Source organism: Flavobacterium johnsoniae UW101 (genome assembly GCF_000016645.1).
Lineage (GTDB): Bacteria > Bacteroidota > Bacteroidia > Flavobacteriales > Flavobacteriaceae > Flavobacterium > Flavobacterium johnsoniae.
In genome coordinates this window covers 4,093,215-4,323,900 of the sequence record NC_009441.1, presented here as the reverse complement: position 1 = coordinate 4,323,900, position 230,686 = coordinate 4,093,215, and the positions used below count along the sequence as shown (strand labels likewise).

General features: G+C 34.8%; 208 protein-coding genes and 2 pseudogenes (2 of these 210 only partly in view). 124 read left to right on the top strand and 86 right to left on the bottom strand.

Annotated elements, in window-relative coordinates:
• The 6 genes from FJOH_RS18775 to FJOH_RS18750 form a co-directional block, all read left to right on the top strand.
• A protein-coding gene (locus FJOH_RS18775) for a hypothetical protein (protein WP_012025608.1) crosses the window boundary here: on the top strand, positions 1-1,407 show its 3' portion. The gene continues 231 nt to the left of window position 1, outside the view; 1,407 of the gene's 1,638 nt are visible here — the last part of the coding sequence; its start codon lies off the left edge, out of view; it ends in the stop codon at positions 1,405-1,407.
• Positions 1,408-1,418: 11 nt separating this feature from the next.
• Positions 1,419-2,255 carry a hypothetical protein gene (locus FJOH_RS18770; protein WP_012025607.1) on the top strand — a complete coding sequence of 279 codons (837 nt, stop codon included), beginning with the start codon at positions 1,419-1,421 and terminating at the stop codon, positions 2,253-2,255.
• Positions 2,242-2,604, top strand: a complete 363-nt coding sequence (locus FJOH_RS18765; RefSeq protein WP_012025606.1) for a hypothetical protein — start codon at positions 2,242-2,244, stop codon at positions 2,602-2,604. The genes FJOH_RS18770 and FJOH_RS18765 overlap by 14 nt, the downstream gene beginning before the upstream one ends.
• An 11-nt stretch (positions 2,605-2,615) precedes the next feature.
• Positions 2,616-3,176: a hypothetical protein gene (locus FJOH_RS18760; protein WP_012025605.1), complete on the top strand. Its 561-nt coding sequence runs from the start codon at positions 2,616-2,618 to the stop codon at positions 3,174-3,176.
• Between the two features lie 55 nt (positions 3,177-3,231).
• Positions 3,232-3,573, top strand: a complete 342-nt coding sequence (locus FJOH_RS18755; RefSeq protein WP_012025604.1) for a hypothetical protein — start codon at positions 3,232-3,234, stop codon at positions 3,571-3,573.
• Between the two features lie 594 nt (positions 3,574-4,167).
• Positions 4,168-4,398 (top strand): hypothetical protein, encoded by a 231-nt coding sequence (locus FJOH_RS18750; RefSeq protein ID WP_044047888.1) that lies wholly within the window; start codon positions 4,168-4,170, stop codon positions 4,396-4,398.
• 272 nt (positions 4,399-4,670) lie between these two features.
• Here FJOH_RS18750 and FJOH_RS18745 read toward each other — a convergent pair whose 3' ends face one another.
• On the bottom strand, positions 4,671-4,988 hold the full coding sequence (locus FJOH_RS18745) for a DUF6922 domain-containing protein (RefSeq protein WP_012025603.1): 318 nt from the start codon (positions 4,986-4,988) through the stop codon (positions 4,671-4,673).
• Positions 4,989-5,026: 38 nt separating this feature from the next.
• Positions 5,027-5,707, bottom strand: a complete 681-nt coding sequence (locus tag FJOH_RS18740; protein ID WP_012025602.1) for a nucleotidyl transferase AbiEii/AbiGii toxin family protein — start codon at positions 5,705-5,707, stop codon at positions 5,027-5,029.
• 219 nt (positions 5,708-5,926) lie between these two features.
• Here FJOH_RS18740 and mobA point away from each other — a divergent pair, with 219 nt between their 5' ends.
• The 13 genes and pseudogenes from mobA to FJOH_RS18675 form a co-directional block, all read left to right on the top strand.
• Positions 5,927-6,364 carry a conjugal transfer protein MobA gene (mobA, locus tag FJOH_RS18735; RefSeq protein ID WP_012025601.1) on the top strand — a complete coding sequence of 146 codons (438 nt, stop codon included), beginning with the start codon at positions 5,927-5,929 and terminating at the stop codon, positions 6,362-6,364.
• Positions 6,365-6,847: 483 nt separating this feature from the next.
• Positions 6,848-7,411, top strand: a complete 564-nt coding sequence (locus FJOH_RS18730) for a hypothetical protein (protein ID WP_044048375.1) — start codon at positions 6,848-6,850, stop codon at positions 7,409-7,411.
• A 4-nt stretch (positions 7,412-7,415) separates the two neighbouring features.
• Positions 7,416-9,086, top strand: a complete 1,671-nt coding sequence (locus FJOH_RS18725) for a hypothetical protein (protein WP_012025599.1) — start codon at positions 7,416-7,418, stop codon at positions 9,084-9,086.
• Between the two features lie 168 nt (positions 9,087-9,254).
• Entirely contained in the window at positions 9,255-10,172 is a 918-nt protein-coding gene (locus tag FJOH_RS18720) for a tyrosine-type recombinase/integrase (RefSeq protein WP_012025598.1), read from the top strand.
• 10 nt (positions 10,173-10,182) lie between these two features.
• Positions 10,183-11,055, top strand: coding sequence for a tyrosine-type recombinase/integrase (locus tag FJOH_RS18715; RefSeq protein WP_012025597.1), 873 nt, complete (start codon positions 10,183-10,185; stop codon positions 11,053-11,055).
• Between the two features lie 97 nt (positions 11,056-11,152).
• Positions 11,153-11,665 (top strand): Panacea domain-containing protein, encoded by a 513-nt coding sequence (locus FJOH_RS18710; RefSeq protein ID WP_012025596.1) that lies wholly within the window; start codon positions 11,153-11,155, stop codon positions 11,663-11,665.
• Positions 11,662-12,114: a hypothetical protein gene (locus tag FJOH_RS18705; protein WP_012025595.1), complete on the top strand. Its 453-nt coding sequence runs from the start codon at positions 11,662-11,664 to the stop codon at positions 12,112-12,114. The genes FJOH_RS18710 and FJOH_RS18705 overlap by 4 nt, the downstream gene beginning before the upstream one ends.
• Before the next feature lie 174 nt (positions 12,115-12,288).
• A pseudogene (locus FJOH_RS27425) lies at positions 12,289-12,483 on the top strand (RHS repeat domain-containing protein); the annotation flags it as partial.
• Positions 12,484-13,075: 592 nt separating this feature from the next.
• The gene (locus FJOH_RS18695; protein WP_044047879.1) at positions 13,076-13,624 is read left to right on the top strand and encodes a hypothetical protein; all 549 of its coding nucleotides are present in this window, start codon (positions 13,076-13,078) and stop codon (positions 13,622-13,624) included.
• A 206-nt stretch (positions 13,625-13,830) separates the two neighbouring features.
• Positions 13,831-14,490, top strand: a complete 660-nt coding sequence (locus tag FJOH_RS18690) for an IS1 family transposase (RefSeq protein ID WP_012025592.1) — start codon at positions 13,831-13,833, stop codon at positions 14,488-14,490.
• Positions 14,491-14,626: 136 nt separating this feature from the next.
• Positions 14,627-15,319, top strand: a complete 693-nt coding sequence (locus tag FJOH_RS18685) for a DUF4329 domain-containing protein (RefSeq protein ID WP_012025591.1) — start codon at positions 14,627-14,629, stop codon at positions 15,317-15,319.
• A gap of 16 nt (positions 15,320-15,335) precedes the next feature.
• Positions 15,336-15,683 carry a YbbC/YhhH family protein gene (locus tag FJOH_RS26315; protein ID WP_052295199.1) on the top strand — a complete coding sequence of 116 codons (348 nt, stop codon included), beginning with the start codon at positions 15,336-15,338 and terminating at the stop codon, positions 15,681-15,683.
• A 244-nt stretch (positions 15,684-15,927) separates the two neighbouring features.
• Positions 15,928-16,260, top strand: a pseudogene (locus tag FJOH_RS18675) (IS1-like element transposase); the annotation flags it as partial.
• Positions 16,261-16,902: 642 nt separating this feature from the next.
• Here the strand turns inward: FJOH_RS18675 and FJOH_RS18670 are convergent.
• The 16 genes from FJOH_RS18670 to FJOH_RS18595 form a co-directional block, all read right to left on the bottom strand.
• Complete coding sequence (locus FJOH_RS18670; RefSeq protein WP_012025589.1) at positions 16,903-17,187, bottom strand: hypothetical protein; 285 nt, start codon at positions 17,185-17,187, stop codon at positions 16,903-16,905.
• Between the two features lie 657 nt (positions 17,188-17,844).
• Positions 17,845-19,590 (bottom strand): transcriptional regulator, encoded by a 1,746-nt coding sequence (locus FJOH_RS18660; protein WP_123875706.1) that lies wholly within the window; start codon positions 19,588-19,590, stop codon positions 17,845-17,847.
• Positions 19,591-19,858: 268 nt separating this feature from the next.
• Positions 19,859-21,031 (bottom strand): HEPN/Toprim-associated domain-containing protein, encoded by a 1,173-nt coding sequence (locus tag FJOH_RS18655; protein WP_012025587.1) that lies wholly within the window; start codon positions 21,029-21,031, stop codon positions 19,859-19,861.
• A 114-nt stretch (positions 21,032-21,145) separates the two neighbouring features.
• Positions 21,146-21,307, bottom strand: a complete 162-nt coding sequence (locus FJOH_RS27030) for a hypothetical protein (RefSeq protein ID WP_159436635.1) — start codon at positions 21,305-21,307, stop codon at positions 21,146-21,148.
• A gap of 103 nt (positions 21,308-21,410) precedes the next feature.
• Positions 21,411-22,553 (bottom strand): hypothetical protein, encoded by a 1,143-nt coding sequence (locus FJOH_RS18650; protein WP_012025586.1) that lies wholly within the window; start codon positions 22,551-22,553, stop codon positions 21,411-21,413.
• A 205-nt stretch (positions 22,554-22,758) separates the two neighbouring features.
• Complete coding sequence (locus FJOH_RS18645; protein WP_012025585.1) at positions 22,759-23,265, bottom strand: hypothetical protein; 507 nt, start codon at positions 23,263-23,265, stop codon at positions 22,759-22,761.
• Positions 23,258-23,782 (bottom strand): hypothetical protein, encoded by a 525-nt coding sequence (locus FJOH_RS18640; protein ID WP_123875705.1) that lies wholly within the window; start codon positions 23,780-23,782, stop codon positions 23,258-23,260. Before FJOH_RS18640 ends, FJOH_RS18645 begins: the two co-directional genes overlap by 8 nt.
• Before the next feature lie 537 nt (positions 23,783-24,319).
• Positions 24,320-25,093 (bottom strand): phospholipase D-like domain-containing protein, encoded by a 774-nt coding sequence (locus tag FJOH_RS18635; RefSeq protein ID WP_012025583.1) that lies wholly within the window; start codon positions 25,091-25,093, stop codon positions 24,320-24,322.
• 242 nt (positions 25,094-25,335) lie between these two features.
• Positions 25,336-25,869 (bottom strand): hypothetical protein, encoded by a 534-nt coding sequence (locus tag FJOH_RS18630; protein WP_012025582.1) that lies wholly within the window; start codon positions 25,867-25,869, stop codon positions 25,336-25,338.
• A 58-nt stretch (positions 25,870-25,927) separates the two neighbouring features.
• Positions 25,928-26,872 carry a hypothetical protein gene (locus FJOH_RS18625; protein WP_012025581.1) on the bottom strand — a complete coding sequence of 315 codons (945 nt, stop codon included), beginning with the start codon at positions 26,870-26,872 and terminating at the stop codon, positions 25,928-25,930.
• A 284-nt stretch (positions 26,873-27,156) separates the two neighbouring features.
• Positions 27,157-27,948 (bottom strand): hypothetical protein, encoded by a 792-nt coding sequence (locus FJOH_RS18620; RefSeq protein WP_012025580.1) that lies wholly within the window; start codon positions 27,946-27,948, stop codon positions 27,157-27,159.
• 263 nt (positions 27,949-28,211) lie between these two features.
• Positions 28,212-29,186 (bottom strand): hypothetical protein, encoded by a 975-nt coding sequence (locus FJOH_RS18615; RefSeq protein ID WP_012025579.1) that lies wholly within the window; start codon positions 29,184-29,186, stop codon positions 28,212-28,214.
• A 355-nt stretch (positions 29,187-29,541) separates the two neighbouring features.
• The gene (locus FJOH_RS18610) at positions 29,542-30,537 is read right to left on the bottom strand and encodes a competence protein CoiA family protein (RefSeq protein WP_012025578.1); all 996 of its coding nucleotides are present in this window, start codon (positions 30,535-30,537) and stop codon (positions 29,542-29,544) included.
• Positions 30,538-30,697: 160 nt separating this feature from the next.
• Complete coding sequence (locus FJOH_RS18605) at positions 30,698-31,852, bottom strand: hypothetical protein (RefSeq protein ID WP_012025577.1); 1,155 nt, start codon at positions 31,850-31,852, stop codon at positions 30,698-30,700.
• Positions 31,853-31,900: 48 nt separating this feature from the next.
• Complete coding sequence (locus FJOH_RS18600) at positions 31,901-33,109, bottom strand: hypothetical protein (protein WP_012025576.1); 1,209 nt, start codon at positions 33,107-33,109, stop codon at positions 31,901-31,903.
• Positions 33,110-34,305: 1,196 nt separating this feature from the next.
• On the bottom strand, positions 34,306-35,262 hold the full coding sequence (locus FJOH_RS18595) for a hypothetical protein (RefSeq protein ID WP_012025575.1): 957 nt from the start codon (positions 35,260-35,262) through the stop codon (positions 34,306-34,308).
• Between the two features lie 235 nt (positions 35,263-35,497).
• Between FJOH_RS18595 and FJOH_RS18590 the strand changes: the two genes are divergently transcribed.
• The 10 genes from FJOH_RS18590 to FJOH_RS18545 all read left to right on the top strand — a co-directional run bounded on the left by FJOH_RS18590 (position 35,498) and on the right by FJOH_RS18545 (position 43,155).
• Entirely contained in the window at positions 35,498-36,052 is a 555-nt protein-coding gene (locus tag FJOH_RS18590) for a helix-turn-helix domain-containing protein (RefSeq protein ID WP_012025574.1), read from the top strand.
• Entirely contained in the window at positions 36,049-37,308 is a 1,260-nt protein-coding gene (locus tag FJOH_RS18585) for a site-specific integrase (RefSeq protein ID WP_012025573.1), read from the top strand. Before FJOH_RS18590 ends, FJOH_RS18585 begins: the two co-directional genes overlap by 4 nt.
• Positions 37,305-38,042: a hypothetical protein gene (locus FJOH_RS18580; RefSeq protein ID WP_012025572.1), complete on the top strand. Its 738-nt coding sequence runs from the start codon at positions 37,305-37,307 to the stop codon at positions 38,040-38,042. The genes FJOH_RS18585 and FJOH_RS18580 overlap by 4 nt, the downstream gene beginning before the upstream one ends.
• A gap of 109 nt (positions 38,043-38,151) precedes the next feature.
• Positions 38,152-38,490 (top strand): helix-turn-helix domain-containing protein, encoded by a 339-nt coding sequence (locus tag FJOH_RS18575; RefSeq protein ID WP_012025571.1) that lies wholly within the window; start codon positions 38,152-38,154, stop codon positions 38,488-38,490.
• Between the two features lie 532 nt (positions 38,491-39,022).
• Entirely contained in the window at positions 39,023-39,577 is a 555-nt protein-coding gene (locus FJOH_RS18570; RefSeq protein WP_012025570.1) for a hypothetical protein, read from the top strand.
• Positions 39,578-39,722: 145 nt separating this feature from the next.
• On the top strand, positions 39,723-40,352 hold the full coding sequence (locus FJOH_RS18565; RefSeq protein WP_012025569.1) for a hypothetical protein: 630 nt from the start codon (positions 39,723-39,725) through the stop codon (positions 40,350-40,352).
• A 181-nt stretch (positions 40,353-40,533) separates the two neighbouring features.
• A complete protein-coding gene (locus tag FJOH_RS18560) occupies positions 40,534-40,758 on the top strand; it encodes a hypothetical protein (protein WP_044047871.1) in 225 nt (74 codons plus the stop codon).
• Positions 40,755-41,711, top strand: a complete 957-nt coding sequence (locus FJOH_RS18555; RefSeq protein WP_012025568.1) for a hypothetical protein — start codon at positions 40,755-40,757, stop codon at positions 41,709-41,711. The genes FJOH_RS18560 and FJOH_RS18555 overlap by 4 nt, the downstream gene beginning before the upstream one ends.
• A gap of 134 nt (positions 41,712-41,845) precedes the next feature.
• Positions 41,846-42,712, top strand: a complete 867-nt coding sequence (locus FJOH_RS18550) for a hypothetical protein (protein ID WP_012025567.1) — start codon at positions 41,846-41,848, stop codon at positions 42,710-42,712.
• 146 nt (positions 42,713-42,858) lie between these two features.
• Entirely contained in the window at positions 42,859-43,155 is a 297-nt protein-coding gene (locus FJOH_RS18545) for a hypothetical protein (protein WP_012025566.1), read from the top strand.
• A gap of 588 nt (positions 43,156-43,743) precedes the next feature.
• On the opposite strand, the gene FJOH_RS18535 is transcribed toward FJOH_RS18545, so the two are convergent.
• From FJOH_RS18535 to FJOH_RS18480, 11 genes are all read right to left on the bottom strand, one after another.
• The gene (locus FJOH_RS18535; protein ID WP_012025565.1) at positions 43,744-45,777 is read right to left on the bottom strand and encodes a hypothetical protein; all 2,034 of its coding nucleotides are present in this window, start codon (positions 45,775-45,777) and stop codon (positions 43,744-43,746) included.
• A 152-nt stretch (positions 45,778-45,929) separates the two neighbouring features.
• The gene (locus tag FJOH_RS18530) at positions 45,930-46,727 is read right to left on the bottom strand and encodes a hypothetical protein (RefSeq protein ID WP_012025564.1); all 798 of its coding nucleotides are present in this window, start codon (positions 46,725-46,727) and stop codon (positions 45,930-45,932) included.
• Between the two features lie 3 nt (positions 46,728-46,730).
• Positions 46,731-46,898 carry a hypothetical protein gene (locus tag FJOH_RS27025; protein WP_158598121.1) on the bottom strand — a complete coding sequence of 56 codons (168 nt, stop codon included), beginning with the start codon at positions 46,896-46,898 and terminating at the stop codon, positions 46,731-46,733.
• 227 nt (positions 46,899-47,125) lie between these two features.
• Positions 47,126-47,596 carry a JAB domain-containing protein gene (locus FJOH_RS18520; protein WP_012025563.1) on the bottom strand — a complete coding sequence of 157 codons (471 nt, stop codon included), beginning with the start codon at positions 47,594-47,596 and terminating at the stop codon, positions 47,126-47,128.
• A 244-nt stretch (positions 47,597-47,840) separates the two neighbouring features.
• Positions 47,841-49,157 carry a PcfJ domain-containing protein gene (locus FJOH_RS18515; RefSeq protein WP_012025562.1) on the bottom strand — a complete coding sequence of 439 codons (1,317 nt, stop codon included), beginning with the start codon at positions 49,155-49,157 and terminating at the stop codon, positions 47,841-47,843.
• The gene (locus FJOH_RS18510) at positions 49,154-49,564 is read right to left on the bottom strand and encodes a Cas9 inhibitor AcrIIA9 family protein (RefSeq protein WP_012025561.1); all 411 of its coding nucleotides are present in this window, start codon (positions 49,562-49,564) and stop codon (positions 49,154-49,156) included. Before FJOH_RS18510 ends, FJOH_RS18515 begins: the two co-directional genes overlap by 4 nt.
• A gap of 23 nt (positions 49,565-49,587) precedes the next feature.
• Positions 49,588-49,950 (bottom strand): DUF7222 domain-containing protein, encoded by a 363-nt coding sequence (locus FJOH_RS18505; protein WP_012025560.1) that lies wholly within the window; start codon positions 49,948-49,950, stop codon positions 49,588-49,590.
• A gap of 39 nt (positions 49,951-49,989) precedes the next feature.
• Positions 49,990-50,379, bottom strand: coding sequence for a single-stranded DNA-binding protein (locus FJOH_RS18500; protein ID WP_012025559.1), 390 nt, complete (start codon positions 50,377-50,379; stop codon positions 49,990-49,992).
• Positions 50,380-51,347: 968 nt separating this feature from the next.
• On the bottom strand, positions 51,348-52,019 hold the full coding sequence (locus FJOH_RS26310; RefSeq protein WP_012025558.1) for a hypothetical protein: 672 nt from the start codon (positions 52,017-52,019) through the stop codon (positions 51,348-51,350).
• 162 nt (positions 52,020-52,181) lie between these two features.
• Positions 52,182-55,328: a DEAD/DEAH box helicase gene (locus FJOH_RS18485; protein ID WP_012025557.1), complete on the bottom strand. Its 3,147-nt coding sequence runs from the start codon at positions 55,326-55,328 to the stop codon at positions 52,182-52,184.
• A gap of 1 nt (position 55,329) precedes the next feature.
• Complete coding sequence (locus FJOH_RS18480; RefSeq protein ID WP_012025556.1) at positions 55,330-56,121, bottom strand: hypothetical protein; 792 nt, start codon at positions 56,119-56,121, stop codon at positions 55,330-55,332.
• 473 nt (positions 56,122-56,594) lie between these two features.
• Between FJOH_RS18480 and FJOH_RS18475 the strand changes: the two genes are divergently transcribed.
• The 3 genes from FJOH_RS18475 to FJOH_RS18465 all read left to right on the top strand — a co-directional run bounded on the left by FJOH_RS18475 (position 56,595) and on the right by FJOH_RS18465 (position 59,165).
• Complete coding sequence (locus FJOH_RS18475) at positions 56,595-58,001, top strand: hypothetical protein (RefSeq protein ID WP_012025555.1); 1,407 nt, start codon at positions 56,595-56,597, stop codon at positions 57,999-58,001.
• Positions 58,002-58,071: 70 nt separating this feature from the next.
• Entirely contained in the window at positions 58,072-58,779 is a 708-nt protein-coding gene (locus tag FJOH_RS18470; protein ID WP_012025554.1) for a hypothetical protein, read from the top strand.
• 113 nt (positions 58,780-58,892) lie between these two features.
• Positions 58,893-59,165: a hypothetical protein gene (locus FJOH_RS18465; protein ID WP_123875703.1), complete on the top strand. Its 273-nt coding sequence runs from the start codon at positions 58,893-58,895 to the stop codon at positions 59,163-59,165.
• Positions 59,166-59,224: 59 nt separating this feature from the next.
• Here the strand turns inward: FJOH_RS18465 and FJOH_RS18460 are convergent, their stop codons facing one another.
• The 4 genes from FJOH_RS18460 to dinB form a co-directional block, all read right to left on the bottom strand.
• Positions 59,225-59,671, bottom strand: coding sequence for a hypothetical protein (locus FJOH_RS18460; protein WP_012025552.1), 447 nt, complete (start codon positions 59,669-59,671; stop codon positions 59,225-59,227).
• Positions 59,672-59,682: 11 nt separating this feature from the next.
• On the bottom strand, positions 59,683-60,309 hold the full coding sequence (locus tag FJOH_RS18455; protein WP_012025551.1) for an SOS response-associated peptidase: 627 nt from the start codon (positions 60,307-60,309) through the stop codon (positions 59,683-59,685).
• 289 nt (positions 60,310-60,598) lie between these two features.
• A complete protein-coding gene (locus tag FJOH_RS18450; protein WP_012025550.1) occupies positions 60,599-63,652 on the bottom strand; it encodes a DNA polymerase III subunit alpha in 3,054 nt (1,017 codons plus the stop codon).
• Between the two features lie 3 nt (positions 63,653-63,655).
• Positions 63,656-64,837 (bottom strand): DNA polymerase IV, encoded by a 1,182-nt coding sequence (gene dinB / locus FJOH_RS18445; protein ID WP_012025549.1) that lies wholly within the window; start codon positions 64,835-64,837, stop codon positions 63,656-63,658.
• A 432-nt stretch (positions 64,838-65,269) separates the two neighbouring features.
• Between dinB and FJOH_RS18440 the strand changes: the two genes are divergently transcribed.
• Positions 65,270-65,716 carry a response regulator gene (locus tag FJOH_RS18440; RefSeq protein ID WP_012025548.1) on the top strand — a complete coding sequence of 149 codons (447 nt, stop codon included), beginning with the start codon at positions 65,270-65,272 and terminating at the stop codon, positions 65,714-65,716.
• Positions 65,717-65,790: 74 nt separating this feature from the next.
• On the opposite strand, the gene FJOH_RS18435 is transcribed toward FJOH_RS18440, so the two are convergent.
• Positions 65,791-66,081, bottom strand: a complete 291-nt coding sequence (locus FJOH_RS18435; RefSeq protein ID WP_012025547.1) for a DUF6965 family protein — start codon at positions 66,079-66,081, stop codon at positions 65,791-65,793.
• 163 nt (positions 66,082-66,244) lie between these two features.
• Here FJOH_RS18435 and FJOH_RS18430 point away from each other — a divergent pair, with 163 nt between their 5' ends.
• Positions 66,245-66,664 carry a DUF1810 domain-containing protein gene (locus tag FJOH_RS18430; RefSeq protein WP_012025546.1) on the top strand — a complete coding sequence of 140 codons (420 nt, stop codon included), beginning with the start codon at positions 66,245-66,247 and terminating at the stop codon, positions 66,662-66,664.
• Between the two features lie 65 nt (positions 66,665-66,729).
• On the opposite strand, the gene mobC is transcribed toward FJOH_RS18430, so the two are convergent.
• Genes mobC through FJOH_RS18415 form a run of 3 tightly spaced genes read right to left on the bottom strand, consistent with a single transcriptional unit; the run spans position 66,730 to position 70,380 of the window.
• Complete coding sequence (gene mobC, locus FJOH_RS18425) at positions 66,730-68,718, bottom strand: conjugal transfer protein MobC (protein ID WP_012025545.1); 1,989 nt, start codon at positions 68,716-68,718, stop codon at positions 66,730-66,732.
• Positions 68,719-68,737: 19 nt separating this feature from the next.
• Complete coding sequence (locus tag FJOH_RS18420) at positions 68,738-70,003, bottom strand: relaxase/mobilization nuclease domain-containing protein (RefSeq protein WP_012025544.1); 1,266 nt, start codon at positions 70,001-70,003, stop codon at positions 68,738-68,740.
• A complete protein-coding gene (locus FJOH_RS18415; RefSeq protein ID WP_012025543.1) occupies positions 69,991-70,380 on the bottom strand; it encodes a plasmid mobilization protein in 390 nt (129 codons plus the stop codon). The genes FJOH_RS18420 and FJOH_RS18415 overlap by 13 nt, the downstream gene beginning before the upstream one ends.
• Positions 70,381-70,672: 292 nt before the next feature.
• On the opposite strand from FJOH_RS18415, the gene FJOH_RS18410 reads away from it, so the two are divergent.
• From FJOH_RS18410 to FJOH_RS18400, 3 genes are all read left to right on the top strand, one after another.
• Entirely contained in the window at positions 70,673-70,963 is a 291-nt protein-coding gene (locus tag FJOH_RS18410; protein WP_012025542.1) for a hypothetical protein, read from the top strand.
• A 205-nt stretch (positions 70,964-71,168) separates the two neighbouring features.
• On the top strand, positions 71,169-72,692 hold the full coding sequence (locus FJOH_RS18405; RefSeq protein WP_012025541.1) for a MauE/DoxX family redox-associated membrane protein: 1,524 nt from the start codon (positions 71,169-71,171) through the stop codon (positions 72,690-72,692).
• Positions 72,693-72,770: 78 nt separating this feature from the next.
• On the top strand, positions 72,771-73,040 hold the full coding sequence (locus FJOH_RS18400) for a DUF6520 family protein (protein WP_012025540.1): 270 nt from the start codon (positions 72,771-72,773) through the stop codon (positions 73,038-73,040).
• 81 nt (positions 73,041-73,121) lie between these two features.
• Here FJOH_RS18400 and FJOH_RS18395 read toward each other — a convergent pair whose 3' ends face one another.
• The 3 genes from FJOH_RS18395 to FJOH_RS18385 all read right to left on the bottom strand — a co-directional run bounded on the left by FJOH_RS18395 (position 73,122) and on the right by FJOH_RS18385 (position 80,164).
• A complete protein-coding gene (locus FJOH_RS18395) occupies positions 73,122-75,626 on the bottom strand; it encodes a S9 family peptidase (protein ID WP_159436634.1) in 2,505 nt (834 codons plus the stop codon).
• Between the two features lie 94 nt (positions 75,627-75,720).
• Entirely contained in the window at positions 75,721-77,112 is a 1,392-nt protein-coding gene (locus FJOH_RS18390; RefSeq protein WP_123875702.1) for a RagB/SusD family nutrient uptake outer membrane protein, read from the bottom strand.
• Positions 77,113-77,128: 16 nt separating this feature from the next.
• Positions 77,129-80,164 (bottom strand): SusC/RagA family TonB-linked outer membrane protein, encoded by a 3,036-nt coding sequence (locus FJOH_RS18385; protein ID WP_012025537.1) that lies wholly within the window; start codon positions 80,162-80,164, stop codon positions 77,129-77,131.
• A 509-nt stretch (positions 80,165-80,673) separates the two neighbouring features.
• Between FJOH_RS18385 and FJOH_RS18380 the strand changes: the two genes are divergently transcribed.
• Positions 80,674-81,003, top strand: coding sequence for a hypothetical protein (locus FJOH_RS18380; protein ID WP_012025536.1), 330 nt, complete (start codon positions 80,674-80,676; stop codon positions 81,001-81,003).
• Between the two features lie 20 nt (positions 81,004-81,023).
• Here the strand turns inward: FJOH_RS18380 and FJOH_RS18375 are convergent, their stop codons facing one another.
• The gene (locus FJOH_RS18375; protein ID WP_012025535.1) at positions 81,024-81,200 is read right to left on the bottom strand and encodes a histone H1; all 177 of its coding nucleotides are present in this window, start codon (positions 81,198-81,200) and stop codon (positions 81,024-81,026) included.
• Positions 81,201-81,264: 64 nt separating this feature from the next.
• Positions 81,265-82,941, bottom strand: coding sequence for a helix-turn-helix domain-containing protein (locus FJOH_RS18370; protein WP_012025534.1), 1,677 nt, complete (start codon positions 82,939-82,941; stop codon positions 81,265-81,267).
• A 331-nt stretch (positions 82,942-83,272) separates the two neighbouring features.
• Here FJOH_RS18370 and FJOH_RS18365 point away from each other — a divergent pair, with 331 nt between their 5' ends.
• From FJOH_RS18365 to FJOH_RS18195, 36 genes are all read left to right on the top strand, one after another.
• Positions 83,273-83,971 carry a hypothetical protein gene (locus FJOH_RS18365; protein WP_012025533.1) on the top strand — a complete coding sequence of 233 codons (699 nt, stop codon included), beginning with the start codon at positions 83,273-83,275 and terminating at the stop codon, positions 83,969-83,971.
• A 292-nt stretch (positions 83,972-84,263) separates the two neighbouring features.
• On the top strand, positions 84,264-85,151 hold the full coding sequence (locus FJOH_RS18360) for a helix-turn-helix domain-containing protein (RefSeq protein ID WP_044047858.1): 888 nt from the start codon (positions 84,264-84,266) through the stop codon (positions 85,149-85,151).
• Between the two features lie 34 nt (positions 85,152-85,185).
• Entirely contained in the window at positions 85,186-86,385 is a 1,200-nt protein-coding gene (locus tag FJOH_RS18355) for a hypothetical protein (protein WP_044047856.1), read from the top strand.
• A gap of 203 nt (positions 86,386-86,588) precedes the next feature.
• Positions 86,589-87,047, top strand: coding sequence for a hypothetical protein (locus tag FJOH_RS18350; protein WP_123875701.1), 459 nt, complete (start codon positions 86,589-86,591; stop codon positions 87,045-87,047).
• A 160-nt stretch (positions 87,048-87,207) separates the two neighbouring features.
• The gene (locus FJOH_RS18345; protein WP_235023030.1) at positions 87,208-87,510 is read left to right on the top strand and encodes a DUF4134 domain-containing protein; all 303 of its coding nucleotides are present in this window, start codon (positions 87,208-87,210) and stop codon (positions 87,508-87,510) included.
• Positions 87,510-87,821 carry a DUF4133 domain-containing protein gene (locus tag FJOH_RS18340; RefSeq protein WP_012025528.1) on the top strand — a complete coding sequence of 104 codons (312 nt, stop codon included), beginning with the start codon at positions 87,510-87,512 and terminating at the stop codon, positions 87,819-87,821. The genes FJOH_RS18345 and FJOH_RS18340 overlap by 1 nt, the downstream gene beginning before the upstream one ends.
• A gap of 32 nt (positions 87,822-87,853) precedes the next feature.
• The gene (locus FJOH_RS18335; RefSeq protein WP_012025527.1) at positions 87,854-88,504 is read left to right on the top strand and encodes a DNA cytosine methyltransferase; all 651 of its coding nucleotides are present in this window, start codon (positions 87,854-87,856) and stop codon (positions 88,502-88,504) included.
• Entirely contained in the window at positions 88,485-90,953 is a 2,469-nt protein-coding gene (locus tag FJOH_RS18330; RefSeq protein WP_044047854.1) for a TraG family conjugative transposon ATPase, read from the top strand. The genes FJOH_RS18335 and FJOH_RS18330 overlap by 20 nt, the downstream gene beginning before the upstream one ends.
• A gap of 9 nt (positions 90,954-90,962) precedes the next feature.
• Positions 90,963-91,646 carry a hypothetical protein gene (locus FJOH_RS18325; protein WP_012025525.1) on the top strand — a complete coding sequence of 228 codons (684 nt, stop codon included), beginning with the start codon at positions 90,963-90,965 and terminating at the stop codon, positions 91,644-91,646.
• A 14-nt stretch (positions 91,647-91,660) separates the two neighbouring features.
• Positions 91,661-92,272: a hypothetical protein gene (locus FJOH_RS18320; RefSeq protein ID WP_012025524.1), complete on the top strand. Its 612-nt coding sequence runs from the start codon at positions 91,661-91,663 to the stop codon at positions 92,270-92,272.
• Positions 92,273-92,286: 14 nt separating this feature from the next.
• Complete coding sequence (locus tag FJOH_RS18315) at positions 92,287-92,922, top strand: hypothetical protein (RefSeq protein WP_012025523.1); 636 nt, start codon at positions 92,287-92,289, stop codon at positions 92,920-92,922.
• Positions 92,923-92,935: 13 nt separating this feature from the next.
• The gene (gene traJ, locus FJOH_RS18310; RefSeq protein ID WP_012025522.1) at positions 92,936-94,135 is read left to right on the top strand and encodes a conjugative transposon protein TraJ; all 1,200 of its coding nucleotides are present in this window, start codon (positions 92,936-92,938) and stop codon (positions 94,133-94,135) included.
• Positions 94,136-94,147: 12 nt separating this feature from the next.
• Positions 94,148-94,768: a conjugative transposon protein TraK gene (gene traK, locus FJOH_RS18305; RefSeq protein WP_044047853.1), complete on the top strand. Its 621-nt coding sequence runs from the start codon at positions 94,148-94,150 to the stop codon at positions 94,766-94,768.
• A 274-nt stretch (positions 94,769-95,042) separates the two neighbouring features.
• Positions 95,043-96,332: a conjugative transposon protein TraM gene (traM, locus tag FJOH_RS18300; RefSeq protein ID WP_012025520.1), complete on the top strand. Its 1,290-nt coding sequence runs from the start codon at positions 95,043-95,045 to the stop codon at positions 96,330-96,332.
• A 16-nt stretch (positions 96,333-96,348) separates the two neighbouring features.
• On the top strand, positions 96,349-97,188 hold the full coding sequence (gene traN, locus FJOH_RS18295; RefSeq protein ID WP_012025519.1) for a conjugative transposon protein TraN: 840 nt from the start codon (positions 96,349-96,351) through the stop codon (positions 97,186-97,188).
• A 32-nt stretch (positions 97,189-97,220) separates the two neighbouring features.
• Positions 97,221-98,360: a hypothetical protein gene (locus FJOH_RS18290; protein ID WP_012025518.1), complete on the top strand. Its 1,140-nt coding sequence runs from the start codon at positions 97,221-97,223 to the stop codon at positions 98,358-98,360.
• 5 nt (positions 98,361-98,365) lie between these two features.
• Entirely contained in the window at positions 98,366-98,659 is a 294-nt protein-coding gene (locus FJOH_RS18285) for a hypothetical protein (RefSeq protein WP_012025517.1), read from the top strand.
• A 342-nt stretch (positions 98,660-99,001) separates the two neighbouring features.
• On the top strand, positions 99,002-99,112 hold the full coding sequence (locus tag FJOH_RS27420) for a JAB domain-containing protein (RefSeq protein WP_123875711.1): 111 nt from the start codon (positions 99,002-99,004) through the stop codon (positions 99,110-99,112).
• A gap of 79 nt (positions 99,113-99,191) precedes the next feature.
• Positions 99,192-105,467, top strand: coding sequence for a P-loop NTPase family protein (locus tag FJOH_RS18280; protein WP_044047851.1), 6,276 nt, complete (start codon positions 99,192-99,194; stop codon positions 105,465-105,467).
• The gene (locus tag FJOH_RS18275) at positions 105,424-106,143 is read left to right on the top strand and encodes a hypothetical protein (protein WP_012025515.1); all 720 of its coding nucleotides are present in this window, start codon (positions 105,424-105,426) and stop codon (positions 106,141-106,143) included. Before FJOH_RS18280 ends, FJOH_RS18275 begins: the two co-directional genes overlap by 44 nt.
• Before the next feature lie 300 nt (positions 106,144-106,443).
• Positions 106,444-107,850 (top strand): hypothetical protein, encoded by a 1,407-nt coding sequence (locus tag FJOH_RS18270; RefSeq protein ID WP_012025514.1) that lies wholly within the window; start codon positions 106,444-106,446, stop codon positions 107,848-107,850.
• Positions 107,851-108,039: 189 nt separating this feature from the next.
• The gene (locus tag FJOH_RS18265; RefSeq protein WP_012025513.1) at positions 108,040-110,421 is read left to right on the top strand and encodes an nSTAND3 domain-containing NTPase; all 2,382 of its coding nucleotides are present in this window, start codon (positions 108,040-108,042) and stop codon (positions 110,419-110,421) included.
• Positions 110,422-110,704: 283 nt separating this feature from the next.
• The gene (locus FJOH_RS18260) at positions 110,705-111,397 is read left to right on the top strand and encodes a hypothetical protein (RefSeq protein WP_012025512.1); all 693 of its coding nucleotides are present in this window, start codon (positions 110,705-110,707) and stop codon (positions 111,395-111,397) included.
• Between the two features lie 480 nt (positions 111,398-111,877).
• Positions 111,878-112,951 carry a magnesium/cobalt transporter CorA gene (gene corA, locus FJOH_RS18255; protein WP_012025511.1) on the top strand — a complete coding sequence of 358 codons (1,074 nt, stop codon included), beginning with the start codon at positions 111,878-111,880 and terminating at the stop codon, positions 112,949-112,951.
• 67 nt (positions 112,952-113,018) lie between these two features.
• Positions 113,019-115,112 (top strand): phosphate acetyltransferase, encoded by a 2,094-nt coding sequence (pta, locus tag FJOH_RS18250; protein WP_012025510.1) that lies wholly within the window; start codon positions 113,019-113,021, stop codon positions 115,110-115,112.
• 153 nt (positions 115,113-115,265) lie between these two features.
• Positions 115,266-116,450, top strand: a complete 1,185-nt coding sequence (locus FJOH_RS18245; protein ID WP_012025509.1) for an acetate/propionate family kinase — start codon at positions 115,266-115,268, stop codon at positions 116,448-116,450.
• Between the two features lie 23 nt (positions 116,451-116,473).
• Positions 116,474-116,899, top strand: coding sequence for a DUF3995 domain-containing protein (locus tag FJOH_RS18240; protein ID WP_012025508.1), 426 nt, complete (start codon positions 116,474-116,476; stop codon positions 116,897-116,899).
• Between the two features lie 68 nt (positions 116,900-116,967).
• Entirely contained in the window at positions 116,968-119,712 is a 2,745-nt protein-coding gene (locus FJOH_RS18235) for a helix-turn-helix and ligand-binding sensor domain-containing protein (protein ID WP_044048365.1), read from the top strand.
• A 244-nt stretch (positions 119,713-119,956) separates the two neighbouring features.
• Positions 119,957-122,959 carry a SusC/RagA family TonB-linked outer membrane protein gene (locus FJOH_RS18230; RefSeq protein WP_012025506.1) on the top strand — a complete coding sequence of 1,001 codons (3,003 nt, stop codon included), beginning with the start codon at positions 119,957-119,959 and terminating at the stop codon, positions 122,957-122,959.
• A 4-nt stretch (positions 122,960-122,963) separates the two neighbouring features.
• Positions 122,964-124,427: a RagB/SusD family nutrient uptake outer membrane protein gene (locus FJOH_RS18225; RefSeq protein WP_012025505.1), complete on the top strand. Its 1,464-nt coding sequence runs from the start codon at positions 122,964-122,966 to the stop codon at positions 124,425-124,427.
• A 75-nt stretch (positions 124,428-124,502) separates the two neighbouring features.
• The gene (locus tag FJOH_RS18220) at positions 124,503-125,876 is read left to right on the top strand and encodes a glucoamylase family protein (protein ID WP_012025504.1); all 1,374 of its coding nucleotides are present in this window, start codon (positions 124,503-124,505) and stop codon (positions 125,874-125,876) included.
• Between the two features lie 6 nt (positions 125,877-125,882).
• Complete coding sequence (locus FJOH_RS18215; protein ID WP_012025503.1) at positions 125,883-126,596, top strand: carboxylesterase family protein; 714 nt, start codon at positions 125,883-125,885, stop codon at positions 126,594-126,596.
• Between the two features lie 10 nt (positions 126,597-126,606).
• A complete protein-coding gene (gene bglX, locus FJOH_RS18210; RefSeq protein ID WP_012025502.1) occupies positions 126,607-128,907 on the top strand; it encodes a beta-glucosidase BglX in 2,301 nt (766 codons plus the stop codon).
• 89 nt (positions 128,908-128,996) lie between these two features.
• Entirely contained in the window at positions 128,997-129,770 is a 774-nt protein-coding gene (locus FJOH_RS18205; protein WP_012025501.1) for a glycerophosphodiester phosphodiesterase family protein, read from the top strand.
• 27 nt (positions 129,771-129,797) lie between these two features.
• Positions 129,798-131,720, top strand: coding sequence for a discoidin domain-containing protein (locus FJOH_RS18200; protein ID WP_012025500.1), 1,923 nt, complete (start codon positions 129,798-129,800; stop codon positions 131,718-131,720).
• A 166-nt stretch (positions 131,721-131,886) separates the two neighbouring features.
• Positions 131,887-133,278, top strand: coding sequence for a M20/M25/M40 family metallo-hydrolase (locus tag FJOH_RS18195; protein WP_012025499.1), 1,392 nt, complete (start codon positions 131,887-131,889; stop codon positions 133,276-133,278).
• A 67-nt stretch (positions 133,279-133,345) separates the two neighbouring features.
• Here the strand turns inward: FJOH_RS18195 and FJOH_RS18190 are convergent, their stop codons facing one another.
• The 11 genes from FJOH_RS18190 to prmA all read right to left on the bottom strand — a co-directional run bounded on the left by FJOH_RS18190 (position 133,346) and on the right by prmA (position 141,053).
• Positions 133,346-133,654 (bottom strand): hypothetical protein, encoded by a 309-nt coding sequence (locus FJOH_RS18190; RefSeq protein WP_012025498.1) that lies wholly within the window; start codon positions 133,652-133,654, stop codon positions 133,346-133,348.
• Between the two features lie 4 nt (positions 133,655-133,658).
• Positions 133,659-134,111: a Coq4 family protein gene (locus tag FJOH_RS18185; protein WP_012025497.1), complete on the bottom strand. Its 453-nt coding sequence runs from the start codon at positions 134,109-134,111 to the stop codon at positions 133,659-133,661.
• A gap of 90 nt (positions 134,112-134,201) precedes the next feature.
• Entirely contained in the window at positions 134,202-134,879 is a 678-nt protein-coding gene (locus FJOH_RS18180; RefSeq protein WP_012025496.1) for a YiiX family permuted papain-like enzyme, read from the bottom strand.
• Positions 134,880-134,981: 102 nt separating this feature from the next.
• Positions 134,982-135,887 carry a hypothetical protein gene (locus tag FJOH_RS18175; protein ID WP_012025495.1) on the bottom strand — a complete coding sequence of 302 codons (906 nt, stop codon included), beginning with the start codon at positions 135,885-135,887 and terminating at the stop codon, positions 134,982-134,984.
• 19 nt (positions 135,888-135,906) lie between these two features.
• Positions 135,907-136,725 (bottom strand): 3-deoxy-8-phosphooctulonate synthase, encoded by an 819-nt coding sequence (gene kdsA / locus FJOH_RS18170; RefSeq protein WP_044047846.1) that lies wholly within the window; start codon positions 136,723-136,725, stop codon positions 135,907-135,909.
• Between the two features lie 239 nt (positions 136,726-136,964).
• Positions 136,965-137,291, bottom strand: a complete 327-nt coding sequence (locus FJOH_RS18165) for a hypothetical protein (protein WP_012025493.1) — start codon at positions 137,289-137,291, stop codon at positions 136,965-136,967.
• A gap of 38 nt (positions 137,292-137,329) precedes the next feature.
• Positions 137,330-137,782 carry a hypothetical protein gene (locus FJOH_RS18160; RefSeq protein ID WP_012025492.1) on the bottom strand — a complete coding sequence of 151 codons (453 nt, stop codon included), beginning with the start codon at positions 137,780-137,782 and terminating at the stop codon, positions 137,330-137,332.
• A gap of 106 nt (positions 137,783-137,888) precedes the next feature.
• Positions 137,889-138,566 (bottom strand): lysoplasmalogenase, encoded by a 678-nt coding sequence (locus tag FJOH_RS18155; RefSeq protein WP_012025491.1) that lies wholly within the window; start codon positions 138,564-138,566, stop codon positions 137,889-137,891.
• Positions 138,566-139,846 carry a sterol desaturase family protein gene (locus FJOH_RS18150; RefSeq protein ID WP_012025490.1) on the bottom strand — a complete coding sequence of 427 codons (1,281 nt, stop codon included), beginning with the start codon at positions 139,844-139,846 and terminating at the stop codon, positions 138,566-138,568. Before FJOH_RS18150 ends, FJOH_RS18155 begins: the two co-directional genes overlap by 1 nt.
• Positions 139,847-139,911: 65 nt before the next feature.
• The gene (locus tag FJOH_RS18145) at positions 139,912-140,187 is read right to left on the bottom strand and encodes an ATP-dependent Clp protease adaptor ClpS (RefSeq protein ID WP_012025489.1); all 276 of its coding nucleotides are present in this window, start codon (positions 140,185-140,187) and stop codon (positions 139,912-139,914) included.
• Between the two features lie 32 nt (positions 140,188-140,219).
• On the bottom strand, positions 140,220-141,053 hold the full coding sequence (gene prmA / locus FJOH_RS18140) for a 50S ribosomal protein L11 methyltransferase (RefSeq protein ID WP_044047845.1): 834 nt from the start codon (positions 141,051-141,053) through the stop codon (positions 140,220-140,222).
• A 115-nt stretch (positions 141,054-141,168) separates the two neighbouring features.
• Here prmA and FJOH_RS18135 point away from each other — a divergent pair, with 115 nt between their 5' ends.
• Together FJOH_RS18135 and FJOH_RS18130 are read left to right on the top strand one after the other, a co-directional pair.
• The gene (locus FJOH_RS18135; RefSeq protein WP_012025487.1) at positions 141,169-142,305 is read left to right on the top strand and encodes a hypothetical protein; all 1,137 of its coding nucleotides are present in this window, start codon (positions 141,169-141,171) and stop codon (positions 142,303-142,305) included.
• Positions 142,265-144,616, top strand: coding sequence for a hypothetical protein (locus FJOH_RS18130; RefSeq protein ID WP_044047843.1), 2,352 nt, complete (start codon positions 142,265-142,267; stop codon positions 144,614-144,616). The genes FJOH_RS18135 and FJOH_RS18130 overlap by 41 nt, the downstream gene beginning before the upstream one ends.
• Before the next feature lie 99 nt (positions 144,617-144,715).
• Here FJOH_RS18130 and tpiA read toward each other — a convergent pair whose 3' ends face one another.
• The 8 genes from tpiA to FJOH_RS18095 all read right to left on the bottom strand — a co-directional run bounded on the left by tpiA (position 144,716) and on the right by FJOH_RS18095 (position 150,108).
• Positions 144,716-145,468, bottom strand: a complete 753-nt coding sequence (tpiA, locus tag FJOH_RS18125; protein WP_012025485.1) for a triose-phosphate isomerase — start codon at positions 145,466-145,468, stop codon at positions 144,716-144,718.
• 89 nt (positions 145,469-145,557) lie between these two features.
• The gene (locus tag FJOH_RS18120) at positions 145,558-146,052 is read right to left on the bottom strand and encodes a TlpA family protein disulfide reductase (RefSeq protein ID WP_012025484.1); all 495 of its coding nucleotides are present in this window, start codon (positions 146,050-146,052) and stop codon (positions 145,558-145,560) included.
• A 320-nt stretch (positions 146,053-146,372) separates the two neighbouring features.
• Complete coding sequence (locus FJOH_RS18115; RefSeq protein ID WP_012025483.1) at positions 146,373-146,831, bottom strand: hypothetical protein; 459 nt, start codon at positions 146,829-146,831, stop codon at positions 146,373-146,375.
• Between the two features lie 84 nt (positions 146,832-146,915).
• Positions 146,916-147,584 carry a hypothetical protein gene (locus tag FJOH_RS18110; RefSeq protein WP_012025482.1) on the bottom strand — a complete coding sequence of 223 codons (669 nt, stop codon included), beginning with the start codon at positions 147,582-147,584 and terminating at the stop codon, positions 146,916-146,918.
• 72 nt (positions 147,585-147,656) lie between these two features.
• Entirely contained in the window at positions 147,657-147,809 is a 153-nt protein-coding gene (locus tag FJOH_RS27020) for a hypothetical protein (protein WP_159436633.1), read from the bottom strand.
• The gene (locus tag FJOH_RS18105; protein WP_012025481.1) at positions 147,806-148,279 is read right to left on the bottom strand and encodes a DUF6934 family protein; all 474 of its coding nucleotides are present in this window, start codon (positions 148,277-148,279) and stop codon (positions 147,806-147,808) included. The genes FJOH_RS27020 and FJOH_RS18105 overlap by 4 nt, the downstream gene beginning before the upstream one ends.
• A gap of 92 nt (positions 148,280-148,371) precedes the next feature.
• Positions 148,372-149,493 carry a BT_3928 family protein gene (locus FJOH_RS18100; RefSeq protein ID WP_012025480.1) on the bottom strand — a complete coding sequence of 374 codons (1,122 nt, stop codon included), beginning with the start codon at positions 149,491-149,493 and terminating at the stop codon, positions 148,372-148,374.
• 72 nt (positions 149,494-149,565) lie between these two features.
• Positions 149,566-150,108, bottom strand: a complete 543-nt coding sequence (locus FJOH_RS18095) for a DUF1599 domain-containing protein (RefSeq protein ID WP_012025479.1) — start codon at positions 150,106-150,108, stop codon at positions 149,566-149,568.
• A 204-nt stretch (positions 150,109-150,312) separates the two neighbouring features.
• Between FJOH_RS18095 and folP the strand changes: the two genes are divergently transcribed.
• Together folP and FJOH_RS18085 are read left to right on the top strand one after the other, a co-directional pair.
• Entirely contained in the window at positions 150,313-151,134 is an 822-nt protein-coding gene (gene folP / locus FJOH_RS18090; protein ID WP_012025478.1) for a dihydropteroate synthase, read from the top strand.
• 5 nt (positions 151,135-151,139) lie between these two features.
• Complete coding sequence (locus FJOH_RS18085; RefSeq protein ID WP_012025477.1) at positions 151,140-151,772, top strand: hypothetical protein; 633 nt, start codon at positions 151,140-151,142, stop codon at positions 151,770-151,772.
• 31 nt (positions 151,773-151,803) lie between these two features.
• Here the strand turns inward: FJOH_RS18085 and rlmH are convergent, their stop codons facing one another.
• The 7 genes from rlmH to FJOH_RS18050 all read right to left on the bottom strand — a co-directional run bounded on the left by rlmH (position 151,804) and on the right by FJOH_RS18050 (position 157,450).
• A complete protein-coding gene (rlmH, locus tag FJOH_RS18080; RefSeq protein ID WP_012025476.1) occupies positions 151,804-152,277 on the bottom strand; it encodes a 23S rRNA (pseudouridine(1915)-N(3))-methyltransferase RlmH in 474 nt (157 codons plus the stop codon).
• Positions 152,278-152,376: 99 nt separating this feature from the next.
• Positions 152,377-152,679, bottom strand: a complete 303-nt coding sequence (locus FJOH_RS18075; RefSeq protein WP_012025475.1) for an antibiotic biosynthesis monooxygenase family protein — start codon at positions 152,677-152,679, stop codon at positions 152,377-152,379.
• A gap of 109 nt (positions 152,680-152,788) precedes the next feature.
• The gene (locus tag FJOH_RS18070) at positions 152,789-154,204 is read right to left on the bottom strand and encodes an amidohydrolase family protein (protein WP_012025474.1); all 1,416 of its coding nucleotides are present in this window, start codon (positions 154,202-154,204) and stop codon (positions 152,789-152,791) included.
• Positions 154,205-154,461: 257 nt separating this feature from the next.
• On the bottom strand, positions 154,462-154,746 hold the full coding sequence (locus FJOH_RS18065; RefSeq protein ID WP_012025473.1) for a GNAT family N-acetyltransferase: 285 nt from the start codon (positions 154,744-154,746) through the stop codon (positions 154,462-154,464).
• Between the two features lie 5 nt (positions 154,747-154,751).
• Positions 154,752-155,147: an OsmC family protein gene (locus FJOH_RS18060; protein WP_012025472.1), complete on the bottom strand. Its 396-nt coding sequence runs from the start codon at positions 155,145-155,147 to the stop codon at positions 154,752-154,754.
• Between the two features lie 2 nt (positions 155,148-155,149).
• Positions 155,150-156,031, bottom strand: coding sequence for a pirin family protein (locus tag FJOH_RS18055; RefSeq protein ID WP_012025471.1), 882 nt, complete (start codon positions 156,029-156,031; stop codon positions 155,150-155,152).
• A 318-nt stretch (positions 156,032-156,349) separates the two neighbouring features.
• Positions 156,350-157,450: a DNA alkylation repair protein gene (locus FJOH_RS18050; protein ID WP_012025470.1), complete on the bottom strand. Its 1,101-nt coding sequence runs from the start codon at positions 157,448-157,450 to the stop codon at positions 156,350-156,352.
• Positions 157,451-157,655: 205 nt separating this feature from the next.
• Between FJOH_RS18050 and nadC the strand changes: the two genes are divergently transcribed.
• From nadC to priA, 5 genes are all read left to right on the top strand, one after another.
• Complete coding sequence (nadC, locus tag FJOH_RS18045; protein ID WP_012025469.1) at positions 157,656-158,513, top strand: carboxylating nicotinate-nucleotide diphosphorylase; 858 nt, start codon at positions 157,656-157,658, stop codon at positions 158,511-158,513.
• A 62-nt stretch (positions 158,514-158,575) separates the two neighbouring features.
• On the top strand, positions 158,576-159,499 hold the full coding sequence (locus tag FJOH_RS18040; protein ID WP_012025468.1) for a YihY/virulence factor BrkB family protein: 924 nt from the start codon (positions 158,576-158,578) through the stop codon (positions 159,497-159,499).
• 1 nt (position 159,500) lies between these two features.
• Complete coding sequence (locus tag FJOH_RS18035) at positions 159,501-159,929, top strand: DUF2147 domain-containing protein (RefSeq protein ID WP_012025467.1); 429 nt, start codon at positions 159,501-159,503, stop codon at positions 159,927-159,929.
• A gap of 13 nt (positions 159,930-159,942) precedes the next feature.
• Entirely contained in the window at positions 159,943-160,689 is a 747-nt protein-coding gene (locus FJOH_RS18030) for a subclass B1 metallo-beta-lactamase JOHN-1 (RefSeq protein ID WP_012025466.1), read from the top strand.
• A 24-nt stretch (positions 160,690-160,713) separates the two neighbouring features.
• Positions 160,714-163,161, top strand: a complete 2,448-nt coding sequence (gene priA / locus FJOH_RS18025; RefSeq protein WP_012025465.1) for a replication restart helicase PriA — start codon at positions 160,714-160,716, stop codon at positions 163,159-163,161.
• Positions 163,162-163,163: 2 nt separating this feature from the next.
• Here priA and FJOH_RS18020 read toward each other — a convergent pair whose 3' ends face one another.
• Positions 163,164-163,859 carry a LytR/AlgR family response regulator transcription factor gene (locus tag FJOH_RS18020; RefSeq protein ID WP_012025464.1) on the bottom strand — a complete coding sequence of 232 codons (696 nt, stop codon included), beginning with the start codon at positions 163,857-163,859 and terminating at the stop codon, positions 163,164-163,166.
• Between the two features lie 177 nt (positions 163,860-164,036).
• Here FJOH_RS18020 and rpsF point away from each other — a divergent pair, with 177 nt between their 5' ends.
• The 9 genes from rpsF (at position 164,037) to FJOH_RS17970 (ending at position 184,015) form a co-directional block, all read left to right on the top strand.
• On the top strand, positions 164,037-164,378 hold the full coding sequence (rpsF, locus tag FJOH_RS18015; RefSeq protein WP_007810575.1) for a 30S ribosomal protein S6: 342 nt from the start codon (positions 164,037-164,039) through the stop codon (positions 164,376-164,378).
• 5 nt (positions 164,379-164,383) lie between these two features.
• On the top strand, positions 164,384-164,680 hold the full coding sequence (gene rpsR, locus FJOH_RS18010; RefSeq protein WP_002987043.1) for a 30S ribosomal protein S18: 297 nt from the start codon (positions 164,384-164,386) through the stop codon (positions 164,678-164,680).
• A 68-nt stretch (positions 164,681-164,748) separates the two neighbouring features.
• Complete coding sequence (gene rplI / locus FJOH_RS18005; protein ID WP_012025463.1) at positions 164,749-165,189, top strand: 50S ribosomal protein L9; 441 nt, start codon at positions 164,749-164,751, stop codon at positions 165,187-165,189.
• Positions 165,190-165,328: 139 nt separating this feature from the next.
• Positions 165,329-165,802 (top strand): DUF6495 family protein, encoded by a 474-nt coding sequence (locus FJOH_RS18000; RefSeq protein ID WP_012025462.1) that lies wholly within the window; start codon positions 165,329-165,331, stop codon positions 165,800-165,802.
• A 1,223-nt stretch (positions 165,803-167,025) separates the two neighbouring features.
• A complete protein-coding gene (locus FJOH_RS17990) occupies positions 167,026-178,152 on the top strand; it encodes an Ig-like domain-containing protein (RefSeq protein WP_148207217.1) in 11,127 nt (3,708 codons plus the stop codon).
• Between the two features lie 46 nt (positions 178,153-178,198).
• Complete coding sequence (locus tag FJOH_RS17985) at positions 178,199-179,131, top strand: PorP/SprF family type IX secretion system membrane protein (protein ID WP_012025460.1); 933 nt, start codon at positions 178,199-178,201, stop codon at positions 179,129-179,131.
• A gap of 11 nt (positions 179,132-179,142) precedes the next feature.
• Entirely contained in the window at positions 179,143-181,080 is a 1,938-nt protein-coding gene (locus FJOH_RS17980) for an OmpA family protein (protein WP_012025459.1), read from the top strand.
• 246 nt (positions 181,081-181,326) lie between these two features.
• Positions 181,327-183,333: an NAD-dependent DNA ligase LigA gene (ligA, locus tag FJOH_RS17975; protein ID WP_012025458.1), complete on the top strand. Its 2,007-nt coding sequence runs from the start codon at positions 181,327-181,329 to the stop codon at positions 183,331-183,333.
• A 70-nt stretch (positions 183,334-183,403) separates the two neighbouring features.
• Positions 183,404-184,015 carry a lysoplasmalogenase family protein gene (locus FJOH_RS17970; protein WP_012025457.1) on the top strand — a complete coding sequence of 204 codons (612 nt, stop codon included), beginning with the start codon at positions 183,404-183,406 and terminating at the stop codon, positions 184,013-184,015.
• Here the strand turns inward: FJOH_RS17970 and FJOH_RS17965 are convergent.
• Both FJOH_RS17965 and FJOH_RS17960 read right to left on the bottom strand, forming a co-directional pair.
• Entirely contained in the window at positions 184,001-184,912 is a 912-nt protein-coding gene (locus FJOH_RS17965) for a bifunctional metallophosphatase/5'-nucleotidase (protein WP_012025456.1), read from the bottom strand. The genes FJOH_RS17970 and FJOH_RS17965 overlap by 15 nt on opposite strands.
• A 50-nt stretch (positions 184,913-184,962) precedes the next feature.
• Entirely contained in the window at positions 184,963-185,742 is a 780-nt protein-coding gene (locus tag FJOH_RS17960) for a 5'-nucleotidase C-terminal domain-containing protein (protein WP_012025455.1), read from the bottom strand.
• Between the two features lie 100 nt (positions 185,743-185,842).
• Here FJOH_RS17960 and FJOH_RS17955 point away from each other — a divergent pair, with 100 nt between their 5' ends.
• The 17 genes from FJOH_RS17955 to FJOH_RS17875 all read left to right on the top strand — a co-directional run bounded on the left by FJOH_RS17955 (position 185,843) and on the right by FJOH_RS17875 (position 202,337).
• A complete protein-coding gene (locus FJOH_RS17955) occupies positions 185,843-186,301 on the top strand; it encodes a DUF6913 domain-containing protein (protein ID WP_235023026.1) in 459 nt (152 codons plus the stop codon).
• Positions 186,302-186,317: 16 nt separating this feature from the next.
• Entirely contained in the window at positions 186,318-187,199 is an 882-nt protein-coding gene (dapA, locus tag FJOH_RS17950; protein ID WP_012025453.1) for a 4-hydroxy-tetrahydrodipicolinate synthase, read from the top strand.
• Positions 187,200-187,336: 137 nt separating this feature from the next.
• Positions 187,337-188,131: an outer membrane protein assembly factor BamD gene (locus FJOH_RS17945; protein WP_012025452.1), complete on the top strand. Its 795-nt coding sequence runs from the start codon at positions 187,337-187,339 to the stop codon at positions 188,129-188,131.
• Between the two features lie 8 nt (positions 188,132-188,139).
• Positions 188,140-188,457: a DNA-directed RNA polymerase subunit omega gene (locus FJOH_RS17940; RefSeq protein ID WP_012025451.1), complete on the top strand. Its 318-nt coding sequence runs from the start codon at positions 188,140-188,142 to the stop codon at positions 188,455-188,457.
• A 12-nt stretch (positions 188,458-188,469) separates the two neighbouring features.
• Complete coding sequence (gene coaBC, locus FJOH_RS17935) at positions 188,470-189,684, top strand: bifunctional phosphopantothenoylcysteine decarboxylase/phosphopantothenate--cysteine ligase CoaBC (protein WP_012025450.1); 1,215 nt, start codon at positions 188,470-188,472, stop codon at positions 189,682-189,684.
• Between the two features lie 71 nt (positions 189,685-189,755).
• On the top strand, positions 189,756-190,640 hold the full coding sequence (porD, locus tag FJOH_RS17930; protein ID WP_012025449.1) for a type IX secretion system protein PorD: 885 nt from the start codon (positions 189,756-189,758) through the stop codon (positions 190,638-190,640).
• A gap of 55 nt (positions 190,641-190,695) precedes the next feature.
• Positions 190,696-192,348 (top strand): DNA repair protein RecN, encoded by a 1,653-nt coding sequence (gene recN, locus FJOH_RS17925; RefSeq protein ID WP_012025448.1) that lies wholly within the window; start codon positions 190,696-190,698, stop codon positions 192,346-192,348.
• 99 nt (positions 192,349-192,447) lie between these two features.
• On the top strand, positions 192,448-193,638 hold the full coding sequence (gene fabV, locus FJOH_RS17920; RefSeq protein ID WP_012025447.1) for an enoyl-ACP reductase FabV: 1,191 nt from the start codon (positions 192,448-192,450) through the stop codon (positions 193,636-193,638).
• A gap of 123 nt (positions 193,639-193,761) precedes the next feature.
• Positions 193,762-194,760, top strand: a complete 999-nt coding sequence (locus tag FJOH_RS17915; RefSeq protein WP_012025446.1) for a glycosyltransferase — start codon at positions 193,762-193,764, stop codon at positions 194,758-194,760.
• A gap of 1 nt (position 194,761) precedes the next feature.
• Entirely contained in the window at positions 194,762-195,358 is a 597-nt protein-coding gene (coaE, locus tag FJOH_RS17910; protein ID WP_012025445.1) for a dephospho-CoA kinase, read from the top strand.
• 59 nt (positions 195,359-195,417) lie between these two features.
• Positions 195,418-197,004: a sensor histidine kinase gene (locus tag FJOH_RS17905; protein WP_012025444.1), complete on the top strand. Its 1,587-nt coding sequence runs from the start codon at positions 195,418-195,420 to the stop codon at positions 197,002-197,004.
• 3 nt (positions 197,005-197,007) lie between these two features.
• Positions 197,008-197,724 carry a response regulator transcription factor gene (locus tag FJOH_RS17900; RefSeq protein ID WP_012025443.1) on the top strand — a complete coding sequence of 239 codons (717 nt, stop codon included), beginning with the start codon at positions 197,008-197,010 and terminating at the stop codon, positions 197,722-197,724.
• 638 nt (positions 197,725-198,362) lie between these two features.
• Positions 198,363-199,109, top strand: a complete 747-nt coding sequence (locus FJOH_RS17895; protein WP_012025442.1) for a hypothetical protein — start codon at positions 198,363-198,365, stop codon at positions 199,107-199,109.
• Between the two features lie 3 nt (positions 199,110-199,112).
• Entirely contained in the window at positions 199,113-200,504 is a 1,392-nt protein-coding gene (locus FJOH_RS17890; protein WP_012025441.1) for an RtcB family protein, read from the top strand.
• Positions 200,505-200,516: 12 nt separating this feature from the next.
• The gene (locus FJOH_RS17885) at positions 200,517-201,140 is read left to right on the top strand and encodes a hypothetical protein (protein ID WP_012025440.1); all 624 of its coding nucleotides are present in this window, start codon (positions 200,517-200,519) and stop codon (positions 201,138-201,140) included.
• Entirely contained in the window at positions 201,128-201,817 is a 690-nt protein-coding gene (gene prfH / locus FJOH_RS17880) for a peptide chain release factor H (RefSeq protein ID WP_012025439.1), read from the top strand. The genes FJOH_RS17885 and prfH overlap by 13 nt, the downstream gene beginning before the upstream one ends.
• Positions 201,804-202,337 carry a hypothetical protein gene (locus FJOH_RS17875; RefSeq protein WP_012025438.1) on the top strand — a complete coding sequence of 178 codons (534 nt, stop codon included), beginning with the start codon at positions 201,804-201,806 and terminating at the stop codon, positions 202,335-202,337. The genes prfH and FJOH_RS17875 overlap by 14 nt, the downstream gene beginning before the upstream one ends.
• Before the next feature lie 214 nt (positions 202,338-202,551).
• Here the strand turns inward: FJOH_RS17875 and FJOH_RS17870 are convergent, their stop codons facing one another.
• The 8 genes from FJOH_RS17870 to FJOH_RS17835 all read right to left on the bottom strand — a co-directional run bounded on the left by FJOH_RS17870 (position 202,552) and on the right by FJOH_RS17835 (position 209,753).
• Complete coding sequence (locus FJOH_RS17870; RefSeq protein WP_012025437.1) at positions 202,552-203,298, bottom strand: acyl-[acyl-carrier-protein] thioesterase; 747 nt, start codon at positions 203,296-203,298, stop codon at positions 202,552-202,554.
• Positions 203,299-203,313: 15 nt separating this feature from the next.
• A complete protein-coding gene (miaA, locus tag FJOH_RS17865) occupies positions 203,314-204,243 on the bottom strand; it encodes a tRNA (adenosine(37)-N6)-dimethylallyltransferase MiaA (RefSeq protein WP_012025436.1) in 930 nt (309 codons plus the stop codon).
• A gap of 152 nt (positions 204,244-204,395) precedes the next feature.
• Positions 204,396-205,235 carry an ion transporter gene (locus FJOH_RS17860; protein ID WP_012025435.1) on the bottom strand — a complete coding sequence of 280 codons (840 nt, stop codon included), beginning with the start codon at positions 205,233-205,235 and terminating at the stop codon, positions 204,396-204,398.
• Between the two features lie 30 nt (positions 205,236-205,265).
• Entirely contained in the window at positions 205,266-206,627 is a 1,362-nt protein-coding gene (locus FJOH_RS17855; protein ID WP_012025434.1) for an exonuclease domain-containing protein, read from the bottom strand.
• Positions 206,628-206,729: 102 nt separating this feature from the next.
• Entirely contained in the window at positions 206,730-207,077 is a 348-nt protein-coding gene (locus FJOH_RS17850; RefSeq protein WP_012025433.1) for a four helix bundle protein, read from the bottom strand.
• 62 nt (positions 207,078-207,139) lie between these two features.
• Positions 207,140-207,799, bottom strand: coding sequence for a YggS family pyridoxal phosphate-dependent enzyme (locus FJOH_RS17845; RefSeq protein WP_012025432.1), 660 nt, complete (start codon positions 207,797-207,799; stop codon positions 207,140-207,142).
• A gap of 12 nt (positions 207,800-207,811) precedes the next feature.
• Positions 207,812-208,699, bottom strand: a complete 888-nt coding sequence (locus FJOH_RS17840) for a 3-hydroxyacyl-CoA dehydrogenase family protein (protein WP_012025431.1) — start codon at positions 208,697-208,699, stop codon at positions 207,812-207,814.
• Between the two features lie 88 nt (positions 208,700-208,787).
• Positions 208,788-209,753: a Gfo/Idh/MocA family protein gene (locus tag FJOH_RS17835; RefSeq protein WP_012025430.1), complete on the bottom strand. Its 966-nt coding sequence runs from the start codon at positions 209,751-209,753 to the stop codon at positions 208,788-208,790.
• A gap of 211 nt (positions 209,754-209,964) precedes the next feature.
• Between FJOH_RS17835 and FJOH_RS17830 the strand changes: the two genes are divergently transcribed.
• Positions 209,965-210,606, top strand: a complete 642-nt coding sequence (locus FJOH_RS17830; protein ID WP_012025429.1) for a protein-L-isoaspartate(D-aspartate) O-methyltransferase — start codon at positions 209,965-209,967, stop codon at positions 210,604-210,606.
• A 29-nt stretch (positions 210,607-210,635) separates the two neighbouring features.
• On the opposite strand, the gene FJOH_RS17825 is transcribed toward FJOH_RS17830, so the two are convergent.
• From FJOH_RS17825 to smpB, 3 genes are all read right to left on the bottom strand, one after another.
• Positions 210,636-211,643 (bottom strand): helix-turn-helix domain-containing protein, encoded by a 1,008-nt coding sequence (locus FJOH_RS17825; RefSeq protein WP_012025428.1) that lies wholly within the window; start codon positions 211,641-211,643, stop codon positions 210,636-210,638.
• A gap of 84 nt (positions 211,644-211,727) precedes the next feature.
• The gene (locus FJOH_RS17820; RefSeq protein ID WP_012025427.1) at positions 211,728-212,369 is read right to left on the bottom strand and encodes a DUF4136 domain-containing protein; all 642 of its coding nucleotides are present in this window, start codon (positions 212,367-212,369) and stop codon (positions 211,728-211,730) included.
• Between the two features lie 77 nt (positions 212,370-212,446).
• Entirely contained in the window at positions 212,447-212,902 is a 456-nt protein-coding gene (gene smpB / locus FJOH_RS17815; RefSeq protein ID WP_012025426.1) for an SsrA-binding protein SmpB, read from the bottom strand.
• Between the two features lie 138 nt (positions 212,903-213,040).
• On the opposite strand from smpB, the gene FJOH_RS17810 reads away from it, so the two are divergent.
• Both FJOH_RS17810 and FJOH_RS17805 read left to right on the top strand, forming a co-directional pair.
• Positions 213,041-213,679, top strand: coding sequence for a porin family protein (locus tag FJOH_RS17810; RefSeq protein WP_012025425.1), 639 nt, complete (start codon positions 213,041-213,043; stop codon positions 213,677-213,679).
• 96 nt (positions 213,680-213,775) lie between these two features.
• Positions 213,776-214,000 carry a VF530 family protein gene (locus FJOH_RS17805; RefSeq protein ID WP_012025424.1) on the top strand — a complete coding sequence of 75 codons (225 nt, stop codon included), beginning with the start codon at positions 213,776-213,778 and terminating at the stop codon, positions 213,998-214,000.
• A 1-nt stretch (position 214,001) separates the two neighbouring features.
• Here the strand turns inward: FJOH_RS17805 and FJOH_RS17800 are convergent, their stop codons facing one another.
• The 3 genes from FJOH_RS17800 to FJOH_RS17790 all read right to left on the bottom strand — a co-directional run bounded on the left by FJOH_RS17800 (position 214,002) and on the right by FJOH_RS17790 (position 216,079).
• On the bottom strand, positions 214,002-214,556 hold the full coding sequence (locus FJOH_RS17800; RefSeq protein WP_012025423.1) for a DUF3575 domain-containing protein: 555 nt from the start codon (positions 214,554-214,556) through the stop codon (positions 214,002-214,004).
• Between the two features lie 120 nt (positions 214,557-214,676).
• Complete coding sequence (locus FJOH_RS17795; RefSeq protein WP_012025422.1) at positions 214,677-215,225, bottom strand: GNAT family N-acetyltransferase; 549 nt, start codon at positions 215,223-215,225, stop codon at positions 214,677-214,679.
• Positions 215,225-216,079 carry an aldose 1-epimerase family protein gene (locus FJOH_RS17790; protein ID WP_012025421.1) on the bottom strand — a complete coding sequence of 285 codons (855 nt, stop codon included), beginning with the start codon at positions 216,077-216,079 and terminating at the stop codon, positions 215,225-215,227. The genes FJOH_RS17795 and FJOH_RS17790 overlap by 1 nt, the downstream gene beginning before the upstream one ends.
• 189 nt (positions 216,080-216,268) lie before the next feature.
• Between FJOH_RS17790 and FJOH_RS17785 the strand changes: the two genes are divergently transcribed.
• On the top strand, positions 216,269-218,539 hold the full coding sequence (locus tag FJOH_RS17785; protein WP_012025420.1) for a M1 family metallopeptidase: 2,271 nt from the start codon (positions 216,269-216,271) through the stop codon (positions 218,537-218,539).
• 184 nt (positions 218,540-218,723) lie between these two features.
• Here FJOH_RS17785 and FJOH_RS27015 read toward each other — a convergent pair whose 3' ends face one another.
• Positions 218,724-218,891, bottom strand: a complete 168-nt coding sequence (locus tag FJOH_RS27015; protein WP_159436632.1) for a hypothetical protein — start codon at positions 218,889-218,891, stop codon at positions 218,724-218,726.
• A gap of 201 nt (positions 218,892-219,092) precedes the next feature.
• Between FJOH_RS27015 and FJOH_RS17780 the strand changes: the two genes are divergently transcribed.
• The 11 genes from FJOH_RS17780 to FJOH_RS17730 all read left to right on the top strand — a co-directional run.
• Positions 219,093-219,740, top strand: coding sequence for a GNAT family N-acetyltransferase (locus FJOH_RS17780; protein WP_012025419.1), 648 nt, complete (start codon positions 219,093-219,095; stop codon positions 219,738-219,740).
• A 55-nt stretch (positions 219,741-219,795) separates the two neighbouring features.
• Positions 219,796-220,989: an argininosuccinate synthase gene (locus FJOH_RS17775; RefSeq protein WP_012025418.1), complete on the top strand. Its 1,194-nt coding sequence runs from the start codon at positions 219,796-219,798 to the stop codon at positions 220,987-220,989.
• On the top strand, positions 220,982-221,959 hold the full coding sequence (gene argC, locus FJOH_RS17770; protein ID WP_012025417.1) for an N-acetyl-gamma-glutamyl-phosphate reductase: 978 nt from the start codon (positions 220,982-220,984) through the stop codon (positions 221,957-221,959). The genes FJOH_RS17775 and argC overlap by 8 nt, the downstream gene beginning before the upstream one ends.
• A 94-nt stretch (positions 221,960-222,053) precedes the next feature.
• The gene (locus FJOH_RS17765; RefSeq protein WP_012025416.1) at positions 222,054-223,193 is read left to right on the top strand and encodes an aspartate aminotransferase family protein; all 1,140 of its coding nucleotides are present in this window, start codon (positions 222,054-222,056) and stop codon (positions 223,191-223,193) included.
• 101 nt (positions 223,194-223,294) lie between these two features.
• Positions 223,295-224,488, top strand: a complete 1,194-nt coding sequence (locus FJOH_RS17760) for a glutamate-5-semialdehyde dehydrogenase (protein WP_012025415.1) — start codon at positions 223,295-223,297, stop codon at positions 224,486-224,488.
• Between the two features lie 185 nt (positions 224,489-224,673).
• Positions 224,674-225,435 (top strand): glutamate 5-kinase, encoded by a 762-nt coding sequence (proB, locus tag FJOH_RS17755; RefSeq protein ID WP_012025414.1) that lies wholly within the window; start codon positions 224,674-224,676, stop codon positions 225,433-225,435.
• A 140-nt stretch (positions 225,436-225,575) separates the two neighbouring features.
• A complete protein-coding gene (locus tag FJOH_RS17750; protein ID WP_012025413.1) occupies positions 225,576-226,523 on the top strand; it encodes an N-acetylornithine carbamoyltransferase in 948 nt (315 codons plus the stop codon).
• 109 nt (positions 226,524-226,632) lie between these two features.
• Positions 226,633-227,406, top strand: a complete 774-nt coding sequence (gene argB / locus FJOH_RS17745) for an acetylglutamate kinase (RefSeq protein WP_012025412.1) — start codon at positions 226,633-226,635, stop codon at positions 227,404-227,406.
• A gap of 246 nt (positions 227,407-227,652) precedes the next feature.
• Positions 227,653-228,723, top strand: coding sequence for a M20 family metallo-hydrolase (locus FJOH_RS17740; RefSeq protein WP_012025411.1), 1,071 nt, complete (start codon positions 227,653-227,655; stop codon positions 228,721-228,723).
• A gap of 51 nt (positions 228,724-228,774) precedes the next feature.
• Positions 228,775-230,055, top strand: a complete 1,281-nt coding sequence (argH, locus tag FJOH_RS17735) for an argininosuccinate lyase (protein WP_012025410.1) — start codon at positions 228,775-228,777, stop codon at positions 230,053-230,055.
• 138 nt (positions 230,056-230,193) lie between these two features.
• Positions 230,194-230,686, top strand: partial view of a DUF2157 domain-containing protein gene (locus FJOH_RS17730; RefSeq protein WP_012025409.1) — the start only. It continues 509 nt past the right edge of the window; the window shows 493 of its 1,002 coding nt (coding positions 1-493); its start codon is at positions 230,194-230,196; the stop codon falls past the right edge of the window.

Genomic DNA, 230,686 nt, shown 5'->3' with positions numbered 1-230,686 from the left:
ATAAATCTATGGGATGTACTGCATCGCTTAAAGCATGGGAGCTTGTATTATTTAAAGTGGTATTTATCAAACATAAGTCTGTTTAAAAACGAGGAGTTTGGTTTTAAGATTACAAAAGATATTCCCTCTGTATCCGTTCTGCTAAAAAAAGCAGTAAAGAAAAACAGCGGGCTTTTAGCCAAAGCAGAATCATTAAGAAGAGGTTCCCAGCATTATGAGGGAACAAATAACCATCATATGGCAATCTATACAATCCATCAGGCGGTCAACCTTCTTTTTGGTATAATCGGAGAACTTGTCATGGGAAAATCTCATTCGAATCATTATACACTAGAGCACTTAAATACGATAAAGGATTATGCACCTATTTTGAAACAGGTGTTCAATACTGATCATGATAAGGATAGAGAAATTGCCGATTTACTTGATAGAGCAAGGATTGAATTCCCTTATGGAGGCAAAACAAAAATTAAGAAAGACAGGGTTAAAGATGCACAGAAGAAACTTTACCGCATCTTAAAAGAAACTAAGAAAATCTTCCAAGACCAGCTTTCTTACTGCGAGGAAAAATCCGTTTTTTTTATTGAACCAAAACAGAATCCAGAAATTTTAAACGATGGTGTCATCGACTATGAGAAAATTGTCAGTGATACCGTTACGTCTTATCTTAAGACCGAGGCAGTTTATTGTTTTGGAACAGCGGAAAAAAGGGTTAAACATTTTTATCTATTAGTACTTTTCAAAGAAAGTAAAGTAAATGCAGTGCATGATCTGGCTGATATGATTAAAAGCAGAACCAAAGAGCAGTGCACAGCAACACTTTTGATTCATCATATTTCAGAGCTTAAGAGCGCAACAGGCGATCAGAAATATTTCTTTTTGAATGTTATAAAAAATGGAAAGGCTTTATTTAAAAAAGAATCTGTTGCTTTAGAATTTGGAGATCTTCCAGTTCGCAGTATAACATCAGCAAAAGAATACCTCTGCTATAGAAATATTGTGGTAAACTACATGGAAAGCTGGCAGGGAGATTATGAATGGGCGTGTTATGCTCCTCTTAAAGGTCTGATGCTCCATACTATGGCAGAACAGATCTGTCTTGGGATGATCCGTTTGTTTATGGGGTATTCTCCAAATCATTTTTCCCTTTCTTATCTATTAGAAATCTGTGATTATTTTAACCCTGAAATAAGCACTTACTTCCCGCGGGTTACAGAGCAGGACAGAAACTTGTTTACGATATTAAGCAGATCATATGCTTCACTGAGATACAGCGGTGCAGATACTTTTTCTGAACTCGATATGAATCTTTTGCAGGATCGATACAATGATTTTGCTGGTTTTTGCACAGCTGTTGTAAAAGATGAATTAGGACGCACTGAGAATCTGATTTCGGCTGAACTTTAAACAGACAGATCATGTATTATAATATTTTAACACAGAAAGACCATCCCAAATATAGGGCAGTCAAGAAAACAGTGAAACTCTTGGTAGAGTTTGTAGAAGCTGAGTGTGTTTACTTTTCGGATTCTGCTATAGAATCAAAAATAGGGATTCTGACAATTGTTGTGAGCAAAAAAAGCCCCCATTACTATGATGATGTTGTCTTCCATTTATGGAAAGTAATTGAAAACTACAATAATTTTTCATTCTGTTTTTTTGACAGGGAGTGTATAAAGAGAGAAGTGGGAAAAGGAAATTTATTTTTTATTTTCAATTGTAAAGAAACGGATCTTGTGTATAGAAACACTGAAGGGAAAACTGTTCTGGATATAAAAAAATTAAATATGAAACGGCTTTTGAAAAAGACTGTTGCAAATTATCAAATGTGGATATCAGAGGCCAATACTATTGGCAGAGACTTAAAATACCACCGTGGAAACGAGAATCATTTAATGGCATTGTATGTTATACATGAGCAGTTTCGATATCTCTTTATTAACGCTTCATGGGTTCTAACGGGTGAATGGGTGATAGATGGAAACATTTCAGACCAGCAGGAGCGCATTGCGAAGTTTAATAGTGTCTTAGGCAACACTTTTGATTTAGAAAACAAAGAAGAGAAAGAAGTTTTAAGAAAGCTTGATCTTGCCCGAAAAGCTGTTCAGTGGGGAGAAGAAATTGAACCATTAACTGCAGAAATTGTTGAATCAGCATATGAAAAAATGCAGTGGCTGATGAGTGAAGTAAAAACAATGTATCAGCAGTATGCTGAGCAAACCAAACAAATATTTAAAGAATATGGAAACCAATGATAATAAAAAGGCGGATGATTTTATCAAAGAACTGAAAAGCAGTTTTTATTTTAGAACACTGACCCCGCAGAGAGAGAAAGAAGGTATTTATCATGCAGATATAAAATTTACGAGCTACATAAAACTCATTTATACAGTACAGGATCTACTCAAAATAGCACTTCACACACTGGAGAATTCAGATCTTGAGAATTCCAGCCAGATCGAAGATCCCGCTTTTCATCTTACGAGTATTTTGGAAATTGCAATACAGCTACTTCCGTGCAGTGAAGCGGAAGGGCTTGATAAACTGCATAAGCTTTATTTAGAGACTAATAGTGAAAATAAAAATGAACAAATGGATAACTAATTTTTTAAATCATGAAAAAGAAGAAAAAAAACTTTGAAACCAAGTTCTGGGCTGGATTTGAGGCGGGAAATCCATTTGAAGCATCTGATGCCCTTTTTGATTTTGCACATCTTGACTACTATAAGCGAAATTTAACGCAGGCAGTACTGTACAGCTTTAAAGAAGAAATATGCAGTAATGATAGACCAAGCGAGATTTTTATATTCTATAAAGCAATATGCTCATTTTTGAAAACATACTACTGCCTGCATAAAAAAAGCAGTAAATGGAGAGTGAAAGAGTCAGTGCGCACTGAAAATGTATTTCATCTCACTTCATTGACAAAGCAGGAATATGACAATCCTTTCACAGTATTTCGAAAGGCATTTGCAGAGAAAAGCCTTAAGGAGTTTGAATTTTTCCTTTCTGAAATAGTGAGCGTTTCATTGTCTCCATACAAAGGAGACGGTGATATTGATCTTACGACTCCGTATATCCATTTAATAAAAATGCTTGATGCAGGAGAGCTTATGCGTGAAAGAGGGCTTGAAAAAATAAAAAAAGTTAATGAATCTAAAGAGAATGCCGAATGATGAAGTTAGTGCATCATTACATAGATACTAGATTTAACTAATAAAATATATAGATATGAAAAAAAATAAAATCAAATTAAATAATCTGGTTGAAAATCCTGAACGTTATTTTATAATGCTCAAACCTGCATCAAAAATGCGGAACGATATACACAATCTCGAAATAAATGTGCAGGGATATTCAGACCTGTTCTGCCTGATTATGGATCTGCTAAAAGCTGGAATGCTTGCTTTAGAAGGAGTTGAAGGAAGCGGGGAAAATGTTAAAGATCCTGAAAGATATGTTGGAAGTCTGCTCAGGGTAATAGAAATGCTGATCCCGCTGGAAGAAGGAGATTTACTGGATTTGCTTTATATAAAACATCTAAATGAGAAAAATAAAAGTGGCTCCCAGTAACTTTTCTCCAATTGTAACTATAATAAAAACGGCGACTTCGGAGGCGTTTTCCAGCCCCGCAGGGCAAGTTGTTTTGAGATGCTGAATTCATTTCAAGCATCTCAAAACACAACTTGCAGTGTTCTGGTGAACACATTATTAGAATATATTTTAATTGAAAGGGCTTGATGCCCTTTTTTTTTGTAATGATTATAGGTTATTTATTTTAGAAATCTGCAAAGTGTGCAGGCTTATGACACAGCCTGATCATATAGCAGTTTTTTCGGTGAAGCCAGCAGATTGTGGGAAGATATATTAACGCAATAATTAACTTATATATTTTACTTATAAGCAAGGGCTCAAGTATTCAGGACTGCAAGTAAGCAAGTATGCAGGTGTTTAAGTATTCAAGTATTCAAGTATGCAGGAATGTAAGCAGGTAAGTATGTAAGTATGTTGGCATGCAAGAACGCTGGCATGCAGGTTTGCAAGCCTGCAAGCATTTACTTATATTTATAAGTGTTTTTAAAAGCATAAAAATGTAAAAATGCTTTTATAGTTTTTTAGGAAACTTTATGGTTTTATTTCCAGCAAACATTAAAAGAAAATTTAAAATTGCAGAATACCACTAAAAATATTTTTCCAAAGAAAACAGAAAAACGGAAAAAAGAAAAAGAAAGCAATTTCACAGGACGGGGTGCAGACAGGCCAAAAGGAATCGGAATAAGTCCCGAAGGGTGTCTTGTGAGGCACGAGCAAGGCATTATGCCGAAGTCTTTTTGCCAGACTGCGACAGCCCGTCCTACCTTGGGTTTCTTTTTATTATTTCTTTTGATAAAAATCTAAACAGCAATCAGCAGATAAATGACTGCATATAAAAACAGAAGACTTTTCGGGAATTTTGTAATTGCAAACTTGGAAGATAGCCAGATATTGCAGAATGCTTCTTAAAACAATTTTGAGCTCTGTAATATATTATTCAGATAATCGTTTAAAAGCATACGCCATTGTGCGGATAGTAAACATACATTTGGAAGATTATGTTTATGGACATGCCCTCCACTGCATTGAAGTGATTAATCACTGCGGATGGAGGGTTTAATTTATCAAATACAATGCTAAATCCAGTGATAGGGTTTGTCCTTACGGTTGAGGTAGCAGTACATTTCTTCCTTTTTGAGTTCGGGAAAGAATTTTATAGCACGGTCAATAGCATAATTGGGAAGGAAATGGATTTCGTCACGGATAGCTGTGACAACTTTATCATGTCCATAAAAGCGCACGATTTCATCTATTTCATCCTGTCCTCCACGTTCTATGATACGCGCAATAATAGTTTTGTATGCTTTGTCAAAGTCCATGGCATCTATGTCGAAATCCCAAAAGAAGACCCGATCCAGATTAGGAACTCTGCTGTTTTTTTTAACTTCTGCCATATAGTAAAAATACGATTTTTAAGCTTCTTATTCAAATTTTATCTCCTAAATCCGCGTCTTTTACCTGGTGGAGGAATTTGATTTTTTGGCTCGGAAAAATCAAAAGAAGGATTGAAAACTGCTTTTTTCAGACGCTGGGTCATTTTTGTCCAGCTGGTTTCTTTTCCTTTCAGGAGTTTAACTTTTTCTTCCATGTCTATATTTTCATGATGCAGTAATGAATGGGAAGCCAGTGCGGGATTTCCATTGTATTTGTTATGGTAAGCATCTAAATAGGTCTTAAGGGGATGATGTTCCAAAAGAAAATACATATCCACAAAATCTTTTATCCTTGTGCCGTTTTGAAATATCGCATGGAGTTTCATAGCGCCTATGTCTTGTAGAGATACCAGTCTGATTCCCTGCTCGGTCTTGATCGGCTCCTGCCATGGATATTTATGGGCTAGAACATCTACTTTAACCTTACCGATATTTAAAAGCATTGTATTGTCAAACAGCTCCCTGATTGTAACAGTATGCTCACTTCTTAAATGAGCAAGCATATCCTGTACATTAAAATCCTGTGTGGAGAACAGATCTAAATCGACGCTTAACCTATGGCCGATCATCAGGCTCAAGGCAGTACCGCCGACAAGATTGAATTCTTTCAGTTTTTCATCTTTCATAAGCCTTTGGAGAAGTTCCCACATCTGGGGAGTAACAGTTTCTTTATACAGCATAATTTCATGTTTTCAGAAAATTAATTCTGAAAAAGTTCTGCTCTTATGAAGTGTCTTCTGATGGCTTTATTTGGCGAGGGAAGGCCAATGAGAAAGATATAAGACAGTATGGGGCAGTTATGCCAAATACTGCTAAGCACTTCCAATTAATTCCAAATTGAGTTTTAACTGCCAGTTATCGGATATATTGGACTTAAGCAATACCATTAAATTGAAGCCATGGAAAATGAAGAGAAAAAGAATCCGCACAAAGGAGGAAGGCCTTCCAAAACAGATCCTGCAGTGCACCGCTATTCCATCAGCCTTACTGCAGAAGAAAATGCCCGTTTCCTGACTCACTTTGAAGTATCAGGAATGCATGTAATGGCGCATTTTATTACAGCCTGCGTATTTCAGAAGGGGGTTAAAACAGTCAGGATCGATAAAGCCACAATGGATTATTATATGCGCCTGACCTCTTTTTACAGCCAGTTTAGGGCTGTCGGGGTAAACTACAATCAGGTTGTAAAGCTTTTATATCAGAAATTTTCCGAAAAGAAAGCTTCTGCATATCTGTACAAGCTGGAAAAACAGACAATAGAATTAGCCGTCCTGTCCAAAAAAATCATACAGCTAACCGAGGAATTTGAACAAAAACACCTGAGAAAAGATTCCTGATATTACAGCGAAAACTGCAAGTGAGACTGATCTAAGCAAATGTTTATTTGTGCCCAATGTATGAAACACGATTTTCAATGTACCGTATATAAAAAATTGATAGCATACATTGCTGTGATTTTTTTAATTGCCTGCAATTGCAAAAATGCAGTTCCGAAGTCATGTTTCATATCACCTTTTTTATCAATCACATAAGATCACCTCCCCGTAGTTTACGGAATCATAAAAGTCCGCTGTTGCGGACTCAATCTATTTCGTCCATACCTTCTGCAGGTTTGCAGAATAATATCATATCTGAAAACAAATTGTCTTGTACATTGTGACTTTACAAGACAAACAGTGCCGGCAGTGCCAATTTTTCTACAGCTTCAAAAACACATATTTATATTTACAGGAAGACTTTAATACTTCTTTGATATAATGCAGTACTGCCAAACGGCTTCGGTCGCCTTATCTCCGACAAAATGGAAAGCATCAATATTTATGGAAACTTTAGAAACACTATTCCGGTCTTTCGAGACAGGAATCCGAAGTGCCAAGGCTTTAAAGCCCAAGCAGTACCTTAAGAGTATCGGACTGGAATATTCAGATCTTCGGATCGGCTTCAATTCAGGCCAGTTCCATCACCGTAAAACCCTCGAGTCCAAGGATGCGTTTGAAAAACTCGGCGTAATTACAAAAAGCGATGCGGGAGTTCGGGATGATTCCTTTACGGCCTATACCGTCTTTGGACGTTACGGGCTTATTTTTCCTCTTCTTGACAGAAACAGCAGGATTGTGAATTTTTTCGCACTGCGTTTTGATCTGGATGAAAAAAAGCAGGATTACCTGAACATTGAAGGAATCTACCCCGCCTATCCGCATCCCCTTACCAAGAAATTATACTTAGCTCCGACAGTCATTGACTGCGCAAGTTTAATACAGAGTAAAGTACTGGATCAGAGGGAAGCCGTTATAGCGCTTCATGACGGGGAACTGCTCGAACAGCATTTAGAAGTTATTAAATCGTTATATGAACTGGAAGTGATAATAATCTTTAAGCGGTGATAAAATGGAAAAGATCAGATTACAGATGCAGGAGTTAAGACCCGATGTTCCACTATCTATAGTGGAACTGCCTGAGGGGCACAGCCTCAATGATATGTGGGTCAATTATGGGACAGAAGGAATATCGAATCTTTTGAAAAGCGCCAAAACGGAAAAAGCTGGCGAAGGACTGCAGATTGTCAATGGCTACAAGATAAGCTATAAAGGGCTCTGTGGAACTTTCTTTGTTCTGGGAAACCTGCCGATGGATTTAGGAAATCTGAGAATTTCCCTTCAGATTGTGGAATACAATACAAACAGAAAGCACAGGCTTAAAATCGATTTGTTTGATTTTTCGAGCGTGCAGAGCCAGTGCACAGATTTTTCGGAAAAACAGGGCTTTGATTATGATAATCTTGAAAAGGATTTAGTAACGCTTACCGATCTGCTGGAACAGCACAGGGAAGCCTTATTTGAAGCGGAGATCAACCCAATGGCGGAGCGTTATGCGGAAAAGGAGCTTACGCCTTTGGCGCAGGAAAAGGCTGTTACCTTTCTTACTAAACCCAAACTGCTGGAAAACATAAACAGACTTTTGGAGCAGAACGGCATTGTCGGGGAAGAAGAAAACAGAATCCTGATTTTTATTCTGGCATCGAGTTATAAAATGCCTTACCTGATGCACGGACTTGTCCAAGGATCAAGCGGAGAAGGGAAAAGCCATCTGATCAACGGAATTGCAGGATGCATGCCTCAGGAAGATGTGATGAACATGACCCGCATTACAAGCAAATCGCTCTATCACTACAGAGACAAGGAACTAATCAACAAGCTGATTATCATTCAGGATTTTGACGGTCTTGATGAAGAGGCGCAGTATGCTTTCAGGGAAATGCAGTCCGCCAAATTCCTGACCAGCTCGACCGTGGTCAAAGATATATTCGGCAACAACAGGGGAAAAATCAAACAGGTGCATGCTCATTTTGCCAGCCTTACCACAACCACAAAAGCCGAGGTGTACTACGACAACATGAGCCGTTCGGTAATCGTAGGCGTTGATGAAAGCCAACAGCAGACACTCAGGATTATTAAAAAACAGAACCTGAAAACAGCGGGACAGTCCGACAGCGAAAAGGAAGAACACGCAAAACAGCTTTTAAGAAATGTAATGCGAGTTCTGAAATCTTATGAGGTTGTAAATCCTTATGCTGATAAGCTCAGCCTTCCGATGGAAGCCAGAATGCTTAGAAGGCTGAACTCTCAGTTCCAGAATTTTGTCTCACAAATCACAATCCTTCACCAATACCAGAGGAAGACAGATACTAAAGGCAGGCTTATCACTGACAAAGCAGATATAAAGTCAGCGGTTGATTTATTCTTCAGCTCCATCATCATCAAAGTGGATGAGCTTGATAAAAGCACCAGACAGTTCTTTGAGAACCTTAAGGACCTTATAAAAAAGCAGAAAGAAGGAACATCAAAAAAATTCACGGCAAGGGAGATCAGACAGGGGCTCAATATCAGCAAAACAGCAACATTCCGCTACATGCACCTACTGCAGGAACTTGAATACATTCAGGCAGTGGAAGGCTCATACAACAGGGGGCTGAAATTCTCCATTGCCTACTGGGATGATATGGACAGGCTAAAATCCCGAATCAGAACGGAACTGCACCGACAGCTTGAAGCACTCTGAAAGAAACAGCAAAAACTAAATAAAAGGAACGCCAAGGAACACCAGCGGAACGCTGGAAGCCTTCAAAATACTGGCTATACGATACTGGCGTTCCGCGTTCCAGAAGGTGCGCAAGCACAGGCTTTCAAATAGCAGAGAATAAAACACAATAATTAAAAGAAAAATACAATGAAAAAAAATATACAGTCTAAGGACTTTCAAAGGCTCGCAGGGGCATTTGACAAATTTGTGAAAGTCCGGAATTACAAACAGGGAAGATCAAATCTGTACAGAAACATCATAACCGAATTTCTGATCTGGCTTGAACAGGCAGGAGTCAGCAGGATGCAGAATGTGACTTCAAAAGAATCCGTGAAGTATCTGGAATACCTCACAGCAAGACCAAAGAAAAGAGGGAACGGCGTACTGGCGGAAAAGACAATCAAACTGCATCTGTTTGTACAGGGGCTTTTTCAGGTTTACCTTCTTGAAAACAAAGAAATCCAGAATATCTATTATATCCCTTCCGTTTCGGGAGAAACCCAGAAGCCCAGAAATATCCTCACTATAGAAGAAATAAAACTGGTCTACCAGTATGCAGAGAATGAAATGGAAAAAGCCCTGCTGTCTATTGCCTATGGATGCGGACTGAGAAGATCAGAAATTGCAAACCTTGACTTAAAAGATGTAAGCCTTATCAAAGGAATGATTGTAGTGAGGCAGGGAAAAGGAAACAAAAGACGCGAAGTGCCTATGAGCGATACGGTTTTGGAATACTTAAAAAAATACATCAGGAATGAGAGACCTGAAAGGTTGTCAGGAAGAAACCAGAATGAGGAAGCATTCTTCATTAACAGCAGAGGCAGAAGATCAACAGGCGAAAACCTTAATGAGATCCTCAGCAAAATGATCGAGCAGACTGGAAAATTCGAGCTTGTCCAGAAAGAAATAACGCTCCACTGCCTTCGACACAGCATTGCGTTCCATCTGGCAGAGAATAATGCAGGGATTGACTTTATACGCAGTTTTTTGGGGCATACCCAGATCAATACCACATACATCTATGCGGTGCAGAACAAAAAACGCAAGCCAGTCGTAAACTTCTAAAAACGAACCAATGGAAAATAAAAAACCTGATCTTGAAAAGTACCTAAAAGGAATACTCTCCAAATCGACAGCAGAAAGCTACATGTACACCATCAATCATTTTTTAAATACCAATCCGAAGGCTAAAAGATACCAGTACAAAGATATAGTAAGGCATATGGATAAAGTGAGCCGGAAGCAGTCCAATGTCCAGTATCGGGTAAGGATACTGTCAGCCATTAAAAAATATTATGACTATCTGGTAATGTGCGGGTATCGAAATGACCATCCCTGCAGAAAGCTTAATATCAAAATAAAAGGCAACCAGACCATTCAGGTGCAGGATCTGTTTAACTCAGACGAACTTCAGCTTTTAATGGAAAGAGAGAACCGCTACAAGCATCTTGATGTAAGAAACAGCGTTTTGATTTCCCTTTTGATTTATCAGGGGCTTGCAAGTGATGAAATTGCAAGGCTGGCTCTTAAGGATATTGATCTGGACAACGGTACAGTTTATATCAAGGGTTCTGCCAATCTCAATAAAAGAACTCTGGAACTCGTGCCTAAACAAATGATTCTGTTTCATAATTATATTAATGAAACACGTCCTTCATTATTACGTGGCAGTACAGATAAATTCATATTGACCAAGCTTGGCAGACCTATTGTCGTGAACAGCATCCTTGCCATGATTGAGCCGTTAAGAGGATTATTCCCTGACAGAAAACTAAATCCGCAGACTGTCAGAATGAGCGTGATCTGCAACTGGCTAAATGAAAAAAATATTCCTTTAGAGAGGGTTCAGGAACTTGCTGGACATAAATGGCCAGGCACGACTGAGAAATATATTAAAGTGAACAGTTCACATCAGAGGGAAATAATTAATCGATATTTCCCTTTCTAAGATTGTATATTTGTGGCATGGAATTAGCTGTTTACTTATTCTAAATTATATTTTATACCTTTGTACTCTCAACCTTACATGTAGTAATTTATCAAATATGAGAAATTTTAATTTACATAAAGAAAAAGCCGTTAATAGTCTTTTGTTTGTGACTCACCAGCTTGAAAAAGCTGATACTCATAAAACTTACAAGATTTTATACTTTGCAGATCAAAAGCATTTGCTAAAATATGGAAGACCAATTTTTGGTGATACATATGTAAAAATGCAATATGGTCCCGTTCCTTCATTTGTAAAAAATGTAGTTGATGAAGAAATAGAAGGATTGGAAGAGGTAGTAGCAAAATACCATAGATTTAATTTACAACCTTTAACAGAAGCGAACTTAGATTATTTGTCTCAGAGCGATTTAGAATGCCTTAGAGAATCAATTGAAGAAAATAAGAATTTATCATTTATTGAGTTAACAAACAAATCTCATGACGATGCTTATAATAGATCTTACTGGGTTATTAATTATCTAGATATGGCTAAAGCTATAGGTGCTGATGAAAAAACTTTAAAATATATTAATCAGCAAATGATTAATGAAAGCATTCAATTGGCATGAGTTTAGGTGATTTATTTCCAGACAATCTGAAAGAAGACTTTGCTGAACGAAATATTGATGTTGGTAATGCTTTATTAATTAAACTAGAAAACTTACAGGTCAATTATGACAAATATGTTATTTTAGTTGGTGTAAATGAAGTAGAATTGGCAGTAGCTTACGTGATTATAAATACCGATATTAATCAGAATGTTTATCCTACAGCATATTTGCAAAGCCTTCATTTGACAATTGATGTGGCAAGGCATCCTTTTTTAGAGTATGATAGTCATATAAATTGTACTGAATTAAGAGAATTTAATAAACAGGAACTTGTTGATTTTATAATTTCAAACCCTGAAAGGGTCGTTGGAAGTATTGATCCAGTTCTTTTATCAGATGTAAAAGATGCAATAAAAGGGGCAACAACGATTACGCCCATTCTCAAACGGAAATATGGCTTCGTTTAAAAATTTAAAACCCTCGATTTTGAGGGTTTTTTTATGGGTATAATCGAAAAATTATTAGGAAAATAATTAAAGTAAATCTACTTTCGTATTATGGAAAAATGCCAGAGGATGTTCTTTACATAGAGATTTTTTGCAAGGAGATATTTTTTCTTTGAAAAAAGGTTTGCAGACCCTTATAAGTATAAATACAATGGAAAGGAGCTCCAAGATGAGCTGGGGCTTAATATGTATGACTATGGGGCGCGTAATTATGACCCTGCAATTGGTCGATGGATGAACATTGATCCGTTAGCAGAGAAAATGAGAAGGCACAGCCCTTATAATTATGCATTTAATAATCCAATCTTTTTTATTGACCCCGATGGAATGGCTCCAACGGACATAATTTTTTTAGTATTTAATAAGAATGGTTCAGTAAAAGAAGAATTAAAATACAAAAATGGAAACTTTTATCATCAAGGCGGCAAAGGCGAAAGGTATAATCCAAAAGAGGGGAATGCTACTTTGAATCAAGTTTTATCTGCTTTCAGAAAAATAGAGAAATCAAATGATAATGTTATGAAAGAAAAACTTTCTACATTAGAAAATTCTAAACATAAACATTATATAAAACAGGGAGAGCCAGGCGCTAATGATAATAGTGTTTCAAGTAAATTTTATCCTGAAAATAGTCTAAAGAATTATTATTCACAACAAGATGTAAAAAATGGAAAAGGTGTAGATACTATGACAAATTTTGACTTTTCAAAAGAAAATCAAAAAGAATTTGAAAAGCAAGAAGGAGTTCCTGATTCTCCTTTTACTACAGTTGCGCATGAGATGAGTCATGCATATGATTATGACCAAGGAAAAAATGCTGATTCAGTAGGGAAAAAAAATGAAAAATCACCAACAGAAAAACGTGCTGTAGACGTCGAAAATAGAGCTAGAAAACTAATTAATTTACCACAAAGAACAACATATGGAGGCTTACCGTTTAATCTTAATTAGACTTTTATTTGTATTAATAGTGTTAACTTCTTGTTCAAAAGAAAGAGATATTAATTATTATAAAACGTATTCAATCGAAGGGAAAAAAAGTGAACCTAAGAAGCGAAACTACTATACACTGTTTTGTAAAAATAGTAGTGGACAAATATGTTTAGTTGAATCGTTTGAAATTTTTTATGTATTTAAGAAAAATAATCTAGCTGGAAAATATGATGTCTTTTATAACGATATTTTAAATGAAAAGAAATCAATGACAATAAATTCAACTGACCATGTTTGTTTTGAAATAGATAAAAAGATTGAGAATGATTATAGAGAATTAAATAGAAATGATTTTTTATTAAAATACGCATATAAGAGTACCGATAACAAAAGATATCTGATAAATAATAAATTAGTAGGTAATAATAATTTATGTGTTGCTTATTTTCTTTTTAAAAGTGGTTTCGGAATAACATTTAATGATTATTTAGGTTCTTATTATGTTGATAATTTAACAGTACATTACTTAAATGATTAACCCCACTCATCGAAGGTAATCACCTTTATTGGTAGTGTTTCAGATTAGGTGTTTTGATAATATATCCATGTAACTAACTGAAAAAGAATATTACAATTAAATTATTGAATAGAAAAAGAGACGACCATCAGGTCGTCTCTTTCATTTTTTGTCTTTTAATAAACCTTAAAATGCTTTTACCTTACCTTAGTGTTTCAAATTAGGTCATGAAAATAAAATGTAATTTTTGCAATGGTAAATGCATAAAAAATGGATTACAATCTAACGGAAATCAGCGTTATAAATGTTGTGCTTGCAAAAAAAGACAGCAGATTGAATATAGCTACAACGCTTACAAAAAGGATATCAATCAGGAAATAGTGCTGTTCACCAGAGAAGGATTAGGAATAAGAAGCACGGCAAGAATATTGAAAATATCAGCTACAACATTACTAAAAAGAATTGTTTCAATTGCTAGAAACATTACCAAGCCAATTATCAGCAAAGGTAAAACTTATGAAGTCGATGAACTTTGCACTTATATCAGACACAAGAAAAATTATATCTGGCTGGTTTATGCATTGGAAAAGAATTCTAGAACTGTTGTAAGTTTTAGCGTTGGAAAACGAACCAATAAAACGCTGAATCGTGTTTTGGAAACTTTAAAATTATCAGAAGCTAAAAAGATATTTACAGACAGATTGAAAAATTATCGATATCTGCTTGATCAGGAAATGCATTCTGTCAAGCGATTTGGGACAAATCATATTGAAAGAAAGAATCTGACGCTGAGAACTCATCTGAAAAGACTCAACCGCAGGACAATCTGCTTCAGTAAAAGTTTGGTTATTTTTACTGCTGTTATGAAGATTTATTTTTGGTTTTGAGCAATAAAACAGTAAGTTTATCCTTTAAAATCATGTTCTTAAAAGGTTTGCATTTAACAGGTAAAAACTTGTAAAAATAGTAATAAACCCTTATAAGTATAAGTTCCAAGAGCAGGAGCGTCAGGATGAGCTGGGATTGAACTGGGACAGCTTCAAGTGGAGAAATTATGATTATGCAATTGGAAGATTTATGTGTATTGACCCGTTAGCGGAGAAGTATAGTTTCCAGTCGCCATATAATTTCTCTGAAAACAGAGTTATTGATTCGAGAGAATTAGAAGGATTAGAAGCATACAGATTATTTAGAACGGAAAAGGAGGCGGCTAATAATTGGGGACAGCAATATAGTGGTAAATCGATTCGTGAAAATAAAGAATTTGGTTCAACGATTGGAAAGAGCATTGATGCTAAGGGCAATGTTGGATATTCCTATGCCCCGCCAGCTCCTGGCGATAATGATGGTGTTACAATTAGTGATGCACCAGAAGGGACAACGCCAACTGCTGATATACACGCTCACGGAGCATATGATTCAGAATATTTTAATAATGATTTTTCTCGTGGAGACAAAAAAGGCAATGACAATACAGGACTGAATGGCTACTTAACAACTCCAAGTGGAACTCTTCAAAAATATAACCCTAAAACTAAGGCAATAACAATTGTAAATGAGACACAAGCAAGTGACCCAAAAGACCCTGATAGAAAAAATAACATTTCCCCAAATGAAAAGAAGACTGAAAAGCCAACTTCGGATAGTAAACAAAAAACAAATACTAATGTTTGGCCAGAAATTAAGCCTTTAATTCCAACAATTCCAGCAAAATAAATTTAAAATCTAAAATATGAAAAAGCATAATGTAGTATTAGTGGTTTTTTTATTAATATTCTTTAATTCATTCTCCCAAGAGAAAACCAAGTCACAAAAGGTAATAAAATGTGAAGCAGAAAAACCTAATTTGGTATTTAAGGATTTAGTTCCTGATAAAGAAACTGCAATAAAAATAGCTGAAGCTATTTTAGTGCCTATATATGGTAAAAAGATTTATAAACAGAGACCGTTTGTAGCAACGTTGAAGTCACCAAATGTGTGGGCTATAGAAGGAACATTACATACAACAAAAGGTGGTGTTGCTTACATAGAGATACAGAAGAAAGATTGTAAAATATTGAAAGTTTATCATGAAAAATGATAAAGTAAAATAGTTATAACATAGCTTGATAATTTGTTCAAAGCCATTCCATAACGGAGTGGCTTTTTGGTAGTGTTTCAGATTAGGTGTTTTGATAATATATCCATGTAACTAACTGAAAAAGAATATTACAATTAAATTATTGAATAGAAATAGAGACGACCATCAGGTCGTCTCTTTCATTTTTTGTCTTTTAATAATCCTTAAAATGCTTTTACCTTACCTTAGTGTTTCAAATTAGGTCATGAAAATAAAATGTAATTTTTGCAATGGTAAATGCATAAAAAATGGATTACAATCTAACGGAAATCAGCGTTATAAATGTTGTGTTTGCAAAAAAAGACAGCAGATTGAATATAGCTACAACGCTTACAAAAAGGATATCAATCAGGAAATAGTGCTGTTCACCAGAGAAGGATTAGGAATAAGAAGCACGGCAAGAATATTGAAAATATCAGCTACAACATTACTAAAAGGAATTGTTTCAATTGCCAGAAACATTACCAAGCCAATTATCAGCAAAGGTAAAACTTATAAAGTCGATGAACTTTGCACTTATATCAGACACAAGAAAAATGGGTAAAGATGGATTTTAAAGAGCCGTACAATAGTGGCAATTTTAAACTGAATACCCATGATAAAAATTTTTTAATACAGTTTCGAACTTGATCTTCTTAGGGCTTGATTTTACTATGCTTATCGTTTCCTAAAACTGCAGGTGCCACGATTTTGCGACAAAATTTAAATTACTAAACATTTATAAAAAACGGTTCTAGTTTTTGCACCCAAAAAATAGCAGCTCCGTTTTTAAACAAGAAAATAAATGATGCTTTTCTGGTTTCTGTTTTTTTTAGGGATGTAGTTTATACAGCCGTATTCATTTAAATCCTTTATGCACCTGTGATACGTGGCAGAGGAGTTTTTTTTACATCATAAGTGGCTGGATTTATAGAACAGCGGTCAGGTGATCAGGGGGCAGGTTATATTATTTTAGGTTTAAATGTTGTTTTTCAGGAGCTTTTCCCGCTATCCGCTCTAATCTTCTGCGCCGAACCCCGGCGCAAAAGGATTTCTGCTGCACACGAGCGAAGCGAACTGGCGAAGCAATCGGGGCTAAAAAGTTAAATAGACAATTTGGAATAAGCCAATTTCTGACCTCAATGGAACAACAGACAATAGTAAAAGTTATTTTTCCAGCCAAAAAATAGCAGCTCCACTTTTAAACAAGAAAATAAATGACGCTTTTCTGGTTTCTATTTTTTTTTGGGATGTAGTTTATATAGCCGTATTCATTTAAATCCTTTATGCACCTGTGATAGGTGACAGGGCCGGTTATTTTGGCTATTTTCATAATTTCATGCCTGTATGCTTTGATAGGATTGATATTGCCTTGATTTGCTCTGAATTGAAGCAGTGCCTCAAAAATTCCAATATGGGTAATGCTGATGCGCTGGTCTTTTTCTATTGATCTAAAGAATTCAGTTAAAGGGTTTAATTGTTCCATCACTGCTGTATTTTAGATTTTATTCCACTGTCATAAAAATGAATTTTAATGATTGTTATTTACTTGCGTTTTTTTTCTGAAACGGTACCAGTGCGGCTTATTTTGGCCGGCTTTGTGCAGGCAGTAAGCTTGCTAGGGAATATAACAATACTATAGTAAATCTTTTATTTGTGCGCCAATAGGCTTTGAATCAGCTGTTTTACTTTTACTGATGCTGTTTTATTATAGCTTAGAATCAGCTGATTTAGTTTTAGGCTGGATGAATCCCGTATCGGTAACTGCCCGGGGAAACTGCTTTGGAATGATTATCGTCGTTGATTGTGTATACTATTATTTTTTAGGAGCTTTTTCCCGCTGTTCGCTTCAATCTTTTGTGCCGAACACCGGCACAAAAGGATTTCCACTGCCATCGGGGCTAGTGTTGTATCGCACAACGTTCTGGTATTACGCCATATAATGTCTGCTTTTTTTATTTTTATAATTTCTGCTAACATATTGTTAGTAAAGCGCGTTTGAGACTAAAACAAGCCCATTATTCTGATTTGCCACCCGAGCGTAGAGAACCGGCGAAGCAAATCTTCCAAATAAAAAATACTAATTTCAATTTAAACCTAATGCCTAAATTGCTTGTAGCGCGTTTTAGCTGTAGTATTTATTTTAGATTAGCTTATTTATATATTCATTAACAAATGATGGAACTTTTTTGAAATTGGTTTTATTGAATTCTTTAGCTATAAAATCGGAAAAAGAAATAGAAGTTTCTAAATATTTCTGTTCCAACTCTTTCTGGTTTTTACATATTCTAGGTTTTTTAAATTCGAAATATTTATTAATCATAATTTCCAATCCATATATTCCTCTTTTTTTAAAATGCTCTTGATACAAAATTAAAGTATCAATATTAATAATTACTAGCTCATTAATTTTAAATTGTTCACTTTTATTGAAAGCCTTTTCTAATTCTTTTTTAAACCATATATTGATTAATCGGTTAAGTTCGGGTGTGTCAAATTGTCTGTCGTGAACCACTAGTATTGGATAGAAATTTAAAAATTCTGTTTTGTAATTAGTATCAATTTTGTCATAATATTTGTCCAAAACTCGTCTAATATTTTCAATTATTTGTAAGATTGCTTTTTTACTGATATTGTTGTTTTTTTCAATTTTTAAAAATTTCTCTTTTAAACATTTAGAGAGTATAGAATAATCTCTGGAATGTTTTTCGTTTCCTTTTAAGATTACATCTTTGCTTTCAAAAATTAGCACTTTATTTTTGAATCTTACATAATAATCAGGCTCGGATGAATATTTCATTTTTTTGAAATCTTCACCTTTAATTTTACTCCATTTAGGATTATTAGGAAAACAATTGTATAAAGCGTTATAGAGTAGTGTTTGTTCAGAAAAATTGTCACAATAGGTCGCTCTAAAATCTTTTAGTTGATATTCTTCTTTAACTTCTTTATTAATTTTTAAACTGAATTCAAAGACTAGACTTTTAAAAATTCTTTCGACTAAAAATAATTTGTTAATTATGATGAAGGTTTCATCATTGATTTTTAAAATTGGATTACTCCTTAAGTGTATAAAATCCGGAAGTTCTTCGTATTCAAGAGGAATTGTAAATAAACTTAAAAAAGTTGTACTTGTATCAAAGTTTTCATCTCTATCAAGCCTAAACTCCGAATACGTTTCATCATTATGATCGAGAATAGGTAAAATTAGATTTAATAAATTCATTATCCATTCAGTCCAAGTTTTGCAATTATATTTAGAAAGAAATAAAGAAAGATGATTTTTAAGTTTATTGTCTTTTTCAATAAATTGAAAAAAATCAATCGATTTTATGAGCTGAACTAAAAAAACTTCCTGAAGAATATAATTTTGTAAATCATAATCATGATATAAAAGTGTAATTAAAGAAGCACTTAATTTCTCTTCTGAACCATCGATAGGTAAGTTTTTTTGTCCTGCTACTTCAATTTTATCCTGTTCAGAATTTAATAAAAGATATGATTTAAATAATCTTAATTCAAAGTCATTAGGGCTAATTATTTCTTCAGTATTTGTATCTGCTTTTTCTGTAATGTATGTTAATAAATTTAAACTGCTAATAATGTTTAGAATAGAAGTGTTGCTTTTTGTTTTTGGGATTAATTGTGCTTGTATGTTTTTATCATTAAACCAATTACTAATTGTATCAACTGCATTTTTTTCTGATTTAGTCCTGTTTATTAAATAACTTACAGCTCTTAATAAATCCATTTTTCCTAATGGAGCAAGTAAGTCTTCTATGGTATCATTTTGATTAAAATATGTTGAATAATTTAATCGAAGTGTCATTTTTGTCATTTTTTTAAGATTACACTTAGCTGATTTATTCAAGCCATAAAATGGCACCAATACGATTTTTTTAGTAGGTTTTTTGTAATTGATAAGCTTTTTAGCGAATATAAGAATAATATACTAAATCTCTTAGGTGATTGTGTAGACTATTATTTTTTAGGTTTAACATTATTTTTAGGAGCTCTTTCCGTTATACGTTGCAATCTTTTGCGCCGAACCCCGGTGCAAAAGGATTTCCACTGCTATCGGGGCTAGAAAATTCAATCGATTTTTACTAGTACTTTCTTTGTCTTATCTGTAGATTAGGTTGAAACTTGGTTCTTATTTATTGTTGAAACGCTTGAAATATATTCGTTAAAATTAAATCAATACCTGAAAAATCAGAAACTGTATTTGATTTCAATTTGTTCCTAAACGTATCTTGGACATAACTTTTTTCAGAAATTTCACCCTGATATTTTTTTTCTTTTTCGTTATAAGCTTTCCAATGGATAGGAATTAACTTTCCTTCTTTGGTAAGAGTATCTATCCCAAAATACATTTCTATACCACAAGCCAAACTGTTGACATTCATTGTTTTTAAACCTGTAGGGCCTATAGATGGATATTTCTTTGCATATGGTAAGTCTGGAAATTTTAAAATTTTAAAATTGCTGTTCATTGAAATAGATTTTAGTCTTTTCATTTCCATAATACCTGTAGTGTCATTGTCAAATAGTGCGATAATTGGATGCTTGACATTTGATGCAGCAAGTGCAATTACTAATTTTACCAATGCTGATGCATTGCTTTCTACTTTATATTCATCAAAATCAATAAAATGATAATAAGGATATAAGTGAGGGTATAATTTTTGAAGTGAACCGCTAATAAACTCTACGTCTGTTTTACCTTCTGTCAAAACCAATATTTTCTCAAGATTAATATCTTCCGACACATTGTCTTTAATCCAGCCGCCATCCATGATATCGGTTAAATCATATTCAACAACCGAATCCTGGGGAACACAGCTCAATATAGAGTATAAATGGCTTGCCGTTGTTTGTCCATAAATGCCTAACTCACCCGTAATGAGGCTCTCTCGAAAGTTGGTATAAAGCTGGTCATAATGAACTTCCCCTTTTTTAATTATATCTGAAATTTCATCTAGATAATTTTTGAAAGAAAATTTTGACAGCGGGAAGCTATAAAAAAAATCATCAGCCGCAATTTTTTTTGCTATTGGGAATTCTCTTTTTGCTTTTTGAATAGTCATACCCAGTATTTCAAGTCTTTGTTTGCATATTGCGACGGTCTGCTGATAGCCTTTAAATTGATAGCTTCCTTTATCTCTTTTATATGCCTCGCCCCATACCAATTTATTTCTTGAAGAATTTTTTCTCACTTCTTTAATGAAATCTTCAGGAAGGAAAATCAAGTTTGCTATTTCTTGATAGTAACCATTTTTATAGCTGAATAGCGGATAGTCGGCAATTGTTAATTGTGAAATTGATCCCATTGTATTTAATTATTGACTGAATAAATCTATTTTATCTTTTCTTTCTCAATGATATTTTTTTAAAGTGTTTTGCTTTGTGAAAACTGACGTTCTGGTATTACAGCAGGTTTGAGGTCAATTAAGTCCTGTTTTCGGATTTGATACAGAAACTCCTGTCCACACCGCCGTCTCTTCCGGATTTGAAAATCTCCACCTTTTTTTCACTTCTTTCTCCATGACAGAAGCTGCATAAGATTTAGATTCCCAGTCATTTAATTTTGAAGAATCATATTTCATGTTGTGTGTTTGTTTTACTCAAATTAAAGGATAAATAATTTTTCGATTCTATTACGGCTTTTCCTAAGATAAGATTTTGCGGCAGAAAATCGGATACTGTTTATTATTTAGTCCACTTCCTTTCTTCCAGTTTGCTTAACTTTAGTAAATAAGTTAAATGAGAATTATTTTGGATTTCCTTTATCTTGAAATGTTCTTCAATAATTTCCTGAGTTATTTTTGGCGATTTAAGATGGCCGCCAACAAAACCTAAAACAGCGGCAGGTAAATTAACAAGACTTAAGGTTCCTGCTGCGATTGTTGAAAAAACACCATTATTCAAGATTGTTAAAAGCTTTTTGAATCTTAAATTTCGAGCTTTAAGTAATTCATTTCTTAATTTATTGATTTCTGGATTGATTTTAGTATCCATAAGATATAGTAAATCAATTTCTTCGCCTGATCTGATTAATTCAGCTTCCAGTTTGTTTATTTCAATGATGTAATTTTGGTAAATCTGTTCTGTTTCCTTTCTAAATGAAAGTATTTCCTTAAAGTGAATTTGTTCCAAAGCCTGGTCGGACAAAAACATTTCCATAATATTTAAGCCTAATTTTTTAGCATTACTTTTTTTTCCTGAATAGCCGCTATCCGAGATTCTTATTTTTATGGCTTGGTCATAATAAGGAGAAATTGAAATTGGACTTGCGGACTCAATATTGCATCCATGAAGGATAGCTGTCGTTTTCAGTGAGAATTCCCAAAGCATGGTTCTAAAGGCTCTTAATGCATCTTCAAGAGTTTCTAAAGCAAAGAAATTTTCAACATCCGCTTCTTGTAATTCGCTTAAATCTGTTTCAAGTATTAATTGCTGATTTTTAGAAATCCATTCAATTAAATTTTTATGGCCTTGAACATTGTTATTTTTTCCAGTACTGTCTAACAGCCAGTAGTCAAACCAGCCTGTTAAAATTGCTCCGATAACCACTTTTTTAAATTCGGCGTTGTTCTGGTCGATTTGAAAATACTGTCTGTAAAAATTTGAATGAAATACTGACGTCGGCGGTTCAATGGTTTTGATTGTAACGACTTCATTTGTAAGCTGGTCTTCAAATCCTCTTATATTTGAATGCACTCCCACAGTACCTACATTTTTGGCCAATGAAATTGAAGGGCGATCGATAAATGAAATATTATTGCCAACAAGCATTAGTTTTTTTAATGTTATTCCATCTATACTCGAACTATCTGAAAAGATTAAATTCATATTAAAGCTATTATGGATTGTATTATTTTTTTATATACTTATGTCTCTGCTTTTAGTTCCTTTGAACATCACCATCGAAGATAATTGGCGCCATTTGTCCCGTTTTAAGCCCTTATTGGATAAAATGCCACAAAATTTTGGGAAGATTAAAACAGATTGTGTCTTTCAAGTAGCAGATGTGCTATGGTTATCTTAAAATCTGGGTTTAGTAATACAGTGGTTTTGGATCAAACTTCAATGTGTTTATTTCTTCTATAATCTGATCAATTAAAATTCCGTTTCTATCCAATAAAACTTTGTTTTCTCTTAGATCTGAAAATTGATTGTCTTTTGGTATGCTATTTTTTCTATCTGTAGGGAAAGATACTAGATGAAATGATTTATTATAAGGATCACTTATATTAGTCTTGTCAAATGAGAAAAATCCTTGTTTTGCAAATTTATCAAATGTCCTGGTATATTCATCACTTTCAAATGATTCGTTTAAAAGACGTTCAGGAGCATAAACTATCTCTTCAAGCTTTTTGTTTCTTTCGATCTCGAAATTATAAAGATGTTCTTGTTCAAAGTGGCTGTATATCAAAAAGTTATTTATCGTTAAGTTCAACATATATACAGGTAGTTTAGCCCCGCCTGTGGCAATATGAATCCTAAATTCAGGTAGAAAGATAAATAGATCATGATCATATCCTAATGATGTGTTTCTAAACATTTCCAAAAATATATACACAGTTATTACATCTCTTTATGGTCTGCATCGTTCTAGGCCTGTATGCCTTTGTAAATTCAATGTCCGAAATATTAGTTATGCGATTTTTTTTATTAATAGCATATGATGCTTTCACTTCTGCACATTTACCGACAAAATTACGCTTTCCCTTTATTATATTTTTGTTGCTTCTTCGTCCGATTTGTCCTATTTTTTTTAATTTGTTAAACAGTGGCATAAACACTCCGTAGTTCAACAGATAGCCGTGCGATGTTCCATAGGCGCCTATATTAAAATATTTTGCGCCTATAGCGCAGGCTGTAAAAGTGTTATAATCTATAAAAACCATCTTTCGTTTTTTTGATTTCGAATTTAAATATTCGTTTATACGTAATTGTTCAATTGCTTTTACGTATTGTTTTAGCTGTGTTTTAAGGTTGTTTTCAATTACGCTGATATTATCAGTTGTTGTGTAGAAATCGAGTTTCTTGTTTAAATTTTGATTAATTAAATCGATCAATTGATCTATATCTGTCTGCAAATTACTTTATTTTAATATTTATTATTCAAAAATGTTTAATGGCCGTGAAATTCCTGTTGTCTTCTGCAGCACTTATAAGTGATCCGCAAGATCATTGATTTGTAAAGCCACTCATAAAAATTCAGTTTGCTTATTATTTGATGAATTTTTTATTTTCCAAAAGCATCTGACGGAATATCTGCTTATGGCATAAGCGGCCAATATTTGATTTAGTACAAAAATCTATTTTCTTTTGTATAAATCAGCAAGTAATAATACTTGATTTTTAGTATAATAAATTTGCAATGTAGTATAGATTGTTTGGTTAAATATAATTTCTGTATTCAGATTAAAAGAATCCTTCTTTTCATCTTTGTTTTTCATTTCAAAATAGTAATATTTCAAAGAAAAAAGGAATGAAAAAAACAGGGATCCAGCTTATTCCCGTGCCAGAGAAATCATTCCAGATTTAAAACCATTCTTCCATTAGGCAAATTGCCCTGATCCACTGTAACAGCTCTTAAATGCTTGGCAGGATTATAGATGATATTGCTTCATTAGGTTCAGACAGAAATCTACCTGCCTAGGTTCAAATAGGCTTTGAAACCGCTCTTGTGAAACTAAGTATTCCAGAGATAGGTCTACGCGATGCGGAATGGGTTCCTGAAGTTTTCTAAATCCAGATTTCATATCGCCGGTCTGAATTTCATCATTGATTAATCGTTTTACGAATTCAACGCCGCCGCCATCTTTCTGCATTCTTTGCAGCAGTCCGGTATAGTCAAATTGTATATTTGCTTTTAGCGAATTGTTAATTGAATTCTTAACAGCTTCTTCAAATTCTTCGCGAAGCAGTATTTCGCTTTCGTCCAGTTCTGAAATAACAGCAATTGGATTTGCAATTCGTTGTCTGAAATTATTAAGTTCTTCAAAGTCTGCAATCGAAACAGCTCTTACGCGATGTGACAAATATTGAAATTGAAGCTGAAACTTTTTCAGCAGCGCTGTATCTTCTTCAACAGATTTATCGAGTGTGATGATAAAAATATTTTCCTCACTGCTCCGCGCTCCATATGACCAATTGTATGAGCCATTGATTATAAAGCGATCATCAATGATTGCAAACTTATTATGCATGAATGGCTTTGTAATTCCGATTGATAAAACCCCAGCGTATTTTAAATACTCTTTTAATTTAGCTATCCGGACATAATTTTCTTTTGCATCACTGATAATAATCTGAACATTTACACCAGAAATTTTCTTTAGTGTGATTTCTCGGATAATATCCTCATCAGTCAGCCATGCCACCGCTATTTTAATTTCTGTTTCAGCTTTTAAGATCGTTTTGATTATTTCAGCTTTTATGTTTTTAAAATAAACCTGTAATTCCAGCTGGAGTTTTTTTTATTGGATTGCTTATAACATCTTGGCCCTTAGCGATGTTGGGGAGTAAAGATTCGAATTTTTTGATTATGCATAATTTTACCAATTGATGACCATAGTAAACTCAGCATAAAAGCTCAATCCCGTCACACAAATATTGACCAGCATTATTGTAACCTCTTCACTGAAGCAATAAACAAATCTTTAAATCTTTTGAGCAATAACTCATTTTGTTCTACAGCATTTATTAAGCCAGCGGCTTCATTTATAGATTGAACACGTTCAAAGAAATTAATTTCCCGCTCTATAAAAGTGATCTCATTAAGTATTTGCATATAATCTAAATCAATAATCGGATTTAGCAGGTAGGTGTAATTCAATGATTCAATGATTTGGTCAGGAGGGAAAACCCAGCCTTTATATTTTTTGGTTAACTCTTGATAAACTTTGTTGGGAATTCTAACTCCATGATATCCATCATGCGCTTTCCCACTTTTGTTAATTGCAAATATCTGGTCTTGTCCGTCATATACGTGTAAATGGTATTCTCCTGGTTGGCTGTGCGGTTGATGTTTGATAACAGAATAAGTTCCGATTAAAGGAGTTCCTTTGCTTTTTGCTTCAAATAGCAATTCGGATTTGCTGTCATGATAACTAACCGTGATTAAGAAGCCATCCACTTGAAATGATTCATGCCTCATAAGTTTTATTTTATAGATTAATTGTAATATTGTTTATAACGGCTTTTAGCTTTGTACTTTATTCTTCAAGTTCTGTTACTAACTTTCTAACAAAACTTTTAACATTATTCATTAACTGATTAATATCATCCTTTTTAATTTCAAATTTATTGCCTCCTTTTGTAAATCCGTTTCTATGAACTAAATCATGACGAGTAAGGACAGACTTATAAATTTCTGAAAAGTCAGGAAAATTTATCTTAAATGTATCTCTATACATATTTCGGACTATCGGTAAATTATGATAGATGGTATCCAGCATAACTTTTTGTGCAATATTTTCTATTTCGTCATATTTGTCAAATATCTCTCTTATTTCAAATTTTTGGTTTTTAAATTCTGGATGAGAGCATATAAATCTCTTAAGGTTTTCATTAGAATCGAAAGTTCGGTTTATGAAAGAACTGGCAAGATAGGTCTCAAGAGTGCCAATAATGGATATGAATATTTGGCGATAAAGAATATCTTGCAATTTTAAGTTTGGAACTTCTAATGTCAGTAATGATTCTAAGTTTTCAATTTCATCATAGAAATTTTTAGAATAATCATTATTTTCTGTTATTGCTTCGAATTCAACGTCATAATCGTACCTGTCATCAAATTCCCAAGGTTCCAAATAAACAGTTAAGTCCTTATCCAGGCCTTTTACTTTCTGCAGTATTGAATGAGGATTGCTGTGATTGAAAACTATTCTATAGTTGTATAATAAGCCTTCATCACTTTCATTTGTTTCTATAGTGTAATCAAGCTGGCATAGCTCCGTATAGTTAATACCTAATTTCGGTGCAAGATGCGCTTCATCTTCACGTTCTCCCATTGCGATGTGCACATCACTCCAATATCCTATATTTATTTTTTTATATTTTTTTTTAAGTCTGCATTTAATGTCAGCGGGTTTGGGAATGGATTTAGCCGAATCTCTAGATCTTCTCCCCAAGTTATACCGAACACGCGAAGAAATCATCCCCAATACAAAACCGTTTTTTCTATTAGCCGGTTACCAAAATTCTTTGCAAAAGCTGTTGAGGCAGCCTATTGTGAGAAGTAGCCTCCTTCTCCGATAGGCGACCAAATACTAAAACTCACAAATTTGTTTTGTCTTTTTTCAGCCGGAATTTTTTTAACGTAGTTTGGAATTGCGGTATTTCTAAGGTTTTTCGATGCTAGATAGACTAGTGTCATTTCTACTACATAAATTAAATTATCAATCACAAGACTTAAGAATTCACTTAGCGAAGTTCTATCTAATTATACCTTTTTATGGTTTAACTCAATGGTTGGGGCAATAATATCCCCATTCACCTGCAATTGGTAATCAATAGCTTTTGTATGGTCTAATCGATGATCAAATCCGTTCCTTAATTCTCGTAAAATCTGCATGAAGCCAGACGCAGTTTCTAGCAGTTTTACAAAGCCGTCATTCTCCCCGTAAAGCTTTTTTATTTCTAGATAAAGATTAGGAAAGTGAGACTGTTTAGTTAACTTTAACTCAGGATAAACTCGAGTAATAATGTCAATGAGAAGCTGCTCTACATGATCGGCTTTTTGAAATATTGTTTTGCATCTTGATTCCAGATTCACAATCGATGGCAGTTTGTATGGCGCTTTTTCTTGTTTTCGTATTTCGTACTCTGCTGACGCATCGTTTTCGCTTTGCTGATATTCTGAAATTTCTTTTTCAAGAATGTAAATTTCCGAGAGCATGTCAATCATTAGGCTGATGATAATATTACAGTCAACAGCTGCCATAATGTATTCAGGTTTAAAAAGACCGATTGCTGTTAAAAGCGTGCGTGAAACGATTTCCGACTCTGTACCCCGGTCAATTATGATCTTTTGAATCATAGGGGGTAAATTAGCATTTTTCCTTTCCGGATCAATGCTGTCTGCAGTAACAATTTCATATATTGCTCTTTCTTTTATGACTAATAATCGTCCTGCGATATTCTTCATTTCCATGATAGCGCCGTCGTGCTCGGAGCCGACAGTAGTGTGTCCACCTGAATTTCTTATTCTGTCAATATCGCTTTTTTCTTTCATTATTAAGATTTCAGTTTAATTTCGACTTAGCCTTATTTTGTAAAAAAACTTAGTGTGATTGGAACCAAATGCAGAAAAGCATTGCTCTAAATAAGTTTTTCGTGTTTCAGTAATACGCTTTTGTGAAAGCCGGATTTATAATCAATAGCTTGATTATAAAATCTGTAAATCCCGCATGTTAAGACAATACAGCCCTAAATCCAAATTTGACATTCTTATTGATGTTTGGGTTAGCACGCAATACATGAAACGAACTTACTTTCCTATTTTGACATTACATAGCTTGCACCATAAGGATCTCTTAAAATAGTAATATCTGAAAAATTTGTAGATATTCTGCCTGTATACTTGCCCCATGATGTATTGAATGTTATATTATTCCCTGATATTGAGATACCGGATACATTAGACTCTCTCTTGCTGGCGCCGTTTGACTTAACCATTGTAAATTTGCCGGTGTAAGAGCTGCCGCTTCTTTTTAAATTCAGCATATGTTTCCAAGAAAAGTTGGCTCCAGCTGGTCTGTCCTCGCCGTTGTAAACACCATCAAGGGAGCAGAAACTGCCTCTGAGGGTGTTTATGTTATTCTGCAGATTTGAGCTGTGGAGCCTAGCGGCATCAACCTCTTTTCGCAGTTTTTTCTCGTACTTATTCAGTGAAGCGCTGTACTCCCCCAGCGCAGGTCTAACGGTATTGAGAAGTGAGAACAGATCTGAAGTGAATAAGCTTCCATATATCGGCTCTGTTGAGAATAGCGCATAACCGTCGATGAGATAATTTAGCGCGGCAAAGGAACTCTTAATTTTTTCCTTCTCGGTCTCTATTGTCTTTAATTCCTGCTCGCCGACAGCAGATGCATTTGAAAGTTCAGTTTGATAACGGGTAAGGATATCCAAATTTGAGCTCTTGCTAAAGCAGTTATTGAACTGTTCTGAAGAAATTTTATAACGATCGGCAGGAAAGTCAGTAGGAAGTTTTGCCGCTTTTATGTCTTCATCAGCATTTTTATATTTCTGAGCCAGAGCGTGCCAGTTGTCATCTGGTTCAGTTTCGGGTTTTTCACCTGTTTCTTCCATTTTTTTAATTATTGAAGATAGCTTGTTCAGCTGCTCATATCCGTCATTATGTTCTTTTATTGCTTTAAGAAGCTCGCCTGTTAATTTGTAATCGACTTGTGATGTAGCTGGACTTGATAATATTAAAAACACAAGTGACATTAGAGAAGTAAAGTTTTTCATATTTAAATGTTTGTGGTTAATAGATAACAGTTAAATTCAGTTGTTTTACAAAGGTTTTTCAAAGTGATGAGGAAGATTGAAACATATAATACTCTTTTTATATCTTCAGTTATTGTCAATAGCTTTCCAATCATCCGAACATAATTTAAATCCAGTATCAGGTCTGTCTCTCAGAATTTACTTTTAGTTTGAATTATCCAAATTTAGTATTCTGTTTTATTTCATTTATGCGTATAAACACTTGATTTAAAGAATTTGCGTAAATATAATTCTTCGGATTTGCTAAATATCCACAAATACCAAATTCACTTTGTATTAAGCCAATTGTGTAAAATCGTCGTAGTATTTGTCATCGTTAGTATTGCCATTTTAGAATTTGTGTCCAATCGTCATCGTCTGATATTTTTTTTTCGCAGCAATAGCTGCAGTTATATGTGATTTGAAAATCCTGCATCGGCAGTGCCCCTTCATTGGCATACGACAAATAATTTTTTAGTTTAGAAAATCGTCTTATAAATGTGCCGCACTTTGGGCAGAAGTTCGCCTGATATTGCTCGCCTGTAATTTTGCTCTGGTACTCACTGATTGCTGCACCTTTTTCTCTGGCGTATGTAATTTCGGAGGAACTAAATTTTTCCGGTCCGAATAAAAATTTATCTGCCCCATCCTTCATAACGGCAGCTTTCATTGGGCTGTAGCAGTTCCAGCATTTCCCGTCAATTATCGACATAACAATTTTTTTCTGGAAATTACCGCAGACATTGCATTTTGGGTTCAGACAGAATTTAACCAGATCAGGTTCAGTGAGCTTCTCCTTCACAAGATAAATATCGTCATCCGATTTAAGGTTTATCTGGATTAATATTATCTTGTTTTCAAGATAGTAGTTCAAAACACGCTCACTTGGCTTATTGGTCACTACTATTTCAATTGCCGCAAATACCGCATCATTTTCATCTAACAGTGCAATATCTGGTTTGCAGTGTTTTAAATCATATTCTAATCTCACCGATTTTAGTTTCTTAGTATAATTGCCGGTATGTTTTTCCCCGCAGTAGTCGCAGCGCCAGTTAAAACTAAAAGGAGTGCCGGCTTCTAAATATAAGTTTAATCTTTCTGCCGCTAAAGTTTTAAAACCAAAATGCAGAGCTGTTTCAGGCTGGCAGTTTGGCATTAGCGATTTATGAGCAAAATGTGGACGTTTTCTGCGCGGGCCAGTTTTTCCGCTTTTTTTGAGGACCAAAATATTATTGCAGTTCACACAATAATATTGTGTTCCTTTTTGAGCGGACAGTGCGGTAAAAAGGTTTCCTTCCGGGTCTTTTGCAATTGTATATAAAATCTCATTCATTTTGGCTGTCTTCAAAGTATTACTTCTGGCAATCTTCGGCGTGATGAATTAGTGAATCCGTTGGACTGATTTTTTTTATAGAGAGAATTTTTCGTAAGGAAAAATGTCCGTGTAAGATAGCAAACCTGCTTCTGCGCCAAAAAGTCGTTGTGGAGAGTATTTATTCAAGCCAGTTTTCTGGAATCTGAAAGATTTCATTCAAACTTTTTCCTTTCCTGGTTTGAATCTTTCCGTCTTTCGTAAATTGTGCTGATAATTCAATTTTTGATAAATCAAATTTATTCTCGGTAAACGGATGTTCGAAAAAACTATGCTCGGCGTTTGGGATATTGGATGGGAAAACCCTGCTTACAAATACTCCCGAAAGATTTTTCAATCTGGGACCTTTGCTCGTTAGAAATACGCCATCTAATGCATAACCTGATTTAATATTTCTGTTTTCAGGATTTGATGACCAGGAAATTGACTGGGAACCCCATACTGCTGTTTTAGCATCCCAATCCATTGAGCCTTTTGATGCCAGCATGTTCATACAGACAATAAATGGTTTGTCTAAGTTTCCATAGCGTTTAGCTTTGTTATTTATTGAAGATTTTAAAGCGTCGGAGCTGCCGCCCCAGAATGTTTCAATTGGAAACATTCCGATTGCCCTTTTATTTTCAATTTCTCGAGCAGATTCAATAACAGGCACAGGTTTTACAATAATATGAATATCATCGTTTTCATACTCTATTTCAGGTATTGCTTCAAAACCGTATTTTGTAATTTCTTCAGTTATTTTATCAGGATGGAATTTTGAAATTTCTGTTTGTATATGATCAATTATTTTTTTTGCACTTGGCTGTTTGGCAGTTTTTACATTCAGTGTATCTATTTGAAGAAGAAATCCAGGACATATTATTTTGTCTAAATGATCGTACAGCTCATTTATCTTCCTCTCGAAAGCCTGCTGATTGGCTGATTTATCATTTACAACTTTTGCTTCGATATACACCTCCAGTTCATCTTTTTTAATCAGAAAGTCGGGTTTTTTATCTGTGCTGGGAAGATCAGGATGAATTACAACCTCAAAGTTTAATTTTTTAAATAAAGAATATAGGAACAGCTCATAAAAAGCTGGATCAAAATCTTTTTGAAATCTTTTCTTAAGCTCAAACTTTTCATTTTCTGGATATGATGAAAACCATTTTTCCAGTAAGTCACGTATAATTGTAATATCTTTTCTTGCACTTCGATTATAATAATCATAACTGTTTTCATTGTGATTAGATGATCCATGGAAATCACGTTCAATATGGTCGAATAGTGTATGCATAACTGTTTTAAGTATTGCCGATTAATAATTTATACCGTTTTTTATTCGTTAAATTTTCGGAAAATGAAAAAGCATTAATTCAACCTGAATTTTTTTGTCGCTATCGTCGGGTAGAGTAAATTCATAGTTAATAGAATGTTCGTATGTGTTCTTGATATGTCTGCTGTAATTTTTGTGGCAGCTGATTTCACTTTTTATTGTGCTCACAACACTTGTTATTTCTTTTTGGTCGACAAAAAATATCAATGCTGTTTTAGTGTCTCTATGTGTCAAGTAGCCTAATAATTGGTCAATGCCTTCAGTTAATTTTTTTTGTCCTTTCCAATACTTGCATTCCGCAACAAAGAGATTAGTTCCATCTTTTGCATACTTTAGAAGGATGTCTGTCTTTCCTTTTTTATTGAACGCTTCCCCAACTCCTGTAGCAGCTTCATATCTTGTTTCAAGAAACAGCAGGAAAATATCTCGCAAATCTTCTTCATACTTATCCTTGTATAATGAAGGTTTTCGTTCAATTGCTTTTCCGACATTATACAAAACTTCTCTAATATCTATGTAAACTTCTTCTTGAAGTATTGGAACTTTTTCTTTTGCTACTGTTTTACTTGTTTCTGTTACTGGAGTTGGAATTGCTTTTTTGGTAATAGTTGGCGGCACTAAATATTCGGTAGAATTTGGATTTACTTTCAATCCAATTTTTTCCATAAAATCAAACTTCTTTGACACAATTCCTTTTCTGCTTTCTAAGGCCTGCTGAATTAAATTTTCAAGTCTGTCATTCCAAGGTTTAATTTCATCGTGTATTGCGGGTAAGTTTGTGCTTACAGTGCTGATAATTTCGTTTACTTCTGAAAAGTAAGCCTTCTCGTCAAACTGAGTCAGCGTGATTGTTGCCTTGATATTAGTATTGCCAATAACAACATTATCCTCAAGATAAACTATCGTGGATCGCGAAGGCATGCAGTAAAATAACTTATGGTTTCCCTCAAATGGAATCGTAACCGTAATCTCCAGAACATTCTGGTTATACAATTGTCCCCAAGGATTGTACATTTTTTTTGTTGTTTCTATTGGCTGTGAGGGTTTTGGCTCACCTATAATAATTGGAAAAATGGTGAATTCAGATTTTAGCCTTTCAGCAAGTTCGGAAATATTAGTGCTATCAGTTATTTCCAATTTGTCTATTCGCTCGAAAAGATTATTTCTGTATTCCCCTATAAAATGGCCTAGATGATATTTTCTGAATAATTCGCTCATTGTTTTTTATTTCTTTTTTGTCTTTCTACACTGACCCTTATAGCCGGTCAGCAGATAATCTCTTTCAATGCACTTGTCCATTCTAAGTCCGAAGGTGAATCGAAAACTTCTTTAAAGTTCAATGCATTGTTAGTGGGATTAATGTGTATGAGAGTTATGTTTTTATAAATCATTTGATGATCAACAATATTATATCGCCTCATAATTATAAAATGTTTTTATCAATGTGAAAAATTATAACTGTAACATAAATCCTAGAACAAAGGTGTCGAAATGATTTGTATTTATTTTACGGAAAACCATATCCTTATCTGCATAATTTTTCAAAAATATCAATTATGTTGTATAAAGGAACAAGTATATTTACTTGATTTCCGGTGAGAAAATTAAGTGTTTTTAATTTTTTGCAATTAGTTAAGTTGATAATTCTTTTTGTAATTCATCCTTAAGCTGTCTGCTTTTACTTCCTGATTCTTTTTATCCACAGTATCGCGATTGCTTCCCTTTTCTAGTAATCAAATACCCCGTATGCTTTGTTTTTATTTCAGGAGCAAAGGTAGTCCGTGTCCTTTACCAAAAGCAAGGCCGGGCCTTTCAGGTCTTTGCAAAAAATCTCCATCCATGCGGTGTGCCTGCCGGTATTTTTCCCTTCTCTGTACTTTGCGGGTTGTCCTTTATCAAATGTAAAGAGGATAGCTACGATATTTTTACAGAATAAGGATCTGCAATTATAAAACAGCGATCAGGTAATCAGGGCGGTAGGAGTGAGTCATTTTATTTTTGCTGATCTAAAGCGCCAAATAGCATTTCGATCATTGAGCGAATCTTTCTTTTGCTGTCAGGAATATTATAGGTTTTTCTCTTTGATGTAGTAGTGGGCAGAATTCTGCATGTACTCCGTTAACCCGGTATTGGGAATGCTTACCAGAATTCTAGGACTTATATTATTTTTAGTTTTAATATTATTTTTTTTTGGAGCTTTTTCCCGCTATCCGTTTCAATCTTTTGTGCCGAACCTCGGCAAAAAAGGATTTCCACTGCTATCGGGGCTACGGTGGGGACGCTACCTATTTCCATCTTTGAACTGCGCCACTGCCATCAAGCCCCATTCCTCGGATTTGCCAAATTATCCAAATACAAAACCATTTTTCCGGTAAGTCTCTTGCCCAAATCCGTCGTAAAATTGTTTGTGGTAGTTATTTTTTAGTCAATTCAGATTCGGTTATTTCAATTTCTTGAGTTGTGCCAGATTTACTAGCAGAGTTCGTAAATCCACAGTTTATTACAATAAAATAATAAGTTTTATTATTGAATTGAAATGATGGTGGAAAAACTTTAGTTGGTTCAGAGAACTTAAAATTAATTTCAACGTCCTCCATATTATATATTATCAAAAAACCAACATCTTTATTATAGTCGTTAGTGTATTTTATAATTTGAGAGAAACCATCTTTAATTCGGTCCTTACCATATTTTTTGGTTCTATCAAATATTTTAATTTCAATAATTAAAGGATCGTCTGTTTCAATTTCACCAATTACATCGGCGCGACCCGAAGCAGATGTCGGAGTAGAAAAGGGATAATCAATACCTTGATCAAATAGAAATAATCTTAAATCATCTTCAAGTATTTGTTCATAATTTTTTGTTGCGGTTTTGTAAGCTGATAAAATGCTATTTTGCGTAAACCATTCTGTTCTTTTTTTATATTTTTCTAGAAGGTAGATAGTTGAATTTAACTTTTCAAGTTTATCGTGTAAATAGTAAAGAATAGGAGAAATATATTCTTCTATTATTTTAGTTTTTGTCTCTTCAAAATCACGACCTCTAAAAAATGTATTATTATGTAAATTGTAATTTCCACTTTTTTCAATAAAGTATTTTAAAAACTGATAACAGTATGCAGACTGATGAGTTTCATTTTCGAAAATTAGTTCAGGAGATCGATATGAACTAGTTCTGCTATTAAATTCTTCCTGTGAAAAAACATACTCTTTTATTGAGTCATTTATCAATGCGTGAATTTGAAGATTAGTGTCAAAATTGCTTATAATATATTTTAATTGAAATCCAAATTGCTCATAAGTGGATCTGTATAATCGATTTTTCCATTCTTGTAAGTTAGTTCGAAGATTGTGGTTTGCATAATTCATTTACCAAAGTTTTTAAATAAGTCAAATAATAACTGATTAACATCAGTTAACAATAAGTGCTAAAGCGCTGTAAACTTAATGTTTACAGCGCTTTTTCTTTTTTGTTCTTTATTGTTTCTGTTCTTTTTTAATCGTTTTTTATCATATATTTGTACCATATTTGTACCTGTCTCTTAGAAGGAGACAAAGTGGGACTTATGTACCCTTATGATACCTTAATGAGGCGACAAAGACGATGAAAAGAACGAACAAACAATGTCTTAACTGCGGAGAGGAATTTAATCCTAAAACCGTCACTTCTGTTTACTGCTCGCATGTATGCAGTAAAAAAGCATACAAACTGAAGATGAAACGGCTTAAAATTGATGAGGAGCTTAAAGCGCTAACGGATAAAATACCCGAGAATAGGGCATTTATCTCTGTTCCAGAAGCTGGCATGCTTTTTGGCATTAACAATAAGTCCCTTTATCGGCTTATAGACCAGGGAAAAATTCCTTCAATTAATCTGGGATCCCGCCTTATAAGAATAGACCGCAGAGTTATGGAAGAGATGTTCGGCCATGCACGTACTCTGCCGCAGGCTGAAAGCAGACTGAAGAAAAAATTATACAGCCTTGAAAAAGAGGACTGCTATTCTATCGGCGAAATAGCTCATAGATTTCAGATATCTGAAGGTTCTGTCTACAGCCATATCAGAAAATATTCAATCCCGACCAGACAAATTGGAAAGCATGTATATGCTCCAAAAAGCGAAATTGATAATTTGTATAACGGAAATGATTTTATATGAAACAATTAGCAAAAACCAAAGTGACCGTGCGTCTTCGAAAAGCAGATGACCGAAAAGAATGGTATGTTTACATAGAAAGCTATCCTGTTGAGGTTTCTGGAAGGAAAACTCCCCAGAGAATCCGTGAATATTTGAACAGAACCGTAACAACAGTGGAGTGGGATAAGAAAAGGACTGCCCGGACAGATGCAGCGGGATCAAAGTCCTACAAACCCAAACGCAGCGATAACGGAATTATAATCTGCAGAAGCGAAAGCGACTGTGCAATAATGTTGTATGCTGACGGAGTACGTAAAATAAGGCAGAAAGAATACGATAATATTGATCTATATACTGATGCTGATAAACTGTTGGCTGAACAGAAAGAAAAAGGAAAAGAGGATTTTATTAAATATGTTGCTGCTGTTGCTGCTAAAAGGCACAACCGAAGTTCAAAATCCATTCGCATCAATTGGGAGCGGTTGGCAGAATTTTTAAAAAGCTTTTCAAATGGCAGCTTGAATTTTTCTCAGATTGACAGCAGAATGGCTGAAGATTTTAAACTGTTTCTGCTGGGCGCGCCACAGGGAGGAGGCAAAAAGGGAACCATTTCCCGTAACACTGCGGGAACTTATTTTGCGATATTTAAAGCGGCTGTAAAGCAGGCATTTATCGACGGATATCTAACAGTTGATTTATCTTCAAAAATAAAAGGCATTCCAGAGGAGGAGTCAAGACGTGAATATCTGACTATTGAAGAATTAAATGCACTGGCATCAACTGATTGTGAAAAAGACGTTCTCAAAAGAGCCGCGCTTTTCTCGGCCCTCACAGGTCTGAGGCATTCTGACATTCAGAAGCTGCGCTGGAAAGAAATAGCTGTAGAAGATGGGATGGCTAAACTGCATTTTACGCAGAAAAAGACAAAGGGTGTGGAATATATGCCTATTTCCCAGCAGGCTCTCCAGCTATGTGGAGAGCCGAGGCTTCCCGGGCAGCTTGTTTTTGAAGATCTTCCAGACCCGTCGTGGATTTCTCGCCCTCTGAAAAAATGGGTTCTATCGGCAGGCATTAAAAAAAATATTACCTTCCACTGCTTCCGACATACATTTGCAACACTGCAGTTATCCAGCGGTACAGACATTTATACGGTAAGTAAAATGCTGGGACATACCAACGTAAAAACTACTCAAATCTATGCAAAAGTGGTAGATGAGAAGAAAAATAAAGCATCAGAAGCAATACAACTGGTATCTTTAAAGAAAAAAGAGTTATGAAAACAAAGTACTTCGAATATATTGCAGTTTACCTGTCTGTATTTTTGGTGTGTGTCTTTGTCGGCATAATAGGGCGAATGGTGCTTCTGGAAAAAGGGGCTGATGAATATACGGCTGGCGTTTTCTTTTGGATCAGTACTGGATTTGGAGTTTTAATGTTTGCAATTCTAAGTTTATTTCTAAACGAATTGGCTGAGAGATTGCTGAATCGTTTTTTGAAGGCAGAAAAAAAAGAATCGCCTGAAAGCCACATCCCAAATGAAGAACAAGAGAAGTGGAAGGATGTTGTATTTAAAACAGGATTGTCTGAAAATAAAGATTCAGCTTTAGATATTGAACAGGTTAGGGAGGAGAGGCAGAATGCAGTCAAAAATCAGAAACAAGCCAGAATTGATACTGCCATCCATTATGCACAGCAGGAGTTCGCGCTGTATGTCTCGGATGATGATTTGAAACAATTGAGTGAAAATTTAATTATATATGCTGAAGACTTAAATTTTCAAAAGATCAAACCCGTAAAAATAAAAGTTCTGTCCAATCTGGATTTGTACCACTTTGGCTGGAATATTTGGAATTATTTTAAAGTAAGCAGACAGGACAAAACCGCAAAATTTTTAAAACTGACCTTTGCTGACGCTTTAAAAGATGTTGAAGAGATCAGCATTAAAACGCATCTCAAAGATGATGAACAGAAAGGACTTATAAAGATTATAGAAAATTTTACTCATCCTTAAATTGAAATAGTTTTAAAAAATACTGTGTTTTTCAAGTGTTTTTGTTGTGAAATGGGACACAGCAAAAACACTTTTTTCATTTGTGCCATAACAATTAAAAGCGATAGGTATGGACATAAATAATATCTCCTTTGAACACCTGCCTAAGGCGGTATCATTCTTAGCGAAAGAAATTGCAGAAATTAAGTCTTTGATTCAAAATGTGCAGATATATGAATCTAAAGAAAAAAGTATTCCCATTGATATTATAGAAGCAAGCCGGTTAATAGGAAAAGCAAAGTCTACAATATATGCTCTTGTTAGGCAGAGAAAAATTCCTTGCTATAAATATGGTAAAAAGTTGTATTTTTTTGAAGATGAACTTTTAGAATGGATCTCTAAATGGAAAAAGAAAACAATACAAGAAATCGAATCAGAAGCATTGAAATATAATCATAAGAATAGATAGATAATAGCCGGCAAGGGGAGAGAAGGATTTCTATCAAGTGAGGTTGCTGCAGCTATATTGCCTTGAAATTGTACTTTTTTATTTTTTAAAATTCCTAATTTTTATAAGTTCGAGAAAAATTTTAGTTACGGGTAATAACTGAATAAATAATGCGATTCTTTTAACGGCAATTGCAGATTTTGCAGAAGGCATATCCAAAAAATTATTATTAGCAACAAAATGAAAAGCATCATTTTTGTCACGCTGTCTATTCGTACTACATATTTTTCAAAAAGTTGAACGCAATTAAGGGACATTCAAGAATTGCTAGAACGTAACAGTAGAATGATTACCGAAATTTAAACCAAGTGATACAAAAAGCTTTAAACTCATAAAAAGCCCTTTTGATGATTTGTAAGAAAAAAAGAATATATTTGATAATATAAACGAAACTAAACCTTCACGAATCTACCGATATTTGGACGTATAAGGTTTTTTTCGTCTATGTGCAGCTATGCATAATTTTACCAAAAATACCAAAAAATAGACCTTTATGAATAGCATAAATCCAACAACATTAATTGCAATATATGGAGCCTTGATTTCAACAGTATTGTTAGCTTATCGCTACATGGAACGTAAAGAACTGAAAAGAAATCTTTATGTTGACATCAGTAGCAGAGTAAAACGAAACGCTAATAATCAATTAATAAATGAAAGACGTGGTGGTTGGTTTTTAGTTGTAACAATAACTAATAGTGCGAAAACTTCAACATATATTGATCGATATTTCTTTAAATCTTATAATCATCGTTTGATTCCTTCTCAATTTTGTGGTTTCGACTTTAAGCATGGAATAATTAACAGTGATAAAGACTTTCCAATAAAGTTAGAGCATGGTGAAAAATTCACAATTGAATATCCTTTGTCAAATAATCAAGGAATTGATGGAAATGAAAATATGGAAAATATTCGAAAAATGTCGAAAACGTGTAAATATATGGAGGCATATTGTTCAGACACTCTAGAGAAATGGCATCATGGAAGACCATTCAATATTGAAATGTTTTGTAAACATTTTGATTTAGTGGAAGAAAATCTTAGATAAAAAAACGAACGCACAACACTCGCTACAAGAGATTTGGGATTAGGTTGAATTTAAATATGTTTTTATACTTATAAAATTTGTGTAAAATGTAAAAATCAGCAAATCTCTCTTAGAACTAAGACGTTAGCAGTAATACTAAAAAATTATGGAGACAACAAGAGCTAAAGTTATTGAAAGAGCTGTTGGATTTGAAGAATTAATATCCCAGTTACTTTCTATGTTATTAGAAGTTGATAAAAATGAATCAAGATCTTTTGGGCATAAAAATATAGCTCTAAGTTTCAACGCTAAAATTAACTTACTAATTGATTTAAAATTTATTCCAAAAGAAATATCTAAAGATTTTCAACTTTTTGCCGAAATTAGAAACAAGTTTGCACATGTTTTATATGTTGACTCTTTAGTGAAGTGCTTTGAAATAATAGAAAGAAGAGATTATTTTCTAAAAAAAGCTTCTGATGATATTTCACAAGTAGACAAAAACGATGAAGCAATTTATTTAACAGCTTTTGAGCTTTTATGTTTTGAACTTGGAATTTGGTTAAGAGTTACTCTTAAAATGATATCAACTAAAAAATCACAAGATTTAAACAAGACTGGAGGAATAGAAATGATTAGGAGTTTTCTTCAATATGATCCCACAAGAAGAGAAAAAGAACTAGATAATTTTATAAAAACAATACAACCTGTAATTGATAAAATAACTCCTGATGAAGAGTTTTTACAAGAGTATGAAAGATTATTGAAAAAAGCCAAAGAACTAAAAGAGGAATGAGTACTATTGCTAACAGCCGTTTGTAATGATTGAGGTTTAGGTTAAATTAAAAGATAGTTTTGTATTTGAAAATTTTTTGTGCTCAATGGAAAAATTTATGCCCCATTAATCCCTAACCGCGTCAAGCACCAGAACTTTGGGGTAATTATGCCTAAAAAAAGGATTTATAAATAAAAAAGAAATGATAAATTTCAATAAAATTTGGGTTGAATTTGAATGTCCCAACTGTGGTTATTCAGATGAAGTACAATTAATTGATGTAAAAACTGAAAAAACAGTTTTTTGTCACAACTGTAAAATTTCTATTTTATTAAAAGATTCGGACGCTTCAGTTCATATTGGAATCGATAAAATGAACAACTCACTTAAAAAATTAAATGACTTATTTAAAAACTTTGGTAAATGAATTATGCAAACCACAATCTTCGAACTAACTTGCAAGAATGGAAAAACCGTTTATATAGATCCACTTATGAGCAATTTGGATTTCAATTAAAATATATTTTAAGTAATTTTGATAATAATCTTCAAATTCACGCCTTGATAAATGATTCAATAAAAGAGTATTTTTTATCACAGGAAGATTTTAATAGCAGAACAAATTCATATCGATCTCACGAGCTAATTTTTGAAAATGAAACTCATCAGTCTGCACACTGTTATCAGTTTTTAAAGTACTTTATTGAAAAAAGTGGAAATTACAATATACATAATAACATGTTTTTTAAAGGTCGTGATTTTGATGACACAAAAACTAAAATAATAGAAGAATATATCTCTCCTATTATTTACTATTTACACGATAAATTTGAAAAGTTAAATTCAACTATCTACCTTTTAGAAAAATATAAAAAAAGAACAGAATGGTTTACGCAGAATAGTATTTTATCAGCTTACAAAACCGCAACAAAAAATTATGAGCAAATACTTGAAGATGATTTAAGATTATTTTTATTTGATCAAGGTATTGATTATCCTTTCTCTACTCCATTATCTGCTTCGGGTCGTGCGGACGTAATTGGTGAAATTGAAACAAACGACCCTTTAATAATTGAAATTAAAATATTTGATAGAACAAAAAAATATGGTAAGGACCGAATTAAAGATGGTTTCTCTCAAATTATAAAATACACTAACGATTATAATAAAGATGTTGGTTTTTTGGTCATTTTTAATATGGAGGAGGTTGAAATTAATTTTAAGTTTTCTGAACCAACTAAAGTTTTTCCTCCATCATTTCAATTCAATAATAAGACTTATTATTTTATAGTAATAAATTGCGGATCTACGAATTCAGCGAGCAAATCTGGTACAACTCAAGAAATTGAAATAACCGACTCTGAATTGACTAAAAAATAACTATCACCAAAAGCGACAACGAATTTGGGTAATAAGATGTTTTTTTGTATTTGAACAGATTTGGCAAATCCGAAGAATAGGATTATTTAGTTGTAAACCCACTGTAGGAAAGACGTTAGCAAACATTTTAAAAAATGACATTAGTAATCGGAAAAATAGTTCAAGGCTCATTAAGAATTGACAGTGATTCAAAAATCACTGACCCAAATATTCCCTCTAATAGAAATAATATTTTTTCAGGCTTATTAAAAACAATCATTTTACATCCAAGACTTTGCTTTTCATATGCTGGCGGAGTTGATACCGCTCAAGAAGCAATTGAACAAGTTTATAAACTAGAAGAACTAACGATAGACAAAATAAAAAAGTTGCTCCTCGACATAAATAAAAGCTCAAATTATGAAACTGACTTTTTAATTGGCGCATTAGAAAATCAACCTTTGCTTTATAAAATTTCAAATGGTGAGATTGTGCCTTCAAATCAAAATCATTGGATTGGCGATATTTCGGGGTTAAATTTATATCAACAAAACTTTTTACCAAATTTGAAAAGTACTGATTTTAAACATATTATTGATATCCATTCTAAAGCATTCGAAGAAGTTATTTCAAGCAGAAGTATAGAAAGTATTGGAGGATTTCATATAACTGTACATACAACCCAAAGAGGATTAGAATATTTAATGAAAATGTCAATTTCCATTGGACAACCAACTTCAGTAACAATTCAAGGAAATCAAACTATCCCGATACCATTTGGGGATGCTAAAACAGGAGCTTATTCATATAGTTATTTAATATCCAATAATCCTTATCAGCCAGCTATTGGAATACATTTTCCGATGGGTAATTTTGGGACATTATATTATCCTCGTTTAACAAGACAAATTTTAATATTAAAAGAGGTTGATCCTTTTCAGTTTGCAAAAAGAGTTAAAGATGATTTCAAAATAGACTTAACTGGAATGGTAAAAAATGGGGACCACATGACAATGATTTAGAAAAAACTTCTGCTAATATTTGCTACAAGAGATTTGGACAGTTGATTTAATTTGAAAATGGTCTTGTATTTTGGATGTTTTGGCAAATCCGAAATTTTAATTATTTGAAAAGTACATTTGATTTTTTTGAATGAAACAATATTCAGGTGTATCTTAAGGCGGTTGTTTCTACAGAAAAACTTTCTACAGGAAAACATAGCATAAAAAGTGTTTTTAAATATGACGGCGGAGGTTTAGGAAAAGGAGGAACAATAACGCATAACATTGACGATAAAAAAACGGGAGAGGAAAGAATTGAAAGTACGCCTCCGTACGTATATAGCCTAGATGGAATGGACTGCGGGATGGATGAATTTTCTACAGTGAGCGACGCTTACCAAAAAGGGGAAGCCAATCACTTCAACGGGGTTATAGATAAAGTGGAAATCAATCACCTGGATTAAACATATAAACTGCTGAGTCTGGCTAAAAGTAATAGATAACCCTGACGGGTTCCTGCTTCCTACAATGATTATCAGAATCAGGACCTTGTCAGGTTTTTACAGAGAAGCTCGTAGGAGAAAAAAATCAGGAATACGCCTTAGCTTTTTGTGGCAGAATTGGCATCAAGTCCAGAACAAAAGTCATCTTTTAAGCTCAAAATTATTTTAGGATGTTTTACTTTTAATTAGTGGATAACTAAAAAGTCTGCTTCAGCTTTTTTGTGAAAAACCATCAATTTGATAACTCTAAAATTATTTTAAGGACAAGAAGTATAATTTTTATCTGATCAAGAGAAATTGAATATTTAAGATTAAATTTTTGGAATAATTTATCAAAAATATTAAGAGCCTTATTAGATATAGAATTTTGGCTTTTCTTGATTCCTAGCGAATGTTTATTGCGACGATTGCATTTTTTGTTTTTTAACTTTTTTATTCTCATGATCTGTAATATTTACTTTGTTAGACATTGCAAATATTTAGAAGATGATACAACGTTATAAGGCTGACCTTATAAAACCTTATAGATGAGAATATCTGGAATTGGAATTATCGTGTGTAATTTTCAGAAATGTATTTTTCTGCCTCTTCTTTATACTGTTCGGATATGTTTGATATGTCTAGTTTTGAATTTATTTGCAGACCTATTTCATCGGCGATAATTTTACATAAAACTTCAAGGCTTCTATCAGGTAAAATTTTGCTTTCTTTTAATGCCTCAACGATTCCTCTAACTGCTCCTTTTTTCCTTTCACTTATATTTGCTCTGCCGTCTATGGTCAGGCCTAAATCTTCGAGAAGCTGCTTGATGAATTTTTGATTTTTTTTATTTGAAACGGTGTCAAATTCAGGCTTGATCTCTAACGTTTTTGGCTGTTTCAGCTCAAAGGCTATTGGCTGTGTATTGAGGGTTTCTTTCAAAAAGTCAGCTTCGATGGTTAAAAATTCTTTGAATAAAACGGAATATTTATCCACTGCATATTTAAAATCGCTTTCATCCTGGTACTGCTTGAATAAAAGTTCCCTCTGCTTTATTTCTTTAATCCTGCTTTGGAGATACATTACTTTTTTACTAGGCTCGGCGTTATCCAATATTTTTTGAAGTTTATTCAATGCAATGGTAAATACTTTTTGCAGTTCTTCGTGCACATTTTGAAAGTGATAATCGATCGGCATACCGTATTTGTCGTAATTTGAAAAAAAGTCCATTTGTGCTTTTTTTCCGGCCTTATAAAGTTTTTTATTTAGGACCATCTTATTTATCAGCATGTTAATGTCACTGAAGTCATTGTCCAATGTGATGAAAATATTTTTGTTGTCAAAAAAGTTATTATGTGCGACCAGTATTTCCCAAGCAAGTTCGCGTACAATAATCAATTCCCTAAGATTTTCTCCAGTTTCTCCTATGTTGTTTCTAAAGAAGGCATTGGTTGTAAAATAGTTTATCAGCACATGCTTTCTGTCATCGGCAAGCATGTGAAGAATATCTTTTTCTTTTATTTTATTATACCTGATTCGATTGGCATCATATAATTTTAAGAGATAATTTTTAACTTCTTTTTCGCTGTTCTCCTCATCGTTGATATAATTATACATTGCGTCGGCTAAGTTCTCTATTTCTTGAGCTGCTTCACGCTGGACCTTTTCCAGTTCTTTTTCATAATCAGGAAGAATATAGGTTTTCTGTATCTGCGATTCATTTACGAGCGAGTCAAGCCAAAAACCAATTTTTTCTACAGTATGGAAAACTAAAAATTCATTGGTGAAAACTTTTTCCGGCCCGCCCTGCATAACATCCGATAGCTTTTTAATGGAATTGTAGTCGGCTTTATTCCAGTGGAACTCATTATTTGCAAAAGACCTGTAGTTTTCCAGTAAAGCATCATTTTTAAATTCATCGAGGTTAAAGTCTTCAAAAATATACAATTGGGAAAGTAAAATTTTAAGATCATTGGCGTCATTCCCTGTGTAATTTATAAGATTGTCTATAACTGTTTTCTGCAGCATTATAAAATAAAAAGGGTCATCAATGCCAAGGCACTTCTGCTGGATTTTCTTTATAAGCATAGAGCTCTCATAGCTTATGATGGCAATTACGTTTTCCGACTGCCATTTGATAATCTTGTAAAAGTCTTCCTCGCTTAAATTGCGATATTGCGGGTAGTGATGAAAGAAGCTGTTAATTTCCCCATTAACGAATTTTTCGTAAGTATAGACCGGACTGTCTGCCAAGAGTTCATTTCTCTGGATGCGCAGTTTATTTCTATAGATGCCAAGGAACAGCGCTTTTTTTAAATCCTTAGTTTCATCAATATTCAAAAGGTACGCACGGCTTGCGAATTGTGAAACCAGCCATTCGGCAGAAGTACAGTTTTCAATATAGAAGGGATATTTTGATTTCTTGACTTTTCGCTTGACCAGCTTAAATTCCTGATCGATAATTTTCAGACTTTCAAAAATATCAAGTCCGTTTATTTTTTTGGTGATATTTCCTTTATAATGATTTTCAGCTTTTTTTTTGGCGGCTTTCAGACTGGTAACCACTACGGATCTGATACTGCTGTCTATTGGTCTATTGAACATTCTTAAAGTCTTTTAAATTTTATGTCTTTACATTTGCAGTGAAGCTGATTTATTTTAGTGCAATTTTTGCAATGCGGCCTTATGAAAAGATATTTATTATTGGAAAAAGAAGTTAGATCTGATATTGCTTTGGTTTAAAAAGCTCTGCGCTTTTATAGGTTTTCCCCTGGAGCAAGTTCAATCAGGTTTTGTCTTTCCGATGCGGTGATTTCGGTTTCGTCAATTTCCTGCATGGAAAGATAGCGGAAATTGATATTAATGATATCCGAGTTTGGAATTACCAGATACCTGCTTGAGATCACGTAATACTGCTGCTCCGGATCGTTATCGTTTTCGAGATATCTGCGTATGGGATTTCGCAGGTGCACCGCTTCAAGGTCTCCCTTGCTGTCTATGTAGTAATTAAAATATTCTCCTGTATACAGGACACTTCTGCCGTTCACTTTACACAAAACATTTATTATCTTATCGGTTATCTCTTCATACTGGTCCGGCACGTCGGGAAAATCAAGACATTCTCCGGTAAAGATGTAATGCCATTTATTGGAGAATCTGAAGTATCGGACTTTTCTATCGATGTGGCGCTTCCTTACAAATTCCCTAAGTCCGAGACCCGCAAAAAAAGACAGGACAAATAGAATGAAGTTGTAGGAAAAGATGGCGTACTTGAAATTTCCGAGCTGTCTGAAGCTGTCCTCCGATTTAGCCGGCACTGCCAGAATAAGATTGCCCAGCTGTTCAAAGTCGACGCAGTAGCTAGTGGCATTGTGCAGTACAGCAATAAAAATGGTATGGAAGGCCAGTGAGGGAATGATCGACCATGTCAAATCATTTACAAGATTCCTATTGTAATCCTTAACGCTTAATTTTGAAGAATTATAGGCATTTCGGGCAATAAAGCCGGGGGCAAGTATAACAAACAGCAGGATTGTCGTAAATGCGATATTCATATTTTAGCCCAGTTCGCGAACTCTAAAATATTTTTCGCCTATTTTTATAACCTGAGGTTCAGAGCTTACCGAACTGATTTTGTGCGCAATCCTAACCAGACCGCTTCCTATTTCCGGGGTGCGGTGCGCTTTGATTACGGCTTTTTCTCTAGCTGGTTCTATTTTGCTCATTTTAAAAGTTTTAAACATGTCAAATATACAACAATTTTTGTTCCAAATTATTTTTTCGCGCCTAAATCAGCGCAGGTCTGTTTAAACGGCAGGACTGGGCTCCAGATCCGGGAGGCTGCAGACGCTTTGTCATATTAGAAGTGCGGACATGTTCATGGTTAAGAAAAAGAAAAAAAGAGGATCCGCCGCGGTGGGAACGGCGGAATCTCTTTTTATATAAAACGGCGCTAGAGGGCGCCGTCGTCTGCAAATGAGTAGTAAGACTCGGATGAAATGATCAGATGATCCAGGATTTTCACATCAAGAAACTGTCCGGCCTTAACTGCTTTTGAGGTTATCTGTCTGTCGGCATCAGAAGGAGCCGTGTTTCCGGAGGGATGATTGTGGATAAGGATCACATTAACCGCAGCCGCCTTGAGCGCGGCAGTGAATAATAGGCGGATATCCACAACAGTCCCCGCGATGCCTCCTGATGACATTTCATATATTCCAAGCACTTTGTGGGACTGGCTGAGCAGCATGATTTTGCACTGCTCGATAAATTCAATCTTATTTTCGTCCCAGTTCTGGAGCGCCAGTTCGTAGGCTCTTCGGGACGATGTTATTTGAGGACGCTGTGATGCGCTGACTTTTGATCTGTATATCAGTTCAATTTCTGAAATGATGTCCAATTTCTGGGTTTCTGCCGCTGTTTTCATGGTGCAATGATTTAAGATTAATAACAGCACTTCTGGCGGGCAGAGCAGAGCGAGCGCAAAAAGCAACGCAATAAAGCGAAGCCCCGATTCGCATTTATGGGGGAATTTTTTGCAGGCGAACCGCGTGCTGTGCCCGAAATTTGTGATGGTATTTAATCTAGACCTATACCGCTTTAAAACTTAGATAGGCTGCCAGGCTTTAAGGTGTCTGCTCCGCAAGAAAAAAGCCGGAATAGTTCCGGCTTTAAATTTCTTTGGCTGTCGTTGTCTTTTTCTTCATGCGCGCCTTTATCTGGTAAAGATTTCGGTTCATAAGCCGTAATATCTGTCTATGGTGTTTTGATGCATTGTTTTTCAATCCCCTGCACTGGATGATTTCCATATTTTTAAGGGAAAGCTCAATGGTTTCCACAGAGCAGTCATCCACTTTAGCGGAAAGTATAAGGGAATTTTTTTTCTTGTAGTACTCGTTGGTAAACACGCAGTGGCTGAGGTTGTCGCCCTCTTCCATAAATTCCCGTACATTTTCGATTACCGAAACCGTCAGTTTTTTTTCGGAAAAACAGAGCCCGAAAAATTCCTTTTTCTCCTCGGCATAAACACTCTGCGCCTGAAGTATTTCCGAGCGCATCTGTAAGAGATATTTTTTTCGCTGAATGGCTCGTTTTCTGCTTACAAGCCTATCGTGGGATTCAAGCAGGTTTTCAGGACAGACATATGACGCACAGCTGAGGTCTTTTTTGAACCATCTTAAAAGGCTTATATAATCCTCCCAAATCCCGTAGTCGGAAATAACATATCCATGCTTAAGGCAGGTTTTTACCGCCTGCCAGTTCTGTTTGAGGTGCTGTTCATGCGAAGTCAGATAATACCTCAGCATAGAAATCTGAGACAATTTCAAGAGCGTTTCAGCAAGTGGATCTTTCAGCAGGGCAGAGAAAAGAATCTGCGGTGGGATATTATGGAATGCCGTTTTAAATCCGTTTCTTTTAAGAGAACTGACCACTTTCTGCTTTGGATAAACCCTGTAGGGTGCAATGCAAAATTTGGTAGAGTTCTGAAAATCCTTTGGGCGAATTTCAAGGGGAGAGTAATATTTCCATTGGTCGTACGCCTGAGAAAATACATTACAGCTAAGCGACATGGTGCGCACTTCTCCTTTAGGATTAATCCAATGCTGCATGACCTCTTTATGAAAATAGGTCGGCGCAAAACCTTTCTTCATCTGCTTGTGGGAACAGATAATGCGAACCACCTGAAAATCTGCTGTGGTGTCCAATAAAGCGGAGTATTCAATTTCCTTGAAATGCGTTTTGTTATAGGGCTGCATCTTAAGTTTTCCCTGACAGGCGGTGCATTTGATATAGTCCTGGCATTCAGGTGTACGGCTGTCAGGCTTCCAAGCGTGAGAGCAGTCCAAACAATGAAATTTACCACGAGAAAGAACGCCCCATTTAAGGAAAATCGTCTTTTCCGCCCAAGCGGTCACATCAGCAGATATAGGTGCAAGTGATGCGCTGAGCGCTGTAATCTGTTTTTCGATGATGGTTTTTGGTGTCATAGGTCAAAAAGCGTTAGGGTTGTCTGTGCCTGTTTGGCGGTCTTTTGCAAGGGAATGTCTGTTGCAGGAACAGGTGCATCGGGAATAACCTGTTTGGCATTTTCTGCAATAGGGGCGGGAGCGGAGAACAAATCAGCCTCTTTAGGCTGATTTGTGGTCACTCTGCATCTTATGTCGGGGAGGTTTCCGATAGTGTCATCGGTGTAGTATGTTACCGCCATGTCGAAAATCTCGCTGTCGTCAAATGCGCACTCTCCCGTTTTCTTTACTTCTGAGATGATGTATTTAAGGCAGTTTTCCACATTCTTTGAAGCCTTTTCTAGCATCGGTGCAAAAGCCGCATCCGAGAGCGATTTCCCTTTCAGGAAACCCTCTATCCTTGTTTTGAATTTTTCTGAACCTTTCATAAGGGATGTTTTAGGATTATAGGCTATTTCTCAAAAGAGCTTCTGTAGATGTCAAAACAGTATTCCTCGAAGCATAACCAGCACATAAAAGTGTAGTGGGGCAGACGGTGGCGGTTTTTCACCGCTTCGCCAAGGGAATCCTCGATTTCTTCCCTGATATTTTCCAAATCATCAAGATGTTTGATATAGAAATTTTTACAGTCGGCGTGATAGATAAAATCTCCTATCATTCCGCTGATGCATCCCATTCTCTGCAAATCCTCCAAAAAGGATTTGAGCTGCTGCTTTTTAGTCCCGTCATAAGATTCCAAATCCGAGAGAATGATTTTATTGAATGCCCTGCTTACAGGATATTCGGCGTATACTGATTTTGAAAAGGCGTACATAACTATTATTTTTTAGGCTTATACATTTAAAATCCGACCTTAGAAAGGCAGGTCGTCGGGGTCTTTTTGATCCTGTTTTAAAACTGCCTTACTCTGCTTAGGAACTGAAGCATTATCGCTGACAAAGGCAATAATCTTGATGTTAGAGGTGTGAAAAGTCAGGCTTCCGTACGCCTGTGAATCATTTCCGATATAGACATTCAGTCCGATTCGTCCGAACAGTTCAACGGCAGTTCCTTTTTTAAGAAACTGCGCCACGCCTGTCGAGAGCCAGTAAGAGCAGTCGATGTAGGTTACAATTTTTTTAACCTCGGTACTGTTTTTAGGCTTGTAGCTGTCGTTTACGGCAATTGAGAAATTAACCACCTGTCTTTCTGCGTTTACTTTTGCTACTACGGCATCTTTTGTAAGTCGTCCAATGATTTCCATGATTCTAAAATTTAAGTGAGTAAAATTTTCAAGTCTCTTTCTCTCTCTCCCAAAAAGTATTTTCAAAAGAAAAAACGGGAAAAAAGAAAGCAAGAATCAAGTGGACCGCTTAAGGATGCGGAGTGCTATAAGTCCCGGAGGGCGGGGGAGGGACACGAAGCCGTTATGCGCATGCAGCGTCCGGGGGACACTATCTTGGCTGCCCTTTTCACCCGTTTCGAATGAAAAAACTAGAAGCAAATAAATTGCGTTTCAATAAAGAAATGAAAAATGAAGCAGTAAAGTATGTGGAATATTGGTAGACTGATCTTCGTATTATTTTAATAAAAATAAAAGTGGCAAAACGTCACAGATGGCCGCATCAAAGCAAATGATACTGTACGCAAAAAAACTGGTACTATTTAGTCGGGTTTAAAGCTAATGCTCTTTTTCTTTATCTATTGAGATTTTGGGATGTGAATTACAGCAAAATTTCAAGTATATGTCTAAGCAGTTTTGCCCTACATTATGCAAACCTTCTAATTGGAATGGAAAGTAAAGAATACCGTGCTTGCAAGAAAATGGCCAGCTAATTAAAGTATAAGTATAGTATTGTAATAAAGTATATTCTTGTAATTGTTTTGAAGTGAGTTTTATAAAGTGCATGAACCTGCAGAGTGTAATTTTCCCCGCTGAAGTCCTAGAATCTGAATGAATACTAAATAAATAAATTTATTTAATAGACCCTTGACTTCTGTAAACTTTGTCGAAATACTAGAGACAAGGTTTAAAATTATCTGTCAAAATTGGAAAAATAACTTGTATCGATGCGAATCGATAAACATTTGGCTTTGGTATGAAGAGATTATACATTTTTCTAAAAGCAGTGTAACTCCATTTTTGGCAAACAAATTTTGCTACAAAAAGTTGAACGGGATTCGTATTGTTTTAGCTTTAAATTTGTAATTATCTTAATTAAGGGATGTTTTTTAGTTTAATTCTTTCTTTAAATTATCTATTAAAATATTATAATAATGAATCATGACGGCTAATTCGTCCCCACTTTCAATAATAATGTGAGTATCCAGTTTTCTAGCCACAACCGCGTCGCAAAAGTTATTTAATTTATTTGTATTGTATAATAAATTCTGAAAATCATCGGAAGTCATGTTATATTCAAATAAATGTCCAAATCTACTGTCGAATGTAAGTATAAAGTGATAAAATTCCCTAAAGACTAAAGTTAACTTTCGAAATGATTTTAAGTGTTCTAATCTTACATCATCTTTTAGATCTTTATTCATAATAACATCTGTTGACGTAATTAAGTCAGTACCTATAGCAGTTATTTCTGGCAGAAAGGATGTTAGTTTGTCATAACAATCAAGCTTACGTATTAATAAATTTATTTTTTTGCTTTCTTCATTTGATTGTTTACTAACAATATGCGTAAGAAGACCAAGTATAATTAAACTGCTGAGAGAAATAACCGTATTGAGTGTTCCGCCGATAAAATCGCCAAAAGTTCCCCAAAGAGCAAGGTCATCAGAAAATCGTTTTCCGCCAAAATGATATAAAAAGACCATTATTGGCAATAACAGAAGTAACAATGATATTAATGAAATTATAAACAAAATGTTTTCTTTAAAGTATTTTTTCATATTTGTAATTTTTTTAAATAATTTCTAGTTTTCTTAATCAGAATCATAATATACTTTTAAAAATGAAATGATTAGCAAAGCACATTAATGCTATATCATGCCAAAGTATTATTAGATGTTTAATTATTTATAAATTGTATTTTATTATCTGATAAATAGCTGTTAAATTTCAAACATACGGTGTATTTGTACACGCATTAATGTTCTTCGTTTAATTTTGTATTGTAATTTTTCTTCAGTATCTAAACCTTCTTTTACCATTGTAGCTAGGTTTTTAATGACATAGGGTATTTCATCTGGTTCGTAGCCGTATGAGAACAATATTTCCTTGATTGTTAATGATACTATACCGAGAGCGAAGCTCTTATGCGGTACTAATCTCAAGATGAAATGTCTAGACTTGCTTAAATACTCGTCAGATTTTCCTGGAATCATTTCGTTTATAGTTTCGTAATTTTGGCCGCTAATATATGCCTCAAATATTGGCACTATTTTATGAAGGTTTTTACTGATTGCGCTGACGTCATAGTTTGTGACTTTTAAGCCCAGTGCTCTTGCTAACTGTGCGCGACTTGATGGGCTGGAAAACATCTCATAAATGTAAATTTCATCACTTTGTAGCCAGTTAACGAACCAACTAATCCAATCTGAAACTGAATAAGCGATAATCTGTTTCAAGTCTAATTCTGATATGCTCTTACTTAATTTTTCAATAATATTAGGATTGATACCAGTCTTAAGACTAATTGCTTCAACTGACTTGTCATATAGAAGATCATGCGAAAGATTTTCCCGCTTTATAATTAGTTCATTTATTTTCGCTGAAATTTTATCATCACCTTCCAAATTTGCTTTAAAAAATGCAAAAGAATTACTGAAAATTGCTTTTATTGAGGCTTCTTCTGTTTCGTCACTATGAAGGCGTAATAAGAGGCTATTAACATTTTGCGATAGCAGCTCATTATCATCAAATGCAGTTACTTCATCTAAAAACTGTGTCATGGGATCGTTGATTACAAGGCATTGGTCACTTTTAGCAAATACTCTTTTTTGTAGTTCAATCCAGTCTGTAGGAGCAGTTAATTTGTTTTCAAAAGTTATGATTTGACCTGGCACCAATATTGCTACTCCCTGTGCTGCGGTGCCAGCTCTTCCTGCTCTTCCTGCTGCATTTAAAATTTCATGAGCTAGTAATTTTTCGGATCCATCTGTATCTTCATCAAATCGATCGTCACCAGCAATTATAACTACTTCGGCTGGTAGATTTATACCTTGCGCCAAAGTCGCAGTCGCGACAATTGCGTGTATTCCTTCCTTAGATTTAAATAGTGATTCGTTTAATTGTCTTTCAATCGGTAGAAGTAGACCATGATGTACTGCAACTTGAAAAAGAGGATTATAGAATGAATATTGCAGATCTCCAAGCTCCATTTCAATACTCGTTATTCTAGCTTGATTTAGCTGGTTAAAGGTTTCTAATTCTAAATCTTTTTTATCAAGTTTTGAATTAAGTCTGCGGGCTGTGCTTTTTGCAGCGACAGGATTATTGACGAATAAAAGAGTTTTCATACCAGCATTTACAAAAAATGCTGCAAGTTCGCTAGCTACTGCATTTCTATTACTGGTAATTTTCCAATATGGACTGACTTCAAGGTTAAATTTTTTGTTAAAGAGCTTTCTAACAAAAAAATCATCTGGCTTGTCTGCTTCCCATTTATTTCGAAGGCTGTAAATCTGATGCGCTGTTGAATTAATCTGCGTTTTAAGCCTAGTTGGCACAGTCTTTCCATTATAATTCCTTCGAAAATCTGAGATAATTTTTTCTAGTTCTTTAATTTCATTTTTGGGATAAATTATACAACTTTGGAGTTGTCGGGTTGGCTTCCAATCAGAATTAAAAGTTTTACACTCCCTTCCAATAACACGTTCCACCCATGACGAAATTTCTTCTCCATTTTCAACCATCGCAGATATTAGTAAATAATCTGCTGCTGGAACTTCAGTAAAAAGTTTTAGTAAGCAATACATTGCGTCGAGACTTCTTTTATCAAGTTTTTCAGCACGGCCATGTACTAAATGAAACTCGTCAAAAACAATTAGTCCGATATCTTCAAAACTTTCAGGATTAATTGCTAGAAGTGTTAGACACCTTTCAGGTGTCATGACATTAATTGTTTCAAGAACTCCATTTTCAAAATCAGTAAATTCACCACCAATTTCTAATTTGTCTGAATCTATGTAATCAAAAAGGGTATTTAAATCACGATTTATTTGATCCTCTAGGGCATGTGTGGGTACCAAATACAATACTGATTTGCCTGCCATAATTGTAGAAGCGATTTTTAGCTCAGCTACTGTAGTTTTACCTGCACCAGTGGGAAAAGTTAACACAGCAGAGCATCCAGAATCCAAGAATCCAGAGTGCACTGCTTCAAAATGATTTTCCCATAGATATGGTCTAGATTCAGCAAGCTTTTGTAAAAACATATGCCATTCTTTTGGAACTGTTTCTGCTGGTGCTTTTACATTTATCACCCCTCTGCTTAAAAGCCGATCCTCTAAAATATCAAGTAGTGTGGCTAAGTGAAATGGAGCAGAATAGCACCTTTTAATTATTATATCCGTGAAAGTCATATCAATTGATGCCAAGTCGACTACATTTTTAAAATAGCTTTCCCTGGTCGATGTAATACCCAATAGTACTGATGCCATTTGCTGAAGGCCTAACAATAGCTGAAGCCACAAATAATCTTCGGCTTCTATGTCAATTTCATTATCATTGTAATCTCTGGTGGCGGGCTCAAGTGCTCGTAAGCTTCCAAGATTTCCCATAGCTAAAAGACGAATAGCATTTGATAATTGAAATTTAATGGAATCGTCAGTCCCAATTGCAATTCTTACAGCGATTTCTGCGGCATCAGCAGGACTGTCACCAATTAGAAATAATAAAATTGAGGAAATCCAATTTGGGACACTGTGAGATTCTAATGTTTGTGGGGAAAAAGAATATTTTTGATCCCTAATGAGTTGAAGTAAGTTGTGCGCAGTTCCAGCTACAAAAGCTGCTGATACCTGATTGCTGTCTTTCTTACTAAGAACAGTAAATGACTCTAAATTGTTTGCAAGTTTTCTTAACTCGTGAATATCTTTTTTTAGCTTTGGCGAAAGTTTTTTAGAACCATCCAAAGACATTCTAACTGAAACAATTCGGGCGTAAATTTTCGTTAGATACTGAGGTAGATTTTCAGTATTTAATCCCTCAATGTGAGGAGCTTTTTTAATGACTTCTTCCGTTGTAGTATTGTACATCTTATGGTCTTTGTGTTTCTAAATATGCATAAATCTCGGCGGAAAAATCATCCATCCATGTCCTTATATCAGGTTGACTGAATGTTAATGCTTGTCTTCTATTGTGATTTGTTCCAGATACACATTTGTCGTAACCTTTGAAAAGTCTTTTTCTTTTCTTCGCATTTGAATGGGACGATTTAGGAGTTATACCAGCTCTATAGATTCGATTCGAAATATTATAGATATCGTTTTCAATAATCCTGTCAATTTCGGCTTCACTCAAATTGCTAAGAAGTACCGTTATCTGGGTGACTAAATGGCTATCGAATTCACCTGTTTCAAATAAATTAAATTCCGGCCAAACATCATTTTTCAATGTGGTGCGTGGGTTTTCAGTATATTTATCTTCTGAAATTATTAAATTTTGAACTGTATTAGCCGTAGTTAATATTAAGCCCAATCCATCTATTCCGTGCTGTGCGGGGTTAGTATGAGGGGCCTGTAACATCAGTTTTTGACCGTGTTGTTCCACACGTAATGATATCCAAGTCATCATTTGGAAAAGCCATCCGTCACGTTTCCATCTTTCAACATCTGTTTTAACAACCAGTTGTCTTTGTGCGCGATTTATCATTTGATCGGTAGAAGCGGATACATTTCGATGTTTAGCTGCAAGGATAGTTGCGACATGGCTATGTTTTCCTAATAATAATAATCCAACATGCGATGCAAGTAGTTTACGATCATTTACCGTAAGCTCAATCTCGTATAATAATGGATTATGGTTAGTTCTTGAATAGTTGTATGGCATAGTGTATGAAATTTACTGTGAGAAAGTTAATTATTTATTTAGATATTGATGACGAATTAGTTGCACAAACTGTAATTTTTATTTGATTTTTGCTGAAATAGAAGACGGAATTTACTTGCGAAGTCATTTTTCTTCTGAATTATATTCTCATTTGTCAATGATAAAAGACTTGTGAGTCTGGTTCTATTCCCGACATTGTTTCTAAAAGAACAGACAAACAAGACTATTTATCTTAATTCGTCATAAGAAATCAGATGTTCCGCTATAGAAAAAAAAGGGAAAGTAGAAGTAATAGCCAATTGTTTGCTCAGATTGTGGTAGGGGAACAATCTACAATATGTCTGCTGTTTACTGTATGCACTATCTTGGCTATATTTTTTCGAATTAATAATGTTTTTTTATTATTTCATTATAACAGATCTATCTTTGAATGTAAATTCATATTTTTGATTGAAATCAAATTTTCTCTGTAAATGGATATTATAAGTGACGTCGAAGTAAAAGTTGAATTAGATAATATTGCTGGAAAATTTCCTGCATTTAGCGGTAAAAATTACCCACTAGAATATTTAGGAGCCAGAGAATTTGAACTGCTATCATATTTTATTTTTAAAAAAGATATCGAAAATGGGATCTACAAGAATAAAATTGATTCGGTCTTACTTATGAAGGGAGGCAGTGATCGTGGAAGGGATTTATTGCTTCAATTCAAATCAAAGAATGTTGGGATATTACAATGTAAAAGATATGAAGGATTAATAACCAAGCCGGGACTTGGTAGAGAAATTATAAAGTTTGCAATTCATGCTATAAAGGATAAAAGTTTAATTACTGACTTAGAAGACTTCACATATTATTTTGTCGCACTAAAAGGATTTAATGAACCGGCGACCAAGTTTTTAACTGATTATAATAAAGATGCAATAGATGAGGTATTGTTAAAGCCTTGGACGGAAGAAGTATTAGCTGACAATGAATCATTAAAACATCTAAAATATGAGAATATTTTTGATGATCTTATTTCAATTCTCAGTAAAATAAAAATAGAGCCAATTACCGGGCATGATCTGGATCAGAAACTAAAAAATAGCAAAGATATCTTAGCTATGTTTTTCGAAGTTGAAAAAGTTGCGAGTGAAGATATGCTTAGAACGGTACTTGCTGAATTTACTGGTTTTAAAAATGATCAAGATTTAGAAAAGTTACGTGTTAAGCTTCAGCATATCCCAAAAGAAAAAAGAATGTATTTTGGTTTGTTTGATGTCTACGGATATGATTTAGGTTTTTATAAAAGGATTACGAGAGATGCAGAGCTAATTAATAAGTTAACCGTAATCAGGTCTGAATTTTCTAAACATTTTGTAGAATATTTAGGTGAAGAAATAAATAAATACATTTTACTCTTTATTTCAGGAAAGACTGATGTTTCCCCATTTACTAAATCCATACTAAATCCATATCTGTTCAATAAGTTTGCAGCAATTTACAGCAGAAGTGAATTAGGTTTTTTAAAAGACCTGCTTACCGAAGGTGCAGTAGCAGATTTAAAAGAATCAATTGAAGACCACAAAAACGATGCTTTGAAAATTGGTCAAATGGTTTTAAATGGTGATTATTCTTCCTTTTATGGAGAAGGAGAACTGTTGGAAATGAAAATAAATTTAGCTAAATTTCTGTATTGCGATTTTAATTCTGTGGATGAGATGGATACCCGTTTTAAAGAAGACATGAAAATCGTTAAGCCTATACTAGATTATATAGAGTCGGAAATTCAAAAAATAATGCCTACCAATCCTACAATTATTTTGGGTAATGGAGGATTGGGTGAGTCGGAAGAAGAACTTAGAGAATTATTCGAAAAAGTTCAGAAGCTCAATTAGACTGACGTTTAATATTTTATGTATTTAAAGGAGGATCTGTTAAGTACATTAATTTACCAATTGTAAAAATATGGATAAGGAGAATGAGTTTGAAAATTCATTAGGAAAGACTTTGTTGGAATCTGACTTAAGTAAGGTGTCAACGGAGGTTTTAGAAGCGGTATTGGATCAGCATTCAGGAGTTGAAGGAATCTTAAAAGATCTACCAGTTATTGGAGCTATAATTGGAGCCGGAAAAACGATACTTTCAGTTCAAAATTATTTGTTTACCAAAAAACTGCTATCGTTTCTTAAGGGATTATCAGAGGTTGATATGGAAGTAAGGAAAGATGCTGTTTTGAGAATTAATTCAAGCAAAAAATATGGACAATCGGTTGGCAGTAAATTGCTGCATATAATTAACAATGCTCACGATCATGTTTCCTCTGCCTTAATAGCAAAACTTTTTGTTGCTTTTATTGAGGAGAAACTTTCTTATCAGGAATTTTGTAAAGCATCAATGATAATCAATAGGATTGATTTCTATGACCTTGAAGAGTTTTTGAAACTGCCTGATAATGCCTATGGTCAAAACGGAACTAATGGAATTGGTCTAGAGGAACTAGATAATTTTCTTATAAATGCCGGATTATGTTCAGCAGAATCAAACTCTGTTAGTGTTGAAGATCAGGATGATTGGAAATCCAGCGAGAAATATGTTGTCAAGGGAGGAGAAACTTTAATTTACAGAACAAGTATCGGCACAAAAATTTATCAAATACTTTCCATTGACAATTAAGGTTTAGTCAAATGTGAACTTCGTTTAAATTGCAAATACTTTGCTTTAGTTTGATAATTAATTGAATTACTGCGATTTGTGATATGATTGTAAATTTAGTAGAAAAATGCAGTATGTACAGCCACACACTTACATTATCTACTGCCAGAGCACCCATTCCAAATGAGGTTTGTATAGATTTTGTTACATCCCTGATCAACACAGGTGCTGCAATGGTAGAATATTTTGGATTTGAGATAGACCACTGTGAAGATTATTTGGAGGAAGATATGGCGCAAGTCAATGAGCAGAACTGTTATTTTGAGTTTTATTTTGATACGGAATTTCCAATAGATTATGACATGCTTTCTGAAAAACAGGTTGATCATATTTGTTCGAAGCAATAGAAAAATCCGATGGAATTAAACTTCAATCCGATGGGAAAGACATTTTGATTTATCTGTGACTATTCCTGGTCATGGTCAATATCAGTACTATTATCTGAACTGCCCAGAAGAGCGGGGTCATCAATTCCCGGCTGAAAATATCTAAATCCGCCATTGCCATCGTCAATTAATCTGATGGAATCTGGCCAAATTACATCAACAGTAACTTTGTCTTTTATGTATTTTTCGATTTCAGGCAGCACAATATCAAAAACTTCTTCCATTTTTTTCTCATATAGTTTTTGAATATCTTCCGGTGTTAAATTCTCTGAGTTATCCTTGACAGAGGATAAAATAAATTCTTTGAGATGTTCCTGAGCAGACATGATATGGTCTGTATATGGATCATCTTCTTCAAAGAACCCCATAACTTCCGGGTTGTGTTCATATTTGAAATGTGTTTTGGAATAGAGTTCATCCAGAAAGAATTTAACAAAATGATCTGCAGAAAATACTTTATTGCCCATAATACGATATTTTATTTAGTTTGAAATGCGATAAGGTTCCCTTCATAGGGAAAGGCAAAGTCTTCTATTTTAACCGACTGGTCCAGCCAAGCAGTTTCATCCTGTTTTTTCAGCATGATTGGCATCCTGTGCTTGTGGTTGTGCACGAAGTCCATTATCTTATTGGCCTTGGTGGTCACCATGGTGTAGGTGTTTTTAATCTCATCGGTTACCGGATCCGTCCACGTGGAATACAAGCCTGCAAAAGTGAAGATTTCATCATCCTGCGAATTGATCTGATATTTGTCTTTGTTTTTTCCTTTTTCGTCATTCCAATGCCATTCGTAATAAGCTGAAGCGATTATTAGGCAGCGGTTATGTGTTATATTTTTGAACGATGCTTTCTCGTCGATGGATTCGATTCGGGCGTTGAGCGTATTTTTTCTAAACTCAATGTCTTTTGCCCACGAAGGCAGAAGCCCCCAAGTGTAATCCGTCGTGATAAGGTGCGGAGAGGAATTGAGTATAACAGGGATGTTGGGATGGGAAAAACCGTTTATAAAATCCGACTGCAGATAGGTCTCCTCGTTGTCGAGTTCCGCATTAAATCGTCTTTTTAGGTCTTCTATCGAGGCATTCTGCTGGGTGTAATAACACATAATTTTCCGTTTTAAGGCTGTTAATAATGTCTTATCCTGACACAAATTTGCCCTTTTAAGGGCTCTTGTATTTTTCTTTGCGCTTAAGTTTGGTAAAACTCATCTTATGGAAACCTGCCCAATAGATATCAAGCGTATTGAAAGGCTTATAAAAGAAAATGAGCGACGAAAAAAGCTTCTTTGGAAAAGAAACAGCAGAAAACTGCTGTGCTGCATGCTTATTTTTCTTTCTCTTTTTTTACTTCTCTATCAAATTTAATTCATTCTTAGGACTTTACATAAAAAAAAATCAGAATTTCATTCTGTGGCGCGGCAGATTGATTTCATGCTCCTGCGGATAAGGCTGGCGGTGGGTGCTGCTGACATCCTGTTTGATATTGTGCTGTGTGGTATACCTCTTGTCCGAGTCCGAATATCTCGGATCGGGAATAAAAGGCATTTTCGCCATCCTTGAAATGGTGATGGTAGGAAAATGATAGTCAATTTCCACGGTTCCCAAAAGCAGGTAGCAGCCGCCTCCCTGAAAAGGATTATTTACAAGACTGTCAGGGAAATGCGCCGTATCAAAATAGGCTCCTTCATGGTCGATCCATGTTCCGAAATACATATTTCCCCTTTTTGTCGGCACCTGTTTGGTCGAGATCAGGTAGGCCAGCATGCGGACTTGCTTTTTATGGTATTTCAGAAGATCACGCACCATCACATCCCCACGGTGTCTGGTCTGCAGCAGATCAAAAACGGTGCAGGATATGGGAAAATTCAAAAGTTCGATTTCATCAAAGGCATCCTCAAATACCGAGCGCTCCAGAACTGGCAGCTTAAATTCCTTTGCCGGCTGCTCAATGAGCATAAGCCCGCGGTTTTCGGGCTTGAAATTATTCATCAGAAGACTTACCTGCACCAGCAGCTGGTTTTTGGTTTTTCCCGTAAAACGGAAAGCTCCTATGAAAATTAGCACCTTTACATTCTCGATGCCCATCGGCACCCTGTTTATGAAATCCTCCAGCGATTTATAAATGCCGTTTCTATCGCGTTCATAGGCGATAAACTGGGAGAGTTTGGAATCCAGGCCCTGCAGGTGCATAAAACCCAGATAGATATCAGTGCCATATAATGAAGTCTCATATTGGCTTTTATTCACACAAGGGGTGTGTATGACAGCGCCGGCCATTCTGGCTTCGTGAACATATATTTCAGTGCGGTAGAAGCCGCCCTGATTATTGATTACGGCTACCATAAATTCAACAGGGTAGTGCACCTTCAGGTAAAGGCTCTGGTAGCTTTCCACGGCGTAGGATGCAGAGTGCGCCTTGCAGAACGAGTAGCCAGCAAAGGATTCGATCTGCCGGTAGATTTCACGGCTCAGCTCCTCGGGATGCCCTTTTGCAGAGGCGGCAACAAAAAAATCGTCCTTTACTTTCTGAAGAGCGGCTTTGGAGCGTCCCTTGCCTGACATGGCACGTCTGAGGATATCTCCATCTGCAGCTGACAGCCCGCCATAATGTAGGGCAATTTTGATTACGTCCTCCTGATACACCATAATCCCGTAGGTTTCCCCGAGTTCCTTTTCAAAGACCGGATGGAAATACTCAAATTTTGAAGGGTTATTGTGGCGGAAAATATATTCCTTCATCATTCCCGACTGCGCCACTCCGGGGCGTATGATGGAAGAGGCGGCCACAAGGGTTTTATAATTGTCGCATTTCAGGCGGCGAAGCAGTCCGCGCATGGCGGGGCTTTCGATATAGAAACACCCGATTGTCCTGCCTTGGGCAAGATACACGTTTGCGGACTGCTCGTTTTTTGACAATCTCGTGTCGCGGATATTGATTCGAATACCTCTGTTCTGCTCAATTATTTTTACGGTATCATCAATATGCCCGATTCCGCGCTGGCTCAGGATATCAAATTTGTCAAAACCGATATCCTCTGCCGTATGCATGTCAAAGAGCACGATCGGAAATCCTTTTGGAGGCATTTCCAGCGGGGTGTAATTGGTCAGCGGCTCTTCGGAGATCAGAATCCCGCAGGAGTGCATGCTTCGCATGTTGGGATATTTCTCGAGCATCATGCCGTACTGCTGCACCAGACTCACTATCGAGTTGGTCTGGTGAAGCTTCATGGGATTTTTTGCCAGCAGATCAAGCTCATCTTTCGGCAGGCCGAAAACCTTGCCTACTTCACGGAAAATGGAGCGGTATTTAAACTCAACATTTGTCCCGCAGAATGCCACATTCTCATAGCCGTAGCGGTCGAATATGTATTTCAGGATCACATCACGTTCTTTCCACGACCAGTCGATGTCAAAATCGGGAGGGCTTTTGCGGTTTTCGTTCAGAAAGCGTTCGAAATACAAGTCAAGCTCCAAAGGGCAGATATCGGTTATTCCCAGACAGTAGGCAATGATGCTGTTGGCTCCAGAGCCCCTTCCGATATGCAGAAAACCCCTGCTGTTGCTGTAGCGAATGATATCCCATGTAATGAGGAAATAGCCGCAGAATTCAAGGTCATTGATCACTTTGAGCTCTTTCTCCACGCGTGCCTTTGCTTCGGGATTATGGCGCCCGTACCGCCATACCAGACCTTCTTCTGCAAGGGTGGTCAAAAGGGCAATGTCCCCGGCTTTATTCTTGGTGTAATGCTTTTTGTTTTTAGGGCTCTCGAAATCATACTGGAAATTGCAGTGTTCGATAATGTACCGTGTATTCTGGATGATCAGCGGATAGTCTTTATATAAATCTGTAAGTTCGGTTTCGGGAATCATCATGTCGGATTTTTGGCAGCAGTCCTCAGACCCGAGTTTAGACAGAAGCTCATTGAGGTCAACGGCGCGTAGGATCCTGTGCAGGTTGTATTCCCTTTTGGTGCGGAATACCACCGGTCGCAGGATAACCATTTTTGAAATCTTCTTTTTTAGCTCTGGCATATAAAGCCTTGAGAGCTGGTCAGGCCTGATGCCGATAAATTCATTATCACCGAGCTGCGCCGGTGCATTTTCCAGAGCATAGATAAAATAAACCGATTCAAAAGCAGGAGCTTTTTCCGGAAGCGGCGCACCGGTGAAATTATGATCGGTCAGAAAGCGGTTCATCTGGGCAAGCCCCGCGGCATTTTTGGCCAGCCCGATATAACGAAATTTATGCCTGCAGCGGAATTCTATCCCGACAAGAGGTTTTATGCCCGAGGCTTCACAGCCTTTTATGAAGTCATAAATCCCCGTCACGGTATTGATATCGGTCAAAGCTGCCGCCGTGACACCGCAATCGGCTGTCTGCCTGATCAGATCATCCAGCGGAATGGTGCCGTAGCGCAGGGAATGAAAAGAGTGGCAGTTGAGGTACATGATTTATTTTTTGCGTTTTAAAATTTCGTCTTTATTATTGGGTTTGAAAGATGCGCCGGCGCATCGCATCACGGCATCAAATCCGTAACGGGTCTTCATCCTGTCCATGGCCTGATAGAGCGCGAGCATTTCTTCGGTGTCATTGAACAGGTCGATTTGATAGGTTCCCCTGACAAGGCCGCTGAATCGCACACCGATAAGGCGCAGTCTCATGCGGCGCTGGTAGAGTTTGGCAAAGAGATCCGTCACGGTCTGGGTCAGAATATGATCCGCTGAGGTGTAAGGCACACGGGACTGCTTGGTTTCGGTATCAAAATTGGCGTACCTTATTTTGACGGTCACCGTTGAGGTGAGCCACTCTTCCTCGCGGAGCTGATAGGCCAGTTTCTCCACCATGCCCTGAAGGATCCTGTTCAGCTTCAATACATCAATGGTGTCCTGTGAGAAGGTATGTTCGGTTGAAATTGATTTTCTTTCCGTGTAGGGCTCTACAGGATTGTTGTCAATTCCATTGGCTTTTTTCCAGAGTTCCGTGCCGTTTTTGCCGATCATCTGCTGGAGTGATTCGGCTGGCATTTCAGACAGTGTCTGGATGGTGCGGATGCCGATGCGGGAAAGAAGCTCAAAGGTTTTCTGGCCGACCATAGGGATTTTTCTAATCGAGAGCGGATTTAAAAAAGACTGCACCAGATGTTCGGGAATTTCAAGATTCTGTTTCTGCTTTCCTTCACCTGTTCCTATTTTGGATACCGTCTTGTTTATTGAAAGTGCAAAGGTGAGGGGTAGGCCTGTTTCTTTTGTGATGCGCTGCGCCAGCTCATCGGTCCATTTGTAGCTGCCGTAAAATTTGTCCATTCCGGTGATGTCGAGATAAAACTCGTCAATACTTGCCTTTTCTACCACGGGCGCTTTTTCCTGGATTATCTCGGTAATGTCGTGGGAGAGCCTGGAATAAAGTTCCATGTCGCCTTTCATTATTTTGGCCTGCGGGCACAATTTCATGGCCATGTGAATGGGCATGGCGGACCGCACGCCGAATTTTCTGGCCTCGTAGGAACACGAAGCCACCACGCCCCTTTCTCCTCCGCCGATAATCAGAGGAATCCCGTTAAGTTCAGAATTGGTTAGTCTTTCGCAGGAAACGAAAAACGTGTTCATGTCAATGTGTACAATTGCCCTTGTCATAATTTCTACCCGTTTATACAGATCAAAATTAGTAACAGATAATAACATTTTTAAAATCTATAATGTTATAAATAGTAACAAAATTCTGAAATGCTTATTTTACAGGGGATTTGAAAAGCAGATTTTACAGCTAAAAGATGTTTATTCAGAATTTACGCATCGACAATTTAAATGAGATTTTTTTTGAAAAGGGTGAAGCGGGTATTTTTTAAGGAATGAAAATTATGCAGTTAAATTCATTTTTCTTTTTGTAATATTGACGTTAAATATGAATTCAGTGATTATTTTGTGAGGAAATGACCTATCTTTGTAAGCTATTAACCGCTCGACAGATATAATTCGATTATTTATCGATTTTCAAAAAGCTGTACAAAAATGGCTTTTGCAGATTTTTAGATTCTTGTCTTCTGTAAATGCATAAATTTCTAAGCCATGTTGCAACAAAATAATTCTTATAAGATTATTTTTCACGCAGATGATGATGAGGATGACAGAATGCTGTTTATGGATGCGGTCACTGAGCTCAATCTGCCAATTAAGGTGCAGCAGGCCGAAGACGGGCAGAAACTTCTTAACTGCCTGTACAGTCCCGAATTAGAAATTCCCGAAATTGTATTTCTTGATATTAATATGCCCGGTAAAAGCGGATTTGAATGTCTTGAGGAAATACGAAATTGGGAAGATCCTTTGAAACAGATAAAAATAGTTATGCTTTCAACGAGCAGCAATATTGAAAATGTTGAGCTCTCTTATAAACTAGGAGCTGATCTTTATGCCGTTAAACCCAGCACGTTTCACGCGCTTAAAAGTCTTCTTACGGAAATCCTCAAATTGCAGTGGAATGCCTCCTGGAATAAAAAACAGTTTCTTGTTACTTGAAATAAATATAAATTTAGAAGCCAAAAAAAGCCGTACATCAAATTTGCACGGCTTTTTTTTTGAACACTTACGTCTTATGATGCGGATTGAGTTTTTGCAGGAGCTTTTTCAGCAGAATACTCAGCGGCTTCCTCTTCTGTTTTCTCCACGGCATCCTGCTGCGCAGTCTTTTTCTTGAGAATATAAAAGTCTCTCAGATGCCACCACGCCGGGCACATGTCAAGCGGCCCATTAAAGGTGCGTATTCCTGTGTAACAGCTTTTTAGGAAAAGCTGCGAGTCTGTGATTTTTGCCCATGGCTTCCAGTCTACCTCCAAAGGCGGGGGACTGCTTTCAAAGTATCGTTTAATTTCTTCCGGATTCATAATGCAAAATTAATTTAAAATCATTTTTTCCGCAAAGTTTCAGCAATAGAAGAACATAAAACTTTAAAAATTGCTTTGCTGCTAAAAGGTATTTTTTTTGATTTTATTGATGTAAATTTATATGAACTTTAAAATTTCTCAACGTTTATAATTTATATGAAATATGTATGACCTTCACCGATTCATTGAAGCCCAGAGTAAAACGTATGATGATGCGCTTAGAGAAATCCAGAATGGTAAGAAACAGACACATTGGATGTGGTTTATATTTCCGCAGATAAAAGGGCTGGGTTTCACGGATTACAATATATTTTATGGTATTGAAAACCTTCATGAAGCCCAGCGGTATTACGATCATCCTGTGCTGGGAAAAAGGCTTGTTGAGATTACAAATGCACTGCTTGAGATTGAAAACAAAAGCGCACTTGAAATTATGGGAAAACCGGACGAAAGAAAACTCAGGTCCTGTATGACTTTATTTAGCCTTCTGCCCAATGCATCTGCCTGTTTTTTACATGTGCTTAAGAAATACTATGATGGAGAAAGGGATGAAAGAACTATTGAAATCCTTCGATTTCAATAAAAAAAACTACTTTCGGCCGTCCAGATATTTAAAAAAGGAAATCAAAATGCTACGTGTAAAACTGCTTAATTTTTCTTCTTAATAATGAGATGTTTCAGATGACGGCTCTCGGAAATACGGTCCATTTCAGATTCAGAAAGTTCATGGATTTCCTCTCTGATCATGGTATAATTCCTGTTCACCTGTGCATTGTCCAGATTACGGATTGGTTCAATTTCCTTGTAGTTGTCCATTTCCTGCCTAAGAGCATTATGGTCGTTTAAAACCTCGCAGTGGAATGTCTTAAGCTCAATTTTACAGTCCGGATTATCGGCGGTCATACCTACAAATTCACCTGAACTTAATGATGCTATTTTTGAGGCCGGGACTGCGGATTCCAATTGTCTAGAACGGCTTATCGAAGTCTCGGAACTATTGATGGAAAGACTTTCACGTTCCTGCATTATTTTTCCAAAACGCTCGGAGAGCTGTTTTGCGGTATCTCCTGTCACTTGTCCGGATATAATATTTCCGGTGATATTCATGATCACATCTGCTTGTTCACGGCCGTAATCTTTTTTAAGCTGGCTCAGGTCCTGTATGCCCAGAGTCGTGCTTACTTTATTGCTTCGTGCGGTGGCAATAAGGCTGTCGATATTGTTTAGATAGACGGTGGGAAACTCATCAAAAATAAGACTGCTTTTTAGTTTGTCTTTTCTATTGGCAAGCTTTACAAGCCTGCTGATATAGAGTGAAAGTACCGCTCCGTAGGTCTGTATTTTCTGCGGATTATTCCCCATGCACACAATTTTTGGAGCATCAGGATTGTTAATGTCTAGGGTAAAATCATTTCCGGAAAGCACATAATAGAGCTGGGGAGAAGAAAGTCTTGCCATTGAAATTTTTGCTGATGCAATCTGGCCCTCCAGCTGCTCGGAGGCATTATTTAAAAACGCACTGACAAATGGATTGATCAGCACCTCAATCTCCTTTTCAGAGCGCAGCAGTGTGAATAGAATCTTATAATCGAGCTGCATAAGTTCGATGACATGCGGCAGGGTACAGAACTCTCCATCGTTGAATTTTCTGAGATACCAGATCACCGCCGTCAGGAAATTTATTGGTGACTCCACAAAGAAATCACCCTGTTTTCTGATCCATTCACGATTTAATCCAAGCAAGATGGTACGGGCTGATTCTGCTGCATCGGTTATGTCGGTCATTGAGGAAGGGTCTAGGGGATTACACCTATGGGTGCGGGAGAGGTCATCAAAATTAATGACATAAAACTCTGGTACAACCTTGTATAAATGTCTGTGCTTTAGATAAGCATTATATACAATTCTGGTCAGGTCATCAAACTTAAAATCATAGACAAACATGCTGAATCCTTTTGCTATATGCTGGGTAATAATATGAAGTATCACGAAATATGATTTTCCGGATCCAGGCGAACCGCAGACCAGGACGCCCCTGAAAGGGTTTATGATGTTGATCCAGCTTTTTCGAATCTTGTCACGAAGGTAATACTGCGCCGGAAGATTAATAGAATATTCATTTTCAAGGAGTCTTTCTTCCTGCGGAAAGGTTTCATTTTCTTTATTGAATATGTCACGGCTGTTCAGGCTTCTGCTGACAATCCTTGTCAGTAAGGTACCAGCTGTAATTATTAAAAGCAGACCAGAGCTGGTGGTTAAAACATAAATCAGAAAAACGATTTCTAAACTGCAGCCAGTCTGGAGAATAAACCAGCCGGCAAAATAAAAAAACAGTCCGGCAAGCAGAAAAAGCACCGCTTTCTTTAATTTTAATTTTTCATTTTTCCTTCCTTTTGCACCGAGAAGTGAAATCAAAACAAAGAGTAGCGCCAGCAGTTTTGATTTGTGGAAATAACTAAATAAACCTGCCCTGGAGATATTCTCAAGAATCCTGTCGCTGAATTGCGAGACCAGGCCGAGCTGTTTGAAAACAAAGTAGCCGTAGTAATAAAAATGGATTGCTAGAAGCACGATGCTTATCAGGCGGGTCATATCTAAAATTTTTCTCAGTGCCTGTTCATTTTCCCCTGTGTTCATAACTGTAAAATTTAAATGATTAATTATTGGAGAGTCCTTTTCTTTTTCTGTTTTTCCTTTTTCTCTTGAATTCTTTCGGAATATGTCCACAGTAAAATTCCTTTTCGAACAGGGTCTGTATAATCTCATTCAGGCCGGCTGTCGGAATTTTTTTCATCTCCAGAATTTCCTTTATTTCAACTAGTGCCTTCAGCTGTGGAGAGGAAGCCTTATTTTTTATTTCACTATCGGAATCGCTGCATTTTTTTGAGATGGCAGCGGCAGAAAATTCCTTTCCTAGCTCACTTCCGTTGCAGATCTGTTTTGTAACATGATCAACATAGGTCAGCCCAAACAATCTGCCGTCTGAAGAGATCCTTTGTACCATGGAAATCCCAATCTTGTCAAGCTCTTCTGATAGCTGCGGCAGGGCAGGCCGTCCATCCTCGAAAATATTCCTTATGGCATTTTTTATCCTAAGCCCAGGACACTGATTTTTAAGTTTGTTCTGCTCGAATTTTTTCTCCAGAAATTTAAGTGTAGGGCTGCTGTAAAAATCACTTGCTTTAATGGGAACTCCGGTATGATTTCCTTCCTTGTCCAGTATGCGGTAGACCAGCCCTCCAGCTTTGAAGATTCTTGAATTTTCAGAGCCCCTGTCGGCGCTGACATTATAGAGATTCAGAACCGCATTGAGCTGGGGAAGACTTCTAAACTGATAATTATGAAGCACAAAATCAAGCACCTTTGCAACAGCCTTTTTCGACTGTAATTTTCCATAGTTTACAGCAGTTGTTTCAATTGGTATTATTCCATAACTGATTTCTTTAACCCTTCCCTGTGCTTTTACCAGGTTAAAATCATTTTCTATTTTGATACGCGCTGCCTCAGACTGGTTTCGACCGATATTCTGCATGTCAATCCTTTTCCCGTCCGGTCTCACCTTTATCGAAATGATATGAATGTGGGGATGAGCGGCATCAAAGTGCTGATAGACTAAATAGGGCTGCTGGCCAAAACCGATTCCAGACATATAACTTCGGGCAATATCAATCAGTTTTTCAGCATCCAGGTCTGTTTCAGACGGATGAAAATTAAGTGAAATATGCACGCTTCCCCTCTTAACGTTCTCGTTTAATTCAAGCTGTGAAAGCAGATGGTTTATTTTAAATGAGACGTTCATTTTATCATGATCGGCAGGATAGTTTTCAGCTCCTATACACAGGGCATTATCCTGGGAAACTTTGTTTTCATTGTAATGAAAAATGCGCCGGATCGATGTTCCGGTTTTAATTACAGCGACCATTTGGCAACGAGTTCCAGCACACAATTTTTTATGTTTTCAATGGCTTCAAACAGTTTGTCTCTGTCCTGCTGAAAGGATAAAATCCAGTTTTTAAATTCTGAAATCTGCCCAAGAGAATGCAGTTTTTTTACTGCCTGATTGTAATTGTTTCCAATGGCATTGAGCTCAGTTCTAAGTCTGCTGATTTCTATGACCAATTCATCAACGGATGTATTTCTGTACTTTAAAACGACGGGTTTTCCAAGCATATTCTTACGGGCATAATCGCTCATTTTTGGACACAGTGATTTTTCAAATCCGATTTTTAAAATTTTCATTTCATCTGGCGTCAAGCGCAGGTGGATCCATTTGGTACGGGTGGTGTTTTTCTCTTTCATTTTGCATCATTTTCATTTCTATCCCATTTTAAATCCTTTAAAAATCACTGCCAGCGAGTTCCGAGCGAAAAGGCAGCCGGATTTCGGTTGTGATACAACCGGACATCTGGCAGATTGCGGCAAGCGGGGCAATCTTACAGCGCTTTTATGATAAAAGCTAATTTTTAAAGTCCTGACGAAGATACGACGGGCGTTTGGATTGATCCTATCCCTATCAAATTTTGAGTAGGGTGTTTAAGGTGGCAAAAACTAACTTTACAGTTTTAAATTATAAATTAAAAACTTTGAAATTATGATGACAAAAAATGATGCGGCAAAGGTTTATGATACTGTTTTAAGTATCCCTTCCATGAATGAACCAGTGAGAATGGATTTGAAGATTTCAAGAAAAAACGTACTGCTTTTAAGCCATCTGATCCACCACGGATTATCGACTGAAAAAGACAATTCGATTCTTGCAGAGAGTATTTCTGCGGAAGATTTAAACGAACTGAAAAACATTGCCCAGGAGTGTCTGGTGAAAGCCAATCTTGTGGAATTGAATTTAAAGCTTCTGTCACTTTCCGAAGATGTAAAGCATTAGAATAAGGTTTCTAAGAAGTAAAAAGGTGCATGCTGAAAAAATATTCGGTATGCATCTTTTTTAATTTTTCAACTAATTACTGGCATGTTTTAGACATATTTTCGCACGTTTTTGAAACCTGTTTTTCGATTTATTCGGTCTAGCTTTGTAAAAGATTTCACGTTGGTTCGGTCCTGTAACGGAATATTAATTTAGATATGAGAATATGAAAGTCCAGTTTAATTTTAGGAGTGCGGTTATTGAAATTATCTGTATGTTATATGTCCTGCTTTTTGTCTATGCGGCAACAAGCAAATTATTGGATTTTCAGCATTTTAAAATTGAGCTAGGACAGTCGCCTTTACTGAGTGCGTTTGCAGAATGGATAGCGGTTCTGGTTCCGGCCGCTGAATATATTACATGCCTGCTTCTCATTATTCCAAGATTTAGGCTGACGGGATTATTCTTAGCTTATGGGTTAATGGTAATGTTTACGGTTTACATTTTTATTATTCTGAACTATACGTCCTTTGTGCCCTGTTCTTGCGGAGGAGTATTGGAAAAACTGGATTGGAAGTCACATATGATTTTTAATCTGGTCTTTGTATGCTTAGCTGTACTGGGGATTCTTCTTCATGTACGCAGAAATAAAATGAATGGTCATCAGATTAAAAGAGTAAAGATAATAAGAGCATTCTCGGCGGTGACAGTTTGCGGTATCTGCATAGTAAGTATATTGTTTATAATTTCAGAAAACATTATACATTATCACAATAAACTGACCAGACGCTTTCCACAGACACCAATTCAGCAGGAGGCGGTGGCCGATCTGAAACTGAATTCGTTTTATATTGCAGGGGTTGACGACTCACATGTTTATTTAGGAAATACCACCGCTCCTCTTTTAGTAACTACTTTAAATACGCGTTTATTTAAAACAGATGAAAAGATGATTGACCTGGCGCGCAAAGACCTGCCGTTCCGCGCCGTTAAGATCTCCGTGCAGAGCCCATATTTTTTTGTTACCGATGGTACTATTCCTGTTGTTTTTAGGGGAAGAATTCAAGAATGGAAAGCTAAACTTGTATTTATTGGAGGTGAATATTTCACGACGGCTTTGGCCTTGGATTCCTTAACGGTTGCCGTAGTCACTAATAATTCAAAAACGGGTGATAATGTTCTGGGTACCATTACCGTTGGCAAGAATGGAAAAACAATCTTAAATCCGTTAATACTGCAAAAGCAGGTGGATGGTGTTTTTGATACTGACGGCCATCTTCTTTACAGCAAAGCGATGGATAAGGTTGTGTTTCTGTACTACTATCGGAATCAGTTTACTATTGCGGACAAAAGTTTAAAAATTACGGACAAGGGGACTACAATTGACACGATAACAAAAGCCCAGTTAAATATTGTCCGGGATAAAAAGCACCACCAGCGAAAGTTTTCCAGCCCTCCTTTGTTTGTGAATAAAAACTGCAGCTTATATAGAAATTTACTTTTTGTTAATTCGGCTATACCAGGGCGTTATGAAGATGACAGAATATGGAAAGAAGCCAGTATTATAGACGTGTATAATTTAAACGACAAGAGCTATCTCATGAGCTTTTGCATATACAATCTGGAAGGTAAAAAAATGAAAAGTTTTACTGTACTGGATGATAAGATATATGTACTTGTAGGAACAAAGATCATTCGATATAAAATAGGGATGAAAATCACCTCAAAATATATAACAAAAGACAAATAATCTATTGGCCAAGTAGCAGGGATTTGATCGAAAACCTGTAAAAAAGAGTAGATCATTAACCATATAAATTATATTATTATGAAATCAAATGTTTTTAAAATTGGTCTTCCGATTGCAGTGATTGCATTTGGTCTGGCCAGCGCGGCAAGTACAAGCTCGATCAATAGTAGTTCAAAACCACTGGCACAAAATGGTTATGAACATATTTCTATATCTTCAGCCTGTAATGTACCGGTAGCCTTCTGTGACGAAATAGAAGGTCAAAACTGTACAGCTCCTGAAACTGGACGTCAGCTGTATTCACAGCCATCGAATTGTGTAACCCCTCTAAAGAGAAGTAATCCGTAAGGTGCTGTTTTAGAAAAAAGGATGCCTCAGCTGTTTACAAACGGCGGAGGCATCTTTGTTTATTATATGTAGTAGATAATTTTATTGATAGTAAGTACTAAACCACTCTTTTTTATTAGCACCTTTCAGGTAGGAATTAAACCACTCCATAATACGAATGTTCAGATCTGTTGCATTCTGCTTTTGTTCCAAACCATGTTCCTCATCCGGGTAAAACAGTAATATATGTTCTTTATTCTGCCGTCTTAATGCGAGATAAAATTCCATACTTTGCTGGGAATTTACGTGACGGTCCTCGGCTCCTGCCCAACTAAGCAGAGGTGTATTGACACCTGAAGCTAACAGTACAGGGGAATTTTCGAGGTAGCTCTTCATATCTTCGAAAAGTGATTTTCCAATGCGGAGCTGGTGGTTTTCAGTCCGGAAAAAATCAGGTCTTCTAAAAGTTGGACCTACATATAAATAGGTCGATATGAGATCCGTTATTGCGGCGCCTGATACAGCAGCAGCAAAACGGTCAGTCTGTGTAATGATCAGATCGACCTCGTAGCCTCCGAAAGAATGTCCAATGAGACCTACCTTTTCAGGAGCTACAAGTCCTTTGGCTATTACTGTGTCTACAGCCGCAAGAACACTATTGGTTACCGTTTTTTTTAGATTTCCAAATTCATAATTAATATCAGGAAACAAGACAAAGTAGCCGTTAGCCGTATAATTATGGACATTGAAGCCATCGTCAGAAATCAGTGAAGGATTTACATAATCATTTAAGTAACTGAACTGACGCTCATAGATGTGCACTACCATAGGATATTTTTTATCCGCTTTGAAATTCGAAGGGTAGAAGAGAATACCTTTTGTTTTGATACCATCGGAAATGTATTCAATTTTTTCATTTCTGCTCCAGTAAAAATATTTCTGCTGGGGGTTGCTCTGCATGATTTCTTTCGGCTTGGTATCATATAGCATTAACTTGGGTGGCGATTCAAAGTTTTCGGTCACGTACATATAAATGTCTTTATCAGCAGCTTTTTTAATCTGGCTTATTTTTTTGCTTTCCCAGACCATATCCTTCATACCGGATTTTATGCTCCAATAACCCAGACCTGTCTGAGCTGTTTCTTTATCGGAGGTTTCCAAAAGAAGTCTCTTTTTTAGGTCCAGCGAATTTTTATTAGATTCGGTTACACTTTGTAAAGGATCAGAATTGAAGGTCTTAATGCGAAAAGTCTTTTGCATTTCCCTCCCTTGAGTTAATCTCTTTTTTATTTTTCCGTCTAATGATATCTTCCAAAGATCATATTTATCATAGAGAATAATTTCACCGTCAGTAGTCCATCCCCCAATGCCGTAAGACGGGTTTTCTGATGGTCGGTTGTTATCCTCTGCAAAAAATGAATTAGGTAGATCAATTGTAAGACAGGTATGAGTGTCCTCCATAATGCTGTAGATCCACCATTGTCCATTTTTAGCATAGCACAGATGAGCCCCGTCAGGCGATCCGGATGGTTTTTCATCCATTGTATAATTCATTATTACAGGTTTTCGATTGCCGTTTTTTAGATCCATAATGTACAGATCAAAAGGGCAGAATTGTTTGCTTTGCGGTTCGTAGGCAATCGGATCATAAATGAAGGCGGAATTATAATCCGTACTTAGAAATCCATTTGAAAACTTTCTATCTGTAATCTGAATAACGGTATTGTCCTGCATATTCCAGACAGCCATTTTATCAGATGTTTTAGGATTACTTAAATATTTTCTGTAATCAAACAAAAGTTTATCTTTTGTATTCCAGATCTGAACTTTTTTGGGATCTGTTTTTTGTAGCAAGTCATTATGTTCTTTAAGCCATATAATTACATTTCTGCCGTTTTCTGAGTGCATTGCATTTCCAATAGGAGAATCCGTAATCTGCATTCCCTGAGGAAAACCCGAACTTTTTGAATCCAGTGTATTAAGTTTGGCTTTGGCTACATTGTAGTAATAGAAACAGGACTGCCCATGATTATGGCTCATAAAAGAAATCCCGCCTGCTTTCCAGAAAAGTTTTTTTACCGGCACATTATGATTTGTGGTTAGTATCCTTTTTTCAATTTCATTTTTAAATAGAATTAATTCCGTATTGTAAAGATTATGCTCTAAAGAAGTATAGATTAGCCCGTTTTGTTCAGGATCAAAACAATAACTGGATATTTCTTTTTTTTGATAAATTTGGTTTCCGGCCATATTTCGGATCTCAAGATTTAGTTTTTTATCGGACGTTTTCACAAACAAAACAATAAATTTATGGTTTGCCGAAAAATCAAAAGCAACTGTGCTTGAAACTATATCCGTTTTTCCGGTCTTAAGATTCTGGAGATATAAGGTATCATGCGAGATGCACGCAAACTGAAGTTCGGCATTAAATTTACCTGTTGTGCAATGCGGGAAGAGGTACTTTTTAGTAAACTCAGCTTTCTGCAAAACCAGTGTGTCTGTATCTGTATAGGGGTAATGCAGACGGTAGCTGACCCATTTTCCATTGTTTGAAATTTTCCCTGCATATAATTTGCTCCAGAGTTGGTAATCAGTTGGCGTCAGCATTCTTTTTTGGTTAACCTGTCCCAAAAGAGTGGGACAGGATACTAACCAAAAAATGAAACAGGTAAACCTGAAAAAAGTAACGGCGGATATATAATTAATAACCTTCATTTTGCGGAAGTAGATTTGGATTCAACAATAGTTCAGATTCAGGTAAAGGGAACAATCGGTCAGAAGTATTCCATTGCGCTTTAACTGGGGATAATACCTCGTTGAGCCTGCCTGTTCTTTTAAGATCAAAAAAACGATGCCCGAATTCGGTGAACAGTTCAAGTTGTCTCTCCCTATAGACTGATTGAAGGATTTCTTCTGCGGTTACTGAAGCTGTGTTGGTAAGCCCGGCAAGATTTCTTGTTTTATTAAGATCTTCCTTGGCACCAATCAGGTCACCTGTATGCGCTCTCGATTCTGCCCTGATCAGATATTGTTCAGCAAGTCTAAGCACTATCGAGTATTCCATGGAAGCCGCTGTGCTGGACTGATTTTTATATTTATAAGCATGGTACCATGTGGAACTTCCGTTTGAAACTGTTTTTATCCATTGTACTTTTCTTAAATCTTCTGAAGTAAATGCATTATATAAATCTGATGAGACGGCAACCAAAGCAGGAGGACCCTGCAGAAAAACAAAGGAGATTCCTTCATAGGTATTTGCTCCTGTTGTAGCGGGGATGAACTGCCAGATTGTGGAGAGACTCTGTTTTTCGAAAAGATTATTTATGGACTGTGGCCATTTGTAAAGATCTGTTTGATTTAGCACTGCAGAGGCAGCATTTGCCGCCTCTTCCCATAATTCCATGTAAAGGCAGACACGGGCAAGTAGCGCTTTTGCGGCAAATTTGTTAGGTCTTGTACGGTCACTGCCGGCATATGCCTCCGGCAGAAGATCGCTTGCAAGTTCGAGGTCATTTTTAATTTTCTCGTAAACAGATTTTTCAGGCAGTCTTGAAACTGTACTGTTGTTTTTGTAATTTGTTGAGTTTATGTAGGGAATTGGGCCGAATGTATTGAGCAGATAAAAATGAATCAGGCTGCGGACAAAAATGGCCTCTCCCATTAGCTGCTGTTTATCGGCAGCTGAAAGCTTAGCTGATGCGCTGACACCCTCAATAACTGAATTTGCAGCATAAATCTGGCTGTAACTACTGTTCCATAAATCCAAAAGAGCAGTATCGGTCTGCATCAGCGTGTTATTATAAAAATTTGCCTGAATTGTTGCAGGACTGCCGTAAAAGCTCAGTTCATCAGCATACAGACCGAGTTGGACCGATAAGCCGGAAGTATAGCCTGTCAAGAGGCCTTTATCCCTCATTTTCGAATATATATCGACCATACCGGCTGTCGCAGTTGATTTTTCCTGAAATACAGCGGTTGCGGTTAATTGCGAGGAGGGAAGATCTACGTCGGTGAAGCCAGTACATGCTGAAAATAAAAAGGAGAAAGTAACACTGAGTAGTTCTGATTTTATAATGAATTTGATATTTTTCATGTTTAGAAGCATTAGATTAAAATGTTAACTGTATACTACTGGTGTAGATTTTTAAGGGAGGGAGATATCCGGTAGACCTGAATTCGGGATCAATACCTTTATATTTAGTGAAAGTCAGTACATTCTGTCCCTGTAGACTGAGCCTGCATGTAATTTTTTTGGTCCAGGTTTTTGGAAGCTCATAGGTTAAAGAAATATTCTTCAGGCGGATATAAGAAGCATCACTAATGGAAGCATCACTCTGTGTATACCTTAAGTAAGCCTGTAGTTTGGATGAGTTTGATACACTGTAACCCTGATAAGTGCCCTGATCCTTATCTTCGCTCTGCCAATGTGATGCAATACTGGTGGATTGATTGTTCATTGTACCGGGCATAGGCTGACCGTAGTTTTCATCATAATTTTCCTGTTTTACAAACTGGAACAGGAAATCCAATTCTAATTTATGGAAGCGTAGATGATTCTGCAGACCACCGTAATATTTTGGATTCAGGTTCTTAACTGTTTTTTTGTCTTCATTGGCCGTAAATACCCCATCACCGTTTACATCTTCAAATTGGTAAGTACCTGTAGCAGGATCAATACCTGTGTAATGGTATGCTTTTACTAAATTTAAAGGCTGTCCGATTACATATCTGTTTTTGTATGTGGAGACATCAAGTCCCGGAAATGAAAGCAATTCATTTTTAATGCTTGTCAGGTTAAAGTTTGTAGACCAGCTAAAATTATTGTTGATTATATTTTGAGTTTTCAGAGTGATTTCTATACCTGTATTCTGGACTGTGGCATCCAGATTTGCCTGAATGGAAGAAAAACCCGTTGTTCCCGGAAGTGGTATTCCGACAAGCTGGTTGGAGGATCGATTTTGAAACCATGCAAAACCAGCCAATATGCGGTCTTTAATAAAGCCTGTTTCAATTGCAAATTCTGCTTTTTTGTTGGTTTCCCATCCAAAATCAGCATTAAAAAGTCTGCTGGGCTGCATTCCGGAGATACCCTGATATTTGGTTCCGGATGTGTTGTACGTATCCATAAACTGATAGTCACCTATCTGGTCATTACCAGTTGTACCATAACTCATTCGTATTTTTCCAAAACTTAGGAACGAAATATTTTCATTCAGCCATTTGCTTTCACTGAATATCCAGGCTGCTCCTACGGCACCAAAGTCGGCAAACTGCCTGCCGGGACCAAAACGGCTGGAGCCATCTCTTCTTCCGGTGAAATTCAGGATATATCTTCCTGCCAAATTCAGATTTATTCTGGCGAAAAACGCCTGATATTTGTATATGGTTTCATCACTATTCAAAATTGTAGTTGTTGAGGAAGAAGCTGGGTTTGAGACTAGACTATTACTGCTGAATCCCCTGGATTGTGTAATGAGCTGATCTCCTTTTTGTTGCTGGAAGGTCGTTCCGGCCAGGGCATCAATTGTCATATTGCCGATGTTTTTTACCCATGATAATTTTGGTTCTACAATCCACGAATTACGATTTAAGACATTCGAAATAGCCAGTGAAGATTCAGTCCCCAGTCCGTAGGAAGGATTATAGATGGTCGATGGTTGCAGGTTGATTTGTTTCTGATCTAGATCTGTGTAACCAAAGTTGCCGCTTGCTGTGAAACCAGCTCCGAGTTCATAGGAAAGCGAAACATTAGCAAATAAATCGTAGGTATTTCCCTTTGTTTTTCCGTTCAGGATGGCCAGCGGATTTTGAAAGGTATTGTTTTCCCAATTCAGATTACCGGATTGATCGTATAATGCCGGTGCATTGGGAGAAAGCTGCAAGGCTGTCTGTGTAAAATCCACTAGGGGCATTGAACTAACCTGTGCAGTATAAACGGCTGAAAAATTGACCTTAAATCTTTTGTCTTCTGATTCATGATTTATGTTTGCCCTTCCGCCAGCTCTGATATAGTCAAAGCTTCCCGGAAATACAGTGGTTTCTTTGGAATAATTTCCACTAAGACGAAACTGAGTCTGTGCTGAGCCCCCTGAAAGTGTAGAGGTTAAATTGGTATAATCGGCAGTTCCTCCGATGAGTTCCCGCTGCCAGTTGGTGTTTCGATTTTGATCCCATGTGCCATTGATGTCATAGGCATTGGAGGGATACTGTGTTACACCGTCATTGGCAAAAGCTTCTTTACGCATCGCCAGATATCTTGGTGTATCGAGCACATCTTTATACCGGGTTACTCTTCCGATTCCATTTGAATAGTCAGCCGTGAAAGAGGTTTTACCGGCCTTGCTTTTTTTGGTCGTGATAAGCACAACACCATTAGCTCCCCGTGAACCATAAATAGCAGTTGCATCGGCATCTTTCAGTACTTCAATACTTGCTATATCCAAAGGATTTATGCTGTTAAGAGGGCTGTTCTGCTGTGGCATATTTGCTGAGGTGTAACTGCTTCCTATGCCTTGGGAAGAGTACGGTACGCCATCTATTATATAAAGAGGGCTGTTTCCGTCGCTTCTTAAACTGTTTATTCCTCGTATTTCTACCGTGAACCCACTGCCGGGCATACCAGTGTTTTGTACGATGTTGACTCCGGGCATTCTTCCCTGCATGGTTGCTAGCACATTGGTTACGGGCTGTCTTTTGATATCCCTGGAGGTGATTCGAGTGATACTTCCCGTCCGCTCTTTGTCCTTAACATAATAGTATCCAGCATTTATTTTTACTTCCTTAAGTGTTGTCGTATCGTAGTCTAGTGTAATGTCTATTTTACTATTTCCGTCTACTGGAAGGATTTTTGTTTTAAAACCTATGAAGGAAATGACAAGAGAATCACTTGCAGCTGCATTTATAAAATAATGACCGTTGTAATCGGTAATCGCTGAGAGGTTTGATTTTCCTTTGATAGTAATGGTCACACCAGGCAGAGGGGAAGTATGATCAGTGACGGTTCCTTCTACCTGATTCTGTTGATAAAAAGTGTTTAAATGCCTTTTTGAATTGTAGGCAAACGATGATGAAAAAGTCAGTAGCATACCCGTAAAAATTAGGCAATAAAGAGCTTTTCCATCCTTGTAAAATGAAAAATAATTCATAATATTGGGATTGGTTAGTTAAATGGATATTTGATTAGCTAAGGTCCTCTGCTCTAGTTTGGTCGCTGCAGTAGAGGGCCATTTTTTATGTATTAAGTAAACGGCTTAATAGCATAATCTTTTTTGGACTTTTTACAAATAGTGTAGTTTTAAATTAAACTGTTTAGTTTAATGCGAGACTTTTAGAGAGCAGTAGCTAAGAAAAGTTGAGAAATTTGTTTCGCCCTTTAAAAGGAGGCGTGGGTTTAAACTCAGCTTATAGCTCTCTAGGTACTGGTATACCATACGCGCAATAAGTGAGCCCACGCCATATGGCGTGAGCATTTGCACTTATCTTCCTGCGCGTATTAAAATTACCAGTTTTAGAGAGCAGGTTCAAAGCGAATGCTTCATTTTATATTATTTGAAGTATCGCAAATATATGTATTTGATAACAAATATAGAATAATATTTTGAATCGCACACTATCGTGTGCAGAAAAAATATAATTATTCAATTCTTTTGTCTTAATGGCTTTAAAAAATGAAAATAGCAAACCTGTCATGAAACCACAGAAAACGAAAGTATTTCTAGTGGATCAGCATGTTTGTAATTTTATAAAAGAAGAATGGATGAAGGATATTGATTCATTCAGAGATTGGGCAAGACAACATAACGTTCACGAATCGATAGCTCGAAAAATCAATCAAATAGAAGGTTATAAGATTCCGGTTTCTACTTTAAAAATTATTTGCTTTTATAGACAAATTACTTTAGCAGATTTTTTCAAATTAGTTGAAAATAAATATGGAGATGCAGAGGATAAATTTTATTACATAGAAAAAAAGAAAGATGTTTAAAACATCTTTCTTTTTTTTTTTTATTTTTTTGATTCTTCAATAGAAACTTTTCTGAACTCTTTTAAAAGTTTCTCAATTTCTAAAGATGCTTTACGAGCTCTTGCTCCAGCGGCTTTTACCCCTTTTTCTGAAAAAGATTCAGTTTCCGTTTTAAACGTTTCAATTTCTGCGTTGATTTTTGCAATAAGATCGTTCATGATAAATTGTTTTTTTAATTACGCGGGCAAATATATAATTTAAAAATTTGTTACAGTTTATACATCACAGACTTTCCGTTTTAAGCTGTTCGATAAAGTAAGCTGTCGGCATACCTGTTTTGGCTTTAAATAATTGCGCAAAGAGCTGTTTGCTGCCGAAACCAGCTTCTTCTGCCAACGCTACATTATTATATTTTCTTATTTTTTTGTTATTGTGAAGCAAGGCGATAATGTGTTCAATTTTCAGATCATTTATATAATCTTTGAATGCTTTTCCGCTGTAATGACGAATGATTCTTGATACATAGGTTTGATTTGAATTAAACATTACGGCCAATTTAGAGATAGTTAAATCCTTCTGCAGGAATTTTTTTTCGTTTTCAAATTTTTCCAGCTGTTTAATTATATAGGAAACCGTTTCAGGATTTATATCTGCCAGATTATCACCAGATGATCTGAATTTATCTTTAGGAGCCTTACCAGTATTCAACTGCAGCATTAACTGATCAAAGTTTTTTTTGTAAAGTCTCCTGTTTCTAAAGTGGTTAAAGGTCAAAAACAATGATAGCAAGAGCAGTGAAACTGCCAAACCTGTGAATGCATAAACTTGTTTTTTCTTTTTTATGAACTGCTCCTGGATTTGTTCTTTTTCAAAGATAAGCTCATTTGTGTCGTATTCCTTGTGCAGTTTACTTACCAAATATTTATAGGTTTCATTAAGGTAGTTATCTGCCAGAAGCAATTGATCAATACAATATAGTTGTAAATCCAAGTTGTTCTTCGTTTTATAATATTTGATTAATAATTCATAAGCCTCACGCAGATCAGGCCTGATATAGCCATGACTTTTATAAATTTGATCTACTTTTAAAAAATAAGAAACGGCATTTTCATACTTTTTTAATTTCCAGTAACTTTTGCCAATGTAAAAACAGCTTATAGATTCACTTGCAAAATCTTCATTTTTTTTGATCTGGTCTGATACTGATTTAAGATTTTTTATAGCATCATTGTAATCTTCCTTAAAAAATTGATTGACTGCTTCGGAATGGATGAAATAGGGGACCATGTCCTTATTTCCCAGCCGTTCGCTTTCGGATAGTCCTAAAAGATTGGTCTGGGTGCATTTGCCATAATTTCCAATTTTATTGTAGGCAAGTCCCAGGGCATGAAGAGAATTTAAATAGGGTCTTGCCCCCTCATTCTTAAAATGATCCACACACTCAGTCAATAAGGCAATAGCTTCATCATAATAACCTAAATAGGATTTAATAATGGCAATATTATACTTAACCTTATATTTTAAATACTGGTCCGAAGTTTTGGAAATGTATTTGTTTGCTTCTATGTAATTGTCTAAGGCCTCATGAAGCTCTTTTCTACTATAATATACAATCCCTTTGGACAGATAGGCTGAACCCAGTAAAGTATTCATACCTGATTTTTGTGCTTCCAATATCATGCTGTCAGCATAAATTAATCTTTGTTTTTCTGGCGATTCATGAAGGATATTTTGATAGCCATTGACAATTTCTGTGTAGTTCTGTTCTTTTTTTGCCTTATAGAGATACGTATACATATATATTGCAGCTTTTGTGCTATCTCCTTTGTAGAAGTAAATTTTATCGTCAAGATATTCATAGTTCTTGTTCCTTAAGGAATCAGGTATCTTGAAATTATTTCCTTGGGATATAATTAACTGAGTGGTAATAAGAAGAAAGAGATAGCGATGCTGAGTCATATTTGATGTTTTTGAGGCGAATCTTTCGTAAAAGGAGAATCAAACGCTATTCTAGTCTTATTAACGTCTCCATAACATAAAAGTAACATAAAATTTACATAAAACGCTGAATAGTAGTGGGTTAATTTTAAAAACAGGGTGTGGATTTACCGAAAATCCATACCTGATTTACCGAAAACCCACACTACTGAGCTTGTTTGACATTTTTGGCGAGAGTAGATTTGTTTCGAATTCAATAGCAAAATATCGGGCATCGTGCCGGATAGAGGTTCTGCTAATCCGGATGAAATGAACTGAGAAGAAATTCTTATTCACTTCAAACAAACAAATCATGAAAAATTTATTATTAACCAGTTTTGTATTTTTACTATTTACTGCCTGCTCAACTGACTCAGAAGCAGTAATTGACAAAAATCTAATTTCTCACTATGAAGATCTTGAAACCACTGGTGCTTCCGCATTGGGTTCCAAAAATCCTTTTGACAGCGCGGGTAAAGAATATTATAATATTTTACAGAACTTTTTAAAGGATAATAACACCCCTAATTCTGCAGCAGAAATCAATAACCAGATTTCATTTATATTGAGATTTTTACAAGGAAATTCCACTGCTAAAGCGGCTAATTTGGGATACTCGGATCAGGAAATTCTAGACATCTTAAACGATCCTGATACCAAACTTATTGAAATTATTCAAAATAGTTTTATAAGTTCATCGAGTAAAATAATGCTGACCACGTTTGTTCAAAATCTAATAGTCCAGCAAGATGCAGCATACGCTGTGGTAAGAGACTACATAATTGATTTTGATGCAGCTGTTGTGGAAAATACGGATTTAGATGCAGATGAAAAGGAAACCATACTTACCGTATCCACTATTTCAAGTTATGCACTGTTTGCCGAGGCCGAGCGCAAGGATCGCGACTGGGAAAAATCAGTGGGCACAAAACCTGCCCGACCTTTTTTCAAGAAGAACCAGGCGGCAGTAATCACAGTTATCGCTCTACTGCCTTCACTCATTAAAAACTGAAACAATTATAACTGAAAAATGAAACGTCGAACTATATTCTACACTTTACTTATCATACTGAATGTTGTATGTCTTTATTTTATAATCGATCTATTTAGTTATGATGAAATAGTGGAATACCTTTTAAACGGTGAGAAAAGAATAACCCATCCGCGAAAGCTGACCTATCTACTGTATATAACGACCTTATCAAATCTATATTTTATGGCCTTTACAATTATGGAAAGGGCTTTCGGCGAAAAGGATTAACCAAATTAACTCAATTTTAATTTTCAGTTTAAATGTAGAAATTATGATCAGAGATTTGATCAATACCAACCTGGATGATCTGCCCATTAGGGGATTAGCTATTCATATTATCAAAAATTATGTATCAAAATCCCCTGTGAGTGAATCATTTCGGGTATCAAACTATTCCATTTTATTAATTAAATCCGGAAAACTAACTGTCCAGTTTCAGAAGACTGATCAGGTTCTGGCAGAAATGGATCTGCTGGTGATACCAAGCGATTCATTTTGCAGCATCGTGCAGTTTGAAGGAAAGCTTCAGTTTTACCTGATCACTTTCAGCTTTGAATTCGCAATAAAAAATAGTTTGCGACAGGAACTAATTGAAGCCTTACACTTTATAATTACAAGAGCTTCAATTAAGATAAAATTGGATGAAAAGGAGATGTTAATTCTATCCTTGATATATAAAGTGCTGTATTTTGTCACCAGAGATCCAGCAGTTAGCGGTAATGATAATGAACTGCATGGTATAAGTTTTAACCTATTTATGTATGAACTGAGATTAATCTACGCAAAACATTCAAATGATTTTGCTCTGCAGTTTACGAGAAAAGAAAGTTTAATAATTCGATTTCTCACTATTTTGTCTATTCATTACAGAAAACAGCACAACGCCCAGTTTTATGCCGGCTCCCTTTTTGTTACAGCCGGCTATTTAAATCAAATGGTAAAAGAAATAACAGGTAAAACCGTTAAGAAACTAATTGTTGAGACTATCATTTCGGAAGCAGAAAAACTGCTCGAAGATCCGCATAATACTGTGTCTCAAATCGCTGAAGATTTGGAATTCACCAGTGCCAATAGTTTTACGGTCTTTTTTAAAAGGCATACCAATTTATCCCCATCTCAATATCGTTTAAGTGCAATGGAAAAAAATAAGACACGCTAGTTTCTGCTGCATAACTGTCAATCAAAACAGAAGTATGATGATTAGAAAATATCCGTTGGAATGGCTAGATGCTTTGATATTGCGTAACCTTGTCCAAAATCGTAACATTATTAATATTACGGAGCAAGAGTTAGCAATGATATGTGATGCCATACAGAAGGAAGCTCTCAATATTGAAATTCAGATAAAAGACGAGGTATTTGCAACGACAAAGAAAAGCGAGGTCAGGCTTTTGATCCGGAAATACCATTCCTATTTTATATTCCTGATTGACAAGATTGCAGAAAACAGAAAAAATGATCGGTATAAAACAAAAAGCATTCTGCAGATTTCACAAACGATAGTAGATACCTTATCGAATTTACTTTCTTTCATTGAAACCCGATTTGATGAATACCTTAGTCTCGATCAAAGGGTACCATTGACATATCTGCAGGTTTCCAGACGCGAGCTAATGCTCAGGCTTCGAAACATAAAAAAAATAGAATGCGATATCACTGAGGATTGTAAGACGCTGGACCTTATAATAGATAGTTTTAATCAGCACTTTCAATCTCGTAATGCTCCTAAAAGCACATATAGGCTGTTAAGATACCAAAAGAACCTGCTGCACCTCATAGAGAAATTCAATTTTGAGCGAAAGGATGGGAATTTTTTTTCGCTGTTAGATGAAAAGCTGATCAATCTTAATTTCAATTCAGCTGATTATTACAGTTATATCATCACAAGAATTGCAGCCCATTTGACGGCTAAAAATCAAAAATCTGGAAAATTAGCTTTTTTACTGATTGTTTTCAAAGAATTAAATCAGATCGAATCCAGCGAAAAGATTTGTTTCGATCCAGGTCAGAGTAATATAAAAGTTTCAGTAACCAACTGGATAAAATACGAAACTCAATATATTGAAAAAAGTATAGAGCTGAATATTGGCCAAAAAGAGATGACAGTATCGAAAGAGGAACTGCAGCACGATCTGCTGAAAGAAAAGGTGGAATGCATATTGTCAACAGATCAGATCGGATTAATTCTCCGGGCGGGGGATGAATCGAGAATATTAAAGGCAAAATCAATGAACCAGGTTTTCAAATCAATCGTTCCCTATCTGTCTACATCTCAGAAAAGGGATCTCTCGTACAAATCCATGAGAAGCAAATCCTACACTGCAGAGGAAAGGGACAAGGAAATTGCTATAAAGACCCTGGAGCGAATAATTAAACATATACAGCAATATTAATGGATTGATCTGCTTTTTAAACCTCCTTACGGAGGTTTTTTTATTTTCGTATTTCAGATAATTTGGGGAGCAACTTGGGGAGCAGCTAAAAGTTGTCCTTGTAGAAATTTTGTTCTTATCGTTCCTTTGACCTGTCAATAAATCGCAGAGTGCGTTGACGATTTAAAACAAGAGCTGGTGTGTAACGATAAATGAAGATGATTATGCTTTCAAATATTTCATGGGGTAACTATTTAGTTACAGTTTTAGTATTGCTACTGTTTTGGTACATTATTGTAATTCTTAAATTTTATTTAGCCCCCCTAAAAGAGCTGCTAAAGGGCAATACAAAATTAAAATTCTTTAAAACTCCAAAGGCTCCGGCAGATGAGCATTCAAAGGATTTATTCGGTGAATTTAAAGAGCCATTTGACACTCTGCAGGATGCAAGGGAACTCTATTATAAATTGGAAAAGGCAATTTCAGAAGCAGTACTAAATAATCTCTCTGGAATTGAATTCAAAAATTATGTGAAATTTATTCTTGACGAATATCCGTATGTGAGGAGATCTGCTCTTCGAGAGAAAATCAACAGCCTTATGGTCTCAGAATGCTCAAAGCACCCGCAGCTGATTTTAACTTACCCGGAAATGGATGGGTTGTGGGATGAGACCATTTCTTAAAAATTACAGAGGAATATTCCCCGTCCGCTCTAGTGCGGTATGGTAAAATGTGACAAGGAGAATAGCTGATGTGACGGCGGTATTCCTCTGTTTTTATATAGTAAATATAACCTTTAAATTATAAGTGATGAAAAAATGGAAATGGAAATTTAAGAGTTTGATGTATAAAATTAAAGGACTGGTAACTTTTATTCTTGTATTTATTATCAATGGTACGTCTTATGCCCAAGACGGGGTAGCCGGAATCAATGAGGCCAATCAGAAGGTAAGAAGCTACTTTGATGCAGGTACTGAACTGATGTATGCTGTCGGGGCGATACTTGGACTAATAGGTGCTGTAAAGGTTTATCAGAAATGGAATGCTGGGGATCCTGATACTGGTAAAGTAGCTGCAGCGTGGTTTGGAAGCTGTGTTTTTCTTGTCGTGGTAGCAACTGTCATTAAATCATTTTTTGGAGTATAATGGCAGTAAGCGTATACCAAATCAATAAAGCAATCAATAAAAGTATTGAATTTAAAGGACTAAAAGCACAGTACATCTGGTATTTGGGCGGAGGAGCTGTGTCCTTAATGATAGTTTTTGCAGTGCTCTATATAATTGGAATTCCGTCACTGATTTGTGTTGGACTAATTGGGATATCAGGAGTCATTCTGGTTGTTAAAATCTATCGGATGAGTAATACTTACGGAGAGTATGGAATGATGAAAGCGCTGGCTTCCAGACAGATCCCAAAATCTGTAAAAGTTCGAAGCAGGTCTGTTTTTTTAAAGTGATAGTCTTAAAACGTTAACGTATTTATTGGATTATGAAAGTTCTAAATCTTTATGCGGGAATAGGAGGAAACAGAAAGAACTGGACGGATGTTACGGTTACTGCTGTCGAACTCGATCCCCAGCTGGCTGCCGTTTATGCAGAGCATTTCCCTCAAGATACGGTCGTAGTTGGAGATGCACACCAATATCTTATAGATCATCATAATGAATTTGATTTCATCTGGAGTTCGCCGCCGTGCCAGTCGCATTCCTCGTTTAGACAGAACATATGCGTAAGATTCCGCGGCACTCCTGCAGTATTTCCAGACATGAGACTGTATCAGGAAATTTTGTTTCTCAGGCATAACGCGGAATGTTTATGGACTGTAGAAAATGTAAAACCTTACTATACACCACTTATCGAATCCAATGCCGCGCTGCAACGCCATTTGTTCTGGGCGAATTTTGAGATACCGGATACAGAGATACAGGCATCGGTAAAAATCCGTTATGCGCAGATACCGGATCTTGAAGAGGCTTTAGGATTTAGTATCAGGGCGTCCAGTATACCAAACAAAAGGCAGGTACTGCGAAACTGCGTTGATCCGCAGCTGGGACTGCATATTTTAAATTCAGCCAGAAGTGTCTGGCGGAAAAAAGTGAAAATGAGTAAAACAAGGAAAAATGGAAAAAGAATTGGATGATGTATTACCGATTATGGACGTACAGCATGACTGTATTTTGTCAAAACAGGGTGATGTGACGATAGTATTTAAAGCAGATCTGCCAGAGATTTTTACGCTGTCAGACCAGGAATATGAGGCTTTCCATCAGTCCTGGATTAAGGCGGTTAAGCTACTGCCGAAATTCTGCGTATTTCACAAGCAGGACTGGTTTTTGGAAAAAGGATACAGAGCCGATTTTTCAAATGATGACACCAGTTTCCTAAGCAGGAGCAGTGAAAGGTTTTTCAATGAAAGGCCGTTTCTTGATCACAGCTGTTATATAATGCTGACTAAAAAACCGGCGGGAAGAAAAAGTTCCAGTTCCCTATTTTCAACTCTGATCAGAAACACCCCTGTCCCGGAAGAAACTTTGAAGCCCCAGCTGCTGCAGGATTTTCTGGATTCAGCAGGACAGTTCAAAAGAGTACTCGAAGACAGCGGCTTTGTAAAGCTCAACAGACTTAAAAATGAGGATCTTAAAAGCCAGAGCAGAAAGATTGGACTTATTGAGAGGTACTGTTTCTTATCGGATAAGGAAAGTGAATTTATATTTAATGATATTTCATTTAAAGACGGTTTAAGAATAGGAGATAAGCATTGCCAGCTGTTTACTCTGGGGGATGCGGCTGATCTTCCGGGACTGTGCGGATCACGCATAAATTTTGACCGATATTCTACTGATAAAACTAAGTTCAGCATTGGTTTTGCTTCAACTCTGGGACAGCTTTTATCCTGTAATCACATCTATAACCAGTATATTTTTATTGAAGATGCACAGAAAACAATTCAGAAACTGGAGAGCAAAAGACTAAGGCTTCAGTCGTTATCTGCCTACAGCCGTGAGAACATGATAGCCCGTGACGCCACGAACGATTTTCTCAATGAAGCGATCGCGCAGCAGAGACTTCCTGTAAAAGCACATTTTAATGTACTGGCTTGGACCGATAATGAGGAAAATCTAAAGGAAATAAAAAACAAGGTTTCATCGGCACTGGCTCAGATGGATGCTGCCGCCAAACAGGAAACTGTCGGGGCGCCGCAGATCTATTGGGCGGGACTGCCCGGCAATGCTGCTGATTTTCCAATGAATGACACTTTTGATACCTTCACAGAGCAGGCAGTCTGCTTTCTGAATATGGAAACGGGTTACCGTTCCTCACTCAGTCCAATGGGAATCCGATTAGGAGACCGGCTGACTGGAAAACCAGTCCATGTGGATATAAGTGATGAGCCCGTCAGAAAAGGAATATGCACCAACCGCAATAAATTTATTCTTGGGCCATCGGGAAGCGGCAAGTCCTTTTTCACTAACCATATGGTCAGAAGTTATTATGAGCAGGGAACACATGTGGTGCTTGTGGATGTAGGCCACAGCTATAAGGGGCTATGTGATATGGTTGGCGGATATTACTTTACTTATGATGAAAAGAATCCGATACGTTTCAATCCTTTTTATATTTCAGAAGGGGATAGTCTGGATACTGAGAAAAAAGAAAGCATCAAAACACTGCTGCTGGCACTTTGGAAGAAAGATGACGAAACATTTAACAGAAGCGAGTATGTTGCGCTTTCCAATGCGCTGCAGCTGTACTATGAAAAACTCGACAGGGAAAAAGAGATTTTCCCGTGTTTTAACAGCTTCTATGAATTTCTTAGAGAAGAGTTTATCAGGATTCTGGAGAATGATAAAGTAAAGGAGAAAGACTTTGACATTACTAATTTTCTCTATGTTCTCAGACCCTACTATAAAAGCGGTGAGTTTGACTATCTATTGAACGCAACAGAGAATCTGGAGCTTCTGAAAGAACGTTTCATCGTATTTGAACTCGATAATATCAAAGATCATCCTATACTTTTTCCAGTGGTCACAATCATCATTATGGAGGTTTTTATCAGCAAGATGAGAAAACTCAAAGGAATCCGGAAAATGATTTTGATTGAAGAGGCCTGGAAAGCAATCGCAAAAGAAGGAATGGCGGAATATATCAAGTACTTATTTAAGACTGTGCGTAAGTTCTTTGGAGAGGCTATTGTAGTAACACAGGAAGTGGAAGATATCATTTCTTCTCCTGTTGTCAAACAGGCAATTATCAATAACAGCGACTGTAAAATTCTTTTGGATCAGAGCAAATACCAGAACAAATTTGACCAGATTCAGGAACTTCTTGGCCTGACAGAAAAAGAAAAAGGGCTGGTACTATCGGTCAACAAAGCCAATGATCCTTCAAAAAAATACAAAGAGGTATTTATATCCCTGGGGGGGATGTCTTCCAAAGTATACCGGACAGAGGTATCGCTGGAGGAATATCTTGCCTATACAACCGAAGAGAGCGAGAAGATGAAAATGAACCAATATGCGGCAAAGTTCGGCGGAGACATAAAAAAAGGAATTGCCGCAATGGCAAATGAAATAAGAAACGGTAAATAAAAATTGAAAATGAAAACGAGAATAACTGCCTGCCTGATCTGTCTGCTGCTAATAAGCACTCCTGCAAGACCGGCAGAAAAAACCGCTGTACTGCCTATACTTGAAATTGTAAAAGCAGTCACAAAAAAAGTAATCAAAGCGATAGATCTGCGTATTCAAAGACTGCAGAACAAAACCATCTGGCTTCAGAATGCCCAGAAACAAGTTGAAAATGTTCTCTCTAAACTAAAACTTGATGAAATCTCGGATTGGACGCAGAAACAGAAAGAACTTTATAAAGGTTATTACCAGGAGCTGAGTAAAGTCAAATCTATAATTACCTATTATCAGAGAATAAAGGAAATTACCAGGAAGCAGACCAAACTGGTTCAGGAGTATGAAAGAGCATGGAACCTGCTTCGTCAGGATTTCCATTTTAAAGAAGATGAAATTCGCTACATGGAGCGGGTGTATAACGGTATTTTGGAAGAAAGTGTAAAGAATATGGATCAGATATTTTTGATACTGGAGTCTTTTACCACTGAGATGAGCGATTTAAAAAGACTTGAAATAATCAATAAGGCCTCTGCTGAGATCGACTCGAACTACGATGACCTTAAACTGTTTAATCAGCAGAATATCATGCTGAGTCTTCAGAGAGCCAAAACAGAGTCAGAAGTAAATCAAACCAAACAATTTTACGGAATTCCGTAAGTGAGCTAAAAATTATGAAAAAAATGATTTTAATTCTTACCACTGTACTGTTTTTCAGCCAGGGTATGACGGGGCAGGCCAAGCAGAGAAAAGAACTTCTGCTTCAGATTGCAGCGCTCCAGGTTTACATTGATTATGCAAAAAAGGGATACTCTGCGGTTTACAAGGGACTGAATTTTATTGGTGATGTAAAGAAAGGAGAAGTGAACCTGCACGGAGATTATTTTTCTTCGCTTTTGAAAGTTAATCCCAAAGTCAGGAATTACTATAAAATAGCAGAAATAATTTCCTTGCAGGTGAAGATAATCAAAGTAAGCAGGAAGACGATAAAGACTCTAAGGGCGGCTGATTTGTTTCATGGCACTGAACTGGATTATGTTGAGCGCGCTTTGAACCGGCTGCTTGAGAACTGCAGCGATACTTTGGATCACCTTTTATCGGTCAGTACAGATTCAAAACTGGAACTAACTGATGACCAGAGAATTGATCGTATTGACAGGCTGCATAATAGTATGCTTGAGGACTATAATTTCTGCATTTCTTTCAGCCGCGAAGCAGGACTTTTGTCTTTGTCTAAAGCAAAGGATTTAGTAGAAGCAGAGCAATTACGTGTTATGTATCACTAGAAAATTTAAGTACGATGAAAAAAACAGTGTTTGCAGCAGCCATGATCTTGGCATTCTTGATGCCGTTAAAAGCAGAAGCGCAGTCTGCTGAAATCCAGCAGCTGATCTTAAATATTGAAAAGTTATCCCAGTTCAAGAAGATTCTAAGTGATATGAAAAAAGGCTATGAGCTTCTTTCGGGAGGATACAAGACGGTAAAAGATATGTCTGAAGGGAATTTCAGCCTCCATAAAACTTTTTTGGATGCCTTGATGCAGGTTTCACCAACGGTAAAAAATTACAAAAGAGCAGGTGAAATTGTAAATCTGCAGATCCTCTTGGTCAGGGAAAGTAAAAAAGGTTTGAGCAGCTTTGTAAAAAGCGGCAGTTTCAGCCAGCGGGAACTCGGATATTTTGAAAAAGTGTACGGCAATCTTCTGGATCAGAGCCTGAGAAATCTTGACCAGCTTATAATGGTTGTAACGGCTGATAAGCTCAGGATGTCAGACGATGAGAGGCTTGAGGCAATAGATGCCGTGTATCTGGAGATGCAGGATAAGATCTCCTTTCTTAGAGATTTTAATGCATCATCAAGCGTGCTGCTTTTGCAGAGAGCAAAAGAATCAAATGATGTTTCCGCTTCCAAGCAATTTCATGAATTAAAAAACTAGGGATATGATTTCTATGAAAAAAATTGAAAAATTGTTTTTGATAATTGGGATGCTGCTTTTTCAATCCAGCGTCCAAGCTCAGGGACTGGGAGATGAGATGCAAAGTCTTCATTCGGTATTAGAACAGCTTTACGATGAGATGATGCCTTTATGCAGCAACTTACTGGCTGTAGGGCAGGGGATAGCAGGTTTTGCAACGATCTGGTTTATCGCCTCGCGTGTGTGGCGTCACATTGCAAATGCAGAACCTATAGACTTTTATCCTCTTTTCAGGCCCTTTGTAATAGGTTTCTGCATTATGATTTTTCCATCTGTTCTGGCCCTTATCAACGGGGTTATGAAACCCACGGTAACTGCCACGGCAGCAATGGTTTCAGGTTCTAATAACGCGGTTGCTGTGCTTTTAAAGGAGAAGGAAAAAGCGATTAAAGAAACCGATCCGTGGAAGATGTATGTTGGCGTAACAGGATCGGGTGACAGGGACAGATGGTATAAATACACGCATGATGAAGATCCCTCTGATGAAAGCATGCTGGCGGGAATCGGGAACGATGTCAAGTTTGCAATGGAAAAGGCGTCATATAACTTTAGGAATTCTGTAAAGGAGTGGTTGAGTGAGGTGCTACGAGTACTCTTTGAGGCTGCTGCCTTGTGTATTGACACACTTAGGACGTTTCAGCTTGTTGTCTTGTCAATTCTGGGGCCCCTTGTATTTGGAATAGCAGTTTTTGACGGCTTTCAGCATACCCTCACCGTATGGCTGGCCAGGTATATCAATATTTATCTCTGGCTTCCTGTAGCCAATATTTTTGGAAGCATTATCGGAAAAATTCAGGAACTGATGCTGAAGGTTGATCTCTCGCAGGTGCAGGCTACAGGAGATACCTTTTTCAGCAGGACTGACATGTCTTATCTCATATTTATGATAATTGGAATCATCGGCTATTTTACTGTTCCGTCAGTAGCAAACTATATTGTACATGCTGCAGGAGGCGGAGCTTTGGGACAGAAAGTTACGAGCTTATTTGGCAGCTCTGCAAATTCGGTAGTTTCCAGAACGGCGCAAGGCGCCGGAATGGTTCTCGATGCAATGGGAGACGCAGACACAAGAATGACAAGGTGCATGGCATCTTCGGCAGGAAGCAGTCCCTACTTTAAGGAAAAGGGAAATTATATGGGCGACAAGCTCAGCGGGAATTTAAAACATACCTAAAAGATCCTAACTATGTTTACTAAAATGAAAAATATTGATTCGGCATTCAGATATGTCAGGGGATTTACGATGCTTGTTATTGTCGGATGTTCAGTGATTTGCTGCTACACTGTCTATAAAAGTTTTGAATCTGTGTCCCAGACACGCGATAAGGTCTATATACTGGCCAACGGAAAGGCTCTTGAAGCGTATGCTTCTGACCGCAGGGATAATGTCCCGGTAGAAGCAAGAGACCACGTAAGAACATTTCACAAGCTATTCTTTACCCTTGATCCGGATGATAAAGTAATTAAAACAAATATTACAAAGGCACTTTATCTGGCCGATGACAGTGCAAAACGGATCTATGATGACCTGAAAGAAAATGGCTTTTACTCGGGCATAATTTCAGGAAACATCAGCCAGACCATTCAGATTGACAGTGTAGCCATAGATATCAAAGAATATCCATACAGGTTCAGCTGTTATGCCAGACAGAATATAATCAGGACAACGAGTATTTCGAAAAGGAACCTTATTACCAGAGGAAGCCTTCGCAACGTCTCAAGAAGCGATAACAATCCGCATGGTTTTCTTATTGAGCGCTGGGAAACTATTGAGAATGGGGATATCGGAGTAGAGAACAGGAAATAGGCAGTCATGATGCAGTTATTTAAAAAACGGGATGAGGATTATATCTATTCAGAATATTACCTGAAAGTGCAAAAATTGTGGTCCGTCAAAATGAGCAGGCTGACCGCCGGTTTATCAAAGAAAAAACTGATTGTGCTTCTTTTTGCATTTGTGGTTTTAAGTGCCGGTTATCTCATTTATAATATCTGCAGGAGCGTATTTGCAGAGCGCTTTCCAGCTAAATATAGACCTGAAGTTTCTAAGGTTTTGCCAATTAATCAAAAAAAAATGAATTATGGAAACAAAAACTTTATCGATAAAAGAAGTAAAAAAAAGAAAAATGCTTTTGGTTCTGCCTTTAATAACACTTCCATTCATAACACTACTGTTTTACGTTCTGGGAGGCGGCAGAATGGAAGCGGCAGTATCTTCAAGCGAACATAAAAAAGGGTTTAATTTTAATCTGCCCATGCCAAAATTTAAAGAAGATTCTGCCCTTGATAAAATGAGTTATTATGAAGAGGCGGCCACCGATTCATTAAAGCTTTTGGAACAGATTAAAAAAGATCCAAATTATTCCAAGAGTGCGATTTCAAATGACCTCGATGATGAATTTACGGCAGAAGATTTTGAGAAGCACCTATTTTCAAAAGGCATTAAAGGATTCAATTCAGCTCCGCTTGAACAGGGAAAGGAAGAGAAAGTATACGAAAAAATAAAAGCTCTTCAAAAGATAATCAGACAGCCTGTAACTGCGGACAGCTATGGGCAGGACATGAGTGAATTTGAATCGTATGGCAGATCAAAAGAAAGTTCCCAAGAGATAAAAAAACTCGAGCAGATGATGGCATCCATGGGAACTGTACAGGAACCTGATCCAGAACTGCAGCAGCTTGGCGGAATGCTTGAAAATATACTGGATATTCAGCATCCGCAGCGTGTACAGGAAAGATTAAAACAGTCCTCTGAAAGTAAAAAAGGAAAAGTTTTTACTGTTGACCCTAATATAGAAATTGATATATCCACGTCATTACAGAAGACCTCAAGCATCATAGACAATTCAAAAAGTAATTCATTCTATTCCGCAGATGAGAGCGCAGAACTTGACAGCCAGCCGAATGCTATTCAGGCTGTAATTCATGAGACGCAGATCATTGTGAACGGATCAATTGTAAAACTAAGGCTAAGCAATGATATTAATCTGCAGGGAACTGTGATTCCTAAGAATACATTCTTGTATGGAACGGCATCGCTGAAAGGGGAGAGGCTCGAAGTAAAGGTGGATAATATCCAGTTTAGAAATTCTATTTTCCCAGTTGAACTGACAATATATGATCTGGATGGCATTAGTGGAATTTATATTCCGGGTGCTATAAACAGGGATGTCGCTAAAGCCTCTGCCGAAAGGTCGATACAGACTTTGGGTCTAACGGGAATTTCAGATTCGTGGGGTGCGCAGGCTGCCGGTATGGGAGTTGAGGCGGCAAAAAGTCTTATAAGTAAAAAGGTCAAGCTCATTAAAGTAGTGCTAAAAGCAGGCTATCAGGTACTGCTTTATGATGAGAAACAAAAGAATTTGAAGTAACTAAAAGAATTTAAAGATGAAAAAATATAACTTGATCTATTTTATCAGTTTCTCCTTTTTAGCAATATCAAGCTTCGCGCAGTTGAATAATAGAAAGACAAATTCCAATGCTGATAATCTTGTAAATCTGAATATTGGCTATTCAAAAACAACAAGTCTTGTTTTTCCTTATGCGATTAAAAGTATCGATAAAGGCAGTCCAGATATTATAATGCAGAAAGCAAAAGGAGTTGAGAATATACTGCTTCTAAAGGCAAACAGGCAGAATTTCGCCCAGACCAATCTCACAATTATTACTGCAGACAGCAGGCTTTATGTATTTGTCTTAAACTACAACGATGATTGTCCTGATTTAAATGTAAACGCCGATAATCTGGCTGTGGTCAATGATGATATTTTGTTTTCAAAGGAAAATGAAAACCAAAAGAAAATTGAACAATTTGCCGCCCTGGCATTAGCAAAAAAGAAAAAGATAACAGGTATACAACGTTCAAAATTTGATATTAAACTTTCGGTTAGCGGCATTTTTATTCATGAAGATGTAATGTACTTTAGGCTGGTTATAGATAATAATTCAAAAATTAATTATGAGCTTGACCAGCTTCGTTTTTTCATCCGGGATAAGAAGAAAGCGAAACGCACGGCGTCTCAGGAAATTGAGATAATTCCGCTTTATGATTCAAACAGTCGAAATGTAATTGCTGCTAAGTCTGAATGGACAGCTGTTTATGCGATGCCAAAGGTTATTATACCGGAAAAAAAATATCTGACAATCCAGCTAATTGAAAAGAACGGGGAAAGGCAGCTTGAAGTTGATATTAACAATAACCTGACTAAAAAGATATCTGCAATATAGGAATGAAGCAATGAATCTTAAAGCAAAATGTTATGACAATCGATTTAAGTGACAGTGAGATGATGCTGAGTTTTACTCAGGAGATGGCATCCCTTGGATATCAGTATGTAGCCTTTGATATAGAAATTGTAAATAACAGCAATACACTTGAATTTTATAGAAATATATTGGACGCACAAGAGTATTGCTGTGTTATGACTAATGATGCTCAATATTTTGAAAACTTGCCTACAAATTCTCTAATAAAAGACCTGGAGGCCCTGATTAATAGTGGTATTGATACTTCATGTAAGGAGGCAATTGAAATTACAGGATTTGCAAATAGCAGAGAAAGAAAGGCACTATCAGATAATAATTTAAATACAAACATTATGAATCAGAAAAATTTAGAGTACCTAAAAGACCAGTTAAAATATACTGGATTTGGAGAAACATTCGATCTGGACCTGAAGGAAAAGATGACGCAGGGAGAGAAAGAATTTAAGATTATTAGAGACGGAGTATACGGTGCCGATTCTATGAACGCCGTTTTAAATTTTAAAAAATCAGATCAGACTGATTTCTATTTTTTTAATTCATATCATGTCAGTCTTCAGAAGGAAAATTCAAAAGAATCGCTGGAACAGACTTTTTATATTAACAGTAACGGGCGAAATATTACGCTCAAAGAGGCCTATAACTTAATGGAGGGACGTTCTGTCAATAAAGACCTGAAGAATAAGGACGGTGAGCTGTATAATTCGTGGATAAAAATTGATTTTAAACAAACAGATGAGACGGGCAACTTCAAACTTAACCATTATCATCAAAATTATGGTTATGATCTGGAAGCCAGTCTGGCCAAACATTCCATTAAGGAACTCGATACTCCTAAGTTTAAAGAAGATTTATTGAATTCCCTTAAAAAAGGAAATCTTCAGTCAGTCACATTTGTGGTCGGGGGTGTTGAGAGCAAGATGTATATTGAGGCAAATCCACAATTTAAAACGATAAAAGTCTATGATGAAAACATGCAGAGAATTAATCATAGGGAAAGTAAAGAGGAAAAAAAATCGATAGTAGAAAATCAGTCTGTTTCAAAAGAACAAAAAAAAAGCACTGATCTTGATGCCGATTCTTCCGGAACTGAAAAAAAAAATAATAACAGGAAAAGCAAATCTCATTCAATCTAATAATAATGGAGAATTTAAAGCCCTTATCTGATTTTTTTGCTGCAATTGAAAAAGATTTTAGAATCAGCACAACACATATTGCCATTTATGCGGCATTGTTACAGCTTAGAATAGAAAGGGGCTTTATAAATCCGATTGATGTATTTAGCCGTGATATAATATCGAAAGTTAAAATTTCTTCCACATACACCTATATTAAATGTATTCAGGATCTAAATGACTACGGATACATAAATTATGTCCGTTCCTTTAAAAAGACACAGGCAAGCAAAATATATTTTACTGATTTTGAAGAGTAATGAATTGACAGAAACACAATAATAGGTCTTATTACACCTCGCTAAAAAAAGATATAATCAAGATTAAGCTATTTTTTAAATTGTAATTAAATAAGATGAATAAATATTTTGCCTCACTTTGACAAATGGCGTAAAAATTTAGTCTGATAAAATTACTTTTAATACAGCTTAAAATTAGGATTGGACTTGTCGGTTGCATGAAGTTTCATTGGTAGCAATCGCTGGCACATTACACGATCCGAAAATGATTTTTGTGGCGGCTTTCAAATCTAATGCCGTATCGCTGGTTAAGATCCGAAACAATCCTCTGGTCATTTTTAACCTTCCCCGAAGTATAAACATATAACTAATAAAGTAAAATTAGCAGACAGAATTACGAATATCTTACCGCGGGATCACCTTATCATTGCTACCAAAACCTATTATTCCTTTAAAGATGAGGGCGCTTTTTAGCGCCTTTTTTTTTAGATTAAAAAGAAGGTCTTATATTAGTCAAAGTTTATGGTTATTTCTTACATTAAAAATTAGAATAATGTCAAATGATTTAGTTGCATATTCAAGGGCAGGGGATGTATTTCACTACAGATGGGCAGCAAGACGCTGCTTAAGGCTCCTTTATCCCAATGCCTCTATTCGCTCCATTGTGATTGAGGGTTCCAAAGAAAATAAAAAAGAAGGTGAGTATGTCATAGATGTTTCTGAATATTACGAGCTTACGGATGATAAAAAACAGATCAGGTATTATCAGCTTAAGCATACTACGGTACAGAAAGACAGTCCTTTTACTTTAAGTGACCTGAAAGATACTCTCGAAGGCTTTGCAAAAAGATATAACCAGCATCTCAAAGAGGATGATGCCATTGATGTTTCATTTGTTCTGGTTACCAACAGGCCTGTAACTAAATTTTTTAAAGACAAGGTTCTTTTGTTGGCAGAGGGCAAAACTGTTTCAAAAGGATTTTTGAAGACCATTACAGCTTATACTAGACTTAGTTCTTCAGAATTATCAAAGTTCTGCGGACTTTTGGATTTTGAGGACGGCGAGGGGGATTATGACAGCCAGAAAGACGAGCTGAGATTTGAGATTTCTCAACTTACAGCGGGGACTGTTGATAATGCGCAGATTGAAAATATCGTTTCACTGGTGCAGGAAAAAATACTGCCAAAGTCTGACCGTGTAATTACCAGAGAAGATATTTTGAAACGTTTTAATATATTCTCGGAAAGAGATTTGTTTCCGGCTCCTGCCATATGGGAAGAAAAGGTAGAAGTTATTGGCAGGGAGCAGTATGGAGAGCTTATGGAAGCCATATCGCTTTCCAGTTATTCATTTATTGTTCACGCGCCGGGAGGTGTAGGAAAGTCTATGTTCTGCCGGCAGCTGTCAGCTTCACTGCCTTCAAATTCATTCGCCTTGGCTTACGACTGTTTTGGAGCAGGACAATACAGAAATCGCAGCGAACCGCGGCACAGGCACCGCGACGCCCTTGTGCAGATTGCCAATGAACTTGCCGTTAAGGGGCTTTGCGATCCTTTGATCGTTCAGGATACTTCGCAAGACAGCGATATCATGCGAAAATTTTTATGGCGCCTGGAGGCGTCCGTAAAAAATCTAAGACACAGGGATGATTCCGCTTTATTATTTATTTTGATTGACGCTGCAGATAATGCAGAAATGGCAGCACAGGAATACAGCACACCATGTTTTGCGAGCGAGCTTCTGCGCGAAACTATGCCTGAGGGATGCAGACTTGTTTTATTGTGCAGGACCGAACGTATTGCGCTGTTGAAGCCTAATTCAAAAATTAAAACACTTGAATTAAAACCGTTTTCAAAAGGTGAGACCCTGCTGAATTTAAGAAGATGGTTTGAGGACGCCGACGAGAAAGACGGAGAAGAATTTCATAGACTGACAAGCGGGAACCCCCGCGTGCAGGCAAATGCATTGAGTGTCAAGGCAACAAGTGTATTGGAACTTTTAGGCAGGCTGGGACCTTTGGGAACTACTGTTGAGCAGCAGATTGAACAGCAGTTACATTCCGCTGTGTCCACACTGAAAGATTCACTATCAGCTTCTTTTCAGGAGCAGATAGATGCAGTGTGTTTGGGTCTGGCAAGCCTGCCGCCTCATATCCCTGTAAAAATTTTGGCAGAAGCTGCAGGAGTTTCAATTGAGACAATTAAAAGCTTTACAGCTGATATAGGCAGGTCTTTATGGCTCTCTGATGATTCGGTGCAGTTCAGGGATGAGCCTTCTGAGACGTGGTTCAGGAAGACTTTTTTAGCAGAAAAGAAAAATTTTGAAACTTACATCAAGCTTTTGGAGCCTTTGGCAGGCGACCATACCTATGTGTCAGAAGTGCTGCCGCACCTTTATCTTCAGGCAGGTCAATATGAAAAATTAATTCAAACTGCTCTCTCGGACAGCTATCTGCCGCTGGATAATCCTATTGATGCTAGAAGCGTGAGAATTTACCGTCTTCAGTTTGCTTTTAGGGCTGCAGTGCGGGAAGCAAAATATAAAGATGCCATAAAAATAGCGGTACGCGCGGGAGAAGAAATGGCCGGTAACCAAAGGCAGATCAGTCTTTTTCATGGCAATATTGATCTTTTAACCGCCTTGCAGGACAAACAGAAAGTTCAGGATATTGCCTTTAAGCGGCTGCTGTGCGGAGGGTGGAACGGTTCAGAGAATATCTATACAGCGTCCCTGCTATCAGGAATCAATGAATATAAGGGAGAAGCAAGAGGATATTTAAGAGCTGGTGTAAACTGGATGGTGATCTACTTTGAAGAGTTAAAAAAAAGCAAGGATGATCATCCCCAAAACGAGGTAACCGACGAGAATGTTCTTGAAATGGCATCTGCCTATTTTAATATATACGGAGTAAAGGAGTGTATAGAATTTTTAAACCGTTTCACTTCAAAAATTCTTGTCTTCAAGGTAGTTGGGAATCTGGCGAAAAGGTTTATAGATGCGGGAAACCTTACAGTTGTAGAAAAGTTGTTGCAAGCCTGCATCGATGAGCCCTACTATACTGTGGCTATTACCGACGAATTAGTAAACACTGGCCATTTTCCTGAGAAAGAACAGCTTGAGAACTGCCTGGAATTACTAGTAAAGGCAAGGACTAGAATCAAAATTCCCGAGAACTATTATCAAAATGAAAATTTAAACGATGCTATACTTTCATTTTTGGAGGCATGTTTGCATAGAAATCTGCCAAAATCAAAGCTATTAAAAGTACTGCAACATTATACTCCTGAAAAAGCCACTAGGATGGTTTATGACGGACATCAATGGCATGAGCGAAATGTCTATTTGAAGGCACTGGCACTCAGAATGATGCTTCAGGAGAAATCGGATCTGGACATCGACAGCATTCTGCCGGATGACCTTGCAGAAAAAAAGAAAAAGAATCAATATGAACGGGACGATGAAATCAAGAAGTTGAGGGAAGTAATAGGCGGTTTGTTCCCATGGTATCAGCTGCGGACATTGATATTAAGCGGACAGGATTTTGATTTCGAGGCTCAGGTACGAAAGGCAGATGAAAATTCAAAAAAGGCAACAGCAGGCAGGCACAGATCATACGATAGCATTCCAAATGAAATTTCCTCTCAACGGTCTTCGATTCTCAAGCTTTACAGCAATGGAAAAAAAGAAGAAGTTCAGTGGTTTTATGAGTCTTATTTAAAGAATAATAAATCTTTATGGATTCCTGACGAGCTGCAAAATGTGAGGGCGGCTTTCAGGCTAGAACATCTGGACTTTCTGAAACAGGAAGTCGAGCAGCGTGCATATAAAAGGATAAAAAGCATTACCGAAGGACAGCCAGAAACTGCTGCCGAAAGATACATCAGCCTTGCACGAGCAGTACTCAATAAAGCACCGGATGACGCGGCTGTTTATTTTGAAGAGGCTGTAGACATAGTTTCTAAATTCGGAGATGAAATAGTCAGGAGATGGGAAGCTGTTGTTTCACTTGCAGAACGGTCATGTAGTGAAAAGGGAAGTCCAGACTTGGCTGCTTATCGATTTATACGCTGTGCAGAAGTGGTTGGAGAATATGTCGACCGTGAAAAACACTGGGACAGGAGTGATGCAATTGCGGTATGTGCCAGAATGTCCAGCGGAACGGCTATTGCCGCATTAAGCAGATGGAGAGACAGGCATATAGGAAGATTTGAATTTCAGCTTGAGGCATTGTTGACAGAACTGGTGAAGTCTGATACTATATCTGCTGCAGCGGGCTGGGCTCTTACAAGATTCTTGTCCTCTCATCAGCATGGCGAATTCCTTTCTCTGTGTCTTGGAAAAGAGCCAAATGCAGAAATAAAAGACAAGATATTTGCCGACTCGGTCAGACTGCTGGAGTCAGTCGGCACAAGTCCAGAATTCTGGGAGAGGATAAAAGCGATCGGATATGATGGGAATATTAAAAATGATACTGTAGAAAAAATCTCGGCATACCACAAAAAGAATAAAAAAGAACCTTTGGCTGAGATAGAAAAGAAACCTATTAATGAAGCCGGACAGAACTTAAATGATTTTCCCTGGAACGATGTATTTGAAGTCCGGGATATTTTTGAAGCGGAAGATTTTCAAAAGTGCCTAGAATCATTTTATTCCATATCAGATAAACGCTTTTACAGAAATGTTGAATCGTTCTGGGAACAAATTGTGCTGAGGCTGAGTGAAAAGTCGCTTTGGAAGTTTATTGAAATGCTGCTGTCTTCTGAATTGAGCCACTATCAGATCAAAAGTTTTTTTCAATCGCTTCCCGACGTCTGGAAAAATAAGATAAGTTATAAGAAAAAGTGGCCGCTCCTAATCAGGGAATTAGGAAAAAAATATGCGCAGGAACTGACCTCCCCGTATTCGATCAAATATTTCATAGGAGAATTTAGTTTCGACAACTCCGAAATCGATAAGCTCAAGGAGGGAATATTTGAGGGACTTGCAGGTACGTACGAGTTTTCTGATGCTCAAACATTTTTTGGATTTGTAGATATGACTGCGCCCCTGATTAAACCTGAGGAAGCAGCTGAATTGCTGGATTTTGCACTGTCCAGGTTTGAGCTTCATATTGAAGAGGATTTTGGCGACGGGCAGTGGAGTGAATGGCTGTCTGTTCCAGAAGATATTAATAATCAGCTTGCTGGTTTCATCTGGTCGGCGCTAGGTTCTCCAAGATCTTCCGAACGCTGGAGTGCTGCGCACTGTGTAAGATTGCTGGCAGAATTTGACTGCATTGAGATTATTGAAGAGCTCTTCAAATGGATGCAGCATGACAAGACAGATGCTTTTGGCTGTGCTGAATTTCCTTTCTATAATCTTCACGCAAGACTGTATATGTTGATTGCATCTGCGCGGATCTCTGTTGAAAGAGCGGGTCTGCTGTTTCCTTTCAAGGACGTATTTGTTCGATATGCCCTTGGAGATCCTCATGCGCTTATCCAAAAATTTGCGGCAGATGCGGCAATAAACCTATCTTCTTTTTCTCATGACATTTATGATATCCAGACTTTGGAAAAAATAAAAATGACAGGTAAAAGCAATATGCCTGTAGTGAAAATGAACTATAATGATACAGTTGAGAGCTATTGGCATGTTAAGGATGAAATTGCTACGGATTACGACTTTGATTTTAGTTATGATTTTGACAGATACTGGTTTGATCCCCTTGGTGATGTTTTCGGAATATCGGGCAAACAGGTAGAAGATATAGCTGCTGATGTAATTATTAGACAATGGGGACTCGAAAAGCAAACCGGTTGGAATAATGATCCCCGTGCAGATCTTTGGAACAGACATTCTGATGATAGAGAAACTTGGCATGATCACAGCGGTTATCCAAAAACAGATAATCTTGATTTTTATCTTTCCTATCATTCCATGATGGCGGCAGCGGCCAAACTTCTGGAAAAAATGCCGATTGTTGAAAAAAATGACTGGTATGAGGATGTCTGGGATGAATGGATTTCAAGACATCTGCTCACTTGCATTGATGGGAAATGGCTGTCTGATTATCGCGGCGCGGTACCCTTGGAAAGGCCTGGATGGATTTCTGAAACTAAGAACGATAACTGGAGAGAGGATATATCGGAAGAAAGCTTTTATAGAACACTGAAAACTGAAGGTGCAAATGGGGATGTATGGCTGAACGTGCGGGGCGGATGGGAAGAAAAACATTCTGAGAGAATCGAGACAGTTTCAATCGCTTCGGCATTGGTCTCCAGAAATGCATCTGATGCCTTAATGAGGGCACTGCAGACTTGCAGCGACCCAAACGATTTCAAACTTCCCGATTATGAAGAGGAAAGAATGGAAATAAGATCCAATCCCTTTGAGCTTAAAGGATGGATTAAGAAAGATTATGGATCCAAAAGATTGGATGAATATGATCCTTATGCGGAAAATGTTGATTATCCTCCCTATAGGATTGGTTCGGATGTCGCTGCGAAACTGAATTTGTCTTTAGAAAATGATGGAAAATCATGGTTTCTGCCGCTTTCGTCTAATCCTGATGTCGAATGCGAAATATGGAGTACTTACAGTATGGAAAGGGATCAAACACCAGACCAGTCGGGCAGCAGGGTAAAAGCCTCATTAAAGTTTTTAAAAGAGCTGTGTACGGTTTTTAATTGTGATCTGATACTGGAGGTCAGCATTAAAAGGGATATTAGCTACAGATACCGCAGCAGGGAAGAAAAGTACGAATATTTAAAACCAATAAATAAACTATTTATATTGTCATCAGATGGAGAACTTAGAACAACAACTACAAATCATAAACCTGGGTAGACTATTTGTCCAAGAGCTTAAACTGGAACCGGGAGTGGATACTTTTTCTAGATGGATGGCCCATTATATTGCTGAAAAAATGACTATCGTAGAATGTTCTGAGGGAAATATAAAAAAGGAAGCGGAAAAACAGTGTTTTGACACTATTTTAAAGTTGTGGCAGCACCGTCAATCCATTCCTTCGGGAAAAAGGCCGCTGGAGAATTTTGAGCCTATTTTTGAAGCATTGTCTAAATTAAATCCCGAGAAAGAACAGCCCTATTTTTACCTGCCTCACAATAATAGGGAAAAAAAAGAGCCATCAGCAGCTGATTTGGATGATAAAGCCGAAGTCGAGAAGTGGATGGGAATTGTCGAAGCTGTGGATAAGATCGCCAGAATATGGATTGAGTATGCCTTAAGTAGAGCGGCTAGTAAGGCAAAAGATGAAAAAACAAAAGCATGGATAGAAGCGGCCACAAAGCTCCCTGATAGTGCAGATGTAGATATAATAGATACTTTGCTTGATGAGATCCCTCTTTTTGATTATGAAGAAGATAAAGATGAGCTTTCAAAAAGATATGATATTGAGAGATTAAAAAAACGGATTTCAGAACTTTCAAAGTTCAATGAGTTAAATTCTATACTGCTAACTGAATACCAAAATGAACTTGATAAATTGGAAGAGAAAGATTAAACTAATATTTTGATCTTCCCCAAAAATTTAAATATTCATCTTATACCGCGACATATTGATCTCACGCTCCTGAGGATAAGAGGTGCTATTTGTTTTGCTGACATTCTCGCGGAGTTCTATTTCAGATTATGCATAAGGTCATTCTGATGCGCATATCTTGCATCCATGATAAGAGGAATTTCGAAATTTTATTTATATTTTACAGCATCCTAAAATCAATTCAATAGTTAAGCGAGTGAATATAAATGATTAATTAATAAGGTAATTTTTTTAAGTATTGTACTCTATCATCATCAGTTTATGGAAAAATATGTAAATATAAAAGAAGAGCCGATTGAAGTTAATTTAACTGCCATAATGGATTTTCTTGCTGAATTCAAAAATAATAAGAATGGAAAAATATTTTCAAAATATGAGACTATCAATAGTCTTGATATTGAGTTTTGTAATACAGAAAAGGGGCTTGAGTACAAAACCTCTTCTCTAAAAAAAATAGATCAGAAAATTGAATATATCGGTTTTGGTATGCTTGACGCTTTTGAAATTTTAATTGGCGATACAAGATTCCAATTACCTAAAGGAGCAAAGTCTGCAAGATTTAAGCTTTCAGAATTTAAAATGAGTGGGAAGATAAAAGAAATTGAATCTAATCTCTCAGACAGCAAAGGTTACTACCGGGCATTACTCTCAATTGACGGCTTCACAAAAATTCCCAGTAATTATTTTTGGACAAAATCGTTCAAAATAAAACAGAATATAAGAGCTGCAGGATACTTGGAAATAAGTGTAGGTAATTACAGTTTGGGCTTTTTTGATTATCGGATAGACAATGAGAATTTTTTAATTCTTGAATGCCACAATGAAGTAAGCAGGTATGAATTTGAAAAATTGCTTGAAAGTACTTTATATTCTTTTGCATTGATAAGCGGATGTTTGGTCAAGGACGCCCAATATATTTTGAAATTTCAGAATCCTGATTTCGGTAAAGTTGAAGGTTTTTCATTTAAAAAAAACAATGAAAGCGTTATCACAAATAAAGAACTTTATAATTATAGGGAATTTAAGGCTTATTGTGGAACCGATAGACTGTTTTTCTTTCCAAAAAAAATATTTTCGAATTTAGTGCAGTTATGTCGTAATGATGACATTTTACTTCGTGCAGTAAGAATTATTTGCCAGTCAAGAAATCTTTCGGTAGAAATTGAAGCGGCATCTATTTTTGTGGCATTAGAAACGGTAAAAGGAATTGTCATAAAGGAAAATAGCGAAAAAATTGCCCCTTTCAAGGATTCAAAATTTGCAGACCAGATATTAAGCGAGTTTAAGCTTAAAATTGATTCTCTTGAGGATAGCAATTTCAACAGCAAAAAGTCCATCATAAATAAATTAGACAGCCTAAATCAAGTCGGAAACAACGAAAGCTTCAAGCTGGCTTTTGAATTGGTAGGATTTAAATTAAGCAAAAATGACTTGAAATGCATAAGCATGAGAAACCGTTTTCTGCACGGCAATATGCCTTACGATGACAAAAATGAAGAAATAAGAATGAAAGAGCTTACCAAAATTAGTCTTAGCGCACATTTTCTTACTTGTTGCCTAATCCTGAAATACGCAGGCTTTGATGGCGTAGTTAAAAATTTTCTTAAATATCTGGATTTAACAAATTGCATTGATGAAGTGAATGAAGAATTGTTTCGGTATATTTAAGCAGGATAATTTCATAATGATTAATTAAAATAAATATCTTTGAAAGACTTTCCAATTTAATTTGTTATAAAGACAGGTGTTGATTTTTATCCATGAATGTTATGACTGCGATACAGATTTAAGGGGACTTTATAATAAAGATTTTCAGCCCTGAGATTATATAAAAATGCACTGTTAAAAAATATTATAATGTCGAATTACGATTTCTCTACTTTAAACCCGATTGATTTTGAAAAGCTGGTTTGCGATCTGCTCAATGTGAGTATTAAATCACCAACAGGCTCGATGTTTAGAAGCTTTAAAGAAGGAAAAGACGCTGGAGTGGATCTTTTGCGTTCAACTCCAAATAATGATATTGAAGTGGTGGTGCAAGTCAAGCATTTTCATAAAAGTTCATTTTCATCATTGAGAAGAGAACTGAAAGCAGAATTGGAAAAAGTCCAAAAACTGAAACCCAAAAAGTATATTGTTGTTACATCGCTCGCCTTGAGCATGCATAACAAAAAGGAAATTAAGGATATTTTTACTCCGTTTATAGCAAGTCTGGATGATATTTTTGGGGTGGATGATCTGAATGATATTCTCAGAATAAACAAACAGATTGAGGAAAGACATTTTAAGTTATGGTTTTCAAGTTCACTTGCAATTCAAAAATTAACTGAGTACAAGTATGCAGGAAGGAACAACGAATTTTCCGAAAATGGAATGAAAAAAAAGCTGAGGCTCTTTGTAAGTACAAAGGAGTTAAGACAGGCAATACAGATGCTCCAACGAAATAAATTTCTGATTATAACCGGTGAGCCTGGAGTCGGAAAAACAACGCTTTCTGAGATTATTATTTACAAACATCTTTCCTTGGATTATCAGCTGACGGTTATTTATGATGATATCAAAGAGATAGAAGGAATCTTAAGGGACGATGACAGCAAGCAGATTTTTTACTTTGATGATTTTCTGGGACATACCCAGGCTGAAATACTAAAATCAAAATCTGCAGAAACATCATTGCTGAAAATATTATCGAGGTTTGAAACGTCCGAAAACAAGTATTTAATTTTAAATACACGAAAATTTATACTAAATACCTTTTTGGATGAATCTGAGCGATTTAGAAATTTCAATCCCTTGCGGAGTGAAAGTAAGATAGAACTGCTTTCTTATTCCTACGGAGCAAAACGCCGTATGCTTGACAATCATATTGCGGAGTCAGAGTTGAATTTTGAACAAATTGAAGTGCTGCGAAACTTGTCATTTTTTATTTGCCAACACCGAAATTTTTCTCCACGGCATCTGGAGTTTTATACTGATAACCGCCTTGTTGGTGAATTTAGTGGTTCCAATTTCAAAACATTTGTGATCGATAATTTGTCAAATCCCAAAAAAATATGGGAGCATGCCTATATGAATCAAATCACCGATATGGAAAGGTTTTTATTAAACACGCTTTACTCTCTAGGTTCCAATGCATCAAAAGAGTTATTACAACTTGCTTTTTCATCCAGATTAAATTACGAAGTGAAGACAAATAATTATTTCAAGCCAATCGATCCATTTAATAATAGTGTTCGAAAACTAAATGATGGTTTTATTGTCAGCTTTAATCTTGGCGAAATTTCAGATTTTTCCTTTATTAATCCTTCATTAGAAGACTTTCTTAAATTTTTTATTGAAAACAATAAGTCTGAGTATGAACGTATCTTGTTATCATCAATAGATATAGCGCAATGGTTCGTTTTTTTTAAGCCGTTCAATGATAATTTAATAGAAAGTAATTTACTTGATCATTTTAATATTTCCTTTTCTGAAAACGCTGTTACTGACATAGATTTATTCAAAAGTGCTATTTTTTTAATTTCTCTAGATAAAAAAAATTATCTACAGATCAGTAGAATTTTAAAAAAGATTAAAAATTGGGAAGAAATTGTGCAGGATCCGTTTATTAGTGCTAATTCGTTCCCATTTTTAAAGGAGTGTATTAAAAATAAAATATTAATATATACGGTAGCAAAACTCGATTTTCAGTTTTTTTTAAATCTTATTTTAAGCTGTGGGACACTGGAAGAAATTTACCAGTTGATTCATTTATTTAAAAATCATTTTGAGTTGAATTTTATCCAGAATTTTGACCGAAATGCAAATTGCTATGGTAGATATAAAGTTTTGGTTGCCGAAGTAATTTTACTATGTATTAGACTTTTAGAGCAGGAAGTGGAGGCAAAGTATCAATTGCTTTATAAAAATGTTTATCATGATGGGCATGTAGATATATTAGAACAGTTGGAGGAATATACTAAATTTTTTAGAGATTTTGTAAGCGAGCAAATAGTTGTTGGTTTTGACTTTTTATATAAACAAGATTGGAATGTAGTGGCAGAACAAAATTATCTAAATCAGCTCTCCAGTGGTAGAGAGTTTGAAACAGAGCAAGATTTTGCTGATGATTATCAGCAAATGGACTATTATGAAGATGAAGATTATGATTACGATTTTGAAACTGAAAAAATATCTGCTGAAGAATGGCTTGTGAAGATTCCGGTAAGAGAAATTGAACCCGATGACCTTCCCTTTTAATTAAGATATAATTGATTTATAGCAAAATTAATCATATGAGATCTAATAATGGTTACTGAAAAAAATATTTAACATTACATGAATAAATTATAATTACAGTTAAAAGGTATGTATTAATTCAAAGAAAAACTATCTAAACCATTTAGAAACGTATAAATTTATTATTTATATTTGAAAATAAACAAACTCTGTCTTTTCAAATAAATGTCAACCCAATTAAGGTTTGATATGTCGGATTTAATCAGTAGCAAATTCAAATTAGCTGTTATTTTAATGTTCATCAATGCCAAATTTAGTTTCATACATAGATGCTTCAGAATATTATCACCCTGATATTAGGAGATATTATGATTTCGAGAAAATTGCTATTGGCGAAAATGATTATCAGTTATATCATTTTGAGGGTAATGGAGTGCATCTGTATTTATTAACTGATATAAATGGAATAGATCTAGCAATCATGCGATTAATCGAGATCGAATTACATGGAAACAAATATTATCAAATTTCTAAATCATTTTCGGTAATTGCTCAAAAAGGGCATGGCGAAACACTATATAACTTGTGTTTTAATCTCCATAAGGGTTATTTGGTTTCTGATTGCATCAACACGCTTCCAGGATCATATAATTTGTGGAAGAAGATTTTAAGAAAAAACAGTGGTATTGCTGTTCGATATGATTCAAAAAACAATCGAAAGTTCGAGATTGATTTAGAAGATGAATCTCTAATTTGGGGAGTTCCTGATAATTTTCGTGATATCATTTTGGAAACACCATGGGAAGCAGTAATATTTGAAAATGAATATGATGATCTAGATTATGGCGAGGATGATGAATTTTTTGAGAGCTCATTCGTAGATTATCTATCAGAAAATGACAAAATTGAACGAACTCTATTATCAGATTATATAGTAGAAGCACTGAAAAAGAAAAGGAAGATAAAAGATCGAAGTGAGATTTTAATTTTGGTATAATATGACAGCTTACCGTATGTCTAATAAATTGGAGGCGTTTATTGAAATTGTCTTTTTGTATATTTCGCTTAAGGCCTAAATATTCTAGCAATAAGTTTTAATTGTGGACCTTAGAAGTAAAATGAGCAGATAAATTTTTCATTTATTTGTTAAGTTTTTTTCTGTCCAATCTACTTTTACTTAACTAGAAAATAGATTTATTTTGTATCATATTTGTACCATGACCTCGTTAAGTCCTGTTATATCTACGTTGTTATTTTTGAAGAAGTAAAATAATTACTAGTATTAATTAGTACAAAGTATTAAGATAGAAAACCGAGTCAGAAATGACTCGGTTTTTTTGTTTAACTTAATATAAAAGTTGTAAAAAGATTACTTTTTTAAGTCATTCTATCTTTTTAAATCTTTCTGAGCAAACTGACAATTGTCATTTCTCATTCAGATTCTTTTTCGTAATATTACTATTGTAAATTTTTTTGAATGAGAAAGATCAAATACAAAAAGGGACGCAAGCTGCAGCATATTACATTAGAGTATACAGGTTCGCATAAAGAGCATGAAACCGAAATGCAGCTTTTCGTATATGATGATGCAGATGTTGTTGAGTATGATAAGTTTACGGTTTTAGCTTTGAATTCTTGTTTTGACTACACTAAAAATAATTGGTTAAATGTTCATGGTTTAAATGATATTAACTTACTTAAAACAATTGGCACGCATTTTAAGTTTGATGATTTTCTTTTAGCCGATATTTTAAACACAACCAAAAGAACCAAGTTAGAAGAACAGCAAAACGTTTTATTTTTTAATATAAAATCGCTCCTGCCTTCTGAATATTCAGATAATATAAGCGTTGAACAGATTAGTTTTATTCTGAAAGAAGGAATACTAATTTCGTTTCAGGAAAAACGAAGCGATTTCTTTACCCATATACGCGAACGACTTCGTACACATGCAGGAATTGTAAGGACAAAAAAAGTAGATTATCTCTTGTATTTACTTTTAGATGCCGTTATGGAAAACTTCTATATTACACTCGAAGATGAAGAAGATAAAATAGAAGAATTAATCAATTTGACTAAAAAAGATGCAAAGCCTGTTATTTTAGAAAAAATTGAAAATCACCGTGATAATTTAAACTTCTTAAAGCGTTCTATAATTCCACTTAGAGATTCATTGTATTATCTCAAAACGATTAAAGACGATGATGAAAACAACGGCTTAATTCAAAGAGAGACATTTAATTTCTTTGTCAGGCTGCATCAAAAGAGTTTAGAACTTTTAGAACAGATAGAATCGGATATGAGCGCATTGGAAAGTGCTTCTAATTTTTATTTTTCGGAACAAAGCCGAAAAATGAATGAAATTATGAAAACACTGACTATAATTTCAGCCATATTTATTCCGCTGACCTTTATTGTTGGAGTGTACGGAATGAACTTTGAAAACATGCCCGAACTTAAAACCCAAAACGGCTATTTTGTGGTTATGGGAATCATGTTTTTATTGGTAATAGCCCTAATCGTTTATTTCAAAAAACGACGTTGGTTTTAACGTTTGTTGCAACTGTTGAACGATTTGATTTGTGTAAATTTGTTATTTAGAATAAATATAAATAATTATGAGTAAAGCAATATATATAGCCACTAGTGATTACAACAGTGGTAAATCAATTATCACGCTCGGCTTAATGAGTATCTTGATTGGTAAAACGGCTAAAGTGGGTTATTTTAGGCCTATAATCGAAGATTTTGTTGATGGTGAGGTTGATAATCATATCGAAACCGTTTTGTCTTATTTTAACCTTGATATTGATTTTGAAGATGCCTATGCAATTACAAAAAGCAAATTGATCAAAAAGAAAAACAAAGGAAAAATAGGCGAGGTTCTGGATCTTATTATTGAAAAATACAAAAAGCTAGAAGAACGCTTTGATTTTGTTTTGGTTGAAGGAACGAGTTTTACAGGCGAAGGAACTTCGATCGAATTGGATTTAAATGTTTTAATTGCTAAGAATCTGGGAATTCCAACCATAATTGTAGGTTCAGGAGTTGGTAAAACTTTAGAAGAACTTTTAGACAGTTTGTACTTAGTTTATGATTCTTTCAAAGTAAAAGAAGTAGAAGTCCTGTCAGTTTTTGCAAATAAAGTACAGCCGGAAAATATTGAATTGGTTACAAAAAGTCTGCAGAAGACTTTACCTTCAAATGTTTTAATCAATACAATTCCGCTTATTTCGAGTTTGAATAACCCAACCATGCAGGAAATTGTAAACGAATTGAACGCCAAAGTTTTGTTTGGAGAAAACTATCTGAATAATGAAATTGGACATTACAGCGTTGGAGCGATGCAGCTTCATAATTATCTGGTTCATTTACACGATAATGCTCTCGTGATTACTCCGGGAGACCGTTCTGATATTATTTTAGGAGCTTTACAAGCCAATGAATCGGCTAATTATCCCACTATTTCGGGAATTATCTTAACCGGCAATATTGTTCCTGAGGAAAGCATTTTAAAACTCATTGAAGGACTTTCTGCAATTGTTCCTATTATTGCTGTTGATGGCGGTACTTATCATATTACAAATAAAATAGGATCGATTAAATCTGAGATTTATGCCAACAACACGCATAAAATTGAAACCTCAATAACTACTTTTGAGAAATACGTTAATAACGACGCTTTATCTGAAAGATTAATCACTTTCCAGGCAGAAGGCATGACGCCGAAAATGTTTCAATACAACATGGTTAAAAGGGCTAAACAGCACAGAAAACATATTGTTCTGCCAGAAGGAAATGATGACAGGATTATTACTGCAGCATCAAGATTATTAGATATGGATGTGGTCGATATTTCGATTATTGGAGATAAAAAACAAATTGAAAACAAAGTGGTAGAACTAGGCATCACTTTAGATTTTTCAAAAGTAAACATCATCAACCCAATAGAATCTGAAATGTATGAAGATTATGCTAATACTTATTACGAACTTAGAAAAGCTAAAAACGTAAGTATTACAATGGCAAGGGATTTAATGGAAGACGTTTCGTATTTTGGAACCATGATGGTGTACAAAGGCCATGCAGACGGAATGGTTTCGGGTGCAGCACATACAACGCAGCATACCATTTTACCGGCATTGCAATTCATTAAAACCAAACCAAATTCATCCGTAGTTTCTTCTGTATTTTTTATGTGTTTAGAAGACCGTGTTTCTGTTTTTGGAGATTGTGCCATCAATCCAAACCCAACTGCAGAACAATTGGCAGAAATCGCTATTTCTTCTGCAGAATCAAGTTTGGCATTCGGAATTGAACCAAAAATAGCTATGCTTTCATATTCTTCGGGATCATCAGGAAAAGGAGATGAGGTAGACAAAGTAAGAACTGCTACAGCAATTGTAAAAGAAAAAAGACCAGATTTAAAAATTGAAGGTCCAATTCAGTACGATGCAGCAGTTGATTTAAGTGTTGGAAAAAGTAAAATGCCGGATTCAGAAGTGGCAGGACAAGCAAGCGTATTGATTTTCCCTGATTTAAATACCGGAAACAATACCTACAAAGCTGTTCAAAGAGAAACCGGAGCTTTAGCAATTGGACCAATGTTACAAGGCTTGAATAAACCTGTAAACGATTTAAGCCGCGGCTGTACGGTTGATGATATTATTAATACAGTCGTAATTACAGCAATTCAGGCACAGGGAATGTAAATAATTGTGAATTGTTAATGGTAAATTATGAATTATACTTTGCCTTAAAATTGCTTTTATTTCAATTTGAATTCGTTACATTAAAAATATAAAATAAAAAGTGCTGAGTCTTAAAAAATTAGAAACTTAGCATCTTAGAACCTTAAAAAAGAAATGAAAATACTAATTATAAACTCAGGAAGTTCTTCAATTAAATATCAATTAATGGTTATGCCGGCAAATGAAGTAATTTGTTCAGGCATGATTGACAGAATTGGTTTAGAAACATCGAATATTACTTTTAAAACAGTTTCAAATTCATTTGAAGAAATACTACCGGTTCCAACTCACAAAGTAGGATTGCAAAAAGTAGCCGATATGCTTCTGGATGCAGAAACGGGAGTAATTAAAACCACATCAGAAATTACCGCAGTAGGGCATAGAGTAGTTCACGGAGGAAGTTATTTTTCGAACACAACAGTTATTACCGAAGAAGTAAAAGAAAAAATTAAAGAACTTTCAGAACTGGCTCCTCTTCACAATCCGGCGCATTTAGTTGGAATAAACGTTGCCGAAGAAATTTTTGCTTCTGCAAAACAAGTAGCCGTTTTTGATACCGCTTTTCATCAGACAATTCCGGTTGAAGCTCATAAATATGCTATTCCTAATTTTCTTTTAACAGAACATAAAGTTCGAGTTTACGGCTTTCATGGAACAAGTCATAAATATGTTTCAGAAAAGGCAATTAATTATTTAGAAAAAGGCTCTAAAATTATTACTATTCATTTAGGAAACGGCTGTAGTATGACAGCTGTAAAAGACGGAAAAAGCATCGATACTACTATGGGGTTTTCACCAGCAAATGGTTTAGTTATGGGAACCCGTGCAGGAGATATAGATCAGTCGGTTATTTTTTATATGGTAAAAAGTTTAGGCTATACACCAGATGAAGTCAATTCTATTTTATTAAAACAAAGCGGAATGCTTGGTCTTACAGGATATAGCGATCTTCGTGATATTGAATCTAAAGCATCAGAAGGAAATAAAGACTGTCAGCTGGCATTATTAATGAATGCTTACAGAATTAGAAAAACAATTGGTTCTTATGCCGCAGCTTTAAACGGATTAGATGCTATAGTTTTTACAGCTGGTATTGGAGAAAATTCTTCGTTTATGCGTAATTTAATCTGTACAGATATGGATTATTTTGGAATTGAAATCGACAAAGAAAAGAATCAAATTCGTTCTAAAGAATTACGAGAAATTAATACTCCAAATTCTATTGTAAAAATTCTGGTAGTGCCAACAGACGAAGAATTTGAAATTGCAAATCAGGTTTATCAATTATTAGAGAATTAATCTCTTAAAAATAAACTTTAACAATGGCAAAAATCATTGCAGTACTACTATTTTTTGTATTTCTTTTTCTTTCATTAATCCATGTTTATTGGGCTTTTGGAGGAAAATGGGGAACTGAAGGTGTTTATCCAACATCTGATACACAAACTCCTCCAAAAAATCCAGGAATAGTGCCTACATTGATAGTTACTGTTGGTTTGTTTGGTTTTGGTGTTTTTTATTTAATAAAAGTCAGAATCGTTTCTGCAGTATTGCCGCTTTGGCTGGAAAAATATGGTCTTTGGATTTTAATGACAATATTTACTGTAAGAGCAATCGGAGATTTCAAATATCTTGGGTTTTTCAAAAAAATAAAAAATACCAAATTCGGACAGAATGATACACATTATTTTGCTCCTTTATGCCTCATAATCGGTATTCTAACTTTGCTGATTGCTGTTACGGGCTAAATCTCATCTTGTTTTTAAAGCTGAAAATTAAATATTTGTGATTATCTTTGGATTTAAATCCGAATATCTTGAAATCGATACTTTTAAAATCAGTTTTCTTCTTTTTCATTGGTTTTCAAATCCAAGCACAAGAATTACTTCCTTTCGTAGAAAATTACAATAAATCAGATTATCAGGGCGACAATCAAATATGGAATGTTGCTCAGGGTAAAGATAAAGCGATGTATTTTGCCAATAATCACTATCTTCTTAGATATGATGGTGTTGTTTGGGAGAAATACTCACTTCCTAATAAAACCATTATTCGTTCGATATTAATTGAAGGTGATCGAATTTACTCCGGTTCTTATAAAGAATTTGGATATTGGTACCGCGAAAACGGAAAAATGCATTATGTTTCAATTACAAAAAACCTGCGCTTGTTTGATGAAAAAGATAATGAAGAAATCTGGAAAATTTTTAGATTCAATGGTTCACTCTATTTTCAGTCTTTTAACGATGTTTTTATTTATAATGGAAAACACATCAAAAAAATCAAGTTTCCATTCTTAATTTCCTATTGTTTTGTAGTAGACAATAATGTTTACGTGGCTTCTGTAGACAAAGGCCTCTTTAAAATGGATGGGTCAAAGATTTCAAATCCAAAAGGATGGGATATTTTAAAAAACACAGTTGTTCACGCAATCGAGAAATACAAAAACCAGACTTATATTTTTACGCAGAAGAAAGGAATCTATTTAGTCGAAAAAAATGGTTTAAAACCGTGGGATAATCCATTAAACGAAACTTTTAAGTCAAATGGAATTAATGTAGCGAAATTTATTAAAAACAATAAACTTGTCGTAGGTACAGGAAATAAAGGTGTTTTTATTTATGATTTCAATACAAATACCTTTAAAAATATTGATCGAAATAATGTTTTGATGAACAATTCTGTCCTAAGCATTGGTTTTGACAAAGAAGAAGATTTATGGCTGGGACTTGATAATGGAATTGCTCATGTCGAAATTAATTCGCCTATTTCCTTTTTTTATGACAATTCTGGTATTTTAGGATCTGTATATTCTGTAGCAACTATAGATAAAGGATACTTAATTGCTTCTAATCACGGAATTTTTGAATTCGATTCAGGAAATTTTAAAATGATGCCCGGTACACAAGGCCAAGGCTGGAATATTACTAAAATAGGAGAGAAATATATCATTGGTCATAATGACGGAACTTTTTGCTACGAAAAAGGAGCGCTCACTAAAATAAACAACATTAGCGGCGGTTGGAATTTATCTAAAAGCATGATAAATGAAACTTATTTTCAATCGACTTACAGCGGTGTTCTAGTATATAATGATGTTTCAAAGCTTACACAGAGCATAAAAATTAATGATCTTTCAAAACCCATAAAATATGTTGCCCAAAATAAAAAAAATGAAATCTGGGCAGCCGATAATTACCGGGGTTTATACAGAGTTCTTTTTGATGATAATTTTAAAACCCAAAAAGTTGAGAATATCACACAGCAGAGTAAAATCGCAAATGATTTTGGTGTCAAAATTTTCGAATTTAGAGATGAAATACTTTTTCTAATTAATAATGTTTGGTACACGTTTAATTCTATTTCTAATAAATTAGAAGAAAATGAATTATTCAATACCAATTTTAAAAACATTACTGATGTTGTAGCAATCGATAAAGATCATTTCATAGTGCTTCAGGAAGGTATTTTGTATCATATTTATTCTCATGACAACAAGTTTGTCTGGAATATGATTCAGGAGAAATATTATAAAGGAAAGTTGATTAATGAAAATCTGAGAATTTTTAGAAGCCACAATCATTATTTAATGAATCTTGATGACGGTTTTATTTCACTTCAGCTGGGGTATGAAAATAAACAAAACAAAGGAGTAAAAGTTGAAGCTTATAATGAAAAAGAATTATTGCCAAATGAAGGTAAGATAAAACACAACACAGAACTTCGTGTAAATGTAATCTCCGGAATTTATGGTGCCAGTAAACCCAATTTGTTTTATCAAATTAATAAAGGGAAGAATTACATTCCTATTTCAAATGGTGCAATTGTTTTAAACAACTTAAGCAGCGGATCGCATTCTATTGTGATTTTTAAAAATGACGGGGCTAATTATGATAAAGTTTCCAGTTTTGATTTTAAAGTTGCTCAGCCTTGGTATTTTTCTTTTTGGATGATTTTCCTTTATCTGTTAGTAATAGGAGCAGTGTTATTTTTCTATTACAAATGGAATAAACTTCGTTATACCCAAAAATTAAAATTACAAGCCGAAGAATTAAAGCATCAGCGTGAAATTCTTGAAATGGAGCTGAAAAAAGAAAATGAATTAAATATTCAGGAATATGAAAAACACATTCTTGAACTTGAACTGCAAAGTAAATCTTCTGAAGTTGCAGGAAAATCTCTGTCTATTGCAAAACAAAGTGAAATGATCGAGAATATTCAAAATATTCTGGATTCTGAAAAAGATTTCAATAAACTTAAAAGTGAAATCAAAAAAGCAATTAAGATAAATGAAGTAAATAAACACGAATGGGAAATATTTGAAACCAACTTAAATCAAATCCATAATGAGTTTATCATAAATTTATCTAAAAAGTATCCTCAATTAACTCCAAAGGATATCAAACTATGTGTTTATTTAAAAATGAATCTTTCTTCAAAAGAAATTGCACCTATGATGAACATCTCATTTAGAGGTGTAGAACTGCATAGATATCGCCTTAGAAAGAAGCTAAACCTGACTCAGGACGAAAACCTGTCGAAGTTTTTATTAACTCTGTAAGATTTGATTTTATTTTTTAAAGATTTTATATTTTTAATCATCAATTTTTACATAATTCTAATACATCATTACTACATCATAACGTTATGTTAATGAATTTTCTTTAACATTTATTGTGTTGATAATCATTGTAATAACTTTGTTTTTTAACACAATGATGTAGCTGTGTAGTAGTGGTATTTGATGTACTACAACGTTGTAATTGCTTAATTTGGCTCTACTAACTTAAACGATTACAAACTGTATGAAAAATTTTATTTTTAGCTTATTTGTGCTCTTAATGCTTCCAGCATATATGTCTGGGCAGGCACAAGCGATTAAAGGAAAAGTAGTTGACAGCAGCGGAATGGGGATTCCGGGAGCAATCATTGCTTCATCTGACGCTAGAGCAACTGCTGATGCAGATTTCGACGGAAACTTTACAATTAATGCAAAACCAGGAGACATTTTAAAAATCTCTATGTTAGGCTTTGATTCAGTTTCTGTACCGGCAACTGCCGCACCAATGACAATTACTTTAAAAGAAGCAGGTGATACTGCCTTAAAAGAAGTTGTAGTAATTGGATACGGTACAAGAAAAAAAATTGACAATACTTCTGCTGTAAGTTCTCTAAAATCAGAGGAAATTACAAAAATGAAGGTGTCAAATGCAACTCAGGCTATTCAGGGGAAAGCAGCCGGGGTTCAAGTAACTTCTTCTAATACGCCTGGAGGAACACCTTCAGTAATTATCAGGGGGGTTGGTACAGCATTAGGAGGAAGAAACCCTTTATATGTTGTGGATGGAATGCCAACTGACAACATCAATAACATTAACACAAATGATATTACTTCTTATGAAGTTCTAAAAGATGCCTCTGCACTTGCTATTTATGGTACTAGAGGTGCGAATGGTGTGATCATGATTACTACAAAAGCTGGTAAAGGTAAAATGACTATTGATTTTGATAGTTATAGTGGTTTTAAATCTGCTTTGAAAAAGGTGAAAATGGCTAATAGTGAGGAGTTTGCTCGTTATAGTAATGCCGCTTTTAACGATCCGGCTAAATTTTCTTTGAATCAGCCAATTAATACAAATTGGTATGATGAAATTACGCGCACAGGAACTTATTCAGAAAACAATCTCGCATTGTCTGGTTCATCAGAAAGTATTAAATACTTTTTAAGTGCAGGAAACTACCAAGAAAAAGGAATTTTGAATGGAACAGATTATTCTCGTACAACTATTAGAAGTAACAACGAGTATAAAATTTCTGAAAGACTTAAATTAAGCCAGAATTTTAGTGTGAGCTCAATAAAAAACACACCAAAACCATTATCTGCATTTACAACAGCTTACAGACAATCGCCAATCGTACCAGTGCGTTATGCTGATGGTAAATATGGTGTTCCTTTTGTAAATAATGGAGTTGCTGCAGAAACAGGTTCTCAATTTAATTCAGTTGGAAATCCAGTAAGTGCTATCGATTATAATAATGAAAAACAGCAAACTGTTATTTTACAAGGAGGTTTAAAATTAGATTTTGATATTACAAAATCATTAAAATTCACTTCCCAATTTAACGGAGAGTTTTATACTTATAAGCAATATAACTATGTTGACAATCTAGCTATTTGGTTAGCTGCAGACCCAAACAGAGTTGTAGATGCATACGATCCAAAAAGTAATATCAATACCTTAACAAGAAATAGAGATCAATATTTCAACTGGAACTTATCTAACTATTTTACTTATAATAAAGTGTTTGCTGAAATTCACGATGTTGAGGTGACTGCGGGTATTGAGGCAAACGTTATTGGTACAAGAGAAAAACTTGGTATTACTAGAAAAAATGTCGAAGCTAATTCTAATTACTGGGCATTAGACGGCGTTCCTTATGCTGCAAATGTTGTTGGTTATACAGATGTAGCATTAAATCAGCAAAAATTATCATCATATTTTGCACGTTTCCAATACAAATTAATGGACAGATATTTGTTTACAGGAACAGTAAGACGCGACGGATCTTCACAGTTTTCTGAAGGTAACCGTTGGGGAACTTTCCCATCATTTGGTGCTGGATGGATTGTAACGAAAGAAAATTTCTTAAGCAATGTAAAAGGTCTTGATTTATTAAAGATTAGAGGTTCTTGGGGTAGATTAGGAAATCAGAAAGTGCCTTTGAACAATCAGACTTTTACTTCAGGTTTAAATTATGGACCAGATTCAGGTTCAGGAATTACTGTTGACTCAGCTGTAGATCCAAATTTATCATGGGAAATTGTTGAAGAACTTTCAGCAGGTTTTGACATTGAAATGTTTAACAATAGATTAAAAGGATCTTTTGATGTTTATGATAAAAACACAACAAATGCCATTTTATATGTTTTACCATATTCAACTTCAGGACTTACTCAAAGAACTGCTACTCACGTAGGAGAGGTTTCAAACAAAGGTTATGAAATTGCTCTTCGTTGGGATGACAAAATCAATGATAATTTAAGTTACTGGGTTGGAGGTAATTTCTCTCACAACAAAAATAAATTAGCTAGTTTGAACAATCCTTCAATTGCTCCAATTGTAGCAGGAAATTTAGGGAACGGTCAGAATACTAAAATACTTGATATTACATCTGTTGGACAGCCAATAGGAAGTTTTTACATGTACGAATATGCAGGAATAGATCCAACAAATGGACAAATGTTATACTACAATGCAAGTGGTAATAAAGTTGCTCAAGGCGCTTTAAATGAAGTTAATGATAAAAAATATGTTGGTTCAGTTTTACCTACAGCAAACTACGGTGTAACATTAGGTTTAACATATAAAGCTATTGATTTTTCTGTTGACGGATATGGTACAGGAGGAGCAAAAGTCTACAATGGTAAAAAAGCACAGCGTTTTTCTGGAGAAAATGTAGAGGCTTCTTTAACTCGTGATTTCTGGACTCCAACAAACACAACAGCTTCAAATCCGGCTCCATTTAACCAAGTTCCTGTTGCTTCAACTTATTACTTAGAATCAGCTGACTTTTTTAGAATTAATAACATTACAGTTGGATACAAACTTCCTTTAAATGAAAATGGATTTATCAACTACTGTAGAATTTATGTAAATGCTGTAAATCCATTTATTACTCAAAAATTCTCAGGGTTTTCACCGGAAGCATTGGGAGACGGAGAATTAGTTACAGGTACTCAGGGAGTTGAGTTAGATGCTTACCCATCATTGAGATCATTTGTTATTGGAGCTAATTTAAAATTTTAATATTATGAAAAGAATATATATATCATTGTTTATACTTGCTGGACTCTTTTCGGGATGTTCAGATGATTTTTTAGATGTTGATCAGACGGATAAAATTCCTGTTGATGTAGAATATCTAAATACTGATAGTAAAGCTGCAGAATTGGTTACCTCTATTTACAACCAGTTTTTATCTTGGGAAATGTCATCTTTTGGATGGAATGGGGTAACAAGTATTATTTCTGATGATGCAGATAAAGGTTCTGACCCAGGGGATACTGGTGCAGATAAGGATGTATTGGATGCATTAACTTACAATGCTTCAACTCCATCATTTGAAAGTGTTTGGAAAGCAAATTATGCCGGAATCAATAGATGTAATCAGGCATTAACGTATCTGCCGCAATTAGACAAAGTAACTCCTGCATTGAGAAATAGATTAATTGGCGAAGCAAAATTCATGAGAGCTTTCATGTACTTTACTTTAGTAAAAGGGTATGGTGCAGTCCCAATTGTTGACCGTTTAGCTAATATACCGTTAACACCAGAAGATAAAGAAATGCAGTTAACTCGTAGACCTGTCTCTGATGTTTATGCTTTTATTGAAAAAGATTTAGCAGAAGCTGCTGAGGCGTTACCAGAAAAAAGCACTTATTCAGGAAATGACAAACAAAGAGTTTCAAAAGGTTCGGCTTATGCATTATTAGCAAAAGTAAATTTATACTTGAAAAACTGGCAGGCTGTAATTGATAATTGTGATAAAGTAATAGGCTATTCATTAGTTGCGGATTATTCTTCACAATTTAAATTAGAAGGTGAATTTGGTTCAGAATCAATTTTTGAAATCAACGGTGTTGGTTCACCAACTTCTGATCAAAAATTAGGAATTGGTAACTATACTGTATCTCAGGCACCAAGAGGTGCTGGAGGATGGGGCTGGGGTTTCAACACACCAACTCAAGGCCTTGCTAATGCTTACGAGCCAGGTGATGTTAGAAAAAATGCTACAATTATCTTTAGAGGTTCAGTTTTATATGATGGAAGAGTTGTGGCTTCAACAGTAACAAATCCGATGTACAACTACAAAGCATACTCATCAGATTTTTACAATCTTGAATTTACAGATACAAACCTAAGATATTTAAGATATGCTGAAGTTTTATTAATGAAAGCAGAAGCTCTTAATGAATTGGGGCAGACAAGTGCAGCAGTTCCGTTCTTAAACCAAGTAAGACACAGAGCTAATTTAGGTGATACCCCTGCAGTTTCGCAAGCAGATGTTAGAACCGCAATCTGGAAAGAAAGAAGGGTAGAACTTGCTTTTGAACATGACAGATGGTTTGATCTTGTTAGAACAGGTCAGGCGCAGGCAGCTATGGCGGCAGATGGAAAAACATTTGTGGTTGGAAAACATGAATTATGGCCTATACCAACATTTTTCATTAGAGAATCAGTGGGATATTCAACTCAAAACCCAGGCGGTTATTAATCAAAATCTTATATCACTTTCTCCAGAATCATCCTGGAGGAAGTGATTATTTATTACAATCTCAAAATCTTTATAATGATTAGAATTTCAGTTTTATTTTTAGCTTTTGCTTTTTTTAGTTGTGGATCGAATGATAAGTCGAAAGAAAATGCACAGGAAAATACCTCTGGCGTTACAGCATTAACAGACGAACAGCTTTTAGACGCTGTTCAAAAACAAACTTTTAAATACTTCTGGGATTATGCAGAACCAAATTCTGGATTAGCCAGAGAGCGTTACCATCCAGACGGAAATTATCCTGAAAATGATTCAAATATCGTTACAACAGGAGGTTCAGGTTTTGGATTAATGGCTCTTGTATCAGGAATGTCTCAAGGATATATTACTAAAGAGCAAGGTGTAGAACGTCTTAATAAAATTGCAGATTTTTTAGGCAAAGCAGATCGTTTTCACGGAGCATGGTCACATTGGATTGACGGAAATACAGGAAAAGTAAAACCTTTTGGAACCAAGGATAATGGCGGCGATTTAGTCGAAACTTCATTTTTGGTTGCAGGAATGATTACAGTTCGTGAATATCTTAAAGATGGTTCTGAAAAAGAAAAAGCTGTAGCACAAAAATTTGATGCACTTTGGAAAGGTGTTGACTGGCAATGGTATACAAACAACAAAAATGTGTTGTACTGGCACTGGTCACCAAACTACGCATGGCAGATGAATTTTCCTCTTCAAGGATATAACGAATGTCTGATCACTTACGTAATGGCAGCATCTTCACCAACTCATACAATCGATGCAAAGGCATATCATGAAGGATGGGCGAGAAGCGGAGGCATAGTTTCTTCAAAAACAAAATACAATATTCCGCTTATTTTAAAGCACAATGGTGCTGAAGAATTTGGAGGTCCGTTATTCTGGGCACATTATTCTTATGTAGGTTTAGATCCAAATCAGTTAACAGATAAATATGCAAACTACTGGGATTTAAATGTAAACCAAACCAAAATCAATTATCAGTTTTGCGTTCAAAATCCAAATAAAAATGCAGGTTATGGACCAGATTATTGGGGTTTAACAGCATCATATTCAAGAAACCCTGATGGTTCTATTGGATATAATGCACACATGCCGAGCAACGATCAAGGTGTGATTTCACCTACTGCAGCAATCAGTTCAATCGTGTACACACCAAAAGAATCGATGGCTTTAATCAGAAACTTATATGATAATCATAAAGATGAAACATGGGGAGATGCAGGTTTTTATGATGCACTGAGTTTAGGAAACAAATGGGCTGCAAAACGTTATCTGGCAATTGATCAAGGTCCTGAGGTGGTTATGATTGAAAATTACAGAACAGGTTTATTATGGAAATTATTCATGAATGCACCTGAAGTAAAACAAGGATTAACAAAACTTGGATTCAAATCTGGTAAATACGGAATTTAAGCTTCTATGAAAAATACATTAGCATTTTTATTTCTGTTACTTTCTATCGTTGTTTTTGGGCAGACCGAAACAACAGGGAAAATCAATACAGTTATAATGTCTAAATATGAGCTTGGTTATGTTTTGCATAAACCGGCAAATACAAAAGAAAAAAAGCCTCTAATAGTTTTTATTTCTGGAGATGGAGAAAAAGGAACAGACCTTGAAAAAGTAAAAGTTCATGGTCCGTTAAAATATTTAAAAACGCATCAATTAGACGCCTATGTTCTGGCTCCGCAATGTAAGGAAGATGAGAACTGGGATATAGAATCGATTTATCAGCTGATTTTAAAAATTCAGAAAGAAAATAAAATCGATTCAGACAGAATATATGTTACTGGTTTGAGCTCAGGAGGCTGGGCTTCTTGGAATTTGGCTTTTGCACATCCGGATCTATTTGCAGCAAACGTACCTGTCGCTGGCTTTGTAGATTTAATTCAGTTAGAACACGCTTGTGAAATAGCCAATATTCCTACCAGAATTTTCCACGGATTATTAGATGATGTGGTAAACGTGAATTATGCAATCACGATTTACAAAGAATTGAAAAAGTGTAATGCAAAAGACGTAAAGCTTACCATTTTTGATGATGCAAATCATGACAGCTGGACGAAAGTATATGATAATCAGGAAATCTATGACTGGATGTTCCAGCAGAAAAAAACAAATACAAACAAATAAATAAAATAGAATGAAAAACAAATTAGTCTTACTTTTTTTAGGATGCGCTGTTTTGGGTTACGCTCAAAAAAAGCCGGCTAAAAATACAGTGAAAATTAAACCAAAGTCTGAATTTGTGGCGGAGTTAATGTCAAAAATGACTTTAGACGAGAAATTGGGTCAGTTAAACCTGCCAACATCTGGTGATATTACCACAGGGCAGGCAAACAGCTCAAATGTGGCAAAAAACATTGCTGAAGGAAAAGTGGGTGGTTTGTTTAACATTAAATCAGTTCAAAAAATTAAAGAAGTACAGAAAATTGCGGTTGAAAAAAGCCGTTTAAAAATTCCGCTGCTTTTTGGTATGGACGTAATTCACGGTTACGAAACAACATTCCCAATTCCGTTAGGATTATCTTGTACCTGGGATATGGGCTTAATTGAAAGAAGTGCTCAGATTGCTGCAAAAGAAGCAAGTGCAGACGGTATCAACTGGACATTTTCTCCAATGGTTGATATTTCTCGTGATCCAAGATGGGGAAGAGTTTCTGAAGGTTCAGGGGAAGATCCATACTTAGGAAGCCAGATTGCAAAAGCAATGGTAAACGGATATCAGCAGCATGATCTTTCAAAAAATAACTCAATTTTAGCTTGTGTTAAGCACTTCGCATTATACGGTGCTCCAGAAGGCGGACGTGATTACAACACGGTTGATATGAGCCACATCAGAATGTTTAATGACTATTTTCCTCCTTACAAAGCGGCAGTTGATGCTGGTGTAGGTTCGGTTATGGCTTCTTTCAACGAAGTTGACGGAATTCCAGCAACTGGAAACAAATGGTTAATGACAGATGTTTTAAGAAAACAATGGGGGTTCAAAGGATTTGTAGTAACTGATTTTACAGGAATTCCTGAAATGATCGAACACGGAATGGGGAATCTTCAAGATGTTTCTGCTTTAGCATTAAATGCTGGGGTTGAAATGGATATGGTTGGAGAAGGTTTCTTAGGAACTTTGAAAAAATCTTTAGACGAAGGAAGAGTAAAAATCGAAACAATCGATAATGCTGTAAAACTTATTTTAGAAGCAAAATACGATTTAGGATTATTCCAGGACCCATACAAATATTGTGATGAGAAAAGAGCAAAAACTGAAATCTTCACAACTGACAGCAGAAAAGAAGCACGTGAAATTGCAGCACAATCTTTAGTTTTATTAAAAAACCAAAACCAGCTTTTACCACTTAAAAAATCTGGAACTATTGGTTTAATCGGACCATTGGCAGATGCAAAAGAAAACATGCCAGGAACTTGGAGTGTGGCTACAAAAATGGAAAATGCCGTTTCGTTATTGAGAGGTATTAAAGAAGTAGCCGGAGCTGGAACAAAAGTTTTATATGCAAAAGGAAGTAATTTAGATTACGATGAAACTTTTGAAACCAATGCGACAATGTTTGGTAAAACATTACACCGTGATGCTCGTTCAAAAGAAGATTTATTAGCAGAAGCTTTAAAAGTAGCGGAGCAGTCAGATGTGATTGTGGCAGCTTTAGGAGAATCTGCAGAAATGAGCGGAGAATCTAGCAGCCGTACGAATTTAGAAATTCCACAAGCGCAAAAAGATTTATTAAACGCTTTATTAAAAACAGGAAAACCAGTTGTTTTAGTTTTATTTGACGGACGTCCGTTAGTAATTACAGACGAAGAGAAAACAGTTCCTGCAATTTTAAATGCTTGGTTCGCAGGTACAGAAGCTGGTTATGCTATTGCTGATGTATTATTCGGAGACGTAAATCCTTCAGGAAAATTGACTTCAACTTTTCCAAGAAGTGTTGGGCAGCTGCCAATTTACTACGCGCACAAAAATACAGGAAGACCACTTTCTAATACAGAAGGTAAATTCGAAAAATTCAGATCAAATTATATTGACGAAAGAAACGAGCCTTTATTCCCATTCGGATTTGGTTTAAGCTATACGACTTTTGATTATTCAAACCTGAAAATTTCTTCTGATAAAATGAATCCATCTGGAAAATTGAAAGTAACAGTTGATTTAACTAATACAGGAAATTTTGACGGAAAAGAAACAGTTCAATTATATATTAGAGATTTAGTTGGTTCAGTAACAAGACCAGTTAGAGAATTAAAAGGTTTCCAAAAAATAGCACTTAAAAAAGGTGAAAAACAAACCGTAAGTTTTGATATTACGGTTGAAGATTTAAAATTTTATAACTCTGATTTGCAATTTGCAGCAGAGCCTGGACAGTTTGATATTTTCGTTGGAGGAAATTCAAATGCCGATAAGAAAGTTAGTTTTGAGTTAACTAAATAGTTGGTTTATTGATTAGTTAAAAGCCCTTCGTTTGGAGGGCTTTTTTTTAAACTGAAGAACCATTTTTGTAATTTTTTAACTACGTTATTATGAATGCTCTAAAAATATTTAGTGCAATATGTCTTATTGCTTTTTCATATTGCAATGCCCAAAAAAATGCGATAGTTGCTCATCGCGGTGCCTGGAAAAAAAATAATCTGCCCGAAAATTCAATTGCATCATTACGACATGCAATTGATTTAAAACTGCCGGGTTCAGAGTTTGATGTCTGGAGAACAGCTGATGATTCGCTTGTAATCAATCATGATGCGCATTACAACAAACTGCTTATTGAAGAAACAAATTATGCAGATTTGATAAAATTTAAACTTTCAAACGGAGAAAAACTCCCAACCCTTCACGAATACATTTCTGAAGGAATGCGAAATAATAAACATACACTTTTGGTCTGTGAAATTAAACCTTCAGAAATCAGTAAAGAAAGAGGACAAAAAACGGGTGTAGCAGCAGTCGAAACCATTAAAAAATTAAAAGCCGATAAAAACACCTGCTACATCAGTTTTGATTATGATATTCTAAAAAAAATCAGAGAAATTGATTCTAAAACTTCCCTGCAGTATTTGGAAGGAAATAAATCTCCAAAAGAAGTAAAAGCAGATAAAATTAACGGCGTTGATTATCATTATTCTGTTTTTCAAAAACATCCTGAATGGATACAAGAAGCAAAGGATAACAAAATTATCCTAAATGCCTGGACTGTTAACGATGCTAAAGATATGGATTGGATTATTGAGCATAAATTCAATTACATTACAACCAACGAGCCAGAACTTTTAAGCGAAAGATTAAAAGCAAAAAAGTAAGCTTTCAAACTTTACAAACAATCAACCATGAAAAATATATATAAACAACTTGCACTGCCTGTTTTATGGGTTTTGATATTTTTTAGTCAAAACCTTTCGGCACAAAATTCGGGTAAAACGGAATGGTTTGATCCATCAAAACCCGCAACAACTTATTGTAATCCAATTAACATAGGTTATAATTTCACGACACACAATCATAACGGAATTCCAGAATCACGCCGTTCAAGCGCCGATCCTGTAATTATAACTTATAAAGGCGAATATTATTTATTTGCAACCAATCAGGCAGGATTTTTTTGGAGTAAAGATATGTCAGACTGGAATTTTGTTTACGGAAGTTTTCAAAGACAGCCAGGCGACGATGACCAATGCGCGCCAGCGGCCTGGGTAGTAAATGACACTTTATTTTATGTAGGTTCAACCTGGAAAAGAGATCATCCAATCTGGAAAACTGCCGATCCAAAATCAGGAAGATGGACACGTCACGTAGATAAAGCAATGCTGCCAACATGGGATCCTGCTATTTTTCAGGACGATGATAAAAAAGTCTACATGTATTATGGTTCAAGTGGAAAATTGCCTTTAGTGGGCGTTGAAGTTGATTATAAAACTTGGCTTCCAAAAGGAAATCAGGCAGATTATGCTACATTATACAAAGCGACAGAAGTTGAAGATATTCAAAAACCATACGGACAAATTAAAGAAGTTGCTATTTTAGAACCTTCTCAACACGGATGGGAACGTTTTGGACCAAACAATGATATGGAACCTGCACCTTGGGGGAATTTTATCGAAGGAGCCTGGATGACCAAACACAACGGAAAATATTACATGCAGTACGGTGCGCCGGCAACAGAATTTAAAGGTTATGCAAATGGAGTTCATGTTGGAAATAATCCGCTTGGACCATTTACCTATCAAAAACACAACCCAATGTCTTATAAACCAGGCGGATTCGTAATTGGAGCAGGACACGGAAATACTTTTGCTGATAATTACGGAAACTACTGGAATACTGGAACTTGTAAAATTTCAATTAAAGATCGTTTTGAACGCCGTATCGATATGTTTCCGGCAGGATTTGATAAAGATGATGTAATGTATTCTATTACTGCTTATGGAGATTTCCCTATTGTATTGCCAACAAGCCAGCGTGATCAGACAAAAGGAGCTTCATCTGGCTGGATGCTGCTTTCGTATAAAAAGCCTGTAACCGTTTCTTCTTCTGAAGAATGTATGGAAGTAGAAACGCACAGAATGGATAATGGAGGGAAAAAAGTATATGAGAAATTCTGTTACGGGCCAGAAAACCTTACAGATGAAAATATTCAAACCTATTGGTCGGCTAAAACAAGCAATTCTGGCGAATGGCTGCAAATGGATTTAGGAAGACCGATGGAGATAAATGCGCTGCAGATTAATTATGCCGATCATAAAGCTACTCAGTTTAATAAAGCAATGGATATTTATTATCAGTATAAAATTTTCATGTCTGATGATGCACAAAACTGGACTTTGGTGGTTGATAAATCTAAAAATGATAAAGATGCACCTCATGACTATGTAGAACTTACAAAATCATTTAAAGCGCGTTATATTAAGATGGAAAACATTCATAATGCATCTGGATTATTTGCAATTTCTGATTTCAGGGTTTTTGGAAACGGATTAGCAGCAAAACCAAAAGCAGTTGCTTCTTTTAAAGTAGACAGAAATAAAGCTGATTCCAGAAATGCCATGATTTCCTGGAAAAAGCAAAATGATGCTGTTGGATACAATATTTATTACGGAATTGAACCAGATAAACTATACAACAGTATTATGGTTTACGGCGACAATTCTTATGACTTTAGAGGTTTAGATAAAGGAACAAAATACTATTTTACAATTGAGCCTTTTAATGAAAACGGAATAGGAACGAAAAATAAAATTATCGAAGTAAAATAGCTTTATTTTATTAAAAACATAAAAACTCTAATTATAAACTAACAGGTTTGTAATTAGAGTTTTTTTTTGAGAAAGGATATGGAAAAACTCTGACAATTTTATAGAATTTTTGTTTCTTTGTGAAATAAGCCAAGAAATTGGAAGAAACCCAAAATGCTAAAAAACTATGAAAAAAACAATTCTTTTAACTGCGTTAGTTTTAAACGGATTGACATTATTTGCGCAGTCAAATGATGAAAAAAACATCAAATTATTTTACAAAAAAGCTTTAACAGAAGCGAAGTGTTATTCTTGGTTAGAATACCTTTCGAACGATATTGGAAGCCGTTTGTCTGGATCAAAAGGTGCTGCAGAAGCAGTAGAATACACTAAGAGACAATTAGAAAGCATTGGTCTGGATAAAGTATATTTACAAGAAGTTATGGTTCCTCACTGGGTACGCGGTGAAAAAGAAACAGCTTATATCTTAGACGGAAAAGTAAAAACTAATGTACCAATCTGCGCTTTAGGAGGATCTGTTGCAACTCCAAAAACCGGACTTACAGCAGAAATAATCGAAGTACAGGGAATTAAAGAATTAGCAGAACTTGGTACTGATAAAGTAAAAGGAAAAATTGTGTTTTATAACAGACCAATGAATCCTGAAAACATTGAAACTTTTACATCATACGGTGCATGTGTAGACCAAAGATATGCTGGTGCAAAAGAAGCTGCAAAACTTGGAGCAGTAGGAACAATTGTTCGTTCTATGAATTTGCGTTTAGATGATTTCCCGCATACAGGAGCACAAAGCTATGGTGATTTACCAAAAGAGCAATATATTCCAACTGCTGCAATTAGTACAAATGGAGCTGAATTGTTAAGTAAAACCTTGAAAGCAAATCCAGCTTTAAAATTTTATTTCAAACAGTCTTGCGAAACGCTGCCGGATGTATTATCACATAACGTTGTTGGAGAATTAACAGGAACTGTAAGTCCTGAAAACATTATGGTTGTGGGCGGTCACTTAGATTCTTGGGATTTAGCTGATGGTTCTCATGATGATGGAGCAGGAGTAGTACAGAGTATGGAAGCGATTCGTATTCTTAAAAACCTAAACTACAAACCAAAGAATACAATTCGTGTAGTATTGTTTATGAATGAAGAAAACGGCGGAAAAGGCGGTGCTAAATACGAAGAAATTTCAAAGCAAAATAAAGAGAATCACATTTTTGCATTAGAAAGTGATTCAGGCGGATTTTCTCCAAGAGGATTTTCTATTGAAGCTGACGATGTTAATTTGAAAAAAATACAAGGATTTAAAGACTTTTTTGAGCCTTATTTAGTACACAGTTTTACAATTGGGCACGCAGGTTCAGATATCAGTCATTTAACGTCTAAAGCGATCGTTAAAGCAGGTTTAAAACCAGATTCACAACGTTACTTTGATTACCACCACGCAGCAAACGATAAATTTGATGCCATTAACAAAAGAGAGTTAGAATTAGGTGCAGCAACAATGACGTCATTATTATATTTAATTGACCAAACCGGAATTGTTATTCCTGCAGCAAACTAAAATTAAAAAATAGATTATAAAGAAAAAGCCGCGAGTTATACTTGCGGCTTTTTTTATTTCGTAAAACTCAATTAATTTTCATCACCACCAGATAATATAAAAATGTAATAGGAATATTAGAAAGAACAATTAAAATCTTAAATCCAATATCTTTTCGATATTCCGGTAAATGAATAAATCTTTCGGTTAAATGAAAAAGCATAATCGCATTAAGTACTATTCCTGATAAGGCAAACGGCCATGCAATTACTAAAATATTAGGACTTTCATTTGAAATGATATAAAGCATAAACAAAAGAGTACTGATAATAAAAGTTCCAACAGCCAGTTCCGTAGATTGTTTTTCTTCAAAGTGTTTATTGTGTATTGTTTTCATGATCTTAAATATTAAAAGTTTGTTGAATAGATTGTATAGGCATTGAAAGCATTTTTGAAAAATCCAGATAATGAAATGAATGTGCTTGTTTCCCTCTTTTATACTGCTCAACGAAATACTTTATCTGTTTGGGATAAAAAAGAGTTCCAGATAGAATAACCATATACAAATACAAGCTTCTTTTTCCGTTTCCGAAAAGATAATACTGCATGCCGATTTCTTCATAAACAGAAATTCCAGTATTCGTAAGAACATGTATAATATCGTGATCTTCCAATTTCTCCTGAATATCAAAATGATTTTTATGTAGAAAATTTCCTAAACCATATCCTAAGCTATCTTTAGGAAAATTAAACAGCTGTTTTTTATCAATATTCCAAGGCTCGTTTTTCTTAAAATATTTTTGATACGGCTTTTTAGTGCATTCGTATAATTTTTCAATTAAATAATCTCTCATAGTTGTGCTGGTTAAAAGTTCTTTGAAATTCAAAGTAAATAGTTAAAATAAAAAGCTAATCGGGTTTAGAATTAGCTTTTAACTTATTTCTTAATAATTGTCTATTACGGTTTTTAATAAATTTGAATCCGCTAGGTCAGAGGGAGCGACAACTTTTTCTTCAAGCGGAATATCATTGCCATAACGCTCTTTAAGAATTTTTTTGACTCTCGGATCTTCTAAATTAAAATCTTTCAATTCTCTTAGTTTTGATAGTTCAATCCCTGCCGCATTTTTATAAATTTTCCAAACCAATTCAGAACAATAAATTCTATTATCAGTCCATTCAAAATAAGCATCATATTCTTTTCCGTCAAACTGCTGGCCGTAATTTTCCATTTTTTGAAGTACTTCCGGAGTCAAAACGGTTTCAGCATTTTTTAATCTCTTTACGACATATTTATTATTTTTTCCGTGCTGGATCCATTCGTCAAAAGGAGTAAGTTTTACAGGCTGTACAGCTTCAAAAACAAACCATTTTCCGTTGAGGTCAAAAATAATACCGCAATGCGAGAATTTAGAATTAGTAGCAATTCGAACGGCTTCGCATTGAGGAGACTGTGAGGTTTGAAATACAATATCACCGCTTTTAATTTTATCAGATTGAATATTTTCAGTTTTCTTTTTTGAAAATGGATTGTTTGGGAAAACCTTCACTGCGACAAATAATGCCAAACCAAAGCTTAGCACAAATGTGATGATTAGGAAAATGTATTTTTGCTTTTTCATATTTCAAATAAATATTAAAGTACTTTGAGTTGCAAAGTAAATAATAAAAAAAATAGTTACCAAATTAATGATAACTATTTTTAATATATTTTCTAACTGAAATTAGATTCTAAAGATTCCTCCAACAGCAATAATTCGTTGAAAATAAGTAAAATGCTGAGAAGCTTTATCTTCATTGCTTGTTGTGGTTTTAATATCCTGCATGTTGATATATCCTCCTTTTAATTCTCCCTGAACATAGAAATGTTTGAAAAAAGTAATATTTAGACCCGCTTTTGCAGAAACACCGTATCCGGAAACATGAAAGTCATCATGACGTTCTTTACCTAAAAGAGTAGTATTTGTTTTTGGATATAAAATACCAGCTCCTAATCCTTCAGTTAAGTTAATCTGAACTTTATCAATATTTGGCAGTCCAAACCATTTAGAAACATCATCAAATCTCGCAACCTCAGTATTAATGTAGTTTAAACCATCTGTATGTTCGTACATTAAAAAAGCAGGACCATTTGGATTAGTTACACCTTTGTCATAACCACCTTCTACAGCTCCATTTAAAGACATATCTACAGGTCTGTTATTGTATTCACCGTTGTAAATTGAGCCGGGATCATCTGCAGGTAAATTGATATTTCCATTAACATTTGCAATTTGATTCTGTGCCATTACATATTTCATGTGGTCAACACCAATTGTTACACTGTAATGATCACTAAAGAAATAACCAAGTCTTAAATTGGTCTGAGGAATAGTCATATTTGCAGGATTAATATAATCTACATGCCATCCTTTTGGTTTGTCATGAGCAGACATATTTTCAACTGTAAAGTTGTAATCCTTACCACGAAAGTTTACATCAGATTTTGAGTAACTTTCTCTGTTTCCGCCCCACATAACAAAGAATTTACCTTTGTTGTGAGCAGCGTATTTTTGTACTGGAATTTCTTCCTGAGCAAATGTGTTTAAAGAAACACAAGCCAGTAAGAAAAATAAAATTTTTGTTTTCAAAGAACTTAAGTATTATAAATTAAAAGGCATTTACAGTTTTTCTAATAGCCACTAATTTGTTCATTAAACCTTCAAAATAGTCTAAATGAAGCATATTAGCACCATCACTTTTTGCATTTGCAGGGTCAAAGTGTGTTTCGATAAAAATACCGTCAACACCTACAGCGATACCCGCTTTTGCTACTGTTTCGATCATGTCAGGTCTTCCGCCTGTAACACCAGCAGTCTGGTTTGGCTGCTGTAAAGAGTGTGTAACATCTAAAACCGTAGATGCATATTGCTGCATAGTAGGAATTCCTCTAAAATCAACAATCATATCCTGGTATCCAAACATAGTACCTCTGTCTGTAACCATAACGTTTTCGTTATTACAGTCTAAAACCTTTTGTACAGCATGTTTCATGCTTTCTGGACTCATAAATTGTCCTTTTTTAAGGTTTACTGTTTTTCCTGTATTAGCGGCAGCAACAACCAAATCTGTCTGACGAACTAAAAACGCAGGAATTTGTAAAACATCAACGTACTGTGCAGCCATATCGGCATCTTCATTTGTATGAATATCGGTAACAGTTGGAACGTGAAAAGTTTCTGAAACTTTTCTTAATATTTTTAAAGCTTTTTCATCTCCAATTCCAGAAAAACTATCAATTCTGGAACGGTTTGCTTTTTTAAAAGATCCTTTAAACACATAAGGGATTTGTAAGTTGTCGGTAATACCAACTAATTTTTCAGCAATTCTAAGAGCCATTTCTTCTCCTTCAATAGCGCATGGCCCCGCCAATAAAAAGAAATTTCCGCTTTCAGTATGCTTGATTTGTGGAATATGTTGTAAGTTCATAAAATTATTTTTTTGCAATGCAAAGGTAGTCATGATTTATGAATAGCAGATGAAGATTTAAGATTATTTTAAGAACACGAATAGCTGACAGGGGGCTTAGCAGCAGTAACGAATTTCTAAAATTTCTTAAGAATGATTAAATGCTTTTTCCGGTGCAATATTAAAATATGAAAAGAAACTAATAAATGATATTTATCATGTTCTGCAGTTTTGCTGTTCACTGCTTTTTTTAACTTAGATTATACTGTGTTTCTTTTTACTCTCCATCTTTTAATTAAAAATTGAATTACAATAATTATAATCAGAATAAAAATAAAAAAGAAACAAGCGACAGCCATTCCTACGAGCGGCATACCGCATCTTACAGGATTCGGCTCATATTGTTTTGTAAGATTATAATCTGCAATATTAAAAGCCGCAAAAGAAAATATAATCTGAAGAAGAAAATTTATCCATGAAACAGGACTAAATTTTAAAGATGATGATTTATAGATTGAATAACTTCCTAATATTAATTGTGATAAAACTGGGAAAATAATAAGCAGTAAAGGCAGTATATTAAGCATTTTTATTTCAGATTAACTATAGTTTATTCTTGTAAATTTTACTCCTTTTTTAAAGTCAATCCCATCGGAACCATTAAAATTCCTTTTTCATAAATATTTAAATACAGCGTTACAGGTTTTTTCTGTCCTTCCCATGTTAATTCATACACATTTAAAAATCCGGCGCCCATATCGCTTCTTTTTGTTGGAAAAGGACAGCAGGTTTCTAAACGCTTATATTTGATTTTTTCTCCGTTTGGTCCAGCTAATGCATTCAAAAAACGAACTTCGTTCGTTGCTTCGTCACGGGTGTTTTTAAAAAATATATTTACTGGATAATCAGGATTATAACCATACTTTTTGTCTTTGCTGAATAGCGAAATTACAAACGTATTGTTTTTATTTAAAACTAAATCAGGAGCATTATTGTCTACATTTTTTAAAGTCGATTTTGTGCTTATACAAGAAGCTGCAGTTATTAATAGAATAATGAAAAGAGCTGTTTTTTTCATGGTTGAGGTTTATTTTGGTCATGCAAATGTAAAAAAGGTTTTGCCACTGATTAAAAAGATTAATAAGATTTTTAATCGTTAATCTAAATCTTTATCAAAAAGAGATTTATTCAGCCTTTTTTCCATTTAGTCTTAATATACCAATTACAATCAGATATTGTGCCACAAGATAGGTAAGCATAATAATAAATGAACTTTTTTTGAGCGGCATATAAAATTTATTGAGAGCCAAAATACTATCTGAAATTACAAAGAACAGAGCACCAAAAAACACCAGCTGATTGGCTGGTGTTTTCCATATTAAAAGTCCGTTATAAGCAAACAAAAGCATTATTGAAATAACGCTCGCATATACGATAACCGGAATTTTTAAATCGCCTAATGAAGGCAGTAAAACAGAAAGCATTCCAATTAAATAAACGGCAATAAGAATACTTCCAAATATAAAAGTAATTGAATTTCGTTTGAATTTTTCTTTGGTCTGTCTGTTAAAAAGCACACAATACAGAATGTGGGAAATTAAAAAAGAAACTAATCCCAGAATAAAATAAATTTCGGCAATATCTGAAAAAAGCAGAATTACATCGCCAATCCAGGAAAAGAGTAATGCGGTTAAAAGTAAATTTTGAGTTGGAAATCTTTTAGAAAAGTACACGCCTAAAATTAACAGCGGAATTAAAGCCGGTTTTAGGTAACAGTCTAAACTTTCATATCCCAGATATAAAAGAAGCAGATAAATAAAGCAGTATGCAGTATAAATTTTAAAAAATACAATATTTTTCATTACGCGGTTTGTGAATTTATGGTTTGATTTTGGTTAGTTTTAAAATCTACAGTTACAAAGTAAATCGTTATTAAAAAAGATACACTTAAATAACCTAAAATTATATAATTACTTAAAGAGAAAACGGTTTTGAGACCAAACCAATCGCCGTAAAATAAAATTACGGCTGTCGCGAGAGACAATCTAAAACCTTCCCAGACAATAGCAAATCTGCTTTTATCCATTAGTTCAGAGCTGCTGTAAATGGTTATAAAAATAAAGAACCCATAGACGAAAATATTAGGCAGACCAATTTGGGCAATATTCTCAAATAAATAACTCACAAACAAAAGTGTAATTAAAATTTGAGCAACTGACCAATAAATGAGTTTTTGAGAATTTTGTGTGCCGTATTTTTCAAAATCAAATACATTTTCGATTTTGTTAACCGGATATTTTTCTTCGAAATTTTCAGGCCGCCATCCTGTTGGTTTAAACCAAATGGTTAGTTTATCTTTCCAGCTTTCGGCTCGCCAGGCGTCTTTTATTAATAAAGTTAAATGCTGAAAATTTATTTTTATCGGATTCCATGTATTGGCAGGTCTTGTAATTCCAAAAACCGGAGGAATATCGTCTAATTCTTCCTGAAATGTTCCAAAAAGTTTATCCCAGAAAATAAATATCTGCGAATGGTTTTTATCTAAATATTCAGGATTTATGGCATGATGAACCCGATGATGCGAAGGCGTTACGAGAATTTTTTCTACAAATCCCATTTTTTTAATGTGTTTGGTATGATACCAAAACTGTAAAAATAAATGGAGCGGAAGTGTTATGGCAATTACAGAAGCCGGAACTCCTAATAATGCTGCCGGAATAAGCAGAAAAGTAAATAAATTAACCAGACTCGCTATAGGCTGGCGCAGCGCGCAGGCAAGATTAAACTCTTCACTGCTGTGGTGAATGGCGTGTTTATTCCAAAAAAAGTTAATTTGATGAGCCAGTCGATGACTCCAATATCCGTAGAAATCAATAACAAAAAAGGCAATGATGTAAGATAGAACTGTGGCTTCCTGATGAAAAAGTGCAATTTTAGAAACCATCCACTCATATGAAAGAAAAGTAATGCTGAGTCCTAAAACGTCTTTTACAGAATTGGTAATTCCGGAACTAATACTGGAAACGCTGTCAATTAATGGAGCAGTATCGTTCTTTTTGTAAATGCCGTAAAGTTTTTCAATTACAATTAGAACTAAAAAAACAGGCATTGCAATAATTAATATTTTACCATATTCTTCCATAAAAAAACATTCTATTTTATTTCAAATATAAAATAAAATAGAATGTTTTTTAAATTATTGGTAAATTAAACAATTTCAGCGCTTAGTCCAGCTTCCAAAAGTTGTGTACATTGAGGTTTAAGTTTTTCTATTGGGCCTGTTTTTACAGTGCATTTTCCGTTGTAATGTACAATTAAGGAACATTGTTCGGCTTGTTCTGCCGTATGGTCACAAACGCGCATTAAAGTATCAATAACGTGGTCAAATGTATTTACATCATCGTTATACATAATGATTTCATTATTGAACACAGCCGCTTCTTTCTCGCGGACTTTTTCTCTTACTTTCTCTTTAGTACTCATCTTATCTAGTTTTTGTACTTTGTAATTACTATCTAATTTACGTATTTTAATGAAACCCAGTTGTTTCTTTGTAACTTTTTAACATACGTCAAACCTTTTTCTGTGCATGAAGCATCGATAAACGGAATGTCTTCTTCATAAAAACCGCTGAATAAAATAATTCCCTTTGGATTTAAACTATCAACGTAAGCCTGCATATCATTTAACAAAATGTTTCGGTTGATATTGGCAATAATCAAATCGTATTTTTTTCCTGCCAATAAAGCCGCATCGCCCTCATAAACGGAGATATGTTTACAATTATTGCGTTCGGCATTTTCAATAGAATTTAAATAACACCAATTGTCAATATCAATTGCATCGATTGGTTCAGCGCCTTTCATTTCAGCTAAAATGGCTAAAATTGCAGTTCCGCATCCCATGTCAAGTGTTTTTAAACCTTTAACATCCATTTCCAGTAAATGCTGAATCATCATGTGAGTGGTTTCGTGATGTCCGGTTCCAAAACTCATTTTAGGTTCAATAACAATGTCAAATTCAGCATCCGTTTTTTCGTGAAAAGGAGCGCGTACATGACATTTACCATCAACATCAATTGGCTCGAAATTCTTTTCCCATTCCTCGTTCCAGTTTACCTGATCGATTTCTTCAATTGTATATTCAATTTTAAACTCCTCAGATTGTAGAATATAAATATCATCCAGAATATTTTCATCCCATAAATCCTTTTTCACAAAAGCCGAAATTCCGTTTTCAGTTTCTGTAAAACTTTCAAACGCTTTTTCGCCCAATTCAGCCACTAAAATTTCAGAACCCAATTCTTTTGGCTCAATTGTAAAATGATATCCTAAATATATATTCGACATAAATAAAAATTTTTGCAAAGGTAAGAATACAAAGCAAAAGTTGTTCATAAATAAATCATATTGTTATAAATTTTAATACTAATTTTGAACTATATTTTGTAAGTTTTTTATTATCATGAAAAATGCTTTTTTTGTTCTGCTTTTTGTCGTTTTAAGCTCGGGTAACCGTGAAAATGACCATAAAGTAATTCGTTCCTTTTGTTACTGGAAAACTAATCTTTACTTTCAGGAAGAAGACGATTCTCTGGTAAATAAACTAGATGTAAAACACATGTATGTTCGTTTTTTTGATGTTGATTATAATCCGTACTCAAAAGAACCGCTGCCTGTTGCCACTATTTGGGATATTTCGTTTAATAAAAGCAATCCCGAAATCACACCGAGTATTTTTATAACGAATGAAGTTGTTTTAAAATCAGATACGAAACAGTTAGACAGTCTGGCAGTCAGGATGGCAAAACGAATCGAACAGATTGGTAAAAAAATGAATGACACAAAAGCTGATATTATAGCTTCGAATATTGTGTACCCAAAAGATTATTATAAGCAGAAAGACTATAAACCTTTAAATTATGATTCAGTAAGAGCAGCAGAATCAGCCAAATTAAAAGTGGCATTTAAAGAAATTCTAATAGACTGCGACTGGACCGAAAAATCTCAGAAGAATTATTTCTATTTATTAAAACAAATTAAAAGCCAGCTGCCATCTTCAAAAATAGCAGCAACCATACGACTGTGGCAGTATAAATATGCTTCAAAAGCCGGAATTCCGCCGGTAGATAAGGGTTTGCTGATGTGCTATAATATTACAAAACCAGACGATTTACAGACTAAAAATTCTATTGCAACAAGCGAAGAATTAGCACAATATATTACGCACGGCGATTATAAACTTAAACTAGACATTGCACTGCCATTATACAGCTGGGCGGTTGCTTTTAGAGGAAATCAGTTTAAAGGTATTTTGTCTGATTATGATCAGTTGATAAAGGATACAAGTAAAGTAAAGAAAACTTCAGATACCCAATATGTTTTGCAGGATGATGTTTTAGTCGGGCAGACGTATCTTAGAAATGGTGATGAAATTAGAATTGAGAAAATTTCAGACAGCGAACTTGACAAGATGATTTCGATTATTAAAAACAAAATCCAGATTGATAATCAGACAAAAGTGACTTTTTTCTCTTTTGATAAAAAATACATAAACGATTATGGAACCGAAAATATCTCCAATTATTATGCGCGCTTTTAGCAGTTTACTTTTAGTTTTAAGCGTTCAGTTTTCATTTGCGTGCGGATGGCAGGTTTCTCCTGAAACCAGCCGTTTGGCTTTGTTTAAAGCACAAAGAGAAGGTTTTTTTAAACTTACGCCATTTTACTACTCAGCAGATTATTATTACTCAACCAATACTGTTTCGGGTGTCGATCAGGAAAAGAATTGTTTAGAGTGGAAGAAAAAATTGGGTAATAATATAAATACAGATGATGTTCATATTATTTTATATGAAACAGATTCTGAACAGTTTCAAACCGCTTTTGAAAATAAGACATTGAAAACTGTATTTGCAAAAAATACATTTGTTGATGCTTTGCTGTTATCTAAAAACAAAACCTTTTTAGACTATATTTTACTGGCTAAAAAACTGGAATATAATAATCTTCAGGACACGAAATGGGAATCTTGGGGACAAATTAGAAGTAATTGGCAAAGTGGAAGTTATAATAGTAATGAACTGAAAGATAATTTTGATTTTGAGAAGAAAATAAAAAGTTCAAAGGATACCTTTTTAAAACTGCGTTATGCTTTTTTAGCACTTCGTTATTATTTTTATACACAACAAAAGCAAGATGTTATTCAATTGTATAATACCTATTTTGCTTCTGAATCAAATACAATCCTGAAACCGTGGGCGTTGTATTATAATGCCTTATGTATTGATAATCTGCCTTTACAAAATTATTTACTTAGTAAAGTTTTTAATTCCTGCGAAGAAAAATCCTTTGCTGTGTTGCAGCATTACAATTGGAAATTGACCAACGAAACTTTGGCATTAGCCCAAAATGATGAAGAGCGAAGTGTTATTCTCGCTATTGAAAGTCTTAGAAATCCAGCTCCGGATTTAAAATCTATTAAAGAAATTTATGAATTAAGTCCAAATAGTTTGTTTTTGAGTTTTTTAATTGGAAGAGAAGTTAACAAACTTGAAGATTGGATTTTTACGCCTCAGTATACTAATGATGGGACTCCTTCAGTAACTTTTAGTTCTACAGATTGGTATGAAAATTATGCTAAAGCGAAAGAAGAAAATTTTAATAAAGATATTTTATACTTAAGAGAATTAGAATATTTTCTAATTTCGATTCGTAAACAAACTTCGGGCGAGCAGAAAGACTATATTACTGCAGCAATAGCCCAGTTATGTTTTATTGATGATCAGGTCGACGAAGGCAAAAAATATACTAATTTGATTTCTGATAAAGCCAATGCTTCAATACAAATGCAGAAAAATATTCAGCTGGCTTTGGTTTCATTAAAACAAGATGATTTAAAGGATGAAAAAGTTCAGAATCAGCTTTATACTTATTTTAATTCAGTAGAAAATCTGGTAGAAACGGATCATGGATTATTTAAAAATTTATATAGTTTATACCGAATTGCAAGCAGTGATTTTTATAAAAAAGGAGATGTAGTTACAGCTGGTTTGCTTTCGATGAAATCGGATATTAAAAATGAAGGAGAATACTCTGCTTATAATAATCCGTACTTCTTTAGTTACATAGGCTATTTTGACCGAAATGCATCGGTAAAAGACATCGATCTTTTAATGGCTTTACAGCAGAAAACAAATAAAACGCCTTTTGAAAAATATATCTGTTCTGGAACAATTGCTCCAAATAGTAATTATTACAAAGATTTAAAAGGAACAATTGCTTTTAGAAACAATAATCTGGAATTGGCTTACGAAACTTTTTCAAGTATGCCTCAGGATTTTTGGGAAAAGAATTATGAGTACAAAATGTATTTAAATGAAAATCCTTTTACGCCTAAAATTCTGCAAAAACAGGAAGAACGTAAATTCGATTATCATTTCAATAAAACTGATTTTATAGCCAAATTAATTCAGCTGAAAAAACAAAATACAGCAAGCAGTAATCTGCAATTAGCTCATGCGTATTTTAATGTTTCGTATTTAGGAAATTCATGGATGATGACATCTTATGATTGGAGTTCCGGCGCATCGTATACAGATTATTTTTACGGAGATAATACTGAGAATGAAAAGAAATACCAAAACGGTAATTATTACAATTTGAAAATGGCCAAAATGTATTATGAGAAAGCTTTAAAAATGTCTAAAAACAGCAACGAAAAAGCAATGGCCAGTTTAATGATTTTTGAATGCAATTATTACAATCATTATGCAGAGTTGATTACAGAGGAAGAAGAAGCCAAAAATCCTTTTAAAGCAGGGAAGGAGCTTGTTAATTTTTATTCGATTTATAAAACAACGCCAACGTTTAAAAAGTACAATTGCCCACTTTTGAAATCGTTTATCAATTAGTCGAAAGTCAAAAGTCAAAAGTCAATGGAGAATATAAAAAAAGCGTTCGCTATGCGAACGCTTTTTTTATAAGAGGATTTCAAAATCTAAAATCTAAAATTAGATAGCAGTTACAATTGCTAAGAAATCGTCAGCTTTTAAAGCTGCACCACCAATTAAACCACCATCTACGTCTGGTTTAGAGAAGATTTCTTTAGCGTTTTCTGGTTTTACAGAACCACCGTATAAAATAGAAACTTCATCTGCGATTTCAGCTCCAAAAGCTTTGCGGATCGTTTCTCTGATAAATTCGTGCATTTCCTGAGCTTGTTCTGGTGAAGCAGTTTCTCCAGTTCCGATAGCCCAAACTGGTTCGTAAGCTAAAACAATTTTAGACCAAGATTCTTTTGCGATATGGAAAACTCCGTCACGTAATTGATTTTCAACAATGTTGAAATGATTTCCAGACTGACGGTCTTTTAATTCTTCTCCAAAACAGAAAATTACTGTCATATCGTGTTTTAAAGCAGTATCAACTTTGTTTGCGATTAAAGCATCAGTTTCGTGGAAAATAGCTCTACGCTCAGAGTGACCTAAGATTACAGTATTAACACCAATGCTTGTTAACATATCTGCAGAAATTTCTCCTGTAAAAGCACCGCCTTCAGCTTGGTGAACGTTTTGAGCAGAAACTCCAATAGTTGTATTTTTTAATTTAGCAGCAGCAGCTTGTAAGTTTACAAAAGTTGGCGCTACAATAACTTGTGCATTTGTTTTTGCTGGAATTTTTGCAATTAATTCGTTTAATAATTCTTCAGTCTGCGCTGCATTTTTATGCATTTTCCAGTTTCCTGCAACAATCGATTTTCTCATTTTGGTAGTTTTTGTTATTCTTTTAATTTTTTTGTTTGAATGAAGTAGATTAAAATAACAGCAATTTTAAAATTGCTGTTATTTTAAATTTATTTTAAGCTTTTAAGTGTTTCATTGATTTTGTCGAAATCAGTTTCGATAGCACGATATAAAACTATTTTTCCGGTTTTGTCAATAACAATATATCTCGGAATCCAGTCTAAGTCAATTGCTTTTCCAAAAACACCTTTCATACCGTCGTTCATCATAAAATGATCGCCTTTTAATTCGTGTTTTTCTATTCCAGCTTTCCATTTATCGGCTGTTTTATCAGCAGAAAGGAATAAATAAGAAACATCAGGATTGTTAGCTTGTAACTCTTTTAATTTTGGCATTGCTTTTACACAGTCGCCGCACCAGGAAGCCCAAACTTCGATAACTAAAGTTTTTCCTTTGTATTTTTTTAAAATGTTTTTAAAAGTAACCTGACCTCCGTCAAGGGTTAATAATTTTTCTGATAAAGCCTCTTTAGAAAAACTTGTTTTCTGAGCCTGAGAGCAAGAAAAGGTTATAAATGCAATAAAGATTAAAGCTATTTGTTTCATAGAATTAGTGATTTTCAACAAAGTTAAACAAACAAATTGAAAGCCAAATGCAGATTAACAAAATTTGAAGACTCGTTTGTTTTGTAACAAAACAGCCGTTTTAGGTTAGAAAAACCAGAATGAAATCGTAATAGTTGGGTGTAAAAATCAGTATTTTTTTGAAATGCTTTTTTTGAAAAGAGCGAAACTTTGAATTTTTTATTTTTAAAAGAAAAAAATAAAGTAAAAAAACGTCTGATTATTGAATTTTCAGGTAAATAAAAATCAAAAAAAAGAGCTTAAAATTTTTAAGCTCTTTACCGTTTATAAGATATTTAAAATTAAATTTTAGTATTGATTAAAATTTTATAAATACCAGTTGTTTTGTCTAATTGAAATTCAGCATTTTTAATTTCGAATGAATTAATTCTGCTAAAGCTGCAGCCTTTTTCACTTACTCTTTCAGCAGAAGCATGCAGTTCAAAAACACTTTTTCCCTGAAATGCTATAGAATAATTAAAGACTCCAGACTGCCAGCCTATAGAATTAATTACAAGACGATTTAAATCTTCATTTTTCATGTAAGTGTATTGTATCACTTTGTCTGTATCTAAATCTGTTACGGTCACGGCTTGTTTTGCATCAAAAGTTCCGTTTGTGTAAAGGTTCTCTCCAGAATCTTTATCTACAAATTCAAAAGAAAAATAAGGAGGCGGAGTAGTGCAGTTATTAGATTCACTTGTACAGCCTAAGGTTGTAATAAGTAATAAAATAAATGAAAATTTGATTAGTCTTTTCATAAGTTTGGTTTTGTTTTTGGTTCAATTAAATGTAAGATTATTTTTCTTATATTAAAATTAAGATTTCGTTACAGAAAACTATTTTTAATTCAGTTCATAATTTCCATTTGCCCATTTTTTGCAAGGCACAATCCATTCGCCTAATGCTTTATATAGAAAACCATGTTTTAAATTGGTATTTAATTCAATTTCCTTAAAATGGTTTACTTTAAGTTTTGAAGTTTCTTTTCTTTTTACAGCCGAAACGCCATAAATATCTGATTTTTCATAAATCGTTAAAATATTACCGCAAAAATTAATATTAGGAATTTCTTCAATATCAACATCTCTAAAACAGCCTATAAAAACAAAATTAACGTCAGGATTTGCTAAATAAGTCGAAACAAATTGTGCAATATAACCGCCTTTTGAAGTTCCAATAACGGTTATCTTACTAGGAGAGATCCCTTTTTTTAATAAGTTTTTAATTTGTTTTACAATTTTTTCGGCATAATCAGCAGCATTGGTGTTTTTCTTTCTCTTTTCACTAAAAACTATAAAGTTATCTTTTCTAAATGATGCTAATATTTCATTGTATTCTGCTTTTCCATATTCCGGATGCGCAGTGTTTAAATCATTTTCTTCAATAAATTTATTATGGAGAAAAAAGACATATCGCTGGTCTTTATTAGGTGTTTTTTCCTGACTAAAAGCGCTAAAAGTATAAAGAGCAGTAAATAAAATGGTTAAAAGTAATTTTTGAGTTTGTTTCATAAAGGATAGTTTTTTTTCATAAAAAAAGTCCAATTTTAAAAAGGACTTTCATATTATATGTGATAACTTAAATTATAAATTCAAGTTAAAAGTGAGCTTATTGACTTCTTCTTGTTTATTCGATTCGATAACTTTTAGATTATCTAATTTTTTATCAATCTTTACTTTAGAATTAAGCGAAGCACTTTTGTTTTCAGTCAAAACTTTTTTTATTGTAGTTTTCATAATTCTTTTCTTTTTATAATAAAACCCAAAAAATCACCATTTGTTTTAAAAGGTACACTGGTTACGTTTCCAAACTCATTTATTATTGCTCCAAAGATAACGAAAGTTTCGGATAATTCTTCTAAATTAATAGAGATTGCCCTTCTGTATAAACGTGTTCGTCCAAGTGTGCTGCCTTTAAAGAAGATCATTCTCTCAGGATATTTTTCAGTAAAAAGATAAACCGATTTGGCAACAGTAGCTAAAATTATATTCCGGTCTCCATTGTCTGTAATTGTTGAATCATCCAAAGTGTATTTTTTCTGAACTTCATTGTATATTAAATCTCCAAATGCCAGATTATATATTTCCTTAGATTGAGTAGCATTAAATGTTATGATTTTTGTTATTTCTCCATTTGGGCCAACACTTTTAAATTCAAAAATAGTTGTGTCAGTATTTCTATACAGATCATATTGTAAATGCTTCATTCGTTTAATTTGAATCTGCAAAAATATAAAATTAAGTAAAAAAAAAGCTGCAATTTAAATTGCAGCTTTTTTGAATTTTATAATGGTATTAATTATAGACTATACGCAACATCCGATAGTTTTAAATCATCAACATCGTTGTAATGTAGTTTTTGAACAACAGTTCCTTTTTGTATTACAACAATACTAGGATTTGCTCTTTCGATTGTTTTTAAAGTTGTAGCATCGCAGAAATAGAAATCAACATCTAAGTTATACTCTTTTTTTGCTTTTGCGATTTCATCAGCTCCAGATGCAGTCATAGCAATAACTTTGTAACCTTTAGCTTTTGCATCTGCAGTAACTTTAGCCAGTTTTTTCATTCCGGCTGGGTCAGATTTAGTTAGATCATACGTTACAAAAACTAATAATTTTGGTTCTTTTAATAATTCATCTTTATAATCAGAATCATCTTTTGTCATTGTAAAATCATGAATTGGCGGTACATAACCTTCTGAAATAACTTTGTCTTTTCTATCTACAAACGTTGCGCCTTCTGGAATATTCATTAAATCTTTTTCGGTAAACTCTTTGTCAACTCCGTTTACTTTGTAAATGAAAATCATTTCAACAACTGACTTTGGCGCACCTTCAGGAATTTCCATTCCTTTTTCAATATTATTTCCAACTTTATACGGACGGAAATCTTTTATAGGATTATGATTTATAACCCAATATGCCATTAATGCAGATAAAATTACACTAAGATAAACTGCAAAATTCGTTTTTGAAGTTGAAAATAAAGGTTTTATCAGTTTTTGGTTGAAGAATAAAATCAAAATGAAGAATAATAAAACTACGTCTTTTGTGAATGACTGCCAAGGTGTTAAATGTAAGGCATCACCAAAACAGCCGCAATCTTTTACTACATCAAAATAAGCAGAATAGAAGGTAAGGAAAGTAAAGAAAACAATTAGAAGCAATAGAGCCCAAATTGTTTGTGTGGCTTTATAGCCTACTAATAACATTACTCCTAAAACTACTTCTAATATTACCAGAACAATAGCCATACTTAGTGTAAACGGCTCTAAAAAAGGCATATTGAAAACAGGTTCACTAAAATACTCTGTAAGCTTGTAAGAGAAACCTACCGGGTCGTTCAATTTAATTAATCCGGAAATGATAAATAATACACCGACAAATAATCGGGAGAATTGGGTAATGATGTTTTTCATAAGTAATATTTAAATATTCAAATTCCAATATTAAACTTGGAATTTAGTCCCGATAGCTGTCGGGAGGAATTTCTATTTATTTATAGGATTTAGGATTAAAGCAAAAACAGAATAATTAATCATATCCTGATAATTAGCATCGATTCCTTCAGATACAATTGTTTTTCCTTTATTATCTTCAATTTGTTTTACGCGAAGCAGTTTTTGAAGAATCAAATCAGTTAATGAACTTACTCGCATATCGCGCCAGGCTTCGCCGTAATCGTGATTTTTAGCTTCCATTAAATCTTTGGTCAATTTTACTTTAGCATCGTATAATTCAGTTGCTTTTTCAACATCCAAATCCGGCTGCTCTACAACGCCTAATTCAAGCTGAATCAAAGCCATGATAGAATAATTGATGATTCCGATAAATTCTCCTTTTTCGTCTTCGTCAACTTTACGGACTTCGTTTTCCTGTAAACTTCTAATTCGTTGTGCTTTTATAAAAATCTGATCTGTCAGCGACGGCAGTCTTAAAATTCTCCACGCACTGCCATAGTCTTTCATTTTATTGATAAACAGGGTTCGGCAAACCTCGATTACATTATCAAACTCTTGGGAAGTATTCTTCATTTATATGCTGTATATTTGCTAAAATTTCTTCAAAAATAAGGATAATTTTTTAAGAGTTTCAAGTTTACGGTTCGCTTTGTTTCAAGTTTTTTCTAAACAAAGTGTTAACGGCAGTAACTTGAAACTAAAAAAATGTTTCAAGTTCTCGAACTTACGCAATCTGCATCAACTTGAAACTTTGAACAATTAAAAACTTGAAACAAAATGTTTATTAACTGCAAAGGCGGACTTATAGATTTATCGATTCCTAAAGTAATGGGAATTTTAAACGTTACGCCGAATTCTTTCTTTGATGGAGGGAAATATAAAAACGAAGACGAAATTATTTCGCAAGTAGATAAAATGCTTTCTGAAGGCGCAGCATTTATCGATATTGGAGCCTATTCAAGCAAACCAAGCGCTGAATTTGTAACCGAACAAGAAGAAATCGACCGAATTGTTCCTGCAATTGAATTGATTTTAAAGCATTTTCCAAAAACATTATTATCTATTGACACTTTTAGGGCTGAAGTCGCAAAAGCGAGTATCGAAAGCGGTGCGGCGATAATAAATGATATTGCGGCGGGCGAATTAGATGATAAAATGTTTGATGTTATCGCAAAATATAACGTTCCATATATCATGATGCACATGCGAGGAAATCCACAGACGATGCAGAGTTTGACGCAATACGATGATATCATTAAAGAAATGCTTTTCTATTTTTCTGAAAAAGTAAAACAAGCAAGGTCATTAGGAATTAACGATTTAATATTAGATCCTGGTTTTGGTTTTGCTAAAACAACGGATCAGAATTATGAAGTAATGCAGAAAATGGAGCTTTTTAATCTTTTAGAATTACCTGTTTTAGCAGGAATTTCAAGAAAATCAATGATTTATAAAACGCTGGATATTACACCGCAAGATGCTTTAAACGGAACAACGTTTCTAAATACCATTGCTTTGACAAAAGGTGCTAAAATTCTTCGTGTGCATGATGTAAAAGAAGCAGTGGAATGTGTTACTTTGTTTAATAAAATGAGTTAAAAAATATGAAATACTTCTCTATACTTATAATCTGTCTTTTGTTTTCCTGCGGAAAAAAAGAAGACGTTTTATTGCCAAAATCAAATATTTCAATTGTAAAAGATGTACAAGATCATTCGCCGATTTATATTTTCTTTAAAAAAGAAGGAAAAGATACAATTGCCGATTTGAATAGAAAAAGTGCTATTATCTCAACCAATTGGATTTTAAATATCGACAAACGTTTACCATTAAAAGTCGTAATTGCGGAGGTAATAAAAATGCAGGAAAAAAAGCGTAACGAGAAAATGCACCAAAACGAAGAATCTGAAAATTATTATTCTTATGCAGATTCTATCGGAAAGAATTTGGCTTTTCTGCCTTTTACGAAAGTGTTTTATAAAATGGAAAAACCAGGTAGAGAAAATTTTGTTGTTTACTTTAGAAAAGGGAAAAAACAAGTTTTCATGGGAAATAAAGAAATACAAATATCAAATATACTAAAGTATTTTTATAGTATTAAGTTCCAAAGTGTACCAGATTTGGTATTTTTCTTTGATAAGAACATGAGTTATGAAGAATACATTCAATATAAAATTCTACTGCAAAAAGATGTAACTTATAATCTTGATAAACTTCCGGTAGAATTCATCTTTTAAACCTGAAACAAAGAAAACCTGAAACAAGAAATTATTGATGATGATAAGGTTCGTTGCGTAAAATTGTAAATCCGCGGTACAATTGTTCAATAAAAAATAAGCGAACCATTTGATGCGAAAATGTCATTAGCGAAAGCGAAACTTTTCCCTGCGCTTTTTTATAAATCGTTTCAGAGAATCCGTAAGGTCCGCCAATTACAAAAACCAGTGTTTTTACACCAGAATTCATTTTCTTTTGGAGTTCTTCTGAGAAACCAACACTAGAGAAGGTTTTTCCGTTTTCATCCAATAAAATAAGCTGATCAGTTGCCGAAAGTTTAGACAGAATCAGTTCGCCTTCTTTTTCCTTTTGCTGGCTTTCAGATAAGTTTTTTACATTTTTAATGTCAGGAATAATTTCCAGATCAAATTTGATATAAAAGGATAAACGTTTGGTATAATCGTCAATCAAAGTTTGAAGCGATTTATTATCTGTTTTGCCTATAGCGATGAGTTTGATGTTCATTGTTTTTTCTTTTAGCCACAGATTTCACAGATTAGAAGGATTTTTAAATTGAGGATAATTTAATCTGTGTAAATCTGTGAAATCTGTGGCAAATAAAATCTATTTTTTATTTTCAAAAACCGTTTCAAAATGTTCTACAATTGGAAAAGGTTCGTAATAATGATGTAAAATTTTCTTCCACTCTAAATATGCTTCAGAAGTTCTAAAACCTACTGTATGATCTTCAAGTGTATTCCAGTCGACCAACAAAAGATATTTGTTTTCTACCTCAAGACATTTTTCTAATCGATGTCCTAAATAACCGTCGACTGATGAAATATATTGACTTGCTTTTGCAAAATCAGCTTCAAATTTAGAGGCTAATTCTGGTTTTACATAAAGAAATGCTGCTTCTAGGATCATAATTTTATTTTTTTGCACGCAGATTTTACAGATTTGAGCAGATTTAATTTTTTAGATAAAAATCTGGACAAATCAGCTTAAATCTGTAAAATCTGCGTGAAATTAAATATTAGTTTTTAGAAAATTTCGATTCAAAAGTTTTAAAACGATTATCTAAATCTTTAATTAATTGTTTTTTTACCGATGCATCCTGAATAAAACTGTAATTGATGCTGTTGTAAACGTATTTTTTAATCGTTTCATAATTTACGTCAGGATATCTTTTTGCCAGTAAAACATATTGTTCTGTCATATTGCTTCTTAAAATTCCTGCATCGTCTGTACTGATCACAATTGGCACATTAAATTCTTTGTAAAGCGTAAACGGATGTCTGTTTTCTTTTACCTTCAAAATGAATTCGTTGCTCACTAAATTGATTTCAATTGGAATATTTTTTTGAGCCATATATTTTAATAAATCATACGAATTGGCTTCGTAAGCGATATCAACTCCGTGACCAATTCTGTTTGCACCGGCAACATAAATCGCATCGTTAATGTGCCACGTTAATTCTTCTGGCTGAACCAATCCTAAAGTTAATTCACCCGCATGAAGCGTATATTTTACGTCTGGAAATTTAGAATGACAGTATTTAAACATTACCATGTGAAGCCAGTAATCTTTCATAGAAGTCTGTCCGTGTTCTGGAGAAACGATGTTTACACCGGCAGTCAGTTTATTTTCGTTTGATGAAATAAAAGCGATAACCAGGTTTTTGAATAAATCTACAGGTTCCATAAAACGAAGTACAAAGTTTTGATAACGCATGGTGAATTTATCGTCATCCATTTTTAAATCCTTGTGCAGTTTTGTTATGAAATTAGTATTGAAATCTTCAGCATATTTTTTAGCGTCTTTTTTCTGAAGCGATTTATACAAATCATCTAAAAGTTTTAGAACTGCTTTTTCGTCTTTTTGATCAGCAGATTGGCGAAGTTTTGTGTTGAAATCAGCTAAATCTGAAACATTCATATCGCATGGAATTGTCGATAATTGTGTTTCGATATAACTTACATTTTCGGCAATGGCACGTTTTTTTAATTCGAGCATTCCTTCTGCAAAATGACCTTGAATAGTCGGCTCGAATTTCATAAAAGAATCAAAAAACTGATCGTCAGAAGGTACAGAACCATTATAGTCTTTTACCGACCAAGTCTGCATAATCTGCTGTTCGTAATAGTCTAATTTTCCTTTGTTTTTAAGAGATGAGAAATTTTCCCAGTTTCCGTTTGCAGGTTTGGTTTTAGAAACTGCCATAGTTTCTAAATTCAAATAAAAGTCTTCTGCAATCGCTCTTTCTAAAAGAGGTTCTGCATAAACGGATCCTGAAAAATGGTGGTGTAAATCGCCTCCTTTTGGCATTTGTTGAAAAAAAGCTGTTAAGAGAGCTTCATTATTTCTGATTTTTTCTAAATAACTCTCAGCTGATTGAGAAAAGCCGATTTGTGCTATAAAAATACAGAAAAGCGTAATTATCCTTGTCATACTCTAAGTTTAAATTACATGCAAATATACGAGTTTTCGGAGAATTTTGAAAATTTGTTTTTTGTTGTTGTGGGTTTTACCGCAAAGTTCGCAAAGTTTTATTCTAAGCTTGACTTAATATAAACGCAAAGTTCGCAAAGCTTTGCTTAAAAAACTTTGCGAACTTTGCGAACTTTGCGTAATCCTTCGCGAACTTTGCGGTTAAAAAAAACTTAGTCCCGATAGCTATCGGGATAGCATCTCAGAATCTTAGAAACTCAAGAAAAAAGTACATCACGAATTTCTTCAACTTTATCAAAAACACTTTTTGCAAAAGGACAAAGCGGAATAATTTTTAAGTTGTTTGCCTTTGCATAATCTACCGCTGCCATAACTAGTTTTTTACCAACACCTTTCCCATTAAAATCTGGGCTTACTTCGGTGTGATCGATAATGAATTTAGAATCTCCTGCCCAAGTGTAAGTCATTTTTCCAGCTTCTTTTCCGTCTTCAATTGCTTCAAAATAGCCTCTTCTTGTATCGTTTATTTGTTGAATTTCCATTATAATTATATTAATGTCGTTTTAATTTCGATTGAATGTGTCAGTGTTTTATGAATTGGACAGCTGTTTGCAATCGTTTCTAATCTTTGTCTTTGTGTATCGTCAATTTCTCCTATTACTTCGATTTTTCTGGTAAATGAGGTACAATTTCGCTCTGAATCTCTTTCAAAATCAATTTTTATATTGATTTCTTCTACGTTCCATTGTTTACGATTAATATACATTCGTAAAGTAATCAGAGTGCAAGAGGCTAAAGATGAAGCCAAAAGTTCTGTTGGGTTGAGTCCTAAGTTTTTGCCTCCCAGCTGCTGAGGTTCATCAGAAATTAAAACATTTCCGCTGGCAGATGTGATTTCTGTTCGATATAAACGTGTATCTATTTTTGCTGATATTGTATCCATAATTATTTAATTCTTGGTTCAGGTAATGGAACAAATTCAGTTTCTCCCGGAACTTTTGGGAAAGTTTGTTCTGTCCAGTCTTTTTTAGCTTTTTCGATGAGGTTTTTATCAGATGAAACGAAATTCCAAAAGATAAAATGTTCTTCTGGGAATGGCTGTCCGCCGAAAATATATACTGTCGAGTTTTCAGCGATTTCAAATTCGCAAAGAGAAGCTTCAGTTGTAATTAAAATTTGTCTCGGATCGTAAGTATGTTCACCGTTTTTGATGCTTCCTTCTAAGATATACAAACCGCTTTCGCCAAATAAATGGTGTCCAATATTAATTTTCTTAGCTTCTCTACTCTTAATTTCAATAAAATAAAGCGGACTATAAACCGGAACTGGAGATTTTTTACCAAAAGCTTCTCCTGCAATCAATTTGTATGAAACGCCGTCTTCTTCCCAAGCTGGGATATCATCTGCTTCAACATGAGTGAAATTCGGATCCATTTGTTCCAATTCTTTTGGAAGCGCAACCCAAATCTGTAATCCGTGCAGCATTTTATCTGAATGTCTTAAATAGTCAGGAGTTCTTTCAGAATGTACAATTCCTTTTCCGGCTGTCATCCAGTTTACAGCGCCGGGTTTTATTTCCAATTCTGTTCCTAAACTATCGCGATGCATAATGCTTCCTTCAAACAAAAAAGTAAGCGTAGAAAGTCCGATATGCGGATGAGGCGGAACATCCATATTTTCATGGTCACTTAAATGTGCGGGTCCCATATGGTCGATAAATACAAATGGCCCAACAGCTCTTTTTTCACGGAAAGGCAGTAAACGGCCTACCATAAAGTTGCCAATATTGGCAGCACGTTCTTCGATAATTAAACTGATATTTGACATGTGGTATTTTTATTTGATTTGAAAACAAAATTACAGTTGTGATAGAAATCTGTAACTTAATTTAGATTAAGAAACTTGTTTTTGGATTTTTTTGAATTATAAAAGTAAGGAAAAACGTTGGTTAAGTTTTTAGATGATGCTTAAATTTAGTTTTAAAAAGTCCCAGAGGGACGAAATATTTGTAGAATAATAAGGTTGCCACAACGACAAAGCCCCAGCGGGGCGAAATAAATATGCCGCTCCGCTGGAGCTCTTTTGTGCAAGACGATAATATTGACTATAAATATTCTGCTCCGCTGGAGCATTAAAATGGGAACATTAATCAATCAACTCAAATTCCAAAACTTCACTTTCAGTTCCATTAATTATAATCGACAATTGATGCACTCCAGTATGAAAAACGCGCGTCGTAATCAATTTAAAAGATTGATTTCTTTCAATCTTAGTTAGTTGATTGGGATGATAAATTTTCTCACTGATTTTAAAGACTTTTTTTGCTAAATGTCCTTTTGCTTTTTTATAATGCACAGCATATTCTAAACGAACTGTTTTTGGTTCTTCGTTTTTATTGTTTAAATGAAAATGAAACTGCAGGTAATCTCCAATTTTCACCACTGGCGTTTTAATTTCAAAAGACGAAAGTTCAATATTGGTGCTTTCTAAACCATAATGGCTCAGAATTTCCGGATGTCCTTGTTTTAATAAAGTTCGGCTTCCGTGTTTAATAATTCCATCTGTTTCTTTGCTGTGGCCTTTCCATCTGGAAGCGATCTCTAATACAATCTGTGGATTATCTTTTGCAATATCATTTAAGTTATTGGCAACACTTCTTCGGACATATTCTGAAGGATCATTTTTTAAATTCTCTAAAATAGGAAGAATAGAGGAGGGATCTTTTTTAAGAAACGGAATCGCCATGGCCCACGGTAATCTTGGGCGTGAACCTTCGCTGGCCAAACGTCGAACGTGGTGGTTTTCGTGTAAAGACCATTTTGTCATTTCGTCGATCATTTTCTCTTTATATTTTAAAATAAAAGGACGAACAGCAAATTCACAGCTTATAAACTGCGTTATAGATACAAAGGCTTTCGCCGAAGTTTCAAAATCGTCTAAGCCGTATATTTCGATATAATCGGCAAAGAAAATAAAAGCCAGATTGCTGTCTGCAAAGTTGTTTTTTCTTAGATTTTCTATGATTTTATCAATTAGAGAAACGGCTTCTGGAAAGTTTTGAGGCATAAACTGATGAAACACAACTGTTGTATGTTTCATTCTTTCTTTCCATTCTTTCTGGGCAAAATCGCCTTCATAAATGGCTTCGATAAATTTTTGTTTATTGAATGCAGGATATACTTCGGCAACAGCCTGACTAAAATTTTCGTAAAAAGAAACCGAGTAAATATCTTTAATTAATCCCATGATTTTTGTTTGAATGAAACTCAAAGATATTTAATTGAAAGCTTATTCAGAGACTAAGTTTTGTTAAGAATTGTAACTTTATTTTTCTGAATATCTTAATGGTTAAAAAAGAGATATTTAATGTTTTGTATAATTTTTCATGTTATCGGAATTTTCAAATCCATAAAATAAGTCCTAATTTAGCATTATTATTAAAAATAGAAAAATGATAAGCGAAGCTCAATTTCAAGCAGAATTACAACTTTTAATAAAAAATGCTATTAGAGAAGATGTTGGTCCAGGTGATTACAGTTCACTTGCCTGTATTCCAGATACAGCTCACGGTCAGGCGAAACTATTGGTAAAAGATCAGGGAATCATTGCCGGTGTTGAACTTGCTAAGATGATATTTGAACATGTTGATCCAAAATTAAAAGTAAAAACTTTTATAGAAGACGGAACGCATGTAGAATACGGGGAAGTTGTTTTTGAAGTTTCGGGAAGTTCGCAATCTATTTTGAAAGCAGAACGAGTGGTTTTGAACACCATGCAGAGAATGTCTGCAATTGCGACAAAAACAAACCATTTAATGGGGCTTTTGGAAGGAACAAACGCAAAAATTTTGGATACACGCAAAACGACTCCAAATTTTAGGGTGGCTGAAAAATGGGCTGTAAAAATTGGCGGTGGCGAAAATCATCGTTATGCTTTGTATGATATGATTATGCTGAAAGACAATCATATTGATTTTGCCGGCGGCATTACACGTGCTATTTCTAAAGCAAAAGAATATTTAAAAGAGAATAATCTTGATTTGAAAATTATTGTTGAAGCTCGCAATCTGGATGAAATCAGAGAGATTTTATTAAGTAACGGAGTTCATAGAATCCTGATTGATAACTTTAATTATGAAGATACTAAAACGGCAGTGAATTTGATTGGTTCAAAATGTCAGACAGAATCTTCTGGAAATATCAGCGAAAAAACAGTTCGTGAATATGCTTTATGCGGTGTAAATTATATTTCGTCTGGTGCTTTGACACATTCTGTATATAATATGGATTTGAGCTTGAAAGCCTTTTAAATTGTTAATTATAAATTATCAGTTATTAATTAAAAATCTAAGAAGTCTAAAAACCTAAGTTTATGTCGAAAGAAATAGAGGATCGGATTGAAAAACTGCCCGTAATACGCAACGCAGCCCGACTTTTAAAAAGAATAAAGCTCCCTTGGTTAGAGGGATTTTCTTTGTATGATTTACTTGAAATGTACACTTTAGGGATTCTTGAAGGTGCTTTTTCATATCATGCAAGCGCTGTTTCTTTCAGCTTTTTTATGGCTTTATTTCCTTTTGCTTTATTTATTTTAAACTTAATTCCGTTTATTCCGATAGATAATTTTCAGGAAGATTTCCTGCAGTTTGTACAGCAGAGTGTTCCTCCAAATACGTATGATGCTATTAGTAAAATTATCAGTGATATTTTAAATAATAGTCACTCGGGCTTATTATCGTCGGGTTTTTTACTTTCTATTTTTTTGATGGCAAATGGTATTAACGGAATTTTAAGCGGTTTTGAATCGTCTAAACACGTTTTTGATAAGAGAGGTTTTTTTAGACAATATTTGGTTGCTTTGGCTATTTCACTCGTTATGACTGTAATTTTGTTTGTAACTGTGGCTACAATTGTAGTTTTTGAGGTTTTCATTCAAAAAACAATTATTCAGGATGTATTAAGCGATCGTATTCCACTGATTATTTTAGGGCGATATTTATTCGTTATTCTGATGATTTTGATAACATCTTCAATATTATTACGTTATGGTACAAAACAGTACAATAAAGTGCCTTTTATCAGCATTGGTTCTGTTTTTACAACGGTCTTAATTGTTATATCTTCGTTCTTTTTTGGCATTTGGGTTATAAAATTCTCAAAATATAACGAACTTTATGGTTCAATTGGAACATTATTAATTCTAATGTTTTATATTTGGATAAACTGTATGATTCTGCTTTTAGGGTTCGAATTGAATGCTTCTATCAGAAAATTAAAACAAAAAAAAGAAAAATAATATGAAAAATTTGATGCTAACTATCGGAGTGTTCTTCTTTGCGCTGACCATGCAAAGTCAAAGTGTAATTGGAAAATGGAAAACCATTGATGATGAAACTGGTGAAGCAAAATCTGTTGTAGAGATTTATGAAAAGTCAGGAAAAATATACGGAAAGGTTATAGAGATACTGCGCGAGAACCATAAAAAAGATCTTTGTGTAAAATGTGACGGAGCTGAAAAAAATAAACCAATTTTAGGAATGGTTATTATAAATGGTTTAAAAAAAGACGGTTCTGAGTATAACGGAGGAACTATTTTAGATCCTACAAGCGGTAAAAAATACAAATGTTATATTTCATTAGAATCTGCAGATAAATTAAAACTTCGCGGTTATGTTGGAATTTCTTTAATGGGAAGAACACAATATTGGACACGAGTGAAAAATTAATTCAAAATAATACATGCGAAAATTAGCTTCGATAATTTTATTCTTAGCCGCGGTTTCAAATAGTTTGGGACAATCTAAGAATTCGCCATTACAAATAAGTCATCTTACAGGTGACTTTTATGTTTATAGAACTTTTAATGATTACAAAGGAACTAAGATTTCTGCCAATGCTATGTATGTTGTTACAGATAAAGGCGTTGTGCTTTTTGATGCGCCTTGGGATAAAACACAGTTTCAGCCGTTATTAGACAGCATAAAAGCAAAACACAATAAAGAGGTTGTGATGCTTTTTGGCACGCATTCTCATGAAGATCGTGCAGGAGGATTTGATTTTTACAAGAAAAAAGGAATCAAAACGTACTCAATTAAACTGACTGATGATATTCTTAAAAAGAATAAGGAACCAAGAGCAGAATTTATAATTTCAAATGATACAACATTTACTGTTGGAAATCATACTTTTGAAGTTTATTACCCAGGAAAAGGACATGCTCCTGATAATATTGTAGCATGGTTTAAAAAAGAGAAAATTCTTTACGGAGGCTGTTTTGTAAAAAGTGCAGAAGCATTAGATTTAGGTTATCTGGGTGATGCTGATGTTAAAGAATGGCAGAAATCTATAAAAAAAGTGCAGGCAAAATTCAAAAAACCGGATTATATAATTTCGGGACATGATGACTGGACTAGTAAAGAATCTTTAAATCATACTTTGAAATTGGTTGACGAGTATTTGGCTCAAAAATCTGCCGGAAAAAAGTAACTTTGCAATCCTATATAATAGTACATGTTTTTTATCGAAGTTATTTTACCGCTTTCCTTAGCAAAAACCTTTACATATCGTGTTTCTGAGGCTGAATTCCATTTTATTAAAAAAGGAATGCGGGTAGCGGTGCCATTTGGTAAAAGCAAAATTTATACAGCACTTGTATTAGATATACATGAAAATGCGCCAACCTTATATGAAGCCAAAGAAATTCATCAAATTTTAGATGAAAGGCCAATTGCAACCGAAATCCAGATTAAACACTGGCTTTGGGTAGCTAATTATTACATGTGCGGTATTGGCGATGTATATCGCGGCGCTTTTCCAACGGGATTACTGTTGGAAAGTGAAACTATTGTTTCGCACAAACCAGATGTTGTTGTTAATGATTCTGAACTTTCTGATGATGAATTTTTAATTTATGAAGCGTTACAGCATCAGAGTTCGCTTAAAGTTCAGGAAATAGCTTCTATTTTAAATAGAAAAAATATCCTCCCAATTCTTCAAAAATTAATAGCAAGAGATATAATTTTTCTGGAAGAAGAAATAAAAGAAAGTTATAAGCCTAAACTGGTTCGTTATGTTAAGCTGCACTCAAAATACGAAACAGATCAAGGTTTGGGAAGCCTTCTTGATATTCTGAAAAATGACAAGCAAAAAGAAATTGTTTTAGCTTATTTTCAAATTAGTGCTTCAGAAAAAAAGCCTGTTACTGTTAAAAAATTAGTTGAGGTTTCTGGTTCTAGTTCGTCTGTTGTAAAAACTTTAGTTAAGAATGAAATTCTTGAAGAATATCTTTTGCAGCAAGACCGTGTTTTGTTTACCGGAGAAAAATCAGAAAAAGAATTATTGTTAAGTGAAGCGCAGCAAAATGCTTTTACAGCAATAAAACAAAGTCTTACTGAAAAAGAAGTCTGTTTGCTTCATGGAGTTACTTCGAGCGGGAAAACAGAAATTTACATAAAACTAATCGAAGAATATCTGCATACAGGAAGACAGGTTTTGTATCTGCTTCCTGAAATAGCCCTTACCACTCAGTTAGTTTCTCGTCTGCGTCTTCATTTTGGAGACAAAGTTGCTGTTTTTCATTCAAAATACAGTAATAATGAAAGAGTTGAGGTTTGGAAACAGACACTTGAAAATTCTGAAAAAGCTCAAATAGTCATAGGGGCAAGATCGGCTTTGTTTTTGCCTTTTAATGATCTTGGTCTGCTCATTGTTGATGAAGAGCATGAGCAGACTTTTAAACAAACAGATCCGGCACCAAGATATCACGCCAGAGATGCTGCAATTGTATTAGCAAATTTTCATAATGCTAAAGTTTTGCTTGGATCTGCAACACCAAGTATCGAGACTTATTTTAATACCCAGAATGATAAATATGGTTTAGTAACACTTACTGAACGCTATAAAAATGTTCGACTGCCCGAAGTTGTTTTAGTCGATTTAAAAGACAAACATTTTAGGAAGAGAATGACAGGGCATTTTAGTGATCTTTTAATAGAAGAAATTACTGAGGCTTTGTCTTTGGGTGAACAAGTGATTTTGTTTCAAAACAGAAGAGGATATTCACCTATAATAGAGTGTTTGACCTGCGGGCACGTACCTCATTGCCAGCAATGCGATGTGAGTTTAACGTATCATAAGTTTAAAAATCAGCTGCGTTGTCATTATTGTGGATACGCTATTGCAAAACCAACGAATTGTCATAGCTGTTCAAGTATAGATTTAACCACAAAAGGGTTTGGAACAGAGCAGATAGAGCAGGAGCTGGCATCACTTTTTCCGAAAGCAAAAACGGCACGTATGGATCAGGATACAACACGCGGTAAATTTGGTTTTGAAAAAATTATTGACACCTTTAAAAATCGAGAAATTGATATTCTTGTCGGGACGCAAATGCTGGCAAAAGGGCTTGACTTTGATAATGTAAGTTTAGTGGGAATCATGAATGCTGATAATATGCTGCATCATCCGGATTTTAGGGCTTTTGAACGCAGTTTTCAAATGATGACTCAGGTTGCAGGAAGAGCAGGGAGATCTGAAAAACAGGGAAAAGTTGTTATTCAGACCTATAATCCAAATCATAATACAATTCAGCAGGTTACTAACCATAATTACAATGGTATGTATAAGGAGCAGCTGTATGACAGGCAGATCTATAAATATCCTCCTTACTTCAGAATTATAAAACTTACTATAAAACATAAAGATTTTGATAAGCTGAAAGAAGGCTCAATGTGGCTGTATCAGGTTTTAAGCCAAAATCTAAATATACCTGTTTTGGGACCTGAAGAACCGGCAATCAGCAGAATAAGAAATGAATATATCCGAACAATTTTAATTAAGATTCCGCAGAATATGCATTTGGGTAATACAAAAAAAACTATTCAGAAAATGTTGAATAGTTTTGAAGCTGTTGCTCAGTACAGAGCTATAAAAGTGGTTGTAAATGTCGATTTTTATTAAAATTACGACGTTGACAAAGCTTTTACTAAATCTTCTTTTTTATTTCGGCTAAGCGGAATTTTAGTGATGCCGATTTCGGCAAATTTACTATTGAAACGTTCAACTTTATCAATATTAATAATATATGATTTGTGAACGCGTATGAACTTGTCTTTTGATAAATCATTTTCAAAAGATTTCATAGTCGAAAGTACCAGGTTACTGTCGTCTTCAGTAACTACTCTCACATAATCCCCAAAAGCTTCAATCCATTTGATTTTTGCAGTGAAAATTTTAAGTTTTTTAAGGTTGCTTTTTATAAAAATATGCTCTCCTTCTTCTTCTTTAACTTCTTTTTTCAGTAAATGCATATCAATTGCTCTTTTTACAGAAGCATTAAAACGGTCCACAGCAATTGGTTTCTGCAGATAATCAGCAGCATCATAATCAAAAGCTTTTAAAGCATATTCGGCTTTAGAAGTAATAAATATAATCTGCGGTTTAGATTTTAAACCATCAAGAAAATCAAAGCCGTTAATAACCGGCATTTCTATATCAAGAAATATTAAATCGATATTATTAAGTGAGATACAACTTTTTGCTTCTATTGCATTAGAAAAATCCCCGATTAAGTGCAAACCTGGGTGATTATTAACTAATTTTGCAATAATTGTCCTCTGTATAGAACTATCATCTACAACAACACAGTTTAGTTTCATAACATTTAAATTTAGAATAAATTCAGGATAGCAGTAGTAAATGTATTATTTTTTTGGAAAAAAAACTAAAATGAGCGCATATTTTTTGCATTATGACGAATAAAAGGAAAAAAGTGTTGTATATCTAAATATAATGATTACTTTTGCACCCAATTTTAACAAATAAATTTTTTATTTATGAATCATTATGAAACTGTTTTCATTTTAAATCCCGTTTTATCTGAGGTTCAGGTGAAGGAAACAGTAACGAAATTTGAAGAATTTCTTACTAGTAGAGGAGCTGAAATGGTATCGAAAGAGGATTGGGGTCTTAAAAAAATGGCTTACGAAATCCAAAACAAAAAAAGTGGTTTTTACCATTTATTCGAATTCAAAGTAGCTGGAGAAGTTCTAATTGCTTTTGAAACTGAATTCAGACGTGACGAAAGAGTTATGCGTTTCTTAACTGTAAGTTTAGACAAACATGCTATTTCATGGGCGGAAAGAAGAAGAGCAAAATTAAAATCTACTAAAGCGTAATTATTATGTCTACAATCGAACAATCTGCAAAAGGAAAAAAAGACGGAGATATCAGATATTTAACGCCTTTAAACATTGAAACTAACAAAACTAAAAAGTATTGCCGTTTCAAAAAATCAGGAATCAAATACATCGATTATAAAGATGCTGATTTCTTATTGAAATTCGTTAACGAGCAAGGGAAAATTCTTCCACGTCGTTTAACTGGAACTTCATTAAAATACCAAAGAAAAGTTTCTGTAGCTGTAAAAAGAGCTCGTCACTTAGCTTTAATGCCATACGTGGCCGATTTATTAAAATAGTATATAAAAATCTAGTCGCTGGTTTCTGTTAAAGCAGAACCTAACTTCTAAAATATAAGGACAACAACATGGAAATTATTTTAAAACAAGACGTACAAAACTTAGGATTTAAAGATGATGTAGTATCTGTAAAACCTGGTTACGGTCGTAACTTTTTAATTCCTCAAGGATTCGCTACATTAGCAACTCCTTCTGCTAAAAAAGTTTTAGCTGAAAACCTAAAACAAAGAGCACACAAAGAAGCTAAAATTGTTGCTGATGCTAAAGCATTAGCTGAAACTTTAAAAGCTCTTGAAATTAAACTTACTGCAAAAGCTGGTGGAGAGAAACTTTTTGGTTCTATCACTAACATCGATATCGCTGAAGCTTTAGAGAAATCTGGTAACGCTATCGACAGAAAATTCATCACTAGCGGTGTTGTAAAACGTATTGGAAAATACAATGCTACAGTTCGTTTACACAGAGATGTAATCGTTGAATTACCATACGAAATTGTTGCTGAAAAGTAATAATTTTAAAAACTATATAAAAATCCCGATGCGAATCGGGATTTTTTTGTTTAATACAAGATCTATATTAATAATTAGAATTATAGCTGGCGGTTTATGGCATATTGCTTAAGGCCTGCAGTGTAAAGCTTAAAAACAAATGAAATACGCTAGATTAACAAAAGAGCAATTTGATGAATTGCACGCCGAATTTGCCAGCTTTTTAGCAACTCAGGCAATTGATAAAGCAGAATGGGATTCTCTTAAAATAAATAAACCGGAAGTTGCAGAACAGGAACTGGATGTTTTTTCTGATTTAATTTGGGAAGGCGTGTTGGGAAGAGCTGAGTTTTTGGAGCACTTTTCTAAAAATCATATTTTTTTATTTCAATGTTTCGATACTCATGTTCAGTCTATAGTATTGAAAGCATTAGTTCCTGAAACTGATTTTTTGACCAAAGAAGGTTTGCAGTGGTTAAGTGATAATATGTTCACTGAAAACATTGAAATGAAAGTAGGAAAAAAAGTGTTTACAGAAGAAAGAAATGCTTCTATTTTTGAATTAATTAAACAAGGTGCTTTTTTAAGCGATGGTCAATTATTTACACAAATTAATACAATTTTAGAATCTTAGCGTGTAAATAGTTCATTTTCAAAATCTTATTAAAGGGTAAACAGGATTGTTAAAATGTTTACCCTTTTTTAGTTTTTTAACTTTTGTTTAGACTTTTTGTTTTTTATCCCCCGTATTTTTACCTGCTTTTTTGAGAATATTCAAAATTTTAAGATTTTAGACAGAAATCCATAATTTGAATGGGTATTTAGTTATTATTATTAAAATTCAATCGATTGAAATTAATAAATTGTAGTATTAAACCTATAATTATTAAAATTAACATAAAAATTACAATTATTTTAAAGCCTAAAAACAGGTTGTTTTTTAGTTAAAAACTCCGTTTTTTCTTATATTCCTGTGATTTCAGCTGTTTTTAAAATTTATAGTCATTAAAAAAAATAAGAATTTTATACTTGTTTTATTATTTTGTTTTTCATAATTTTAGAATAGAAAAGTTAAACAAAATATTGGCTCCATTTTTATCATGTTTAATGTAGAGCCAATTTGTCTTTAAAAACAAAAAATAGGATAGTATAAATTGTAATTAATTGGACTTTAAATAATAACTTAATTCGCCTGCTTATGGAACTGACAATTACTTTTTTTATCAAGTTTGCATTAGGTTTTCATATTATTTCAGCTTTAATTTTTATTATTTTGAAGAAAACCAAACTTCTTCATCCTTTTAGTTTTGCTTCTCTTGCAAATAACTTTTTTCAAAAGTTTTCAATATTCCATTTTCATTATTTAAAATTTGGCCGACGACGTTATGTCGATGACAATATTCTGCATTAAATATTTTGTTTAATGCTAAACATTCTAATGTTTAATTTATTCAGTTGTTGAGTTTTATTTTAAAGTAATAAAATTCATAGAAAGAGTAATCAACTTTCTATAAGAGATTGAAAAGGTTAAATGTTATCAAATTAAATTCTCCCTCCATAACTGATTTTCTTTAGGAAAATTATTTAAACAGATCACTTCATTAAGAAGATGGTGCGGATCAATATTGTCTAAAATTTACGGAATATTTTATTCCAAGAAGATAAAAATTTCTGGTTTGTATGTTTTTAAAACATACGGTGTAATAATTTTTTTTGAAAATTTAAACTATAGTCTTTATGTACTAAGGATTTATTATAGGGTTTAACTAATTGATTTTTAACGTTTTTTTTAATTGCCTAAGCATACGTGCTTATCGCAGCAGGTATTTTATTGTCCATTTTCTAATCTTCCAAATTATGAAAAAAAAATTTACTTTTTGTAGTCTCAGCTTCCAGAAGAGATTATTCGGACTATTATTTTTATTCTTATTATGCACTAATGCATTTTCGCAGACTATTTGCAGACCTGTGTCTCAAACTAATAGTCAGGGAGGTCTATTGTGTGTAGGTTTAAATGTTGATAGTCCCGCCAACGCTTATGACAGCGCTGGTTTAACAACTTTTGCAACCCTGACTAATGCTGTTGGTGTAGGCTGTTTCGTTGAAGAAACACTTACTTTAAACCAGACAGCAAGGGCAGGTGACCAAATCGCTATTTATTTTGGTACCGGAAATGGTTTGCTTGACGTAGGATTACTATCTAATGCGTCACTTCAGGCTAAATTTTCAGGTGCAAATGTAGGTTCAAGTGTAGCTTTAAATAGTCCGCTGTTGAACCTAAACTTGTTAAATGGCAATACTGTTGCGGTGGCAAAATTTACTGTGACGGCTGATACTAATCAGATTCAAATTCAGGTTGGAGGCTTATTAAGTCTTTTAGTGAGTTTAAGAGTTTACGATGTGCGTTTAGAATTTGCACAGCCTACTGTAACAGGCGGTTTAACACAAACTGTTTGTTCAGGTTCTACTGCAGCACTTACAGCGACACCTGCCGCAGGTACCACACTTGCATGGTATAGCTCTGAGGCATCAACAACACCTTTAGCAACAGGTAATACTTATACAACTCCTGCTTTAACTGCGACAACTATTTATTATATAGGTATTTCGAGAGCTGCAGGTTGTGAGGGGAATGTTCGTGTTCCTGTGGTTCTAAATGTTTCAAATCCTGTTGCTCCTGCTGTAAATAATGCGGGAACTTCAATTTGTTCTACGGGAGCAACGCAGCAAACAACCTTGACACTTTTAAATCCTATTCCGGGAACAACATATTCCTGGTATTCCGGACCAACCGGCGGAACTGCTCTTGCATCAGGAACAACTTATTCTCCTACGGTTTCATTAGGAACAACCACTTTTTATGTTGGAGGTTCTATAGGAAGTTGTGTGAGCCCAACTCGTACAGCTGTAAATGTTGTTTCGACAGCAGTGCCGGCAACGCCAACTGTTTTAACACAAAGTGTTACTATTCAATCAGGTCAGAATGCTACTTTAACAGCGACATCTTCTGAACCAGGAGTTCAATTAAATTGGTATGATGTTGCCACAGGCGGAACAGCGGTTGCTGCAAACACAGCCACTTTTACAACGCCAATTTTAACAGCAACAAAAATATATTATGTAGAAGCACAAAGCCCGAACGGTTTATGTCCTAGTGCTGCCAGAGTACCGGTTACTGTAACGGTTCAACCAGCTGCTTTAGGCGGATGTCTTGAAGCTAGCAGTCAGTTAACGGTTCAAAACGGATTGTGTCTACTGTGTAGTTCTACAAATCCGAATAATTCTGTAGATGGAAATCCTGCTACAGCAGCGAGACTTAGTGTTCCGGTTGGATTAATTAACGGATGGATTCAACAGACATTACAATTTAATAATCCTGGAAAAGCAGGTGATATTGTAGATGTGGAGTTAGAATTACCAGGCGGTATTGCAGATCTTTCTTTATTAGGAGCCGTAAGTTTGGCAACTTATAACGGTGCAACTTATAATAATGACAGAATTGCTATTAATAATCCGTTAATTACACTTCAATTATTATCAGGAAATCGTTTTAGAGCCAGTGTAGTTGCAGGAGCTAATTTTGATCGTGTTGAAATTCGATTAGGAGGTTTAGCAACAGTTTTAACTACAGCTGATATTTATCAGACAACTTACAGATATAAAGCGCCTGTAATTACAGGAAATACAACTATTTGCAGTGGAGCGACTACAACATTAACTGCGGCTCTTGCGGTAGGTGAAACTGTGAATTGGTATAATACAGCTACAGGAGGAACTTCGTTAGCATCTACAGCTGCGTTTACAACTCCGGCTTTAACAGCACCAACAACATATTATGTTGAAATAACAAGAAATGGTTGTGTAAATAGTGAAAGAAATCCAGTTCAGGTATTGATACAAAATCCTGTACTGCCTACAGTTACTCCATCACCATCGACCATTTGTAACGGACAGTCTACAACTTTAACAGTTGATGCACCAGTTGCAGGTACTACTTATAATTGGTACGATGCAGCAACGGGAGGTAATTTAGTATTTACAGGAACGGCGTTTACAACGCCGGCTTTAACTGCTAATATAACATATTATGTAGAAGCAGTTATAGGTGGTTGTTCAACTCCAACTCGTACTGCGGTTCCGCTGACAATTAATCCTTTGCCTGCGGTACCAACTTTTGCGTCAACAGATATAATTATACAATCTGGACAAACTATTACTTTGTCTGTTCAGAATCCGGTGGCGGGTGTTAGATACAATTGGTATGATGTACCAACTGGCGGCGCTTCTGTTGCATTTGATACAACAACTTTTACACCTAGCCCGGCTTTAACTGCTAATAAAACGTATTACGTTGAAGCTGTTAATGTGGGTACTGATTGTACTAATTTAACAAGAGGTGTAATTAATGTTATCGTAATAGCTAATACAAGTACTTGTTTGCAAGCTGGTACACAGACAACATCTACAGATGGTGTATTATGTGGTTTATGTACAGCTCTTACTCCAAATGATTCTGTAGATGGTAATATTAATTCGTATGCACATCTTTCTGTACCGCTTGGAGTAGGAGGATTCATCCAGCAGCAATTGATTTTTGCTAATCCGGGTCAGGCAGGAGATATTATTGATGTGGAATTAGAAGTTCCGGGAGGTCTTTTAGATATCAGTCTTTTATCTAATATTACTTTGGCAACTTATAACGGAGCAACTTACAACAACGATAGAATTTCTGTCAATAACAATTTATTGAATATTCAATTGTTGTCAGGAAATAAATTTAAAGCAAGCTTTACTACAGCAGCTGCATTTGATCGAATTGAAGTAAGATTAGGAGGTCTGGCTACAGTATTAAGTAATTTATACATTTATCAGGCTGCATACAGATTTCCAAATGCAACTGTAACTGGTGCTGCAAATCCAATTTGTTCTGGTCAGACTGCTTCTTTAACAGCATCTTCTACAGGAACAGAAACTTTTACCTGGTATGATGCTCCAACAGGAGGAAATATTGTTGCAGTTAATCCAACTGCTGCATTAACTTCTACGACAACTTTTTATTTACAAGGAACACGAGGCGGTACTTGCGAGAACAGCTTACGTCAGGGAGTTACGGTAACCGTGTTGCCACTTCCTACAGATTCTGATGTTGTAGTTGCAACCCCGGTTGAAGCTACTTGTACAGGACAGGCTGTTATAGCTCCAACAACAACTATTGCAGGAGCAGAATTTAGATATTATACAGATCAAAATAAAACAACTCAAATTGTCAACGGAAGCGTAATTCGCGGTGTAACATTTGCAATAGATCCTATTACGGGAGCACTTTCATTGACAGGTGTAACTGCTTCTGGAACCAATTATTTTGTTTCTATTTTAAACGGAGGTACTTGTGAAAATGTAAACGGTTCATTAAAAGAAGTTACAGTAAATTTACCTTCAACAACTACTTTGACAGTTAATGCTGCTTTGACAGGTTGTGGAAGTGCTAATTTAAGAAACGCAATTACTAACTTTGATTCAACAGGAAATACTACTTATACTTTCTATGATCCTTCAAATAATGTAATTACTTCAGATGTTGCTTCAAATATTACTGTAGGCGGGAATTATTCAATTGAAGCCCAGCTTACTGGTGATACTTGTCCTTCTGTTAGACAAACTGTAGCAGTTACGATCAATGCTTTACCAAGTATAGTGGTAACGAATCCACAGGAATCTGTAAATGTAGGTACAAATGTTACTTTACAAGCAACTTCTACAGCGCCAATCACTTGGTTTGATCCACAGGGAAATGCTTTGCCAGGAACATCAACAGGTGCATTAAATACACCGGGAGTTTATACTTATACGGCAGTGGCTAATGACGGAACTTGTACAGCAACTGCAACAAAAATAATTAACGTTATAAACCTTAGCAGTTGTAAATCATTAACAGAAAGAGTTTATGCAACGGTACAGACATCTGGTTCAATAGTTACTGGAAATGTTACTAATGGAGGAAGTGCAGTTGACGGAAACCCACAGACTTATTCTACAATTACTACAGGTTTAGGACTTTTAGGAGTAGGTACAACATGGCAGAATTTAACCTGGCCAAGTGTTATTACTAAAGGAACACCGGTAACGATTAAACTTGGATCAGAATACAGCTTATTGGCTGTTGGTCAAAATTTATCAGTAATTGGAACTATTGGAGGTGTTGATATTGGAGCAATGCAGTCAGTATCGGGATCTTTATTGAACTTAATTTCAGGAGATAATACTTATGAGTTCACTTTTGTTCCTTCAGATGCATCTGGACCACAAGCTTATGATGGAATTCGTATTCAGTCGGCTTCTGTTTTAAGTGTTGCCCAAAATACAAAAGTATTCGATGCTCATTATAATACATCAGTTCCATCTGTAGCATGTACTCCGGGAGATATTCGTGATATTTTCTATGGAGCAACAGATATGGGACTTCCAGTTGGGGCAGTTACAGCAACTGTAGGGGTAAGTGATGCATGGAATATTGCTGACAATGATATTACCACTTTTGCTACAATGTATAGTACAATTGGTGTAGCTGCTGCATCAGATTTAACTGTAGAATTTAAAACACCTTCAGTTGTAAGTGATACATTAAGAATTGTTGTTTCAAAACCAGGAACACTTTTAGATGTTAACTTATTGACTGGATTTTCAATTCAGCGTTATTTAGGAAGTGTTCCAGTTGGAGCACCAATTCAAAATACTAGTACATTATTAAGTTTAAGATTATTGCCGGGAAATACAATGGCAATGGTTTTGGTTTCTTCACCAACAGAATCTTATGACAGAGTAAGAATTCGTTTTGGAGGAGTTGCAGGAGTTTTAGATTTCTTACGAGTACATACCGTAGAAAGAGTAGCTAATACAACAGTTGTAGGAGCTGACCCTCAAAATAAAATAATAGTCTGTCCGGGTTCAACGATAACACTTCAAATACCCGAAGAAGCCTGTTCAACTTATATTTGGTACGATTCGCCAACAGGAGGAGCTTCGGTTGCAACAGGACCAAGTTTTACAGTTCCGGCCAATTTAACAGCAGGAATTTATAAATATTATGTACAGCCGGTACGTTATGGCTGTGAAGCCTTTACAAGAGGTGAAGTTACTGTTGAAGTAAAAGCTTCAGCTCCGGTAAATGCTTTAACAGATATTACTTTAAACGGCGGAACTACAACGTCAATTTGTTCTCCTTCAGGAACAGTAACTTTAGCAACAAGTTTAAGCGGAACACCAGTTGTAACTAATCCAGTTTACTATTGGTATAGCTTTAACGGAACTACAAGTCAGTTAATTCCGGGAGAAACAACTGCACAATTAATAGTAAACGGATTAACTCCGGGAACTTATACCTATTATGTAGGAGTTAGTTCAGATCAATTTTGTGAAACAGTTGCAGCAGATAGAAAACAAATTACGTTTACAATTCTGCCTCCTTCAATTGCAAATGATATAGTAGTTGATGATATAACAGTTTGTCACGATGTACCTGCTTCGTTAACTCCAACTGCACCAACATTAACAAATCCGGTATTTACCTGGTATTTAGATGCAGCTAAAACACAGCCAATAACAAATGGTGCAGTTATAGCCGGCGTTACTTATACAATTGATCCGGTTACAGGTGTTTTAACTGCAGTAGGTTTAACAAAAGCAGTAAGCCCAATAACATATTATGCTGCTGTTGCAAGTGCTAATACTTGTGAAAATCTAGCAGGAACATTACAGGATGCAGTAATCATTATTAGTGATCCAAGTACACCAACATTAACAAATCCGGGAGATCAAAACTTCTGTTTGGTAAATGCACCGACTTTTGCGAGTATTTTACTAAATGAGTCTAATATTGCATGGTATACTGCTGCAACTGGAGGAACTCCAATTGCTTTAACAGATGCCTTAACAACTGGAGTTTATTATGTAGGTCATATTGATCCTGTTACTTTATGTGAAAGTTCAACAAGATTAGCCGTAACAGTAAATGTTAACGATCCTGGCACACCAACATTAGTAACAGCAGGAACTCAAAACTTCTGTTTGGTAAATGCACCAACTTTTGCCAGTGTTCAGTTTAATGAAGCTAACATTGTTTGGTACACAGCATTAACAGGCGGAACAGCGATTCCATCAACTGATGTATTGACAAGCGGTACATATTATGCTGCTATCAGCGATCCGGCAACAGGCTGTGAAAGCGCAGTAAGATTGGCGGTAACAATCAATGTAAGCGATCCTGGTACACCAACATTAGTAACAGCAGGCACTCAAAACTTCTGTTTGGTAAATGCACCGACTTTTGCCAGTGTTCAATTTAATGAAGCCAACATTGTTTGGTACACAGCATTAACAGGCGGAACAGCGATTCCATCGACAACAGCTTTAACAAGCGGTACATATTATGCAGCAATCAATGATCCAACAACAGGCTGTGAAAGCGCAGTAAGATTGGCAGTAACGATCAATGTTAATGATCCGGGCACACCAACATTAGTAACGGCAGGCACTCAAAACTTCTGTTTGGTAAATGCACCAACTTTTGCCAGTGTTCAGTTTAATGAAGCCAATATTGTTTGGTACACAGCATTAACAGGCGGAACAGCGATTCCATCGACAACAGCTTTAACAAGCGGTACATATTATGCTGCTATCAGCGATCCGGCAACAGGCTGTGAAAGCGCAGTAAGATTGGCGGTAACAATCAATGTAAGCGATCCTGGCACACCAACATTAGTAACAGCAGGCACTCAAAACTTCTGTTTGGTAAATGCACCGACTTTTGCGAGTGTTCAGTTTAATGAAGCCAACATTGTTTGGTATACAGCATTAACAGGCGGAACAGCGATTCCATCAACAACAGCTTTAACAAGCGGTACATATTACGCTGCTATCAGTGATCCAACAACAGGCTGTGAAAGTGCAGTAAGATTGGCAGTAACAATCAATGTAAGTGATCCGGGAACACCAACATTAGTAACAGCAGGAACACAAAACTTCTGTTTGGTAAATGCACCGACTTTTGCAAGTATTCAGTTTAATGAAACTAATATTGTTTGGTACACAGCATTAACAGGCGGAACAGCGATTCCATCGACAACAGCTTTAACAAGCGGTACATATTATGCAGCAATCAATGATCCAACAACAGGCTGTGAAAGCGCAGTAAGATTGGCAGTAACGATCAATGTTAACGATCCGGGCACACCAACATTAGTAACGGCAGGCACTCAAAACTTCTGTTTGGTAAATGCACCAACTTTTGCCAGTGTTCAGTTTAATGAAGCCAATATTGTTTGGTACACAGCATTAACAGGCGGAACAGCGATTCCATCGACAACAGCTTTAACAAGCGGTACATATTATGCTGCTATCAGCGATCCGGCAACAGGCTGTGAAAGCGCAGTAAGATTGGCGGTAACAATCAATGTAAGCGATCCTGGCACACCGACTTTAGTAACTGCAGGCACTCAAAACTTCTGTTTGGTAAATGCACCGACTTTTGCGAGTGTTCAGTTTAATGAAGCCAACATTGTTTGGTACACAGCATTAACAGGCGGAACAGCGATTCCATCGACAACAGCTTTAACAAGCGGTACATATTACGCAGCGATCAGTGATCCAACAACAGGCTGTGAAAGCGCAGTAAGATTGGCAGTAACAATCAATGTAAGCGATCCTGGCACACCAACATTAGTAACAGCAGGCACACAAAACTTCTGTTTGGTAAATGCACCGACTTTTGCAAGTGTTCAGTTTAATGAAGCAAACATTGTTTGGTACACAGCATTAACAGGCGGAACAGCGATTCCATCAACAACAGCTTTAACAAGCGGTACATATTATGCAGCCATCAGCGATCCAACATCAGGCTGTGAAAGCGCGGTAAGATTAGCGGTAACGATCAATGTAAGCGATCCTGGCACACCAACATTAGTAACAGCAGGCACTCAAAACTTCTGTTTGGTAAATGCACCAACTTTTGCGAGTGTTCAGTTTAATGAAGCAAACATTGTTTGGTACACAGCATTAACAGGCGGAACAGCGATTCCATCAACAACAGCTTTAACAAGCGGTACATATTATGCAGCCATCAGCGATCCAACATCAGGCTGTGAAAGCGCGGTAAGATTAGCGGTAACGATCAATGTAAGCGATCCTGGCACACCAACATTAGTAACAGCAGGCACTCAAAACTTCTGTTTGGTAAATGCACCAACTTTTGCGAGTGTTCAGTTTAATGAAACCAATATTGTCTGGTACACAGCATTAACAGGCGGAACAGCGATTCCATCAACTGATGTATTGACAAGCGGTACATATTATGCTGCCATCAGCGATCCGGCAACAGGCTGTGAAAGCGCAGTAAGATTAGCTGTAACAATCAATGTAAGCGATCCGGGCACACCAACATTAGTAACAGCAGGCACTCAAAACTTCTGTTTGGTAAATGCACCGACTTTTGCAAGTGTTCAGTTTAATGAAACTAATATTGTTTGGTACACAGCATTAACAGGCGGAACAGCGATTCCATCGACAACAGCTTTAACAAGTGGTACATATTATGCAGCGATCAGTGATCCGGCGACAGGCTGTGAAAGCGCAGTAAGATTAGCTGTAACAATCAATGTTAATGATCCGGGCACACCAACATTAGTAACAGCAGGAACACAAAACTTCTGTTTGGTAAATGCACCAACTTTTGCAAGTGTTCAGTTTAATGAAGCCAATATTGTTTGGTATACAGCATTAACAGGCGGAACAGCGATTCCATCAACAACAGCTTTAACAAGTGGTACATATTACGCAGCAATCAGCGATCCGGCAACAGGCTGTGAAAGCGCAGTAAGATTGGCGGTAACGATCAATGTTAACGATCCGGGAACCCCAACATTAGTAACAGCAGGCACTCAAAACTTCTGTTTGGTAAATGCACCGACTTTTGCAAGTGTTCAGTTTAATGAAGCCAACATTGTTTGGTACACAGCGTTAACAGGCGGAACAGCGATTCCATCGACAACAGCTTTAACAAGCGGTACATATTATGCAGCAATCAGTGATCCGGCTACAGGCTGTGAAAGTAACACAAGATTATCAGTATCAGTTAACGTAACAGATCCGGTTACGCCAACAACTAGTAATGCTTCTCAAACTTTCTGTTCTGGAACTACACCAACTGTTGCTAGTATTCAGGTAAACGAAGCCAATGTAATTTGGTTCAGCACTCCAACAGGAGGAACACCAATTGCTTCTACAACAGCATTAGCAAGCGGTACTTATTATGGCGCAATATTAGATCCAGCAACAGGATGTTCAAGCAGCGTGAGATTACCAATCGCGGTTACAGTTGGAAATACAATTAATCCAACAACAAACAATGCTTCTCAAACTTTCTGTTCAACAGCAGTACCAACAGTTGCTAATATTCAGGTAAATGAAAGCGGCGTAACTTGGTTCAGCAGTGCTGCAGGGGGAACTGCAATTCCAGCAAATACACCTTTAGTGTCTGGTCTTTATTACGGAAATATTGTAGATCCGGTAACAGGATGCGAAAGCTCAACTCGTCTGGTAGTAACAGTTACAGTGTCAGATCCAAGTCCAACACCAACTACAACTGATACAACACAAGATTTCTGTACTCTGAATACACCAACAATTGCCAGTATTCAGGTAAATGAAGCAAATGTAATCTGGTACAGCACAGCTGCAGGCGGAACACCAATTCCATCAACAACAGCTTTAGCAACAGGAACTTATTACGGTGCAGTTGCAAGCACAATAAATTGTGAGAATCCAGTGAGATTAGCCGTTGCCGTTACTGTAAATACTCCGGGTACTGTTACAACGCCTAAAACAACACAAACATTCTGTTTATCAGCACTTCCAACAATTGCAAGTATTTTGGTAAACGAACCAAATGTAGTTTTCTACGCAACAGCGACAGGAGGAACACCATTGGCACCAAATACAGCACTTACAGCAGCTACATATTATGCAACTTTATTAAGTAATACAACTAATGGCTGCGAAAGTGCCGGAAGATTAGGTATTACAGTAAACTTTGAAAATGATGCTTTAGTGCAGCTTACAACTAATGATGATACTCCATGTGTTTTCAAAGGTGTAACGTATTCAATTGCAAATGGAAAATCAGATTATGTGTGGACAATTACAAACGGAACTATTCTTTCCGGTGGAGGAAATGCAGACGGAACTGTAACAGTTTCATGGTCAGATATTGGTCCAGGAAGAGTTGAGGTTTCTTACATCAACAACTGTAACGAAAACACAACAAAATTCCTAAATGTAAATGTGGCAACTTGTTCTGATATTACAATTACCAATGTAGTAGATAACCCGACTCCTAATTTTGGAGAACATGTAACATTTACTATAACAGTAAATAATGTAGGCGAGGGAAGTTTCATAAACACAATAGTTAGTGAAATACTGCCAAGCGGATACGATTTAGTAAGCTTTAATACAACAGGCGGTACATACGATCCTGCAACACAACTTTGGACAATACCTGCTTTAGCCTCAGGTCAGAGTCTGGTTCTTACAATAGTTGCAGAAGTATTGCCAAGCGGAAATTATCTAAATGTTGCTGCTATAGAAATTTCAACTCCTTTAGATGTTGATGCGGCAAACAATTCAGCTTCAGCTTCAGTAGAGCCAATATGTTTAACAGTTTACAACGAGTTTACACCAAACAATGACGGCGCAAATGATCTGTTTAGAATTGATTGTATCGAATCATATCCAAACAATGAATTGAAAGTATTTAATAGATATGGTGCATTAGTTTACAGCAAACAACATTATGAAAACGACTGGGACGGAACAGCAAATGTATCCGGAGTTGTAAATAGAGGAGATATGCTGCCAACAGGTACTTATTTTTATGTGATTACCATTGGAGATGGAACGGTTAAAAAAGGATGGTTATCAATTATGAGATAAGCATTTCAATTAATCATCTAATTAATTAAACTAAATAAGTATCGTTATGAAACTATATATAAAACCATTAGAAACGTATTTCATTTTAATATGTTCTTTTATTACAATATGTGCCAGTGCACAGCAAGATCCCGAGTATACACAATATATGTATAACACAATGGCGGTAAATCCGGCTTATGCCGGGTCTACCGGTACATTAGAAGCAACACTTTTGCACCGTTCACAATGGGTGGGAATTTCTGGAGCTCCAGAAACACAGTCATTCTCTATTCATGGCCCGCTTCGAAACGAAAAAGTGGGGTTAGGATTAAGTATTGTTAATGACAAAATTGGTCCTTCAAACGAATTATACCTTGACGGAAACTTCTCTTATTCATTGCCTCTGGGTTATGAAAAAAGATTAGCATTTGGTCTTAAAGCAGGTATGAGAATGCTGAACATCGATTGGTCTAAAGGAAGATATTATGATAATACAGACGTTCTTTTGAATCAAAATATCGACAATCAGATGAAATTAGCAGTTGGAGCAGGGGTTTACTATTATACAGAAAAATGGTATTTAGGATTCTCAATTCCAAGCTTTATAGAAAACAACTATTATGATGATGTTCAGGAATCTATAGATTATGATCGTTTACATTATTATTTAATGGGAGGTTATGTTTTTGATTTGAACCCAAATTTAAAGTTCAAACCAGCATTTTTAGTAAAAGCAGTTAACGGGGCACCGCTTACTGCTGACGTATCGGCGAACTTTATGATTAATGAAAAGTTTGTTATTGGAGGATCATACAGAACAGATGATTCGATCAGTATTTTGGCAGGTTTTCAAATATCACCAAGTTTTTATCTCGGATATGCTTTTGATTACACAGTAGGCGGATTGAATAAATATAACGATGGAACACATGAGTTCATCCTGCGTTATTCGCTTAACAAAAATCAAAACAAAATCAAGTCTCCTCGATTCTTCTAAAAACAAAACATATGAAAAAACTATATATCCTGAGTTTAGTCTTGAGCATTACGTTTAGTTTTGCTCAAAAGACTAATTTAAAACAAGCCGATGCATTGTTTAGAAATTATTCATATGCCGATGCTTCAAAAGCCTATGAAGAAATTTTGCAGAACATCAAAAATCCTACGGCTCAAACTTTAAAAAATGCAGCCGATTCGTATTACTTTATTTCAGATGCACGAAATGCACTTAAATGGTATAAAAAACTATACGAAGTTCAGGGAAATAATTTAACCGATATTTACTATCTGCGTTATATTCAATCTATGAAAGCAGTTATGGATTATGATGAAGCAGATAGAGTTACAAAAGAATATCTCGATAAAAAAGGTGATAAAAAAGAAATCAGCCGTTATGTTGCCCAAAAGAAACAACTGGACAGTTTAGCAAAAGCAAAGTCGCTTTATCAGATTAAAAACCTGGATATTAATACCAGTAAATCTGATTTTGGAGCAACATTTTTTGGAGATAAAATCGTTTTTACATCAGCAAGAGATACTACCAAATTTAGTGAAAAACTCTATACATGGAACAATCAGCCTTTTTTGAATTTATATGTTTCAGAAAGAAATCCGGCCGATGGAAGTTTGTTTAACGAAAAACTTTTTCTTCCAAATGTCATGAGCAAATATCACGAAGCTACGGCAAGTTTCGATCCAAGCGGAAAAACCATTTATTATTCGACAAACATTGTAAAGAAAAATAAATTGGTAGTCGATGGAGATAAAGTCAACAATTTTCAAATTGTAAAAGGCACAATTGTGGATAATAAACTAGAAAATCCTCAAAATGTTTTCTTTGACAATGACGATTATTCAGTTGGACATCCTTGTTTAAGCGAAGACGGACAATGGCTTTTCTTTGCATCAGATATGCCGGGAGGTTTTGGTGAAACCGATTTGTATGTGGTAAAAATTGCTGCTGACGGAACAATGAGTTCTCCATTAAATTTAGGACCAAATATCAATACAATGGGAAATGAGGTTTTTCCTTATTACAGAAATGGAATGCTTTATTTTTCTTCAGACGGACATTATGGTTTAGGTGATTTAGATGTTTACGAAAGCAAATTTTTAGCCGATGGAAATTTTACAACACCTAGAAATCTTGGAGCACCAATAAACAGTAACAAAGACGATTTTACTTATGTTGTTGATAAAGCAGATACTTATGGTTATGTTTCATCAAATAGAGCAGGAGGAAAAGGAGATGATGATATTTATTCATTTGTAAAAGGTAAACCCGTTTGCAACCAAAGTATTTCAGGGATTGCAGTTGACAGAAAAACGAAACTTCCGTTAACAGATGTTACCATTATGGCTTACAACTCGTTTAAAGAAGTACTTGGAGAAACAAAAACCAATTACGAAGGAAAGTATGCAATTGTTGTTCCATGTAATAAAGTTGTAAATATGATTGCAGCAAAGCCAAATTATAGCAGCGACGAAAAAACTGTAGAAACGACAAAAGAAAACGAAGGCGAAATAAAAGATGTCAACTTCGAGCTAAGCAACTACGACGATTTGGTAGTTAAAAAGAGAGGTGTAGAAATGGTAGATGTTCAGCCTATTTATTTTGATTACGACAAATACGATATAACGCCAAAAGCTATTGAAGAATTAACCAAAGTCGTTTTTATCATGCAGAAATTTCCAAACATTAAAATTAAAATAGAATCACATACAGATTCTCGAGGAAAAGATTCCTATAACTTAAAACTTTCAGACAACAGAGCCAAGTCAACAAGAGATTATATTCTCTCACAAGGCATTGATGCTTCAAGAATTGAAAGTGCCATTGGTTACGGTGAAAGCCGATTAATCAATAAATGTAAAAACGGAGTGAAATGTACTGAAGAAGAACATTTATTAAACAGACGCTCTGACTTTATCATTATTCAAAAATAGTACTATATTTGCACTCTAATAATTTGATTATCAGTATAAAAGTATAGAACGCAGAAACCATTTGGAAGTTGGTTTTTTTAAATTCTTTTTTAAGAATAATGGACAAGGAGAAAATCAGGCCGCATATTTTGCAGCCTGATTTTTGATTTTATAAAACTTTCAAATTTTAATGTTTTTGAATTAAAATAATCCTAATTTTGATATTCAAATTACTTTCAAATCAAATCAGCATTATTTTAATATTATATGAATATTCAGGAAACCATTCAAACATTAAGAGAAGAACTTAATCAGCACAATTACAATTACTATGTGCTGGATAACGCCACAATTTCTGATTACGATTTTGATATCAAATTAAAAGAACTGCAGGATTTAGAAAACAAACATCCTGAATTTTTTGACGAAGATTCACCAACACAAAGAGTCGGCGGAACAGTAACAAAAAACTTCAAAACCATAGCGCACCAATACAGAATGTATTCGCTTGATAATTCCTATTCTAAAGAAGATCTAATAGATTGGGAAAACAGAATTCAGCGTGTATTAGGTAACGTTAATTTACAATATACCTGCGAATTAAAATACGACGGAGCCTCAATCAGCATTTCATACCAAAACGGAAAATTAGTTCAGGCACTTACACGCGGCGATGGTTTTCAAGGAGATGAGGTTACCAATAATATCAAAACCATCAAATCTATTCCGTTAAAATTAAAAGGAGATTATCCAGAAAGATTTGATATACGAGGAGAAATAATCCTTCCTTTTGCCGGTTTCGAAAAAATGAATCAGGAACTAATCGAAATTGGAGAAACCCCATATTCAAACCCAAGAAATACAGCTTCCGGAAGTTTAAAATTACAAGACAGTGCAGAAGTGGCAAAACGTCCTCTTGAATGTCTTTTATATACTGTTGCAGGAAATAATCTTCCTTTTAAAACTCAATTTGAAGGATTAGAATCGGCCAGAAAATGGGGATTCAAAGTGCCAAATGAAGCCAAACTGGTAAACAGTATGCAGGAAGTTTTTGATTTTATTGACTATTGGGATGTTCATCGCCATAAATTACCTTATGAGACTGACGGTGTTGTTATAAAAGTAAACAGCATTCATTCTCAGGAAGAACTTGGATACACGGCAAAATCACCACGCTGGGCCATTGCCTACAAATTCAAATCAGAACAGGCTTCAACAAAATTAAAATCAATATCGTATCAGGTTGGGCGTACAGGAGCCATTACTCCAGTTGCCAATCTAGAACCTGTGCAGCTGGCAGGAACTATTGTAAAAAGAGCTTCACTTCACAATGCAGATCAAATTGAAAAATTAGACATTAGAATAAATGATACCGTTTTTGTTGAAAAAGGCGGAGAAATTATTCCTAAAATTATTGCCGTAGATCTGGAAAAACGTCCTGAAAATTCAGAAGTTACACAATACATAACACATTGTCCTGAATGCGAGACTGAATTGGTTCGAAATGCTGGAGAAGCCAACCATTACTGCCCGAATTTTTATGGATGCCCACCGCAGATTATCGGAAGAATCCAGCATTATATTTCAAGAAAAGCAATGGATATTGAAGGACTTGGAGGAGAAACCGTTGCTTTATTATTCAAAAACGGCTTAGTTCACAACTATGCAGATTTATATGAATTAAAAGTAGAAGATATTCTTCATTTAGAAAGAATGGCACAAAAATCTGCCGAAAATTTGGTAAACGGTGTAGAAAAATCAAAAGAAATTCCATTTGAAAGCGTTCTTTTTGCGCTTGGAATTCGTTTTGTTGGAGAAACCGTAGCCAAAAAGCTAGCCAAACATTATAAAAACATAGACGCTTTAAGCCAGGCTTCATTAATGGATTTAATTCTGGTTGATGAAATTGGAGAAAGAATTGCCAGAAGCGTTATCGAATTTTTCGAAAACGAAGAAAATAAAATCATAATCGAACGATTAAAAAAATACGGTATTCAGTTTGAAACCGTAGAAAGAGTCAACCCAAATGCTACCGAGAAATTTATTGGAAAAACTTTTGTAGTTTCAGGAGTTTTCAGCCAATTTTCAAGAGATGAATTAAAGAAAGCCATCGAAGACAACGGAGGAAAAGTAGGAAGTTCAATTTCTGCAAAAACCGACTTTGTGGTAGCAGGAGATAATATGGGACCAGCTAAATTAGAAAAAGCAACAAAATTAAATATTCCTATACTATCTGAAGACGAATTTATAACCAAACTTAATGAAAGCGAATAAGCCATCGTTGATTTTATTTTTCTTGTCATTACTGTTTACAATCATATTTGATTGTACTAAACAGGACTTCATGGCTATCTATGCCAAAGCAATAGTATTACCCGCTATTTTTATTTATTTTTTCATCAGTAATGAATTTAAAATAAAAAAGACAGAGGGTTTAATATTCCTGTTTTGTTTTGTTGGGCAGGTTTTTGATTTGATGGATGTTGAGGTTTCAGAGATTGGCGGTGTAATAAGTTTTCTTGTCGTATATTCATTAATTCTGCTCCTTTTTATCAGAGAACACGAAAGAATAAAACTCGTAAAAAAAGACATACTGCCAATTTCAATAGTAGTTGTATTTATTGTTTACCTGCTTATTTCTGTACTCAGTATGAAATTTGATAATATGCAGAAATTCAATATAATTTACGTATTGTACGGAATTGTGTTAAGCTTAATAAGCTATTTTTCATTTGTAAGCTACATTACCAAAGGGACATTTATTACACTATTAATGTCCCTAATGGCAGTAAGTTATATATTTTCGGATATATTTTACATCTTCAATGAATACTTTTCTTATTCAGTTGTGCTGGTTTTAATTCGCGATGTAACACAAATTCTCGCCTACTATTTTATGGTAGAATATTTTCTCGAAAAAACTAAAATGAAGCGAAGATCCTTATACAACAATTGATCTCGCCTGGTTGCTGTGCGCTTTATCTTTGTCAAAATAAAAATCGATACGGCCTAAATTAATTCCGTAACAACCAACCTGATTAACCAGTACCTCTTGTCCTGCTTTGTTTTTTACAATTGTAGGTTTGTCAAGAAAAGTATGCGTGTGACCGCCAATAATCAAATCAATATCCTGTGTAAGTTCAGCAAATTTTAAATCTGAAATCTTATTTTCGTCATCTTTATATTTATACCCAAGATGCGAAAGGCAGATAACCAAATCACATTTTTCTTCTTTCTTTAATAATTTCGTCATATCCTGAGCAATTTCAACAGGATCATTATAAACAGTTTCCTTATATAATTGTTTGTCAACTAAACCCTGAAGTTCAATTCCTACACCAAAAACACCAACCTTAATTCCGTTTTTATTAAAGATTTTATACGGTTTAACAAGGCCGTTCATAACCGTATTTTTAAAATCGTAATTAGAATTTATAAATTCAAAAGTTGCATGAGGCATTTGAGCATACAAACCATCAAGACCATTATCAAAATCATGATTTCCAATTGTAGAAGCATCATATTTCATCATGCTCATCAGTTTGAACTCAAGTTCGCCGCCGTAATAATTAAAATACGGAGTTCCCTGAAAAATATCTCCAGCATCTAATAAAAGCACATTTGGATTTTCCTGACGAATAGTTTCAATAAGTGCTGCACGACGAGAAACACCGCCTTTATTTGGATTACGAGGATCATCAGCCGGAAAAGGATCAATATGACTGTGAACATCATTAGTATGAAGAACAGTTAAGTGTTTAATATCGTTAGTTTCAAAACTGCTCAAAGACAATCCTAAGCTTAATAAGGCAGTACTTGCAGCTGTTTTTTCGATAAATTCTCTTCTTTTCATCTTGTATATTTTTTGCGTAACGCTTTTTGTTTTTTCTTAATTTGATTTGTTTATTCTTCTGTAATTCTAATATCTTTTGATACCGGGATTGTCTTAACTTGTTTAAAATAATCAATCAGCACATTTCGAAGTTTATAATTCAAATCAAATTTCTGTGTGTTTTTTGCGAAAAAACTCATATTGTCACCACCATTTGCTAAATAATCATTCGTAGCAACATAATATGTTTTGTTTATATCAAAAGGTTTGCCTTGTATCAAAATATTTTTAACAGTTTTATCTTTTGCAATAGTAAAAGTCATACCAGATAATGGTTGTGCTTTTTGTGTTTTAATAAAATAAGAAGTTATTTCAAGAACTTGCTCTCCTTTTAATGCCAGTACAACTAAATTGTTTTCAAACGGCATAATTTCAAAAGCACTTCTGCTGGTAACATTTCCTTTTGGAAGACCAGCTCTAATACCTCCAAAATTTAAAAGGCAGAAGTCAATGGTTTTATTTTCTCTGGATTTAAAAATAATATCACCGCGCTGTACACAAGCATCAGCAAGCATGTTGCCAATAGTAGTCTGCCATTTCCCCGAGTTTTTATCTAAATTTTCAGGGCAGTAGGCAAGAACACTGTCCAGATCTTTATTAATATGATCACGATAAGGCTTAATAAATTTTTCAATTTCAGGAGTTTCGGTACCTTTTTCAGTAACCGGAATCTGTTTTCCTTCTATTTTTGTTAAATTATAATTCTTGTTGCTGCAAGAGATTATTGAAAATAGTGTTAAGAATATAACAAAAAGTTTTAAAAATCGGTTATACTTTTTTAGTTTTACCATCTTAAATGCGGCTTAAATAATTAATTTTGTAATTTGTAAAAGTACTATGTTTTTAAATTATATAAAGGAATTTTTTGTAAAAAAATCATTAAAAAATAACTTGAATATTGTCAAAAACGAAGTCTTTACCAGCAATATTCAAACGGTTGGTTTACTAGTAGATGAAACACAATTTCGTTATTCAAAAGAGCTGATAAAAGAACTGGTATTGAATGGAATTGCTGAAGAAAATATAAAAATTGTCGCGTACAGACGTAAGTTCAAAAAGAAAAAAATATATTCGAAACCTACTTTTGGCAGAAAACATATAGACTGGAGAGGGCAGGTAACCGAAGCGTTTTTAAGTGAATTTATAGATACAGAATTTGATCTTTTGATTAGTTATTATGAAGTTGAAACACCTATTTTGATGATGCTCACAAGCAAATCAAAAGCAAAATTTAAAGTAGGATTTTCATCAGTCGATAAAAAACTAAACCGATGGATGATAGAAACGACAACAGCAGAGTATAAACTTTTCATTTCAGAATTGTTTAGATATTTAAAAAGTTTAAAATAAAATTATAAATCAAAATATGCAATCATTAATAGGAACGGGTGTTGCGCTTGTAACTCCATTTAAAAAAGACTTTTCAGTAGATATCGAAGCATTGCAGCGCGTTGTTAATTTTTCGATTGATGGAGGAGTTGAGTATCTTGTTGTTATGGGAACAACTGCAGAAAATGCAACCCTTACAGCAGAAGAGAAAGAGTTGGTTATTAACACCGTAATTGATGTTAATAAAGGAAGACTGCCTTTAGTTCTTGGAGTTGGAGGTAATAATACCATGCAGATTGTAGAGGAATTAAAAACAAGAGATTTTTCTGCTTTTGAAGCTATACTTTCAGTTTCACCATACTATAATAAACCTACACAAGAAGGAATCTATCAGCATTTTAAAGCTATCGCCGAGGCATCTCCGGTTCCTGTAATCTTATATAATGTTCCGGGAAGAACAGCCAGTAATATGCTGCCTTCAACCGTAATTCGTTTAGCTAATGATTTTGATAATGTTGTAGCTATAAAAGAAGCAGCAGGAGATATGGCTCAGGCTTTAAAAATTATTAAAGATGCACCAAAAGATTTTCTTGTAATTTCTGGAGACGATATGATCGCTCTGCCTATTGTTTTAGCCGGTGGTGCAGGAGTAATTTCTGTAATTGGACAAGGTTATCCTAAAGAATTTTCAGAAATGATTCGTTTAGGATTGAATAAAAAAGCAGTTGAAGCTTTTAAAACGCAATATTTTTTATCAGACTGTATCGACATGATTTTCGAGCAGGGAAATCCAGCCGGAATCAAACAAGTGTTTCAGGCACTTGGTATTACAGAGAACACAGTTCGTCTTCCATTAGTTTCTGTAGATGAATCTTTAGCAGAAAGAATAAATGACTTTGTAAAAAACAGCATTAAATAATTGTTAAAGTGTTAGTATTTTAATATACTAAAAAATTATTTTGCAGTCGCTAAATTAATACCTAAATTTGCCACCGAAACTTCGGTGTGGTTTTGCTTTGGCATAATGTCTAAAGAAATCATAATAAAAGTAAAAAAATGAAAAAAATAGTATCTCTATTAATTGTTGCTGCCCTTTTTTGTTCTTGTAGTGAGTATCAAAAAGCTCTAAAAAATGAAGATGTCGCAGCAAAATTCGAAGTAGCGACAAAAATGTATGATGCTGGTAAATACAATAAGGCGATCCGCCTTTTTGAACAACTTGCACCTACTTATAGAGGTAAGCCTCAGGCGGAAAAGCTTTTTTATATGTTTTCTCAGTCTTATTACAAGACAAAACAATATTATTTAGCAGGTTATCAGTTTGAAAGTTTTGTTTCTGGATATCCGCGAAGCGAAAAAGTACAGGAAGCAGCATTTTTAGGAGCTTACAGCTACTCTAAATTAGCACCTGTTTACAGTTTAGATCAGGCAGATACTGTAAAAGCCTTAGATAAATTACAGGCTTTTATTGATAACTATCCAAATTCAGAATATTTAGCTCAGGCAAATGAGTCTGTTAAGATTTTGAACGGAAAATTAGAGAAAAAAGCATACGAGAATGCTAAAGGATATAACACAATTTCAGATTACAAATCAGCTTTAGTTGCATTTGATAATTTTATTGCTGATTTTCCCGGAACACCTCTAAAAGAAGACGCTTTATTTTATAAATATGATTCAGCATACCAATTAGCCATAAACAGTGTACCATCAAAAATGGAAGAACGTTTACATGTAGCGCAGACAGCTTATGCTAATTTGATGAAATATAAAAGCGATACTAAGTACAAAGAAAAGGCAGATCAAATGAATGCCAGAGTTGAAACAGATTTACAAAAATTTACTAAATAAATAAAGTCATGGATTTAAAAAAGACGAATGCTCCTGTTAACACAATAACTTACAATAAAACAGTTATTGAAGAGCCAACAGGAAATGTGTATGAGGCAATTACCATTATGGCTAAAAGAGCAAACCAGATTAATTCTGAAATTAAAAAAGAATTAACTGAGAAATTAGAAGAGTTTGCTACTTATAATGACAGTCTTGAAGAAGTTTTTGAAAATAAAGAGCAGATTGAAGTTTCTAAATTTTACGAAAAATTACCAAAACCTCACGCTTTAGCAGTTCAGGAATGGTTAGACGGTAAAACTTACCACAGAAACTCAAACAAATAATATATAGTAATAATGTCAGTTTTAAACGGTAAAAAGATTTTACTGGGAGTTTCTGGTGGAATTGCAGCGTATAAAACAGCCTCATTAGTACGACTTTTTATAAAAGCAGGTGCACATGTCCAAGTGATAATGACACCTGCTTCTAAGGATTTTGTAACCCCGCTTACATTATCTACCCTGTCAAAAAATCCAGTGCATTCCAATTTCTTTAATCAGGATGATGAAGATGCTGTATGGAATAATCACGTCGAATTAGGTCTTTGGGCCGATTTGATGCTGATAGCGCCTGCAACAGCAAATACATTATCTAAAATGGCGACAGGCAACAGCGATAATCTTTTAATTGCTGCATACTTATCAGCAAAATGTCCAGTTTATTTTGCTCCGGCAATGGATCTGGATATGTACAAACATCCTTCTACAATTTCTAGTTTTAATACCCTGAAACAGTTTGGTAATATTATGATTCCGGCTGAAAGCGGTGAGCTGGCCAGCGGTTTGTCAGGAGAAGGCCGTATGGCAGAACCAGAAAATATTATTGCTTTTTTAGAAGCTGATTTAGAGAGTAAATTGCCTTTAAAAGGAAAAAAAATACTAATTACTGCAGGTCCGACATACGAAGCGATAGACCCCGTACGTTTTATAGGAAATCATTCTTCAGGAAAAATGGGATTTGATATCGCTAATGAAGCGGCTAATCTTGGAGCAGAAGTTGTTTTGGTTTCAGGTCCAACACATTACAAAGCTAAGAATGCATCAATTAAAGTTGTAAATGTAATTTCTGCGCAAGATATGTATGAAGCTTGTCATGAATATTTTAATGACGTTGATGCAGCAATCGCCGCCGCTGCCGTTGCAGATTACAGACCGAAAGAAGTCGCTTTGCAGAAAATTAAAAAAAATGCAGCCGAATTTTCTATTGAGCTGGAAAAGACAAAAGATATTTTATCTTCATTAGGAGCGATCAAAAAAAATCAATTTTTAGTTGGTTTTGCTTTAGAAACTGAAAATGAAATTGAAAATGCTAAGTTGAAAATTCAGAAAAAAAACTTAGATTTGATAGTTCTAAATTCTTTGCAGGATGAAGGCGCAGGTTTTAAAAAAGAAACCAATAAAGTTACTTTTATTGATAAAGATTTTAAAATTGAGCCAATGGAGTTAAAGGCAAAAGAATTTGTAGCTCAAGATATTTTGAATAAAGTAATTTTACATTTTTCAAAATTGTAATGTTTAAAATGTAGTCTAAAAGCAAAAAATAGGAATACTATTTATGCTATTAAAAATAATATTTTATTTGTATGAACAGGATACTTACTTTCTTAGTTTTTTTGACTTTTGGCTTAACTCAGGCACAGCAGCTAAATTGTACTGTTACTGTAAATACAGAAAGACTTCCTAATGCAAATCAGCAGGTGTTTAAAACCCTGCAGACTTCTTTATCTGAGTTTGTTAATAAAACGGACTGGACGGGAACTGTATTAAAGCAAAACGAAAGAATTAACTGTTCAATGTACATTACATTGTCGTCTTACAGCTCAGATCAATTTTCGGGAACAATACAAATACAATCCTCACGATTAATTTTTAATTCGACATATTCATCTCCGGTTTTTAATTTTAACGATAAGGATTTTAATTTTAAATACACAGAGTACGAACCTTTATTGTTTAATCCTTCTGTTTACGAATCAAATTTAGTATCTGTAATTTCATTTTACAGCTATGTAATTTTAGGAATGGATGCTGATACTTTTCAATCAGGAGCAGGAAATCAATACTTTGAAACCGCTCAAAACATTGCAAACGTAGCGCAGCAGGGAGGTTTTAAAGGATGGACTCAAACTGATGGACTTCAGAATCGTTATTATTTAATAAACGATATGCTTTCTCCAATGTTTGCAGATTTGCGTCAAACAAGCTTCTTGTATCATACAGGTTTAGATACCATGAGTGATGATTTAAAAGGAGCAAAAGAAAAAATAAAATCTTCTGTGGTGCTTATTGGTAAATTAAATTCAGTTAGACCAAATGCCTTTTTAACAAGAGTATTTTTTGATGCCAAATCAGATGAAATAGTTTCTATATTTTCAGGAGGGCCAAGTATTCCGGTTACAGATCTTACCGACGTTTTAAATAGAGTTTCTCCATTAAATTCAACCAAATGGTCTCAAATTAAGTTTTAAAAACTTAATTTTTTTTACTTTCTTCGTATCACTTTTATTTTATATTTTTTCCTCTATGATTACTTCACTGTCAATTAAAAATTATGCGCTGATTGAAAAACTTTCTATCGATTTTTCAAAAGGATTTTCTATAATTACAGGTGAAACAGGAGCGGGGAAATCTATTATTTTAGGTGCAATCGGGCTTGTTTTAGGAAAAAGAGCCGACCTGACTTCATTAAAAAATAAAGAAGAAAAATGTGTTATCGAAGCGCAGTTTGAAATTTCAAAATACAATTTAAAAGAGTTTTTTGAAGCAAATGACCTCGATTATGAAGACGAAACCATAATCAGACGTGAAATTCTGCCTTCAGGAAAATCTCGTGCCTTTATAAACGACAGCCCTGTTAATCTTCAGGAGCTGCAGGATTTAAGCTTGTTTTTAATCGATATTCATTCGCAGCAGCAAACACAGGAATTATCAGACGAAACAGTTCAGTTTAAGATAATTGATGCTATTGCAAATAATAACGATATCATCTTGTCTTATCAGGATTTATTAAAAAGCTATAAATCAGAAAAATCAAAACTGAATGCTTTGTTGAAAAAACAAAGTGATTCTGGGAAAGAGCAGGAGTACAATACATTTTTATTAAATGAATTGGTTTCGGCTAAATTAAAATCTGGAGAACAGGCAGAATTAGAAGCTGATTTTGAAAAACTAAATAATGTCGAAATCATTAAAGAATCAATTGATAAATCGCTTGTAATTGCAAACGAAGAGCAGTTTGGAGTATTTCATAATCTAAATGAAATTAAGACGGCTTTGCAAAAGATTGCACCATTTTCTACTGAATATCAAAGTTTATTTGATAGAATAACCAGCATATCAATCGAATTTGATGATGTTTCAAAAGAACTGCAAAATGCTTCAGAAAAATTGCTAAACGATCCGGAGCAATTACAATTAGTAAGTCAAAAACTGCAGTTGATTTTCAATTTACAGAAAAAACACCACGCTGGATCTGTAGAAGAACTGCTTCAAATTCAGGCAGATTTAGGAAACACGCTTCTTGAATTAGATAATATCGAGGAAGAAATCGAAACATTATCAAAAGCAATTGAAGAAAAAGCGGGTGAATTAGATGCTTTTGCTGCTAAAATTCATCAAAATAGAATAAATGCCATTCCGGTTTTATCAAATCAGTTAATTTCGATTTTAGAAACCTTAGGAATGCCAAACGTTCGTTTTAATATCGAACTTATACCATCTGAAACCTATTTCCAAAATGGAAAAGATGAATTACAATTCTTGTTTTCGGCTAATAAAGGAACTGATTTTGGTCTGCTGAAAAAAGTAGCATCAGGAGGAGAGATGTCTCGTATTATGCTGGCTGTAAAAGCGATTTTAGCTCAATATTCAAAACTGCCTACTTTAATTTTTGATGAAATTGATACAGGAGTTTCTGGAGAAATTGCCATTAGAATGGGAGAGATCATGAAAGAGATGAGTGCTAAAATGCAGATTTTTGCCATCACACACTTACCGCAAATTGCAGCAAAAGGCGATTCGCATTTCAAAGTTTCAAAAGCAACAATAGATGATGATACACAGTCAGAATTGAAGCTGTTGTCTCAGAATGAAAGAGTTATAGAAATTGCTCAAATGTTATCCGGAGCAGTCGTTTCTGATTCGGCTTTAAATCACGCTAAAGCCTTGTTGAACTAAAGAAATACTTTATATTTGTCATCGAAAAATAAGTAAACAAACGGTAATAAGCCCTCATTTATCTAATAAATAGCTTATTAACGAATAAATAAAACAAGTATGATCATAGAACCTAGAATGAGAGGATTTATTTGTTTGACAGCCCACCCAGCGGGATGCGAACAAAATGTTAAAAATCAAATTGAATATATCAAATCAAAAGGTGCGATTGCAGGAGCAAAAAAAGTATTAGTTATTGGTGCTTCTACTGGTTTCGGATTAGCTTCAAGAATTACAAGTGCTTTCGGGTCAGATGCTGCTACAATTGGAGTGTTTTTTGAAAAACCGCCGGTTGAAGGAAAAACAGCTTCTCCAGGTTGGTATAATTCTGCTGCATTTGAAAAAGAAGCTCATAAAGCAGGTTTATATGCAAAAAGTATCAACGGAGATGCTTTTTCAAACGAAATTAAAAGAGAGACTTTAGATTTAATCAAAGCTGATTTAGGTCAGGTAGATTTAGTTATTTACAGTTTAGCTTCTCCGGTACGTACAAATCCTAATACAGGAGTTACGCATCGTTCAGTTCTAAAACCAATTGGACAAACTTTTACAAATAAAACAGTTGATTTCCATACAGGAAACGTATCTGAGGTTTCTATTGCTCCGGCAAACGAAGAAGATATTGAAAATACAGTGGCTGTAATGGGCGGTGAAGACTGGGCAATGTGGATTGATGCTTTAAAAAATGAAAATTTATTAGCAGAAGGCGCAACAACAATCGCTTATTCATACATTGGGCCAGAATTAACTGAAGCGGTTTATCGTAAAGGTACAATTGGCCGTGCAAAAGATCACTTAGAAGCTACAGCTTTTACAATTACAGATACTTTAAAATCTCTTGGAGGAAAAGCCTATGTTTCTGTAAATAAAGCTTTGGTTACGCAAGCAAGTTCTGCAATTCCGGTTATTCCATTATACATTTCTCTTTTATACAAAATCATGAAAGAAGAAGGTATTCATGAAGGATGTATCGAGCAGATTCAGCGTTTATTCCAAGACAGATTATACAATGGTTCTGAAGTTCCTGTTGATGAAAAAGGAAGAATTAGAATTGACGACTGGGAAATGCGCGAAGATGTTCAGGCAAAAGTTGCTGCGCTTTGGAAAGAAGCTACAACAGAAACACTTCCATCTATTGGAGACTTAGCAGGTTACAGAAACGATTTCTTGAATTTATTCGGATTTGAATTTGCTGGAGTAGACTACAAAGCAGATACTAATGAAGTAGTTAATATCGAAAGTATCAAATAAAAAATACATATAAAACAAGAAGAAACCATCAACCAAAAGTTGGTGGTTTTTTTATGAATATAACTTATCTTTGTTAAAATTTTATAAAGTTTAAAACAGACCACTTAAAACCGCATTCCCGCTATGATTTTTTCTTTAATTATACCAGTGTATAATCGTCCAGATGAAGTTGATGAACTTTTAGAGAGCCTTACAAAATCTGATTACAACGAACCTTTTGAAATCGTTCTTGTTGAAGATGGTTCTTCTATTCCTTGTAAAGATGTAGTGATGACGTATCAAGGGAAATTGAATATTTCGTATTACTTTAAACCAAATTCTGGTCCAGGTGATTCAAGAAATTTTGGAATGCAGAAAGCTAGAGGTGATTATTTTATCATTTTTGATTCAGATTGTATTATTCCTCCAAATTATTTAACCGAAGTCCGTAAAGCTTTAGATGAAAAATATGTAGATTGTTTTGGAGGTCCTGATAAAGCTCTTAAAAGCTTTTCAAACATTCAAAAAGCAATCAATTTTGCTATGACCTCATTCTTGACAACAGGTGGTATTCGAGGCGGTTCTGAGAAGATAAATAAATTTCAGCCCCGAAGCTTTAATATGGGAATTTCTAAAAAAGCTTTTGAAGCGTCAAAAGGTTTTGGAAACATACATCCAGGAGAAGATCCGGATTTATCTATCCGTTTATGGAACTTAGGATTTGAAACAAGGCTGTTTTCTGAGGCTTTTGTGTATCACAAACGCAGAATTGACTGGGAAAAATTTTCTATTCAGGTAAAGAAATTTGGTATTGCAAGACCTATTTTAAACAGCTGGTATCCAGAACATAATAAACTCACTTTTTTCTTTCCTACTGTTTTTATTCTGGGGTTATTATTAGCTTTTTTATTGTTAATTTTCAATATTGATATTTTATTACAATTATATTTTGTATATTTCGTTATAATTTTTCTTACAGCGAGTGTTCAGAATAAAAGTATCAAAATTGGATATTTATCAGTAATTGCTGTCTGGAAACAATTTTATGGTTACGGAACAGGATTTTTGGAATCTTTTGTAAAAGTCATTTTATTAAAGAAAAAACCACAAGAAGCTTTTCCACGTATGTTTTTTAAAATATAATATGACAAAAATAATTGGCCTGACTGGTGGAATAGGAAGCGGTAAAACAACAATTGCCAGTTTTTTTAAAGAAGAAGGTGTTCCTGTTTATATTGCTGATGATGAAGCTAAAAAGGTAATGCAGTCATCAGAAATTATAAATCAAATAAAAACTTCTTTTGGAGAGTCGCTCTTTGATAATAATGTTTTAAACCGGTCAAAATTAGCCGAAATAGTATTTAACAATAAAGAACAATTAGAAAAGTTAAATGCAATTGTTCATCCTGCTGTAAAAAAAGATTTTCAATCCTGGCTTTTACAAAATAAAGGAATGGATTTTGTGGTATATGAAGCAGCTATTTTGTTTGAAAGCGGCAAGTATAAAGAATTTGATTATATAGTTACCGTTACAGCACCTGAAGACGTAAGAATTGAAAGAGTAATGAAACGCGACAATTCTACAAGAGAACAGGTTTTAAGCAGAATGAAAATGCAGTGGAATGACGAAAAACGAATTTCTTTAAGTAATTTTGTAATTAATAACAGTAATCTTAAAATTGCGCGAGAAGAAGTTGGTGAAATTCTTAAAATTTTGAAAATAAAACAAAAACAGTCTTAAATGTTAATATTTGGTTAATGTATTATTTAGTATATTGTTAAAATATTAATTTTGTTTCGATGAATAAATTATTTTTTAGAATACTTGTTTTATTGATGAGTTTGTCCTTAATAGGGATAATTCTGGTACAGGTATTTTGGTTCAATTCTTCATTTAAAAATAATGAAGAACAGTTTAAATACCACGTTACACAAGTAATTGGAAATGTTGCAGATAAACTTGAGCAGCAAGAAGAATACAGTTTTTACGACAAATACAACCGTATAAAAGACAGTACCGGTAAAATTCCACAAAAGGAAGACTTACTTGAAGTATTGTATGTACAAAGAAACACAAAAACAAATAAAACAATTGTTTATTCTAATACTCTAAGCTCTGAAGATTACGATATAGACGGATCTCTTTTTAATAAAAGATTCAGCAGCGAAAGATTTAAAAATTTCAGCTCTAAAAGAGTAACAGAAGTTTATAATAATAACAACGGAATTGATAATAATAGTTTAGGTCAAAGTATTATTCCGGATCTTAAAATTGAAAAATCCGGAAGTTTAGATATTTTAAATAAAGTTCAGCAGCAGATTCAGTATAAAGACATTGCTTCATTAACCCCCATTGAAGGTCGAATTACAAAAGATAAACTGCATAAACTATTAAAAAAGGAATTAGAAGAATACGGTGTTAAAACCAAATTCGAATACGGAATTTACAGCAGCGGTGTTCCAACCAAAATTAAATCGGATGGATTTCACTATGACAAAGAAGCAACATATAATATTCCGATATATACTGATAACGAAGGGAACAGCCGATATGAATTATCAGTTACCTTCCCAAATAAAAAGAAATTTTTATTATCTGAGTTATTAAGTATTACTATTTTATCGATAGTATTTACATTAATTATAATAGTTGCTTACACAAGTGCATTAAATCAATTACTGCGTCAAAAACATATTTCTGAAATCAAAACAGATTTTATTAATAATATGACGCACGAGTTTAAAACACCAATTGCAACGATTAACTTAGCTCTAGATGCTATCAGGAGTCCTAAAGTAATTGAAGATAAAGAAAAAGTCTATCGATATCTTCAAATGATAAGGGATGAAAATAAAAGAATGCATGCCCAGGTTGAAAATGTACTCCGTATTTCTAAATTAGAAAAAAGAGAACTTGATATTACAAAAGAACCAACTGTAGTAACTGATATTATTGACGATGCAATCGAGCATGTAAATTTAATTTTAGAAGACAGAGAAGGTACGGTTGTAAAACACTATAATGCAGCAAGAACAACGTGTTTGATTAATGAAGTGCATTTTACAAACGTATTAGTTAATATTTTAGAGAATGCTATAAAGTATTCGCCGGGAACACCCGAAATTGAAATATTTACAGAAAATGTAAAAGATATGATCCTGATAAAAGTAAGAGATCATGGTTTAGGAATGAGTAAGATAGCTCAAAAACGAGTGTTTGAGAAATTTTACAGAGAACATACAGGAGACCTTCATAATGTAAAAGGACACGGTTTAGGTCTTGCTTATGTAAAAAGAATTGTCGAGGATCACAATGGACAAGTATATGTTGAAAGCGAAAAAGGAAAAGGTAGCACCTTTATAATAAAAATACCATTAATAAATTAAAATATGGAAAATACTAACAAAAGAATACTTTTAGTAGAAGATGACCTAAATTTTGGGGCGGTTCTTAAAGATTATCTAATGTTAAATGACTTTGAAGTTACTTTAGCTAAAAACGGTATGGAAGGTTTCGAGAAATTCAAGAAAGATGTGTATGATTTATGTATTCTTGATGTAATGATGCCTTATAAAGATGGTTATACTTTGGCTAAAGAAATTAGAGAAAAAAATAGTGAAGTGCCTATTATATTTTTAACAGCAAAATCTATGAAAGAAGATGTGTTAAAAGGATACAAAGCAGGTGCTGATGATTATTTAAATAAACCTTTTGATTCAGAGGTTTTATTAATGAAAATTAAAGCAATCATTCAAAGAAAATCTGCTGATACAAAAGCAGAACAAGTACAATTTGAATTTAACATTGGTAAATTCCACTTAAATTCAAAATTAAGATTCTTGACTTTCCAGGATGAAGAGCCAATAAAATTATCTCCAAAAGAAAATGAATTGCTTAAAATGCTTATTCTTCATGAGAATGATTTAATGCCAAGAGAATTAGCTTTAACCAAAATTTGGAGAGATGACAACTACTTTACTTCAAGAAGTATGGACGTTTACATCGCTAAACTTAGAAAATATCTAAAATCTGACGAAGATGTTGAAATCTTAAACATTCATGGAGAAGGTTTCAGATTAGTTGTAAAGAGCAAAGTTTCTGAATAATTAATTCACCTAAAAAATATAAGCCCTGAGAAATCAGGGCTTTTTTTTATGCCTAAAAAGTAAAAAGAAATTCAGCATAATCTTGTTTCGACTAAAAAGTATACACCCTGAGAAAACAAATTAAATTTGAATTTTTCATTTAAATTTTAATTAGGAGCAATTTCCTGCTATCCGCTTGTATCTTTTTCTTGCTAAAGAAGCAAGAAAAAGGATACCGCTTCTATCAGGGCTATAGGTTTAGTTTTCAAGTATATATTGTGGTTTTAATGAGTTCTAAAAAAGAAATAATTTATTTTTCGAAGAATTTTCTTTAAAATAAATTTGGAAAATCAAAAAACAATTCTGAATATTTGCACACGAAAAAATAATAACCCTTTTAAAAACGAAGAAAATGTTTGTACTTACATCGACATCACAAAGCTTTACACCAAACGGATTTGGTGCAGCTATTCTTCGTGGCTTATTTCAATCTTAGAAATATATTTTTAGATATATAAAAAAGCCCGAAGACATTTAGTTTCGGGCTTTTTTTATTCTAGACACTTCAAATTTTCCCGAAAACCGATTTTATTATTTATCTGAAAGGATAAAATGTTAAGTCTTTATGGCTTGTAATTTAATGCACTGTAATTTTTTTAATGGAAAATTATACGGTAGATGAGTATGCTTTATGTACTCGTTTTAAAAGTAAAAGAAGGAAAGAAAGATTAGTAAAGGAAGATTTTGAAAAACATTTAATTCAGTTAAGAAAACGGGAAAAGGAACTTTGGAAAAAAAGAAAAGACTTACCATTGATTCCGCTCGAAAATCCTTATCAAAAAGGATGGCAGCGCTGTTTTGTACTGAGAGAAGATGTAGTAAGATCAAGTGAAGCTGAATTTTACAGAACATTATTGGAAAAAATAAATACATGGCAGTTTTCTTCTGAAAAATCTTTTAAAAGAAAGAAAAAGAGAAAAAGAAAACATGTGTATGTTGAAAAACTCCAAACTGTAAAAGAATTCTCTGAATGGGAATGGAAAAGTCCAAAATTAGAATTGACAGAAAAAGAAAAAGTACATTTTTATAAGCGGGAACGTTGGTGCAGCAATTTCAAGCGAGATAAAATTCATTATGTGTTTAATGAGCCTTGGCGTTATATACTTCGCGTTAGCCCATACATGATAACGCATACAAAAATGGTCGATTCAGATTTGGAAAGTGAAATTCAGCTTCTTGAAAATTACATTGTTAATCTTGATTTGAGAAATAAAATAAACAGATTAATACACGGCAGCTCTCTGAAATGGAGTTATTATGAAAAAGAAAACCCAAAAGAGACAAGCCCAATTAAAAATAAAAGTCTAAACACTTTGTATCAACAATATTTAGACGAAATGATATAAATAATGGGAAATAAACTAACTGGAAAAGACCTGATTAAATTAGGTTTTCCAAAGAACAATTCAATAAATATCGCTTTAGGGCAGATAAACAGATATAGAAAAAGAGAAAAAAAGGAATCTATTCTAACAGAAGCAAAAGATGTTTTGCTAAATCCTGAAAAGTATGAAGGAAACGGAACCTGGGGAAAAGTTGCTGAAGGTTTAATTAAACCCGTTCAGGTAAGAATGCACCAGCTTAATAATACAAGAGCCCCTTTTACCATTTTTGGTGAAAATGAAATTGATCAGCAGGCAAAATTCCAATTGTACGATTCATTGAAACTGCCAGTTTCGGTTGCGGGAGCTTTAATGCCAGATGCACATTCCGGATATGGATTACCAATTGGAGGTGTTTTAGCAACAGATAACGCTGTGATTCCATACGGAGTTGGTGTTGATATTGGATGTCGAATGAGTCTTTCAATTTTTGATTTGCCAGCTTCTCATTTTAAAGGAAAAGAACATCAGTTAGAGGCAATTTTAAAAGACAATACAAAATTTGGAATGTATGAAACGCATGTGTCAAGAGTCGATCATGAAGTTTTTCATAAAAGCGAGTTTCAGGATATTCCATTGCTGAAAAATCTTTTACCAAAGGCCTACAAACAATTAGGAACTTCTGGAGGAGGAAACCATTTTGTGGAATTTGGAATTGCTAAAATTGAGAATCCGGAGAACGAATGGAAATTGGAAAAAGGTGAATATTTTGCTGTTCTTTCGCATAGCGGTTCGCGTGGTTTGGGTGCAAACATTGCAAAGCATTACACGTATTTGGCCACAAAACAATGTCCGTTACCAAAAAATGTACAGCATTTGGCCTGGTTAGATTTAAATACGCATGACGGTCAGGAATACTGGCTGGCAATGAATTTAGCCGGAGAATATGCAAAGGCCTGCCATGACGATATTCACAGACGAATTGCCAAAGCGATTGGAAAAAGGGTAGTGGTAACAATTGAAAACCATCACAATTTTGCATGGAAAGAAATGGTAAACGGCCAGGAATGTATTGTACACAGAAAAGGTGCAACGCCTGCAGGTGAAGGACAATTGGGAATTATTCCCGGTTCGATGACGGCACCAGGTTACATTGTAAAAGGTAAAGGAAATGCTGATAGTTTAAATTCAGCTTCGCATGGTGCGGGACGTTTGTTTTCGCGCGCAAAATGTAAAAGCACTTTTACGCAAAGCGAAATTAAAAAGGTTTTGAAAGCCAATGATGTAACCTTGATTGGCGGCAATATTGATGAAGCACCAATGGCATACAAAGACATCGAGAAAGTAATGGCGAATCAAACGGATTTAGTTGAAGTTTTGGGAACATTTACACCGAAGATTGTTAGAATGGACCGCTAAAAATTAAAAATTATGGAAAGATTTCAAGATGAAAATAAATGGTTAGGAAGTTTTGCAAATGAAATTTTTGTAAAATGTCCAAAATGTGATTCTAAATCGATAATAAGGTTGGGAAATACAGAAGAATATCAAAAAGAGTATTATAAGGGGTATATCTATATTCCAATTTTTGAATGTAAATCTTGTTTTTTTAAAGTTGATGAGCCTGTATATCAATATATCGCATATGGAAGCCCATACTGCAATAACTGTTTTGAACAATATGAATTTGAATCACCAGTTTTAAAAGAAGAACCTGAAATGTATAAGGCAAAATGTCCACATTGTAGATTTCAGGAAGAGTGGGAGCCTAAAATTAAATATATTCTCAAAAATCAAATAATTAATGATGGATTAAGAAGAGATCAATGGTATAATTTACCAATTTGGTTTCAAAAAGAAGTAAATGGAAATCTTTTTTGGGCTTATAATCTCGATCATATCGATTATCTCGAAAGATACATAAAAGCAGATTTACGAGAAAGAAACAATGATGGGAGTGGTAATGGAACTATGGTTTCGAGACTCCCACAATTTGTAAAAGCAGCCAAAAACAGAGAAAAGCTGCTCAAAATTTTAAAGAAATGGAAAGAATAATTCAGATAACAGCGGGTCGCGGACCTGCAGAATGCACTTGGGTTGTCGCTCAAGTGCTTAAAAAAGTTTTGGAAGAAGCACAAGATCAGAATTTAGATGTGGTTTTACTGCAAAGAGAGAAAGGAGAAGAGAACGGAACAATTGAAACCGCATCGATTTCTGTAAAGGGAAAAAATGCAGATCAATTTGTGAAATCTTGGATAGGAACGATTCAATGGATTGGGCAGAGTCAGTTTAGGAAAATGCATAAACGCAAAAACTGGTTTATTGGGATTTTTGAAATCGAACCGCAAAAAAATGCATCAGTTTCAGAAAACGACATTCAATATCAGGCGATGCGAAGTTCCGGCGCCGGCGGTCAGCATGTAAACAAAGTGAGTTCAGCAATTCGTGCAACACATATTCCAACAGGAATTGCAGTTGTGGCAATGGACAGCCGTTCGCAGCACCAAAACAAAAAACTGGCTACAGAAAGATTATTAAAAAAATTAGAAGACGAGAAACTAGTTCAGCTTAAAAATCACGTAGGAAAGCAATGGGAAAATCAGCTTAATGTAGAGCGTGGAAATCCAATTAGAGTTTTTACAGGAAGTGATTTTAAAAAGATTAAAGTTGAGAAAAGCTACAAAGGAACTCGTCAGAAATTAAAAAACGATTTACGAAATGAAAACAATTGATAAATACCTTTTTCAAGCCTTGGATAATTATCCGTTTTGGCTTGAAGGAACAATAGAATCTTTAGATTATGCTTTTTCTTATGACGATAAAAACACGATGGTTTTGTGTTTGTACGGAAGGATACAAGCAGAACAATTAATGAATTATGAAGAAGCGAAATTGTATTTTCAGCAGGCTTTATCAATTAATATTCATGCACTTGAAGTATATCCGTATTATTTAAAAACATTGATTTTAAATGAAGATTACGAAGAAGCGCAGAAATTAATAGATTTTGCTTTAAAGGTTAAAGGAATCAATAAATCAGAGATTTACATTAAAAAAGCAATTCTGTTAGAAGTACAGCATAAATTCAAAGATGCCTTAAAAGAAATTAAGCAGGCAAAATTATATTCTATTTTACATGACTATGATTCAGGAATTAGTGAAGTTGAGAAAAGAATTAAAGGTAAAATGGATTTGTTAAAAAAGAAGAAAGAGAAAAAATCTAAGAAAGGTTCTAAAAAGAAATTGAAATGATTTTAAACAAAAAAACGATGCAATTTTGCATCGTTTTTTTTTGTTCTATGAAGAATATTTAGATAAAGTTTGTCATTTCGACGAAGGAGAAATCTCCGCGAGTAACTCCGCAACGAATGTACAATCTTTGTAGAGCTTCTTGTGGAGATTTCTCCTTCGTCGAAATGACAATATTGTGGGAAAATAGGAAAGAAAACTTATTTATAAACTTCTTTTACTTCCAATGCAGCTCCAAAGCAAAACACGTTTTGTCGTCTTTTGTAATGCTGAATGTCGCTGTTCTATGATCGTCGTCTTCGCTTTCGTGAATTACCACGTTATCTTGTAACGAAAGCTCTTTCATGAAATTCATTTCAAAGCTTTTTACTTCTTGTTTTATGATTCTTTTTGGATCGACATGATCCAGGCACCATTCGAAGTATTTTACGTTATTGACGTGGTTTACAATATCTAAATCGGATAAATAGACTGTTTTTTCGAATACAGCTTCTTTTTCGTGGTTGATATTTATTTTAGAAAAACCTTCTGTTGTTGCTCTTTTTTCAGGGAACAATTCAAAATGTTCAAAAGGTAATGCCAATGCTTCTGGACGACGTGCTTTGGTGTTAAAAACAGCCCAATAGGTTTCGCTTCCAACAATCTTTTTTCCGTTTATGTACATTTCCAATGCACGAACAGAACGTGAATTTTCTAAACTGTTAATCCATGTTTTTACAGTTACAACATCCTGCCATTTTGGTAATGCTGTAATTTCGACACGCATTCGGCTTAAAACCCATGCCTGATCAAATTCCTGCATATCGGTAAAGCTGATTCCGCCAACTTCAGAATGTGCTGCAGCGGTTAATTGTAAAAGATTGCACAAATCGGTATATTTTAAGTAGCCGTTTGGTGTGCACTGCGTGAAATTAATTTCCCAGTCTTTGCTTAAAACTGATGTAAAATTGGGAGATATTGGCATTGTTAATTTTAGATTTTATATTGATGATTTTAGATTTTCTACGATGTAATGAATAATCTCATTTCTGTCAGTCGAATAATCAAACCATTTTGTGTTTTCATTTCGTTTGAACCACGTTAATTGTCTTTTGGAAAATCTTCTTGTGTTTTTTTTGATTTCTTCAATGGCAAATGGCAAAGTGAAATCTCCGTCAAAATAACTAAATAATTCTCTATAACCGACGGTTTGGAGTGCATTTAACGCTTTGTTGGGATAAAGTGTTTCGGCTTCTTTTAATAATCCTTCATTCATCATGATATCAACACGCTGGTTGATTCTGCTGTAAATGATTTCTCTGTCGGCATCTAAACCAATTAGAATAGGAGTGAAGTTTCGGTTATTTTTCTTTAGGTTTAAAAAAGAAGAATATGGTTTTTGAGATCCAATGCAGACTTCTACAAAACGCATCATTCGTTGCGGGTTTTGCAATGTCTGCGGATTTTCCAAAGTTATTTTTTGATAATATTCTGGATCTAGGTTTTTTAATTGTTCTTGAAGATATTCGATTCCAAGTTTTTCATAATTTGTATTTACTTCGGCGCGAACATTTGGATCTATTTCTGGAAATTCATCAAAACCTTTTAGAATGGCATCTACATATAAACCTGATCCACCAATAAGAATAACAAAATCATTGGCTTCAAACAGTTCTTCAATTTTGGCTAAAGCTTCTTTTTCGTAATCGCCAACGGTATAATTTTCGAAAATAGATTTATTTTGAATGAAATGATGCTTGGCAGAATTGAGTTCTTCCTGACTTGGAACTGCGGTTCCAATGGTCATTTCTTTGAAAAATTGACGGCTGTCGCAAGAAACGATTTCGCATTTAAAATGTTGTGCCAAAGCAATGCTCAAGGCTGTTTTGCCTATAGCTGTTGGTCCGACAATGGTAATTAGATATTTCATAATTTTTAGCCCAGATGGAAATGGAAACCCCGGACTTATATTTGTTGAATTTTTTTGGTGTAAAAGAGCGACCAACGGAAGCTCCTTTTATGCCTTAAAAAATTACAAATATAAGGAGGAGTTGGAATGTACAGCTGGATTAGCTTCTATAATTAATTATTTGGCAATTCGGTTCCGCATTCGTAGCAATATTTTGCGTTATCGAAATGGACTTGAGATTGACATTTTCTACATGTTTTTTTAGTGCCTACAAAACTACCTTTCAGACTGCTTTTGGCAAATTCGGCAGTAACGATTCCTGTTGGGACGGCGATGATTCCGTAACCTAAAATCATTACAAACGCAGCTATAAATTGTCCGAGTGGTGTTTGCGGTGAAATATCTCCGTAACCAACTGTTGTTAGGGTTACGATTGTCCAGTAAATTCCCATTGGAATGCTGGTAAATCCTGATTCTCTGCCTTCAACCAAATACATAACTGTACCAATGATTACGGTGCTGATTAAAACAAAATAAATGAATACCAAGATTTTTTCTTTGCTGGCTTCTATAGCTTCTTTTAATTGAAGGGATTGATGGTTGATTTGCGGAATATGCAAAATTTTGAATAATCGAAGAAAACGTAATGCTCTTACGATTGATAAAATACTTGCGCCAGGGAAAAAGATGGATAAATACATGGGCAAAACAGCCAATAAATCGATGATTCCGTAAAAGCTGAAAACGTATTTAACGGGTTTTTGTATTGAAATAATTCGCAATATATATTCTATTGTAAAAAATACCGTAATTACCCATTCGCATATCAACAATTGCTGGTGATATTTAGAACTGATACCTTGAACGGTATCCAGCATTATTAATAGAACGCTTAGTAAAATTAAACCCAGCAATACTAAATCGAACATTCGGCCTAATATGGTGTTGGTGCCGTATAGAACAATTTTGACTTTTTCTCTAAAGATTTCGTATTGTGATTTTATATTTTTCATATCCTTAAAGATAATGAAGGTTTCGATTTGTTAAAATTGAAGTATTTTTATTGATTTGCTTTTGCGGATATAACTCTGAATGATATTTTTTACATCGCGGTTATGCTGCATTGGGACCAGAATATTTTTTAAGATGTCGATATTCGTAATTTGATAATTAAGATCGTAATAGGCGTAACCTTTGTATATTCCGTTTTCAATTAGAATTGCACTTCGTTCGTTTACATTTCTACCTCTGTCTATCAATACTATGCTTTTGTTTTCAAAGCTGTTTTCTGAAATGAATTGCTGTACTCTTAAATTGTAAACTTCTGGCGTAACTTCGCCGATGCAGGCGCCGTCACATTCTTTGATTTTATATTGAAAACACTCTTTTTTGGTTTGATATAAACCTGTAAGTTTTTGGCACAAATGGTATTTTGACGTAAATCTGAAAAGTGCATTTTTTCCTTCTTGTAACGAAGCAAAAGAGGTAATTTCTTTTTTACGTCCGTCAGCTTTTTCCAGTCTTAAGTTGATATAACCGTTTGAATCTTTTTCGGCATATAAAGCTACAGGAAATACAGATTTTTTCTGCGAACGATTGTATCGTGGACGATTAACTTTTACTTCCTGGCTTTCTTTTAAAAGCGCGATTAATTCGCTTCCGGTTTCATCATACGTTATGGTAAAAACTTCTGCCTGGATTCTTTTGCTTTTGGTTGTAATTCCGGTAAAATGCTGATTGACTCTTTTTTTGATATTTTGGCTTTTGCCAATGTAAATTAAAGTTCCGTCTTCTTTATAAATATAGTAAACACCAGTTTTAGCAGGCATTTGATTTACAATATCCAAGAATTTTGGAGAAATTCCTTTTTCTACTTCCAGCTTTATAAAATCTTTTACGATGGTTTTTTCGACATCTTTTTCCAAAAGCATTTTAAACAGCTTTGTGGTTGCCATAGCGTCTCCGCTTGCACGGTGTCTGTCGGCCATAGGGATTCCAAGTGCGCGAACCAGTTTTCCTAAGCTGTATGAAGGCTGTTCTGGAATTAGTTTTTTGGCTAATTCTACTGTGCAAAGCGTTTTGGCTTCGAAATCATAACCCAAACGACGAAATTCGGTTCTCAGGATTCTATAGTCAAAAGAAGCATTATGAGCGACAATAACGCAATCTGTAGTAATTTCTATAATTCGTTTAGCAACTTCGTAGAATTTTGGTGCAGAACGTAACATAGCATTATTAATTCCGGTCAGTTTTACTACGAAAGGCTGAATGGGAATTTCAGGATTGACAAGGCTGATGAATTGATCAACTACTTCATGCCCATCAAATTTGTAGATAGCGATTTCAGTAATTCCCTCTTCATTAAATTGTCCCCCAGTGGTTTCTATGTCTAGTATTGCGTACATATTCAATGTCAATGTCAAAAATCAATGGCAATTACAATATCAAAACTCAATATCAATTTTGAAAATTGTTATTGTAATTGCCATTGTCATTGGTATTGAAAATTATCTTTTGTTTATTATCATTTTTGATGAAATTGCAATTAATTGCTCTACTTCAATCAGAAGTTTGCTTCTTTTGCTGTCATCTCCTTCTTTAATGTAATCTAGAATTTTTAATGAGTTTCTGGATTCTTTCAACTCTTTTACTACTAAGGAAACTTTAAAAATAAAATCTTTATCTGTAACTGTTCCTTGTGCTTCTCCAAAATTTAAAGATGCACTTCCAGATGATCTAATTAATTGATTTTTATAATATTCGTTTTCAAATAGTCTTTCTAATTGTCTTGTAAAGAAAATACATTCTCCAGCAAAACGAACTAATCGATCTTCAAAATTGAATATTTTTTCCATTTAAATTACCCTTATCTTTTTAATTGATATTGATTTTTGAAATTGTCATTGATATTGAAAAATTATCTGCCTCCAAAAATGCTGCTTCCAATGCGTACCATTGTGCTTCCGCATTCTATTGCCAATTGATAATCTCCAGACATTCCCATCGATATGGTGTTCAGGCTGCAGTTTTCAGTTTTCAGATTTTTTATCGAATTAAAAATGGATTTTAAATGGGTAAATTCTTTTTTTATCTGGTTTTGATCTTCTGTGAATGTTGCCATTCCCATTAAACCTAAGATACGAATATTTTTTAACTCTTTAAACTCCACAGAAGTTAAAAGTTCATTTAATTCGTTTTCGTCTAGACCAAATTTAGATTCTTCTTCAGCAATATATATTTGAAGAAGGCAATCTATTGTTCTGTTATTTTTTAAAGCTTGTTTATTGATTTCCTGTAATAATTTCAAACTGTCAACACCATGAATCAAAGTTACATAAGGAGCCATAAATTTGACCTTATTCGACTGAACATGACCTATCATATGCCATTGAATGTCTTTTGGCATTTGTTCCCATTTCTCAGTCATTTCCTGTATTTTGTTTTCTCCAAAAATGCGCTGGCCAGCTTCATAAGCCTGCATCAAATCTGAAACAGGTTTTGTTTTTGAAACGGCAACTAGAGTTACGTGTTCAGGTAAAGTTGCTTTAATTGTATTTAAATTCGATTGAATCGACATGATATTTCTTTTTTATAAAAACTGTTTCGAGATTTTCTCAGCTTTTTTGCTTTCGCTGTAATCGTAAAAACCTTCACCGGATTTAACCCCAAGTTTACCAGCTCTTACCATATTTACTAAAAGCGGGCAAGGAGCATATTTAGGATTTTTGAATCCGTCGTACATTACATTTAGAATTGCAAGACAAACATCAAGTCCAATAAAATCGGCCAATTGAAGTGGTCCCATTGGGTGTCCCATTCCTAATTTCATTACCGTATCTATTTCGTAAACTCCGGCAACTTTATTATATAACGTTTCGATGGCTTCGTTTAGCATTGGCATTAAAATTCTGTTTGCTACAAAACCTGGATAATCGTTTACTTCTACAGGAACTTTACCTAATTTTTCAGATAAAGTCATGATGATTTTAGTTACTTCATCGCTGGTATTATATCCGCGGATGATTTCAACCAATTTCATGATCGGTACAGGATTCATAAAGTGCATTCCGATAACACGTTCAGGATGTGCCACAACAGCTCCGATTTGTGTAATTGAAATAGAAGAAGTATTGGTTGCTAAAATGGTATTGTGCGAGCAATATTCGTTTAATTGCTTAAATATATTTAGTTTTAATTCAACGTTTTCAGTTGCTGCTTCTACTACTAAATCAACTCCAACAACACCGTCTTTTAAATCTGTATAAGTGATGATATTGGTAATAGTTTTGGCAACATCTTCCTGAGTAATCGTTCCTTTAGATAACATACGGTCTAAGTTGGCAGCAATTGTTGCCATTCCTTTATCTAATGATTTTTCAGAAACATCGATTAATTTTACGGTAAATCCGCTTTGTGCAAAAGTGTGGGCAATTCCGTTACCCATTGTTCCTGCTCCAATTACAGCTATTGTTTTCATTTTTTGCTAGATATTTTTTTATGATTTAGCCACGAATTCACCAAATAATTCGTGAATTCGTGGCTAATTTATTTTGATTTTTTTAAAACTATTTATCGAAACAATCAATAATTTGATAAGCAACGCGCAATGCATCTGTTGCCTGTTCAAGTGTTACAACTGGAGTTGTATTATTGTTAATTGCATCTGCAAATGAATTTAATTCATCTAAGATCGCATTGTTTTGTTCAACATCTGGATTCGTGAAATAAATTTGTTTTTTTACACCTTCTGCATTCTGCAAAATCATATCAAAATCTCCAGGGACTTCTGGTGCGTCTTTCATACGAACTACTTCGCATTTTTTCTCTAAAAAGTCAACAGAAATGTAAGCATCTTTTTGAAAAAAACGTGATTTACGCATGTTTTTCAACGAAATTCGGCTTGCTGTTAAGTTGGCAACGCAGCCATTTTCAAATTCGATTCTGGCGTTGGCAATATCCGGAGTTTCACTGATAACTGAAACACCGCTTGCATTGATGCTTTTTACTTTAGATTTTACAACGCTCAAAATAGCGTCGATATCATGTATCATTAAATCTAAAACCACAGGAACATCGGTACCACGCGGATTAAATTCTGCCAAACGATGTGTTTCTATAAACATCGGATTTTCGATCATTTCTTTTGTAGCGATAAAAGCAGGATTAAAACGCTCAACATGACCTACTTGTCCTTTTACGTTGTGTTCTTTAGCTAAAGCAATAATTTCTTCAGCTTCTTCAACTGTATTGGCAATTGGTTTTTCTATAAAGATATGTTTTCCTGATTTTATGGCAACTTTTGCACATTTGTAATGTGAAAGTGTAGGAGTAACAATGTCAATCACGTCGACAGCGTGAATAAGTTTGGCAATTGTGCTGAAATTTTTATAGCCAAACTCTTTTGAGATTCTTTCGGCATTTTCTTGATTTTCGTCGTAAAATCCAACTAATTCGTATTTGTCAGATTGTTGTAATAAGCGTAAATGTATTTTACCAAGATGACCAGCACCTAAAACTCCTACTTTTAACATGAGAATGTATTTTAAACAAAAATATAATTTATTTGTTTAACGTGAAAATGAATTCATCTAATTGTGAGTTATGAATTGTGAATTGTAAATTATTTGCTGTTACTTTTGACTTTCGATATTTAACTTTCGACTGTATTAATTTATTATTTAAAAATCAATATTTGAAATCCTGTTTTGTTTCTTATTTTTGCGAAAATAAAACCTACCCATTTTGAAAGACACTGCCAAACATCAAGGACTTCGTAATCAATTAGTAACCACTTTAGAGCAAAAAGGAATTACTGACAGAGCTGTTTTAGATGCGATAAAAAAAATCCCAAGACACCTTTTTTTGAATTCTAGTTTTGAAGATTTTGCTTATCAGGACAAAGCGTTTCCTATTGGTGCCGGGCAGACTATTTCTCAGCCTTACACGGTTGCTTTTCAGTCACAATTACTTGAAGTTAAGAAGGATCACAAAATCCTGGAAATAGGAACAGGTTCTGGTTATCAAACTGCCGTTTTATTTATGCTTGGTGCTAAAGTATATACGGTAGAGAGACAAAGTGAACTATTTAAAACAACATCTAATTTATTTCCGAAATTAAATATCCGTCCTAAACACGTTACGTTTGGAGATGGTTATAAAGGATTGCCAAATTTTGCACCATTTGACAGTATTATAGTTACAGCTGGTGCGCCATTTATTCCGCAGCCATTAATGGCACAATTAAAAATAGGAGGAAGGCTTGTTATTCCGTTAGGGGAAGATGTTCAGATTATGACTTTATTGATTAGAAAGAACGAAACTCAATTTGAAAAACATGAGTTTGGAGAATTTAGATTTGTTCCTCTATTAGAAGATAAAAATTAATAGAAAGCCTGGTTTTTAACCGGGCTTTTTTATTTTTCGACTAATTGTATTGCTCTTTTTAGATTTTCTTTTTCAATTCTAGTGATATAATTAATAAAAATTGATGTATCATTCTGGGTTTGGCTTTTCTCCAAAATAGAAAAATATTCATCGATGCTCTTTTGGTCTTCTTCTATTGTGGCGTATGTGTAATTGTATTGCGTTAAAATCCAGTTTAATGCTAAATTTGCCATTTGTAGATTTCCATTCTCAAAAGGCTTGATTTCAAGTATTTTTAAATGCGCTTCAGATGCAAGAATTATTGGATGAAGATTGTTTTTTTGTGATTCATGCCAATTGAAAAATAAATTCATTTCGCGTGTAATAACTGGATCATTTATATATTTTCCAGAATTTTCAGATTCAAATCCTTTGAAGATTAAATTATGAAGCAAAAGAAAATCTTTTTCATTTAAAGATGTTTTCTTTTGAGTTAAGTCTTTAATGTAAAACACTGCTTCTTGAAAATTAATGGCTTCAAGATGATTTTGCATGCTTTTTTCGGAAATAGTTAGTCCATCATTTATAACCAATTTGGTTTCTTCCAGTGTTAGTGGATTTTTATTTAAATGAATACTTTTAAAAACAAACTCTAATTCTAAAGTTTTTGAAATCTGACGGAGCTCAAAATGATTAAAGGAGTGGATTTTATTTTTTAAGATTTCAATTTCATCTAAAATATTTTGAATAGAAGATACTAAAGCAGAATTGATTTCTTTTTTGTTGTTTTGAATTTCTTGTTCAGCTAAAATTAAAGCTTTCAGTACAAGTTCTTCATCACCAATTTCATAAAGTATCTTTTCTTTAAGCCAGGTAACCATTAAAGTTTCATAATCAATTTCTAAAAGCTGAGATAATTTAATAACCTGATCTTTGGTTGGTTTTCGTGTTCCAGATTCAAATTTACTGATTAATGCCTGATCGATTCCGGCAAGCTGAGCCAATTCTCTAGTTTTTAACCCTTTTTGTTCTCTTGCATTTTTTAAAAGTGATCTCATTTTTGATGAAATTTAAAATCTTGACAAAATTAGTCATTTATTTAATCGTAAAAAAAGCAGCATTTGAGCTGCTTTTTATTTAGGTTATTTTGGAGGTAATGAACCGTCTTTTCTCATTTCTTTTACAACTGCCTGCATTATAGCATCTACAGTTTGTCCTACATCTGTTACGTAATCAGATCTTGTGGTTCCGGTCCAGATTAATTTGTTTTCTTTTAGCGAAAAAATATTGGTTTCTACCATGTAATAAGTTGTTTCCTGATAATATCCTGGATCGTAGAAAGCCGGTGAATACATTCCGTACCAGTTTCCAAAACCGTATCCGTACATTCCGGAATATAAACCATCAAAGCCTCCGTAATACATTCCTGTATAACTTCCTGGAACGTAAGTAGTTTCTTTTTCAGTACTTACTAAACGCATCGTGACAACCCCGTCAAAATTTTCATCTTGAAGGATTTTTAATTTTTGTTCCTGCGTAAGCTGTTTGGTAGTTTCGTTTAGATATTGATAGGAAGTTTTAAAAATAGGATTGCTTGCAGCGATTCTGTTTTCGGCAATTCTTCTTGAAGCTTCGTCTTTAACGAGAGCAACTACTAAGACTTTTTTAAAATGTTCCTGAGCAACTGTTATTTTTGGATCTCTCCAGCTGTTTACAATAGTTGTATTACTGCCGCAGCTTGAAAGTGACAGAATTACAATAAGTAGAATTAAGTACTTTTTCATATTTTACAGTTATATGTTTGTAGTAAAAATAACTATAAAATTTTGATAAACACAGATTTAAGTAATTAAATCCGTGTTTAGTTATATGCTTTTTTAATTCTGTCTAAGTCGCGTTTTGTATCCTGCTCTTTTAGAGATTCACGTTTGTCGTAGTTTTTCTTTCCTTTACAAAGACCAATCTGCAATTTTGCAAGACCTTTTTCATTGGTAAACAATTTTAAAGGTACAATGGTAAGACCTTTTGCCTGAACACTTTTATGAAGGCTTTTTAATTCTTTTTTATTTAAAAGCAATTTTCGTTCACTTCTTGATTTATGGTTGAATTGATTCCCAAATGAATATTCCTCTATATAAGTATTGATTGCAAAAAGTTCAATCCCGCTGAATTCGCAGAAGCTTTCTGTAATATTCGCTTTTCCTAAACGTATCGATTTAATTTCGGTTCCTGCCAAAACAATTCCGGCAGTATAGGTGTCGATTATTTCGTAATCAAACCGGGCTCTTTTATTAAGTATATTGACTGATTTTAACATGGGTACAAAAGTAAGAAAATTGCAGGAATATAAACTGCTCAAATATAATTAAAGATTTTTTTTAATCTATGATTTTAATCATCCTTCTCAAAAATGCTTACAAGTAAGTTTGTCCTGTAATTCAAAAACAAATTTATAATGAAAAAAATTGTAACATTAGTCAGTGTTGTGCTAATGGGCTTAACCGCTAAGGCTCAGGATTCAGCTCAAGGACTAAAAGGAGCTTGGTTTGCAACTTCTCAATTCGGTTATCAGCAGACAAAAACTGCAGACGAAAAAAACACGAGTTTATCTGTACTTCCAATCGTTGGTACATTTGTAACTCCATCTGTAGCCGTTGGAGCAGGATTCGGATTAATTAACATCAAAGCCGAGTCAAATGCAGGCACAGCTGCAAAAACAGATTTAATTGTTATTCAGCCTTTAGTTAGAAAATATTGGAATGTAGCTGGTTCATTGTACTTCTTCGGACAGGCAGCGATACCAGTTATTACCGGAAAAGAAAAAGAAAGCGAGTTAAAAGTTAATCAGGTAGGATTATCAGTATCAGGAGGTTTTGATTATTTCATTACAAAAAACTTCTCTGTAGAGTTCTCTTACGATTTGGCTAATTTTACTTCTACGACTCTAGAGCCTAAAAATGGAGAAAAAACGACTGTTACAAATTTTGGATTGGCGCATGTTGCAAATGTTGACCCATTTTACAATACAGCTTTAGCAGGAAGTAATCCAAATTTAACTTCTCCGCTTTCTTTTGGATTTAAATTCATATTCTAATTTAGCGGATTGTTTTAGGTCAATTCCGTAATTTTGCAAAAAAGACCGTGCTTTTTTAAGTACGGTCTTTTAGTATTATTTAATATATAAATTAAAATGGATAGCAAATCTAAAGATCCGCTTCACGGAATTACACTTCAAAAAATTGTTGAAACTCTGGTTGATTATTATGGTTTTGATACTTTAGGAGAGTTAATTCCGATAAAATGTTTTATATCAAATCCAAGCGTGAAATCGAGTCTTACTTTTTTAAGAAAAACAGATTGGGCAAGAAAGAAAGTGGAAGATTTGTATATAAAATCACTTCCTAAATTCAGCTGATTTACAATTTATAAGAAATCATCACACCCCCGCGGTACGGAAGCCATTCGCCACTTTTATTGTAGTTAGGGGCTTTTTCATATCTTCCGGGAGTACCATCATTATAATATCCATGATAAAAACCTTGGTGCCAGCCGCCGCCAACAAAAATATCAAGTAAAAATTTATCGCTGAGTTTTACATTATAACCAACTGTAGCACCTAGTCTATAACCAAAACCATCTTCATATTTGTTACTGTCCCAGTAATTCCATTTTTGAAGTTCATACTTATCTGCACCGACATGACCTCCGACATAAAAACCATTGTATTTTTCTTTAAAATGGTAACGGATTTCTGGAGTTGCCGTATAAAATTTCATAGGAGAATGACCATCAAATGATTCCCAAAAAGAAGCCATAACGTCAAAACTAAAAGTTGTTTTTTCACCAATACTGGTTTCAACTCCAATATTTGGTACGCCAACTAAAGCTGTTACACCATTAAATTTGATAAAAGTCTGACTTTGTAATTGAATAGATATAAGAAGAACGGTAAGGGCGAATATTTTTTTCATGGTATTTTAAATCGCAGGGAATAATTTATTTTGGGGCAAATATAACTCAACTAAGGCCTTAGTATTAAAGATTAACGGACTTTTAACAGGATTATTTTGGTCAGAAATAATTATATTTTTCTAATTATTTAGTAATGAGTAAATTACTTTATCGAGGAATTTTCCTTCCCAAAATTCGGCTTCTCTTAAATGAGCTTCTTTAACAAAACCGCATTTTTGTAAGACTTTTTCTGATGCGTAATTTTCAGGATCAATCACAGCTTCAATAGAATGTAATTTTAAATTTTCAAAACCATATTTTAGCAATACGTTTACTGCTTCAGGAATAATTCCTTTTCCGTGAAAATCTGGAGACAGCATATAGCCAATTTCGGCGCGGTAATTTTCAGGCTGCATTCTGTAATAGCCAATTATTCCTAAAAGTTTAGGATTGCCTTTTAAAGTTATTGCCCAATTGATACCAATATTTGTTTCAATTTTTTCTTCGATCATCGCAATGTGCAGTAAGGCGTCTTCATTGTCTTTTACTAATGGTCTTGGAATGAATTTCATAGTTTCAGGATTCGATCTCAATTCGAATACTTCGTTAACGTCATCATTTGTAATTCTTCTTAAAAGTAAACGCTCGGTTTCGATTACAGGAAATGGATTAAAATTGAATTCTAACATTATGATACTATTTTAATACTAAATTGAGAATGGAAAGATTGATCGATTTCTAAAACCAAAATACCTTCTTTTTTAAATAAATCACCTGAATTATCTGCAGTGTCTGAGTAGCCAAACCATGGTTCTATACAAACAAATGGCGCCTGGTCTTTAGTCCAGATTCCTAAGCTTGGAAAATCTTCAAAATCAACCTGAACGTAAGGTTTTTTATTTTCAAGTATAGTTAATGAATTTGATTCTAGTGTTTTAAAAACTAAAGCATCATTTTCAAAAAGTTTATAAGTTAACGGAACGACATTTTCTGTAGTTTTTAGAGTTTCGGTTTTATTTGAAATTAGATCATTCTCTAAAAGATTATACTTTAAAGGTTCCTGTTTTTCAAATTTAAAAGAATAGTTCTCGAAATTTTCAGGAAGCGCAATTGCCGGATGTGCTCCAATAGAAAAAGGCATTTTAGTTTCACCTTTATTAATTACGATATATTCTATGTTTAAAGAAGTGTTTTCAAGCGTATAAATAAGCTGTAATTCAAATTCGAAAGGGTACTTTTTTAAAGTTTCGGCATTTGATTCTAACGAAAAAACGGCACTATTTCCTGTTTTCTCAACCAATTTAAATTCCATATCTCTTGCAAAACCATGTCTTGACAGCTGATATTCTTTTTTGTCAATAGTATAAGTATTGTTCTTTAATGTACCTACAATTGGAAACAAAACAGGTGAGTGTTTACCCCAAAAATCAGGATTTCCTTCCCAGATATATTCTTTGTTTTGATTGTCTTTTAAAGAAAATAATTCTGCTCCTGCATGTTTGATAGAAGCTTTAAGTATTGAGTTTGATATTGTTGTATCCAAAATAATAGAATTGAAATAGAATTAAGTTTTAAATCGTGATGTAAATATATTTTATAAATTTTGTTTTTTAGGAAAAATACTCTGAATTATTTTTTTGATAAAATTTTGCTAAAATTAAATTTAAGCTTAACTATTCCTCTGCAAATAGCTTTTTTTTTCATTAATTTGCTACATAAACAGCTAAAAAATATGAAAAAGCAATCTGCAAAAGCCATACTAACCGCGGCTTTATTTTTTGGGATTTCTTCGGTCTGGGCGCAGCAAACGTCTCCGGCGGCGACAGCAAATCCGGTAAACAATTATAATTATCACGATGCCTTTGGTCCGCATTTTTATACAAAAAATGGAACAACGACCCGTACAGCAAGCGGTCAGCCGGGAGCAGAATACTGGCAGAACAGAGCCGATTATCAAATCACAGCAAAATTAAATGGTACTACAAATGAAATTGTAGGTACAGATGAAATTACATATACTAATAATAGTCCTGATAAATTAGGTTTTCTTTGGTTGAATTTAGATCAGAATTTATTTAAAGAAGATTCTAGAGGAAACGCTGTTGTGCCATTGACAGGAAGCCGTAACGGAGCTCAAGGGCAGGTTTTTGACGGAGGAAACAAAATTAAATCTGTAAAAGTGATTTCCGGAGGGAAAAACAAAACAGAAGTTACAGCAAAATATATCGTTACAGATACTAGAATGCAAATATTTCTTCCACAGGAATTAGCAGCAAAAGGAGGTTCTGTAAAAATTAAAATCGAATTTTCATTCATTGCGCCATTTGAAGGTTCTGACAGAATGGGGGTTTTGGAAACTAAAAACGGAAAAATCTTTACAATTGCACAATGGTATCCTCGTATGTGTGTATACGATGATGTACGCGGATGGAACACAGCTCCTTATTTAGGAGCTTCAGAGTTTTACTTAGAATATGGTGATTTTGATGTAAAATTGACAGTTCCGGGGAATCACTTTGTAGTTGCTTCTGGTGAATTAATAAATGGTCAGGAAGTGTTTTCTGCAGATCATTTCAAAAAATATAAGGATGCTGCAAACAGCGATAAAACAGTAACAATTCGTTCTGAGCAAGAAGTAAATTCAGCTTCAAATGCAAATGCAGGAACAGAGAAAACATGGCATTATAAAATTAAAAATGCGCGTGATTTTTCTTGGGCATCATCTCCGGCTTTTATCTTAGATGGAGCAAAAATTAATCTTCCAAGCGGAAAAAAATCTTTAGCATTATCTGCTTATCCTGTTGAAAGTGCCGGACAAGGTGCTTACGGACGTTCTACTGAATATGTAAAAGCTTCAATCGAACATTATTCTAAACAATGGTTCGAATATCCTTATCCTGCTGCTACAAACGTGGCTGGAAATGAAGGAGGAATGGAATATCCTGGAATTGTTTTCTGCGGATGGAAATCTAAAGGACAAGATTTATGGGGAGTTACAGATCACGAATTTGGGCACATTTGGTTCCCAATGATTGTAGGTTCAAATGAAAGATTATTCGGCTGGATGGATGAAGGATTTAATACTTTCATCAACTCATTAAGTACAGCTGCTTTTAATAATGGAGAGTACAAAGAACCGGCAACAGATTTACACGAGCAGGCTGAACCGTTTACAAGACCTGATTTAGAAACTATTATGAGTTCTCCTGATAATATGAAGGAAGCAAATATTGGGATGTTATGTTACTTTAAACCAAGCGCAGGTCTGGTGATCTTGAGAGAACAAATTTTAGGTAAAGAACGTTTCGATACTGCTTTTAGAACTTATATTGAGCGTTGGGCTTACAAACACCCGCAGCCGGATGATTTCTTCAGATCTATGGAAAATGTAGCAGGAGAAGACTTAAGCTGGTTCTGGAGAAGCTGGTTCGTAAATAACTGGCGTTTTGACCAGGGAATCAATTCAATTAAATATGTAAAAAATGATCCTGCAAAAGGAGTTATTATTACTGTTGAGAATTTTGATAAAATGCCAATGCCGATTGTTTTAGATGTTAAAACAAAAAGCGGTAAAGTAAGCAGAGTAAATCTTCCTGTAGAAATTTGGCAGCGTAATAACAGCTGGTCTTTCAAGCACAATTCTACAGAAGAAATTGAAAGCATCACTTTAGATCCAGATCACGCTTTTCCAGATAATAATGCATCAAACAATGTTTGGACAGCTGGAAAAGGTAAAGTAGAAAAAGATGTAATTTTAGATCCATATTTAGGAATGTTTTCGACTTCAAGAGCACCTCTTAAAATTGAAGTTACAGAGAAAAACAGCACAATGTATTTTGAAATTACAGATTTTCCGAAGTTTTCAGTTAAACCAGTAGAAAACGAAAAAGACACATTTGAGTCTAAAGGAGCTGGTTTAAAATTCAAATACAATGAAGCAAAAACAGGTTTTGATATGATTGTTACAGGCAGCGGGCAAGTGATTCCGTTTACAAAAAGCTAAATACAAAACTCCAAATAATTTAAACCCGATGGTATTTTTACTATCGGGTTTTTCTTTTGTTTAAACTTTTCAGAGTTTCAAGTTTATTTAGTCAAGTTAGAAAAAAAAGAAAACCTCAGAACCTTAGTAACTTAGAATCTTAGTATCTCTAAAAATAACTTTTCATTAAAAAAATGTTAGAATTTTAATTTTTTGTTTTGTAAATAAAAAAAAGATGTACTTTTGCACCGATGAATAAAATAAGTTTACATATAACTTCTTTGTCACGGACAAACTCACCGATTACTTCTCCCGAAGTACGGACACTATCTCTATAGTGTTCACTGAGTTTTATAGCCGTATATTTATTCATATCCATTTTTCATTTTGAAATCACATAATTTGTCCATTGGACAAACATATCCTAAAAGTATTTATTATTTTGTAAATTTTCTTAGTCAAGTTTTTGATTTAGAGAGTGTTACTTTTGTTTTGCTTAATTTTATTGGATTCAATTCTGGATTTCAAACTAAACAACATGCTTTAATTTTTAACTCTAACTTCAATTATTGAAATGAAGATCTCTATTGTTGTTACCCAGGAAGAACACTTCAAATTCGCACAAGAAATCTGCGATACGATAGAATCATCTGCCTTGTTAAGAGGTACGGGGATTGCTAAAAGAACTCCTGAGTACATTCAGAAAAAAATGTCGAATGGTGATGCGATGATTGCTCTGGCTGATGGAAAATTTGCAGGTTTTTGTTACATCGAAAGCTGGGAACACGGAAAGTTCGTGGCACATTCCGGCTTAATTGTACACCCTGATTATAGAAGTTTAGGATTGGCAAAAAAGATAAAATCAAAAGTATTTGATTATTCTTTGCAGCGATATCCAGATGCTAAAATATTTGGAATTACAACCGGTTTGGCAGTAATGAAAATTAACTCTGATTTAGGGTATAAACCAGTTCCGTTCTCAGAATTAACAACCGATCCAAGTTTCTGGGCAGGCTGTAAAACCTGTACTAACTTCCCAATTTTACAGAGCAAAGAAAACAAAATGTGTCTTTGCACCGGAATGTTATACGACCCAAAAGAAAAACAAAAAACACCGCCGAGACATCCTTTTAATGAGACTGTTTTAAGCAGACTTAAAAAAATCAAACAGGCTTTATTCTTAAACAAAATATTGTCATTTATTTTTTTATTCAAAATTTAATCAAAAAGAAATCTCAAACTGCTATATACGAAAGTATTAGCCTAAATTATAAAAAATGAAAAAAGTAGTATTAGCTTATAGCGGAGGATTAGATACCTCGTATTGTTTGAAATATTTAAAAAACGAAAAAGGTTATGAAGTTCATACCGTTCTTGTTGATACAGGAGGGTTTAGTGCAGAAGAATTATCAGCTATAGAAAAAAGAGCTTACGAATTAGGAAGTGCGCAGCATGCTAACTTAACAATTTTAGACAAATATTACGATAAAGCTATAAAATACCTGATTTTTGGAAATGTATTAAAAAATAATACATACCCATTATCAGTAAGTGCAGAGCGTGTTTTTCAAGCAATTGAAGCTATAAAATATGCAAAAAAAGTTGGAGCAACTGCAATCGCTCACGGAAGTACAGGCGCAGGAAACGACCAAATTCGTTTCGATTTGATTTTCCAAACTATTGCTCCAGAAATCGAAATTATTACTCCAATTAGAGATTTAAAACTTTCAAGACAAGAAGAAGTTGATTATTTGGCTCAAAACGGAGTTCACTACTCTTGGGAAAAAGCACAATATTCTATCAATAAAGGACTTTGGGGAACAAGTGTTGGAGGAAAAGAAACTTTAACTTCTGGTCAGCCATTGCCAAGTGAAGCGTATCCTTCGCAATTGCAAAAAGAAGGTGAAGAAAAAATAACACTTCATTTTGAGCAGGGAGAATTAGTTGGTTTAAACGGAAAAACGGATAAACCATCAAATAATATTGTGGCTCTTGAAAAGCTGGCAAGTGCTTATGCAATTGGTAGAGATATTCATGTTGGAGATACAATTATAGGAATTAAAGGTAGAGTTGGTTTTGAAGCAGCAGCTCCGTTAATTATTATCAAAGCGCACCATTTATTAGAGAAACACACTCTAGGAAAATGGCAGCAATACTGGAAAGAACAATTAGGAAACTGGTACGGAATGTTGTTCCACGAAGGTCAGTTCTTAGATCCAGTAATGAGAAATATTGAAACTTTCTTGCAAGACACACAAAAAACAGTAAATGGAACAGTAACTGTTTCATTAAAACCATATCATTTCTCACTTGACGGAATCGAATCTGAAAATGATTTAATGAACACAGGTTTCGGTCAATACGGCGAAATGAACAATGCCTGGACATCTGACGATGCAAAAGGATTTATCAAGATTTTAGGAAATGCACAAAACATATTCTCATCTGTAAACAAATTAGATCATGATTAATGTCGGAATTATTGGTGGTTCGGGCTACACGGCCGGAGAACTCATCAGAATTTTAATGTATCACCCAAAAGTAAACATCGATTTTGTTTACAGTACAACAAACGCCGGGAAACCGCTTTCTGTAGCGCACCACGATTTGATGGGTGATATTGAAATGAATTTCACAGCTGAAATTAATCCAAATGTGAACGTTGTTTTCTTGTGTTTAGGACATGGAAAATCGATTTCATTTTTGAAAGAAAATCAGTTCGCAAGTCACACCAAAATCATCGATTTAGGAAATGATTTCAGATTGAATAAAGACGCTCATTTCGAAGGAAAAGATTTTGTTTACGGATTGCCAGAGATCAATAAAGCGGAAATCAAAAAGACAAATTATATCGCCAATCCAGGCTGTTTTGCAACTGCTATTCAGTTGGCTTTATTACCTTTAGCAAAACACAATTTGTTGAATAATGATGTTCATATTAATGCTACAACCGGAAGTACAGGAGCAGGAGTAAGTCTTTCAGAAACTTCTCATTTCAGTTGGAGAAACAACAATATGTCGCATTATAAAGCTTTTGAGCATCAACATTTGGGAGAAATCGGAGAAAGCTTAGTTCAGTTGCAAGACGATTTTGACAGCGAGTTGCTTTTTATTCCGAATAGAGGAGATTTTCCAAGAGGAATTTTTGCAACCTTATATACATTATGTGATGATAGTTTGGAACAATTGGTTGCAAAATATGAAGAGTTCTATAAAAATGAGCCTTTCGTAACTGTTACCACAACAAACATCAACATGAAACAAGTGGTGCAAACGAATAAATGTATTATTAGTTTATTGAAAAAAGGAAACCGGGTTCTTATAACATCAATTATCGATAACTTAACCAAAGGTGCTTCAGGACAAGCGATTCAAAACATGAATTTAATGTTCGGTTTAGAAGAAACCACAGGTTTACATTTGAAACCAAGCGGATTTTAATTTTAGTTGATAGTTGTTGGTTTATAGTTGATAGATATCGAACAAAAACCAACAACCATCAACCATCAACAATAAACTAACAACTAAAAAAAAGATGAACTTATTCAACGTTTACCCATTATACGACATAACTCCAGTAAAAGCAGTAGATTGTACCATTATTGACGACAAAGGAGTAGAATATTTAGATTTATACAGCGGACATGGTGTGATTTCTATCGGACACACACAGCCGGATTATGTAGCAAAATTGAAAAATCAATTAGACCATTTAGGATTTTATTCGAATGCAATTCAGAATCCTTTGCAGGTAGAATTGGCTCAGAAATTAGGAAAACTTTCTGGTCTTGAAGATTACGAATTGTTTTTATGCAGTTCTGGTGCTGAAGCCAACGAAAATGCTTTAAAATTAGCTTCTTTCCACAACGGAAAATCAAGAGTTGTAGCTTTTGATAATTCTTTCCACGGAAGAACTTCTGCGGCAGTTGCAGTTACTGATAACAAAAAAATCGTTGCGCCATTAAATGCACAACAAAAAGTTACTTTTTTACCACTAAACCAAATCGAATTAGTTGAAGCTGAATTAGCTAAAGGAGATGTTACAGCAGTAATTATCGAAGGAATTCAAGGAGTTGGAGGTTTAGACCAAGGAACAACAGAGTTTTTTCAGGCTTTAGAAAAAGCATGTAAAAAACACGATGTTGTTTTTATTTTAGACGAAGTACAGTCAGGATACGGAAGAAGCGGAAAATTCTTCGCTTTCCAACATCACGGAATCAACGCTGATATAATTTCAGTTGCGAAAGGAATGGGGAACGGTTTCCCTGTTGGAGCGATTCTAATTTCTCCAAAATTTGAAGCAAGTTTTGGATTATTAGGCACTACTTTCGGCGGAAGCCATTTGTCTTGTGCTGCAGGAATTGCAGTTTTAGATGTAATTGAAAAACTGGATTTACAGAAAAATGTAAATGAAGTTTATGAATATTTCTTAGAAAAAATCAAAGAAGTTGACGGAATCAAACAAGTAAAAGGAAAAGGCTTAATGCTTGGAGTAGAGTTTGATTTTGATGTTGCAGCTTTAAGAAAGAAATTAATCATCGAAAAACACATTTTTACAGGAAGCGCAAACAATAAAAATCTATTAAGAATTTTACCGCCTTTGACTGTCAAAAAAGCAGATATCGATACGTTTGTAAAAGCTTTAAAAGAAAGTTTAGAAGAATTAAAAAACTAATTCTCGTTACGTTAAACCTGACGGGTTTTTAAAACCCGTTAGGTTTAAAATAAAGTTTCCGAAAAAGAAACAACCAAAAAACAACCAACCCACTTGAAATTATGAAACCATTATCAATTGAAACACGTAATGCGGTTTTGCGGACTATGGCAAAGCTGGTCGAGCAGGAGCGGAATGAGATAATCTTGACTAATCAGGAAGATCTTGCCGATTATGACGGCTCAGATTTAGCGATGGAAGAACGCTTAAAAGTAGATGATAAAAAAGTCAACGAGATGATTTTATCATTAAACCAACTAGCTTCACAGGAAGATCCTGTTGGCGTTGAGCGTTTTCATTTTACTCATGATAATGGAATAAAAGTGGTCAATAAGACTGCTGCTTTTGGAACGATTTTAATTATTTATGAATCCCGTCCAGATGTTACCATAGAAGCGGGAGGAATTGCCTTTAAATCCGGAAATAAGATCTTATTAAAAGGAGGAAAAGAATCTTTAAAATCAAACTTAAAAATCGTAAGTCTTTGGCATAAAGCTTTAGAAGAAAATGGAGTTTCAAAAGACTGGGTGGAATATCTGAATTACAATAGAACTGAAACCCAGACATTTTTAGAAAAACCAACTCAAAAAGTCGATTTAATAGTTCCAAGAGGCGGAGAAAAACTAATTGAGTTTGTAAAAGCGCACGCCACTTGTCCCGTAATTGTAAGCGGACGCGGCAATAATTTTGTTTACGTTCATGAAGATGCTGACACAGATTTAGCTTTAAAAGTAATTTTAAATGCTAAAACAGCTAAAATTTCGGCTTGCAATGCTTTAGATAAAGTTTTGATAAGTTCTAAGCTTCCAAATTTTGAAGGTTTCGCAGCAATGTTAATTGAAGCTTTAATTGAATCAAAAGTAGAAGTTATTGTCGATAAATCGTTAGAGTATTTCGAAAATACCAAGACGATCGAAAACGAAGACATTTGGTACGAAGAATTTCTGGATTATAAAATCGTAATAGGAACCATCGATTCTCAGGATCATGCTATTGATATGATTAATAAATACTGCGGAGGACATTCTGCAGCAATTATTACGAGAGATAATGAAGCTGCACAACAGTTTATGGAATCAATAGACGCTGCAGCAGTTTACCAAAATGCTTCAACCCGTTTTACAGACGGCGGACAATTTGGTCTTGGCGGAGAATTAGCAATAAGTACTGATAAATTACATCAACGAGGTCCAATCGGTCTTCAACATCTCGTGACCAATAAATGGTACGTTTACGGAGAAGGACAGATTAGATAATTTTAGAGTTCAGATTTTAGATTGATGATTAACGATTTTTGATTTCAGATTATTGGAATTTGGAATTTAAAAAATTGATATTTATTTAAAGATATAGCTTTGCGAACTTAGCGTTTGTAAACATAAAGTATATAGAAAAACCTTGCGCACTTTGCGGTTAAAAAAATCGCAGCAAAACAACAACAATGGGTAAGAAACGGATTTTATTAAAAATAGGAAGTAATACTTTAACCAAAGAAACCAATCATATTTCGCGGGGAAAGATTGAAGACCTCGGAATACAGATTGCTGCTTTAAATGACGAATATGAGTTTATCATAGTTAGTTCAGGAGCAATTGCAGCAGCAAAGCAGTTTGTGAAACTTGATAATCAGGATAAAGATGTTTTTGTAAAACAGGCTTTGGCTTCAATTGGACAGCCTCATTTAATGCGGATTTACAATGAAAATTTTAAGGATTTAGGATTAAATACTTCTCAGTGTTTGCTTTCTTATTCTGATTTTGAAAAAGAACAGACTAAAAAGAACATTGTAAATACAATTAATGTATTAGTTAAAAACAATTATATTCCGATTATCAATGAAAATGATACCGTTGCCACAGATGAGATTCGGTTTGGAGATAATGATAAATTAGCGGCTTTAACAGCAGTTCTTTTAAATGTTGATATTCTGATAATTGCCACTAATACAAACGGAATTTACACAAAGAATTCAATTCATGATGAAAATCCGGAGACGATAAAATTGGTAAATGATTTAAAATCACTCGAAAAAGAAATCGGCGAATCAAAATCATCACACGGAACAGGAGGAATGCAATCTAAAATAGAAGCAGCAGGAATTTCAAAAGCTGCCAACATTGAAACCTGGATTGTCAATGGACTGAATGATAATTTTATTTTAAAGGCACTCAAGGACGAAATTCCTTTTACCAAGATTGTGTAAAAAGGTTTAATTGTTTAATCGTTAATTCGGTTAATCGATTAAAAAAGAACATTAAAAAACAAAAATGGATAAAAGTTAGATTTGTTTAAGCAGTAAAACGATTAAACAAATCAACGATTAACCGATTAAACAAAAAAACAATGAACTACATCTCAATAAAAGATATCGACTCATTATCAAAATGGGTTAAAAGCGCGATCAAAATCAAAAAAGATCCGCTTAAAAATAAAAAACTAGGTAAAAACAAAACCTTAGGAATGTTATTCTTCAATCCGAGTTTAAGAACGCGTTTGAGTACACAAAAAGCGGCTTTAAACTTAGGAATGAATGTTATGGTAATGAACTTTACCAATGAAGGCTGGACTTTAGAATTTGAAGACGGAGCGGTTATGAATTCTGGTGCTTCAGAACATATTAAAGAAGCTGCAGAAGTAGTTTCTCAATACTGTGATATTATCGCAATTCGTGCTTTTGCTGGTTTGGTTGATAAAGAAAAAGATTATCAGGAAACTGTAATTTCAGGATTTTTGAAATACGCTACAGTGCCAATCGTAAACATGGAAAGTGCGGTTCGTCACCCATTGCAGTCTTTGGCAGATGCCATTACTATGGAAGAATACAAAACCAAACACAAACCAAAAGTGGTTCTTTCTTGGGCGCCGCACCCAAAAGCTTTGCCTCAGGCAGTTGCGAATTCATTTGTAGAAATGATGCAGATGCAAAAAGACATGGATTTTGTAATTACACATCCAGAAGGTTACGAATTAAGCCCAGAAATCACACAAGACTGCAAAATCGAATACGATCAAGATAAAGCTTTTGAAAATGCCGATTTCGTTTACGTAAAAAACTGGAGTAATTTCAACGATTACGGAAAAGTAACCAACAGTGATCCAAACTGGACAGTTACGGCAGAAAAAATGGCTTTAACCAACAACGGAAAATTCATGCACTGTCTTCCAGTTCGTCGTAACGTAATTGTAAGCGACGAAGTTTTAGATGGAGAAAACTCAATCGTAATCGAACAAGCGAATAACAGAACGTATTCAGCACAATTAGTTTTACAAAAGATTCTTAAGAAAATTTAATTTAAGGTGCAAAGGTTCAAAGTTGCAAAGTTGCAGAGGTTTAAGATCTTGAGAAAAACCTTTGTACCTTTGTACCTCTGTACCTCTGTACCTCTGAACCTTAAAGATAATGAATGTATCAGTAATAAAAATAGGTGGAAACATCATTGATAATCCAGCAGAATTAGAGCAATTCTTAACTGATTTTTCTAAAATTGAAGGCTATAAAGTTTTAATTCACGGAGGTGGAAAATCGGCTACAGAAATGGCGCAGAGTATTGGTTTGGTTCCGCAGATGATTGACGGACGCCGAATTACAGATGCTCCAATGCTTGATGTTGTGGTCATGATTTACGCAGGGCAAATCAACAAACATATTGTGGCACAATTGCAGGCAAAAGACAATAATGCAATTGGTTTTTCTGGTGCTGACGGAAATTTAATTCAATCAACAAAAAGGAATCACCCAACAATCGATTATGGTTTTGTAGGCGATGTAAAGCAAGTGAACACGAAGTTGTTGGCGACTTTATTAGAAGCTGGTGTTGTTCCTGTTTTCTGTGCGATTACACACGATAAAAACGGACAATTGTTAAACACCAATGCTGATACCATTGCAAGCGAATTATCAATTGCATTATCGGAAGTTTTTGATGTTACGTTGACGTATTGTTTTGAAAAACAAGGTGTTTTGCTGGATTCAGAAGACGATTCATCTGTAATTACTGAAATCAACGAAGCATTATACAATAAGCTGAAAGAAGAAAAAGTAATCCATTCCGGAATGATTCCAAAACTGGATAACTGTTTCAATAGTTTATCAAGAGGCGTACAGAAAATCAAAATTGGGCATCACAAAATGCTTCAAAATCCAGATGTTCTGCATACGACGATTACATTATAAAAATGTTGCCACAAATTGACACTAATTTTGTCTGTTAAAAGAGAAAATAATTTTAGACGCACATCAAAAAGTTTATTTTGATTTTAAATCTGTGATAAAAAAATAATGTTTGAAAATCCGTGTAATTAGTGGCAAAAAAATAGAGCGCACGAGGTATTTTAAATAAATTTGCGCAAGTAAAAATGGTCAAAGGAAAGCTCAAAAACTTTGTTGCTTTGCCCCTTTGAGCCTTTGAACCTTATTAAAATGAAAAACATAGATACGCTTACTCAGGAAGCAATTAGTTTATTAAGAAGCTTAATCGAAACCCCTTCGTTTTCAAGTGAAGAAGATCAGACGGCTCTTTTAATCGAAAATTGGTTCAATCAAAATGAAATTCCATTCAAGAGAGAAAACAACAATGTGTGGGCTTTCAACAAATATTTCGACGAAAACAAACCAACACTTTTATTAAACTCACATCACGATACTGTACGACCAAATCAGGCATACACCAACGATCCGTTTAAAGCAATCGAAAAAGACGGAAAATTATTCGGATTAGGAAGTAATGATGCAGGCGGATGCCTGGTTTCGTTATTAGCAACATTTGTACATTTTTACGAAAATCAAAACCTATCCCATAATATTGTAATTGTGGCTTCTGCCGAAGAAGAAAGCAGTGGAAAAAACGGTTTAAACAGCGTTTTAAAAAGCTTACCAGAATTAGATTGCGCGATTGTAGGAGAACCAACGTTAATGCAATTAGCAGTTGCAGAAAAAGGTCTTTTAGTTTTGGATGTAAAAGTAAAAGGAACTGCGAGCCACGCTGCGCATCAAAACGACGATAATGCATTATATAAATCAATTCCGGTAATGGAATGGTTTAAAAACTATAAATTCGACAAAATCTCAGATGTTTTAGGTCCTGTAAAAATGACCGTAACGCAAATTAATGCAGGAAAACAGCATAATGTTGTACCGTCAGAATGTGATTTGGTAGTGGATATTCGTGTAACAGACCGATATACCAATGCTGAAATTCTAGAAGTAGTAAAAGCAAATGTAAATGCCGAAGTAACGCCAAGATCAATGCATTTAAATGCATCGTCTATTCCAATTGAGCACGGTTTGGTTCAGGCTGGAATCGCATTAGGAAGAACAACGTATGGTTCGCCAACACTTTCTGACCAATCCGTTTTAAGCTGTCAGTCTTTAAAATTAGGACCAGGAGAAACATTGCGTTCGCATTCAGCTGACGAATTTATTTTTGTAAATGAAATTGTAGAAGGAGTCGACTTGTATATTAAAATACTAACTGATTTCTTTAAATTATAATTAAACCCGACAGGTTTTTAAAACCTGTCGGGTTTCTAAAAAATAGTACCTATGAAACTTTGGGAAAAAGGAATACCAACAGATAAACAAATCGAGCAATTTACAGTAGGAAACGATCGTGAATTGGATTTGGTTCTCGCAAAATACGATGCTTTAGGTTCAATCGCACACGCCAAAATGCTGGGTCAGATAGGTTTGTTAACTGAAGAAGAAACAACTTCTTTAGTTGATGCATTAAACGAAATTATCGCAGATATTGTAGTTGGAAATTTCGAAATCGAAGACAGTTTTGAAGATGTACATTCTAAAATAGAATATCTTCTAACCGTAAAACTAGGCGATGCCGGAAAGAAAATCCACACCGCACGTTCTCGTAACGATCAGGTTTTAGTTGATGTTCATTTGTATTTAAAAGATGAATTAAAAGTAATAAAAGAACAGGTAAAAACTTTGTTTGATTTGTTGATGGAATCGGCAGAAAAACATCAAAATGTTTTATTGCCAGGATATACACATTTGCAAATTGCAATGCCATCGTCTTTTGGAATGTGGTTTTCTGCTTATGCAGAAAGCTTGATTGATGATGTTACAATGTTGAACGCTGCTTCAAAAATTGTAGACCAGAATCCGTTAGGCTCGGCTGCAGGTTATGGAAGTTCGTTTCCAATCAACAGAACCTTTACAACGAAAGAACTAGGCTTTGAGACTTTAAAATACAATGCTGTTGCCGCACAAATGAGTCGAGGGAAAGCAGAAAAAACGGTTGCTTTTGCTATGACAAGCGTTGCAGGAACGTTGTCAAAATTTGCAATGGACGTTTGTTTATATATGAGCCAGAACTTTGATTTTATAGGTCTTCCGGCGCATCTTACAACAGGTTCAAGCATTATGCCTCATAAAAAGAATCCGGACGTTTTCGAATTAATCAGAGGAAAATGCAATAAGATTCAGGCACTTCCATACGAAATCACTTTAATTACAAATAATCTTCCAAGCGGTTATCATAGAGATTTACAGCTTTTAAAGGAAGGTTTGTTTCCGGCAATTCAAAACCTGAAAGCTTGCTTGGATATTGCAATTTTCTCAATTAAAGATATTACAGTAAAAGATCATATTTTAGAGGATAAGAAATATGACTACTTGTTTACAGTTGATACTTTAAATGAAATGGTTGTAGAAGGAATGCCGTTTAGAGATGCTTACAAAGCAGTTGCTGAACAATTGGAAGCAGGAACGTACAAATCTCCAAAAGCAACAAAACACACACACGAAGGCAGTATAAATAATTTATGTCTTGACGCAATAAAAGATAAAATGAAAGCAGCTTTTTAAAGCTGTATTATTTAAATAATGAAGCCGGTTTGTTACCAATACAAATCGGTTTTTTTATTTCTTCAAATATCTTTTTTGAACTAAGAAAATTCGGCTTAAATTGGTTAAATTTGAAAATTGATTACTTATATTAAAAATATGACACAATTTGAAGATCAGGCATCTCAGGAACTCTATGAGAAAAATCTAATTACTGAAAGTCAGTTTCAGGAAATAAAAGAGTATCGAAGTCTGAATATTTTTTCTCTTAATGTAGAACTAAAACTGCTGCTTTCTATTTCAGTTTTAATGTTTACTTCCGGAATAGGAATTCTTATATACGATAATATCGACAGCATTGGTCACATAGCGTTATTGTCTATTTTGTTTGCTGTTACGTGTGGGTGTTTTTATTATTGTTTTAAAAATTCAAAAGGTTTTCAAAAAGATGAAACTACATCAGAAAGTCCGTTTCTTGAATATTTAGTTTTAACAGCAAATGTTTTAACCTGTATTTTTATAGGATACCTTCAGGTTCAATATAAAGCATTTGGAACGCATTATGGTTTGGCAACTTTGGTTCCTACAATTGTCAGCTTTGTTTGTGCTTATTATTTTGATAACAAAAGTGTTTTGACAATTGCAGTTACAG

Bases quoted from the DNA above. Each gene is read 5' to 3' on its own strand.
- FJOH_RS18770 (WP_012025607.1), top strand. From the start codon at position 1,419: ATGTATTATAATATTTTAACACAGAAAGACCATCCCAAATATAGGGCA.
- FJOH_RS18765 (WP_012025606.1), top strand. From the start codon at position 2,242: ATGGAAACCAATGATAATAAAAAGGCGGATGATTTTATCAAAGAACTG.
- FJOH_RS18760 (WP_012025605.1), top strand. From the start codon at position 2,616: ATGAAAAAGAAGAAAAAAAACTTTGAAACCAAGTTCTGGGCTGGATTT.
- FJOH_RS18755 (WP_012025604.1), top strand. From the start codon at position 3,232: ATGAAAAAAAATAAAATCAAATTAAATAATCTGGTTGAAAATCCTGAA.
- FJOH_RS18745 (WP_012025603.1), bottom strand. From the start codon at position 4,988: ATGGCAGAAGTTAAAAAAAACAGCAGAGTTCCTAATCTGGATCGGGTC.
- FJOH_RS18740 (WP_012025602.1), bottom strand. From the start codon at position 5,707: ATGCTGTATAAAGAAACTGTTACTCCCCAGATGTGGGAACTTCTCCAA.
- mobA (WP_012025601.1), top strand. From the start codon at position 5,927: ATGGAAAATGAAGAGAAAAAGAATCCGCACAAAGGAGGAAGGCCTTCC.
- FJOH_RS18730 (WP_044048375.1), top strand. From the start codon at position 6,848: ATGGAAACTTTAGAAACACTATTCCGGTCTTTCGAGACAGGAATCCGA.
- FJOH_RS18725 (WP_012025599.1), top strand. From the start codon at position 7,416: ATGGAAAAGATCAGATTACAGATGCAGGAGTTAAGACCCGATGTTCCA.
- FJOH_RS18720 (WP_012025598.1), top strand. From the start codon at position 9,255: ATGAAAAAAAATATACAGTCTAAGGACTTTCAAAGGCTCGCAGGGGCA.
- FJOH_RS18715 (WP_012025597.1), top strand. From the start codon at position 10,183: ATGGAAAATAAAAAACCTGATCTTGAAAAGTACCTAAAAGGAATACTC.
- FJOH_RS18710 (WP_012025596.1), top strand. From the start codon at position 11,153: ATGAGAAATTTTAATTTACATAAAGAAAAAGCCGTTAATAGTCTTTTG.
- FJOH_RS18705 (WP_012025595.1), top strand. From the start codon at position 11,662: ATGAGTTTAGGTGATTTATTTCCAGACAATCTGAAAGAAGACTTTGCT.
- FJOH_RS18695 (WP_044047879.1), top strand. From the start codon at position 13,076: ATGGAGGCTTACCGTTTAATCTTAATTAGACTTTTATTTGTATTAATA.
- FJOH_RS18690 (WP_012025592.1), top strand. From the start codon at position 13,831: ATGAAAATAAAATGTAATTTTTGCAATGGTAAATGCATAAAAAATGGA.
- FJOH_RS26315 (WP_052295199.1), top strand. From the start codon at position 15,336: ATGAAAAAGCATAATGTAGTATTAGTGGTTTTTTTATTAATATTCTTT.
- FJOH_RS18670 (WP_012025589.1), bottom strand. From the start codon at position 17,187: ATGGAACAATTAAACCCTTTAACTGAATTCTTTAGATCAATAGAAAAA.
- FJOH_RS18655 (WP_012025587.1), bottom strand. From the start codon at position 21,031: ATGGGATCAATTTCACAATTAACAATTGCCGACTATCCGCTATTCAGC.
- FJOH_RS27030 (WP_159436635.1), bottom strand. From the start codon at position 21,307: ATGAAATATGATTCTTCAAAATTAAATGACTGGGAATCTAAATCTTAT.
- FJOH_RS18650 (WP_012025586.1), bottom strand. From the start codon at position 22,553: ATGAATTTAATCTTTTCAGATAGTTCGAGTATAGATGGAATAACATTA.
- FJOH_RS18645 (WP_012025585.1), bottom strand. From the start codon at position 23,265: ATGTTTAGAAACACATCATTAGGATATGATCATGATCTATTTATCTTT.
- FJOH_RS18630 (WP_012025582.1), bottom strand. From the start codon at position 25,869: ATGAGGCATGAATCATTTCAAGTGGATGGCTTCTTAATCACGGTTAGT.
- FJOH_RS18625 (WP_012025581.1), bottom strand. From the start codon at position 26,872: ATGATTTCTTCGCGTGTTCGGTATAACTTGGGGAGAAGATCTAGAGAT.
- FJOH_RS18620 (WP_012025580.1), bottom strand. From the start codon at position 27,948: ATGAAAGAAAAAAGCGATATTGACAGAATAAGAAATTCAGGTGGACAC.
- FJOH_RS18615 (WP_012025579.1), bottom strand. From the start codon at position 29,186: ATGAAAAACTTTACTTCTCTAATGTCACTTGTGTTTTTAATATTATCA.
- FJOH_RS18610 (WP_012025578.1), bottom strand. From the start codon at position 30,537: ATGAATGAGATTTTATATACAATTGCAAAAGACCCGGAAGGAAACCTT.
- FJOH_RS18605 (WP_012025577.1), bottom strand. From the start codon at position 31,852: ATGCATACACTATTCGACCATATTGAACGTGATTTCCATGGATCATCT.
- FJOH_RS18600 (WP_012025576.1), bottom strand. From the start codon at position 33,109: ATGAGCGAATTATTCAGAAAATATCATCTAGGCCATTTTATAGGGGAA.
- FJOH_RS18595 (WP_012025575.1), bottom strand. From the start codon at position 35,262: ATGAATTATGCAAACCACAATCTTCGAACTAACTTACAAGAATGGAAA.
- FJOH_RS18590 (WP_012025574.1), top strand. From the start codon at position 35,498: ATGAAAAGAACGAACAAACAATGTCTTAACTGCGGAGAGGAATTTAAT.
- FJOH_RS18585 (WP_012025573.1), top strand. From the start codon at position 36,049: ATGAAACAATTAGCAAAAACCAAAGTGACCGTGCGTCTTCGAAAAGCA.
- FJOH_RS18580 (WP_012025572.1), top strand. From the start codon at position 37,305: ATGAAAACAAAGTACTTCGAATATATTGCAGTTTACCTGTCTGTATTT.
- FJOH_RS18575 (WP_012025571.1), top strand. From the start codon at position 38,152: ATGGACATAAATAATATCTCCTTTGAACACCTGCCTAAGGCGGTATCA.
- FJOH_RS18570 (WP_012025570.1), top strand. From the start codon at position 39,023: ATGAATAGCATAAATCCAACAACATTAATTGCAATATATGGAGCCTTG.
- FJOH_RS18565 (WP_012025569.1), top strand. From the start codon at position 39,723: ATGGAGACAACAAGAGCTAAAGTTATTGAAAGAGCTGTTGGATTTGAA.
- FJOH_RS18560 (WP_044047871.1), top strand. From the start codon at position 40,534: ATGATAAATTTCAATAAAATTTGGGTTGAATTTGAATGTCCCAACTGT.
- FJOH_RS18555 (WP_012025568.1), top strand. From the start codon at position 40,755: ATGAATTATGCAAACCACAATCTTCGAACTAACTTGCAAGAATGGAAA.
- FJOH_RS18550 (WP_012025567.1), top strand. From the start codon at position 41,846: ATGACATTAGTAATCGGAAAAATAGTTCAAGGCTCATTAAGAATTGAC.
- FJOH_RS18535 (WP_012025565.1), bottom strand. From the start codon at position 45,777: ATGTTCAATAGACCAATAGACAGCAGTATCAGATCCGTAGTGGTTACC.
- FJOH_RS18530 (WP_012025564.1), bottom strand. From the start codon at position 46,727: ATGAATATCGCATTTACGACAATCCTGCTGTTTGTTATACTTGCCCCC.
- FJOH_RS27025 (WP_158598121.1), bottom strand. From the start codon at position 46,898: ATGAGCAAAATAGAACCAGCTAGAGAAAAAGCCGTAATCAAAGCGCAC.
- FJOH_RS18520 (WP_012025563.1), bottom strand. From the start codon at position 47,596: ATGAAAACAGCGGCAGAAACCCAGAAATTGGACATCATTTCAGAAATT.
- FJOH_RS18515 (WP_012025562.1), bottom strand. From the start codon at position 49,157: ATGACACCAAAAACCATCATCGAAAAACAGATTACAGCGCTCAGCGCA.
- FJOH_RS18510 (WP_012025561.1), bottom strand. From the start codon at position 49,564: ATGAAAGGTTCAGAAAAATTCAAAACAAGGATAGAGGGTTTCCTGAAA.
- FJOH_RS18505 (WP_012025560.1), bottom strand. From the start codon at position 49,950: ATGTACGCCTTTTCAAAATCAGTATACGCCGAATATCCTGTAAGCAGG.
- FJOH_RS18500 (WP_012025559.1), bottom strand. From the start codon at position 50,379: ATGGAAATCATTGGACGACTTACAAAAGATGCCGTAGTAGCAAAAGTA.
- FJOH_RS26310 (WP_012025558.1), bottom strand. From the start codon at position 52,019: ATGAAAAAATACTTTAAAGAAAACATTTTGTTTATAATTTCATTAATA.
- FJOH_RS18485 (WP_012025557.1), bottom strand. From the start codon at position 55,328: ATGTACAATACTACAACGGAAGAAGTCATTAAAAAAGCTCCTCACATT.
- FJOH_RS18480 (WP_012025556.1), bottom strand. From the start codon at position 56,121: ATGCCATACAACTATTCAAGAACTAACCATAATCCATTATTATACGAG.
- FJOH_RS18475 (WP_012025555.1), top strand. From the start codon at position 56,595: ATGGATATTATAAGTGACGTCGAAGTAAAAGTTGAATTAGATAATATT.
- FJOH_RS18470 (WP_012025554.1), top strand. From the start codon at position 58,072: ATGGATAAGGAGAATGAGTTTGAAAATTCATTAGGAAAGACTTTGTTG.
- FJOH_RS18465 (WP_123875703.1), top strand. From the start codon at position 58,893: ATGTACAGCCACACACTTACATTATCTACTGCCAGAGCACCCATTCCA.
- FJOH_RS18460 (WP_012025552.1), bottom strand. From the start codon at position 59,671: ATGGGCAATAAAGTATTTTCTGCAGATCATTTTGTTAAATTCTTTCTG.
- FJOH_RS18455 (WP_012025551.1), bottom strand. From the start codon at position 60,309: ATGTGTTATTACACCCAGCAGAATGCCTCGATAGAAGACCTAAAAAGA.
- FJOH_RS18450 (WP_012025550.1), bottom strand. From the start codon at position 63,652: ATGTACCTCAACTGCCACTCTTTTCATTCCCTGCGCTACGGCACCATT.
- dinB (WP_012025549.1), bottom strand. From the start codon at position 64,837: ATGACAAGGGCAATTGTACACATTGACATGAACACGTTTTTCGTTTCC.
- FJOH_RS18440 (WP_012025548.1), top strand. From the start codon at position 65,270: ATGTTGCAACAAAATAATTCTTATAAGATTATTTTTCACGCAGATGAT.
- FJOH_RS18435 (WP_012025547.1), bottom strand. From the start codon at position 66,081: ATGAATCCGGAAGAAATTAAACGATACTTTGAAAGCAGTCCCCCGCCT.
- FJOH_RS18430 (WP_012025546.1), top strand. From the start codon at position 66,245: ATGTATGACCTTCACCGATTCATTGAAGCCCAGAGTAAAACGTATGAT.
- mobC (WP_012025545.1), bottom strand. From the start codon at position 68,718: ATGAACACAGGGGAAAATGAACAGGCACTGAGAAAAATTTTAGATATG.
- FJOH_RS18420 (WP_012025544.1), bottom strand. From the start codon at position 70,003: ATGGTCGCTGTAATTAAAACCGGAACATCGATCCGGCGCATTTTTCAT.
- FJOH_RS18415 (WP_012025543.1), bottom strand. From the start codon at position 70,380: ATGAAAGAGAAAAACACCACCCGTACCAAATGGATCCACCTGCGCTTG.
- FJOH_RS18410 (WP_012025542.1), top strand. From the start codon at position 70,673: ATGATGACAAAAAATGATGCGGCAAAGGTTTATGATACTGTTTTAAGT.
- FJOH_RS18405 (WP_012025541.1), top strand. From the start codon at position 71,169: ATGAAAGTCCAGTTTAATTTTAGGAGTGCGGTTATTGAAATTATCTGT.
- FJOH_RS18400 (WP_012025540.1), top strand. From the start codon at position 72,771: ATGAAATCAAATGTTTTTAAAATTGGTCTTCCGATTGCAGTGATTGCA.
- FJOH_RS18395 (WP_159436634.1), bottom strand. From the start codon at position 75,626: ATGCTGACGCCAACTGATTACCAACTCTGGAGCAAATTATATGCAGGG.
- FJOH_RS18390 (WP_123875702.1), bottom strand. From the start codon at position 77,112: ATGAAAAATATCAAATTCATTATAAAATCAGAACTACTCAGTGTTACT.
- FJOH_RS18385 (WP_012025537.1), bottom strand. From the start codon at position 80,164: ATGAATTATTTTTCATTTTACAAGGATGGAAAAGCTCTTTATTGCCTA.
- FJOH_RS18380 (WP_012025536.1), top strand. From the start codon at position 80,674: ATGGCTTTAAAAAATGAAAATAGCAAACCTGTCATGAAACCACAGAAA.
- FJOH_RS18375 (WP_012025535.1), bottom strand. From the start codon at position 81,200: ATGAACGATCTTATTGCAAAAATCAACGCAGAAATTGAAACGTTTAAA.
- FJOH_RS18370 (WP_012025534.1), bottom strand. From the start codon at position 82,941: ATGACTCAGCATCGCTATCTCTTTCTTCTTATTACCACTCAGTTAATT.
- FJOH_RS18365 (WP_012025533.1), top strand. From the start codon at position 83,273: ATGAAAAATTTATTATTAACCAGTTTTGTATTTTTACTATTTACTGCC.
- FJOH_RS18360 (WP_044047858.1), top strand. From the start codon at position 84,264: ATGATCAGAGATTTGATCAATACCAACCTGGATGATCTGCCCATTAGG.
- FJOH_RS18355 (WP_044047856.1), top strand. From the start codon at position 85,186: ATGATGATTAGAAAATATCCGTTGGAATGGCTAGATGCTTTGATATTG.
- FJOH_RS18350 (WP_123875701.1), top strand. From the start codon at position 86,589: ATGCTTTCAAATATTTCATGGGGTAACTATTTAGTTACAGTTTTAGTA.
- FJOH_RS18345 (WP_235023030.1), top strand. From the start codon at position 87,208: ATGTATAAAATTAAAGGACTGGTAACTTTTATTCTTGTATTTATTATC.
- FJOH_RS18340 (WP_012025528.1), top strand. From the start codon at position 87,510: ATGGCAGTAAGCGTATACCAAATCAATAAAGCAATCAATAAAAGTATT.
- FJOH_RS18335 (WP_012025527.1), top strand. From the start codon at position 87,854: ATGAAAGTTCTAAATCTTTATGCGGGAATAGGAGGAAACAGAAAGAAC.
- FJOH_RS18330 (WP_044047854.1), top strand. From the start codon at position 88,485: ATGGAAAAAGAATTGGATGATGTATTACCGATTATGGACGTACAGCAT.
- FJOH_RS18325 (WP_012025525.1), top strand. From the start codon at position 90,963: ATGAAAACGAGAATAACTGCCTGCCTGATCTGTCTGCTGCTAATAAGC.
- FJOH_RS18320 (WP_012025524.1), top strand. From the start codon at position 91,661: ATGAAAAAAATGATTTTAATTCTTACCACTGTACTGTTTTTCAGCCAG.
- FJOH_RS18315 (WP_012025523.1), top strand. From the start codon at position 92,287: ATGAAAAAAACAGTGTTTGCAGCAGCCATGATCTTGGCATTCTTGATG.
- traJ (WP_012025522.1), top strand. From the start codon at position 92,936: ATGAAAAAAATTGAAAAATTGTTTTTGATAATTGGGATGCTGCTTTTT.
- traK (WP_044047853.1), top strand. From the start codon at position 94,148: ATGTTTACTAAAATGAAAAATATTGATTCGGCATTCAGATATGTCAGG.
- traM (WP_012025520.1), top strand. From the start codon at position 95,043: ATGGAAACAAAAACTTTATCGATAAAAGAAGTAAAAAAAAGAAAAATG.
- traN (WP_012025519.1), top strand. From the start codon at position 96,349: ATGAAAAAATATAACTTGATCTATTTTATCAGTTTCTCCTTTTTAGCA.
- FJOH_RS18290 (WP_012025518.1), top strand. From the start codon at position 97,221: ATGACAATCGATTTAAGTGACAGTGAGATGATGCTGAGTTTTACTCAG.
- FJOH_RS18285 (WP_012025517.1), top strand. From the start codon at position 98,366: ATGGAGAATTTAAAGCCCTTATCTGATTTTTTTGCTGCAATTGAAAAA.
- FJOH_RS18280 (WP_044047851.1), top strand. From the start codon at position 99,192: ATGTCAAATGATTTAGTTGCATATTCAAGGGCAGGGGATGTATTTCAC.
- FJOH_RS18275 (WP_012025515.1), top strand. From the start codon at position 105,424: ATGGAGAACTTAGAACAACAACTACAAATCATAAACCTGGGTAGACTA.
- FJOH_RS18270 (WP_012025514.1), top strand. From the start codon at position 106,444: ATGGAAAAATATGTAAATATAAAAGAAGAGCCGATTGAAGTTAATTTA.
- FJOH_RS18265 (WP_012025513.1), top strand. From the start codon at position 108,040: ATGTCGAATTACGATTTCTCTACTTTAAACCCGATTGATTTTGAAAAG.
- FJOH_RS18260 (WP_012025512.1), top strand. From the start codon at position 110,705: ATGCCAAATTTAGTTTCATACATAGATGCTTCAGAATATTATCACCCT.
- corA (WP_012025511.1), top strand. From the start codon at position 111,878: ATGAGAAAGATCAAATACAAAAAGGGACGCAAGCTGCAGCATATTACA.
- pta (WP_012025510.1), top strand. From the start codon at position 113,019: ATGAGTAAAGCAATATATATAGCCACTAGTGATTACAACAGTGGTAAA.
- FJOH_RS18245 (WP_012025509.1), top strand. From the start codon at position 115,266: ATGAAAATACTAATTATAAACTCAGGAAGTTCTTCAATTAAATATCAA.
- FJOH_RS18240 (WP_012025508.1), top strand. From the start codon at position 116,474: ATGGCAAAAATCATTGCAGTACTACTATTTTTTGTATTTCTTTTTCTT.
- FJOH_RS18230 (WP_012025506.1), top strand. From the start codon at position 119,957: ATGAAAAATTTTATTTTTAGCTTATTTGTGCTCTTAATGCTTCCAGCA.
- FJOH_RS18225 (WP_012025505.1), top strand. From the start codon at position 122,964: ATGAAAAGAATATATATATCATTGTTTATACTTGCTGGACTCTTTTCG.
- FJOH_RS18220 (WP_012025504.1), top strand. From the start codon at position 124,503: ATGATTAGAATTTCAGTTTTATTTTTAGCTTTTGCTTTTTTTAGTTGT.
- FJOH_RS18215 (WP_012025503.1), top strand. From the start codon at position 125,883: ATGAAAAATACATTAGCATTTTTATTTCTGTTACTTTCTATCGTTGTT.
- bglX (WP_012025502.1), top strand. From the start codon at position 126,607: ATGAAAAACAAATTAGTCTTACTTTTTTTAGGATGCGCTGTTTTGGGT.
- FJOH_RS18205 (WP_012025501.1), top strand. From the start codon at position 128,997: ATGAATGCTCTAAAAATATTTAGTGCAATATGTCTTATTGCTTTTTCA.
- FJOH_RS18200 (WP_012025500.1), top strand. From the start codon at position 129,798: ATGAAAAATATATATAAACAACTTGCACTGCCTGTTTTATGGGTTTTG.
- FJOH_RS18195 (WP_012025499.1), top strand. From the start codon at position 131,887: ATGAAAAAAACAATTCTTTTAACTGCGTTAGTTTTAAACGGATTGACA.
- FJOH_RS18190 (WP_012025498.1), bottom strand. From the start codon at position 133,654: ATGAAAACAATACACAATAAACACTTTGAAGAAAAACAATCTACGGAA.
- FJOH_RS18185 (WP_012025497.1), bottom strand. From the start codon at position 134,111: ATGAGAGATTATTTAATTGAAAAATTATACGAATGCACTAAAAAGCCG.
- FJOH_RS18180 (WP_012025496.1), bottom strand. From the start codon at position 134,879: ATGAAAAAGCAAAAATACATTTTCCTAATCATCACATTTGTGCTAAGC.
- kdsA (WP_044047846.1), bottom strand. From the start codon at position 136,725: ATGAACTTACAACATATTCCACAAATCAAGCATACTGAAAGCGGAAAT.
- FJOH_RS18165 (WP_012025493.1), bottom strand. From the start codon at position 137,291: ATGCTTAATATACTGCCTTTACTGCTTATTATTTTCCCAGTTTTATCA.
- FJOH_RS18160 (WP_012025492.1), bottom strand. From the start codon at position 137,782: ATGAAAAAAACAGCTCTTTTCATTATTCTATTAATAACTGCAGCTTCT.
- FJOH_RS18155 (WP_012025491.1), bottom strand. From the start codon at position 138,566: ATGAAAAATATTGTATTTTTTAAAATTTATACTGCATACTGCTTTATT.
- FJOH_RS18150 (WP_012025490.1), bottom strand. From the start codon at position 139,846: ATGGAAGAATATGGTAAAATATTAATTATTGCAATGCCTGTTTTTTTA.
- FJOH_RS18145 (WP_012025489.1), bottom strand. From the start codon at position 140,187: ATGAGTACTAAAGAGAAAGTAAGAGAAAAAGTCCGCGAGAAAGAAGCG.
- prmA (WP_044047845.1), bottom strand. From the start codon at position 141,053: ATGTCGAATATATATTTAGGATATCATTTTACAATTGAGCCAAAAGAA.
- FJOH_RS18135 (WP_012025487.1), top strand. From the start codon at position 141,169: ATGAAAAATGCTTTTTTTGTTCTGCTTTTTGTCGTTTTAAGCTCGGGT.
- FJOH_RS18130 (WP_044047843.1), top strand. From the start codon at position 142,265: ATGGAACCGAAAATATCTCCAATTATTATGCGCGCTTTTAGCAGTTTA.
- tpiA (WP_012025485.1), bottom strand. From the start codon at position 145,468: ATGAGAAAATCGATTGTTGCAGGAAACTGGAAAATGCATAAAAATGCA.
- FJOH_RS18120 (WP_012025484.1), bottom strand. From the start codon at position 146,052: ATGAAACAAATAGCTTTAATCTTTATTGCATTTATAACCTTTTCTTGC.
- FJOH_RS18115 (WP_012025483.1), bottom strand. From the start codon at position 146,831: ATGAAAAGACTAATCAAATTTTCATTTATTTTATTACTTATTACAACC.
- FJOH_RS18110 (WP_012025482.1), bottom strand. From the start codon at position 147,584: ATGAAACAAACTCAAAAATTACTTTTAACCATTTTATTTACTGCTCTT.
- FJOH_RS27020 (WP_159436633.1), bottom strand. From the start codon at position 147,809: ATGAAAACTACAATAAAAAAAGTTTTGACTGAAAACAAAAGTGCTTCG.
- FJOH_RS18105 (WP_012025481.1), bottom strand. From the start codon at position 148,279: ATGAAGCATTTACAATATGATCTGTATAGAAATACTGACACAACTATT.
- FJOH_RS18100 (WP_012025480.1), bottom strand. From the start codon at position 149,493: ATGAAAAACATCATTACCCAATTCTCCCGATTATTTGTCGGTGTATTA.
- FJOH_RS18095 (WP_012025479.1), bottom strand. From the start codon at position 150,108: ATGAAGAATACTTCCCAAGAGTTTGATAATGTAATCGAGGTTTGCCGA.
- folP (WP_012025478.1), top strand. From the start codon at position 150,313: ATGTTTATTAACTGCAAAGGCGGACTTATAGATTTATCGATTCCTAAA.
- FJOH_RS18085 (WP_012025477.1), top strand. From the start codon at position 151,140: ATGAAATACTTCTCTATACTTATAATCTGTCTTTTGTTTTCCTGCGGA.
- rlmH (WP_012025476.1), bottom strand. From the start codon at position 152,277: ATGAACATCAAACTCATCGCTATAGGCAAAACAGATAATAAATCGCTT.
- FJOH_RS18075 (WP_012025475.1), bottom strand. From the start codon at position 152,679: ATGATCCTAGAAGCAGCATTTCTTTATGTAAAACCAGAATTAGCCTCT.
- FJOH_RS18070 (WP_012025474.1), bottom strand. From the start codon at position 154,204: ATGACAAGGATAATTACGCTTTTCTGTATTTTTATAGCACAAATCGGC.
- FJOH_RS18065 (WP_012025473.1), bottom strand. From the start codon at position 154,746: ATGGAAATTCAACAAATAAACGATACAAGAAGAGGCTATTTTGAAGCA.
- FJOH_RS18060 (WP_012025472.1), bottom strand. From the start codon at position 155,147: ATGGATACAATATCAGCAAAAATAGATACACGTTTATATCGAACAGAA.
- FJOH_RS18055 (WP_012025471.1), bottom strand. From the start codon at position 156,031: ATGTCAAATATCAGTTTAATTATCGAAGAACGTGCTGCCAATATTGGC.
- FJOH_RS18050 (WP_012025470.1), bottom strand. From the start codon at position 157,450: ATGGGATTAATTAAAGATATTTACTCGGTTTCTTTTTACGAAAATTTT.
- nadC (WP_012025469.1), top strand. From the start codon at position 157,656: ATGATAAGCGAAGCTCAATTTCAAGCAGAATTACAACTTTTAATAAAA.
- FJOH_RS18040 (WP_012025468.1), top strand. From the start codon at position 158,576: ATGTCGAAAGAAATAGAGGATCGGATTGAAAAACTGCCCGTAATACGC.
- FJOH_RS18035 (WP_012025467.1), top strand. From the start codon at position 159,501: ATGAAAAATTTGATGCTAACTATCGGAGTGTTCTTCTTTGCGCTGACC.
- FJOH_RS18030 (WP_012025466.1), top strand. From the start codon at position 159,943: ATGCGAAAATTAGCTTCGATAATTTTATTCTTAGCCGCGGTTTCAAAT.
- priA (WP_012025465.1), top strand. From the start codon at position 160,714: ATGTTTTTTATCGAAGTTATTTTACCGCTTTCCTTAGCAAAAACCTTT.
- FJOH_RS18020 (WP_012025464.1), bottom strand. From the start codon at position 163,859: ATGAAACTAAACTGTGTTGTTGTAGATGATAGTTCTATACAGAGGACA.
- rpsF (WP_007810575.1), top strand. From the start codon at position 164,037: ATGAATCATTATGAAACTGTTTTCATTTTAAATCCCGTTTTATCTGAG.
- rpsR (WP_002987043.1), top strand. From the start codon at position 164,384: ATGTCTACAATCGAACAATCTGCAAAAGGAAAAAAAGACGGAGATATC.
- rplI (WP_012025463.1), top strand. From the start codon at position 164,749: ATGGAAATTATTTTAAAACAAGACGTACAAAACTTAGGATTTAAAGAT.
- FJOH_RS18000 (WP_012025462.1), top strand. From the start codon at position 165,329: ATGAAATACGCTAGATTAACAAAAGAGCAATTTGATGAATTGCACGCC.
- FJOH_RS17990 (WP_148207217.1), top strand. From the start codon at position 167,026: ATGAAAAAAAAATTTACTTTTTGTAGTCTCAGCTTCCAGAAGAGATTA.
- FJOH_RS17985 (WP_012025460.1), top strand. From the start codon at position 178,199: ATGAAACTATATATAAAACCATTAGAAACGTATTTCATTTTAATATGT.
- FJOH_RS17980 (WP_012025459.1), top strand. From the start codon at position 179,143: ATGAAAAAACTATATATCCTGAGTTTAGTCTTGAGCATTACGTTTAGT.
- ligA (WP_012025458.1), top strand. From the start codon at position 181,327: ATGAATATTCAGGAAACCATTCAAACATTAAGAGAAGAACTTAATCAG.
- FJOH_RS17970 (WP_012025457.1), top strand. From the start codon at position 183,404: ATGGCTATCTATGCCAAAGCAATAGTATTACCCGCTATTTTTATTTAT.
- FJOH_RS17965 (WP_012025456.1), bottom strand. From the start codon at position 184,912: ATGAAAAGAAGAGAATTTATCGAAAAAACAGCTGCAAGTACTGCCTTA.
- FJOH_RS17960 (WP_012025455.1), bottom strand. From the start codon at position 185,742: ATGGTAAAACTAAAAAAGTATAACCGATTTTTAAAACTTTTTGTTATA.
- dapA (WP_012025453.1), top strand. From the start codon at position 186,318: ATGCAATCATTAATAGGAACGGGTGTTGCGCTTGTAACTCCATTTAAA.
- FJOH_RS17945 (WP_012025452.1), top strand. From the start codon at position 187,337: ATGAAAAAAATAGTATCTCTATTAATTGTTGCTGCCCTTTTTTGTTCT.
- FJOH_RS17940 (WP_012025451.1), top strand. From the start codon at position 188,140: ATGGATTTAAAAAAGACGAATGCTCCTGTTAACACAATAACTTACAAT.
- coaBC (WP_012025450.1), top strand. From the start codon at position 188,470: ATGTCAGTTTTAAACGGTAAAAAGATTTTACTGGGAGTTTCTGGTGGA.
- porD (WP_012025449.1), top strand. From the start codon at position 189,756: ATGAACAGGATACTTACTTTCTTAGTTTTTTTGACTTTTGGCTTAACT.
- recN (WP_012025448.1), top strand. From the start codon at position 190,696: ATGATTACTTCACTGTCAATTAAAAATTATGCGCTGATTGAAAAACTT.
- fabV (WP_012025447.1), top strand. From the start codon at position 192,448: ATGATCATAGAACCTAGAATGAGAGGATTTATTTGTTTGACAGCCCAC.
- FJOH_RS17915 (WP_012025446.1), top strand. From the start codon at position 193,762: ATGATTTTTTCTTTAATTATACCAGTGTATAATCGTCCAGATGAAGTT.
- coaE (WP_012025445.1), top strand. From the start codon at position 194,762: ATGACAAAAATAATTGGCCTGACTGGTGGAATAGGAAGCGGTAAAACA.
- FJOH_RS17905 (WP_012025444.1), top strand. From the start codon at position 195,418: ATGAATAAATTATTTTTTAGAATACTTGTTTTATTGATGAGTTTGTCC.
- FJOH_RS17900 (WP_012025443.1), top strand. From the start codon at position 197,008: ATGGAAAATACTAACAAAAGAATACTTTTAGTAGAAGATGACCTAAAT.
- FJOH_RS17895 (WP_012025442.1), top strand. From the start codon at position 198,363: ATGGAAAATTATACGGTAGATGAGTATGCTTTATGTACTCGTTTTAAA.
- FJOH_RS17890 (WP_012025441.1), top strand. From the start codon at position 199,113: ATGGGAAATAAACTAACTGGAAAAGACCTGATTAAATTAGGTTTTCCA.
- FJOH_RS17885 (WP_012025440.1), top strand. From the start codon at position 200,517: ATGGAAAGATTTCAAGATGAAAATAAATGGTTAGGAAGTTTTGCAAAT.
- prfH (WP_012025439.1), top strand. From the start codon at position 201,128: ATGGAAAGAATAATTCAGATAACAGCGGGTCGCGGACCTGCAGAATGC.
- FJOH_RS17875 (WP_012025438.1), top strand. From the start codon at position 201,804: ATGAAAACAATTGATAAATACCTTTTTCAAGCCTTGGATAATTATCCG.
- FJOH_RS17870 (WP_012025437.1), bottom strand. From the start codon at position 203,298: ATGCCAATATCTCCCAATTTTACATCAGTTTTAAGCAAAGACTGGGAA.
- miaA (WP_012025436.1), bottom strand. From the start codon at position 204,243: ATGAAATATCTAATTACCATTGTCGGACCAACAGCTATAGGCAAAACA.
- FJOH_RS17860 (WP_012025435.1), bottom strand. From the start codon at position 205,235: ATGAAAAATATAAAATCACAATACGAAATCTTTAGAGAAAAAGTCAAA.
- FJOH_RS17855 (WP_012025434.1), bottom strand. From the start codon at position 206,627: ATGTACGCAATACTAGACATAGAAACCACTGGGGGACAATTTAATGAA.
- FJOH_RS17850 (WP_012025433.1), bottom strand. From the start codon at position 207,077: ATGGAAAAAATATTCAATTTTGAAGATCGATTAGTTCGTTTTGCTGGA.
- FJOH_RS17845 (WP_012025432.1), bottom strand. From the start codon at position 207,799: ATGTCGATTCAATCGAATTTAAATACAATTAAAGCAACTTTACCTGAA.
- FJOH_RS17840 (WP_012025431.1), bottom strand. From the start codon at position 208,699: ATGAAAACAATAGCTGTAATTGGAGCAGGAACAATGGGTAACGGAATT.
- FJOH_RS17835 (WP_012025430.1), bottom strand. From the start codon at position 209,753: ATGTTAAAAGTAGGAGTTTTAGGTGCTGGTCATCTTGGTAAAATACAT.
- FJOH_RS17825 (WP_012025428.1), bottom strand. From the start codon at position 211,643: ATGAGATCACTTTTAAAAAATGCAAGAGAACAAAAAGGGTTAAAAACT.
- FJOH_RS17820 (WP_012025427.1), bottom strand. From the start codon at position 212,369: ATGAAAAAGTACTTAATTCTACTTATTGTAATTCTGTCACTTTCAAGC.
- smpB (WP_012025426.1), bottom strand. From the start codon at position 212,902: ATGTTAAAATCAGTCAATATACTTAATAAAAGAGCCCGGTTTGATTAC.
- FJOH_RS17810 (WP_012025425.1), top strand. From the start codon at position 213,041: ATGAAAAAAATTGTAACATTAGTCAGTGTTGTGCTAATGGGCTTAACC.
- FJOH_RS17805 (WP_012025424.1), top strand. From the start codon at position 213,776: ATGGATAGCAAATCTAAAGATCCGCTTCACGGAATTACACTTCAAAAA.
- FJOH_RS17800 (WP_012025423.1), bottom strand. From the start codon at position 214,556: ATGAAAAAAATATTCGCCCTTACCGTTCTTCTTATATCTATTCAATTA.
- FJOH_RS17795 (WP_012025422.1), bottom strand. From the start codon at position 215,225: ATGTTAGAATTCAATTTTAATCCATTTCCTGTAATCGAAACCGAGCGT.
- FJOH_RS17785 (WP_012025420.1), top strand. From the start codon at position 216,269: ATGAAAAAGCAATCTGCAAAAGCCATACTAACCGCGGCTTTATTTTTT.
- FJOH_RS27015 (WP_159436632.1), bottom strand. From the start codon at position 218,891: ATGAATAAATATACGGCTATAAAACTCAGTGAACACTATAGAGATAGT.
- FJOH_RS17780 (WP_012025419.1), top strand. From the start codon at position 219,093: ATGAAGATCTCTATTGTTGTTACCCAGGAAGAACACTTCAAATTCGCA.
- FJOH_RS17775 (WP_012025418.1), top strand. From the start codon at position 219,796: ATGAAAAAAGTAGTATTAGCTTATAGCGGAGGATTAGATACCTCGTAT.
- argC (WP_012025417.1), top strand. From the start codon at position 220,982: ATGATTAATGTCGGAATTATTGGTGGTTCGGGCTACACGGCCGGAGAA.
- FJOH_RS17765 (WP_012025416.1), top strand. From the start codon at position 222,054: ATGAACTTATTCAACGTTTACCCATTATACGACATAACTCCAGTAAAA.
- FJOH_RS17760 (WP_012025415.1), top strand. From the start codon at position 223,295: ATGAAACCATTATCAATTGAAACACGTAATGCGGTTTTGCGGACTATG.
- proB (WP_012025414.1), top strand. From the start codon at position 224,674: ATGGGTAAGAAACGGATTTTATTAAAAATAGGAAGTAATACTTTAACC.
- FJOH_RS17750 (WP_012025413.1), top strand. From the start codon at position 225,576: ATGAACTACATCTCAATAAAAGATATCGACTCATTATCAAAATGGGTT.
- argB (WP_012025412.1), top strand. From the start codon at position 226,633: ATGAATGTATCAGTAATAAAAATAGGTGGAAACATCATTGATAATCCA.
- FJOH_RS17740 (WP_012025411.1), top strand. From the start codon at position 227,653: ATGAAAAACATAGATACGCTTACTCAGGAAGCAATTAGTTTATTAAGA.
- argH (WP_012025410.1), top strand. From the start codon at position 228,775: ATGAAACTTTGGGAAAAAGGAATACCAACAGATAAACAAATCGAGCAA.